This window comes from Cognatiluteimonas lumbrici, assembly GCF_006476065.1.
Lineage (GTDB): Bacteria > Pseudomonadota > Gammaproteobacteria > Xanthomonadales > Xanthomonadaceae > Cognatiluteimonas > Cognatiluteimonas lumbrici.
In genome coordinates this window covers 702,775-924,871 of the sequence record NZ_ML636798.1, presented here as the reverse complement: position 1 = coordinate 924,871, position 222,097 = coordinate 702,775, and the positions used below count along the sequence as shown (strand labels likewise).

At 71.1% G+C, this 222,097-nt stretch carries 214 protein-coding genes, 8 tRNA genes, 5 pseudogenes and 2 riboswitches (2 of these 229 running past the window's edge); of the genes and pseudogenes, 127 read left to right on the top strand and 100 right to left on the bottom strand.

Going from position 1 to position 222,097, the window contains the following annotated elements:
• A protein-coding gene (locus E4F25_RS04560) for a penicillin acylase family protein (protein WP_246069748.1) crosses the window boundary here: on the bottom strand, positions 1-1,952 show its 5' portion. It extends 244 nt beyond the left edge of the window; 1,952 of the gene's 2,196 nt are visible here — the first part of the coding sequence; the start codon lies at positions 1,950-1,952; the stop codon falls past the left edge of the window.
• A gap of 86 nt (positions 1,953-2,038) precedes the next feature.
• On the opposite strand from E4F25_RS04560, the gene E4F25_RS04555 reads away from it, so the two are divergent.
• On the top strand, positions 2,039-3,091 hold the full coding sequence (locus tag E4F25_RS04555; protein ID WP_140909032.1) for a COG3904 family protein: 1,053 nt from the start codon (positions 2,039-2,041) through the stop codon (positions 3,089-3,091).
• Here the strand turns inward: E4F25_RS04555 and E4F25_RS04550 are convergent.
• From E4F25_RS04550 to E4F25_RS04530, 5 genes are all read right to left on the bottom strand, one after another.
• Positions 3,069-3,728, bottom strand: coding sequence for a hypothetical protein (locus E4F25_RS04550; RefSeq protein WP_140909031.1), 660 nt, complete (start codon positions 3,726-3,728; stop codon positions 3,069-3,071). The two genes, E4F25_RS04555 and E4F25_RS04550, sit on opposite strands and share 23 nt — an antisense overlap.
• A gap of 1 nt (position 3,729) precedes the next feature.
• Positions 3,730-4,254, bottom strand: coding sequence for an RNA polymerase sigma factor (locus tag E4F25_RS04545; RefSeq protein ID WP_140909030.1), 525 nt, complete (start codon positions 4,252-4,254; stop codon positions 3,730-3,732).
• Positions 4,255-4,334: 80 nt separating this feature from the next.
• Entirely contained in the window at positions 4,335-4,724 is a 390-nt protein-coding gene (locus tag E4F25_RS04540; protein ID WP_140909029.1) for a DoxX family protein, read from the bottom strand.
• Between the two features lie 82 nt (positions 4,725-4,806).
• Entirely contained in the window at positions 4,807-5,757 is a 951-nt protein-coding gene (locus E4F25_RS04535) for a DMT family transporter (protein WP_140909028.1), read from the bottom strand.
• Positions 5,758-5,782: 25 nt separating this feature from the next.
• Positions 5,783-6,670 (bottom strand): LysR substrate-binding domain-containing protein, encoded by an 888-nt coding sequence (locus E4F25_RS04530; protein WP_140909027.1) that lies wholly within the window; start codon positions 6,668-6,670, stop codon positions 5,783-5,785.
• A 107-nt stretch (positions 6,671-6,777) separates the two neighbouring features.
• Between E4F25_RS04530 and E4F25_RS04525 the strand changes: the two genes are divergently transcribed.
• Positions 6,778-7,674 (top strand): DMT family transporter, encoded by an 897-nt coding sequence (locus E4F25_RS04525; protein WP_140909026.1) that lies wholly within the window; start codon positions 6,778-6,780, stop codon positions 7,672-7,674.
• A 2-nt stretch (positions 7,675-7,676) separates the two neighbouring features.
• On the opposite strand, the gene E4F25_RS04520 is transcribed toward E4F25_RS04525, so the two are convergent.
• From E4F25_RS04520 to E4F25_RS04495, 6 genes are all read right to left on the bottom strand, one after another.
• Entirely contained in the window at positions 7,677-8,489 is an 813-nt protein-coding gene (locus E4F25_RS04520; protein WP_140909025.1) for a DUF72 domain-containing protein, read from the bottom strand.
• A complete protein-coding gene (locus tag E4F25_RS04515) occupies positions 8,486-11,374 on the bottom strand; it encodes a sensor domain-containing diguanylate cyclase (RefSeq protein WP_140909024.1) in 2,889 nt (962 codons plus the stop codon). The genes E4F25_RS04520 and E4F25_RS04515 overlap by 4 nt, the downstream gene beginning before the upstream one ends.
• Positions 11,375-11,484: 110 nt before the next feature.
• The gene (locus E4F25_RS04510; protein WP_140909023.1) at positions 11,485-12,354 is read right to left on the bottom strand and encodes a hypothetical protein; all 870 of its coding nucleotides are present in this window, start codon (positions 12,352-12,354) and stop codon (positions 11,485-11,487) included.
• Entirely contained in the window at positions 12,351-14,615 is a 2,265-nt protein-coding gene (locus tag E4F25_RS04505; protein ID WP_246069747.1) for a M1 family metallopeptidase, read from the bottom strand. Before E4F25_RS04505 ends, E4F25_RS04510 begins: the two co-directional genes overlap by 4 nt.
• A 96-nt stretch (positions 14,616-14,711) precedes the next feature.
• Entirely contained in the window at positions 14,712-15,005 is a 294-nt protein-coding gene (locus E4F25_RS04500; RefSeq protein WP_140909022.1) for a hypothetical protein, read from the bottom strand.
• Positions 15,006-15,069: 64 nt separating this feature from the next.
• Positions 15,070-15,978 carry a peptidylprolyl isomerase gene (locus E4F25_RS04495; protein WP_140909021.1) on the bottom strand — a complete coding sequence of 303 codons (909 nt, stop codon included), beginning with the start codon at positions 15,976-15,978 and terminating at the stop codon, positions 15,070-15,072.
• 94 nt (positions 15,979-16,072) lie between these two features.
• Between E4F25_RS04495 and E4F25_RS04490 the strand changes: the two genes are divergently transcribed.
• Positions 16,073-16,450, top strand: coding sequence for a PadR family transcriptional regulator (locus E4F25_RS04490; RefSeq protein WP_140909020.1), 378 nt, complete (start codon positions 16,073-16,075; stop codon positions 16,448-16,450).
• Positions 16,447-17,385 carry a sensor domain-containing protein gene (locus tag E4F25_RS04485; protein ID WP_140909019.1) on the top strand — a complete coding sequence of 313 codons (939 nt, stop codon included), beginning with the start codon at positions 16,447-16,449 and terminating at the stop codon, positions 17,383-17,385. The genes E4F25_RS04490 and E4F25_RS04485 overlap by 4 nt, the downstream gene beginning before the upstream one ends.
• Here the strand turns inward: E4F25_RS04485 and E4F25_RS04480 are convergent, their stop codons facing one another.
• Positions 17,386-17,976, bottom strand: coding sequence for a methyltransferase (locus E4F25_RS04480; RefSeq protein WP_140909018.1), 591 nt, complete (start codon positions 17,974-17,976; stop codon positions 17,386-17,388).
• A gap of 44 nt (positions 17,977-18,020) precedes the next feature.
• Here E4F25_RS04480 and E4F25_RS04475 point away from each other — a divergent pair, with 44 nt between their 5' ends.
• Complete coding sequence (locus E4F25_RS04475) at positions 18,021-18,473, top strand: CopD family protein (protein ID WP_140909017.1); 453 nt, start codon at positions 18,021-18,023, stop codon at positions 18,471-18,473.
• Between the two features lie 25 nt (positions 18,474-18,498).
• Here E4F25_RS04475 and E4F25_RS04470 read toward each other — a convergent pair whose 3' ends face one another.
• Positions 18,499-20,124 (bottom strand): alkaline phosphatase, encoded by a 1,626-nt coding sequence (locus E4F25_RS04470; protein WP_407062805.1) that lies wholly within the window; start codon positions 20,122-20,124, stop codon positions 18,499-18,501.
• Positions 20,125-20,183: 59 nt separating this feature from the next.
• Between E4F25_RS04470 and E4F25_RS04465 the strand changes: the two genes are divergently transcribed.
• The 3 genes from E4F25_RS04465 (at position 20,184) to E4F25_RS04455 (ending at position 24,447) form a co-directional block, all read left to right on the top strand.
• On the top strand, positions 20,184-21,533 hold the full coding sequence (locus E4F25_RS04465; RefSeq protein ID WP_140909015.1) for a dicarboxylate/amino acid:cation symporter: 1,350 nt from the start codon (positions 20,184-20,186) through the stop codon (positions 21,531-21,533).
• Positions 21,534-21,631: 98 nt separating this feature from the next.
• Entirely contained in the window at positions 21,632-23,014 is a 1,383-nt protein-coding gene (locus tag E4F25_RS04460; protein ID WP_140909014.1) for a M16 family metallopeptidase, read from the top strand.
• The gene (locus tag E4F25_RS04455; protein WP_220433180.1) at positions 23,011-24,447 is read left to right on the top strand and encodes a M16 family metallopeptidase; all 1,437 of its coding nucleotides are present in this window, start codon (positions 23,011-23,013) and stop codon (positions 24,445-24,447) included. Before E4F25_RS04460 ends, E4F25_RS04455 begins: the two co-directional genes overlap by 4 nt.
• A gap of 9 nt (positions 24,448-24,456) precedes the next feature.
• Here E4F25_RS04455 and E4F25_RS04450 read toward each other — a convergent pair whose 3' ends face one another.
• Together E4F25_RS04450 and E4F25_RS04445 are read right to left on the bottom strand one after the other, a co-directional pair.
• Positions 24,457-25,152 (bottom strand): C40 family peptidase, encoded by a 696-nt coding sequence (locus E4F25_RS04450; RefSeq protein ID WP_246069746.1) that lies wholly within the window; start codon positions 25,150-25,152, stop codon positions 24,457-24,459.
• Positions 25,153-25,288: 136 nt separating this feature from the next.
• Positions 25,289-25,831, bottom strand: a complete 543-nt coding sequence (locus tag E4F25_RS04445) for a C40 family peptidase (protein ID WP_140909013.1) — start codon at positions 25,829-25,831, stop codon at positions 25,289-25,291.
• Positions 25,832-25,852: 21 nt separating this feature from the next.
• Here E4F25_RS04445 and E4F25_RS04440 point away from each other — a divergent pair, with 21 nt between their 5' ends.
• The 4 genes from E4F25_RS04440 to E4F25_RS11445 all read left to right on the top strand — a co-directional run bounded on the left by E4F25_RS04440 (position 25,853) and on the right by E4F25_RS11445 (position 29,491).
• Complete coding sequence (locus tag E4F25_RS04440) at positions 25,853-26,332, top strand: FKBP-type peptidyl-prolyl cis-trans isomerase (protein ID WP_140909012.1); 480 nt, start codon at positions 25,853-25,855, stop codon at positions 26,330-26,332.
• Between the two features lies 1 nt (position 26,333).
• On the top strand, positions 26,334-27,614 hold the full coding sequence (locus tag E4F25_RS04435) for a DUF418 domain-containing protein (RefSeq protein WP_140909011.1): 1,281 nt from the start codon (positions 26,334-26,336) through the stop codon (positions 27,612-27,614).
• A gap of 24 nt (positions 27,615-27,638) precedes the next feature.
• Positions 27,639-28,898 (top strand): NAD(P)/FAD-dependent oxidoreductase, encoded by a 1,260-nt coding sequence (locus tag E4F25_RS04430; protein ID WP_140909010.1) that lies wholly within the window; start codon positions 27,639-27,641, stop codon positions 28,896-28,898.
• A 134-nt stretch (positions 28,899-29,032) separates the two neighbouring features.
• Positions 29,033-29,491, top strand: a complete 459-nt coding sequence (locus E4F25_RS11445; protein ID WP_181168199.1) for a glycine zipper domain-containing protein — start codon at positions 29,033-29,035, stop codon at positions 29,489-29,491.
• Between the two features lie 90 nt (positions 29,492-29,581).
• Here the strand turns inward: E4F25_RS11445 and E4F25_RS04420 are convergent, their stop codons facing one another.
• The 6 genes from E4F25_RS04420 to E4F25_RS04395 form a co-directional block, all read right to left on the bottom strand.
• Positions 29,582-29,773 (bottom strand): hypothetical protein, encoded by a 192-nt coding sequence (locus tag E4F25_RS04420; protein ID WP_140909009.1) that lies wholly within the window; start codon positions 29,771-29,773, stop codon positions 29,582-29,584.
• 59 nt (positions 29,774-29,832) lie between these two features.
• The gene (locus E4F25_RS04415; protein ID WP_181168198.1) at positions 29,833-30,588 is read right to left on the bottom strand and encodes a Crp/Fnr family transcriptional regulator; all 756 of its coding nucleotides are present in this window, start codon (positions 30,586-30,588) and stop codon (positions 29,833-29,835) included.
• A 151-nt stretch (positions 30,589-30,739) separates the two neighbouring features.
• A complete protein-coding gene (locus E4F25_RS04410; RefSeq protein ID WP_140909007.1) occupies positions 30,740-31,291 on the bottom strand; it encodes a cysteine hydrolase family protein in 552 nt (183 codons plus the stop codon).
• Positions 31,292-31,293: 2 nt separating this feature from the next.
• Positions 31,294-31,611 carry a thioredoxin family protein gene (locus tag E4F25_RS04405; protein ID WP_140909006.1) on the bottom strand — a complete coding sequence of 106 codons (318 nt, stop codon included), beginning with the start codon at positions 31,609-31,611 and terminating at the stop codon, positions 31,294-31,296.
• Between the two features lie 54 nt (positions 31,612-31,665).
• The gene (gene gcvP / locus E4F25_RS04400; RefSeq protein WP_140909005.1) at positions 31,666-34,566 is read right to left on the bottom strand and encodes an aminomethyl-transferring glycine dehydrogenase; all 2,901 of its coding nucleotides are present in this window, start codon (positions 34,564-34,566) and stop codon (positions 31,666-31,668) included.
• Positions 34,567-34,594: 28 nt separating this feature from the next.
• A riboswitch (glycine riboswitch) is annotated at positions 34,595-34,696 on the bottom strand.
• 3 nt (positions 34,697-34,699) lie between these two features.
• A riboswitch (glycine riboswitch) is annotated at positions 34,700-34,785 on the bottom strand.
• A gap of 19 nt (positions 34,786-34,804) precedes the next feature.
• Complete coding sequence (locus E4F25_RS04395) at positions 34,805-35,704, bottom strand: pirin family protein (RefSeq protein WP_140909004.1); 900 nt, start codon at positions 35,702-35,704, stop codon at positions 34,805-34,807.
• 83 nt (positions 35,705-35,787) lie between these two features.
• On the opposite strand from E4F25_RS04395, the gene E4F25_RS04390 reads away from it, so the two are divergent.
• Positions 35,788-37,044 carry a multidrug effflux MFS transporter gene (locus E4F25_RS04390; protein ID WP_140909003.1) on the top strand — a complete coding sequence of 419 codons (1,257 nt, stop codon included), beginning with the start codon at positions 35,788-35,790 and terminating at the stop codon, positions 37,042-37,044.
• Between the two features lie 2 nt (positions 37,045-37,046).
• Here E4F25_RS04390 and E4F25_RS04385 read toward each other — a convergent pair whose 3' ends face one another.
• From E4F25_RS04385 to E4F25_RS04350, 8 genes are read right to left on the bottom strand one after another with little or no spacing between them, the layout of a single operon-like run.
• On the bottom strand, positions 37,047-38,144 hold the full coding sequence (locus E4F25_RS04385; protein ID WP_140909002.1) for an aromatic ring-hydroxylating oxygenase subunit alpha: 1,098 nt from the start codon (positions 38,142-38,144) through the stop codon (positions 37,047-37,049).
• Positions 38,116-38,415 carry a carboxypeptidase-like regulatory domain-containing protein gene (locus E4F25_RS04380; RefSeq protein WP_140909001.1) on the bottom strand — a complete coding sequence of 100 codons (300 nt, stop codon included), beginning with the start codon at positions 38,413-38,415 and terminating at the stop codon, positions 38,116-38,118. The genes E4F25_RS04385 and E4F25_RS04380 overlap by 29 nt, the downstream gene beginning before the upstream one ends.
• A complete protein-coding gene (locus E4F25_RS04375) occupies positions 38,412-40,469 on the bottom strand; it encodes a M2 family metallopeptidase (protein WP_140909000.1) in 2,058 nt (685 codons plus the stop codon). The genes E4F25_RS04380 and E4F25_RS04375 overlap by 4 nt, the downstream gene beginning before the upstream one ends.
• 31 nt (positions 40,470-40,500) lie before the next feature.
• Positions 40,501-40,992: a hypothetical protein gene (locus E4F25_RS04370; RefSeq protein WP_140908999.1), complete on the bottom strand. Its 492-nt coding sequence runs from the start codon at positions 40,990-40,992 to the stop codon at positions 40,501-40,503.
• 34 nt (positions 40,993-41,026) lie between these two features.
• A complete protein-coding gene (gene minE, locus E4F25_RS04365) occupies positions 41,027-41,290 on the bottom strand; it encodes a cell division topological specificity factor MinE (protein ID WP_140908998.1) in 264 nt (87 codons plus the stop codon).
• 2 nt (positions 41,291-41,292) lie between these two features.
• Positions 41,293-42,102, bottom strand: coding sequence for a septum site-determining protein MinD (minD, locus tag E4F25_RS04360; RefSeq protein ID WP_140908997.1), 810 nt, complete (start codon positions 42,100-42,102; stop codon positions 41,293-41,295).
• A 49-nt stretch (positions 42,103-42,151) separates the two neighbouring features.
• A complete protein-coding gene (gene minC / locus E4F25_RS04355; RefSeq protein WP_140908996.1) occupies positions 42,152-42,964 on the bottom strand; it encodes a septum site-determining protein MinC in 813 nt (270 codons plus the stop codon).
• 1 nt (position 42,965) lies between these two features.
• Positions 42,966-43,577, bottom strand: coding sequence for a GNAT family N-acetyltransferase (locus tag E4F25_RS04350; RefSeq protein WP_140908995.1), 612 nt, complete (start codon positions 43,575-43,577; stop codon positions 42,966-42,968).
• Between the two features lie 107 nt (positions 43,578-43,684).
• Here E4F25_RS04350 and E4F25_RS04345 point away from each other — a divergent pair, with 107 nt between their 5' ends.
• The 6 genes from E4F25_RS04345 to E4F25_RS04320 all read left to right on the top strand — a co-directional run bounded on the left by E4F25_RS04345 (position 43,685) and on the right by E4F25_RS04320 (position 48,018).
• Positions 43,685-44,887 carry a sensor histidine kinase gene (locus tag E4F25_RS04345; RefSeq protein ID WP_140908994.1) on the top strand — a complete coding sequence of 401 codons (1,203 nt, stop codon included), beginning with the start codon at positions 43,685-43,687 and terminating at the stop codon, positions 44,885-44,887.
• Positions 44,884-45,525 carry a response regulator gene (locus tag E4F25_RS04340; protein ID WP_140908993.1) on the top strand — a complete coding sequence of 214 codons (642 nt, stop codon included), beginning with the start codon at positions 44,884-44,886 and terminating at the stop codon, positions 45,523-45,525. Before E4F25_RS04345 ends, E4F25_RS04340 begins: the two co-directional genes overlap by 4 nt.
• Before the next feature lie 107 nt (positions 45,526-45,632).
• The gene (locus E4F25_RS04335) at positions 45,633-46,841 is read left to right on the top strand and encodes a polyketide cyclase (RefSeq protein WP_140908992.1); all 1,209 of its coding nucleotides are present in this window, start codon (positions 45,633-45,635) and stop codon (positions 46,839-46,841) included.
• 4 nt (positions 46,842-46,845) lie between these two features.
• Complete coding sequence (locus E4F25_RS04330; RefSeq protein ID WP_140908991.1) at positions 46,846-47,202, top strand: DUF423 domain-containing protein; 357 nt, start codon at positions 46,846-46,848, stop codon at positions 47,200-47,202.
• 3 nt (positions 47,203-47,205) lie between these two features.
• Positions 47,206-47,880, top strand: a complete 675-nt coding sequence (locus tag E4F25_RS04325; RefSeq protein WP_140908990.1) for a DNA-3-methyladenine glycosylase family protein — start codon at positions 47,206-47,208, stop codon at positions 47,878-47,880.
• Between the two features lie 53 nt (positions 47,881-47,933).
• Positions 47,934-48,018: transfer RNA gene (locus tag E4F25_RS04320), tRNA-Leu, on the top strand.
• Between the two features lie 65 nt (positions 48,019-48,083).
• Here E4F25_RS04320 and ygiD read toward each other — a convergent pair.
• Positions 48,084-48,944: a 4,5-DOPA-extradiol-dioxygenase gene (gene ygiD / locus E4F25_RS04315; RefSeq protein ID WP_246069745.1), complete on the bottom strand. Its 861-nt coding sequence runs from the start codon at positions 48,942-48,944 to the stop codon at positions 48,084-48,086.
• A 64-nt stretch (positions 48,945-49,008) separates the two neighbouring features.
• Between ygiD and rnr the strand changes: the two genes are divergently transcribed.
• From rnr to sugE, 3 genes are all read left to right on the top strand, one after another.
• Positions 49,009-51,420 (top strand): ribonuclease R, encoded by a 2,412-nt coding sequence (rnr, locus tag E4F25_RS04310; RefSeq protein WP_407062804.1) that lies wholly within the window; start codon positions 49,009-49,011, stop codon positions 51,418-51,420.
• Between the two features lie 141 nt (positions 51,421-51,561).
• Positions 51,562-52,311, top strand: coding sequence for a 23S rRNA (guanosine(2251)-2'-O)-methyltransferase RlmB (rlmB, locus tag E4F25_RS04305; protein WP_140908989.1), 750 nt, complete (start codon positions 51,562-51,564; stop codon positions 52,309-52,311).
• A gap of 32 nt (positions 52,312-52,343) precedes the next feature.
• The gene (gene sugE / locus E4F25_RS04300; protein WP_140908988.1) at positions 52,344-52,658 is read left to right on the top strand and encodes a quaternary ammonium compound efflux SMR transporter SugE; all 315 of its coding nucleotides are present in this window, start codon (positions 52,344-52,346) and stop codon (positions 52,656-52,658) included.
• Here sugE and rnt read toward each other — a convergent pair.
• From rnt to E4F25_RS04250, 10 genes are all read right to left on the bottom strand, one after another.
• Positions 52,642-53,274, bottom strand: coding sequence for a ribonuclease T (gene rnt / locus E4F25_RS04295; protein WP_140908987.1), 633 nt, complete (start codon positions 53,272-53,274; stop codon positions 52,642-52,644). The two genes, sugE and rnt, sit on opposite strands and share 17 nt — an antisense overlap.
• A gap of 63 nt (positions 53,275-53,337) precedes the next feature.
• Positions 53,338-54,012: a phosphate signaling complex protein PhoU gene (phoU, locus tag E4F25_RS04290; protein ID WP_140908986.1), complete on the bottom strand. Its 675-nt coding sequence runs from the start codon at positions 54,010-54,012 to the stop codon at positions 53,338-53,340.
• Positions 54,009-54,788 carry a phosphate ABC transporter ATP-binding protein PstB gene (pstB, locus tag E4F25_RS04285; RefSeq protein ID WP_140908985.1) on the bottom strand — a complete coding sequence of 260 codons (780 nt, stop codon included), beginning with the start codon at positions 54,786-54,788 and terminating at the stop codon, positions 54,009-54,011. Before pstB ends, phoU begins: the two co-directional genes overlap by 4 nt.
• Positions 54,781-55,629, bottom strand: a complete 849-nt coding sequence (gene pstA, locus E4F25_RS04280; protein ID WP_140908984.1) for a phosphate ABC transporter permease PstA — start codon at positions 55,627-55,629, stop codon at positions 54,781-54,783. Before pstA ends, pstB begins: the two co-directional genes overlap by 8 nt.
• The gene (pstC, locus tag E4F25_RS04275; protein ID WP_140910316.1) at positions 55,629-56,573 is read right to left on the bottom strand and encodes a phosphate ABC transporter permease subunit PstC; all 945 of its coding nucleotides are present in this window, start codon (positions 56,571-56,573) and stop codon (positions 55,629-55,631) included. Before pstC ends, pstA begins: the two co-directional genes overlap by 1 nt.
• Complete coding sequence (gene pstS / locus E4F25_RS04270) at positions 56,540-57,637, bottom strand: phosphate ABC transporter substrate-binding protein PstS (protein ID WP_140908983.1); 1,098 nt, start codon at positions 57,635-57,637, stop codon at positions 56,540-56,542. Before pstS ends, pstC begins: the two co-directional genes overlap by 34 nt.
• A gap of 159 nt (positions 57,638-57,796) precedes the next feature.
• Positions 57,797-58,945, bottom strand: a complete 1,149-nt coding sequence (locus E4F25_RS04265) for an OprO/OprP family phosphate-selective porin (RefSeq protein ID WP_140908982.1) — start codon at positions 58,943-58,945, stop codon at positions 57,797-57,799.
• A 52-nt stretch (positions 58,946-58,997) separates the two neighbouring features.
• Positions 58,998-59,687 (bottom strand): endonuclease III, encoded by a 690-nt coding sequence (gene nth, locus E4F25_RS04260; protein WP_140908981.1) that lies wholly within the window; start codon positions 59,685-59,687, stop codon positions 58,998-59,000.
• A complete protein-coding gene (locus E4F25_RS04255; RefSeq protein ID WP_140908980.1) occupies positions 59,684-60,076 on the bottom strand; it encodes a hypothetical protein in 393 nt (130 codons plus the stop codon). The genes nth and E4F25_RS04255 overlap by 4 nt, the downstream gene beginning before the upstream one ends.
• A gap of 4 nt (positions 60,077-60,080) precedes the next feature.
• Positions 60,081-60,863, bottom strand: coding sequence for an enoyl-CoA hydratase/isomerase family protein (locus E4F25_RS04250; protein WP_140908979.1), 783 nt, complete (start codon positions 60,861-60,863; stop codon positions 60,081-60,083).
• Positions 60,864-61,035: 172 nt separating this feature from the next.
• Between E4F25_RS04250 and E4F25_RS04245 the strand changes: the two genes are divergently transcribed.
• From E4F25_RS04245 to E4F25_RS04235, 3 genes are read left to right on the top strand one after another with little or no spacing between them, the layout of a single operon-like run.
• Positions 61,036-61,725, top strand: coding sequence for an FKBP-type peptidyl-prolyl cis-trans isomerase N-terminal domain-containing protein (locus E4F25_RS04245; RefSeq protein WP_140908978.1), 690 nt, complete (start codon positions 61,036-61,038; stop codon positions 61,723-61,725).
• A 59-nt stretch (positions 61,726-61,784) separates the two neighbouring features.
• Positions 61,785-62,414, top strand: coding sequence for an NUDIX hydrolase (locus tag E4F25_RS04240; RefSeq protein WP_246069742.1), 630 nt, complete (start codon positions 61,785-61,787; stop codon positions 62,412-62,414).
• On the top strand, positions 62,411-63,262 hold the full coding sequence (locus tag E4F25_RS04235; protein ID WP_140908976.1) for a sulfurtransferase: 852 nt from the start codon (positions 62,411-62,413) through the stop codon (positions 63,260-63,262). The genes E4F25_RS04240 and E4F25_RS04235 overlap by 4 nt, the downstream gene beginning before the upstream one ends.
• A gap of 83 nt (positions 63,263-63,345) precedes the next feature.
• On the opposite strand, the gene E4F25_RS04230 is transcribed toward E4F25_RS04235, so the two are convergent.
• Together E4F25_RS04230 and E4F25_RS04225 are read right to left on the bottom strand one after the other, a co-directional pair.
• Complete coding sequence (locus E4F25_RS04230) at positions 63,346-64,107, bottom strand: enoyl-CoA hydratase/isomerase family protein (protein WP_140908975.1); 762 nt, start codon at positions 64,105-64,107, stop codon at positions 63,346-63,348.
• On the bottom strand, positions 64,104-65,675 hold the full coding sequence (locus E4F25_RS04225; RefSeq protein ID WP_140908974.1) for a DUF4139 domain-containing protein: 1,572 nt from the start codon (positions 65,673-65,675) through the stop codon (positions 64,104-64,106). Before E4F25_RS04225 ends, E4F25_RS04230 begins: the two co-directional genes overlap by 4 nt.
• A gap of 37 nt (positions 65,676-65,712) precedes the next feature.
• Between E4F25_RS04225 and E4F25_RS04220 the strand changes: the two genes are divergently transcribed.
• Entirely contained in the window at positions 65,713-66,153 is a 441-nt protein-coding gene (locus tag E4F25_RS04220) for a copper chaperone PCu(A)C (RefSeq protein ID WP_181168197.1), read from the top strand.
• Between the two features lie 51 nt (positions 66,154-66,204).
• Here E4F25_RS04220 and E4F25_RS04215 read toward each other — a convergent pair whose 3' ends face one another.
• Both E4F25_RS04215 and uvrA read right to left on the bottom strand, forming a co-directional pair.
• Complete coding sequence (locus tag E4F25_RS04215; protein WP_140908972.1) at positions 66,205-66,615, bottom strand: acyl-CoA thioesterase; 411 nt, start codon at positions 66,613-66,615, stop codon at positions 66,205-66,207.
• Between the two features lie 35 nt (positions 66,616-66,650).
• Positions 66,651-69,494, bottom strand: a pseudogene (gene uvrA, locus E4F25_RS04210) (excinuclease ABC subunit UvrA); the annotation flags it as partial.
• A 298-nt stretch (positions 69,495-69,792) separates the two neighbouring features.
• On the opposite strand from uvrA, the gene E4F25_RS04205 reads away from it, so the two are divergent.
• The 5 genes from E4F25_RS04205 (at position 69,793) to cgtA (ending at position 72,403) form a co-directional block, all read left to right on the top strand.
• Positions 69,793-70,086: a Blp family class II bacteriocin gene (locus tag E4F25_RS04205; RefSeq protein ID WP_140908970.1), complete on the top strand. Its 294-nt coding sequence runs from the start codon at positions 69,793-69,795 to the stop codon at positions 70,084-70,086.
• On the top strand, positions 70,079-70,342 hold the full coding sequence (locus E4F25_RS04200) for a hypothetical protein (RefSeq protein ID WP_140908969.1): 264 nt from the start codon (positions 70,079-70,081) through the stop codon (positions 70,340-70,342). The genes E4F25_RS04205 and E4F25_RS04200 overlap by 8 nt, the downstream gene beginning before the upstream one ends.
• 333 nt (positions 70,343-70,675) lie before the next feature.
• On the top strand, positions 70,676-70,996 hold the full coding sequence (rplU, locus tag E4F25_RS04195; RefSeq protein ID WP_140908968.1) for a 50S ribosomal protein L21: 321 nt from the start codon (positions 70,676-70,678) through the stop codon (positions 70,994-70,996).
• Positions 70,997-71,011: 15 nt separating this feature from the next.
• The gene (gene rpmA, locus E4F25_RS04190; protein ID WP_140908967.1) at positions 71,012-71,272 is read left to right on the top strand and encodes a 50S ribosomal protein L27; all 261 of its coding nucleotides are present in this window, start codon (positions 71,012-71,014) and stop codon (positions 71,270-71,272) included.
• Positions 71,273-71,365: 93 nt separating this feature from the next.
• A complete protein-coding gene (gene cgtA / locus E4F25_RS04185; protein ID WP_140908966.1) occupies positions 71,366-72,403 on the top strand; it encodes an Obg family GTPase CgtA in 1,038 nt (345 codons plus the stop codon).
• A gap of 68 nt (positions 72,404-72,471) precedes the next feature.
• On the opposite strand, the gene rpsT is transcribed toward cgtA, so the two are convergent.
• A complete protein-coding gene (rpsT, locus tag E4F25_RS04180; RefSeq protein WP_140908965.1) occupies positions 72,472-72,741 on the bottom strand; it encodes a 30S ribosomal protein S20 in 270 nt (89 codons plus the stop codon).
• Between the two features lie 104 nt (positions 72,742-72,845).
• On the opposite strand from rpsT, the gene murJ reads away from it, so the two are divergent.
• From murJ to E4F25_RS04130, 10 genes are all read left to right on the top strand, one after another.
• Positions 72,846-74,462, top strand: a complete 1,617-nt coding sequence (gene murJ, locus E4F25_RS04175) for a murein biosynthesis integral membrane protein MurJ (protein ID WP_140908964.1) — start codon at positions 72,846-72,848, stop codon at positions 74,460-74,462.
• A 32-nt stretch (positions 74,463-74,494) separates the two neighbouring features.
• On the top strand, positions 74,495-75,436 hold the full coding sequence (locus tag E4F25_RS04170) for a bifunctional riboflavin kinase/FAD synthetase (protein ID WP_140908963.1): 942 nt from the start codon (positions 74,495-74,497) through the stop codon (positions 75,434-75,436).
• 59 nt (positions 75,437-75,495) lie between these two features.
• Positions 75,496-78,306, top strand: a complete 2,811-nt coding sequence (gene ileS, locus E4F25_RS04165) for an isoleucine--tRNA ligase (protein ID WP_220433215.1) — start codon at positions 75,496-75,498, stop codon at positions 78,304-78,306.
• Positions 78,306-78,803, top strand: coding sequence for a signal peptidase II (gene lspA, locus E4F25_RS04160; RefSeq protein ID WP_140908961.1), 498 nt, complete (start codon positions 78,306-78,308; stop codon positions 78,801-78,803). The genes ileS and lspA overlap by 1 nt, the downstream gene beginning before the upstream one ends.
• Before the next feature lie 65 nt (positions 78,804-78,868).
• Positions 78,869-79,819 (top strand): 4-hydroxy-3-methylbut-2-enyl diphosphate reductase, encoded by a 951-nt coding sequence (ispH, locus tag E4F25_RS04155; protein WP_140908960.1) that lies wholly within the window; start codon positions 78,869-78,871, stop codon positions 79,817-79,819.
• Between the two features lie 30 nt (positions 79,820-79,849).
• Positions 79,850-79,925 (top strand) — tRNA-Thr (locus E4F25_RS04150).
• 177 nt (positions 79,926-80,102) lie between these two features.
• Complete coding sequence (locus tag E4F25_RS04145; RefSeq protein ID WP_140908959.1) at positions 80,103-80,447, top strand: PadR family transcriptional regulator; 345 nt, start codon at positions 80,103-80,105, stop codon at positions 80,445-80,447.
• Complete coding sequence (locus tag E4F25_RS04140; protein ID WP_140908958.1) at positions 80,447-81,400, top strand: hypothetical protein; 954 nt, start codon at positions 80,447-80,449, stop codon at positions 81,398-81,400. Before E4F25_RS04145 ends, E4F25_RS04140 begins: the two co-directional genes overlap by 1 nt.
• A 9-nt stretch (positions 81,401-81,409) precedes the next feature.
• Positions 81,410-82,804 carry a DNA repair protein RadA gene (radA, locus tag E4F25_RS04135; RefSeq protein WP_140908957.1) on the top strand — a complete coding sequence of 465 codons (1,395 nt, stop codon included), beginning with the start codon at positions 81,410-81,412 and terminating at the stop codon, positions 82,802-82,804.
• Positions 82,805-82,831: 27 nt separating this feature from the next.
• Positions 82,832-83,644: an FkbM family methyltransferase gene (locus E4F25_RS04130; RefSeq protein ID WP_140908956.1), complete on the top strand. Its 813-nt coding sequence runs from the start codon at positions 82,832-82,834 to the stop codon at positions 83,642-83,644.
• A gap of 23 nt (positions 83,645-83,667) precedes the next feature.
• Here the strand turns inward: E4F25_RS04130 and E4F25_RS04125 are convergent, their stop codons facing one another.
• Positions 83,668-84,450, bottom strand: a complete 783-nt coding sequence (locus E4F25_RS04125) for a cytochrome C assembly family protein (RefSeq protein ID WP_140908955.1) — start codon at positions 84,448-84,450, stop codon at positions 83,668-83,670.
• A 30-nt stretch (positions 84,451-84,480) separates the two neighbouring features.
• Here E4F25_RS04125 and ffh point away from each other — a divergent pair, with 30 nt between their 5' ends.
• From ffh to E4F25_RS04095, 6 genes are all read left to right on the top strand, one after another.
• Positions 84,481-85,842: a signal recognition particle protein gene (gene ffh, locus E4F25_RS04120; RefSeq protein WP_140908954.1), complete on the top strand. Its 1,362-nt coding sequence runs from the start codon at positions 84,481-84,483 to the stop codon at positions 85,840-85,842.
• A gap of 107 nt (positions 85,843-85,949) precedes the next feature.
• Positions 85,950-86,216: a 30S ribosomal protein S16 gene (gene rpsP / locus E4F25_RS04115; protein ID WP_140908953.1), complete on the top strand. Its 267-nt coding sequence runs from the start codon at positions 85,950-85,952 to the stop codon at positions 86,214-86,216.
• 34 nt (positions 86,217-86,250) lie between these two features.
• The gene (gene rimM, locus E4F25_RS04110) at positions 86,251-86,775 is read left to right on the top strand and encodes a ribosome maturation factor RimM (protein WP_140908952.1); all 525 of its coding nucleotides are present in this window, start codon (positions 86,251-86,253) and stop codon (positions 86,773-86,775) included.
• A 34-nt stretch (positions 86,776-86,809) separates the two neighbouring features.
• Complete coding sequence (trmD, locus tag E4F25_RS04105) at positions 86,810-87,565, top strand: tRNA (guanosine(37)-N1)-methyltransferase TrmD (RefSeq protein ID WP_140908951.1); 756 nt, start codon at positions 86,810-86,812, stop codon at positions 87,563-87,565.
• A gap of 104 nt (positions 87,566-87,669) precedes the next feature.
• On the top strand, positions 87,670-88,083 hold the full coding sequence (gene rplS / locus E4F25_RS04100) for a 50S ribosomal protein L19 (RefSeq protein WP_140908950.1): 414 nt from the start codon (positions 87,670-87,672) through the stop codon (positions 88,081-88,083).
• Positions 88,084-88,095: 12 nt separating this feature from the next.
• A complete protein-coding gene (locus tag E4F25_RS04095; RefSeq protein WP_140908949.1) occupies positions 88,096-88,473 on the top strand; it encodes an RNA-binding S4 domain-containing protein in 378 nt (125 codons plus the stop codon).
• An 83-nt stretch (positions 88,474-88,556) separates the two neighbouring features.
• Here E4F25_RS04095 and mutS read toward each other — a convergent pair whose 3' ends face one another.
• Entirely contained in the window at positions 88,557-91,151 is a 2,595-nt protein-coding gene (gene mutS / locus E4F25_RS04090) for a DNA mismatch repair protein MutS (protein WP_181168195.1), read from the bottom strand.
• A gap of 52 nt (positions 91,152-91,203) precedes the next feature.
• Between mutS and E4F25_RS04085 the strand changes: the two genes are divergently transcribed.
• The 8 genes from E4F25_RS04085 (at position 91,204) to E4F25_RS04050 (ending at position 97,480) form a co-directional block, all read left to right on the top strand.
• On the top strand, positions 91,204-91,698 hold the full coding sequence (locus E4F25_RS04085) for a CinA family protein (RefSeq protein WP_140908947.1): 495 nt from the start codon (positions 91,204-91,206) through the stop codon (positions 91,696-91,698).
• A gap of 103 nt (positions 91,699-91,801) precedes the next feature.
• Complete coding sequence (lexA, locus tag E4F25_RS04080) at positions 91,802-92,437, top strand: transcriptional repressor LexA (protein ID WP_140908946.1); 636 nt, start codon at positions 91,802-91,804, stop codon at positions 92,435-92,437.
• A 170-nt stretch (positions 92,438-92,607) separates the two neighbouring features.
• On the top strand, positions 92,608-93,642 hold the full coding sequence (gene recA, locus E4F25_RS04075) for a recombinase RecA (protein ID WP_140908945.1): 1,035 nt from the start codon (positions 92,608-92,610) through the stop codon (positions 93,640-93,642).
• Positions 93,620-94,120: a regulatory protein RecX gene (locus tag E4F25_RS04070; protein WP_140908944.1), complete on the top strand. Its 501-nt coding sequence runs from the start codon at positions 93,620-93,622 to the stop codon at positions 94,118-94,120. Before recA ends, E4F25_RS04070 begins: the two co-directional genes overlap by 23 nt.
• Before the next feature lie 60 nt (positions 94,121-94,180).
• On the top strand, positions 94,181-96,826 hold the full coding sequence (alaS, locus tag E4F25_RS04065) for an alanine--tRNA ligase (protein ID WP_140908943.1): 2,646 nt from the start codon (positions 94,181-94,183) through the stop codon (positions 96,824-96,826).
• A gap of 146 nt (positions 96,827-96,972) precedes the next feature.
• On the top strand, positions 96,973-97,179 hold the full coding sequence (gene csrA, locus E4F25_RS04060) for a carbon storage regulator CsrA (RefSeq protein ID WP_140908942.1): 207 nt from the start codon (positions 96,973-96,975) through the stop codon (positions 97,177-97,179).
• A gap of 71 nt (positions 97,180-97,250) precedes the next feature.
• Positions 97,251-97,343 (top strand) — tRNA-Ser (locus E4F25_RS04055).
• A 60-nt stretch (positions 97,344-97,403) separates the two neighbouring features.
• Positions 97,404-97,480, top strand: a tRNA-Arg gene (locus E4F25_RS04050).
• 59 nt (positions 97,481-97,539) lie between these two features.
• Here the strand turns inward: E4F25_RS04050 and E4F25_RS04045 are convergent.
• Entirely contained in the window at positions 97,540-98,142 is a 603-nt protein-coding gene (locus E4F25_RS04045) for a DUF4142 domain-containing protein (protein ID WP_140908941.1), read from the bottom strand.
• A gap of 9 nt (positions 98,143-98,151) precedes the next feature.
• Positions 98,152-98,880: a BON domain-containing protein gene (locus E4F25_RS04040; RefSeq protein ID WP_181168194.1), complete on the bottom strand. Its 729-nt coding sequence runs from the start codon at positions 98,878-98,880 to the stop codon at positions 98,152-98,154.
• A gap of 104 nt (positions 98,881-98,984) precedes the next feature.
• Between E4F25_RS04040 and E4F25_RS04035 the strand changes: the two genes are divergently transcribed.
• Positions 98,985-101,072, top strand: coding sequence for a TonB-dependent receptor family protein (locus E4F25_RS04035; RefSeq protein WP_140908939.1), 2,088 nt, complete (start codon positions 98,985-98,987; stop codon positions 101,070-101,072).
• A gap of 111 nt (positions 101,073-101,183) precedes the next feature.
• Here the strand turns inward: E4F25_RS04035 and thiD are convergent, their stop codons facing one another.
• Positions 101,184-101,993 carry a bifunctional hydroxymethylpyrimidine kinase/phosphomethylpyrimidine kinase gene (thiD, locus tag E4F25_RS04030; protein ID WP_140908938.1) on the bottom strand — a complete coding sequence of 270 codons (810 nt, stop codon included), beginning with the start codon at positions 101,991-101,993 and terminating at the stop codon, positions 101,184-101,186.
• 56 nt (positions 101,994-102,049) lie between these two features.
• On the opposite strand from thiD, the gene E4F25_RS04025 reads away from it, so the two are divergent.
• Complete coding sequence (locus E4F25_RS04025; protein WP_140908937.1) at positions 102,050-103,720, top strand: SulP family inorganic anion transporter; 1,671 nt, start codon at positions 102,050-102,052, stop codon at positions 103,718-103,720.
• Here the strand turns inward: E4F25_RS04025 and E4F25_RS04020 are convergent.
• From E4F25_RS04020 to E4F25_RS04010, 3 genes are read right to left on the bottom strand one after another with little or no spacing between them, the layout of a single operon-like run.
• The gene (locus tag E4F25_RS04020; RefSeq protein ID WP_140908936.1) at positions 103,699-105,129 is read right to left on the bottom strand and encodes a PhoH family protein; all 1,431 of its coding nucleotides are present in this window, start codon (positions 105,127-105,129) and stop codon (positions 103,699-103,701) included. The genes E4F25_RS04025 and E4F25_RS04020 overlap by 22 nt on opposite strands.
• Positions 105,119-105,610, bottom strand: a complete 492-nt coding sequence (locus E4F25_RS04015; RefSeq protein ID WP_140908935.1) for a peroxiredoxin — start codon at positions 105,608-105,610, stop codon at positions 105,119-105,121. The genes E4F25_RS04020 and E4F25_RS04015 overlap by 11 nt, the downstream gene beginning before the upstream one ends.
• A 2-nt stretch (positions 105,611-105,612) precedes the next feature.
• Positions 105,613-106,254, bottom strand: coding sequence for a glycine cleavage system transcriptional repressor (locus E4F25_RS04010; protein ID WP_140908934.1), 642 nt, complete (start codon positions 106,252-106,254; stop codon positions 105,613-105,615).
• 6 nt (positions 106,255-106,260) lie between these two features.
• Between E4F25_RS04010 and dapA the strand changes: the two genes are divergently transcribed.
• On the top strand, positions 106,261-107,178 hold the full coding sequence (gene dapA, locus E4F25_RS04005) for a 4-hydroxy-tetrahydrodipicolinate synthase (RefSeq protein ID WP_140908933.1): 918 nt from the start codon (positions 106,261-106,263) through the stop codon (positions 107,176-107,178).
• Positions 107,179-107,193: 15 nt separating this feature from the next.
• Positions 107,194-107,706 (top strand): hypothetical protein, encoded by a 513-nt coding sequence (locus E4F25_RS04000; RefSeq protein ID WP_140908932.1) that lies wholly within the window; start codon positions 107,194-107,196, stop codon positions 107,704-107,706.
• A gap of 6 nt (positions 107,707-107,712) precedes the next feature.
• Here the strand turns inward: E4F25_RS04000 and fdxA are convergent, their stop codons facing one another.
• Together fdxA and E4F25_RS03990 are read right to left on the bottom strand one after the other, a co-directional pair.
• Complete coding sequence (gene fdxA, locus E4F25_RS03995) at positions 107,713-108,036, bottom strand: ferredoxin FdxA (protein WP_140908931.1); 324 nt, start codon at positions 108,034-108,036, stop codon at positions 107,713-107,715.
• Between the two features lie 51 nt (positions 108,037-108,087).
• Positions 108,088-108,163 (bottom strand) — tRNA-Glu (locus E4F25_RS03990).
• Positions 108,164-108,236: 73 nt separating this feature from the next.
• Here E4F25_RS03990 and pcnB point away from each other — a divergent pair.
• From pcnB to panD, 5 genes are read left to right on the top strand one after another with little or no spacing between them, the layout of a single operon-like run.
• Positions 108,237-109,568 carry a polynucleotide adenylyltransferase PcnB gene (pcnB, locus tag E4F25_RS03985; RefSeq protein ID WP_140908930.1) on the top strand — a complete coding sequence of 444 codons (1,332 nt, stop codon included), beginning with the start codon at positions 108,237-108,239 and terminating at the stop codon, positions 109,566-109,568.
• Complete coding sequence (folK, locus tag E4F25_RS03980) at positions 109,568-110,071, top strand: 2-amino-4-hydroxy-6-hydroxymethyldihydropteridine diphosphokinase (protein WP_140908929.1); 504 nt, start codon at positions 109,568-109,570, stop codon at positions 110,069-110,071. The genes pcnB and folK overlap by 1 nt, the downstream gene beginning before the upstream one ends.
• A gap of 14 nt (positions 110,072-110,085) precedes the next feature.
• Entirely contained in the window at positions 110,086-110,895 is an 810-nt protein-coding gene (gene panB, locus E4F25_RS03975; RefSeq protein WP_281283941.1) for a 3-methyl-2-oxobutanoate hydroxymethyltransferase, read from the top strand.
• Positions 110,892-111,743: a pantoate--beta-alanine ligase gene (panC, locus tag E4F25_RS03970; protein ID WP_140908928.1), complete on the top strand. Its 852-nt coding sequence runs from the start codon at positions 110,892-110,894 to the stop codon at positions 111,741-111,743. The genes panB and panC overlap by 4 nt, the downstream gene beginning before the upstream one ends.
• Positions 111,744-111,758: 15 nt before the next feature.
• Positions 111,759-112,139 (top strand): aspartate 1-decarboxylase, encoded by a 381-nt coding sequence (gene panD / locus E4F25_RS03965; protein ID WP_140908927.1) that lies wholly within the window; start codon positions 111,759-111,761, stop codon positions 112,137-112,139.
• Between the two features lie 416 nt (positions 112,140-112,555).
• Here the strand turns inward: panD and queG are convergent, their stop codons facing one another.
• Entirely contained in the window at positions 112,556-113,623 is a 1,068-nt protein-coding gene (gene queG, locus E4F25_RS03960) for a tRNA epoxyqueuosine(34) reductase QueG (RefSeq protein ID WP_140908926.1), read from the bottom strand.
• 61 nt (positions 113,624-113,684) lie between these two features.
• On the opposite strand from queG, the pseudogene E4F25_RS03955 reads away from it, so the two are divergent.
• The 7 genes and pseudogenes from E4F25_RS03955 to E4F25_RS03925 all read left to right on the top strand — a co-directional run.
• A pseudogene (locus tag E4F25_RS03955) lies at positions 113,685-114,482 on the top strand (NAD(P)H-hydrate dehydratase); the annotation flags it as partial.
• Positions 114,482-114,997 carry a tRNA (adenosine(37)-N6)-threonylcarbamoyltransferase complex ATPase subunit type 1 TsaE gene (gene tsaE, locus E4F25_RS03950; protein ID WP_140908924.1) on the top strand — a complete coding sequence of 172 codons (516 nt, stop codon included), beginning with the start codon at positions 114,482-114,484 and terminating at the stop codon, positions 114,995-114,997. The pseudogene E4F25_RS03955 and the gene tsaE, both read left to right, overlap by 1 nt.
• Before the next feature lie 52 nt (positions 114,998-115,049).
• Positions 115,050-116,510, top strand: coding sequence for an N-acetylmuramoyl-L-alanine amidase (locus E4F25_RS03945; protein WP_140908923.1), 1,461 nt, complete (start codon positions 115,050-115,052; stop codon positions 116,508-116,510).
• A 49-nt stretch (positions 116,511-116,559) separates the two neighbouring features.
• A complete protein-coding gene (gene mutL, locus E4F25_RS03940; protein ID WP_140908922.1) occupies positions 116,560-118,365 on the top strand; it encodes a DNA mismatch repair endonuclease MutL in 1,806 nt (601 codons plus the stop codon).
• A gap of 2 nt (positions 118,366-118,367) precedes the next feature.
• Positions 118,368-119,303, top strand: coding sequence for a DUF1684 domain-containing protein (locus E4F25_RS03935; protein ID WP_342776925.1), 936 nt, complete (start codon positions 118,368-118,370; stop codon positions 119,301-119,303).
• A gap of 2 nt (positions 119,304-119,305) precedes the next feature.
• Positions 119,306-120,259 (top strand): TraB/GumN family protein, encoded by a 954-nt coding sequence (locus E4F25_RS03930; RefSeq protein ID WP_407062803.1) that lies wholly within the window; start codon positions 119,306-119,308, stop codon positions 120,257-120,259.
• Entirely contained in the window at positions 120,256-121,719 is a 1,464-nt protein-coding gene (locus E4F25_RS03925; protein ID WP_140908920.1) for a tetratricopeptide repeat-containing sulfotransferase family protein, read from the top strand. The genes E4F25_RS03930 and E4F25_RS03925 overlap by 4 nt, the downstream gene beginning before the upstream one ends.
• Here the strand turns inward: E4F25_RS03925 and rnfB are convergent.
• The 5 genes from rnfB to E4F25_RS03900 form a co-directional block, all read right to left on the bottom strand.
• Positions 121,716-122,135, bottom strand: coding sequence for an Rnf electron transport complex subunit RnfB (gene rnfB, locus E4F25_RS03920; protein ID WP_140908919.1), 420 nt, complete (start codon positions 122,133-122,135; stop codon positions 121,716-121,718). The genes E4F25_RS03925 and rnfB overlap by 4 nt on opposite strands.
• Before the next feature lie 8 nt (positions 122,136-122,143).
• Positions 122,144-124,162 (bottom strand): methionine--tRNA ligase, encoded by a 2,019-nt coding sequence (metG, locus tag E4F25_RS03915; protein ID WP_140908918.1) that lies wholly within the window; start codon positions 124,160-124,162, stop codon positions 122,144-122,146.
• A gap of 113 nt (positions 124,163-124,275) precedes the next feature.
• Positions 124,276-124,713, bottom strand: coding sequence for a DUF2147 domain-containing protein (locus E4F25_RS03910; protein ID WP_140908917.1), 438 nt, complete (start codon positions 124,711-124,713; stop codon positions 124,276-124,278).
• 17 nt (positions 124,714-124,730) lie between these two features.
• Positions 124,731-126,713, bottom strand: a complete 1,983-nt coding sequence (locus tag E4F25_RS03905) for an alpha/beta hydrolase family protein (RefSeq protein ID WP_140908916.1) — start codon at positions 126,711-126,713, stop codon at positions 124,731-124,733.
• A gap of 163 nt (positions 126,714-126,876) precedes the next feature.
• A complete protein-coding gene (locus E4F25_RS03900; protein ID WP_246069736.1) occupies positions 126,877-129,714 on the bottom strand; it encodes a TonB-dependent receptor plug domain-containing protein in 2,838 nt (945 codons plus the stop codon).
• A gap of 108 nt (positions 129,715-129,822) precedes the next feature.
• On the opposite strand from E4F25_RS03900, the gene apbC reads away from it, so the two are divergent.
• Positions 129,823-130,677 carry an iron-sulfur cluster carrier protein ApbC gene (gene apbC, locus E4F25_RS03895; RefSeq protein WP_140908915.1) on the top strand — a complete coding sequence of 285 codons (855 nt, stop codon included), beginning with the start codon at positions 129,823-129,825 and terminating at the stop codon, positions 130,675-130,677.
• A 55-nt stretch (positions 130,678-130,732) separates the two neighbouring features.
• On the top strand, positions 130,733-131,317 hold the full coding sequence (gene dcd / locus E4F25_RS03890; RefSeq protein WP_140908914.1) for a dCTP deaminase: 585 nt from the start codon (positions 130,733-130,735) through the stop codon (positions 131,315-131,317).
• Here the strand turns inward: dcd and E4F25_RS03885 are convergent.
• Entirely contained in the window at positions 131,298-131,741 is a 444-nt protein-coding gene (locus tag E4F25_RS03885) for an HIT domain-containing protein (protein ID WP_140908913.1), read from the bottom strand. The two genes, dcd and E4F25_RS03885, sit on opposite strands and share 20 nt — an antisense overlap.
• 2 nt (positions 131,742-131,743) lie before the next feature.
• A complete protein-coding gene (locus E4F25_RS03880) occupies positions 131,744-132,412 on the bottom strand; it encodes a dienelactone hydrolase family protein (RefSeq protein ID WP_140908912.1) in 669 nt (222 codons plus the stop codon).
• A 105-nt stretch (positions 132,413-132,517) separates the two neighbouring features.
• Here E4F25_RS03880 and rimO point away from each other — a divergent pair, with 105 nt between their 5' ends.
• A complete protein-coding gene (gene rimO, locus E4F25_RS03875) occupies positions 132,518-133,858 on the top strand; it encodes a 30S ribosomal protein S12 methylthiotransferase RimO (RefSeq protein ID WP_140908911.1) in 1,341 nt (446 codons plus the stop codon).
• On the opposite strand, the gene greB is transcribed toward rimO, so the two are convergent.
• A complete protein-coding gene (greB, locus tag E4F25_RS03870) occupies positions 133,819-134,328 on the bottom strand; it encodes a transcription elongation factor GreB (protein ID WP_140908910.1) in 510 nt (169 codons plus the stop codon). The genes rimO and greB overlap by 40 nt on opposite strands.
• A gap of 13 nt (positions 134,329-134,341) precedes the next feature.
• Positions 134,342-135,856, bottom strand: a complete 1,515-nt coding sequence (locus tag E4F25_RS03865; RefSeq protein WP_140908909.1) for a helicase HerA-like domain-containing protein — start codon at positions 135,854-135,856, stop codon at positions 134,342-134,344.
• A 153-nt stretch (positions 135,857-136,009) separates the two neighbouring features.
• Between E4F25_RS03865 and E4F25_RS03860 the strand changes: the two are divergent.
• Positions 136,010-137,293, top strand: a pseudogene (locus E4F25_RS03860) (lytic transglycosylase domain-containing protein); the annotation flags it as partial.
• Between the two features lie 33 nt (positions 137,294-137,326).
• On the opposite strand, the gene asd reads toward E4F25_RS03860, so the two are convergent.
• Together asd and E4F25_RS03850 are read right to left on the bottom strand one after the other, a co-directional pair.
• A complete protein-coding gene (asd, locus tag E4F25_RS03855; RefSeq protein WP_140908907.1) occupies positions 137,327-138,169 on the bottom strand; it encodes an archaetidylserine decarboxylase in 843 nt (280 codons plus the stop codon).
• A gap of 5 nt (positions 138,170-138,174) precedes the next feature.
• A complete protein-coding gene (locus tag E4F25_RS03850) occupies positions 138,175-138,813 on the bottom strand; it encodes an SCO family protein (protein ID WP_140908906.1) in 639 nt (212 codons plus the stop codon).
• Positions 138,814-138,917: 104 nt separating this feature from the next.
• On the opposite strand from E4F25_RS03850, the gene prmB reads away from it, so the two are divergent.
• The 37 genes and pseudogenes from prmB to pnp all read left to right on the top strand — a co-directional run bounded on the left by prmB (position 138,918) and on the right by pnp (position 175,902).
• Complete coding sequence (gene prmB / locus E4F25_RS03845) at positions 138,918-139,874, top strand: 50S ribosomal protein L3 N(5)-glutamine methyltransferase (protein ID WP_140908905.1); 957 nt, start codon at positions 138,918-138,920, stop codon at positions 139,872-139,874.
• 16 nt (positions 139,875-139,890) lie between these two features.
• Complete coding sequence (gene aroC, locus E4F25_RS03840) at positions 139,891-140,979, top strand: chorismate synthase (RefSeq protein ID WP_140908904.1); 1,089 nt, start codon at positions 139,891-139,893, stop codon at positions 140,977-140,979.
• A 49-nt stretch (positions 140,980-141,028) separates the two neighbouring features.
• On the top strand, positions 141,029-142,063 hold the full coding sequence (locus E4F25_RS03835) for an aspartate-semialdehyde dehydrogenase (RefSeq protein WP_140908903.1): 1,035 nt from the start codon (positions 141,029-141,031) through the stop codon (positions 142,061-142,063).
• 58 nt (positions 142,064-142,121) lie between these two features.
• Positions 142,122-143,519, top strand: a complete 1,398-nt coding sequence (locus E4F25_RS03830; RefSeq protein WP_140908902.1) for a type IV pilus assembly protein FimV — start codon at positions 142,122-142,124, stop codon at positions 143,517-143,519.
• Complete coding sequence (gene truA, locus E4F25_RS03825) at positions 143,516-144,328, top strand: tRNA pseudouridine(38-40) synthase TruA (RefSeq protein ID WP_140908901.1); 813 nt, start codon at positions 143,516-143,518, stop codon at positions 144,326-144,328. The genes E4F25_RS03830 and truA overlap by 4 nt, the downstream gene beginning before the upstream one ends.
• 11 nt (positions 144,329-144,339) lie before the next feature.
• Complete coding sequence (locus E4F25_RS03820; protein WP_140910312.1) at positions 144,340-145,005, top strand: phosphoribosylanthranilate isomerase; 666 nt, start codon at positions 144,340-144,342, stop codon at positions 145,003-145,005.
• Positions 145,006-145,086: 81 nt separating this feature from the next.
• Positions 145,087-146,370 (top strand): tryptophan synthase subunit beta, encoded by a 1,284-nt coding sequence (gene trpB / locus E4F25_RS03815; RefSeq protein WP_140908900.1) that lies wholly within the window; start codon positions 145,087-145,089, stop codon positions 146,368-146,370.
• A complete protein-coding gene (locus E4F25_RS03810; protein WP_181168193.1) occupies positions 146,367-146,762 on the top strand; it encodes a DUF3144 domain-containing protein in 396 nt (131 codons plus the stop codon). Before trpB ends, E4F25_RS03810 begins: the two co-directional genes overlap by 4 nt.
• Positions 146,759-147,577, top strand: coding sequence for a tryptophan synthase subunit alpha (gene trpA, locus E4F25_RS03805; protein ID WP_140908898.1), 819 nt, complete (start codon positions 146,759-146,761; stop codon positions 147,575-147,577). Before E4F25_RS03810 ends, trpA begins: the two co-directional genes overlap by 4 nt.
• A gap of 34 nt (positions 147,578-147,611) precedes the next feature.
• Positions 147,612-148,499: an acetyl-CoA carboxylase, carboxyltransferase subunit beta gene (gene accD, locus E4F25_RS03800; protein ID WP_140908897.1), complete on the top strand. Its 888-nt coding sequence runs from the start codon at positions 147,612-147,614 to the stop codon at positions 148,497-148,499.
• Positions 148,496-149,842, top strand: coding sequence for a phosphoglucosamine mutase (gene glmM / locus E4F25_RS03795; RefSeq protein ID WP_140908896.1), 1,347 nt, complete (start codon positions 148,496-148,498; stop codon positions 149,840-149,842). The genes accD and glmM overlap by 4 nt, the downstream gene beginning before the upstream one ends.
• Positions 149,843-149,846: 4 nt before the next feature.
• Positions 149,847-150,800 (top strand): isopenicillin N synthase family dioxygenase, encoded by a 954-nt coding sequence (locus tag E4F25_RS03790; protein ID WP_140908895.1) that lies wholly within the window; start codon positions 149,847-149,849, stop codon positions 150,798-150,800.
• Positions 150,801-150,867: 67 nt separating this feature from the next.
• Positions 150,868-151,614 (top strand): triose-phosphate isomerase, encoded by a 747-nt coding sequence (gene tpiA / locus E4F25_RS03785; protein ID WP_140908894.1) that lies wholly within the window; start codon positions 150,868-150,870, stop codon positions 151,612-151,614.
• Positions 151,614-152,042, top strand: coding sequence for a preprotein translocase subunit SecG (gene secG, locus E4F25_RS03780; protein WP_140908893.1), 429 nt, complete (start codon positions 151,614-151,616; stop codon positions 152,040-152,042). Before tpiA ends, secG begins: the two co-directional genes overlap by 1 nt.
• A gap of 34 nt (positions 152,043-152,076) precedes the next feature.
• Positions 152,077-152,161, top strand: a tRNA-Leu gene (locus E4F25_RS03775).
• Positions 152,162-152,228: 67 nt separating this feature from the next.
• On the top strand, positions 152,229-152,585 hold the full coding sequence (locus E4F25_RS03770) for an NADH-quinone oxidoreductase subunit A (RefSeq protein ID WP_140908892.1): 357 nt from the start codon (positions 152,229-152,231) through the stop codon (positions 152,583-152,585).
• Complete coding sequence (locus tag E4F25_RS03765; protein ID WP_140908891.1) at positions 152,576-153,166, top strand: NuoB/complex I 20 kDa subunit family protein; 591 nt, start codon at positions 152,576-152,578, stop codon at positions 153,164-153,166. Before E4F25_RS03770 ends, E4F25_RS03765 begins: the two co-directional genes overlap by 10 nt.
• A pseudogene (locus E4F25_RS03760) lies at positions 153,166-153,945 on the top strand (NADH-quinone oxidoreductase subunit C); the annotation flags it as partial. The gene E4F25_RS03765 and the pseudogene E4F25_RS03760, both read left to right, overlap by 1 nt.
• A 56-nt stretch (positions 153,946-154,001) precedes the next feature.
• Positions 154,002-155,318 carry an NADH-quinone oxidoreductase subunit D gene (locus E4F25_RS03755; protein WP_140908890.1) on the top strand — a complete coding sequence of 439 codons (1,317 nt, stop codon included), beginning with the start codon at positions 154,002-154,004 and terminating at the stop codon, positions 155,316-155,318.
• Positions 155,315-155,842, top strand: a complete 528-nt coding sequence (nuoE, locus tag E4F25_RS03750) for an NADH-quinone oxidoreductase subunit NuoE (RefSeq protein ID WP_140908889.1) — start codon at positions 155,315-155,317, stop codon at positions 155,840-155,842. The genes E4F25_RS03755 and nuoE overlap by 4 nt, the downstream gene beginning before the upstream one ends.
• Before the next feature lie 11 nt (positions 155,843-155,853).
• Entirely contained in the window at positions 155,854-157,221 is a 1,368-nt protein-coding gene (nuoF, locus tag E4F25_RS03745) for an NADH-quinone oxidoreductase subunit NuoF (RefSeq protein WP_140908888.1), read from the top strand.
• Positions 157,218-159,437 (top strand): NADH-quinone oxidoreductase subunit NuoG, encoded by a 2,220-nt coding sequence (gene nuoG, locus E4F25_RS03740; RefSeq protein ID WP_140908887.1) that lies wholly within the window; start codon positions 157,218-157,220, stop codon positions 159,435-159,437. The genes nuoF and nuoG overlap by 4 nt, the downstream gene beginning before the upstream one ends.
• Positions 159,434-160,486, top strand: a complete 1,053-nt coding sequence (gene nuoH, locus E4F25_RS03735) for an NADH-quinone oxidoreductase subunit NuoH (protein WP_140908886.1) — start codon at positions 159,434-159,436, stop codon at positions 160,484-160,486. The genes nuoG and nuoH overlap by 4 nt, the downstream gene beginning before the upstream one ends.
• On the top strand, positions 160,486-160,974 hold the full coding sequence (nuoI, locus tag E4F25_RS03730) for an NADH-quinone oxidoreductase subunit NuoI (RefSeq protein WP_140908885.1): 489 nt from the start codon (positions 160,486-160,488) through the stop codon (positions 160,972-160,974). The genes nuoH and nuoI overlap by 1 nt, the downstream gene beginning before the upstream one ends.
• A 21-nt stretch (positions 160,975-160,995) precedes the next feature.
• Complete coding sequence (locus E4F25_RS03725; RefSeq protein ID WP_140908884.1) at positions 160,996-161,640, top strand: NADH-quinone oxidoreductase subunit J; 645 nt, start codon at positions 160,996-160,998, stop codon at positions 161,638-161,640.
• Entirely contained in the window at positions 161,637-161,963 is a 327-nt protein-coding gene (nuoK, locus tag E4F25_RS03720) for an NADH-quinone oxidoreductase subunit NuoK (RefSeq protein WP_140908883.1), read from the top strand. The genes E4F25_RS03725 and nuoK overlap by 4 nt, the downstream gene beginning before the upstream one ends.
• 4 nt (positions 161,964-161,967) lie before the next feature.
• A complete protein-coding gene (nuoL, locus tag E4F25_RS03715; RefSeq protein ID WP_140908882.1) occupies positions 161,968-164,028 on the top strand; it encodes an NADH-quinone oxidoreductase subunit L in 2,061 nt (686 codons plus the stop codon).
• Positions 164,029-164,031: 3 nt separating this feature from the next.
• Positions 164,032-165,552, top strand: a complete 1,521-nt coding sequence (locus E4F25_RS03710) for an NADH-quinone oxidoreductase subunit M (protein WP_140908881.1) — start codon at positions 164,032-164,034, stop codon at positions 165,550-165,552.
• A 13-nt stretch (positions 165,553-165,565) separates the two neighbouring features.
• On the top strand, positions 165,566-167,008 hold the full coding sequence (nuoN, locus tag E4F25_RS03705) for an NADH-quinone oxidoreductase subunit NuoN (protein ID WP_246069734.1): 1,443 nt from the start codon (positions 165,566-165,568) through the stop codon (positions 167,006-167,008).
• 54 nt (positions 167,009-167,062) lie between these two features.
• Positions 167,063-167,139, top strand: a tRNA-Met gene (locus E4F25_RS03700).
• Positions 167,140-167,295: 156 nt separating this feature from the next.
• On the top strand, positions 167,296-167,811 hold the full coding sequence (gene rimP, locus E4F25_RS03695) for a ribosome maturation factor RimP (protein WP_140908880.1): 516 nt from the start codon (positions 167,296-167,298) through the stop codon (positions 167,809-167,811).
• A 23-nt stretch (positions 167,812-167,834) separates the two neighbouring features.
• Complete coding sequence (nusA, locus tag E4F25_RS03690) at positions 167,835-169,346, top strand: transcription termination factor NusA (protein WP_140908879.1); 1,512 nt, start codon at positions 167,835-167,837, stop codon at positions 169,344-169,346.
• Between the two features lie 68 nt (positions 169,347-169,414).
• Positions 169,415-171,982 carry a translation initiation factor IF-2 gene (gene infB / locus E4F25_RS03685; RefSeq protein ID WP_140908878.1) on the top strand — a complete coding sequence of 856 codons (2,568 nt, stop codon included), beginning with the start codon at positions 169,415-169,417 and terminating at the stop codon, positions 171,980-171,982.
• Positions 171,982-172,335, top strand: a complete 354-nt coding sequence (gene rbfA / locus E4F25_RS03680) for a 30S ribosome-binding factor RbfA (RefSeq protein ID WP_140908877.1) — start codon at positions 171,982-171,984, stop codon at positions 172,333-172,335. The genes infB and rbfA overlap by 1 nt, the downstream gene beginning before the upstream one ends.
• Before the next feature lie 18 nt (positions 172,336-172,353).
• Positions 172,354-173,301: a tRNA pseudouridine(55) synthase TruB gene (gene truB / locus E4F25_RS03675; protein WP_140908876.1), complete on the top strand. Its 948-nt coding sequence runs from the start codon at positions 172,354-172,356 to the stop codon at positions 173,299-173,301.
• A gap of 149 nt (positions 173,302-173,450) precedes the next feature.
• Positions 173,451-173,711, top strand: a complete 261-nt coding sequence (gene rpsO, locus E4F25_RS03670; RefSeq protein ID WP_140908875.1) for a 30S ribosomal protein S15 — start codon at positions 173,451-173,453, stop codon at positions 173,709-173,711.
• 82 nt (positions 173,712-173,793) lie between these two features.
• On the top strand, positions 173,794-175,902 hold the full coding sequence (gene pnp / locus E4F25_RS03665; protein ID WP_140908874.1) for a polyribonucleotide nucleotidyltransferase: 2,109 nt from the start codon (positions 173,794-173,796) through the stop codon (positions 175,900-175,902).
• A gap of 51 nt (positions 175,903-175,953) precedes the next feature.
• Here the strand turns inward: pnp and E4F25_RS03660 are convergent, their stop codons facing one another.
• Both E4F25_RS03660 and dinB read right to left on the bottom strand, forming a co-directional pair.
• Complete coding sequence (locus E4F25_RS03660; RefSeq protein ID WP_246069732.1) at positions 175,954-177,390, bottom strand: RNB domain-containing ribonuclease; 1,437 nt, start codon at positions 177,388-177,390, stop codon at positions 175,954-175,956.
• 21 nt (positions 177,391-177,411) lie between these two features.
• Entirely contained in the window at positions 177,412-178,503 is a 1,092-nt protein-coding gene (gene dinB, locus E4F25_RS03655) for a DNA polymerase IV (protein WP_140908873.1), read from the bottom strand.
• Between the two features lie 75 nt (positions 178,504-178,578).
• Here dinB and E4F25_RS03650 point away from each other — a divergent pair, with 75 nt between their 5' ends.
• From E4F25_RS03650 to E4F25_RS03640, 3 genes are read left to right on the top strand one after another with little or no spacing between them, the layout of a single operon-like run.
• Positions 178,579-179,211: a CDP-alcohol phosphatidyltransferase family protein gene (locus E4F25_RS03650; protein WP_181168192.1), complete on the top strand. Its 633-nt coding sequence runs from the start codon at positions 178,579-178,581 to the stop codon at positions 179,209-179,211.
• 10 nt (positions 179,212-179,221) lie between these two features.
• Positions 179,222-179,422 (top strand): PspC domain-containing protein, encoded by a 201-nt coding sequence (locus E4F25_RS03645; RefSeq protein WP_140908872.1) that lies wholly within the window; start codon positions 179,222-179,224, stop codon positions 179,420-179,422.
• 5 nt (positions 179,423-179,427) lie between these two features.
• Positions 179,428-179,856, top strand: a complete 429-nt coding sequence (locus tag E4F25_RS03640; RefSeq protein ID WP_407062802.1) for a hypothetical protein — start codon at positions 179,428-179,430, stop codon at positions 179,854-179,856.
• 167 nt (positions 179,857-180,023) lie between these two features.
• On the opposite strand, the gene E4F25_RS03635 is transcribed toward E4F25_RS03640, so the two are convergent.
• From E4F25_RS03635 to E4F25_RS03565, 15 genes are all read right to left on the bottom strand, one after another.
• Positions 180,024-180,109: transfer RNA gene (locus E4F25_RS03635), tRNA-Leu, on the bottom strand.
• A gap of 38 nt (positions 180,110-180,147) precedes the next feature.
• Entirely contained in the window at positions 180,148-180,600 is a 453-nt protein-coding gene (locus E4F25_RS03630) for a DUF2214 family protein (RefSeq protein ID WP_246069730.1), read from the bottom strand.
• Complete coding sequence (locus tag E4F25_RS03625) at positions 180,594-181,205, bottom strand: cysteine dioxygenase family protein (protein WP_140908869.1); 612 nt, start codon at positions 181,203-181,205, stop codon at positions 180,594-180,596. The genes E4F25_RS03630 and E4F25_RS03625 overlap by 7 nt, the downstream gene beginning before the upstream one ends.
• Positions 181,206-181,251: 46 nt before the next feature.
• Positions 181,252-182,388 carry a homoserine O-acetyltransferase MetX gene (metX, locus tag E4F25_RS03620; protein ID WP_140908868.1) on the bottom strand — a complete coding sequence of 379 codons (1,137 nt, stop codon included), beginning with the start codon at positions 182,386-182,388 and terminating at the stop codon, positions 181,252-181,254.
• 19 nt (positions 182,389-182,407) lie between these two features.
• Positions 182,408-183,430 (bottom strand): tetratricopeptide repeat protein, encoded by a 1,023-nt coding sequence (locus E4F25_RS03615; RefSeq protein WP_140910307.1) that lies wholly within the window; start codon positions 183,428-183,430, stop codon positions 182,408-182,410.
• An 11-nt stretch (positions 183,431-183,441) separates the two neighbouring features.
• The gene (locus tag E4F25_RS03610; RefSeq protein ID WP_140908867.1) at positions 183,442-183,894 is read right to left on the bottom strand and encodes a cytochrome c-type biogenesis protein; all 453 of its coding nucleotides are present in this window, start codon (positions 183,892-183,894) and stop codon (positions 183,442-183,444) included.
• Positions 183,891-184,445, bottom strand: coding sequence for a DsbE family thiol:disulfide interchange protein (locus E4F25_RS03605; protein ID WP_140908866.1), 555 nt, complete (start codon positions 184,443-184,445; stop codon positions 183,891-183,893). The genes E4F25_RS03610 and E4F25_RS03605 overlap by 4 nt, the downstream gene beginning before the upstream one ends.
• Positions 184,445-186,376 (bottom strand): heme lyase CcmF/NrfE family subunit, encoded by a 1,932-nt coding sequence (locus E4F25_RS03600; protein ID WP_140908865.1) that lies wholly within the window; start codon positions 186,374-186,376, stop codon positions 184,445-184,447. The genes E4F25_RS03605 and E4F25_RS03600 overlap by 1 nt, the downstream gene beginning before the upstream one ends.
• Positions 186,376-186,861 carry a cytochrome c maturation protein CcmE gene (gene ccmE / locus E4F25_RS03595; protein ID WP_140908864.1) on the bottom strand — a complete coding sequence of 162 codons (486 nt, stop codon included), beginning with the start codon at positions 186,859-186,861 and terminating at the stop codon, positions 186,376-186,378. The genes E4F25_RS03600 and ccmE overlap by 1 nt, the downstream gene beginning before the upstream one ends.
• Positions 186,862-186,873: 12 nt before the next feature.
• Positions 186,874-187,053, bottom strand: coding sequence for a heme exporter protein CcmD (ccmD, locus tag E4F25_RS03590; RefSeq protein ID WP_140908863.1), 180 nt, complete (start codon positions 187,051-187,053; stop codon positions 186,874-186,876).
• Positions 187,050-187,799 carry a heme ABC transporter permease CcmC gene (gene ccmC, locus E4F25_RS03585; RefSeq protein WP_140908862.1) on the bottom strand — a complete coding sequence of 250 codons (750 nt, stop codon included), beginning with the start codon at positions 187,797-187,799 and terminating at the stop codon, positions 187,050-187,052. The genes ccmD and ccmC overlap by 4 nt, the downstream gene beginning before the upstream one ends.
• Positions 187,800-187,878: 79 nt before the next feature.
• Complete coding sequence (gene azu / locus E4F25_RS03580; protein ID WP_246069726.1) at positions 187,879-188,484, bottom strand: azurin; 606 nt, start codon at positions 188,482-188,484, stop codon at positions 187,879-187,881.
• Positions 188,485-188,551: 67 nt separating this feature from the next.
• Positions 188,552-189,223, bottom strand: a complete 672-nt coding sequence (ccmB, locus tag E4F25_RS03575; RefSeq protein ID WP_140908861.1) for a heme exporter protein CcmB — start codon at positions 189,221-189,223, stop codon at positions 188,552-188,554.
• On the bottom strand, positions 189,220-189,846 hold the full coding sequence (gene ccmA / locus E4F25_RS03570) for a heme ABC exporter ATP-binding protein CcmA (protein ID WP_140908860.1): 627 nt from the start codon (positions 189,844-189,846) through the stop codon (positions 189,220-189,222). Before ccmA ends, ccmB begins: the two co-directional genes overlap by 4 nt.
• Positions 189,843-190,322 carry a DUF3293 domain-containing protein gene (locus E4F25_RS03565; protein ID WP_181168191.1) on the bottom strand — a complete coding sequence of 160 codons (480 nt, stop codon included), beginning with the start codon at positions 190,320-190,322 and terminating at the stop codon, positions 189,843-189,845. Before E4F25_RS03565 ends, ccmA begins: the two co-directional genes overlap by 4 nt.
• Before the next feature lie 59 nt (positions 190,323-190,381).
• On the opposite strand from E4F25_RS03565, the gene E4F25_RS03560 reads away from it, so the two are divergent.
• On the top strand, positions 190,382-191,539 hold the full coding sequence (locus E4F25_RS03560; RefSeq protein ID WP_140908858.1) for a pyridoxal phosphate-dependent aminotransferase: 1,158 nt from the start codon (positions 190,382-190,384) through the stop codon (positions 191,537-191,539).
• The gene (locus tag E4F25_RS03555; RefSeq protein WP_140908857.1) at positions 191,536-192,339 is read left to right on the top strand and encodes an amidohydrolase; all 804 of its coding nucleotides are present in this window, start codon (positions 191,536-191,538) and stop codon (positions 192,337-192,339) included. Before E4F25_RS03560 ends, E4F25_RS03555 begins: the two co-directional genes overlap by 4 nt.
• Here E4F25_RS03555 and E4F25_RS03550 read toward each other — a convergent pair.
• From E4F25_RS03550 to E4F25_RS03525, 6 genes and pseudogenes are all read right to left on the bottom strand, one after another.
• Complete coding sequence (locus E4F25_RS03550) at positions 192,326-193,285, bottom strand: lysylphosphatidylglycerol synthase domain-containing protein (protein WP_140908856.1); 960 nt, start codon at positions 193,283-193,285, stop codon at positions 192,326-192,328. The genes E4F25_RS03555 and E4F25_RS03550 overlap by 14 nt on opposite strands.
• Positions 193,285-194,457, bottom strand: a complete 1,173-nt coding sequence (gene clsB, locus E4F25_RS03545; protein ID WP_246069724.1) for a cardiolipin synthase ClsB — start codon at positions 194,455-194,457, stop codon at positions 193,285-193,287. Before clsB ends, E4F25_RS03550 begins: the two co-directional genes overlap by 1 nt.
• Positions 194,454-195,191, bottom strand: coding sequence for an endonuclease/exonuclease/phosphatase family protein (locus tag E4F25_RS03540; RefSeq protein ID WP_140908855.1), 738 nt, complete (start codon positions 195,189-195,191; stop codon positions 194,454-194,456). The genes clsB and E4F25_RS03540 overlap by 4 nt, the downstream gene beginning before the upstream one ends.
• A gap of 58 nt (positions 195,192-195,249) precedes the next feature.
• Complete coding sequence (locus tag E4F25_RS03535; protein WP_140908854.1) at positions 195,250-196,776, bottom strand: pseudouridine synthase; 1,527 nt, start codon at positions 196,774-196,776, stop codon at positions 195,250-195,252.
• Positions 196,777-196,792: 16 nt separating this feature from the next.
• Positions 196,793-197,488 (bottom strand): annotated as a pseudogene (gene scpB / locus E4F25_RS03530) (SMC-Scp complex subunit ScpB); the annotation flags it as partial.
• A 50-nt stretch (positions 197,489-197,538) separates the two neighbouring features.
• The gene (locus E4F25_RS03525; RefSeq protein ID WP_140908852.1) at positions 197,539-198,474 is read right to left on the bottom strand and encodes a segregation and condensation protein A; all 936 of its coding nucleotides are present in this window, start codon (positions 198,472-198,474) and stop codon (positions 197,539-197,541) included.
• 211 nt (positions 198,475-198,685) lie between these two features.
• Between E4F25_RS03525 and E4F25_RS03520 the strand changes: the two genes are divergently transcribed.
• Genes E4F25_RS03520 through E4F25_RS03510 form a run of 3 tightly spaced genes read left to right on the top strand, consistent with a single transcriptional unit; the run spans position 198,686 to position 200,336 of the window.
• Positions 198,686-198,985 (top strand): YciI family protein, encoded by a 300-nt coding sequence (locus E4F25_RS03520; RefSeq protein ID WP_140908851.1) that lies wholly within the window; start codon positions 198,686-198,688, stop codon positions 198,983-198,985.
• Positions 198,986-199,017: 32 nt separating this feature from the next.
• On the top strand, positions 199,018-199,269 hold the full coding sequence (locus tag E4F25_RS03515) for a BolA family protein (RefSeq protein WP_140910304.1): 252 nt from the start codon (positions 199,018-199,020) through the stop codon (positions 199,267-199,269).
• Positions 199,270-199,328: 59 nt separating this feature from the next.
• Entirely contained in the window at positions 199,329-200,336 is a 1,008-nt protein-coding gene (locus E4F25_RS03510; protein ID WP_140908850.1) for a LacI family DNA-binding transcriptional regulator, read from the top strand.
• Here the strand turns inward: E4F25_RS03510 and pgl are convergent.
• Together pgl and glk are read right to left on the bottom strand one after the other, a co-directional pair.
• Positions 200,321-201,016 carry a 6-phosphogluconolactonase gene (gene pgl / locus E4F25_RS03505; RefSeq protein WP_140908849.1) on the bottom strand — a complete coding sequence of 232 codons (696 nt, stop codon included), beginning with the start codon at positions 201,014-201,016 and terminating at the stop codon, positions 200,321-200,323. The two genes, E4F25_RS03510 and pgl, sit on opposite strands and share 16 nt — an antisense overlap.
• On the bottom strand, positions 201,013-201,981 hold the full coding sequence (gene glk, locus E4F25_RS03500; protein WP_140908848.1) for a glucokinase: 969 nt from the start codon (positions 201,979-201,981) through the stop codon (positions 201,013-201,015). The genes pgl and glk overlap by 4 nt, the downstream gene beginning before the upstream one ends.
• Positions 201,982-202,065: 84 nt before the next feature.
• On the opposite strand from glk, the gene smc reads away from it, so the two are divergent.
• The 6 genes from smc to gyrA all read left to right on the top strand — a co-directional run bounded on the left by smc (position 202,066) and on the right by gyrA (position 213,321).
• Positions 202,066-205,569 (top strand): chromosome segregation protein SMC, encoded by a 3,504-nt coding sequence (smc, locus tag E4F25_RS03495; protein WP_140908847.1) that lies wholly within the window; start codon positions 202,066-202,068, stop codon positions 205,567-205,569.
• 25 nt (positions 205,570-205,594) lie between these two features.
• Positions 205,595-206,341: a cell division protein ZipA gene (gene zipA / locus E4F25_RS03490; protein ID WP_140908846.1), complete on the top strand. Its 747-nt coding sequence runs from the start codon at positions 205,595-205,597 to the stop codon at positions 206,339-206,341.
• A gap of 108 nt (positions 206,342-206,449) precedes the next feature.
• A complete protein-coding gene (gene ligA / locus E4F25_RS03485; RefSeq protein ID WP_140908845.1) occupies positions 206,450-208,540 on the top strand; it encodes an NAD-dependent DNA ligase LigA in 2,091 nt (696 codons plus the stop codon).
• Entirely contained in the window at positions 208,530-209,510 is a 981-nt protein-coding gene (gene epmA / locus E4F25_RS03480; protein WP_140908844.1) for an EF-P lysine aminoacylase EpmA, read from the top strand. Before ligA ends, epmA begins: the two co-directional genes overlap by 11 nt.
• 55 nt (positions 209,511-209,565) lie before the next feature.
• Positions 209,566-210,630, top strand: coding sequence for an S-methyl-5-thioribose-1-phosphate isomerase (mtnA, locus tag E4F25_RS03475; protein WP_140908843.1), 1,065 nt, complete (start codon positions 209,566-209,568; stop codon positions 210,628-210,630).
• An 84-nt stretch (positions 210,631-210,714) separates the two neighbouring features.
• Positions 210,715-213,321, top strand: a complete 2,607-nt coding sequence (gyrA, locus tag E4F25_RS03470; protein ID WP_140908842.1) for a DNA gyrase subunit A — start codon at positions 210,715-210,717, stop codon at positions 213,319-213,321.
• A gap of 19 nt (positions 213,322-213,340) precedes the next feature.
• Here gyrA and E4F25_RS03465 read toward each other — a convergent pair whose 3' ends face one another.
• Entirely contained in the window at positions 213,341-213,820 is a 480-nt protein-coding gene (locus tag E4F25_RS03465) for a peroxiredoxin (RefSeq protein WP_140908841.1), read from the bottom strand.
• A gap of 132 nt (positions 213,821-213,952) precedes the next feature.
• Here E4F25_RS03465 and E4F25_RS03460 point away from each other — a divergent pair, with 132 nt between their 5' ends.
• Entirely contained in the window at positions 213,953-214,861 is a 909-nt protein-coding gene (locus tag E4F25_RS03460) for a DnaJ C-terminal domain-containing protein (RefSeq protein ID WP_140908840.1), read from the top strand.
• Positions 214,862-214,873: 12 nt separating this feature from the next.
• Here E4F25_RS03460 and pilH read toward each other — a convergent pair whose 3' ends face one another.
• The 6 genes in view from pilH to E4F25_RS03430 are tightly spaced (at most 39 nt apart) and all read right to left on the bottom strand, a layout consistent with a single transcriptional unit that may run on beyond the window.
• Positions 214,874-215,266 (bottom strand): twitching motility response regulator PilH, encoded by a 393-nt coding sequence (gene pilH / locus E4F25_RS03455; RefSeq protein ID WP_140908839.1) that lies wholly within the window; start codon positions 215,264-215,266, stop codon positions 214,874-214,876.
• A gap of 39 nt (positions 215,267-215,305) precedes the next feature.
• Positions 215,306-216,301 (bottom strand): YhdH/YhfP family quinone oxidoreductase, encoded by a 996-nt coding sequence (locus tag E4F25_RS03450; protein ID WP_140908838.1) that lies wholly within the window; start codon positions 216,299-216,301, stop codon positions 215,306-215,308.
• Positions 216,301-216,894 carry an LOG family protein gene (locus E4F25_RS03445; RefSeq protein WP_140910303.1) on the bottom strand — a complete coding sequence of 198 codons (594 nt, stop codon included), beginning with the start codon at positions 216,892-216,894 and terminating at the stop codon, positions 216,301-216,303. Before E4F25_RS03445 ends, E4F25_RS03450 begins: the two co-directional genes overlap by 1 nt.
• Before the next feature lie 9 nt (positions 216,895-216,903).
• Positions 216,904-218,328 (bottom strand): dihydrolipoyl dehydrogenase, encoded by a 1,425-nt coding sequence (lpdA, locus tag E4F25_RS03440; protein ID WP_140908837.1) that lies wholly within the window; start codon positions 218,326-218,328, stop codon positions 216,904-216,906.
• Positions 218,329-218,343: 15 nt separating this feature from the next.
• The gene (sucB, locus tag E4F25_RS03435; protein WP_140908836.1) at positions 218,344-219,576 is read right to left on the bottom strand and encodes a dihydrolipoyllysine-residue succinyltransferase; all 1,233 of its coding nucleotides are present in this window, start codon (positions 219,574-219,576) and stop codon (positions 218,344-218,346) included.
• Between the two features lie 24 nt (positions 219,577-219,600).
• Positions 219,601-222,097, bottom strand: the 3' portion of a protein-coding gene (locus tag E4F25_RS03430; protein ID WP_140908835.1) for a 2-oxoglutarate dehydrogenase E1 component. 329 nt of this gene lie beyond the right edge of the window; 2,497 of the gene's 2,826 nt are visible here — the last part of the coding sequence; the start codon falls outside the window, past its right edge — the gene reads right to left on this strand; its stop codon occupies positions 219,601-219,603.

The following is a 222,097-nucleotide window of genomic DNA, read 5'->3' as shown; positions in this document are numbered from 1 at the left end:
GCGCCGAACGAGGCCAGCGAGCCCCAGCGCGATGAGGTGAACGGCACCGGGATGCTGGGTTTCGCATCGTCGAACGGCTGCTGGAGGTCGCCGGTCAGGCGCTGGAAGCGGTTGATCTCGCCCCAGGGCACGCCCCAGCTGCCGAAGTCGGATTCGAGCCGTTCGACCGCGGTGGCCAGTGCCGCGAGCCGCTGCGCGGAGACGTCGTCGCGTTCCATGTAGTCCAGCAGCCGCTCGCCGGCCGCGCGCGCGTCGTCGGACAGGTCGCTCCACAGCTGGTCGCCCCAGAACACCGCCAGCGAGGTCGGCATCGAGGCGATGTTCCAGCGGTAATCCCAGTCGCGCAGCATGGCCACCGGACCCTGCAGCCGCGTCCGTCGCGGATCGTCCGCGGGCAGCGCGTCGTAGTCGGCGACCAGCATCGGCACCAGCCGCGCGAACGCCACCAGGTACGGGTCGTAGGCGGTGGCGATCAGCTTCTCCATCGTGAAGCCTTCGGCGTCGGCGAGCAGCCGCAGCACGTTCTCGCCGCGCGGGTTCTCGCCGAAGGTGTCCATGTAGCGCGGGTAGTCCTCGATCCGCGGGCTGTGCGCGCCGGCGGCCGAGTAGGGCCAGTTGTTGGTGTTCATCACCCAGCCGTTGGGCGGGTCGATGACGTTGGGCAGGTCCGCGATCGCGTGCAGCCCCTGCCAGGCTGTGTCCGCGCCGGCGGGGACCGGCTTGGTGTAGTCGAAGCGGTCGTCGCGCACCGGCATGAACTGCGGGTGCAGGTAGGCGATCTCGCCCTTGTCGCTGGCGAACAGCGTGTTGTTGGAAGAGTTGGCCTTGCGCCGCGCGACCTCGAGGTAGCTGGCGAGGTCGTCGGCCTTGGTGCGCAGCCAGCTCTGCTCGAGCGCGGCGATCGGCTCGACCATCAGCGCGGTCGCCACCAGGCCGTCGTCGCCGCGCCGCGTCACCGGCCCGTACTTCGAGTGCAGGGTGTCGAAGCTGCGTTCGCCGAGGCTGCCGTCCGGCTTGCGGTAGCGCAGGGTGATGGCGCGGGTCTCCAGCGGCTCGGCCACGTCGAGCACGAATTCGTCGATGTTGTCGGCGCCGGTGGAGGTGTGCATCCAGCCGACGTGCCGGTTGAAGCCCTGGTAGATGAAGAACTGGCCCCAGGTCGCGGCGCCGTAGGCATCCAGGCCCTCGTCGCTGCTCATCTGAAGCTCGGAGCGGAAGAAGAACGAGGTGTGCGGGTTGATCAGCAGGAGCGCATTGCCGTTGGCGGTGCGCGACGGGGCGATCGCGATGCCGTTGGAGCCGGTGGGCTCGCGCAACGGGTCGGCGGGCGCACGCAGCGCCAGCGTCATGCGCGGATCGGCGCCGTACAGTTCCGCCAGCGCGCCCAGCGGCACCCGCTCGATGTCGCCACCGATGCTGCCCTCGGTGAAACTCAGCGCCATCCACGGCTCGTAGCGTTCGATCGCGAGCCTGGGGACGTCGGGATGGGTGGCCAGGTAGTGGTTGAGGCCGTCGGCCCAGGCGTCCATCAGCCGCTGCAGCCAGTCCGGGCTGTCGGCATAGGCCTGGCGCAGCTTGGCGTGCGGCAGGTACATGCGCGCGCGCAGGTCCTGCCAGAGCGCCTCCTCGCCGTCGGCCTCGGCGGTGCGTCCCAGCGCGAACAGGAAGTTGCGCTCGATCCGGTTGTAGTCGTCCTCGGCCTGCGCGTAGACCATGCCGAACACGGCGTCGGCGTCGGTCGCGCCGTGCACGTGGGCCAGGCCCCAGTCGTCGCGGGTGATGGTGACGGCGCGCGCGTGGCGTGCGCGGCGCTCACGGTCGGCATCGGCGCGGGTGTCGTCGACGCTGGCGTCGGCGCCCGGTTGCGGCGGGGTCGCGGCCACCGGCATTGCACAGGCAACGAGGGCGGCCAGCGCCAGCAGGCGTAAGCTATGGGTGAAGGGCCCGGTCATGGCGGAACCCTATCAGGTCCGGTTCCTGTCAGTCCGGTTCATCGCCCGTTAGCATTACCGACATCCCGCTGGCCCACACTGTCCGCATGCATTGCCGCCCGTTCCCGATCCTCCTGCTGGGCGCGTGCCTCGCGCTTGCCGCCTGTGGGCAGGAGCCGCCGTCGGCTCCGCCGCAGCCCGTACTGACCAGCGCCGACAACGGCGGCGGCGCCATCAGCACCCCGGCCTCCGAGAAGCGGCCGCTCGCGGAAGACGTGCTGGAGGGCACCAAGTGGCCGCCGGCGAAGCTGTCCTCGGGCAACGCCTACGTGAGCTGCAGCACCGACTACGTCGAGGACGGCGACGGCGAACCGCTGGTGGACCTGGGCTACCTGAGCGTGCTCGACGCGCTCGCGCCCTGCCGCGAGACCGGCGTGGTGCGGTTGCGCTACGAAGGCAAGATCACCAGCGACTTCGCCGACCTGGTCGAGCGCACCACCGCGATGGCCGAGCGCATGGAGATCGAGCGGCGCGTGCTCGACATCGACTCCTCCGGCGGCATGGTCGAGGACGGCATCCGCGCCGGCGACGTGATCGCCGAGTCGCACTGGACGATCTGGGTGCGCGAGGGCGACATGTGCCACAGCGCCTGCGTGTTCGTGCTCGCCGCCGGCGACAACCGGCTGGTCGCGGGGCCCGTGGGCATCCACCGCATCATCCGCCTGCAGTCCGAGGCCACCACCCGCGCCGAACTCGACGCGGAGCTGCGCGGCGTGCACGACAACATCAAGGCCTACCTCTCGCGCAACGGCGTGGACGTGGCGGTGGCGGACATGATGATGACCGTGCCGAGCCGCGCGCTGCGCCTGCTGACCCCTGAGGAACTGCGCCGCTACGGCATCTCCGGCCGCAACCCGGCACAGGAAGACCTGGAGCGGATCCAGCTCGCGCGCAGCTGCGGCATCGAGTTCGTGCATCGCAAGGAGGCCTTCGTGCGCGCGTTCGAGCAGCAGTGCGCGGGCGACGAGGGCGGGGAAGTGGACGCCATGGCCGAGTGCGGGGTGGCGCTGCGCGCCCGGTTCGGCTTCCCCGACCCGGAATGCCCGGAGCAGAGCCCGCTCTCGGAGTACGACGCGCTCACGGCCGCTCGAACGCCCTGATCTCCGCCAGCAGCGCTTCCGCGCCCTGGACTCCGCAGCCGGCGTTGTCGGCGTCGATGGCGTCGGCGATGCGGCTGGCGCGCCGGCGCAGGTGCCGGAACCACCACAGCGTGGCGGCGAAACCCGCGATGCCGACCGCGAGGTTCCAGGCCATGAAGCGCAGGCCGATGTCGGCGCCCGTCGCCCACTTGGCCAGCACCTCGACCAGCGGCAGCCACAGCACCCAGAACGCCAGCCCAAGCAGCGGCGCCACCCGCGTGCGCCAGTAGCGCAGCAGGCCCAGGTACTTCTGGATGGTGAGCACCGGCTGCGCGTAGTTGATCCGCAGCGCGAGCAGCAGTTCGACCACCGCGGAGACCACCAGCGCCACGCTCCAGGCATGCATCAGCAGGCCGCAGGCCAGCGCCAGCGGCTCGTGCAGGTGCGCGATCCAGAAGCGGGCGAAGAACACCGTCATCGCCACGCCGGCCAGCGCCTGCAGCGACTGCCCCGCCAGCAGCGGCCACAGCCTGGCCTTGGCGCGGCGCACGCGGTCCCCGGTGGCGAGTTGCAGGTTGAGGTCCTGCTGGTGGCGGAGGCGCTGGTCGAGTTCCTTCCAGGCCTGGCGGAGGTCGTGCAGTTCGAGGGTGTTGTCCATGTCAGGCTCCTGCGTCGGGGGAGAGTTGCTGGCGGATGCGCTGCTTCAGGCGGCTGAGGCGGGTCCCGACGTTGCTTTCGCGCAGGCCGAGCACTTCCGCGATCTCGCGGTGGCTGCGGTCCTCCAGGTGGAGCAGCAGGAGCGCGCGGTCGAGCGGGGCGAGCCCGCCCAGTACGCGCTGCAGCAGCAGTTCGCGTTCGCCGGCGCCGTCGGCATCGTGGTGGGCGGCGTCGTGCAGGCCTTCCTCGAGCGGCACGTGGTGGCGTTCGCGCAGGCTGCGCCCGCGCAGGTGCGAGATCGCAACATTGAGCGCGATCCGGTACATCCACGTGGTCAGGCTCCGGGACGGGTCGTACCCGGGCCAGGCACGCCACAGTTGCGCGGCGATCTCCTGGCCCAGGTCCGCCCGGTCATCCGGGTTGCTGGCGTAGCTGTTGACGACCTTGAACACGATGCCGGCGTGCTGCTCGAGCACCTCGGCAAAGGCGCGCCGGTCGTCGCGTCGCATGGCGGCGGCTGTTTCCATCCTGGTTCCCGTCGCGGGCGCCGGAGCGCCCCTCGGGAACCATGATTCGCGCCGGGGCGCGAAACGTCACACCCGTGGCGTCACTTGCCGTTGACGCTGAACCGGCCGGGGCCGAGCAGCGCGATCGCGACCGCGGTGCCGATGAACATGCCCTGCAGCTCCAGCGCCCAGCCACCGCTCTGGTTGAGCTGGCCGAGCTCGCCCATGTGCGCGAGGCCGATCGCGAACAGCATGTTGACGAGGATCAGCAGCGCGCCGATGCGGGCGTGGAAGCCGGCGATCACCATCAGCGGCGCCAGCACCTCGCCGATGTACGCGCCATAGGCGATGAAGCCGGGCAGGCCGGCCGCGGTGACCATGCCCACGATCGGGTCGATCCCGCCGCGGATCTTGGCCACGCCGTGGAGCAGGACCAGCATTCCCAGGGTGACGCGCAGGACCAGCTTTCCGATATCCACCTGGTTGTTCATCGTCTTCCCCTTGCGGTAGGACGCCGGAGCGGCGCCGGCCCCGAGCATAGAAGGTCCCGGGCCGGTCCGCATTGACCGGCCCTCAGCCGCTGGTGACGTCCTTGGACTCGCCGGTGGCCAGCACCTCGACATGCTCGATCCGCTGCGGCCGCACCAGCAGGGGGTAGGCGACCACTGCCCCGAGGATGATCACCACCCCGGCGTAGAACCCCGGGTCGAGTTCGTGCTGCTCGCCCAGCAGCAGGATCGCCAGCACGATCGCGTAGACCGGTTCCAGGTTGACCGCGAGCTGCGCGGCGAAGGCGCTCATGTGGCGCAGGGCGACCAGCGACAGCGCGAACGGGAACAGCGTGCATGCGAACGCGAGCGCCAGCAGCAGCAGGCCGTCTCGCAGGCCGGGAAGCACGAACACGTCGCCGCCGAACACCGGGAACGCGACCGCCATCAACGGTGCCAGCGCGGTCAGGGCCAGGGTCCCGGCGCCCAGTTCGACCGCGGTCATGGTCAGCGGATCGGTGCGTTCGACCAGGCGCTTGTTGAGCGAGCCGAACAACGCCACGAAGAACGCGGACAGCGCACCGACCGCGATCCCCAGGCGCATGTCCACCGGCACCCCGCCGACCACCAGCGCGACGCCGGGCAGCACCGCGATGCCGAGTCCGAGCTCGCGCGCCGAGAACCTGCGTCCGGCCAGCTTCGGCTCGGCCAGCGCGGTGAACACCGTCGCCAGCGCCATGCAGGTGGCGCCGACCGAGGCGTTGGCGAGCTTGATCGAGCCGTAGAAGGTCAGCCAGTGCAGCGACACCAGCACGCCGATGCCGGCGTAGGCGAGCAGCAGCTTCGGCGGCAGCGCGCGCAGCCCCCGCCACACCCGCGGGACCAGCGCCAGCGCCAGCACCACCAGTCCCATGCGCCACCACACCAGCGGCAACGCGGGCAGCGTGATCAGCTTGCCGAGGATCGCGGTGAAGCCCCACAGCACCACGCACAGGTGGATCTGCAGGAACGCCTTGCGGGTGTCGGTCATCGGCATCGCCGCATTCTAGGGCCGGGACGGGCTAGGGCCGGTACGGCGCGGACTCGCGCAGCAGCCAGTCGGCGAACGCCTGCGCATCCGCGCCGAGGCGGCGATGCGAGGGATGGATCAGGTAGTAGCTCCAGCGCGCGGGCATCGACGGTACCGGCAGCCGCGCCAGCTGGCCCGACTCGAGGAACGGCGCCACGATCCTTTCGCGCGCCAGCGCGACGCCGAGTCCGAGCGCGGCGGCGTTGAGCGCGGCGTTGGAGTCGGTGAACTGGTAGTGCTCGTCGGGTCGCGCCTCGCGCACCCGGGTCCAGCGGAACCAGTCGTGCCAGCCCTGGTGGCCGGCATCGGAGATCAGGCGCGCGGCCGCGATGTCCGCCGGGGTGCGCAACCCGTCGAAGCCGGGAAGCGAGGGCGACGCCACCGGCACCAGGACCTCGTCCATCAGCAAGCGAGCGCTCAACCCCGGCCATTGGCCGCCCCCGAGACGGATGCCGAGGTCGGGGCCGCCGTCGTCGAAGCGGGTGAGCGCGAAGCCGGTTTCGAATCCGATGCGCACGTCCGGATGCGCCGCGACGAAACCCGGCAAGCGTGGCTGCAGCCAGGCGACGAGCCAGGAATGCAGGGTGGCGATGCGCACCCGCGGCTCGTCGCGGCCGCTGCGGATCCCGCGCACGACCTCGTCGAGGTCGGACAGGCTGCTGCCGGCGGCATCGGCCAGCCGCCGCCCGTCGGGGGTCAGCAGTACCCCGCGCGCGTGGCGGTGGAACAGTTGCACGCCCAGCCAGCCTTCGAGCTTGCGCACGTGGTGGCCGACCGCTCCGGCAGTGAGGCTGAGTTCCTCCGCGGCGTGGGCGAAGTTCTGGTGCCGGGCCGCCGCCTCGAACGCGGCCAGCGCCGGAAGCCATCCGGAACGGAGCATGGCAAGACCTCAATGGATTTGATGCCTGACGCAAGAAGTATGCGCTTGTGCGCCCCCCGGCGCCACGGACAATGGCCCACAGACAACAACCACTTGAAGGCCACGCCATGTCCAGCACTGCCGGCAGCCTGCCCGCCACCCCCTCCCTGGAGGCCCCGGAGCGGCTGGCTTCCCTCGAGCTCCTCCTGCTCGGCGCCATCTGGGGCGCGTCCTTCCTGTTCATGCGCGTGGCGGCGAGCGACTTCGGCCCGGTGGCCCTGGTCGAGGTGCGGCTGGCGCTCGGTGCGCTGGTGCTGCTGCCTTTCCTGTGGCGGGCGCGGGCCAGGTTCCCGCTGCGGCTGTGGCCGAAGCTGGCGCTGATCGGGGCGATCAACGCGGCCGTCCCCTTCATCCTGTTCGCCTGGGCCGCCGAACGCGCGCCGGCGGGCATCGGCGCGATCTCGAACGCCTTGACGGTGCTGTTCACGGCGCTGGTGGGCCTGCTGTTCTTCGGCGAGCGCATCGGCGGACGGCGCGCGCTGGCGCTGGTGGTCGGATTCGCCGGCGTGGTGGTGCTCGCCAGCGGCCGGACCGCCGGCAGCGGCATCGGCATGGCGGTGGCGGCCGGCGCAACCGCGGCCTTCCTCTACGCCGTGGGCCTGCACCTCGTGCGCCGGCATCTCACCGGCCTGCCGTCCGGCGCGGTGGCGGCGGCGACCGTCGGCGCGTCCGCGCTGCTGTTGCTGCCGTTCGCGGTCGCCGCCTGGCCCTCGCAACCGGTGCCGCTGCAGTCGTGGGTGTCCGCCGCGCTGCTCGGCGTGCTGTGCACCGGGCTGGGCTTCGTCATGTACTACCGGCTGATCGCGCGCCTCGGCGCTGGCCGCGTGTCCACCGTGACCTACCTGATCCCGGTGTTCGGCGTGGCGTGGGCGTGGATGCTGCTCGGCGAAACCCCGACCTGGAGCATGGGCGTCTCCGCGTTGCTGATCCTGGGCAGCGTGGCGGCGAGCCAGAAGGCGCGTTGAGCTCAGTCGCCGCCGAGCGCGGCGAGCAGCGCCATGGCCGCCGCCGGATTGCGCTCCTTGGCGGCGGCGATGAAGAACACGAACACGTCGCGCGGACGTCGCGGGGCGGGTTCGGCCGAGATCCGCGGCAGGTCGGCGGGTTCGCCGCCTTCGGCCCACTCGCGTGCGCGGCTCGCCCATGCCTCCAGTTCGGCCGTCGGATAGCCGGTGGCGACATCGCTGCGAGCGCGCATCAGCCGGGCATAGGCGAAGTCGGCGGTGAGGTCGGCGAACGACGGGTGTTCGGCGGAATCGGTGAACACGGTGGCGCACCCGTGGCTGCGCGCCAGCGCGAGGAAATCGCCATCCACGAAGGCCGGGTCGCGCACGTCCAGCACGTGGCGCAGCGCGACTCCGTCCGCCTGCTTCGGCAGCAGCGCGAGGAATGCAGTGAAGTCGTCGCGGTCGATGCGCACGCCGCGGTCGAACTGCCACACCAGCGGTCCCAGCTTCGCGCCCAGCGTGGCGATGCCGCCGACGAAGTCCTCGACCTGCGGGCCGGTGCGCGCCAGCACCCGCGCCTGCATGACCCGCTTCGGCGCCTTGGCCGCGAACACGAAGCCGTCCGGGGCCTCGTCGCGCCACCTGGCGTAGGTCGCCGGCTTCTGCGTGCCGTAGTAGGTGCCGTTGACCTCGATCGCGGTGACGTGGCGGCTCGCGTACTCGAGCTCGCGCCGCTGCACCAGCCCCTTGGGATAGAAGTTGTCGCGCCAGGGCGCGTAGGTCCAGCCACCGATGCCGACGCGGATCGTGCCGGCGTCCGTCGCGCCGCTCATGCCAGCGGCTGCGCGCGTCCGAACAGGTAGCCCTGGCCCAGGCGGCAGCCCATCGCGAGCAGGGCGTCGCGTTGCGCTTCGGTCTCGACGCCGACCGCCAGCACCTCGAGCTCGAGCGCGTGCGCCAGCGCGACCATGGCCGCCAGCACCGCACGGCTGCGCCCGGCCTGTTCGCCGTCGAGGCGGGCCACGAAGCTGCGGTCGATCTTGACCATGCGCAGCGGGAAGCGGTGCACGTACGCCAGCGACGAGGCGCCGGTGCCGAAGTCGTCGAGCGCCGCCTCCACGCCGCCGTCGCGCAGGCGCTGCAGCACCGCGGCGACGCCGCCCGGGTCTTCGAGCAGCACGCTCTCGGCCAGTTCGATGCGCAGCCGGCGCGGGTCCACGCCGGTCTCCTCGAGCATGCCCAGCAGGCGCGCATCGAAGTCGCCCTCGCGGAACAGCCGCGGCGAGACGTTGATCGTGACGAAGCCGTCGCCGGGCAGGCGCGCGGCGGCGAGCGCGGCATGGCGGAAGCTGCGCCAGTCGATCGCCGCGAGCTGGCCGCTGTCCTCCGCCACGCGCAGGAACTCGCCGGCCGCGAGCACGCCGCGGCGCGGGTGGCGCCAGCGCAGCACCGCCTCGTGGCCGATCACCGCGCCGTCCTCCAGCCGCACCAGCGGTTCGAACCACGGCGCGAACTCGTCGCGCGCCAGGCCCTCGCGCAGCTCCTGCTCCAGCGCGATGGTGTCGCGGGCCGCGCGGCGCAGGCTGTCGTCGAACGGCACGTAGCGGTTGCGGCCGCATTCCTTGGCGCGGTACAGCGCCATGTCGGCGTCCTGCAGCACCTCGTCCACCAGGGTGTAGGCGCGGCCGCCGTCGCCGACCGCGATGCCGATGCTGGCGCTGGCCTGCAGTTCGCGGCCGCCGGCGCTGAACGGCCGGCGCAGGGCGTCGATGATCCGCTGCGCGACGCCGGTGGCGCGCGCGCCCGGGTCCGGGTCCTCCAACAGCACCGCGAACTCGTCGCCGGACAGGCGCGCCACCACGTCCGGCGCACCGACGATCGCGCCCAGCCGGCGCGCGACCTCCTTGAGCACGCCGTCGCCGACGAGATGGCCGAGGCTGTCGTTGATCTGCTTGAAACGGTCCACGTCGATGTACAGCAGCGCGAAGCCGACCGCCTCGCCGGCCTCGCGCCGGTCGATCGCGCGCGCGACGCGGTCGCGCAGCAGCACGCGGTTGGGCAGGCCGGTGAGCGGGTCGTGCAGCACCTGGTGGCGGAGTTGCGCCTCCGCCTGCTCGCGCTGCTCCACCTGCTCGCGCAGCTCGCGGGTGCGCTGCTCGACGCGGTCCTCGAGGCGGGCATTGGCCTGGCGCAGGGCCTCGGCCGCCTGGCGGCGCTGCAGCGTGCGCGTGATCTGGTGGGCGGCGAAGTTGAGCAGTTCGGCGTCGCGCGCGTCGTAGGCGCGGCTCTGCGAGTAGGACTGCACCACCACTGCGCCGATCACCCCGTCCACGCCGGCCAGCGGCGCGCCCAGCCAGCTGGTGACCAGCGGATCCACGTAGCGGGGGTCCACCTCGCCCTGGCGCACCAGCTCGATGGTGCGCGCCGGATCCACCACCTGCGGCGTGCCGCTGCGCAGGACGAATTCGGTCATGCCGCGCCCGAACGGGCGCGTGGACCAGTCGGTCTCGCAGGCATCGACCGCGAACGGGAAGCTGACCTCGCTGCCGTCCGCGGACAGCAGCGCGATGTAGAAGTTGCGGGCGTGGATCAGGCCGCCGACGATCGCGTGCACCTGGCGGTAGAAGGCGATGCTGCTGTCCTCGCTGCTGCCCAGCGCCGCCAGCTTGTAGAGCGCGGCCTGCAGGCGCTCGCCGCGCTGGCGCTCGGCGACCTCGCGGCTCAGCTCGCGGTTGGCCTCGGCCAGCTGGCGGGTGCGTTCCTCGACCCGGCGCTCGAGCTGCTCGCGCGCGTCGCGCCGTTCGAGCGCGGTCAGCACGTGCTCGGCGACGAAGCCCAGCAGGGTCATGTCCGCCTGCGTGTAGCGGGTGCCCTCGAGGTAGCTCTGCACGACCAGGATGCCGATCACGCGACCGTCGCGGAGCATCGGCACGCCGAGCCAGTCGGTGCTGTCGGCGCCGTGCAGGTGCAGCGGACCGGAGGCCTGTGCGCGCAGCTCCTCGGTGCTGCCCATCATCGGGCGCGCGTCGCGCACCAGGTACCAGCTCAGGCCGCGCTCGATGCGCGACAGCGGCACCACCTCGTCCGGGGCAGGGCCGGCCTGGTCCACGGTGTCGGCGAAGTAGGCGAAGCGCAGGCTGTCCTGGTCCTCGTCGTACAGCGCGATGTAGAAGTTCTCCGCGTACATCAGGCCGGAGACGATCCTGTGCAGGCCGCTCAGCATGTCCGGCATGTCCAGGCTGGAGCCGGCCATGTCGGCGATCGCGTAGAGCGCGCGCTGCAGCTGCTCGGCCTTCTCGAGCTGGGCCACGGTGGCCTGCAGGCGCTCGCGCGCGAGCAGTTCGGCCATGCGTTCGCCGGCCGCGGCACAGGCGGCGAGCACGGCGGTGTCGCCGGCGGCGTGGCGGTGCAGGCAGAGCATGGCCACGCCGCCCTCGCCGTCGTCGCACAGGGTCAGGAAGCGGGCATCGGCGCGGGCGCCGGCGGCGTGCGCGCGGACCGCACGCGCGACCAGGCGGTCGCTGGCCGCGTCCGGCGCGCCCTGGATGGCCTCGGGCCAGCGCGTGGACCACAGCGCCGCCTCGGGCCGCAGTGCCGGCAGTTGCGCGAACAGCGCCGCGCACACTTCGCGCGGGCTGGACGCGGACAGCAGCACCGCGGCGAAACTGTCGCCGGGCGCGTCGTGCACGGTATCGGGCTGGCTGCCGCCTTGTCGCATCTGGGTCCCCTGTCCGGGGACAGCCTAGCGTCGGACGCGCGGCCGGGGCGTGACGCCGGTCCCGCGTTAGGCCCCCGGGCGGCCTCCGGGGCCGCCCTAGGCGCCGCGGTTCAGCGTGCGATCGCGGCCAGGCCGTGCAGGCGTGCGATCCGCCCCCAGGCGATCGCGAGCACGATCGCCTGCCCGACCAGGAACGACAGCACCGCCGCGCCCGCGCCGATCCCGTCCACGGCGAGCCGCAGCCAGCCCAGCAGCGCGGCCAGGCCGAAGCCGGCGACGCAGGTCACCACGTACACCAGCAGCGTCGCCAGCGGACGGCGCAGCAGCAGCTTGAGGCCGCGCCACCACGCACGCACCACCGAGCGCAGCGCCGGGTCGGCGCCGAGCCAACCGCGGCCGGCCTCGACGGTGACGTGGGCGAGCACGCCGAGCACCACCATGACGATGAGGCCGATGCGCGTGGCCGACTCCACCTCGGAGGCGAGGATCGCGTCCTCGGTGCCGGCCTGCAGCGCGCCCAGCACGATGCCGCCGAGCAGGATCGCCAGGCCGATCGGGAGCACCGACCACAGCATCATGCGCAGCATGCGCCAGTATTCGGACAGCCCGCCCGCGGCCAGTTCCGCGAAGCCGAGGCGGCGGCCGGCGCGCAGCGAGGCGACGACCATGCCGGTCAGCCACGGCGCGAGCAGCAGCATCAGCAGCCCGCTTCCCCCCAGGGCCGCGGCCAGCCACTGCCCGTGCTCGCCCATCTCGCCGAGGCCTTCCAAGAGCAGCGGCAGGTCGTCGCCGGCGGCGATGACCGCGGCGTGCACGCTGTGCCCGAACTGCGCCTGCAGCGAGGTCCACAGCGGCGTCGCCACCAGCAGCGCGGGCACCAGCGTGGCCAGCAGCCACAACAGCAGCAGGCGCCACTGCAGCGCGGTGCCCAGGGAGGAGAAGGCGGCGCCCAGGCCGCCACGTCGGGATGCGCGGTTCATAGGCTCACCATGAAAGCGAAGAAGGCCTGCAGCAGCGAGGCCACCTGGGTGGAGATGCGGGTCGCGACCGACGCGTCGGAGTCGAGCGTGCGGCTGTCGTCGAGCTTGTTGGCGTCGAGGTAGTGCTTGCCGGCCGGATCGAGCACCGCCGAGACCGCGCGGCTGGGCGTGGTCCAGGTGAAGCGCTGCCACGGGCGATCGCCGCTGAACTCCACGGTCTCCTTGCTGCCGTCGGCGAAGGTGACCGTCAGTTGCTGCGGCACGTCGGCACCGGCGCGGCGCACCAGCACCACCGTGCGGTAAGGGAAGGGGCCGGCCTCGCCCGGCTTCGCATCGGCATGCTTCTGCGCCCAGGCCTTGCGCTTGTCGGAGATCTCCTTGTCGATGTCCGCGCGGGTCAGCTCGACGCGCTTGCCGTCGCGCATCGCGTAACCGGGCTGCGGCAGCACCTCGACGCTGGACAGGCTGGCGATGCGGTCGTCCACCTTGCTCACGCCGTAGACCTGCTGCGCGAACAGGCGCTCGACGGTCTCGCGCTGGCCGGTGCCCTCGATCATCGCCTCGCGGAAATCGGCGATGCTCGGGTGGCGGAACTTCCAGCGCTCGTAGTACAGCTTGAACGCGCGCTCCAGCGCCTCCTTGCCGACCTGCGCCTCGAGGTCGCGCATGGCGGTCGCGGTGCGCGAGTACACGGTGCCGTAGCTGCGGCCGGACATGCGGTTCCAGGAATTCTGGCCCAGCGGGTCGGCCGGCGAAGCGGTCATCGCCGCCATCCGCTCGTAGCCGAACACCGGCAGCTTGAAGTCGATGCCGAGCTTGCGCATCCAGCCGGCGGACAGGTTCACCTTGCGGCCGGCCTCGGTCAGCATGCGCTGGTCCCAGAACTCGTTCAGGCCCTCGTCGAGCATCGGCTCCTCGAACTCGTTCGAGGCGAGGATGCCGTAGAAATAGCCGTGGCCGAACTCGTGGATGGTGACGAAGTCGAGCAGGTCGCGGAACAGCGTGCCTTCGGCGACGTCCGGATAGCTCGAGGCGGTGAAGAACGTCGGGTACTCCATGCCGCCGGCCTCGCCCGCGCCGTACGGCGGGATCACCACGGTCACCGTGCGGTAGGGGTAGGGGCCGAGCGTGCGCGAGAAGTACTCGAGCGAGGCAAGGGTGGCGTCCAGCGCCGGCTGCGCGTTGTTCTCGTACTCGGGCGTGTACAGCACGCGCACGGTCACGCGCGGGCTGCCGGGACCCTCGTAATGGCCGACCAGCGGCTCGGCATAGCGCTTGTCCGCGGTCCAGGCGAAGTCGTGCACGTCGTCCTGCACGAATCGGTGCGTGACCATGCCGTCGCGTTCGACCGGCTTGTCGCTGCCGTCCTCGAACACTTCCTCGCCGGTGGCGCCGACGGTGTAGCCGGCCGGGACGGTGATGCGCACGTCGTACTCGCCGAAGTCGGCGTAGAACTCGCTGTGCGCGTGGAATTCGTGCGCGTTCCAGCGCGGCGCGGTCGCACCGCGTTCGCCGGGCAGCTCGAGCACGCCGATCTTCGGGAACCACTGCGCGACCAGGTGGAAGCTGCCGTAGTAGCCGGAGCGCGCGACCACGCGCGGAAGCTGGTCGAAGAAGGCGATGTCGAGCGTGGTGCTCGCGCCGGGGGCGACCGCCTGCGGCAGGTCCAGGCGCACCACCGTGCGGTCGGTCTCCGGGCCGCCGTCGGGCTGCACGAAGGCCCACTGCACCGGCTGGCCGGCCTGCTCGACCTTGTCCAGGCGCGTGTAGCCCCATTCGCCGTCGCCGGTGCCGACGCCGCTGCGGAACTGGTCGTTGCCTTCGCGCAGCTCGGTCATGAAGGTACTGCCCGGGCCCTCGAACGCGTTGAGGTACAGGTGCAGGTAGACGCTGCACACCGGCTGCGCGCTGCGGTTGCGCCAGGTCAGCTTCTGGCGGCCGCTGACGGTGTGCTTGTCGGGATCCAGGGTGGCGTCGATCTCGTAGCGCACCACGCGGTCGGACAGGGTCGGCTCGTCGCCGGTGCGCGGGCCGCCCCAGGCGTCCGGCGCGCTGGGCACGGTGACCGCGGCAGCGTCGGCGCCGGCGAGCGGGATCGCGGGACAGTCGCCGGCCGGCGCGGCCGCTTCCGCTGCGATAGCGTCAGTGGTTTCCGGCGCGGCGGCCTCAGGCGCGGCCTGCGCGTGCACGGCCGACGCGTGCATGGCCAGTGGCAGCCAGGCGGCCAGCGCCCAGGCCAGGAGCATTCGCTTGCAAGGCATTGGTGGTTCCCCGGGTGACACGAATGCCCGAGGGTGCTGCAAGACGGCGCCCGCCGCAACCGCCGGCGGTCATGCGCCCGGCATCGTTGCCGGGGCTCAGTCTTCCTCTTCCTCGAACTCCACCAGCACGTCCATGTCGAAGGCCAGCGCCTCGACCGCCTCGCGCACCTTGCGTGCGGTGGCGGCGTTGCCGGCCTCGACCTCGATCTCGTGCGCGTCCGGGCCGTTGCTCTCGCTGAGCCCGGCGGAGCTGGAGTCCGCGTCGTCCATGCGGTCCATCATGTCGGCCACTTCCTCCACGTGCTCGATGCCGTCCAGGCTCTGCAGCAGGTTGGAAATGGCACGGACGTCGTCGTCGCTTCCGGTGAGGCGCATGCGGAGGATCGGCATGGACAGGTCTCGGGGTGGGGTGCGGGCAGCCTAGGCAGCCCGGGGCCAATGCCGCGTGATGGCCTCAGGGCGCCTCGCGCACCGGCAACGGCACGTTGCACAGGTCGATGTGCCCGGCTGGGACCTTGTACCAGCCGTCGTCGCGGTTGCGGCGCATCTCCACCAGGCGCGCGAACAGCGGGGTGTCGGTGCGCAGGACCTGCAGCGGCACGTGCTGGTCCGCCGGCAGCTCGCTGGCCAGGCGGATCGAGGCGATCGGCGTGCGCAGCGCCGGGTCCTCGTAGAAGCCCATCGGTTCCGGTCCGCGCCGGATCGTGCTCAGCAGTTCCATGCCCCGGAGCACGCGCCCGACCACGGTGATGTTGCGGTCGAGCTGGCGCGGCGACTGGCCGATGACCACGTACAGCTCGGCACCGGTGCTGGAATCGGCGGCGACGTCGCGGCCGGCGCCGAGTGCGCCGTAGCAGTGCGCCAGCCAGGCCTCGCCGGTGGCCGGGTCGCGCCCGGCCGGGAAGGCTTCGACGAAGCCGACCTCGGGGGCGTAGCCGTCGCGGTCCGGGAGCGCGTCGAACGGCAGCCCGGCGGCGGCGCGGGTGAATTCGGCCGGCAGGTGTTCGCGGGCCTCGCCGAGCGGCTTGCGCGCGGCCTCGTCCTCGGTCGGGTCGCCGAACTGGACCACGAAGTTGTCCTGCGACCGGTAGATGCTGAGGCCGTCCCAGAAATGCCCGCGCGCCAGCGCCCGGATGTTGGCGACGTGCTCCGGGGCGAAGCGCGGCGCCAGTTCGATCACCACCCGGCCGCCGGGGATGTCCACGTACAGCAGGTTCTCCGGATCCGGCGTGCGCCAGTCCGAGGGCGCGGACGCGTCCAGCAACTGCTGCGGCGACCGAGGCGGAGCCTCGTCGGCAGCCAGGGCCGCGGACGACGCGACAAACAGGGACAGGGCGAGGGGCAGGGTGCGGGCAAGGCGCATCGGCGGCTCCGGGGTGGACGTCTGCCGCCGATTCTAGGGCCGGCATGACTACTGGCACGTTCGCTATATCGAACTTGGCAATAGAGTGCGGGCCATGACCCAGGCCCCCGACCCGATCGAGCCGCTGCTGCGCAAGTTCCAGAAGGAACTCAGCGCCGGCACCGTCTCGCTGGCCCTGCTCGGCGTGCTCGCCGGCACCGACGAGCCGATGTACGGCTACCAGATCGCCAAGCGCCTGGAGCAGGTCGGCGACGGCGTGCTCGCCGGCAAGCAGAGCGCGCTGTACCCGGTGCTGCGCAACCTCGAGGCGGCGGGTGTGCTCGAGAGCTTCGTCGAGCCGTCCGACGCGGGGCCGCCGCGCCGCTACTACCGCATCACCGCCCTCGGGCGGAACGTCCTTCGCGCCTGGTCCGGAGCCTGGCGCGCCACCCGTGATTCCGTCGATTCCGTCCTGCAGGGGGACATCCCATGAACACCGAGCAGTCGCGTCCGTTGCCGACCTCCATCCCCGAATACCTGGCGCAGCTGCGCGCCGCGCTCGCCGGCGCCGATCCCGCGCTGGTGCAGGACGCGCTCTACGACGCCGAGGAATACCTGCGCTCGGAACTGGCCGAACAGCCGGGCCGCTCCGAGGCCGAGGTGATCGCCTCCGTCGCCGGCAGCTACGGCGCGCCGGAGGAGGTCGCCGATATCTACCGCGACACCGAAGCCACGGTGCAGACCGCGCTGCGCGCGCCGGCGCCGCCGCCGCGGCGTTCGGCGCTGGGCCGCTTCTTCGGCGTGGCCGCGGATCCGCGCACCTACGGCGCGATGTTCTACGCGGTGCTCGCGCTGGCCACAGGCATCTTCTACTTCACCTGGGTGGTGACCGGCATCTCGCTGTCGCTCGGGCTGGCGGTGATCATCATCGGCATCCCGTTCCTGATCCTGTTCCTCGGCTCGGTGCGGCTGCTGTCGCTGGTGGAAGGGCGCATCGTCGAGGTGATGCTCGGCGAACGCATGCCGCGGCGGCCGCTGTACGCCGACCGCGACCGCCCGGTGCTGACCCGCATCGGCGAGATGTTCACCGATCCGCGCACCTGGTCGACGCTGCTGTACATGCTGCTGATGCTGCCGCTCGGCATCCTCTACTTCACCCTCGCGGTGACGCTGCTGTCGGTGTCGCTGGCGCTCGTGGTCGCGCCGCCGCTGGCGATGTTCGGCGCCTTCGACGGTTGGACGCTGTCCGGCGGCTGGATCGGCTACTGGGGCCCGAGCATGTGGGAGCCGGCGACGATGCTCGGCTGGTGGGAACTGCCGATCGCGTTCGCCTGCGGCGTGGTGCTGCTGTTCGCGACGCTGCACCTGCTGCGCGGGATCGGGCGGGTGCACGGGGGGATCGCGAAGCAGTTGTTGGTGAAGGTCTGACTACGGGACTTCCAGGGACGTGGGGGTGTCGCGGCGGGCGGGGGAGAGCCAGCAGTGGCTGCCTAGCTGGGTGAAGCCCAGGGACTCGAAGCGCTTGCGGTAGAAGGCGGCGGGGCGGGGGTGGAACTCGTCGTCGTCGCCTTCGGTGCTGTCCTCGCGGGTGAAGGTCTCGAGGAAGGCGACGCTGCCGCAGAGTTCGGCGAGCCCGGGCAGGCCCTTGTCGAGTTCGCGCGCCGGCAGGTAGTGCAGCACGTCGCTGCACACCAGCAGGTCGGCCGGCGGGCATGGGCGCAGCAGCGCGAAGTCGGCGAAGCGGGCGAGGTGCAGGTTGCGGCTTCGGCCGTAGCGGCCGACCGCGTACTCGCTGGCGTCGAAGCCCAGGTACTGCACGCCCGGTCGCAGCTTCAGCAGCGGCGCGCGCCACGCGGCCTCGCCGGCGCCGATGTCGAGCACGGTGCGCAGCGGGCGCTCGAGGTGGTACTCGGCGGTGGCGACCGCGAGCGCCACCTTGCGTGCGAGCCGGCGGGCGCCGCCGATGCCGCCGCCGCGGTACCAGCGGTCGAAATAGGATTTGTCGTAGCGTTTGGCCATGGTGGCATCCTATCGTGGCGCCCACCGCGCCGACGGAGCACCGCATGACCGCCTACCTGATCGCCAAGACCGCCCACATCGTGTTCGTGATCGCCTGGATGGCGGCGCTGTTCTACCTGCCGCGGATCCTGCTCAACCTGGTCGAGGCCGGCGACGTCGCGCCGGTGCGCGAGCGCCTGTTGCTCATGGGGCGGCGCCTGTACCGCTTCGGCCACATCATGTTCGGGCTGGCGTTCGTGCTCGGGCTGGTGCTGTGGCTGGGCTACCGCGTGATCCCGGACTTCCCGACGATGGTGGCGCAGGGCAGCGGCTGGCTGCACGCCAAGCTCGGGCTGGTGCTGCTGCTGTTCGCCGCGTGGGTGGTCAGCGGGCGCTGGCTGAAGCGGGTCGCGCGCGGCGGCACGCTGCCTTCGGCCAGCGCGCTGCGCTGGTTCAACGAGATCCCGGTGCTGGTGCTGGCCGGGATCGTGTGGCTGGTACTGGCGAAGCCGTTCTGACGGGGTCGCGGCGCTAGCGCCGCTCCTACAGGAAGGCGTCCGGATCCGGCAGTTCGACCGGGACGCCGTTGCCGTCGCAGTAGCCGGCATTGCACAGCCCCTCGCGCAGGCGCGGGTTGGCCTGCAGCAGGAAGTGGAAGATCGCGTTCTGCTCGACGCTGCCGCGCACCGCGCCGGCGCCCGGGCCGCGCGCCCAGATGCCGACGTCGTCGCCGCCGTGCGACTCTGCGCCGAGCGGCACGATCGCTTCCTGCAGGTAGTCCGGCGCGGCGGTATCCACTGTGGCCAGGTCGGGGCGGCCTTCGCCACCGACGTAGCCGGGACCGTTGGCGTAGACCAGCGTGGTGTAGGGGAGGCCGTCGTCGTCGGTGGCGACCGCGACGCTGCCGTCGGGCTGCTGCTCGCGCACCAGGCCGAGGATCGGATTGCCGCGCACCGGGTAGCCGACGAACGACATCGTGTGCGCGTGGTCGGCGGTGACCAGCACCAGGGTGTCGTCGGCGGAAGTCATGGCGTCGGCGACCGCGACCGCCTCGCTCATCGCAATCGTGTCGCCGAGCGCGCGGAAGGCGTTGCCGTCGTGGTGGGCGTGGTCGATGCGCGCGCCCTCGACCAGCAGCACGTAGCCGTTCGGGTTGCGCGACAGGCGCTCGATCGCGGCGCGGGTCATCTCGGCCAGCGAAGGCTCGCCGGAGGCGTCGCCGGCGCGGTCGTGCTCGTACTGCATGTGGCTGGGCTCGAACAGGCCGAGCAGCGGCGCGTCCACCGGCGCGGCCGCGAACTGCGCCGCGTTCCAGGCGTAGCGGCCGCCGGGGTGGCGGGCGAGCCACGCGTCCACCAGGTTGCGGCCGTCCTTGCGGCGGCCGGACTTGTCCGGGTACTCGGGGTCGGGCATCCCGGCCGGCAGGAAGTTCGTGCGGCCGCCGCCGAGCAGCACGTCGGGGCCGTCGCCGTACGGCGTCTCGATCATCTGCAGCGCGATGTCGGTGCAGCCGGCGGCCTTCGCGGCCTCCGGCAGCTGCGCGTCGTTCTCCCAGTTGCGATGGGCGGAATGGGAGAAGGTGGCGGCGGGCGTGGCGTGGGTGGCGCGCGCGGTGGTCACCACGCCGGTCGCCATGCCGGTTGCCTCGGCCAGTTCCCACAAGGTCAGCACGCCGGCCTCGCGTGCGGCGGCGCAGTCGCCGAGGCGCGCGGACTGCCCGATGCTGATCACGCCGGCGCGGGTCTTCACCCCGGTGGCCATCGCCGACATGGTGCCGGCGGAGTCGGGGGTCTGGGTGTCGGTGTTGTAGGTCCGGCTCAGCGCGGTGTGCGGGAAGCGCTCCCACGCGAGCCGGTGCTCCTCGCCCGGAGCGCCTTCGCGCTGGCCCGCGAGGATGCGCGCCGCGGCCACCGTCGGCAGGCTCATGCCGTCGCCGACGAACAGGATCAGGTTGCGCGCGCGTCCCTGCATCGCGCCGTTGCCGGCGGCCTGCGCGGCACCGTCGCGGAACCACCAGGCCGCGGTTTCGCCATCGGGGCGGCGGATGTCCGGCACGTCCACGGCGATGCCTTGCACGGGTGCGGCATCGGTACGGGGTGCCGGGGTAGCGGCACAGGCGGCGAGCGAACCTGCAAGCAGGGCAGCGACGAGCGGGCGCATTGACGTCATCGATCGGTCCGGTGGGTGGCGTGCCGCGCATTATCGCCCCATTGCGTTACATTCCACCGATGAGACTGGTCAAGGCGTGGTTCCGCATTCCGTTCTGGCAACGCGTGCTAGCCGGCTTCGTGCTGGGCGCGCTGGCGGGCTGGGCCTTCGGCCCCGCCGCGGACACCTGGTTCGGTCCGTTCGGCGACCTCTACGTCACCCTGATCAAGCTCATCGCCGCGCCACTGGTGTTCTTCGCGGTGATCCACGCGGTGTCCTCGCTGCACGGGCAGAAGTCCATGGTCGCGCTGGGCGGGCGCACGTTCGCGTGGTTCGCGTTCACCGCGATGCTGGCGGTGGGCGTGGGCCTGGCGGTGGGCACGGTGATGCAGCCCGGCGTCGGCGTCGGCGCGCTGACCATCGCCTCCGACTACGTGCCCAAGGTGGTGCCGGACCCGGTCCAGGTGCTGATGGACGTGGTGCCGTCGAACGCGTTCTACGCGCTCACCGGCATCGGCGAGACCACCAACGCGGCCGGGGAGACGGTGCTGGCCGCGGGCAAGGGCTCGATCCTGCCGGTGATCTTCATCGCCGCGCTGGTCGGCTTCGCGATGGTCAAGCTGGGAGAGCGCGTGGCGATGGCGCGCAAGCTCGCCGGCGAGGCCAGCGAGCTGATGATCCAGGTCACCCGCTTCGTGCTCGAGGTGACCCCGATCGGCACCTTCGGCCTGATCGCCGCGCTGGTCGGCAGCTACGGCTTCGAGAAGCTGCTGCCGCTGGGCAGCTTCGTGATCGCGCTGTACATCGCCTGCGCGATCCACATCGTGTTCGTCTACGGCGGCCTGCTGGTGGCGCACGGCCTCAATCCGCTGAAGTTCTTCCGCGGCGCCGCCGGCGGCATGCAGGTCGCGTTCGTCAGTTCGTCGAGCTTCGCCTCGCTGCCGGCGGCGTTGCGCAGCGTGACCCACAACCTCGGCGTGGACCGCGACTACGCCGCGTTCGCGGTGCCGCTGGGGGCGAGCATCAAGATGGATGGCTGCGGCGCGATCTACCCGGCGCTGGCGGCGATCTTCATCGCCCAGTACACCGGCGTGCCGATGACCGCCGACCAGTACCTGGTGGTGATGCTGGCCTCGGTGCTGGGCAGCTTCGGTACCGCCGGCGTGCCGGGCACCGCGGTGGTGATGGCGACCGTGGTGCTGAGCGCGGCCGGCCTGCCGCTGGAAGCGATCGGCTACCTGTACGCGATCGACCGCGTGCTCGACATGATGCGCACCATGACCAACGTCACCGGTCAGATGCTGGTGCCGGTGCTTGTGGCGCGCGAGACCGGGTTGCTCGACCGCGAGACCTACGAGGCCGCCTCCAGCAACCTCGGCGTGGCCGAGGGCGAGGCCGCCGAGTCGCATCCGGTGCGCGACGCCGCATAGCGTCACTGCCACCCGGCGAGAGGGGGCATGACTTCCGGGCGATGGGCAGGCGCGCGGCCGGGCGCTAGCGTGGCTGCACTTTCCACGGGGATCGACCCATGCGCATGCGGCACTTCGCCTTCCTGCTGGCCGGACTGCTGGCGGCTTCCCCGGCGGCCGGCGCCACCGAAGCCGACCACTGGACGGTACCGGTGGCGGTCCGGACGCTCGACAACGGCCTCACCGTCGTGGTGTCCGAGGACCACAGTTCGCCCACCGTGGGCGTGAGCGTCGTCTACCACGTCGGCATGCGCCTGGAGCCGCGCGATCGCACCGGCTTCGCGCACCTGTTCGAGCACCTGATGTTCGAGGGCACGCCGAACGCCCCCGAGGGCACCTTCGACCGCGTGATCACCGGCGGCGGCGGCCGCAACAACGGCTCCACCCGCGCCGACTTCACCAACTACATCGAGGTCGCGCCGGTGTCGGCGCTGGAGTCGATCCTGTGGCTCGAGGCCGACCGCATGAAGACCCTCGACTTCAACCCGGTCACGCTGAAGAACCAGCAGGACGTGGTCAAGGAGGAGATCCGGGTCAACGTGAAGAACCAGCCCTACGGCGGCTTCATGTGGATCGACATCGGCCAGCACGCGTTCTCCAAGTGGGAGAACAACCACGACGGCTACGGCAGCTTCGAGGACCTGGAGAACGCCAGCCTCGAGGACGTGGCCGCCTTCCACCGCGACTACTACGGTCCCAACAACGCGGTGCTCGGCATCGCCGGCGACATCACCCCGGAGCAGGGCTTCGCGCTGGCCGAGAAGTACTTCGGCGGCATCCCGGCGCGGCCGACCCCGCCCGAGCCCGACTATGCCGAAGGCCTCAACACGCAAGAGAAGCGCGTGGTCCAGGGCGACGCGCTGGCGCAGGTGCCCGCGATCGCGGCGGCCTGGAAGATGCCGGACCGCGGCAGCAGGGACCAGGCGGCAATGGCGGTGCTCGGCGACGTGCTCGCCGGCGGCGACGCCTCGCGCTTCTACCAGGGCCTGGTCAAGGGCCGCGAGCTCGCGCTCAACGTGGATTCGCTGTACGGCCTGACCGACGCCTGGACCTACGACGGCCCGACCCTGTTCACCGTGTTCGCGCTGTACAAGCCCGGCGCCACCGCCGACGCGCTGCTCGCCGCGATGGACGAGGAGATCGCCAAGGTCGCCGCCGAAGGCGTGGGCGACGACGAGCTCGCGCGGGTCAAGACCCGCATGCTCGCCGACTGGTACGACGGCCTCGAGTTCTTCATGAGCCGCGCCGACCGCCTGGCCAAGCTGCAGACCCTGTGGGGCGACGCCAACGTGGTCAACCGCATCCCGGGCTGGATCGAGGCGGTGACCTCCGCCGACCTGCAGCGCGTGGCGCGCACCTACCTGGCGAGCAGCAACCGCACCGTCATCGACCGCGTGCCCGAGGCCATGCTGGCCGCGCGCAAGCAGGAGCAGACCCCATGAGCATGAAGACCGCGACCACCGTCCTGCGCCGCACCGCGCTCGCCTGCGCGCTCTCGCTGCTGGCGGCGACCGCCGCGCACGCCGGCCAAGATGCACCGCTGCCGAAGGAACTGCCGCCGTTCGCGCCGGACAAGCCGCTGCCGGTGCCGGAGATCGTGCAGCGCACGCTCGACAACGGCCTCACCGTGTGGGTGGTGCCGCGCGACGGCGTGCCGCGCGTGGACTTCGTGCTCGCCGTGCGCGGCGCCGGCAACGCGGCGGATCCCGCCGACGCCGCCGGGTTCGCCGACATGCTCGCGGGAATGCTCCCCGAGGGCACCACGCGACGCGATTCGCGCGCGATCGCCGAGACCGCCCAGGGCTTCGGCGGCGGCATTGGCGCCGGCGCCGGCGCCGACGGCATCACCGTGAGCGCCAACGCGCTGCCGTCGCACGCCGCGGGGATGCTGGCGCTGCTCGCGGAAGTCGCGCTGCAGCCCGCGTTCCCCGCCGACGAGGTCCGCCTGCAGCAGGCCAACGCGCTGCAGCAGCTGAAGGCGTCCGAATCGCAGCCCGGCTTCCGCGCGACGCGCGCGCTGCTGGCCGCTGTCTACGGCGACCACCCCTACGCCCGCACGCAGCCGACCGAGGCCGGCATCGCCGCCGCCACCCCGGAGGCGCTGCGCGCCGCGCATGCGGCCCGCTTCCGTCCCGACCGCGCATTGCTGGTGGTGGCCGGCCGCATCGGCGCCGACGACGCCCTGCGCCTGGCCGAACAGGCCTTCGGCGATTGGCAGGCCAGCGGCGACGCGCTGCCCGAGGCGCCCGTCGCCAGGCGCGAGGCGCCGCCGGCGCGGGTGCTGGTGCAGCGCGACGGCAGCGTGCAGTCCACCATCCGCATCGGCCGGCCCGCGATCCCCGCGACCGATCCCGACTACGTGCCCATGCAGCTCGCCAGCACCGTGCTCGGCGGCGGCTTCAGCAGCCGCGTCAACCAGAACCTGCGCGAGGACAAGGGCTATACCTACGGCGCCAGCGCCTACCTGGCCGCGTCCCGCAACGGCGGCCGCCTGCAGGCCGGGGCCGACGTGCGCAACGAGGTCACCGGGGCGGCGCTGTCGGAGTTCTTCAGCGAGTTCGAGCGGCTCGCCGACGAGCCGGTGCCGGCGCAGGAGCTGGAGGACACCAAGCGCTACGTCGCCGGCGGCTACCTGATCACCAACCAGCTCCAGGGCGCGGTGGCGGGCTCGCTGGCGAGCAACTGGATGTCGGGGCTGCCCGCGGACTTCCTCGGCCGCTACGTGCCGATGATCCGCCAGGTGGACGCGGCCACGGTGCAGGCGATGGCGCGCAAGTACTGGGATCCGCGCCAGCAGTCGATCGTGGTGGTCGGGGATGGCGGCGCGATCGCCGGCCAGCTCGAGCCCTTCGGCGAGTTCGGCCCGCCGCGTTAGGGCGCGGCGTCAGATTCCCGCGACGCGACGCGCCTCCAGGAACTTGCGGCCCCAGTAGCCGTCCTCGAGCGACGACACGGTGACGTCGCGCCCGGTGCGCGGTGCATGCACGAAGCGGCCGCCGCCCAAGTAGATGCCGACGTGGTCCACGCGGCCGCGGCGGCCGAAGAACACCAGGTCGCCCGGGGACATGTGCGAACGCTCGACGACCTGGCCGGTCTTGGCCATGTCGCGGGAGACGCGCGGCAGCTCGATGCCCAGGGTGGTGCGGAACACGTAGCCGACCAGCCCGCTGCAGTCGAAGCCGGCGGTGGTGGTGCCGCCCCAGCGGTAGGGCGTGCCGAGCAGGGCCAGCGCGCGCTTGAGCACGCTCTGGATGCGCGCCGGCTCGGGCGCGTCCTTGGCCTTCGGCTCGGCAACCGTGGAGGCTGCCGCGGTGGCGGGCGCCGGCGAAGCGGTACTGGCAGCCTCCGCGTCCGCGTCAGGCATCGCCGGAATGGCGGCGGCGGCCGGGACTGCCGGCGCCGACAGCGCCGCGGGCACCACGGCGGCTATGGCATTGGCCTGCAGGGCGGTCGCCGTGCCTCCGGTGGAGGCGGCGTCCTGGGCCAGCGCCGGCGAAGCGGCGAGGGCGAGCAGGCAGAACAGGAGGCAGGAACCTGGGCGGGAGGCGCGGCGGCCGGTGCGCTGGTCGGGTTTCGTCACGCGCTGTCGACTCTGGTGAGCAGGGCGTGATGGTGACGGACGCAGCGCCCGAACAGGTTCAGATTCCGTTAGCGCCGCGTGAAGAACGACCGGGAAATTGCTAGCGCATTCAGTGATGTAGAAGCGTCAGGGGACCTCAAAGGACCCGCTTCGCGCCGCTGTAATGGTTGCGCCAGTAGGGTCCGTCGAGCCGGTCCAGGCGCACGGTGCCGCCGGTGCTGGGCGCGTGCACGAAGCGGCCGTCGCCGACGTAGATTCCGACGTGGGTGACGCTGCCCCCGCTGCCGAAGAACACCAGGTCGCCGGACGCGAGGCGCTCGGGCGCGATGCGCGGGCCCTGGAACTCGGCCAGCGCGCGCGAGGTGCGTGGCAGCCGCAGGTCGAGCATGTCGCGGTAGACGTAGTTGACCAGCCCGCTGCAGTCGAAGCCGCCCTCCGGCGTGTTGCCGCCGTAGCGGTAGGGCGTGCCGACCAGGCTGATCGCGCGCATCAGCACGGCGTTGGCGGCGGCGGGGTCGGTGGGCATGGCGTCGGCGCGGGCCGCTGGCGGGGGTGCCGCGGCGCGCACGCGCTCGCCGCCACCACAGCCGGCGAGCAGCGCAAGCAGGCACGCCGCCGCCGCGCCGCGCGCGAGCGGGTTTGGCATGCAGCCGGCCTTGCCCGGATAATGCGTCCCCATTCGCAGGATCCTAGCCCAGCCATGAAGATCGAGAAAGACCGCGTCGTCCGCTTCCATTACGCCGTGTCCGTCAAGGACGGCGGCGACGTGGAGAGTTCCGAGGGGCGCGAGCCGCTGGCGATCCTCGCCGGGCACGGCAACATCATCCCGGGGCTGGAGAAGGCGATGGAAGGGCGCGAGGCGGGCGACCGCTTCGAGGTGGACGTGCCCGCGGCCGAGGCCTACGGCGAGAAGCGCGAGGGCATGACCCAGCGCGTGCCGAAGAAGCATTTCCGCGACGCGAAGCTCGCACCGGGGATGCAGGTGGTGCTCAACACCAACTTCGGCCCGCGCCCGGTGACCATCCAGAAGGTGGGCATGAGCGTGGTGGACGTGGACCTCAACCACCCGATGGCCGGCAAGGACCTGCACTTCGACGTCGAGATCGTCGACGTGCGCGAGGCAACGCCCGAGGAGATCGAGCACGGCCACGTGCACGGCGAGGGCGGGCACCACCACTGACATGGCCGCCGGGGCCGCCACCGTGCTGACGCCGGTCGGCGAGGGCGAGCGCATCGTCACCCTGGATGTCGTCCGCGGCTTCGCGCTGCTCGGCATCTTCCTGATGAACGTCGAGTTCTTCGGGCGCGCGCTGGCCGACCTCGACAGCGGCATGGTCCCTGGTACCAGCGGCCTCGACCACTGGGCCGCCTGGTTCGTGCACGTGTTCGTGCGCGGCAAGTTCTGGACCATGTTCTCGCTGCTGTTCGGGATGGGCTTCGCGGTGATGCTCGGGCGGGCGGAGGCGCGCGGCGCCCCGTTCGCCTGGCCCTACCTGCGGCGCACGCTGGTGCTGGGGTTGTTCGGGCTGGCGCATTTCGTGCTGCTGTGGGGCGGCGACATCCTGTACAGCTACGCGGTCGGCGCGCTGCTGCTGCTCGTGGTGCATGCGATCTGGCGAAGGGCCTTTGCCGAGGGGCCGGCGCGCGGTATCCGCAACACCGGCGTGGTGCTGTACGTGCTGCCGTTCGCGCTGATGCTGGCGGCGGCCGCGGCCTCGCTTGCCGGCGACTTCCAGCTCGCCCCCGAACAGCAGGCGGAGCAGGCCCGGCAGATCGCCGAAGTCGAGGCGCGCATCGCCGGCGAGACCGAAGTGATGCAGGCCGGGAGCTATGGCGACGCGGTGGCCTGGCGCCTGCAGGAGCTGCCGCGCCAGCTCGCGATCAACTCGTTCTTCGCGGTGATCGTGCTCGGCGTGTTCCTGGTCGGCGCCTGGCTGGTCCGCTCCGGCATCATGCGCGAGCCGGCCGCGCACCTGCCCGTGTTCCGGCGCATGGCCCTGGTGGGGATCCCGGTCGGCCTCGGCCTGGCGCTCGTCGGCGCGGCGATCGAGACCACCCACGTGCGCGGCGTCAACGACGCGCGCTTCCAGCTGGCGCTCGCGCTCGACACCCTCGGCGCGCTGCCGGCGAGCCTGGGCTACATCGGCGCGCTGGTGCTGGCCTTCCACGGCCCGATGCGGCGCGTACTGGGGCTGCTGGCCCCGGCCGGACGCATGGCGCTGACCAACTACCTGCTGCAGTCGCTGGTCGGCATCCTGCTGTTCCACGGCTACGGCCTGGGGCTGTGGGGCATGGGCCGCGCGGCGCAGCTGCTGCTGGTGCTGCTGGTGTTCGCGGCCCAGGTGGCGGCCTCGCACTGGTGGCTGCGGCGCTTCCGCTACGGGCCGGTGGAATGGCTGTGGCGTTCCGCGACCTACCTCCGGTTCCCGCCGATGCGACGCGCCCAGGCACTGCCCGCGTGACCGCGCGATCGTTACACTTCGCAAATGGGAACTCGCGATGACGTCCTCGTCGTAGGCGGCGGGGTGGTGGGGCTGGCCTGTGGCCTGGCCCTGGCGGAGAGGGGGAAGCAGGTGCGGGTGGTGGACGCCGGGCGGATCGCCGGCGGCAGCTCGCACGGCAACTGCGGCACGCTCACGCCGAGCCATGCGCTGCCACTGGCGGCGCCCGGCGCGGTGGGCAAGGCCTTGCGCTGGATGCTGGTCCCCGACGCGCCGCTGTACATGAAGCCGCGCATCGACCCGGTGCTCTGGTCGTGGCTGCTGCGCTTCGCCGGGCGCTGCAACGCCAACATGATGATGCGCAGCGCCGCGGCCAGGATCGCGCTGCTGCAAGCCTCGCGCGAAGCCTTCCCCGAGTGGATCGCAAGCCACGGCATCGACTGCCATTTCGCCGAGACCGGCACCGACCACGTGTTCCGCACCGAGCGCGAGCTGCAGGACTACCTGCCCGGGCTCGAGGCGCTGGCCGGGATCGGCGTCGCCAGCGAAGTGATCGACGGCGCCGACTACGAGCGCCAGGAACCGGCGGTGCTGCCGGGCGTGGTCGCCACGGTGCGCTTCCCTGGCGACGCCAGCCTGCGACCCGACCGCTACGCGGCCGGACTGGCGCGCGCGCTGCAGCAGGCCGGCGGCTCGCTGGTGGAATACAGCGAGGTGCGCGGAATCGACGAATCGGGCGACGGCGTGCGCGTGTCCACGACCACCGGCGAGTTCCTGGCCGGCGACGTGGTGCTGGCGGTCGGCGCCTGGTCGCCGAAGCTGGCGCGCAGCCTGAAGCTGCCGCGTCTTGCCAGCCTGATGCAGCCCGGCAAGGGCTACTCGATCACCTACGACCGCCCGGCGCTGGCGCCGAAGCGGCCGCTGACGCTGCAGGAGCGCAGTGTCTGCGTGAGCGTGTGGGAGAGCGGCTACCGGCTCGGCAGCACGATGGAGTTCTCCGGCTTCGACACCACCCTCAACCGCCGCCGCCTCGATGCGCTGGAGCGCGCGGCGCGCGAGTACCTGCACGAAGCAGTGGGCCCGGTGAAGCGCGAGGAGTGGTACGGCTGGCGGCCGATGATGGTGGACGACGTGCCGGTAATCGGCGCGGTTCCGGGGCGGCGCCGGCAATGGCTCGCGACCGGGCACGGGATGCTCGGCGTCAGCATGAGCGTCGCCACGTCGCGGCTGCTCGCCGACCTCGTGACCGGCGAGACACCGGCACTGGATCCGGCGCCGTATCGCCTGGAGCGTTTCGGGCGCTGACGCGTGCGCGCGGATGCGCGCGCAAACCTGAATCGGCAAGCTTCCGGCGTGCGTGCTTCACGTTGGAACGATGTGCGTTCGCGCAACCTGTGGCGTGGCAATCAAGCCACGACCCAACGACAGGAGTTTCCCCCATGGCGAACGAGAACGAACACAACGTAGGCAAGGGCACGGGCGCCGTGGCCGGCGCGGTGGCCGGTGGCGCGATCGGTTCCGCGGCCGGTCCGGTCGGTACGGCGGCGGGCGCGGTGATCGGCGGCGTGGCCGGTTATACCGCCGGCGGCGCGATCGCCGAGTCGGTGAACCCGGAGGAGTACGACCGCCACTGGCAACAGACCTACTCGAGCACGCCGTACTACAGCGACCGCTACAACTGGAACGATTACCAGCCGGCGTACCAGTACGGCTACAACCGCTACGGCGAGTACCAGGGCCAGCGCTTCGAGGACGTCGAACCGCAGCTCGAGCGCGACTGGGAGTCGGCGCGCGGGCAGTCGCGGATGGCGTGGAATGACGCCAAGGGCGCGGTGCGCGATGGTTGGCACTACATCGAGCGCGCGGTGCCGGGCGACGCGGACCGCGACGGCCGCTAAGCCGTTCCGGAACGGCTCCCTGTTCGAGCCGCTGCGCCGGATGCGAAGGGCCCCGACATACGCGGGGCCTTTTGCGTCTCCGCCGTCGCGCTACTCCCGGGCTTCTTCCCAGGCACGCCTCGCGCCCGCGCGCACGACTTCCCACGGCGTGTCGTGGGCCACCGCGTTCCAGGCCTTGTGCAGGTGGACTTCCACCTCCGGCCATTCATTGCCGGGGAACTTCTCCCGCGCGGCATCCAGGATGGCCTCGAGCATCGCGGGCAGGGGCAAGTGGTCGCGCATGCCGGCGACATTAACCGCGCTTGAACGACGGCTTCAGTGCGATACCGCACACACCGCCTTCACGCGAAAGCCGGGCCTTCGCACAGGCGGTGGTAATCCTCGTGCAGCAGGCGCGAGCACTCGCAGGCGTGCAGTTCCAGCGCCTCGCGGTCGTCGAGCCGGATCCATCCGCGGCCATAGCTGATCGCACCAGCGCCCTGCAGCCTGCTGACCGCCTCTGTCACGCCCTCGCGGCGCACGCCGAGCAGGTTGGCCACCGCTTCGTGGGTCACGCGCAGGATGCCGCCGCCCTGGCGCTCGAACCCGAGCAGCATCCAGCGGCACAGCTGTTTCTCGATCGTGTGGTGGCGGTTGCAGATCGCCACCTGGGTGAGCTGCGCCAGCAGCCAACGTGTGTGGCGCAGGACCATGTCCTGGAACGGTCCGCCCAGCCGGAACTCGCGTTCCATCACCTCGGCGCGCATCGCCAGCGCATCGCCGCCGGACTGGACCACGACCCGGGTGGCGGCGTGCGCGGTCCCGGTCAGCGGGCTCACGCCGACCATGCCCTCGTTGCCGATGCTCAGGATTTCCCCGGTCTCGCCGTCCATGGTGGTGTAGCGGACGGACACGGTCCCGCTGCGCAGGAAATAGACGTGGCCGTCGCAGGTCGCTTCGTCCCTGCCGGGGCCGGACTCCATCAGCACCCGACCGGCCTCGAGGAGGACATGGCGCAGGTCCGGCGCCAGGCGCAGGCACAGCGCCTTCGGAAGGCGGGCCAGCAGGCGGCTGGAGGACGCTTGGGGTCGTACTGGTGCGATCGCGGACAGGGACATGTCTCCGGGAGTGGGGAAGGGCCGGACATGAACAGGCTCCGGCCTGGCCACAGAGTGTGCAGGGCAGGCGGGACGAGAGGTGAATTCGGGCGCCGTGGCGCGCGCGACCGCGTGAAGCATTCAGCAACGCGTCGGCGGCGTGATTCGCGCCCTACAGCGACCGCGAGGCGCGGGTGTCGAGCTGCATGGCCTCGCGCAGCACGCGCAGCGCGCGATCGTTGCGCGCGCGGGTGATGGATGCGCAGCAGTCCGGGGGCACGCTCACCCGCAGGTCGCGCATGTGGGCGTCGGCGGCGGTGGTCAGCACGCAGCCGTCGCCGGCGATGCCGGTCACCACCACGTGCTCGACCCCGAGCTGCGCGAGCAGGATTTCCAGCGGGGTGGCGAGGAAGGCCGAGTGCTTCGGCTTGAGCACCAGGTAATCGTCGTGTTCCGGGGGGATTGCCTCGGCCAGCGGCGCCCCGGGCGAATCCGGCTGGCTGCAGATCGCGACCAGCTCGCGGAAGTCGGACAGCCAGTGGGTGAAGTTGTCGTTGCAGTAAATCACCGGCACCCCGCGCGCCTTGAGCCGGCGCTTGAGCCGCGCGAGCGCGGGCAGCATCGGCAGCGCCTGGCGCAGCAGCCGGTCCGCGCCCGGGAAGTCCATCGGGTTGATCATGTCCACGATCAACAGCGCCGACTTCCCGGGTGACGCGGCGGGCATGCTCAGGCGGTGATGCGGTCGAGGGCGGCGGCGAGGCTGCCCGCGCTGGTGGGGCGCACCACCCGTGCCAGCTCCTGGCCGTCGCGCAGGAACACCAGGGTCGGCCACAGCTTGACCCGGAACGAACGCCCCAGCACGCGGCCGGGCCCGTCCTCGACCTTCAGGTGGCCGACGCTTGGGTAGTCGGCGAGCGCGCGTTCGACCAGCGGCTGCGCGGCGCGGCAGTAGCCGCACCAGTTGGTGCCGAACTCGAGCACCATCGGCCCGGCGAGGGCGGCGATCTCGCTGCGTTCCGGCTGCTCGGGTGAATAGGGCTTCATGGGGCCAGCATCACGCCGCCCCGTTCAGCATGCCGTGAAGCCCCGCGCGCCCGGTCAGGAAACGTTCGGTTCGCTGAACGCCTCGATTTCGCCCTTGAACTCGTTGATCGGGACGCACGAGCAGAACACGTTCTTGTCGCCGTAGACGTTGTCCACGCGCGCCACCGGCGGCCAGTATTTCTGCAGCTTGAGCGAGGGCAGCGGGAACGCCGCCAGCTCGCGCGGGTAGGCGTGGGTCCACTCGCTCGCCGACACCTGCGCCGCGGTGTGCGGGGCGTGCTTGAGCGGGTTGTCCTCGCGGTCCATGCGGCCGTCCTCGATCGCGCGGATCTCCTCGCGGATCTGGATCATGGCGTCGCAGAAGCGGTCCAGCTCGGCCAGCGACTCGGATTCGGTCGGCTCGACCATCAGCGTGCCGGCGACCGGGAAGCTCAGGGTCGGGGCGTGGAAGCCGAAGTCGATCAGGCGCTTGGCCACGTCCTCGGCGGAGACGCCGGTGCTGTCCTTGAGCGGGCGCAGGTCGAGGATGCACTCGTGCGCGACCAGCCCGTTGCGGCCGGTGTACAGGGTCTCGTAGTAGGGCGCGAGCCGCTTGGCCACGTAGTTGGCGTTGAGCAGCGCGACCTGGGTGGCGCGGTGCAGGCCCGAGGCGCCCATCATCGCGATGTACATCCAGCTGATCGGCAGGATGCTGGCCGAGCCGAAGGCGGCGGCCGAGACCATGCCCACGCCGGGGCCGAGCTGCTCGCCGTCGCGCGGACCGGTCGAGGGCAGGAACGGCGCCAGGTGCGCCTTGACCGCGCAGGGGCCGACGCCGGGGCCGCCGCCGCCGTGCGGGATGCAGAAGGTCTTGTGCAGGTTGAGGTGCGAGACGTCCGAACCCCACTTGCCGGGCTTGGCCACGCCGCACAGGGCGTTCATGTTGGCGCCGTCGGTGTACACCTGGCCGCCGTGCGCGTGCACGATCTCGCAGATCTCGACCACGTCCTCCTCGAACACGCCGTGCGTGGACGGGTAGGTCATCATGATCGCGGCGAGCCGGTCGGAATACTTCTCGGCGTTGGCGCGGATGTCCTCGACGTCGACGTTGCCGTTGGCGTCGCACTTGGTCACCACCACGCGCATGCCGCAGAGCTGGGCCGAGGCCGGGTTGGTGCCGTGCGCCGACTCGGGGATCAGGCAGACGTCGCGCTGCGGCTCGCCGCGGGCGCGGTGGTAGGCGCGGATCGCGAGCAGGCCGGCGTACTCGCCCTGCGCGCCGGAGTTCGGCTGCAGGCTGACCGCATCGTAGCCGGTGACCTCGACCAGCATCGCCTCGAGCCCGTCGATCAGCTCCTTGTAGCCGAGCGCCTGGTCGGCCGGCGCCAGCGGGTGGATGTTGGCGAACTCGGGCCAGGTGATCGGAATCATCTCGGCCGTGGCGTTGAGCTTCATCGTGCACGAGCCCAGCGGGATCATGGTGCGATCCATCGCCAGGTCCTTGTCGGCCAGCGCGCGCATGTAGCGCAGCAGCTCGTGCTCGCTGTGGTGGGTGTTGAACACCGGGTGCTGCATGAACTTCGACTCGCGCAGCAGGCCGGCCGGCAGCGCGTCCGGGGTCTCGCCGTCGAGCGCGTCCACGTCCAGGTCCACGCCGAACAGCGAGGCCAGCGCGACGATGTCGCCGCGGGTGCTGGTCTCGTCGAGGCTGATGCCGAGCGAGCGGTCGTCTATCGATCGCAGGTTGATGCGCAGCGCTTCCGCCTTCGCGTGGATCGCGGCGGCATCGACGTTGGTCACGTGCAGGGTGTCGAAGAAGCCGTCGCCGACGTGGGCGCCGGACCTGCGGATCGCGGCGGCCAGGATCGCGGCCAGGCGGTGCGTGCGGCGGGCGATGCGGACCAGGCCCTCGGGACCGTGGTAGACCGCGTACATCGAGGCCATCACCGCCAGCAACACCTGCGCGGTGCAGATGTTGGAGGTCGCCTTCTCGCGGCGGATGTGTTGCTCGCGGGTCTGCAGGGTCAGGCGGTAGGCGTGCTGGCCCTCGGCGTCCACCGAGACGCCGATCAGGCGGCCGGGCATCGAGCGCTTGTAGGCGTCGCGGCAGGCCATGAACGCGGCGTGCGGGCCGCCGAAGCCGTAGGGCACGCCGAAGCGCTGGGTGTTGCCGACCACGATGTCGGCGCCCCATTCGCCGGGGGACTTCAGCAGGGTCAGTGCCAGCAGGTCGACGGCCACGCACACCAAGCCGCCACGGCCGTGCACCGCCTCGGCAAGCGCGGCGTAGTCATGGGCCGCGCCGAAGGTGTCCGGGTATTGCAGCATCACCCCGAAGCAGTCCATCGCCGCGAGGTCGGCGTCCGGCGCCACCGCCACCTCGATGCCGAGCGGCTCGGCGCGGGTGCGGATCACCTCGATGGACTGCGGGTGCAGGCCGCTGGAGACGCCGAACACGTTCGACTTCGCGCGGCTGGAGCGGCGCGCCAGGGTCATCGCCTCGGCGCAGGCGGTGGCCTCGTCGAGCAGCGAGGCGTTGGCGATCTCCATGCCGGTGAGGTCGGCGCACATGGTCTGGAAGTTGATCAGCGCTTCCATGCGTCCCTGCGAGATCTCCGCCTGGTACGGCGTGTACGCGGTGTACCAGGCCGGGTTCTCGAGGATGTTGCGCAGGATGACGTTCGGCACGTGGGTGCCGTAGTAGCCCTGGCCGATGAAGCTGCGGAACACCTGGTTCTTCGACGCGATCGCGCGGACCTTGGCCAGCGCGTCGACCTCGGTCATCGGCGGCGGCAGCGCCAGCGGCTCGCGGATGCGGATCGAGCCGGGGACGATGGCGTCGGTCATCGCATCGAGCGAGTCGTGGCCGACCGTGCGCAGCATGTGCGCGATCTCGGCGTCGTTGGGGCCGATGTGGCGCTCGACGAAGGCGTCGTGGTGCTCGAGCGAGCGCAGGGAAGCAGGAGTCTTGGTCATGGCGGGCGGCAGTTGGGAAAGGGCGCCCCTCTGTCCTTTTGCCTGAGAGTTTGAAGCGCCGGGGGAGGGATCGCGCTTCGTGCACCTTCGGCGCCGGCAGTCTTCGAGGAAGCCACCGGTCTCTCCAGAGTTTTCGCAACCGGTGGTGCTGGGGCCTGAGCGATTACGGGCGTTGCGCCTTCGGCAGCGGGTCTGGCCCGCTTCTCCCACCGGCTGGTTGCTGCAGGGGGATTATAGGTCAGGACATGGGCTCGGGTGGGGTCCGTTCCGGGTCGCCGGGGAGCGGGATGCATTCGCCGTTGTCCAGGTCCGGGAGCTTCATCCGGCCGGCCCGCCAGTCGGCCTTGGCCTGCTCGATCCGTTCCTTGCGCGAGGACACGAAGTTCCACTCGATGAAGCGCTCGCCCAGCGGCTCGCCGCCGAGCAGCATCAGCAGGGCCGGGCCGCAGGCGGCGGTGAGCGTGACCGGACCGGGGCCGAACACCAGCATGGTCCCGGCCTCGTGGCATTGCCCGTCCGACTCGACCGCGCCGGTGACCACGTAGGCGGCGCGCTCCGGGTGCTCGTCCGGGAGCTGCACGGTGGCGCCCTCGTCGAGTTCGCAGTGCAGGTAGAACAGCGGCGAATGGGTGCGCACCGGCGAGGCCAGGCCCCAGGCGGTGCCGGCGACCAGGCGCGCGCGCAGGCCGCCGTCCTCCACCTGCGGCAGCACGCCGGCGTCGTAGTGGTCGAAGACCGGGTCGCTCTCCTCGTCGCGCTCCGGCAGCGCCACCCACGACTGGATGCCGTGCATCGGCCCGCCGTGGGCGCGCGCCTGCTCGAAGCGCTCGGAGTGGGTGATGCCGCGCCCGGCGGTCATCCAGTTGACCTCGCCCGGACGGATCGGCTGCTCGGAGCCGACGCTGTCGCGATGCATCATTTCGCCCTCGAACAGGTAGGTCACGGTCGACAGGCCGATGTGCGGGTGCGGGCGCACGTCGATCTCGCGCGGAATCCCCGGCGGGAAGGTCGTCGGCCCGATATGGTCGAAGAAGATGAAGGGCCCGACCATGCGCTGGCCGCGCACCGGCAGCACCCTGCCGACCTCGAAGCCGCCGCCGAGGTCCTTGCGGCGCTGCTCGATGATGCGCTGGATCATGCTTCCTCCCTGGGCGACGGCCGTCACGCGGCGGCAACGCCACCATAGCGCGAAGCGCGTCGGCACCGGACAATGGCGCCTTCATGCCTTCGAACCCGCCGCCCATTCCGCTGCGCCGCCTGGCCCTGCTGCTCGGCGGGCTGGCCATGTTCGGGCCGTTCTCGATCGACACCATCTTCCCGGCGTTCCCGGAGATGGGCGCGGCGCTGGGCGCGGACAAGCTGGCGATGCAGCAGACGATCAGCGTCTACCTGATCGCCTACGCGCTGATGAGCGTGGTGCACGGGCCGCTGTCGGATGCGATCGGGCGGCGCCGCGTGATCCTCGGCGGGCTCGGCGTGTTCACGTTGGCCACGGTCGGCTGCGCGCTGTCCACGGACCTGGGGACGCTGCTCGCGTTCCGCGCGCTGCAGGGACTGTCGGCGGGCGTCGGCCTGATCGTCGGCCGCGCGGTGATCCGCGACGTGCTGCAGGGCGACGACGCGCAACGGCTGATGAGCCAGGTGTCGATGATCTTCGGCATCGCCCCCGCGATCGCACCGGTGATCGGCGGCTGGATCCTCGGCTGGAGCCACTGGCCGATGATCTTCTGGTTCCTGGTCGCGTTCTCGGCGGCGCTGCTGCTGGCCACCTGGCGCGCGCTGCCGGAAACGCACCCGCCGGCCGAGCGGCTGGCGCCGCGGCCGCGCGAGTTGCTCCGCGGCTACGCGGGGATCTTCCTGAATCCGCGTTTCCAGCGGTTGGCGGCGGCCGGCACCTTCAACTTCGGCGCGCTGTTCCTGTACATCGCCTCGGCGCCGGCCTTCGTGCTGGACATCCTCGGCCTGGGCCAGGACGCGTTCGCGTGGTTCTTCGTGCCGATGATCGGCGGAATGATGGTCGGCGCGTGGACCTCGGGGCGCATCGCCGGGCGCGTCAGCGGGACCGCGCAGACGCGGCTGGGCTTCGCCTGCTGCGGCGTCGCGGTGGCGGCGAACCTGCTCTACAACCTGCTGGTGGACCAGCCGGCGGTGCCGTGGGCGGTGCTGCCGATGATGCTCAACGCGTTCGGCGTGGCGCTGGTGTTCCCGATCCTGACGCTGGCGATCCTCGACATGTACCCGCGCCAGCGCGGCAGCGCGTCGTCGCTGCAGGCGTTCACCAGCCTGGTGTTCAACGCCGTGATCGCCGGCGTGCTGTCGCCGCTGCTGAGCGACCACCCGGTGTGGCTGGCGTCGGGCGCGGTGCTGTTCGCGTTCCTGGGCTGGGCGATCTGGCACTGGGAGATGCGGTCCGGCCCGCGCATGCCCCCCGGCGACCCCGAGTACGCCGCCGCCCTCGAGCCCACCGAACGGCTGTAGCGTCAAATCTTTTGCTCTTCTTCGCCGTAGGCGGTGCGGAGGAGGGCCTGGAAGTGGGCGACGCCGGATTCGCGATCCGGGTGGAGGCGGCCGGGTTCGTAGCTGCCCGAGGCGAGCCCGCGCTGCACGGCCTCGCAGATGCCGAGGTCCTCTTGCTGCACTTCGTCGCTGAAGGCGATGTCGGCGGCGCGGCGGTCGCCGTCGGCAGCCGCGGGCAGGTAATGGGAATCGAATTCGACCCGGCAGCGGTCCACGCCGAGCGGGACCACGCGGTTGGTCTGCAGCCGCCCCGGCAGGATATTGAGCATCGTGTTCGGCCACAGCCAGTAGTACAGCGCGTCGCCGTTGCCGTAGAGGCCGTCGCCGCTCTCGAGCGGGCTCCACTGCAGCGAATGCCAGTCCGAGAGTTCGGTGCGGTAGCTGCGATAGTCGAGCATGCGGTTGAGGGCCGGGTGCACGTGCGGCACGTGGTAGCCCTCGAGGTAGTTGTCGACGTACACCTTCCAGTTGCAGGCGATCTCGTAGGCGGCGTGGTGGTGGCCCTCGTAGTCCTGCAGCGGGTGGGCGTCGCCGATGCGCGCGTCCATGCCGGCCACGAGCGCCTCGAAGGGCATCGCGCGTTCGGCGTCCACGGCCGCGAACACCAGCCCGCGCCATTCGCGCACGGCGAGTCCGGGCAGGCGCACGGACGCGATGTCGAAGCCGTCGGCAGCGTCCATCCCCGGCGCGGACTGCAGCCGGCCGTCGAGGCCGTAGGTCCAGCCGTGGTAGCGGCAGCGCAGCGCCCTGGCGCCCCGACCGTCGCACCAGGCGATCGGTCCGGCGCGGTGCCGGCAGACGTTGTGGAAAGCGCGGACCGCGCCATCGTGGTCGCGCACGGCGATCACCGGCAGGCCGGCGCAGTCCACCACGACGTGGTCGCCCGGCGCGCGCAGCCGGCTGGCGTGCGCGAGGAGGTGCCAGCCGCGGTCGAAGATGGCCGCGCGTTCCAGCGCGACGGTGGCCGGGTCGCAATACCAGCGGGCGGCCAGGGCGACGGCGGGCGCCGCGGCCGCGCGCCCGGGTCCGGGACTACTCGACCCGGACGGTGACGCCGGCATTGAGGCGCACGACGGTGGGCGCGGTCACGGTGCCGTCGGCGCGCCTGTAGAAGACCCGGTACTCGCCCACGGGCAGCCGGCGGATGTTGAACTTGCCGTCCTCCTCGAGGGTGATTTCGCGCTCGAGGCCGCCCCGGGTGGCCTCGACGACGACGGTGTCCCCGGCCTTGGCGACGCCGGTGATGTTGCCGGTGGTGGCCTGGGCGAGCGCCGCGGGCGAGGCCGCGAACAGCAGCAGGAGCGCGATGGCGATGGCACGGATGGAGTTCATTGCGCGGGTTGCTCCCGGTCGGCGTTGGTGTCGGTGTCGGCAGTGGCCACGGCGCCGGTCCAGCCGCAGCTCTGGCCTTCGTTCTGCTGCTGCAGCCATTCCTGCAGCGGCGCGAAGTACTCGAGCACGGCGGAGGCGTCCATCTGCTCGCCGCCGGTCAGTTCCTTCAGCGTCTTCTGCCAGGGCTGGTGCGAGCCCTGCTCGAGCATGGCCAGGAACTTCTCGCCCGCGGCCTTGTTGCCGTAGAAGCTGCATTCGTACAGCGGGCCCTTGAAGCCGGCCGCGTCGCACAGCGCCTTGTAGAACTGGAACTGCAGCACGTGCGAGAGGAAGTAGCGGGTGTACGGCGTGTTGCCCGGCACGTGGTACTTGGCGCCCGGGTCGAAGAATTCCTCGCCGCGCGGCTGGATCGGGGCCACGCCCTGGTACCGGGCCTTCAGGTCCCACCACGCCTTGTTGTATTCGTCGGGGGTGATCGAGCCGTCGAACACGCCCCAGCGCCAGCGGTCGATCATCAGGCCGAAGGGCAGGAACGCGACCTTGCTCAGCGCCATGCGCATCTGCGCGTTGATCAGCGCCTCGTGCGACTGCTGCTGGGCATCCACCAGGTCGATCGAGGCCAGGTACTGGGGAGTCATCGCCAGCACGATGGTGTCGCCGATGGCCTCGTGGAAGCCGTCGTGCGCGCCGCCCTGGAAGATCGGCGGTTGCGCGTTGTAGGCCAGGTAGTAATAGACGTGGCCGAGCTCGTGGTAGATGGTGGTGAAGTCTTCCTCGTTCGGCTTGATGCACATCTTGGTGCGCACGTCGGGGCCGACCGCCTCCTGGCCCTCGCCCGCGGGGCTGCCGCCCAGGTTCATGTCCCAGGCGCTGGCGTGGCAGACCACGTCGCGGTCGCGCGGCTTGATGAACTGGGTCTTCTCCCAGTAGCTCTCCGGAAGCTGCGGCATCCCCAGCGAGACGTAGAAGTCCTCGGCGCGACGGGTCATCTCGACCGCGGTGGCGCGCTGCGCGGCGCGCTCGGCCTCGACCCGGGCGGCGCCGTCCGTGGGATCGGCCAGGCGCTCCAGCTCCTCCATGTAGTTCTGGCGGTGCCGTGCCTGCAGCGCGGCGGTGATGTCGAGGCTGCCGGCGCCCGGGTAGGGCTGCAGCATGTCCCACAGGTTGCTCCAGTCCTGCTGCCACATGTTGCCCATCAGCGGCGCCGGCAGCATGCCGCCGGCGACCTGGCCGCGGTCCTGGCCATACTTCGCCACCAAGCGGGTGCGCGCGTAGCAGTGCAGCTGCTCGTACAGCGGCTTGACCTGGCTCCACAGGCGGTCGGTCTCGGCCGCGATCTGCGCCGGCGCCATGTCGTACCCGGAGCGCCAGACCTCGCCGGCGTCCGCGAAGCCCATGTCCTTGGCGCCCTCGTTGACCAGCTGCACGAAGCGCACGTAGTCCTCGCGCATCGGCACCGAGATGGTGTGCCAGCCGCGCCAGGCGTCGAGCTGGGCCTCGTAGTCGCGGTTGTTGCGCAGCACGTCCTCGAGCTCGCCGAGCTGCCGGCACTCCTTCTGCTCGCCTTCGCCCTTGCAGTAGGTGCCGGAGCCATACATGCCCTCCATGCGGGTGGCGATGCGGGTGAGCTCGGCGAGCTTGGCGGGGTCGCGCGGCGCCGGCATCGAGGTCATCAGCTTGAGCATGCCGATGGCGCGCGCGGTGTCGGCCGACATCTGCTGGCCCTCGAAACGGCGCGACTGCTCGATCCAGCCGTTGAGGCGGGTCAGCCAGCGCTCGTGGGCCTTGGCCGCGACCAGCTCGCTGTCGCCGTTGATGTAGGTGGACGAGAGCCACTGCGCCGAACTCAGCTCGGTGTAGATCTCGCGCATCTCGCGGTTGACGCGCGCGACGAACTGGTCGGCGGTCTCGTCCGCCGGTGCCTGGGTGGAGGGCGACGCCGCGTCGCCCGGGCTGGGCGAGCGGCTGCATCCGGCGAGCGCCAGCGCGAAGGCCGCGGCGGCGACGGCGAGCAGGGCGGTGCGGTGCTTGGGCTTGCGGGGCAGGGACTTCATGGCGCGATCCTGTCGGGGAATGCCTGCGAGGCTAGAGGGGCGTGGCGGGGGGCGCAAGCGTGCGTTCCGGCGTGGCCAGCCCGGCGCGCTGCAGCCAGGCCCAGGCAGCGTCGGCGTCGCGCTCGAAATAGGCGCGGGCGGAACCGAGGCGGAAGGTGTAGCCCCAGGCGTCCATGTCGGCGAGCACGCGCGCGGCGCCGACCCCGGGCAGGGCATCGCCGAGCAGTGCCTGCAGCACGCAGACCGCGTCCTCTTCCTCGATCGAATCGGTGGCGTCGGTGTGCACCGCGGCGCGGCGCTCGGGGGGCAGCACGACCAGGTGCGCGGCCTCGTGCAGCAGCGAGTGCACCGGGGTGTCGCCGCGCGCGTACACGGTGCTGCCGACGAGCCCGGCCTCGGGCTCGCCCCAGTAGCTCCCCGGGATCGGCGCGCCGTCGGCGACCCGCTCCAGCCGCAGTCCGTAGCGTTCGAGCAGCGCCACCACGGAGTCCGTCGAAATATCCCGTAGCCGCAGGACCGTCACTGTAGGAGCGGCGCTCGCGCCGCGATTCCTTCCCTCATGCCGTGGCGGCGCGCCCGTCCGGCAGCGACACCGAGATGTCGAGCACGTCGTGCTCGCCGTCCTTGACCAGGTCCACCTTGACCGCCTCGACGTCCACGTTGACGTACTTGCGGATCACCTCGAGCAACTCGCGGCGCAGCAGCGGCAGGTAGTCGGGGCCGCCGTGGATGCTGCGTTCCTGGGCGATGATGATGCGCAACCGGTCCTTGGCGATGGATGCGGTGTTCTTCTTCGCCCGCAGGAAATCGAACATGCCCATGCTCAACCTCCGAAGAGCTTGCTGAAGAAGCCCTTCTTGTCGGCCTGGGTGAAGCGCATCGGCCGCTGCTCGCCCATCAGGCGGGCCACGGCGTCGTCGTAGGCCTGTCCGGCCGGCGATTCCATGTCGAGGATGACGGGTTCTCCCTTGTTGGATGCGTTGAGCACGTCGCCCGATTCGGGGATCACCCCGATGGTCTTGAGGCCGAGCACTTCCTCGACGTCGCCGACCGAGAGCATCTCGCCGGTCTCCACCCGCGACGGGCTGTAGCGGGTGAGCAGCAGGTGCTCGGCGACGCGCTCGCCGTTCTCGGCGCGGCGGGTCTTGGAGGCGAGCAGGCCGAGGATGCGGTCGGAGTCGCGCACCGAGGAAACCTCGGGGTTGACCACGACGACCGCCTGGTCGGCGAAGTACATGGCGAGGAAGGCGCCCTTCTCGATCCCGGCCGGCGAGTCGCAGACGATGTACTCGAAGCCGTCCGCGTCGAGGTCCTTCAGCACCTTCTCGACGCCTTCCTTGGTCAGCGCGTCCTTGTCGCGCGTCTGCGAGGCGGCCAGCACGTACAGGTTCTCGAAGCGCTTGTCGCGGATCAGCGCCTGCTTGAGCGAGGCCTCGCCCTGGATCACGTTGACGAAGTCGTAGACCACCCGGCGCTCGCAGCCCATGATCAGGTCGAGGTTGCGCAGGCCGACGTCGAAGTCGATGACAGCGACCTTCTTGCCGGCGCGGGCGAGGCCGCAGGCGAGGGATGCGCTGGTGGTGGTCTTGCCGACGCCGCCCTTGCCGGACGTGACTACGATGATTTCAGCCAATGTGGGTCTCCTGTGCGCGCGGCGGCGCTGGGTCGGAAGGCTATAGGGTTCAATCCATCGCGGCAACGCGCAGCTGGCCGTCGTCGAGCCAGACCTGCACCGGCTTGCCGCGCAGTTCCATCGGGATTTCCTCGAGCACCTTGTAGTGGCCGGCGACCGCAACCAGCTCGGCATGGAACTCGCGGCAGAAGATGCGCGCCTTCTCGTTGCCCTGGGCGCCGGCCAGGGCGCGGCCGCGCAGGGCGCCGTAGATGTGGATCGAGCCGTCGGCGATCACCTCGGCGCCGGCGCCCACGGCCGCGAGCACGGTCAGGTCGCGGTTGTCGGCGTAGACCTGCTGCCCGGAGCGGACCGGGGCGGCCTGCATCAGGCCGGGCTCGCCCTTGGGTGGGGGCTGGGGTGCTTGCCTGGGCTGCCTGGTGTCCTCTGTGGGAGCCGCCATGGCGGCGAGCTCTTCGGCCGGGGAAGGGCTCGCCGCCGTGGCGGCTCCCACATCCGGGCTTCGGGTGCCTCCCACAGGCTCGTAGGAGGCCCGGAACTTGGCCAGCAGCGGCAGGCCGAGCTGGCGCGCGAGGGCGTCGTTGTCGCTGGTGCCGTAGGCCAGCGCCACCGGCAGCACGCCGGCTTCGCGCAGGGCGTCGATCAGGGCCCGGGCGGTGTCGCGGTCGGGCGTCTGCGGCAGGCCGCCGAAATCCACCACCACCGCGGCGCGCTCGAACAGCTTCGGCGCCCGCGCCACCCGGTCGCGCATCTCGTCGGCGAGCCTGGCGACGTCGAGGGTGCGCACGCGCAGGTTGGCGATGCCGACCTGGCCGATCTTGAGTTCCCCTGCGGGCTCGTAGTCCATCCTCGCCGCGGCCACCTCAGGTCCCCGTGGCGCGCTGCGGCAGGGCCGCGGACAGGTTGCGCGGGGCAGGGATCCAGGGCACGTCGGGCAGGGCGTCGCCGTAGGTGTCGTGCACCCACTGGTAGCTGCACAGCTGCTTGACCTGCATCGAGGCGCGATGCCCCGGGGCGCCGTCGGGCGTGGTCATCACGTGCTGGCCGACCTCGTGGAAGCCGATGCTGCCGTGGAACAGCAGCGCCGGGTCGCTGTCGGCGTCGAGGAACACCTCGCAGGCCAGCACCGGGTGGCGCAGCTCGGCGTGGCTCTGGACGTCGGCGTAGAGCGCGCGCCCGACGCCGCCGCCGCGGCGGCGGCTGGCGACCACGATGCGGTCGATGTAGAAGAAGTCCGGGTAGCGCTCACCGAACCAGCGGAAGTTGCTGCTGTCGTGGTCGGCGCCCGAGGCGAACCCGACCAGGAAGCCCACGAACATGCCATCGCGCTCGGCGACCCGGAAATAGTCGGCTTCCTCGTAGAAGCGGCGGAGTCGCGCCGCGTCCAGCGGCAGGATGGCGGGGCCGGCAGCGTTGTTGAGGGCAAGGACGGAATCCAGCTCGTGCTCGCGCACGTCGCGGATGGAGATCGACATTCCGGGCTCCGGCTCTGAAATTCTGGACTGCGGGCAGGCCCCCATTATCGCACGCCGGCATGACTTTCGTGGGGCCCGCGGGGCCCGCCGGCGGGCTAGGATGCGGCATGATCGGACGCCTCGACCACAGCCAGCTGCTGCGCTATTCCGGCCTGTTCACCTGGGCCGTGATCAGCATGCCGCTGGTGATGCTGTCCCTGCTCCCGGCCGACGATCCCAGCCAGCTCGGCGAGCAGGCGGTGGTGGTCGCCAACATCGGCTGGAAGGCCTGGGCGGCCTATGCCGGCTTCGGGCTGAGCTACTTCTGGCTGACCCGCTCGCTGGGCGGCCGCCGGGTGGGGACCCTGGACTACCTGCTGCTCTTCGTGCTCACCGGCAGCGCGGTGGCGATCAGCTACTACAGCGCCAGCGGCCTGGGCAGCATCCTGCTGATGGTGACCGCCTGCGTGCTGCCCTGGCTGCTGCCGCTGCCGGTCGGGGTGGCCTGGCTGGTGTTCAGCGAGTTCCTGGTGGTGCCGGTCTACGTGCGCTGGCTGGACATGTCCTGGGGCGAGGCGCTGATGCAGTCGCTGCTGTACGCCGGCTACTCGGCCTTCGTGTTCGTCACCAGCCTGGTGGCGCGGCAGCAGGCCAGGGCGCGCGAGGACCAGCGCCGGCTCAACGCCGAGCTGCGCGCCACCCGCGCGCTGCTGGCCGAGAGCGCCCGGGTCAACGAGCGCACCCGCATCTCGCGCGAGCTTCACGACCTGCTCGGGCACCACCTGACCGCCCTCAGCCTCAACCTGGAGGTGGCCGGGCACCTGGTCTCGGGCAAGGCGCACGAGCACGTCAACCAGGCCCACACCATCGCCCGGTTGCTGCTCAGCGACGTGCGCGAGGCGGTCAGCCGGCTGCGCACCGACGACGCCATCGACATGGCCGCGACCCTGCTGCCGCTGGCCGACAACGTCGCCGGGCTGAAGATCGTGCTCGACATGCCGCAGCCGTTCCTGCTCGACGATCCCGAGCGCGGCCACGTGCTGCTGCGCTGCACCCAGGAGATCATCACCAACGCCGTGCGCCATGCCCAGGCGGCCGAGCTGCGCCTGAACTACCGCTTCGAAGGCCGCACGGTGACGCTCCGGGCGCGCGACAATGGGCGCGGCGCCGAGCAGCTGGTGGCCGGCAACGGCCTGCGCGGCATCCGCGAGCGGCTGGCGGCGTACGGCGGCCGGGTGGAGATCCGCACCCGGCCGGGCGAGGGCTTCGGGATCGACATCGCGTTGCCGCTGGACGACGCGCCGAAACAGCTTCAGGGAGCAACCGCATGATCCGCATCTGCCTGGTCGACGATCAAACCCTGGTACGCCAGGGCATCCGTTCGCTGCTGTCGCTGGCCGAGGGCGTCGAGGTGGTGGCCGAGGCCGCCGACGGCAAGCAGGCCGTGGAGATGATCCCCGGGCTCAAGCCGGACGTGGTGCTGATGGACATGCGCATGCCGGTGATGTCCGGGCTGGAGGCGCTGCAGGCGCTGGCGCGGCTCGACGCGCTGCCGCCGACCATCATCCTGACCACCTTCGACGACGACCAGCTGGTGCTGGCCGGACTCAAGGCCGGGGCCAAGGGCTACCTGCTCAAGGACGTGTCGCTCGAGCAGCTGGTCGGGGCCATCCAGACGGTGGCCGCAGGCGGATCGCTGGTGCAGCCGGCGGTGACCCAGCGCCTGCTGTCGGGCCTGGAGCACATGCGCAACGAGTTCGTCAGCCTCGACCGGCCGGACCCGCTGACCGACCGCGAGACCGAGATCCTGCGCCTCATGGCCTCGGGCTTCTCCAACAAGGAGATCGCCAACTCGCTCGGCGTGGCCGAGGGCACGATCAAGAACCACGTCTCCAACATCCTCAGCAAGCTGGGCGTGCGCGACCGCACCCGGGCCGTGCTCAAGGCCTTCGAACTGCAGCTGGTCTGAGCAGGGAAACCGCGAAACGGGGCATGACTCGCGTCCGGATGTCTTGCTACGATTAGGGGTCTGCGCCCCCGGCTACCGGCCGGCCGGGCGGCACCTGGAGAACCTGAATGACCCGCATCATCGAGATCCTGATTTCGCTCGCGATCGTCCTTGCGCTGTTCCTGCTGGTCGGCCTGGTGCTGCCCTCGAGCCGGCACATCGAGGAAAAGGTCGAGACCAACCGCAAGCTGACCATCGTCTACGACACCATCAGCAGCCTGAAGCGCTTCGAGGACTGGAACCCGCTGGTCCTGCGCGACCCCAACGTCGACCTCAACCTGTCCGGCCCCGATTCCGGCGTCGGCGCGCGCCTCGACTACCAGTCGCGCAACAAGCAGCTCGGCGAAGGCAGCTGGGAGATCGTCGAGGCCGTGCCCGGCCGCAGCGTGACCTACAAGCTGACCAACCCGCAGTACGGCACCGACAAGACCATGACGTTCACGCTGCGCCCGACCGGCCGCGGCGGCCGCAACGTCGAGATCACCCAGACCTACGACGTCGACTACGGCTGGAACATCTTCGGCCGCTACGCCGGCCTGTACGTCTCGCGCCACGTCGGCGACGACATGGAGCTGGGCCTGCAGAAGATGGCGAACATGCTGGCGCAGGTGCCGAACGTGGATTACCGCGTGCAGGGCAGCAAGCTGGACAACCTGGCCATCGTCGAGCTTCCGGCGCAGGACCTGCTCGAGGTCGACGCCGGTTCGATCGAGCGCAACAACCAGAAGATCAAGGACTCGATGAAGGCGAACATGGAGTGGATCCGCCGCACCATGGCCGCCAACGACCTCGAGCCGGCCGGCCCGATGCAGATCGTGTCGCTGGAGCTGGGCCGCGAGAACTACACCTTCCGCGTGCGCCAGCCGGTGCGCCGCAAGGGCAGCGGCGCCGACGAGGCGAGCGACGGGACCGAGGCCAACGGGACCGCCGCCGCCGACGAGGCTACCGAAGCGCCCGCCACCGAGGGCGAGGCCGCCGAGGCCGCCGCGGAGCCGGAAGTGCAGTCGCTGGCGAAGATCGCCGCTGCGTCCGGCGAGCCGCTGGAAGGCCTCGAGCTGCTGGGTCCGGTGAAGTACGAGCGCACCCAGCCGGGCCGCTACGCTTCCGCCACCTACGTCGGCTACATGGCGGAGCTGGAGAACGTGCGCAACGCGATCCGCGCCTGGGCCATGACCCAGGACGAGGAGGCGACGCAGTCGTTCGAGGTCTACAAGAACGGCATCGATGCGGCGTTCACCGCCGAGGGCGAGTACGACGTCTACTGGCGCCTCCGTTAAGCCCATGGCCCGCGGCGCCAGCGACCGGCTCGGCGCCTCGGGCGCACTCGCCGCCGCAGGCGCGGTGGCACTCGCGGCCCTTGCCTCCCATGTGGCGCAGGGGCCGGACCAGGCGCGGCTGCATCTTGCGGCCGCGCTTGCGTTCGGGCACGGCGTGGCGCTCGTCGCGCTGTCGCCCGGCACCCGCGACCGACGCATCGGCCGGGTCGCGCTCTGGCTGATCCTGGCCGGCATGTTGCTGTTCTCGGGCAGTCTGGTCGGCGTAGCGTTCGCGGGCACCGCGACGACGCTGGCGCCGTTCGGCGGCATGGCCATGATCGGCGGCTGGGTGCTGCTCGCCGTCGACCGCTGGCGGGGCTGAGCCGTGCCACGCTACTCCCGCGGATTCGACACCGAAGCGGCCCGCGATTACCTCGCGCGCAAGGACCGCAGGCTGGGCGCGTGGATGCGGCGCATCGGCCCGATCGAACCCGACCCGCGCTGGCGCGCGCGCTTCGACCCGGTGGACGCGCTGGCGCGCGCGATCCTCTACCAGCAGCTGAGCGGCAAGGCCGCGGCCACCATCACCGGCCGGGTGGAGCAGGCGATCGGCAGCAAGCGGCTGCACTTCGACACCCTGGCGCGGATCGACGATGCCGGGCTGCGCGCCTGCGGCGTCTCCGGCAACAAGACCCTGGCGCTGCGCGACCTGGCGCGGCGCGAGGAGGCAGGCGAGATCCCCGACCTGCGGCGCATGTCCACGATGCACGACGACGAGATCGTCGCCGCGCTGGTCCCGATTCGCGGCATCGGCCGCTGGACGGTCGAGATGATGCTGATGTTCCGGCTCGGCCGCCCGGACGTGCTTCCCGTGGACGACCTCGGCATCCGCAAGGGCGCCCAGGCCGTGGACAAGGCCGGGGCGATGCCGACGCCGAAGGCGCTCGCCGCCCGCGGCGAGCGCTGGGGCCCGTACCGCACCTACGCCAGCCTCTACCTGTGGCGGATCGCCGACCAGGCCACCGCCGCGAAGACCCCGACGCCGCGCTCCCAGGGGTGAGAAGCGGCATTGACAACGAACCCGTCGCCCGCGAAAATGCGCGGCTCGCACCTGCCCAGGTGGCGGAATTGGTAGACGCACTAGTTTCAGGTACTAGCGGGTAAAACCGTGGAGGTTCGAGTCCTCTCCTGGGCACCAGATGTCACGGAACGACCCTCGGGAAACCGGGGGTTTTTTCTTGCCAGCGCGGCGCGCCCGGCGCGCTAGATGTTGCTCTCTTCCGGCGGGACGTCCGTGGCCAGCGGCGCGCTGCCGCCGCCGCCGGCGTCGCTGGCGCAGCCGCAGCCGACGCCGTAGCAGGCCATGGACAGCGAGCCGAACGCGTAGCCGTCCACCAGGACTTCCGGGGTCTCGTCCGTGGCCGCGGCGAACCCGGCGACGTACAGCAAGGGCAGGAAGTGCTCGGGCGTGGGCGCGGACATCGCGTAGTCGCGGTGTGCGACCAGTGCGGCGGCGTCGCCCGGCCGTTCCAGCATCACCTGGCGTGCGTGCTCGTCGAAGCGCCGGTTCCAGTCGAACGCACCGTCGGTGTTGCGCCAGTCGATCGCGCGCAGGTTGTGGACCACGTTGCCGCTGCCGAGCAGCAGCACGCCGCTGTCGCGCAGCTTCGCCAGTTTCGCGCCGAGCGCCAGGTGGTACTCCGGTGGCTTCTGCGCGTTGATGGAGAGTTGCACGACCGGGACGTCGGCGTCGGGGAAGGCGTGCACCAGCACCGACCACGCGCCGTGGTCCAGGCCCCAGACGTCGCGGTCGGCGCCGACGAAGTCGGGACTGGCCGCGTCGGCGACCTCCTCGGCCAGTTCCGGCAGCCCGGGCGCGGGGTACTGCACGTCGAACAGCGCTTGCGGGAAGCCGAAGAAGTCATGGATGGTCTTCGGCCGGGCCATCGCGGTCACCGCGGTGGTGTTGACGAACCAGTGCGCCGAGACCACCAGCACTGCGCGCGGGCGAGGCACCGAGGCGCCAAAGGCGTGCCACGCATTGCTGTAGCGGTTGCGCTCCAGGGCGTTCATCGGGGTTCCGTGCCCGAGGAACGCCGCCGGCATCGGTCGAGGCGTTGCCATGGCCGGGATGGTAGTCCTTATTGCGGAGACGGGGCGTCGACGCCCGCGGTGTACCATCGCCGCGATGAACAAGCCCCCCAGCAAGCGTGGCGGCGGACGCGGCGGCAAGCCGCGCAAGCCCGCCGGAAACCGCGCCGCACCCGGCAAGAAGAAGCTTCCCTCCTGGATGCCCGACCCCGGCCTGGCCCGCGCGATGGGCAAGCCCGCCTCCGCGCCGGCGCCCGCGACGCCCGCAGCCGACCCGCACGCCGAGCGCGAGGCCCAGCGCTACGAACAGCCGATCGCCAGCCGCGAGATGATCCTGCATACGCTGGCCGCGCACGACGGTCCGCTGGCGGCCGACGCGCTGGCCGATGTCCTCGGCATCGACGACCCCACGCGGCGCGACGCACTCGACAAGCGCCTGCGCGCGATGCTGCGCGACGGCCAGCTGCTGCAGAACCGGCGTGGCGGATTCGTGCCGGCCGAGCGCGCGGACCTGATCGCCGGCACCGTGATCGCCAACCCCGACGGCTTCGGCTTCCTGCGCCCCGAGAGCGGCGAGGGCGACGACCTGTTCCTGCCACCGTACGAGATGCGCAAGGTGCTGCACGGCGACCGCGCGCTGGCCAGCGTCACCGGCCTGGACCGTCGCGGCCGCCGCGAGGGCGTGATCGTCGAGGTGCTGGAGCGCCGGCTCAACCGGCTGATCGGGCGCTTCATCGTCGAGGCCGGGATCGGCTACGTGCAGCCGGACGACGCCCGCATCCAGCGCAACGTGCTGATCCCGCCGGACGCCAACCTGGACGCGAAGCCCGGGCAGCTGGTGGTGGCAGAGATCACCCAGCCGCCGGACGCGCGCAGGCCCCCGATCGGCAAGCTGGTGGCGGTGCTGGGCGACAAGCTGACCGCCTCGCTGGCGGTGGAGGCGGCGATCTACGGCCACGAGATCCCGCACGAGTTCCCGGAAGAAGTGATCGCGCAGGCGACCGCGGTGCCGCTGGAAGTGCAGCCGGCCGAGATCGAGGGCCGGGTGGACCTGCGCGACACGCCGCTGGTCACCATCGACGGCGAGGACGCCAAGGACTTCGACGACGCGGTCTGGTGCGAGCCCAACCGCGACGGCTTCCGGCTGATCGTCGCCATCGCGGATGTCTCGCACTACGTGCGCCCGGGCACGCCGCTGGACGACGAGGCGCAGAAGCGCGCGACCTCGGTGTACTTCCCCGGCTACGTGGTGCCGATGCTGCCGGAGACCCTGTCCAACGGCATCTGCTCGCTCAACCCGAAGGTGGACCGGCTGTGCTTCGTCTGCGACATGCAGGTCGGGCGCGACGGCATTCCCACGAAGTCGAAGTTCTACGAGGCGGTGATGCGCTCGCACGCGCGCCTGACCTACACCCAGGTCTGGAACGCGGTCGGCGACGGCATCCCGGAGGAGGACCGCGAGGCGGCGCTGGCCAGGATCGGGCCGCTGCTGCCGCAGGTGGACCGCCTGCACCAGCTCTACCGCATCCTCGACAAGGCGCGCCAAAAGCGCGGCGCGATCGAGTTCGAGACCAGCGAGGTGCGCTTCGTGCTCGGCCCGCAGGGGGAGGTGACCCAGGCCGGCATGATCCAGCGCAACGACGCGCACAAGCTGATCGAGGAATGCATGATCGCGGCCAACGTGCAGGCCGCGCTGCACCTGCTCGAGTCGGAAGTGCCGGCGCCGTTCCGCGACCACGACAAGCCGCCGGAGGCCAAGTACGCGGACCTCGAGGAGTTCCTCAAGGAGTTCAAGCTGCGGCTGCCTCCGTGGGGCAGGGTGCAGCCGAAGGACTTCCGCAACCTGCTGGAGAAGATCCGCGAGCGGCCCGACGCGGCGCTGCTGGAATCGGTGATCCTGCGCAGCCAGTCGCTGGCGGTGTACGCGCCGGAGAACATCGGCCACTTCGGCCTCGCGCTGGAGGCCTACGCGCACTTCACCTCGCCGATCCGCCGCTACCCGGACCTGCTGGTGCATCGCGCGATCAAGTACGGCCTCACCGGCAAGCGCGTGGACCGTTACACCTACTCGCCGCACGAAATGGCGGCGCTGTCGCTGCAGTGCTCGGAGCGGTCGCGCCGCGCCGACGAGGCCCAGCGCGAAGTGGACGAGCGCTACCGCGCGGCGTGGATGGAGCAGCACGTCGGCGGCGAGTTCGACGGCACCATCAGCGGCGTGACCAGCTTCGGCCTGTTCGTGGAGCTGGACGAGTCCAAGGTCAACGGCCTGGTGCACGTGACCCAGCTGCCGCACGACTACTACCGCTTCGACCCGATCCGCAAGACGCTGACCGGCGAGCGCCGCGGCGGCGAGTACCGCCTCGGCGACCGCGTCCGCATCGTCGTGCTCAAGGCCAGCCTGGAGGAGCGCAAGATCGACTTCCGCCTGGTCGCCGACACCGGCCGCGTCGAACCCCCGACACCCCCGCCCCGCGGCCAGCCCGCCAAGCGCAAGAAAAGCAAATACTAGCCACAGATTCCACAGATGAAAAAAGGATTGGCTCTGCGGCGGACGTTGTCCCGTCGGCGGGTCGGAAGTCGTTGGCTGCGGAAAAATCCTTTTAAAATCAGTGAAATCTGTGGCTGAAAGAATGTGTCTCCCGAGGTCGCGATGAGCAAGGACAGTCAGTGGGTGGCGGGGATCAATGCGGTGGCTTCGGCGATCGAGCATGACGCGGAGCACGTGCGCGAGGTGTTGCTCGAGGCGGGGGCGCGGAATCCGCGGATCACCGAGATCGAGGGCAACGCGCGCCGCCTCGGCATCGAGGTGCGGCGGGTGGCGCAGCAGGCGCTCGACGGCGTCGCCGGCGGCTTGCGCCACCAAGGCGCGGTCGCGCGCTACGCAGCGGCCCGCACCTGGGACGAGCATGAACTGCCGGAGCTGGTCGAGGCCGCCGAAGGCCGCGCGCTGGTACTGGTGCTCGACGGCGTGCAGGACCCGCACAACCTCGGTGCCTGCCTGCGCAGCGCGGCCGCCGCCGGCGCCACCGCGGTGGTGATCCCCAGGGACAAGGCGGTGCAGGTCAACGCCACCGTGCGCAAGACCTCGGCCGGCGCCGCCGACCGCATCCCGGTGGTCCGTTGCAGCAACCTCTCGCGCTGCCTGCGCGAGTTGCAGAAGCTCGGCGTCTGGATCTACGGCCTCGCCGGCGACGTGGACGGGTCGCTGTACGCCCTCGACCTCACCGGCAACGTCGCGCTGGTGCTCGGCGGCGAGGGCGAGGGCCTGCGCAGGCTCACCCGCGAATACTGCGACGGCCTCGCGCGCATTCCGATGCCGGGCGACATGGAGAGCCTCAACGTCTCCGTCGCCGCCGGCGTGGTCCTGTTCGAGGCCGTGCGGCAACGACAGGCGATGTAGGAGCGGCGCCCGCGCCGCGACAGGAGACCCGCATGCCCTGGATCATCCTCACCCTTGCCGGCCTGTTCGAGATCGGCTGGGCCATCGGCCTCAAGTACACCGACGGCTTCACCAGGCTCTGGCCCACGGTCGGTACGGTCGTGTCCATGGCGATCAGCCTCGGCCTGCTCGGGATCGCGATGAAATCGCTGCCGGTCGGCACCGCCTATGCGGTCTGGGTCGGGGTCGGTGCGGTCGGCACCGCGATCCTGGGCATCGTGCTGCTCGGCGAGCCGGCGAACGCCGGCCGCATGATCAGCCTGGGCCTGATCATCGCCGGGATCATCGGACTCAAGCTGGCGTCGTGACGTCGCCAGGTCGCCACTGGTTGGCGATCTTGCAGAAGAGTTCGGCGGTGCGTTCGGCGTCGTAGACGGCGGAGTGGGCCTCGTTCTGGTTCCACTCCAGGCCGGCCGCCTGCAGCGCCCGCGCGAGCACGGTCTGGCCGTAGGCGACGCCGCCCAGAGTCACGGTGTCGAACACGCTGAAGGGGTGGAACGGGTTGCGCTTGTGCTGCACGCGCGCGACCGCGGCGTTGAGGAAGTTGAGGTCGAAGTGGGCGTTGTGGCCGACCAGGATCGCGCGCTGGCAGCCGTGCCGGCGCACCGCCTGGCGTACGGGAGCGAACACGTGGTCGAGCGCTTCCTTCTCCGGCTTCGCCATGCGGAATGGGTGGTCGAGGACGATCCCGGTGACCTCGAGCGACTTGGGGTCGATCTCGGTGCCGGGCGCGGGCTCGAAATGGGCGCAGGCCACCTCGCCGGGAACGAAGCGCCCGGCCTCGTCGAGTTCGATCGGGATCGCCGCCAGTTCCAGCAACGCGTGCCGGTTCCAGTCGAAGCCGCCGGTTTCCACGTCCACGACCACGGGCAGGTAGCCGCGGAAGCGCTCGGCCATGGGGCGGAATGCGGGGGCTTCGGTCATCGGGAAAGCCTAGCATTCCGGCGCGGCCCCGATCGTGGCAGGGTCGCGGCGCGAGCGCCGCTCCTACAACGGGGTGGTGTCGTCGCGCTTCTCGCGCGGGGGCAGGGCATCCTCGCCGGTGACCAGGAACAGCACGTTCTCGGCGATGTTGGTGGCGTGGTCGCCGATGCGCTCGAGGTTCTTGGCCATGAACAGCAGGTGGGTGCAGCCGGTGATGCTGCGCGGATCCTCCATCATGTAGGTGAGCAGCTCGCGGAACAGGCGGGTGTACTCCGCGTCCAGCTCGGCGTCGGACTCGCGCACGCGCTCGGCGGCGGCGGCGTCGTGGTCGCGGTAGGCCAGCATCACCTCGCGCAGCTGGCGCAGCGCAAGGGCACCGAGCGTCGACAGCCCGCGCGCATGCGGCAGCGGCGGCATTTCGTTCAGCGCCAGCGAGCGCTTGGCGACGTTGGCGGCGTAGTCGCCGATGCGCTCGATGTCCGAGGCGATCCGGATCGCGGCCAGGATGCCGCGCAGGTCGCGGGCCAGCGGTCCGCCCAGCGCCAGGCGCATGACGTCGTGGCTGGTCTCCTGCTCGAGCCGGTCGATCGCGGCATCGTTCTCGATCACGCGGCGCGCGGCGTTGTCGTCGCGGCGGCCGACCACGTCCAGCGCGGCCTCGAGCTGGGCCGCCGCCATCCCGCCCATGCGCAGCAGTTCGCCGTGCAGGCGCGTGCGTTCGTCCTCGTGGTGGGTCATCCGAACCTCCCGGTGATGTAGTCCTCGGTCTGCTGCTTCGAGGGGTTGGAGAAGATCGTCTCGGTGGCGCCGTGCTCGACCAGGTCGCCGAGGTACATGAAGGCGGTGAAGTCGGAGACGCGCGCGGCCTGCTGCATGTTGTGGGTGACGATCACGATGGTGTAGTCGCGCTTGAGCTCCTCGACCAGCTGCTCGATGCGCGCGGTGGAGATCGGGTCCAGCGCCGAGGTCGGCTCGTCCAGCAGCAGCACCTCCGGCCGCAGGGCCACCGCGCGGGCGATGCACAGCCGCTGCTGCTGGCCGCCCGACAACCCGAGCGCGTTCTGGCCGAGCTTGTCCTTGACCTCGTCCCACAGCGCCGCCTGGCGCAGCGCCTGCTCGACGCGGTCGGCCATCTCGACCTTCGCCAGGCGCTCGTGGTGGCGGATACCGTAGGCGACGTTCTCGAAGATCGTCATCGGGAACGGCACCGGCTTCTGGAACACCATGCCGACCTTGCTGCGCAGGCGGTTGATCGGGAACGCCGGGTCGAGGATGTCCTCGCCGTCCAGCAGCACCCGGCCCTCCGCGCGCTGTTTCGGATACAGCGCGTAGATGCGGTTGAACACCCGCAGCAGGGTCGACTTGCCGCAGCCCGAGGGCCCGATCAGCGCGGTGACCTGGCGCTCGGGAATGTCGATGTCGACCCCGCGCAGCGCATGGAAGTCGCCGTAGTGGAAGTCCAGCCCGCGGGCCGAGAGCTTGGGGTTCGATGCTTGGATCATTGGCTCAGTCATGGTTGACCCGCTTGCGCGCGACGATCGCGCGCGCCACCAGGCTGGTGAGCAGGACGAACAGGGTCAGCACCAGCGCGCCGGCCCAGGCGATGTCCTGCCAGGAGGTGTAGGGACTGCCGGCGAACTGGTACATCACCACCGGCACGCTGGCCATGGGGTGGGTCACGTCGAGGGTGAAGTACTGGTTGCCGAAGGCGGTGAACAGCAGCGGCGCGGTCTCGCCGGAGATGCGCGCCAGCGCCAGCAGCACGCCGGTGACGATGCCCGGCATCGCCGAGCGGTACAGCACCTGCACCGTGACCTTCCATTGCGGGATGCCGAGCGAAAGCGCGGCTTCGCGCATCTGCACCGGCACCAGCTGCAGCATCTCGTCGGTGGTGCGCACCACCACCGGCAGCACGATGAAGGCCAGCGACAACGCGCCGGCGACCGCCGAGAAACTGCCGCCGGCCTGCTGCACCACCAGCGTGTACACGAACAGGCCGAGCACGATGGACGGCGCCGACAGCAGGATGTCGTTGACGAAGCGGACCACCGTGGCGATCCGCGCCGCGGCGCCGTACTCGGACAGCCAGGTGCCAGCGGCGATGCCGAGCGGGGTGCCGATCAGGATCGCCATCAGGCACATCACCGCGCTGCCGTAGAACGCGTTCCTGAGGCCGCCCTCCGCCATCGGCGGCGGGGTGTCCTGCGTGAACAGCGCCCAGTCGATGCCGGCCAGGCCCTTGGCCACCAGGGTCCACAGGATCCAGCCCAGGAACAGCAGGCCGAGCACCGCAGCGGCGCAGGCGGCGGCCAGCGCGACGGCATTGACCAGGCGGCGGCGGAGGTACAGGTCCATCAGCGCCCCTCCCGCCGCGAGAGCTGGCGCAGCATCAGCCGCGCGATGGCGAGCACGATGAAGGTGACGATGAACAGCACGAAGCCGAGCAGCAGCAGCGCCGAGCGGTAGGTCTCCGTGGCCTCGCCGAAGTCGTTGGCGATCAGCGCGGCGATGGTGGTGCCGGGCTCGAGCAGCGACGCGGTGAAGCGGGTCGAGTTGCCGATCACGAAGGCGACCGCCATGGTTTCCCCGAGCGCGCGCCCGAGGCCGAGGAAGATGCCGCCGATCACCGCAGAGCGGGTGTACGGCAGCACGATGTCCCAGCTCACCTCCCACTTGGTCGAGCCCAGCGCGTAGGCCGACTCCTTGAGCCGGGTCGGCACGGTCAGGAAGACCTCGCGCATCACCGAGGAGATGAAGGGGATGACCATGATCGCCAGCACCATGCCGGCGGTGAGCATGCCGATCCCGATCGGCGGGCCCTGGAACAGCGGCCCGACCACCGGCAGCGTGCCGAGGTGCTCGTTGGCCCAGGGCGTGACGTGCCGGGTCATCACCGGCACCAGCACGAACAGGCCCCACATGCCGTAGATGATGGAGGGGATGCCCGCCAGCAGCTCGATCGCCGTGCCCACCGGGCCGCGCAGCCAGCGCGGCGCGACCTCGGTGAGGAAGAACGCGATGCCGAAGCTCACCGGCACCGCGATCAGCATCGCGATGAACGCCGTGACCAGGGTGCCGTAGATCGGCACCAGCGCCCCGTACCGGTTCTCGACCGGGTTCCAGTCCGCGGTGAAGAAGAAGTCCAGGCCGCTGAGCTGCAGCGCCGCGCGTCCGCCCCAGAGCATGGACAGCGCCGCGCAGGCCAGCGCCAGCAGCACGAACCCCACCGTGGCCAGCAGCACCCACCGGAACACCCGGTCGTTCACTACTCGGCGCCGCCCTTGAACTCCGCCGCCCAGTACTGCTCGATCTGCCCCACCAGCTCCGGCGGCAGCGGCACGTAATCCAGCGCGGCGGCCTGCTGCTGGCCGTTGTGCAGCGCCCACTCGAAGAACGCGCGGGCCGCGGCGCTGCGCTGCGGATCCTTCGGCTCCTCGTACATCAGGATGAAGTTGGTGGCGGTGATCGGCCAGGCGTCGGCACCGCCGGCGTTGGTGATGACCAGGTTGAAGTCCTGGACGCTGCCCCAGTCGGCGGTCGCGGCGGCCGCGGCGAAGGCGTCGGCATTCGGCGCGACGAAGTTGCCGGCGGCGTTCCGGAGCAGGGTGTAGGCCATGTCGTTCTGCAGCGCGTAGGCGAGCTCGACGTAGCCGATCGAGCCTTCGATCTGCTGCACGTACGAGGCGACGCCCTCGTTGCCCTTGCCGCCGACGCCGTCGGGCCACTGCACCGACTTGCCTTCGCCGATGGCCGACTTCCAGGCCGGGCTGACCTTGGTCAGGTAGTTGGTGAAGTTGAAGGTGGTGCCGGAGCCGTCGGAGCGCTGCACCAGGTTGATCTTCATCGCGGGCAGCGCGAGGCCGGGGTTGATCGACGCGATCGCCGGGTCGTTCCAGTGCGTGACCTTGCCCAGGTAGATGTCGGCCAGCAGCGGGCCGGTGAGGCGCAGCTCGCCGGCGGCGATGCCCGGCACGTTGACCACCGGCACCACGCCGCCGATCACCGACGGGAACTGCAGCAGGCCGGCCTCGGCCAGTTCCTCGCTCGACAGCGGCGCGTCGGAGGACCCGAAGTCGACCGTGCCGGCCTTGATCTGGGCGATGCCGCCGCCCGAACCGATGGACTGGTAGTTGACCTTGTTGCCGGTGGCGGCGTGGTAGTCGGCCGACCACTGGGTGATCAGCGGGAAGATGAAGGTGGCGCCGGCGCCGGTGATCTGCGCGGCGACCTTGTCGCCGGCGGCCGCGGGAGCGGTGGCGTCCGCGCCGGAGGCCTGGGTGTTGGCGTCGTCGGACGGGGCGCAGGCGGCGAGCGAGAACGCAACGGCGAAGGCGAGGGCGGTGGTGCGGAGGGACACGTTCATCAGGGGCTCCAGTGGTTGCTGGTGCACATGACAACGCACGCGGGTGACAGCGCCTTTAAGGCTCGATGACAGAACGATGACAGCGCCGGAAACGAAAAGGGCCGGGTGGCGTGCATGGCACGCCGGTCCCGGCCCCCGACGAGATGATGCGCCCTGCTGCTACCAGTGCAACTGCACCCGCGCCTCGATGATCGAGGGATCGTCCGCGACCCCGGCGCGATCGCTGGACACCTTGACGTAGTTGAGCGCGAACTTGAGGTTCTTCTGCCAGTACCAGTTGACCCCGGCAGTCAGGGTGTCGATCGAGCCGCCGGCGACGGCGCCGTCGTCCAGGTCGAGCGTGTCGTAGCGCAGGCCGACCTGCCACAGGCCCTTGCCCGGCTCGGTCGCCTTCGGCGTGGCCGGCACGCCACCCTTGTAGCCCCAGTCCTCGCCGGTCAGGTTCCAGACGCCGCTGACGTAGCCGCCGGTGCCGGTGAAGTCGCCGGTGGCGCCGAGCCGCGAGACCTGCGAGCGCATGTACTCGCCCTGCAGCTTCACCGGGCCGCGCGCCCACAGCGCCTCGAAGCCGGTGGTGGCGACGCGGTCGGCATCGGTAAACGTGCCGGTGTCCACCAACCGGTTGGCCATGTCGGCACCGGGCCGCGCGCGCAGGCGCAGGCTGTCGGCGTCGGTGTCGTGGTCGACGTGGGACACGCCCAGGTGCAGCAGGTTGCCGTCGCCGTTGACCGGCGCCCACCAGCCGCGCACGCCGTAACCGACGCCGTGCGCGCGGTCGCGTGTGAGCTCGCGGCTGAACATGCTGCCCGCCAGCCCCCAGTCGTCGCCCGAGATGCCGCTGCCGACGCCGAGCCGGCGGCCGACGGCGAAGGTGTTGGTCACCAGCGCCTTGGCGATGAAGTCATTGTTCTTGGTGGAGGACAGCTCCTCCATGCTGTTGGGCTGCTTGAACTGGCCGACCTGCAGGTACGGCGAGAAGGCGCCACCGAACCGGTAGCGGCCGTAGGCGTCGAGGAACTTGCCGTCGCCGGACGCGTCGTAGCCGATGGTCCAGTCGAAGCGGCCCGGCCCCTTGCCCTTGAGCACCAGCTCGGCGCGGCGCAGGCCGAAGTCGGTGTCGCTGCCGTCGCCGGCGTCGGCGTCCAGGTCCCTGACGTCGCTGTCGTACCAGTAGCCGTCGGTCTGCACCATGCCTTCGAAGCTGAGTTCGGAGCCGGCGACCGTGCCGAGGTCGATGCCGGCGTGCGCGGCGGGTGCGGCGAGGACGCAGGTGGCTGCGAGCGCGAGGGTCAAGCGGTCGTGTTTCATCAGGGGTCACCCGGAGGGAGCGGAGATGCGGACAGCGTGCCCGCCGCGGGTTTCAGTCCGGTGACAGATTCTTGTCGGGAAAGCGACACAGGTCGGCGATCGGGCAGCGCCAGCACTCCGGCCGCCGCGCCTTGCAGGTGTAGCGGCCATGCAGGATCAGCCAGTGGTGCGCGCCCTGCAGGTACTCCGGCGGCACCACCGCCAGCAGGTTCTCCTCGACCTCGCGCACATTGCGTCCCGGCGCGAGGCCGGTGCGGTTGGAGACGCGGAAGATGTGCGTGTCCACCGCCATGGTCGGCTCGCCGAAGGCGGTGTTGAGGACGACGTTGGCGGTCTTGCGGCCGACCCCGGGCAGCGCTTCCAGTTCCGCGCGCGTGCGCGGCACCTCGCCGCCGTGGCGTTCCAGCAACTGGCGGCACAGGGCGATGACGTTGGCGGCCTTGGTGTTGAACAAGCCGATGCTGGAGATGTAGCGCTTCAGTCCGTCCTCGCCGAGCGCGAGGATCTTCGCCGGTGTGTTGGCGACGGGGTACAGCCGGCGCGTGGCCTTGTTGACGCCGACGTCGGTGGCCTGCGCCGAGAGCACCACCGCGACCAGCAGCTCGAACGGCGTGGAGTACTCGAGTTCGGTCTTCGGGTCCGGGTCGAGCTCGGCCAGGCGCGCGAACAGCTCCTGGATCTCGTCGCGGCGCAACCGCGTGCGGCGCCTGCGCGGCGCCGCTTTCGGCTTAGCGGCGGTCATGGCTTGCGCCCGGCGGCCCTGGCCTTGGCGCGCGCGAGCGCGAGCGCGGCGGCAGGCGGGAGTGCCGTTGTCGCCGTGGGCGTCGCGCCATCCGGCGCCGCTTCGCCCGGTGGTGCCCGCCGCGCCGCGCGTTCGCGCTGGCGCCGGGCCAGGCGCAGGCCGCGCGCCCGGTAGCGCTCGCGCGCGGCGAGCGCGCGCTGGCGCGCCCGGCGCGCGGCTTCCAGCCCGGCGCGGCACTCCGGGCTGCACGCCGGACAGGCGATGCGGTCCTCGAGCAGGCCCAGCGTGATCGCGCCGTCCAGGTCATCGTCGGCCAGGGCCTCCCGCAAGCGGTGCGCGGCGGCGCCGGCAACGGCGTCGCACGCGCAGCAGGGGCAGGGCGCGGCCATCGCGCTAACGTCCCTTGAAGGCGGGCTTGCGCCGCTCCAGGAACGCGCCGGTGCCTTCGCGCATGTCGTCGGTGGAGAACATCAGCCCGAACTGCGCGGCCTCGTAAGCCAGGCCTTCCTCGATGCCGCACTCGCCGCCGTAATTGATGCAGTCGAGCACCCCGCGCAGCGCCAGCGGCGCCGAGCCGGCGAGTTGCGTGGCCAGCGCCATCGCCTGCTGCTCCAGTTCCGCGGCCGGCACCACCCGGTTGACGATGCCCAGCTCCAGCGCGCGGGCCGCGTCCACCGGCGCACCGGTGAGGCACAGCTCGAGCGTGGCCGCGCGGCCGGCGAGGCGCAGCAGGCGCTGGCTGCCGCCGAAGCCGGGGATCAGTCCCAGGTTCACTTCCGGCTGGCCGATCTTGGCGGTGTCCGCCGCGATCCGCAGGTGGCAGGACATCGCCAGCTCCAGGCCGCCGCCGAGCGCGAAGCCGTTGACCATGGCGACGACCGGCTTGGACAGGGTCTCGATCCGGCGCATCATCCGCTGCCCGCGCAGCGAGAAGTCGCGGCCCTCGGCCGGGCTCAGGGTGTTCATCTCGGCGATGTCGGCGCCGGCCACGAAGGCCTTCGCCCCGGCCCCGGTGAGCACCACCACGCGGACCGCCGGGTCGGCGTCGGCCGCGCGGAAGGCCTCGTCGAGGGCATCCAGCGTGGCCGCGTTGAGGGCGTTCAGCTTGTCGGGGCGGTTCACGGTCAGCACCCGGACGGCGTCGCGGTCGCTGGAGAGGAGCACGGGTTCGGTCATTGGCGCTTGCGTTCCTTCAAGAGGTTGAACGGGACCGGAACCGGCGCGGAACTCGGCGCCGGCGGGGCGGTCGGAGAGGGGTTGCCGGTGGCACCCGGGCCCGGTGACCCGTTATCCTAGCGCGCCGCGTTCGCCCGGCGTCCCACTTCCGGCACCAGAGAGGTTCCATCGAATGAAGTTGCGTTTCCTTGCTGTCGCCACGCTGGCAGCCATGACCCTGACCGCCGGCCTGGCCAGCGCCCAGGACACCACTTCCGAAAAGGGGAAGCTGAGCTACGCGCTGGGTTACCAGCTGGGCCGCGAGGCCATCGAAAGCGGCGAGGCGCTCGACGTCAACACGATGGTCAAGGCGCTGCAGGACGGCTACGCCAAGCGCGACCCCGTCGTCTCCGTCGAGGACATGCGCAACGCCTACCAGGCCATGCAGCAGCGCATGACCGCCAAGGCCAAGGCCGCCTATGACAAGGCCGCCGCCGAGAACAAGACCCGCAGCGACAGCTTCCTGGCGCAGTACAAGGCCACCGCCGGCGTGCGTTCGCTGGCCAACGGCGTGCTGTACAAGGTGATGGAGAACGGCAACGGCGCCAAGCCGACGCCGGCCAGCACCGTCGAGCTGGAAGTCGCCGGTCCGTTCCCCTGGGGCCAGATGCCGCAGCAGGCGCAGGCGCCGCAGAAGATGCCGGGCACCAAGCTGAGCGAGATCGAGATGGCCGCGATCCGCAACGCGCTGATGCAGATGCCGGCCGGCTCCAAGTGGGAGATCGCGCTGCCGCCGGAGCAGGCCTTCGGCGCCGATCCGCGCAGCCCGTTCCCGCCGAACGTCGCGGTCGTCTTCCAGGTGCGGCTGGTCAGCGTCAAGTAACCGCCCACGACAGGTTCCACGCAACGCCGGCCAAGTGCCGGCGTTGTTATATTCGCGACGTGGATTCCCCCGTTCCGCCCGACATCGCGGCCGTCCGCGACGCGCTGCATCCGCTGTCGCAGGTGCCGTCGGGGAGCGCCTGGAACCTTGGCGAGGTGGAGGACCTGCTGCCCGCCGGCGCTTCGGTGCCGGCCGCGGTGCTGGTCGGCCTGGTGGCGCGCGCTGGCGGCCCGCGGGTGCTGTTGACGCGGCGCACCGACACGCTCCGGCACCATGCCGGGCAGGTGAGCTTTCCCGGTGGCCGGGTCGAGCCGTCCGACCGCGACGCCCTGGCCGCGGCGATCCGCGAGGCGAACGAGGAAGTGGGCCTGCTGCCGGCGCAGATCATGCCGATGGGCTGGCTCGACCCGTTGGCCACGGTCACCGGGTTCACCGTGCTGCCGCTGGTGGCGACGCTCGCGGCAGACTACGTCGCGCGCCCCGACCCGGGCGAAGTGGCGGGCGTGTTCGAGGTGCCGCTGCGGTTCCTGATGGGCACCGGCAACCTGCGCCGTGTCGCGTTCGACTGGAAGGGGCGTCCGCGCCAGGTGCTGGAATACGTTGACCATGGCGTGCAGGGACCGCGGATCTGGGGCGCCACCGCCTCGATCCTCTACAACCTGCGGCAACGACTGGAGCAGGTGCGATGAGCGGATGGAACACGCTGGTGTCGGCCGAGGAGCTGTCGCGGGAGCTGGGCGACCCGGGGCTGGTGGTGGTGGATTGCCGCTTCTCGCTGGCCAATCCCGAAGCCGGCGAGGCCGCGCACGCGAAGGCGCACATCCCCGGCGCGGTCTACGCGCATCTCGACCGCGACCTGTCGGACCATCGCAAGCGCGGGCAGGGGCGGCATCCGTGGCCCGAGGCCACCGACTTCACCGCGCGGCTCGGTGCCTGGGGCATCGGCCCCGACACCCAGGTGGTCGCCTACGACGGCGGCGACGGCGGCCTGGCCGCGGCGCGGCTGTGGTTCCTGCTGCGCGCGCTCGGACACCGCAAGGTCGCCGTGCTCGACGGCGGCTGGGCGCGCTGGACCGAGCTCGGGCTGCCCAACGAGGCGGCCATGCCGCAGCCGCGCGCCACCACCTATGCCGGCCGCTTCGACGCCGCGCGATTGCTCGACCCGGTGCAGGTGCAGCGCGCGCTGGATGCCGGCGAACTGCTGCTCGATGCGCGCGCGCCGGAGCGCTTCAGCGGCCAGACCGAGCCGCTCGACCGCGCGGCCGGGCACGTGCCGGGCGCACGCAACCGCCCGTATGCGGACAACCTCCAGGATGGCCGTTTCAAGCCGGCGGCGCAGCTCGCGCGCGAGTACCGCGCCCTGCTCGGCAGCCGCGATCCGTCGCGGGTGATCGCGATGTGCGGCAGCGGCGTGACCGCCTGCCACCTGCTGCTGGCGATGGAGCACGCCGGCCTGCCCGGGGCGAAGCTGTTCACGGGCTCGTGGAGCGGCTGGATTTCGGATCCGTCGCGGCCGGTGGCGACCGGCGAACTGTAGGAGCGGCGCTCGCGCCGCGACCGGGGAAAGGCTCGCCGCCATGGCGGCTCCTACTGTCGCGGCGCGAGCGCCGCTCCTACACGTTATTTCCCTAGCTTCGCCATCAGCGCGCGCAGCGCGCCCTGGGTGTCGTCCGAATACCAGGCGTCGATGAAGCGGTCGAGCTCGATGCGTTCCGGCTGCAGCGCCGCCACCAGGTCGGCGCGGGCGAGGCGCCGGGTCTCCAGCATCGGCGCCGACGGCAGCGCCAGCAGCTGCTCGACCCAGGCGCGCGCACGCACGGCCACGTGGTCCACGTCCACCAGTTCGTCCACCAGGCCCATCGCCAGCGCCTGCTCGGCCGGCACCAGTTCGCCGGCCACCAACAGGCGCTCCGCGACCCGCGGCCCGACCACGCGCCGCAGCAGGTGCTGGATGCCGTCCGGCGCCACCAGCCCGACCTGGGTCTCGTTGAGGCCGATCGAGAACGGCCCGTGCGCCATCACCCGGTAGTCGCAGCACAGCGCCAGCACGCAGCCGCCGGCCGGGGCGTGCCCGGCGAGCGCCGCGGCCACCGGCACCGGCGCGGCGGCCAGTGCGCGCGCGACCCGGAAGAAGGCGTCCCAGGCCGCGCGCAAGCCGGCGCGGTCGTCGCCGAGCCCGACCAGGAACGGGACGTCGAGGCCGGCGGAGAACACCTTCGGGCCGCCGGACAGCACCAGCCCGCGCGCGCCGCGCGCGAGCGCGTCGTCGATCGCGCCGGCCAGCGCGGCGCACAGTGCCGGGTCGAGGGCATTGACCGGCGGCCGCGCCAGGCGCAGCTCGTGGGCGTCGCCGTGGACGACGTGGTCGACCAGCGCGGTCACGGCGTCATCCCGGCCGGCCAGCGGTAGCGCACCGTGTACTCGAGCACGCGCTCCCCGCGCGCGGGCACCTCGAGGTCGAACTCGACGTGCTGTGCGTCGCGCTTGTCGCCGGGCACCGTGCTGGAGACGATCTCCCAGTCGCTCCAGCGTGGCAGCGGCTCGTCCACGACCACCGTCACCGGGGTGTCCTTGGCGTTGCGCACCGTGATCGCGAACGACTCGGTCATGTTGCGGCCGCCCAGGTCCACGCGGAAGCTGCGGCGCTGGCGTTCGGCGGTGAGGTCGAACGCGATGCCGACGTCGAGGTGGATGTCGCTGCCCTCCGGCGTGTGCCCGAGTTGCGACTCGCCGAGGAAGTCGCCGTCCTCGAACACGCGCACGCGGCCGGCCGGCAACGGGCGGCCGAGCCCGGCCTCGCGGGTGTTGGCGAAGGTCACCGCGGTGTTCACCGGTTGCGGGCCGCTCTCATTGTTGTAACCGGCGGCGACCAGCGGACGCGGCGGGATCCACGGGTTGGAGGCCGGGTGCGTGCGGTAGCCGCGCTCGCAGGCGATGCCGGGCAGCGGCGCGAACAGCGGCACGCGCTCGACCGAGGCCTCGGCCAGGGTCGTGCGCGCCGGGATCGGATAGGCGTAGTACTCGCCGGAGCGGCGCGGCACCACGTCCGCGACCGGGGCCGGCGGCGGCGCGGCGGCCTGGACGGCCATGAACCGTTCCGGCGCGTCGTGGCGCACGCGGTTGGGTTCGCCGGCGACCAGGGTCAGGGCGACGTTGCGGTAGCTGACCCCGGAACGGTTGGCGACCATCGCCGCGCCTTCCAGCGCCAGCCTGCATTCGTCGCCGGCCGCGACCCGCGCCAGGTATTCCGCGCGCCAGGCCAGCCCGCCAGTGGCGTAGGAGAACTCCAGCTTGCTCTCGCCGGCCTGCTGGGAAGTGACCTGCCAGCGCAGCGTCGGTTCCGCGGGCGGCTGGCGCTCGCCGTCGAGCAGGCTGAAGTTGTCGTACTGGCGGATGACCTTGGTGCGCCCGTCCGGCAGCGCCAGGGTCAGGCCTTCGCCCGCCGACACCAGGGTGCCGTTGTCGACCTGGCGGGCGCCGCCGGAGGTGTGTTCGACCGCGACCCGCTGGCCGATGGCCGCGGCCAGCACCGCCTCGGCGCCAGCGGGGGGCGCGAGAAAGCGCTGCGCGTCCACGCGCACGCCGCCGTTGCCGCGCAGCGTCGCCGACGCGCTGTCGATCGCGCGCGGCAGGTGCGCCAGGGTGATGGTGTTGGCGCCGGCCTCCAGCTTGTAGTGCAGGGTGCTGTCGACCAGCGCGAACCCCGGCGTGTAGCGGCCGGGCGGCTCGCCGGCATTGGCGAGCTGGTCGTAATCGCCGCTGTAGATGGTGAGGCGGGTGCCGGCGCCGGACTGCTCGCGCTGGTCGCTGCCGGCCTCGCTGCGCGGCGCCGGGGCAGGCTTGGCGGTCGCCGGCTTCGGCGGCTCGGGCGATTCGGAGCGCGAACAGGCGGCGAGGGCGCAGGCAAGCGCCAGCAGGGTCAGTGCGCGTGTCGGCGGCAGGCGTGTCATCGGCGGCTCCGTCGTGGCTTGGCCGTATCATAGAGGCATGGATCGCCTACGCGTCTTCCGCGCCGTGCTGGCGCTGGCATTGGGCAGTGCGTCACTGGCGGCGTGTGCCGCCGATTGCCTCCCGCGGGTCCGCGACGGCTGGGTGCGCGTGCCGCCGGCCGGGCTGCCGATGGCCGCCGGCTTCGCCACCTTCGACAACGCCTGCGACAGCGCCGCCACCATCGTCTCGGCGTCGAGCCCGGCGTTCGAGGAGACCACGGTGCACGCCACCCGCATCGAGGGCGGAATCAGCCGCATGCGCGAGGTCCCGGAGCTGCGCGTCGCCGCGGGCACCGTGGCCGAGTTCGCGCCCGGCGGCCTGCACCTGATGCTGATGCGGCCGACGCGGCCGCTGGAAGCGGGCGACAAGGTCCCGGTCGAATTCCGGCTGGCGGACGGACGCGTGGTCCGCGCCGAATTCATCGTCCGCAGGATGTAGGAGCGGCGCTCGCGCCGCGAAAAGCTCGCCGCCATGGCGGCTCCCACGGGTTCAGGTCGGTGCGAGTTCGCGGACGGACTCGGGGAGCGCGGTCGGCTTGCCGCTGGCGCGGTCGATCCAGACCATCACCACGTGGCCGTCGGCGTGCAGCGTGCCGTCGGCGGCGTCCACGATGCGGTGGCCGACGGTGACGCTGGTGTTGCCGACGCGGTCGGCGTACAGCTCGACCACGATCTCCGACGGGTAGGGGATCGGCGCCCGGTAGTTGATCTGCACCGCCGCCAGCAGCGGTGCCGTGCGCTCGTCGAACCACGGCTTGCCGCGCGCCGCGAACATCCGGATGCGCGCCTCCTCCAAGTAGGTGAGGAAGTTCGAGTTGTTGACGTGGTCGAACGCGTCCAGGTCGCGCCAGCGCGGGGTCACCGGGAAACGGAACAGCGGCGTGCGCGCGTCGTCGGTCATGCTGCGGACTTCCTCTTCGATTTCGGCTTGTCGGCGGCGGGCAGCACCTTGGCCAGGAAGCGGCCGGTGTGCGACTCCGGGTTGGCGGCGACGTCCTCGGGCGTGCCGGTGGCGATGATGCGCCCGCCGCGGTGGCCGCCCTCGGGGCCGAGGTCCACCACCCAGTCGGCGGTCTTGATCACGTCCAGGTTGTGCTCTATCACGACGATGGTGTTGCCGTCGTCGCGCAGCTTGTGCAGCACCGCCATCAGGTGCTCGATGTCGTGGAAGTGCAGGCCGGTGGTCGGCTCGTCGAGGATGTACAGGGTGCGCCCGGTGTCGCGGCGCGACAGTTCCTTCGACAGCTTCACGCGCTGGGCCTCGCCGCCGGAGAGCGTGGTCGCGCTCTGCCCGAGCTTGACGTAGCCCAGGCCGACGTCCATCAGCGTCTCCAGCTTGCGCGCGATCGACGGCACCGGCTGGAACAGCTCCAGCGCGTCCTCCACCGTCATCTCCAGCACGTCGTGGATGCTGTAGCCCTTGTACAGGATCTCCAGCGTCTCGCGGTTGTAGCGCTTGCCGCCGCAGACGTCGCAGGGCACATACACGTCCGGCAGGAAGTGCATCTCGACCTTGATCAGGCCGTCGCCCTGGCAGGCCTCGCAGCGTCCGCCGCGCACGTTGAAGCTGAAGCGGCCGGCCGCGTAGCCGCGCGCACGCGCCTCCGGCACCTGTGCGAACAGCTCGCGCAGCGGCGTGAACAGCCCGGTGTAGGTGGCTGGGTTGGAGCGCGGCGTGCGCCCGATCGGCGACTGGTCGATGTCCACGACCTTGTCGAACAGGTCCAGGCCCTCGACCTCGCGGTACGGCGCCGGTTTGTGCGAGGCGCCGTTGATCTCGTTCGCGGCCAGCTTGTACAGGGTGTCGTTGATCAGCGTGGACTTTCCGGAACCGGACACGCCGGTGACGCAGGTGAACAGGCTGGCCGGGATCTCCAGGTCCACGTCCTGCAGGTTGTTGCCGCTGGCGCCCTTCACCTTGAGCACCAGCTGCTCGTTGCGGCGGTGGCGCTGCCTGGGCACCTCGATGCGGCGCTTGCCGCTGAGGAACTGGCCGGTGACCGAACGCGGCGCCTTGAGCACGTCGGCGTAGCTGCCCTCGGCCACCACCTCGCCGCCGTGCGCGCCGGCGCCCGGGCCGATGTCCACGATGTGGTCGGCCAGTCGGATCGCGTCCTCGTCGTGCTCGACCACGATCACCGTGTTGCCCAGGTCCCTGAGGCGGGTCAGCGTGCCGAGCAGGCGCTCGTTGTCGCGCTGGTGCAGGCCGATCGAGGGCTCGTCGAGTACATACATCACGCCGACCAGGCCGGCGCCGATCTGCGAGGCCAGGCGGATGCGCTGCGCCTCGCCGCCGGACAGGGTGTCGGCCTTGCGCTCCAAGGTCAGGTAGTCGAGGCCGACGTCCACCAGGAAGTTCAGGCGCTCGCGGATCTCCTTGACGATCTTGGCCGCGATCTCGCCGCGCCAGCCGGGCAGCGACAGCTTGTCGAAGAACGCGACCGCGCCGTCGATCGGCATCACCACGATCTCCGGCAGCGCGGTCTCGCCGACGAACACGTTGCGCGCGCTGCGATTCAGGCGCGCACCGCCGCAGTCGGTGCACGGGCGCTCGCTGATGTACTTGGACAGTTCCTCGCGCACCGCCGAGGACTCGGTTTCGCGGTAGCGGCGCTCGAGGTTGGGGATGATGCCCTCGAACTTGTGCCGGCGCTGGCTGCGGCCGCCGCCGTCGGTGAGGTAGGTGAAGCTGATCGCCTCGCCCTTGCTGCCGTACAGGATCGCGTCCCGGATGTACTCCTCCAGTTCCTGCCAGGGCGTGTCCACGCTGAAGGCGTAGTGCCGCGCCAGCGACAGGATCAGCTGGAAGTAGTAGGCGTTGCGGCGGTCCCAGCCGCGCACCGCGCCGGCGGCGAGCGACAGGTCGGGATGCACGACGACCCGCGCGGGGTCGAAGAACTGCGCCACGCCGAGGCCGTCGCAGGTCGGGCAGGCGCCCATCGGCGCGTTGAACGAGAACAGTCGCGGCTCGAGTTCGGGCAGCGAGTAGTCGCACACCGGGCAGCTGTACTTGGAGGAGAACAGCAGCGGCGCCTCGGAGGCGTTGTCGATGGACTGGACGACGGCCATGCCGTCGCCCAGCCGCAGCGCGGTCTCGAACGATTCGGCCAGGCGCTGCTGCAGGTCGTCGCGCACGCGGAAGCGGTCGATCACCGCCTCGATGGTGTGCTTCTGCCGCAACGCCAGCGGCGGTACCGCGTCGATCTCGTGCAGCTCGCCGTCCACGCGCACGCGCACGAAGCCCTGCGCGCGCAACTGCTCGAACACCTGCGCGTGCTCGCCCTTGCGGTCGCGGATCACCGGGGCCAGCAGCATCCAGCGCTGCTCGGCCTTGGCCGGGTCCTGCTCCAGCGCCAGCACCTGGTCGACCATCTGGCTGACCGTCTGCGCCTCGAGCGGGAAGCCGTGGTCCGGGCAGCGCGGGATGCCGACACGGGCATAGAGCAGGCGCAGGTAGTCGTAGATCTCGGTGATGGTGCCGACGGTCGAGCGCGGGTTGTGCGAGGTCGACTTCTGCTCGATCGAGATGGCCGGGGAGAGGCCCTCGATGTGGTCGACGTCCGGCTTCTCCATCACGCTCAGGAACTGCCGGGCGTAGGCCGACAGCGACTCGACGTAGCGGCGCTGGCCTTCGGCGTAGATGGTGTCGAAGGCGAGCGAGGACTTGCCGGACCCGGACAGGCCGGTGATCACGATCAGCTTGTCGCGCGGCAGCTCCAGGTCGATGTTCTTGAGGTTGTGCGTCCGTGCGCCGCGGATGCGGATGTAGTCCATCGCCATCGGTGTGTGGGGTCCCGGGCCGGAAGGGGTGCCGGAAAAAACCGGCGAACAGGTGAGCGTAACGAGCCGCCGATTTGGGGGCAAATGGGGCCATCCGCCAGTCTCGCACCGGCCCGTCGCAGGCCCTGCGACCGGGCGCCGTTCAGGTCGGCTGGCTTTCCACCTGATACGCCCCGGGCGGTGAACCGGGTTCACGTCTTTGACACGGCCCCGGGTGGGGGGCAGTGTCGGCGCTGGTGCCAGGAAGCACCCACCCGGGCGCAGGGGCGCTGCGCAAAGCCATGGAAGGAGACACGCGATGCGTGAATTGAAGGCAACGGAGCTGGCCGCGATTTCCGGCGGCGGCGAAGGCAACAACGACTCGGCGCACGAATCCATTATCGGGGGAATGCTTGAGGGTGCGCTGACCGGTGCGGTCTCGGGCGGGACGATAGGAGCGATCATGGGAGGGGTTGCCGGGGCCGTGATCGGTGCCGGCCTGGGTGCTGGCATCGGCGCGGTAAGTGGCGCGATGAGTGGGCTGGGGGACAGTGCCCCACCGAAAGAAGAGGAAAGTGAAGGTCAAGGAGAAGGAGAGCCCACCCATGCGTGAACTCACCTTCAACGAGATCACTTGCGTCGCGGGCAGTGGCGGCGATCGTGGTGCCAGGGACACGGCGGAAGTCGTCGGCGCAGTCATCGAAGGGGCGCTCGAAGGTGCCGCCAAAGGTGCGGTCGCTGGCGCAGCGTTGGGAACGTTGGTCGAGCCCGGGGGTGGCACTGTCGTCGGCGCCGTTGCGGGCGCGATTGCCGTCGGATTGGTCGAAGCGATCTCCAGCGGTTTTGAAGCCGCATCCGACAACGACTGAGGCACATCGGGGCGACCGGTTTAGACTGGTCGCCCCTTCTGCATGGACGCTCAAGATGGACGGATCGAACCTGACGGCTCTTGTGGCATTGTTTGTGTCGGCGGTTAACTTGTTGGAAAACAAGAAGTTAAGGGCGAAGCTGGAAGAGCTCGAAGCCCAGCGGCCCAACGCCGCAGGGGAAACGGACCGCCCTGGGTGATGGCTGGGGGCCTGTTGACCCTAAGCCACTGAAACCCCTACAATTCCGCTTCTGTCCGGCCCCCGCCGCGTACAGATCCGCCCCCAGGGCGGCAAAGAAGAACTACAGAAGATCCACGAACTCAGGAAACGAACATGTACGCAGTCATGGTTACTGGCGGCAAGCAGTACCGGGTGATGGAAGGCGAGACGCTGCGCGTCGAGCTCCTGCCCGCGGAAGTCGGCAACGAGGTCACCTTCGGCGACGTCCTGATGCTCGGCGACGCCGATGGCATCAAGGTCGGCGACGCGCTCAAGGGCGCCACGGTCACCGCCAAGGTCGTCGGCCACGGCCGCGCCGACAAGGTCCGCATCATCAAGTTCCGCCGCCGCAAGCACCACAAGAAGCAGATGGGGCATCGGCAGCACTACACCGAAATCCAGGTCACCGGCATCGCCGCCGGCGACAAGAAGTAAGCAGGAGACGCAGTCATGGCACACAAGAAGGGCGTAGGTTCCTCGCGCAACGGCCGCGACTCCAACCCGAAGTACCTCGGCGTGAAGATGTACGGCGGCCAGGCCATCGAGGCCGGCAACATCATCGTCCGCCAGCGCGGCACCCAGTTCCATCCGGGTTCGGGCGTCGGCCTGGGCCGCGACCACACGCTGTTCGCGCTGGTCGACGGCACCGTCGAGTTCACCGTCAAGGGCCCGAAGAAGCGCCGCACCGTCAACGTGGTCCCGGCCGCCTGACGTAAGCGACAGCGCTTGCAAGAGCCCCGCTTCGGCGGGGCTTCTTGTTTCTGCTCCCCTCTTTATCCCCGACCCTTTACCCTTGGCGCCGAAATGAAACTCGTCGACGAAGCAGAAATCACCGTCATCGCCGGCAACGGCGGCAACGGCTGCGTGGGCTTCCGCCGCGAGAAGTTCATCCCGTTCGGCGGCCCGGACGGCGGCGACGGAGGCGATGGCGGCGACGTCTGGCTGCAGGCCGACGAGAACCTCAACACCCTCGTGGACTTCCGCCACCAGCGCCAGTTCCGCGCCCAGCGCGGCGAGAACGGCATGGGCAGCCAGATGTACGGCAAGGGCGGCGAGGACCTGGTCGTCACCGTGCCGGTCGGCACCGTGGTCACCAATGTCGACACCGACGAGGTGATCGGCGACCTGACCCGGCACGGCCAGCGCCTGCTGGTCGCGCGCGGCGGCAAGGGCGGCCTCGGCAACATGCACTTCAAGAGCTCGACCAACCGCGCGCCGCGGCAGTCCACGCCGGGCGAGGAGGGCGAGCAGCGGCTGCTGAAGCTGGAACTCAAGCTGCTGGCCGACGTCGGCCTGCTCGGCTTCCCGAACGCCGGCAAGAGCACCTTCATCCGCGCCGTCTCGGCGGCGACGCCGAAGGTCGCGGACTATCCGTTCACCACGCTGTACCCGAACCTGGGCGTGGTCAGCACCGAGGCCCACCGCAGCTTCGTGATCGCCGACATCCCGGGACTGATCGAGGGCGCGGCGGACGGTGCCGGCCTGGGCGCGCAGTTCCTGCGCCACCTGCAGCGCACGCGGCTGCTGCTGCACCTGGTGGACATCGCGCCTATGGATGGCGGTGGCGCCGAGGCCAGCCCGGCCGAGCAGGTGCGCGCGATCGAGCAGGAGCTGGGCAAGCACGATCCCAAGCTGCTCGGGAAGCCGCGCTGGCTGGTGCTCAACAAGGCCGACCTGATGTTCGAGGACGAGGCCCGCGGGGCCGCCGAGGCGATCGTCGCCGAGCTTGGCTGGGAGGGCCCGTGGTACCTGGTCTCGGCGATCGCGCGCGAAGGCACCCGCCAGGTGGTGCTCGACGTGCAGGCCTTCCTCGACCGGCTCAAGGAAGAGGCCCGGGAATGACCCGCCGCCGCGCGGGCAACAAAAAACCCGGCCTGGGCCGGGTTTTCGTTGCCTGCCTGGCAGATGTCTCAGGCGGCCTGCAGCGCCTTGATGCGCGCGCTGAGGCGGCTCTTGTGGCGGGCGGCCTTGTTCTTGTGGATCAGGCCGCGCGCGCTGAAACGGTCGAGGATCGGCTGGGCCACGGCGAAGGCGGCCTGGGCGGCGGCGGCGTCGTTGGCCTCGATCGCCTTCAGCACCTTCTTGACGGAGGTGCGCAGCATCGAACGCTGTGCGGCGTTGCGGGCGTTGCGCACGACGGCCTGCTTGGCGCGCTTCTTGGAGGACTTGATGTTGGCCACGGAAGATCCTGGAAACTTGTAAGGTGATGGTTTGGGGAGCGGCCACGGGCTTGCGGCCCGGGCAGACCGGAAAGTATGGGCGATTCATGCACTTGGGTCAATAGATGAAGGCCGCCGGACTGCTGCGCTCGACCGCCGTGTTCAGCGCCATGACCTTCCTGTCCCGGGTCTCCGGCCTGGTCCGGGACCAGGTCTATGCCGCCGTGATCGGGGTCAGCCCGGCCATGGACGCCTTCGTGGTGGCCTTCCGGATCCCGAATTTCATGCGCCGGCTCTCGGCCGAGGGCTCGTTCTCCATGGCCTTCGTGCCGGTGCTGGCCGAGTACAAGGCGCGCGGCGACCACGCCGCGGTGAAGGCGCTGGTGGACCGGGTCGCGGGCACCCTGCTGGCGGCGCTGCTGGTGCTGACCGGCCTGGCGGTGCTGCTGGCGCCCTGGATCATGCCGCTGTTCGCCCCGGGGTTCGGGGCCGGCACGGAGCAGGGGCGGCTGGCGGCGGACCTGCTGCGGATCACCTTCCCGTACGCGCTGTTCATCTCGATGGCGTCGCTGGCCGGCGGCATCCTCAACACCTACGGCCGCTTCGCGGTGCCGGCGCTGACGCCGGTGCTGATGAACGTCACCATGATCGCCGCGGCGCTCGGGTTCTCGCGCTTCTTCGACGAGCCGGTGCTGGCGCTGGGCTGGGGCGTGTTCGTCGCCGGCCTGCTGCAGCTCGCGGTGCAACTGCCATCGCTCGCCCGTCTGGGCCTGCTGCCGCGTCCGCGCTGGGGCGCGATGGATGCCGGCGTGCGCCGGATCATGAAGCTGATGGTGCCGACCCTGTTCGGGGCCTCGGTGGTGCAGGTCAACCTGCTGGTCAACACCATCGTCGCCTCGTTCCTGGTCGGCGGCAGCGTGACCTGGCTGTACTACTCCGACCGCCTGCTCGAGTTCCCGCTGGGCATGTTCGGGGTGGCGATCGGCACGGTGATCCTGCCGCACCTGTCCGGCCGGCATGCCTCGACCGACGCGGAAGGCTTCTCCAGGGCGCTCGACTGGGGCTTCCGCATGTGCCTGCTGATCGGGGTGCCGGCCTGCCTGGGCCTGATCCTGTGCGCCGAGCCGCTGGTGGCGGCGCTGTTCCAGCACGGCGCGTTCACCGCCGAGGACACCGCCATGACCCGGCTCAGCCTGGTGGCGCAGGCGACCGCGATCCCGGCCTTCCTGCTGGTGAAGGTGCTGGCGCCGGCGTTCTATTCGCGCCAGGACACGAAGACCCCGGTAAAGGCCGCCTTGGCCGCGGTGGTGGGCAACGTGGTGTTCACGGTGCTGCTGATGCTGGCCTTCCTGCACTTCACCGAGACCGGCCGCGCGGCGCTGGCAGCGAGCGGCGGCAACGTGCTGGCGGCGCTCGGTCGCGCGCCCGGCGCGCATGCCGCGCTGGCGCTGGCGATCGGCCTGGCCGGCTGGCTCAATGCCGGCCAGCTGTGGTGGTACCTGCGGCGCGCAGCGGTGTACGCGGTGCAACCCGGATGGGCGCGCTTCCTGCGCCAGCTGCTGCTGGCGGCGGCGGTGATGGTGGTGGTGGTGCTGGCGATCCTGTCGGCGTGGGATGCGTGGACCACCTGGCCGTGGTGGGAGCGGGTGTGGCGCCTGCTGGCGGTGGTCGCCGCCGGTGGCGCGAGCTACGTGGCGGCGCTGTGGATGCAGGGCATCCGGCCGCGCGATTTGCGGCATTGAGCGGGAGCCGCGCCGCTATACTGCGGGGTTCCATGAACCGGCTGTTCCGCGACGTCGATGGCGGGCCCTTGTGCCCGCAGGGCAGCGTGGCCTGCATCGGCGCCTTCGACGGCCTGCACCTCGGCCACCAGGCGCTGCTGGGGCACGCGGCCGCCCGCGCGCGCGCGCTCGGGGTGGCGTCGGTCGCGCTGAGCTTCGAGCCGCTGCCGCGCGAGGTGTTCGCCCGGCCGGCGCCGCCGCGGCTGATGCTGTCGCGGCAGAAGGTGGCGGCGCTGTGGGAGCTCGGCATCGACCTGGTCGGGCTGCTGCGCTTCGATGCCGCGTTCGCGGCGATGAGCGCCGAGACCTTCGCGCGCCGCGTGCTGGTCGAGCGGCTCGGCGTGCGCGAGGTCTGGGTCGGCCCGGGCTTCCGCTTCGGCAGCAAGCGCGGCGGGACCCTGGCGACGCTGCACCGCATCGGCGAGGCCTGCGGGTTCGTGGCCGGCGAGATCGCACCGGTGTCGGTGGATGGCGAACGGGTCTCGAGCACGCGCCTGCGCGAGCTGCTGCAGGCCGGAGACTTCGCCGCCGCCGCCAGGCTGCTCGGCCGCGCGTATACCATCGCCGGGCGGGTGGTCCGCGGCGCGCAACTCGGGCGCAAGCTGGGCTTCCCGACCGCCAACCTCCGCTACCCGAAGGTGCCGCCGCTGCGCGGGATCTTCGCGGTGCGCGTGCACGGCGTCGGCGACGCGCCCCGGCCCGGCGTGGCAAGCTTCGGCACGCGCCCGACGGTGGACGGCGACGAGCCGCTGCTCGAGGCGCACCTGTTCGGCTTCGACGGCGACCTCTACGGCCGCTGCATCGAGGTCGAGTTCGTGGCCCGGCTGCGCGACGAGCAACGGTTCGACGACCTTCCGGCAATGGTCGAGCAGATGAAGCGGGATGCCGCGCAGGCGCGCGCCATCCTCGGCACACCAGCACAGGCAAGCGCGTGAGCAACCAGGACAACAACCGCTACAAGGCCACCATCCACCTGCCGGCCACCGACTTCCCGATGCGCGGGGAGCTGCCCAGGCGCGAGCCGGCGGCGCTGGCGCGCTGGGAGAGCGAGGGGCTGTACGCGCGCATCCGCGAGCAGGCGAAGGGCCGCCCGCAGTGGGTGTTCCACGACGGCCCGCCGTACGCCAACGGCGCCATCCACCTCGGCCACGCGGTCAACAAGGTGCTCAAGGACGCGGTGGTGAAGTCGCGCCTGATGGCCGGCTACGACGCCCCGTTCGTGCCTGGCTGGGACTGCCACGGCCTGCCGATCGAGCTGGCGGTGGAGAAGAAGCACGGCAAGGTCGGGCAGAAGCTCGACGCGCCCGGGTTCCGGGCGAAGTGCCGCGAGTACGCGGCGCAGCAGGTGGACCTGCAGCGCACCGACTTCAAGCGCCTGGGCGTGGTCGCCGACTGGGACAACCCGTACCTGACCATGGACCTGGCCTACGAGGCCGACATCCTGCGCGCGCTCGCCCGCATCATCGAGCGCGGCCACCTCGCGCGCGGGGTGAAGCCGGTGTACTGGTGCTTCGACTGCGGCTCGGCACTGGCAGAGGCAGAGATCGAGTACCGCGGGAAGCAGTCGCCGGCGATCGACGTCGCCTACCCGGCGCGGGACCCGCGCGCGCTCGCTGCCGTGTTCGGCGCCACGATCGGCGACGGCGACACCGTGGCGGTGCCGATCTGGACCACCACGCCGTGGACGCTGCCGGCGAGCCTCGCGGTGAGCATCGGTGCGGAACTGGACTACGTGCTGGTCGAAGGGCCGCGTACGTCGAGCGGGCAACGTCGGCTGCTGGTGCTGGCCGCAGCGCTGGCCGCGGATGCCCTCAAGCGCTACGGCGTCGACGACGCCACGATCCTCGGCGAGGCGAAGGGCGCCGCGCTCGAGGGCCTGCTGCTGCAGCATCCGTTCTACGCCTCGCGCGACATCCCGCTGCTGACCGGCGAGCACGTGTCCGCGGAGGACGGTACCGGCGCCGTGCACACCGCGCCCGGGCACGGCCAGGAGGACTTCGTGGTCGGCCGCGCCAACGGCCTGCTGGAACGTTACGGCGCCGCCGAGATCAACCCGGTGGACGGCCGCGGCGTGTACCTCGACTCGGTGGCCCCGGCCGGCGACACGGTGCTGGCCGGCACCCACATCTGGAAGGCCAACGACGCCATCGTCGAGGCGCTGCGCGGCAGCGGCGCGCTGCTGGCGCACGCCGCGATCGAGCACAGCTACCCGCACTGCTGGCGGCATCGCACGCCGGTGGTGCTCCGCGCGACGCCGCAATGGTTCATCTCGATGGAGCAGGCCGGCCTGCGCCGCGACGCGCTGGCCGCGATCGACGGCGTGCGCTGGGTGCCGGAGTGGGGCAGGGCGCGCATCGCGGGCATGGTCGAGGGTCGCCCGGACTGGACCATCAGCCGCCAGCGCACTTGGGGCGTGCCGATCGCGCTGTTCTACGACCGCGAGAGCGGCGAGCCGCACCCCGACACGCCGGCGCTGATGCGCAAGGTCGCCGAGCGCGTCGAGCGCGAGGGCGTGGACGCCTGGTACGCGCTCGATCCGGCGGAGCTGCTCGGCGACGAGGCCGCGCGCTACGAGAAGGCCACCGACATCCTCGACGTCTGGTTCGATTCCGGCGTCAGCCACGCCTGCGTGCTCGCGCGCCGGCCGCAGGACGCGCTGCACAAGCCCGCCGACCTGTACCTGGAAGGTTCCGACCAGCACCGCGGCTGGTTCCAGTCCTCGCTGCTCACCGGCGTGGCGATGGACGGCGCCGCCCCCTACAAGGCCTGCCTGACCCACGGCTTCACCGTGGACGAGAAGGGCCACAAGATGTCGAAGTCGCTGGGCAACGGCATCGAGCCGCAGGAGATCATCAAGTCGCTGGGCGCCGACATCCTGCGGTTGTGGATCCTGTCCACCGACTACCGCAACGAGATGACGCTGTCGCAGGATATCCTCAAGCGCACCGCGGACGCCTACCGGCGCATCCGCAACACCGCGCGCTTCCTGCTCGGCAACCTGCATGGCTTCGACCCGGCCAGGCACACGGTGGCAGCGAACGACATGGTCGCGCTCGACCGCTGGATCGTGCACCGCGCGCACCTGTTGCAGCAGCGCATCGAGGACGCCTGCGAACGCTACGACTTCGCCGAGATCGTGCAGGCGCTGTCGAACTTCTGCAGCGTCGAGCTCGGCTCGCTGTACCTGGACGTGACCAAGGACCGGCTCTACACCATGCCGGAGGACTCGCCCGGGCGGCGCAGCGCGCAGACCGCGATGCACGCGATCGCCGAGGCGCTGGTGCGCTGGATCGCGCCGATCCTCAGCTATACCGCGGACGAGATGTGGGGCTACCTGCCGCCGCTCGACGGTGCCGCCGAGCGCGGCGGCAACGTGCTGTTCGCGACCTGGTACGAGGGCCTCTCTCCGATGCCGGCGGGCGGCGCGCTGTCGCCTGCCGACTTCGACCGCCTGCTGGCCCTGCGCGAGCAGGTCGCCAAGGTGCTGGAGCCGATGCGCGCCAGCGGCGAGATCGGGGCCGCGCTCGAGGCCGAGATCACCCTGCGCGCGGATGCCGCCTCGTGCGAGTGGCTGGCCCCGTTCCAGGACGAGCTGCGCTTCCTGTTGATCAGCGGCGACGTGTCCGTGGTCGCCGACGACAGCGTGCAGGGCATCGCGGTGCTGGCGGCGCCGACCGGCAAGCCGAAGTGCATCCGCTGCTGGCAGCATCGCGGCGACGTCGGCAGCCACCCCGGGCATCCGGAGATCTGCGGCCGCTGCGTGACCAACGTGGATGGCCAGGGCGAAACCCGGAGGTGGTTCTGATGGCCGGGGCCCCGAAACGCAATGCACTGCCGTGGCTGGCGCTGTCGGTGGTGGTGGTCGTGCTCGACCAGTGGAGCAAGGCCTGGGTGCTGTCCAGCCTGCCCGAGTACCAGCCGATCCCGGTGATCGAGGGCTTCTGGAACTGGTTCCGCACCTACAACACCGGCGCCGCCTTCAGCTTCCTCAGCGACGCCTCGGGCTGGCAGCAGTACCTGTTCATTGGCCTGGCGATCGTGATCAGCGCGGTGCTGGCGTACTGGCTGGCCAAGACCCCGCGCGGCGACTGGCGCACCGCGCTGCCGTTCGCGCTGGTGATCGGCGGGGCCCTCGGCAACGTGATCGACCGGCTGGTCCACGGTCACGTCGTGGACTTCATCCAGTGGCACTGGCGCGACCACTACTGGCCGGCATTCAACGTCGCCGACGCCGCGATCGTGGGCGGCGCGATCGGCATCGCCCTGTTCGGCCTGTTCCAGAAGCAGGAGAAGGGTTCCTGAACCTGTGGGAGCGCGCCTTTGCGCGCGATCGCGGCCAAGGGCCGCTCCCACAGTAGAATGCCGGAATGGACATCGTGCTCGCCAATCCCCGCGGCTTCTGCGCCGGCGTCGACCGCGCGATCGAGATCGTCAAGCGCGCGCTGGAGACCCTGGGCGCCCCGATCTACGTGCGCCACGAGGTCGTGCACAACCGCTACGTGGTCGACGAGCTGAAGCAGAAGGGCGCGGTGTTCGTGGAGGAGCTGCACGAGGTGCCCGACGGCGCCACCGTAATCTTCAGCGCGCACGGCGTCTCGCAGGCGGTGCGCGCCGAGGCCGATCGCCGCGGGCTGCGGGTGTTCGACGCGACCTGCCCGCTGGTCACCAAGGTGCACATGGAGGTCGCGCGCCAGTGCCGCGCCGGCCGCGACATGGTGCTGATCGGCCACGCCGGCCATCCCGAGGTCGAGGGCACGATGGGGCAGTGGAACCGGCAGGAAGGCGCCGGTGAGATCCACCTCGTGGAGAACCTCGAGGACGTGGCGACGCTGCAGGTCGCACAGCCCGACAACCTCGCGTTCACCACCCAGACCACGCTGTCGGTGGACGACACCCGCGGCATCATCGCCGCCCTGCGCGAACGCTTCCCGACGATCCAGGGCCCGCACAACGACGACATCTGCTACGCCACCCAGAACCGCCAGGACGCGGTCCGGCAACTGGCGCGGCAATGCGACCTGGTGCTGGTGGTCGGCTCGCCGAACAGCTCGAATTCCAACCGCCTGGCCGAGCTGGCCGAGCGCGACGGCGTCGAGGCCTACCTGATCGACGGCGCTTCCGAGGTCGATCCGGCCTGGCTGATCGGGCGCCAGCAGATCGGGGTCACCGCCGGCGCCTCCGCGCCGGAGGTGCTGGTCCAGGGCGTGATCGACCGCCTGCGCGAACTCGGCGCCGGCGCGGTGCGCGACCTCGCGGGCGAACCGGAGAACATGGTGTTCGCGCTGCCCAAGGAACTGCGCCTGCAACTGGTGGATTGAGCGCGGCCATGCGGTAGAATTCGCGGCCACGCCGGAATAGCTCAGTTGGTAGAGCGGCGCATTCGTAATGCGTAGGTCGTAGGTTCGAATCCTATTTCCGGCACCACGTGAACCCCGCGCTACGACAACCGCCGCGGGATCCCATCCGAAGGCCAAACACCATCCCGGATGCTTTTGAAGGCCCGCCACTGGCGGGCCTTCTGCTTTTCTGGTCCTGATCCATACTGTGCTTGACATGGTATGCGGCGCTATGTACTGTCTGCCAAACAGTAGAGGGCGGGACATGGTCGCGAAGGGTGGAGGGGATTCCCGGGAAGCGGGACTGGTCGAGCTGCGGCGCGGCGTGCTGGTGCTGGCCGTGCTCAGCCAGTTGCGCCAGCGCCAGTACGGCTATTCGCTGCGCCAGGCCCTGGCCGAGGGCGGCATGCCGGTCGAGGAGGGCACGCTCTATCCGCTGCTCCGGCGGCTGGAGGCCCAGGGCCTGCTGGCCAGCGAGTGGGACACCGCGACCGCGCCCCCGCGCCGCTACTACCGGCTCAACGCCGAGGGCAAGCGTGCCCTCGCGGAACTCGCCGCGGCCTGGCGCGCCCAGGTCGAGGCCATCGACGGTTTCCTGGGAGACGCCTGATGGACGTGCATGACGTGATCGAGTCCTACGTGCGCGATGTCGCGCGCCTGCTGCCGCGGGACAAGCGCAACGACGTCGCGATGGAGTTGCGTGCGCTGCTGCACGACGAGCTTGAGGCGAAGGCCGGGATGGCGGGCAGGCCACCCGACCGGAGGATGGCGATGGAACTGCTCGCGGGCTTCGGCCGGCCCGCGGAGGTCGCGACGCGCTACCAGCCCCGCAACTCGCTGATCGATCCGGCGGACAACCACAACTTCGCGATCTGGACCGTGGTCGGCATCCTTGCGCTGGCCGTGCTCGGGCACGACCGGTCGGCGGACGCACAGTTCCTCGGCGCGCTGCACTGGGTAGGGATCATGTTCGTGGTGTTCGCGCTGATCGGCTGGGGCCGCCGCCGGCAGCCGGAGGGCAGGTTCTCTTGGCGCCCGCGCGCGCAGGACATGCCGGCGCACGGCGGGCGTTGGCCGGCGCTGGCGTCGGCGCTGGGGCTGTGCGTGTTCCCCCTGGCCATGTACCTCTCGCCGCAGGGCTTCTGGGATGCCGCCACGTTGGGCAAGGGCGTCGCCGACGGGCTGGGCCTCACGAAGGAATTCCTCGGTAGCTGGCAGCGCATCGCGACCATCGGCTGGCTGCTGCTGGTGATTGCGAGCTACCTGGTGGTGGTGGTACGGAACGGGTGGCCGCGCTGGAACAGGCGACTGAGCATCGTCGCCCACCTCGGACTCGGGCTGATGCTGCTGGCGCATGCGGCGCCGCTGGCGACGCCTGTCGGACGCGAGCCGTTCGCGATCTTCCTCGCCGAAGGCGCCGACGCGGTGGCCAGGCCGTGGTTCGGGCTCGCCGGCGCCATCATCCTCCTGGCCACGCTGTACGACCTGTACCAGGAATGGGGGCGGGTCGAACCTGCCCCGGCGCACGCGGAGGTCTCCGCGGGTGCGACCACGGCGGGCTAGCATGGCGACATGAAGACAGCGGGCAAGGCGGTCAAGGCGAGGGTGGCGTACGTCTGCAGCGAGTGCGGCGCCGACTACAGCAAGTGGCAGGGCCAGTGCGCCGCTTGCGGCGCCTGGGACACGCTGTCGGAGATCGTGCTCGAGAGCGCCGCGGCGCAGAAGTCGCCGGCCGCGCGCCGTTCGGGCTGGGCCGGCAAGGTGGACGCGCCGCAGGTGACCGCGCTTTCCGAGGTCCGACACCAGGAAGACGCGCGCGTCTCCACCGGCATCGGCGAGTTCGACCGGGTGCTCGGGGGCGGCCTGGTCGAGGGCGCCGTGGTGCTGGTCGGTGGCGACCCGGGTATCGGCAAGTCCACGCTGCTGCTGCAGGCGGTGGCGAAGATGGCGCCGGGGCTGCCGGGCCTCTACGTGACCGGCGAGGAGTCGCTGGCCCAGGTGGCCGGCCGCGCCTCGCGCCTCGGCCTGCCCGTGGACGGGGTGCACGCCCTGGCCGAGACTGGCGTCGAGCGGATCCTCGAGCACGCCGCGAAGATGCGACCGAAGCTGATCGTGGCCGACTCGGTGCAGACGCTGTGGACCGAGTCGCTGACCGCGGCGCCGGGCTCGGTCAGCCAGGTGCGCGAGTCCGCGGCGCGGCTGGTGCGCTACGCCAAGGAGACCGGGACCGCGGTGTTCCTGGTCGGGCACGTCACCAAGGAGGGCGGCATCGCCGGCCCGCGCGTGCTCGAGCACATGGTCGACGCGGTGCTCTATTTCGAGGGCGAGTCCGGCTCCCGCTTCCGCGTGCTGCGCGCGTTCAAGAACCGCTTCGGCGCGGTCAACGAACTGGGCGTGTTCGCGATGGGCGAGCAGGGGCTGAAGGAAGTCCCGAATCCGTCGGCGATCTTCCTGTCCGGCGGCAGCCTGCAGCAGCCGGGGAGCTGCGTGATGGTCACCCGCGAGGGCACGCGCCCGCTGCTGGTGGAAGTGCAGGCGCTGGTGGATTCCTCGCCGCTGTCCAACCCGCGACGGGTCGCGGTCGGGCTGGAGCAGAACCGGCTGGCGATGCTGCTGGCGGTGCTGCACCGGCACGGCGGCGTCGGCGTCTCCGACCAGGACGTGTTCGTCAACGTGGTCGGCGGCATCCGCGTGCAGGAGACCGCTGCCGACCTGCCGGTGCTGCTGGCGGTGCTGTCCTCGCTGCGCGACCGGCCGCTGCCGGAGAAGACCATCGCGTTCGGCGAGATCGGGCTGTCCGGCGAGATCCGCCCCGTTCCGAACGGCGAGGAGCGCCTGCGCGAGGCCGCCACCCACGGTTTCAGGCGCGCCATCGTGCCGAAGGCGAACGCGCCGAAGTCGGGTTCGTTCAAGGGGCTGGAGGTGATCGCCGCCGAGCGGCTCGCCGACGCCCTCGACGCGCTGTAGGAGCGGCGCCGCTCCTACAATGTGCCGATGAAAGCACCCGTCGACGTCATCGGTTCCCTGAAGTACCTGTTGCTGCGCCCGTTCCTGCGCCAGGCCTGGGCGCGCCACCGCGACACCGGGCTGGCCTACCGGGTCAACCTGCGCGACGTGGTCGGCCGCACCATCCTGCGGCGCCGGGCGTACGAACCGGATCTGACCGCGTGGCTGCTGCGGGAGCTCGGCGACGGCGGCGCAGAGCAGGGTGTCTTCCTGGATATCGGGGCGAACATCGGCTGGTTCTCGCTGCAGGTCGCGCACTCGGGGCGCGCCGGCCGCGTGGTGGCGCTCGAGCCGGATGCCGGCAACCACGCACTGCTGCAGGAGAACATCCGCCGCAACGACTTCGGCGAGCACATCGACGCCATCGCCTGCGCGGCCGGCGCCGGGGCGGGACTGGCGCGGCTGCACCGCTACAAGGCCTCGAACCTGGGCCGCCACTCGCTGGTCGCCGACCATGGCCACGGCGGCAACTGGGTGGTGGTGGAGGCGATCGATACGTTGCTCGAACGCCTCGGCCTCGGCGAGGCGCCGATCGCCGCAATCAAGATCGACGTCGAAGGCTACGAGCCGATGGTGCTGGCGGGCGCGCGCGGTGCGTTGCGAAGGGCGAGGGCGCTGCTGGTGGAGCTGTCGCCGGACCTGTCCGCGCAGGGCGGCCTGGACCTGCCGGGCATGCTCGACGACATCGCCGCCGCCGGCTTCGTTCCCGCGACCTGGGACCAGCCCGGGCCGGTCCCGGGCTTCGAAGTGCTGCGCAGCCACCCGGAACAGATCACCGTCGGCTTCCGCAGGCCGTTGTAGGAGCGGCGCTCGCGCCGCGACCCCTACACCCGCTGCAGCACCAGTTCCAGCGCGGCCTTGCTACCGAAGAAGGCCAGCACCAGCAGCACCATCGCCACCAGCACCCAGCGCACCGCGGTGCGCCCGCGCCAGCCGCGGCGCCAGCGGCCCAGCAGCAGGCCACCGAAGGCCAGCCAGGACAGCACGCTGAGCACGGTCTTGTGCACCAGGTGCTGCGCGAACAGGTCCTCGACGAACAACAGCCCGGTGAGCAGGGTCGCCGAGAGCAGGGCGAACCCGGCGCCCACGGTCCGGAACAGCAGCGTCTCCAGTTCCGTCAGCGGCGGCAGCACGCCCAGCCATGCGTGGAAGTGGTGCCGGCGCAAGGCGCGCTCCTGCAGCCACAGCATCACCGCCAGCAGCGCTGCGATGGCCAGGGTGGCGTAGGAGAGCAGGGCGCACCAGGCATGCAGTTGCAGGCGCCAGTCCAGCGGCTCGGCGATGCGGTGGCCGTAGAGCGCATAGCCCGCGAGCAGCAGGGCGGCGAGGGGATACACCACCACCCCCAGGGCAGCCATCCGTGCGCCCGCGCCGAACAGCGCGGTCAGCGCAGCCATGCCCAGGCCGACCAGCGACAGCGCGGCGAAGAAATGCATGTCGGTGCCGCCGGTGGCGCGCCAGGCCAGCAGGTGGACGCTGCCGTGCAGCAGCACCGCGACGCCGGTCGCGGCCAGCCAGGTCCAGCGCTCGGGCGGTTCGCGGCGCAGGTCCGCGAGCAGCAGGCCGGTGGCCAGCAGGTAGGCGGCGATGGCGGCGACGGTCAGCATCCGCCAATCTTCGCACGGTAGAATCCGCGCATGTTCGAATCCCTGACCCAGCGCCTTTCCGGCACCATCGAGCGCCTGCGCGGCCGCGGCCGCCTGACCGAATCCAACATCACCGAGGCCCTGCGCGAGGTCCGCATCGCGCTGCTCGAGGCGGACGTGGCGCTGCCCGTGGTGCAGGCCCTGATCCAGCGCATCAAGGTGCGCGCGGTCGGCCAGGAAGTGCTCAAGTCGCTGACCCCGGGCCAGGCCCTGATCAAGGTGGTGCGCGACGAGCTCACCGCGGTCATGGGCTCGACCGCCAACGAGCTGCAACTCAATGTCGCGCCGCCCGCGGTGGTGCTGATGGCCGGCCTGCAGGGCGCGGGCAAGACCACCACCGTCGGCAAGCTGGCGAAGCACCTGAAGGAGCGGCGCAGGAAGAAGGTGATGGTGGTGAGCGCGGACGTCTACCGCCCCGCCGCCATCGAGCAGTTGAAGACCCTCGCGCAGCAGGTCGGCGTGCAGTTCTTCCCGTCGGAAGCCGGGACGCAGCCGGAGGCGATCGTGCGCGCCGCGATCGCAGACGCGCGCAAGTCGTTCGTGGACGTGCTGATCGTCGACACCGCCGGCCGCACCTCGGTGGACGAGGCGATGATGGCCGAGATCAAGGCGCTGCACGCCGCCGCTGATCCGGTCGAGACGCTGTTCGTGGTCGACGCCATGACCGGCCAGGACGCGGCGACGACCGCCAAGGCCTTCGGCGAGGCGCTGCCGCTCACCGGCGTTGTGCTGACCAAGACCGACGGCGACGCCCGCGGCGGCGCCGCGCTGAGCGTGCGCTACGTCACCGGCAAGCCGATCAAGTTCATCGGCACCGGCGAGAAGCCCGACGGCCTCGACGTGTTCCACCCCGACCGCGTCGCCAGCCGCATCCTCGACATGGGCGACGTGCTCTCGCTGGTCGAGCAGGTCGAGCAGCAGGTCGACAAGGACAAGGCGCAGAAGCTGGCCGAGAAGGTCGCCAAGGGCAAGCGCTTCGACCTCAACGACATGCGCGACCAGCTCGAGCAGATGCAGAACATGGGCGGCATCGCCGGGCTCATGGACAAGCTCCCGGGCATCGGCCAGATCCCGGACCACGTCAAGGCGCAGGTGACCGGCAAGGAAGTCCCGCGCATGGTCGCGATCATCAACTCGATGACGCTGAAGGAACGCCGCAACCCCGCGCTGCTCAACGGATCGCGCCGTAAGCGCATCGCCGCCGGTTCCGGCATGACCCCCGCCGACGTCAACAAGCTGATGAAGCAGTACCAGCAGATGGAAAAGATGATGGCGAAGATGGGCCGCGGCGGCATGAAGGGCATGATGCGCGGCATGCAGGGGATGATGGGCGGGCGGATGCCGTTCAGGTAGGACGCCCGGGCGTCCGCGCTCCGGGGTGCTACCCATGGGGCCTGAAAGCCCTTTATAATTGCCGGCTTACCCTGCCATCCCGGCAGCTGGGCTCCACCGAGTACACCATGGTCAAGATCCGCCTCACCCGTGGCGGCGCCAAGAAGCGCCCCTTCTACCACATCATCGTCACCGACAGCCGCAGCGCGCGCGACGGCCGCAACATCGAGCGCGTGGGCTTCTACAACCCGGTCGCCGCCGGCGCCGAGAAGCGCGTCGAGATGAACGTCGAGCGGGTCGAGTACTGGGTCGGGCAGGGCGCGCAGCTCAGCGACAAGGTCGCCGACCTGTACAAGGCCGCCAAGGCCGCTCCGGAAGGCGCCGCCGCGGCCTGACGCCGCGGGGCCGCACGTCGCGACCCCACACAGCATGGCTCCCGAGGCGCCGTCCGCGCAGAAGTCGATCCTTCTGGGCCGGATCCACGGCGCCTTCGGCGTGCGCGGCGAACTGAAGCTGGAGTCGTTCACCGACCCCGAGCGCGGGATCCTGCGCTACCAGCCGTGGACGCTGCGGCGCCCGGACGGGACCGAGGCCACGATCACCGGCGCGAAGGGCCGGCCGGCCGCGAAAGGCCTGGTGGTGGCGCTCCCCGGGATCGAGGACCGCGACGCCGCCGAGGCACTGCGCGGTGCGGAGCTCTGGGTGCCGCGCTCGGCGCTGCCGCCGCCGAAGCCGGGCGAGTACTACTGGGTGGACCTCGAAGGCCTGCGCGTGGTCAACGTCGAGGGCGTGGATTTCGGCGTGGTCTCGCACCTGTTCTCGACCGGCGCCAACGACGTGCTGGTCGCCCGCGGTGAGCGTGAGCGGATGATTCCGTTCCTGGAACCGCAGTACATCCGTTCGGTGGATTTCGAGGCCGGCATCGTTACGGTGGATTGGGATCCGGAGTTCTAGGTCGCGGCGCCAGCGCCGCTCCTACAATGCCCGCATGCGCATCGACGTCGTCAGCCTGTTTCCGGAGTTCGTCGCCCAGATGGCCGGCCACGGCGTGGTCGGGCGCGCGCAGGAGCGCGGGCTGCTCGCCTTGCATGGCTGGAATCCCCGCGACCATGCCGAGGGCAACTACCGCCGCGTGGACGACCGTCCGTTCGGTGGCGGTCCGGGCATGGTGATGCTGCTGGACCCGCTGCTGGCCTGCCTCGAGGCCGTCCGTGCCGCGGATCCGGCCCCGGCCCACGTCATCCATTTCAGCCCGCAGGGGCGGCCGCTGGACCAGGCGAAGGTGCGCGAGCTGGCCGGCCGCGACCGCCTGGTGCTGCTGTGCAGCCGCTACGAGGGCGTGGACGAGCGCCTGCTGGCGGCGGCGGTGGACGAGGAGGTCTCGATCGGCGACTACGTGCTGTCCGGCGGCGAGCTGCCGGCGGCGGTGCTGGTGGACGCGGTGGCGCGCCTGCAGCCCGGGGCGCTGAACGATGCCGAGTCGGCCGCCCAGGACAGCTTCGGCGAGGACCCGTCGGGGCTGCGCCTGCTCGACTGCCCGCATTACACCCGCCCGGTCGAGCACGCCCTGGGCAGCGTCCCGGAGGTGCTGCTTTCGGGCAACCATGCCGCCATCGCCCGCTGGCGCCGCAAGCAGGCGCTGGGGCGGACCTGGACCCGGCGCCCGGAGCTGCTGGACCGGGACGCCCTGTCCGCCGGCGACCGGGCCCTGCTGGATGAATTCCTGGCCGAAAACCCGCTATAATTCCCGGCTTCGCTCCACCCAGCCAAGACGCGGGTCCACGTGCACTCGCGCTACAACAGCCCGGCGCCCCGAGGCGACCAGGCACTCCAACAAGGCCCACACCGATGAACAAGCCCTCGATCCACTCCCTGCTGCAGAACTTCGAGTCCGAGCAGGCCACCCGCGAACTGCCCGTCTTCGGCCCCGGCGACACCGTCGTCGTCAACGTCAAGGTCAAGGAAGGCAACCGCGAGCGCGTCCAGGCCTACGAGGGCGTGGTCATCGCCAGGAAGAACGCCGGCCTGAACTCCTCGTTCACCGTGCGCAAGATCTCGCACGGCTACGGCGTCGAGCGCGTGTTCCAGAGCCACAGCGCCGCGATCGACTCGGTCGAGGTGAAGCGCCGCGGCAAGGTCCGCGCCGGCAAGCTGTACTACCTGCGTGGCCTCGAGGGCCGCAAGGCGCGCATCAAGGAAGACCTGGCCGGCAACGCCAAGGCCCGGGCTGCCGCGGCAGCCGAAGCCGCCGCCGCGGAGTAGTCCACGGACGCGGTGCGCCTCGACCTCTGGTTGTGGGCGGCGCGTTTCTACAGGACGCGCAGCCTCGCGCGCCAGGCGATCGAGCACGGCAAGGTCGAAGTCGATGGCCAGCGGGCCAAGCCGTCGCGCACGCTGCGCGGCGGCGAGGCGCTGAAGGTCGAGCGCGCGGCCGAGCTGTTCGAAGTGAGCGTGCTCGGCCTCAGCGACACGCGCGGGCCGGCCAGCGTCGCCCAGACCCTGTATTCCGAATCCGACGCGTCGCGCGAGCGGCGCGCTGAAGCGCGTGCGCGCCGGGCGGCCGAACGCGCCGGCTACCAGCCGCCCGAGGGCAGGCCCGACAAGCGCGCGCGCCGGCTGATCCGGGCGCTAGGCGACATCGACGCCACCTGACCCCGCCTTGTGGGAGCCGCCATGGCGGCGAGCTTTTTACAAGATCGCTGCGATCTGGGAAGAGCTCGCCGCCATGGCGGCTCCTACAGCAGTGCCTTCAGGCGATACAGCGCTTCCAGCGCCTGTTTGGGGGTGAGCTCGTCCGGGTCGAGGCCGGCGAGGGCTTCCACCGCCGCGTTGCTGGGCGCGAACAGGCCGATCTGGCGGGGCGCATCGAGCGCTTCCGCGCTCAGCGGCGTCGCCGGTGCGTCGCGGTTTTGCGCCTCCAGCTCCGCCAGCCGCGCGCGGGCGCGGCGCACGACCTCCTTCGGCAGGCCGGCCAGCGCCGCGACCTGCAGCCCGAAGCTGCGGTCGGCCGGGCCTTCCTTGACCGCGTGCATGAACACCAGCGTCTCGCTGCCGTCCTGGGCGCGGTGCTCGACCGCGTCCAGGTGCACGTTGGCGATGCCGCTGCCCGGCTCGGCCAGCGCGGTCAGTTCGAAGTAGTGGGTGGCGAACAGCGTGTAGCTGCGGTTGACCGAGGCGAGGTGGCGGGCGCAGGCATCGGCCAGCGCCAGCCCGTCGTAGGTCGAGGTGCCGCGGCCGATCTCGTCCATCAGCACCAGCGACCGGTCGGTGGCGTGGTGCAGGATGTAGCTGGTCTCGCTCATCTCGACCATGAAGGTCGACTGCCCGCGGGCGAGATCGTCGCCGGCGCCGATGCGGGTGAGGATGCGGTCGATCGGGCCGATGGTCGCGCTCGCCGCCGGCACGAAGCTGCCGATGTGCGCGAGCAGCACGATCAGCGCGTTCTGGCGCATGTAGGTGCTCTTGCCACCCATGTTCGGGCCGGTGACCACCAGCATGCGCACGCCGCTCTCTTCGTCCAGGATCAGGTCGTTGGCGGTGAACGGTTCCTCGCGCACCGCCTCGACTACAGGGTGGCGGCCGCGCTCGATGCGGATGCCGGGGTCGCGCGACAGCCGCGGCCGCGACCAGTCCAGCGCCTGCGCGCGTTCGGCGAAGCAGGCGAGCACGTCGAGTTCGCTCAATGCGGCCGCGCAACGCTTCAGCGATTCGAGGTCCTCGTTGAGCGTTTCCAGCAGCTCGTCGTACAGCAGCTTCTCGCGCGCCAGCGCACGCTCGCGCGCGGACAGGACCTTGTCCTCGAACTGTTTCAGCTCCTCGGTGATGTAGCGCTCGGCGCCGGTGAGGGTCTGGCGGCGGGTGTAGTGCGTCGGCGCTTTCGCCGCATGCACCTTGGAGATCTCGATGTAGTAGCCGTGCACGCGGTTGTAGCCGACCTTGAGCGTCGCGATGCCGGTGGCCTCGCGCTCGCGCTGTTCGAGGTCCACGAGGAACTGGTCGGCGTTGGTCGACAGGCGGCGCAGTTCGTCGAGTTCGGCGTCGTGGCCCTCAGCGAACACGCCGCCGTCGCGCGCGAGCAGTGGCGGCTGCTCGACGATGGCGCGGGCCAGCAACGCGGCGGTCGCATCGTGCTCGCCCAGCTGCGCGGCGAGCGCCCGCAGCCGCGGCGAGTCGAGCGGCGCCAGCAGCGCGCGCAGGCCGGGCAGCAGGGCGAGGCCGTCGCGCAGGGTGGACAGGTCGCGCGGGCGCGCGCTGCGCAGCGCGATGCGCGCGAGGATCCGTTCGAGGTCGCCGAGCGCGCGGAAGCTTTCGCGGAGGTCGTCGCCGGCGCGCGACTGCAGCAGCGTCTCGACCGCGTGGTGGCGTTCGCCGAGCACCGCCTGGTCGCGCAGCGGGCGATGCAGCCAGCGCCGTAGCAGGCGTCCGCCCATCGGGGTCACGGTGCTGTCGAGCACGCCAAGCAGGGTGTGCCTGGTGTCGCCGTCCACGCGCGTGTCGAGCTCGAGGTGTCGGCGGGTCGCGGCGTTCATCGCGATCGCGCCGTCGCCGGCCTCGACCGCGATCGCGGTCAGGTGCGGGATGCGCTGCTTCTGGGTCTCCTCGACGTAGCCGAGCAACGCCGCGGCGGCGGCGATGCACGCGGGCTTGTCCTCGATGCCGAAGCCGGTGAGGTCGTGCACGTTGAAGAACTGCAGGAGCTGGCGGCGGCCGCTGTCGGCGTCGAACAGCCACGGCGCGCGCCGGCGCAGGCCGCCGCGTTCCGCCAGCGAAGCGGGCCAGCCTTCCTCGTCCGGGACCAGCACCTCCGCGGGCTCGAGTCGCGCCAGTTCGGCCTCGAGCGCGTCGTCGCCGGCGGCTTCGCCGACCAGGAAGCGCCCGCTCGACAGGTCCGCCCACGCCAGCCCGTAGCCGTTGCGGCCGCGCGCCACCGCCAGCAGCAGGGTGTCGCGGCGCTCGTCGAGCAGGGCCTCGTCGGTGACCGTGCCGGGGGTGACGATGCGCACCACCTTGCGTTCGACCAAACCCTTGGAAGTCGCCGGGTCGCCGACCTGTTCGCAGATCGCCACCGACTCCCCGAGCGCCACCAGCCGCGCCAGGTAGCCTTCATGGGCATGCACCGGCACGCCCGCCATCGGGATCGGCCTGCCGGCCGACTGCCCGCGCTGGGTCAGGGTGATATCGAGCAGCTTCGCGGCCTTGCGCGCGTCGTCGTAGAACAGTTCGTAGAAGTCGCCCATCCGGAAGAACAGCAGCACGTCCGGATGTTCCGCCTTGGCGGCGAAGAACTGCTTCATCAGGGGGGTGTGCTGCTCTGTGGCAACGGATGCCATGAATTGGTTTTTCCCGTGGACTTGCGCGTGGAAGGGGGCTAGTTTGCCATCCATGCACGCACCCAGTGACGAGCAGCTCCAGCGCATCGCGGAAGCCACCGGCGCGAGCCTGCTCAAGGCACGCCTCACCCTGGTGACCGCGGAGAGCTGCACCGGCGGCTGGATCGCCAAGGCGGTGACCGACATCGCCGGCAGTTCCGCCTGGTTCGACTGCGGCATGGCCGCCTACAGCTACGAGGCCAAGCAGGCCCTGCTGGGCGTGCGCCCGGAGACGCTCGAGCAGCACGGCGCCGTCAGCCGCGAGACCGTGCTCGAGATGGTGTCCGGGGCGCTGGTGCATTCGGGCGCGGGCATCGCGGTCGCGGTGACCGGCATCGCCGGGCCGGGCGGCGGCACCGAGGACAAGCCGGTTGGCACGGTCTGGATCGGCTGGAAGCGGCGCGGCGGCTACCCGACCGCGCGCGCGTTCCACTTCGAGGGCGACCGCGACGCGGTCCGCCGGCAGACGGTGGCGGCGGCCCTCGAAGGCCTCGGGACCGTCCTGTAGGAGCGGCGCTCGCGCCGCGACCGCGAACGACCAAATCACGGCGCTAGCGCCGCTCCTACACGTGTTGTTGACTGCCTGTGGCGTTAGTAGTAATACTACCCGCATGGAGCTCTCAGCCACCCAGCAGGCCATCCTTGCCTTGATCGCCGAGCGCATAGAGGCGGAGGGGATGCCGCCCTCGCAGACCGAGATCGCGCGCGCCTTCGGCTTCAAGGGCGTGCGCGCCGCGCAGTACCACCTGGAGGCGCTCGAGGCCGCCGGTGCGATCGAGCGCATTCCTGGCCGGGCGCGCGGCATCCGCATGCTGCGCGCGCCGGAGGCACCGCAGCAGCAGCTCCAGCTCGACGGCGACGCGTTGCACCTGCCGGTGCTGGGGCAGGTCGCGGCGGGCGCACCGATCGGGGCCGATGGCGGCCTGCAGGAGCAGGTGCTGATCCTGGACCGGGTGCTGTTCTCGCCGGCGCCGGACTACCTGCTCAAGGTCAAGGGCGATTCGATGCGCGACGAAGGCATCTTCGACGGCGACCTGATCGGCGTGCACCGCACCTCCGACGCGCGCTCCGGGCAGATCGTGGTGGCGCGGATCGACGACGAGATCACCGTGAAGCTGCTCAAGGTCGGCAAGGACCGCATCCGGCTGCTGCCGCGCAACCCGGACTTCGCGCCGATCGAAGTGCTGCCGGACCAGGACTTCGCCATCGAGGGCCTGTACTGCGGGCTCGTGAGGCCCAACCGGTGAGCCTGCCGCCTCGGGGCAAGCGCAGGGTTTCCCGACAGCGGGACGCGGCATCGGCTGCTTCGGCCGGCGCCGCGGGTGGTTCAGATTCGAGTGGTGCCGAGGCGTCGCAGTCCGTGCGATGGCGGCCCGATAGCCTTCCTTCCCATCAGACACCCATCAAGGACCCGACCATGGACGAGAACAAGAAGCGCGCGCTCTCCGCCGCCCTGAGCCAGATCGAGAAGCAGTTCGGCAAGGGCTCCGTCATGCGCATGGGCGACCGCGTCGCCGAGGTCACCCCGGTGATCTCGACCGGTTCGCTGATGCTCGACATCGCCCTCGGCATCGGCGGGCTGCCGAAGGGCCGCGTGGTCGAGATCTACGGTCCGGAATCCTCGGGCAAGACCACCCTGACCCTGCAGGCGATCGCGCAGTGCCAGAAGAACGGCGGCACCGCCGCGTTCGTGGATGCCGAGCATGCGCTGGACCCGACCTACGCCGCCAAGCTGGGCGTCAACGTCGAGGACCTGCTGGTGTCGCAGCCGGACACCGGCGAGCAGGCGCTGGAAATCGCCGACATGCTGGTGCGCTCCAACGCGGTGGACATGGTGGTGGTGGACTCGGTCGCGGCGCTGACGCCGCGTGCCGAGATCGAGGGCGAGATGGGCGACCAACTCCCCGGCCTGCAGGCGCGACTGATGAGCCAGGCGCTGCGCAAGCTCACCGGCAACATCAAGCGCAGCAACTGCCTGGTGATCTTCATCAACCAGCTGCGCATGAAGATCGGCATCATGATGCCCGGCCAGAGCCCGGAGACCACCACCGGCGGCAACGCGCTGAAGTTCTACGCCTCGGTGCGCCTGGACATCCGCCGCATCGGCTCGGTCAAGAAGGGCGACGAGATCATCGGTAACCAGACCAAGATCAAGGTGGTCAAGAACAAGCTGGCGCCGCCGTTCAAGCAGGTGATCACGGAAATCCTGTACGGCGAGGGCATCTCGCGCGAGGGCGAACTGATCGAGATGGGCGTGGATGCCGGCCTGATCCAGAAGGCGGGCGCCTGGTACAGCTGCGACGACGAGCGCATCGGCCAGGGCAAGGAAAACGCGCGTCAGTTCCTCAAGGAGAACCCGGCGATCGCCGAGCGGATCGAGGGCGTGCTGCGCGAGAAGTTCGTGCCGCAGGTGGCCGGCGAACAGGACGATGAGGCGGACGACAAGGACTGACCCCGCGAAGCCGCGGGCGCCCCGGCGTCCGCGGCCGGAGCCGAGCCCGGCACAACGCGCGCTCTCGCTGCTGGTGCGGCGGGAGCATTCGCGTCCCGAGCTCACCCGCAAGCTGGTGGCCCGGGGCGTCGCCGAAGCCGACGCCGCCGAAGCGGTGGCTCGCATGGCCGAGGCCGGCTGGCAGGACGACCAGCGCTTCGCCTGCAGCGTGGCCCGCTCCCGGGCGGCCAGCGGTTACGGCCCCGCCTGGATCCGGGCCGAACTGGGCAGCCACGGCATCGGCGAGGGGATGATCGACCTCGCCTTCGCCGCGCTGGCCGAGGCCGGCGAGGACGACTGGGAAGAACGCGCCCGCGACTTGGTCGCCCGCCGTTTCGGCGACCGCATGGACACCCTGGCCGGCAAGCGCAAGGCCGCCGACTTCCTCTACCGCCGGGGATTCGACGGCGACTGCGTGCGGAGCGTGGTCCGCGGCTGATAACCTAGCCGCTTCCGGTCGCAGCCCTTCGCGACCCCGCCGTTCCGGGCACTCCCTCCGATGAAGACCACTTCCGAAATCCGCAGCGATTTCCTCGAATTCTTTGCCGCGCGCGGCCACGCCGTGGTGCCTTCGGCGCCGCTCGTCCCCGCCAACGATCCGACCCTGCTGTTCACCAACTCGGGCATGGTCCAGTTCAAGGACGTGTTCCTGGGCGCCGAGAAACCGGTCGCCCCGCGCGCGGTGGACGTGCAGCGCTGCCTGCGCGCCGGCGGCAAGCACAACGACCTCGACCAGGTCGGCTACACGGCGCGCCACCACACCTTCTTCGAGATGCTGGGCAACTGGTCGTTCGGCGACTACTTCAAGCGCGACGCCATCGCCTGGGCCTGGGAACTGCTGACCCAGGTCTGGAAGCTGCCGCCGGAGCGCCTCACCGCCACCGTCTACCAGACCGACGACGAGGCCTACGCGATCTGGCGCGACGTCATCGGCCTGTCGCCGGAGCGCATTATCCGCATCGGCGACAACAAGGGCGCGCCGTTCGCCAGCGACAACTTCTGGCAGATGGCCGACACCGGCCCGTGTGGCCCGTGCACCGAGATCTTCTACGACCACGGCGCGCACATTCCCGGAGGCCCGCCCGGCTCGCCGGACGAGGACGGCGACCGTTTCATCGAGATCTGGAACCTGGTGTTCATGCAGTTCGACCGCCAGCCGGACGGCACGCTGCTGCCGCTGCCGGCGCCGTGCGTGGACACCGGCATGGGCCTGGAACGCATCGCCGCGGTGCTGCAGGGCGTGCACGGCAACTACGAGATCGACCTGTTCCGCCACCTGATCGCCGAGGCGGGCAGGCTCACCGGCACCGGCGACCTCGGCAACAAGTCGCTGCGGGTCATCGCCGACCACATCCGCGCCTGCAGCTTCCTCGTCGTCGACGGCGTGCTGCCGTCGAACGAGGGCCGTGGCTACGTGTTGCGCAGGATCATCCGCCGCGCGCTGCGCCATGGCTGGATGCTTGGCGTGCGCGGCGACTTCCTCTGGAAGATGGTCGCGCCGCTGGTGGAAACCATGGGCGAGGCCTATCCGGAACTCGCGGACAAGCGCGACTTCGTCGAGCGGGTGCTGCGCGCCGAGGAGGAACGCTTCGGCGAGACCCTCGAACACGGCATGCGCATCTTCGACGAGGTCGCCGCGCGCGACGCGGTGAAGTCGTCCCGGGAGATCCCGGGCGGCGACGCCTTCCGCCTCTACGACACCTACGGCTTCCCGGTCGACCTGACCGCCGACATCGCGCGCGAGCGCGGCCTCGGCGTGGACATGGCCGGCTTCGAGGCGGCGATGGCCAGGCAGCGCGAGACCGCGCGCGCCGCCGGCAAGTTCGGCGGCGGCGCGACCCTGCCCGCGGAGCTCGCGTCGCAGTTGCCGGCGACGGAGTTCCTCGGCTACGACTCGCTCGACGCCGGCGGCCTCGAGGTGCTGGCGCTGCTGCGCGACGGGCGCCCAGTGGACGTGGTCGAAGCGGGCGAGGACGCGATCGTGATCCTCGACCGCACCCCGTTCTACGCCGAGTCCGGCGGCCAGGTCGGCGATGCCGGCGTGCTGGTGGAGCAGGGCACGGCCTTCGAGGTGTCCGACACGGTGAAGCTCGCCGGCCAGTTCCACGCCCACGTCGGTCGTGTCGCGGCAGGCAGCCTGCGCCGCGGCGCCTTGGTCGTCGGTACCGTGGACCGCGAGCGGCGCGCCGCGACCGTGCTCAACCACAGCGCCACCCACCTGCTGCACGCCGCGCTGCGCGAGGTGCTCGGCACGCACGTCGTGCAGAAGGGCTCGCTGGTCGCGCCCGATCGCCTGCGTTTCGACTTCTCCCACCCGCAACCGGTCACCCGCGAGGAGTTGGCGGAGATCGAGCGCCGGGTCAATGCCGAGGTGCGCGCCAACCACGCCGCCGAGGTGCATCACATGGCGATGCAGGAAGCCCTGGACTTCGGCGCGCTGGCGCTGTTCGGCGAGAAGTACGGCGAGCGCGTGCGCGTGCTGCGCATGGGCGATACCTCGATCGAGCTGTGCGGCGGTACCCACGTGGCGCGCACCGGCGACATCGGCCTGTTCAAGATCCTGTCCGAGGGCGGCGTGTCGGCCGGCGTGCGCCGGATCGAGGCGGTGACCGGGCAGGGCGCGCTGGACCACGTCGCGGCCGAGGAGCAGCGGCTGCAGGTCGCGGCGCAACTGCTCGGCGCCGGCACCGGCGAGGTCGCGGACAAGCTGCGGGCGGTGCTCGAGCGGCAGAAGAAGCTCGAGCGCGAGCTCGAGGCGCTGAAGGCCAAGGCCGCCAGCGGCGCGACCGCGGACCTGGCCTCGCAGGCGGTGGAGGTCGGCGGCGTGCGCGTGCTCGCGGCGCGGCTGGAGAACCTCGACGCCAGGGCCCTGCGCGACGCGGTCGACCGCCTGAAGCAGCAGCTCGGCGACGCCGTGGTGCTGCTGGCCGGGGCCGGCGACGGCAAGGCCGCGCTGGTCGCGGGCGTCAGCGGCGCCGCGCTCGGCAAGGTGAAGGCCGGCGAGCTGCTCGCGCATGTCGCCCGCCAGGTGAACGGCAAGGGCGGCGGACGCCCGGACCTGGCCCAGGGCGGTGGCGAGGATGGTCCGGCCCTGGTCGCCGCGCTGGCGGCCGTTCCTGACTGGGTGGGGCAGAGGATCAACTGAACATTCCCCGGCCGTGACCTGTGGCCGGGGTCGCCGAAGGCGGATGCCGGGTAGTATCCTCGGAGGTTTACGGAAACGCTTGCAGTCCCCGCTGAGGGGGCGCTGCGGCAGCGCCGCCACGGGCCGCCGCCAATGGAGATCGACCCATGCTGATTCTGACCCGCCGTGTCGGCGAGACCCTGATGATCGGAGACTCGGTCACGGTCACGGTGTTGGGCGTCAAGGGCAACCAGGTGCGCATCGGCATCACCGCGCCCAAGGACGTGGCGGTGCACCGCGAGGAAATCTACCAGCGCATCCAGCGCGGCGACGAAGCGCCGGGCGGGGATGCCGAGGATGCGTCCGGGGCCTGATCGGATTGCCGCGGCACGGGCGAGCCGGTATCCTGTCGCGCTCGCATTCGGGCGATGACGGCGCGAGACACGGAGAGTTGCCCGAGAGGCCGAAGGGGCTCCCCTGCTAAGGGAGTATAGGGTCAAAAGCTCTATCGAGGGTTCGAATCCCTCACTCTCCGCCATCCACCGAAAGCGAAAAAGGATTGACCGGAACCCGTCGGATTCCGCACAATTGCGCTTCTGCGCCCGTAGCTCAGCTGGATAGAGCACCAGGCTACGAACTTGGGGGTCGGAGGTTCGAATCCTTCCGGGCGCGCCAACAAAGGAAAAGGCCGATGGGGCGACCCACCGGCCTTTTTTCTTGCCTGCGTCGCGTGGTCAGCGCTGCTGCAGTTCCCGCGCCTGCTCCAGGTGCTCGCGCAGCTTCGGCAGCGCATTCGCGGCCAGCGTACGCGTCTGCGTCGCGCTGGCGTTCTGCGCGGCGTCCTCGAACAGCGCGATGGTCTTCTCGTGGTCGGCGACCATCATGTCCATGTAGGCGTCGTCGAACGCCTCGCCACTGGCGTCCTGGAGGCTGGCCAGGGCCGTCGGCGGCGGGGCGGGCGTCGCCGCGTCGGCCATGCCGGCCGCGCTGGACAGCTCCTGGCCCATCGCGGTGTGGTCCTGCACCATCATCGTGGCGTAGTTCCGGACTGCTTCGTCCTGCGCCTGCTGCTGCGCGAGCTCGCCGGCGACGATCTCCTTCTGGTTGCCCTGCATCGCCTGCTGGTAGAAGGCGGCGTCGGCGCTGGTGTCGTTGTCCATGGTGTCGGCTCCATCGTCGTCGTAGGGAGGCATCGCATCCGTGCCCGCGGTGGCGTCCGTCGGCGTGGCGACGTCGCCCGGTGCCGCGTCGTTGTCGTCGTTGTTGCCGCAGGCGACGAGCCCGGCGCCGGCGATCGCGAGCGTCAGGATGAAAAGGGTTCTGCGGGTGCTGTCCATGTCGTCTCCTCAGGGTGTCGTGCCCGGACGCCCGGTTGCGGTGTCCTGGTGCGTGTTCGTGCCGGTGCCGGTGCTGGTCGCGCCGCCGCCGGCCTGGCCGCCCGGCGAGGTGCCGCCGGCGCTGTTGCCGGTGTTGGTGTGCAGGCTGCCCGAAACCTCGGCGCTGCCCACGCGTGCGCTGCCGCTGGCGTGCACGCCGCCGGCCGAGGGCGCATTGCTCCTGCGCGCGTCGCGCACCTGGATGTGGTTGCGCACGTCGCGCACGCCCAGGCACTCGTCGGCGAGGTCCTCGGCGCGGTGCTTCATCCAGCGATGGCCGACGCTGCCGGTGAGCGTGGCCACGCCGTTGCTGACCTCCACGCTGATGTCGCTGGCGTCGAGGTCGTCGGCCTCGGTGAGGCGGTCGTTGAGGTCCTCGCGGATGCGCTCGTCGGAGCGGCGGTAGTTGCGCGGGCCCACGCCGCGGTAGCCGCGCGCGCCGTAGTTGCCGTAGGGGCGCGAGACCGGGCTGTCGTCCACCTGGTCGTAACCGCCGCCGCCGTAGTCGCTCTGGAAGTCGCGCGTCCCGCGCCGCGTGCGTCGCTGGCGACGGTCGTCGCGCATGTCGTCGCGGCGCTGGTCCAGCCAGTCCTGCGCCGCCTGGGTCCAGTGCTTGCCCATGCGCAGCATGTCCTGTGCCACCGCCTTCATGTCGGCGACCGTGGTGCTGGCAAGGTTCTCGTCCCGGTTGTTTCGCACGGTCGTGCCCTCCTCGAAGCAAGAATGTTGCGTACAGTGGTATAGCCCACTGCGGCATGGCCTCGGAGTGAAGAAGCGCGAGCCTGGACAGGGAAGCCAACTGAATGCGACAGCAAGGAACCATTGCGCCGGCACTGCTGCTGGGCGCGCTCGCGGCATCGCCCGGACACGCGCAGGAAGCCGCGTCCGCCACCACGCTGCCCGGGGTCGTCGTCGTCGGCCAGCACGTGCCCGATGCGACCCCGGCTTCCGTGGACGCGGTCGAAGCGGACGCCATTCCCGCCGCCCCTGGCGTCAGTGTTTCCGAGGCCCTGCGCAGGATCCCGGGGGTCGTCGCCCGCGACCGCCAGAACCTGGCGCAGGACGTGCAGGTGACCGTTCGAGGTTTCGGCGCGCGCACCACCTTCGGCGTGCGCGGCCTGCGCATCTACGTGGATGGCATCCCCGCGAGCATGCCCGACGGCCAGGGCCAGGTCTCGCACGTACCGCTGGCCGCGCTGGACTCGGTCGAGGTGCTGCGCGGGCCGTTCTCGGCGCTGTACGGCAATGCCGCGGGCGGGGTGATCCAGTTCTTCAGCAAGGCCCCGGGGCAGGAGATGGCGTTCGGGCTCGATGCCTCCGCCGGCGCGCACGGGCTGCGGCGCTTGGACGCGAGCTGGACCGGCCCGTGGGGTGCCGGCGGAGGCGCCGAGGATGGCGGTTACCGGTTCGACGCCGGCCGCCTGGACAGCGACGGCTTCCGCCGGCACAGCGCGGCGCGCCGCGACATCGCGCAGGCGCGGCTGACGCTGGAGTCCTCCGCGGGCACGCGTTTCGCGTTCACGGCCAGCGCGATGGACCTCACGGCGCAGGATCCGCAGGGCCTGACCCTGGCGCAGGTGCGCGAGGACCCGCGCGCGGCCAGCGCCGGGGCGCTGGCCTTCGACACCCGCAAGACGGTGCGCCAGCAGCAGGCCGGCGCGCGTCTCGAGCAGGATGCCGGCGAACTCGGCGTGCTCGCGCTGGGCCTGCATGCCGGGCAGCGCAAGACCTGGCAGATGCTGTCGGTTCCCGCCGCCGCGCAACTCGCGCCCGGCAGTGGCGGCGGCGTGATCGACCTCGATCGCGACTACGCCGGCCTCGATGCGCGCTGGACCTTCGATGGCCTGCTCGCCGGCCGTGCGTTCGCGCTCACCGTTGGCACCGAACTGCAGCGGTCCAGCGAACACCGCCTCGGCTTCGAGAACTTCGCCGGCGACACCCTGGGCGTCGTCGGCCGCTTGCGCCGCGACCAGCGCGACAGCACCACCGCGCGCGACCTGTTCGCGGAAGCGCGCTGGCGCTTCGCGCCGCGCTGGCAGGCGAGCGTGGGCCTGCGCCACAGCGAAGTCGCGTTCCGCTCGCTCGACCGCTACGTCGCGCCGGGCAATCCGGACGACAGCGGTGGCATGGACTACGGGTTCGATTCGCCGGTGGCGGGATTGCTGTTCGAACCGTCCGACTGGCTCGACCTGTACCTCAATGCCGGGCGCGGCTACGAGACGCCGTCGGCCTCGGAACTTGCCTACCGGCCGGACGGCGCCAGCGGCCTCAACGACGCGCTGCGGCCCTCGCGCAGCGACAGCCTCGAAGCGGGACTGCGCCTTCGACGCCACGGCCACGCGCTCGGGCTCGCGGTGTTCGACAGCGACACCTGCGACGAGTTGGTGGTCGCCAGCAACGAAGGCGGCCGCAGCACCTACCGCAACGCTGCCGAGACCCGCCGGAACGGCTGGGAACTGTCGGCGTCGGGCCCGCTGGGCGATGCCTGGCGCTACGCGCTGGCCTGGACCGCGCTCGATGCGCGCTACGGCGACGCGATGGGCGGCGGCCGCATCCCCGGCACCGCGGTGCGCACCGGCTGGGCCGAGTTGCGCTGGACGCCATCGCACGGGACCACGCTGTTCGCGTCAGCGAGCGGCAGCAGCCGGGTATACGCGGACGACGACAACACCGCGTGGGCGCCGGGGCATGCCACCGTGGACCTGGGCGTCGAACGCGAGTGGCGCATGGGGGGCGTGCCACTGGTGGCGGGACTGCGCGTGGACAACGTCTTCGACCGCGCCACCATCGGCTCGGTCATCGTCAATGCCGGCGGCGGCCGCTCCTTCGAGCCCGCCCCCGGCCGCACCCTCATGCTCACCCTCCAGCTCGGCCGCGCCGCGGTGGACTGACGCATTCTTCAGCCACAGATTTCACAGAGGAAAAAAGGATTGGGTTCGCGGCGATCCGTCGATTCGACCGCAACCTGGTTTTTCATCCTTTTCAATCTGTGAAATCTGTGGCTAAAGCTGTTTGAGGTTGGCCAGGTGGTCGAGGACGGCGACGGTGCTCCGGCCGGGGCGGTAGGCGGTGCGGAGGGCGGTGGCGATGTAGTCGGTGGCGGCGGCGCAGGCTTCGCGCGGTGGCAGGCCGAGGCAGAGGTTGGCGGCGATCGCCGAGGCGAGGGTGCAGCCGGTGCCGTGGCCGTCGACGTCGCGGCGCGCGTGTTCGAAGCGCAGCGTGCATCCGGCGTCGGCATAGCGGTCGACCACCATCGCGCCCTCGTGCAGGTGGCCGCCCTTGAGCAGCACCGTGGCCGCGCCCATGCCGCGCAGCTCCGCCAGCGCGGCTTCGGCGTCGCCGCCGCTGGTGATCGAGTGGCCGAGCAGCAGTTCGGCCTCGGGCATGTTCGGGGTCAGCACCGTGGCCAGCGGCAGCAGCCGCGTGCGCATCGCGTCGAGGGCGTCGTCGGCCAGCAGCTTCGCGCCCGAGGTCGCCACCATCACCGGGTCGAGCACCACGTGCGGCGGGCGGTGCGCCTCCAGCGCGTCGGCGACGGCGTGGATCACCTCGGCGGTGGCCAGCATCCCCAGCTTCACCGCGCCGATGCGGAAGTCGTCGAAACAGGCGTCGAGCTGGGCGCGCAGGAACGCCACCGGCGGCACGTGCACCGCGGTGACCCCGCGGGTGTGCTGGGCGGTCAGCGCGGCGATCGCGGACAGGCCGTGGACCCCGTGCGCGGCGAAGGCCTTGAGGTCGGCCTGGATGCCGGCGCCGCCCCCCGAGTCGGAGCCGGCGATGGTCAGCGCGCTGGTCGGGCGGTTGTCTTCCATGGCGATATGATGGGCGTTGTCCGCCGCCTTTGCACCGGACCACCACGGAGCCGCGATTGATCGCCATCGTCGAAGCCGCCCGCGCGGGGTTGCTGCGCCGGGAACACTGGGCGCCCAACATCGTTGCCGGACTGATCGTCGGCGTGGTCGCATTGCCGCTGGCGATGGCGTTCGCGATCGCCTCCGGGGTCAAGCCCGAGCAGGGGCTCTACACCTCGATCGTCGCCGGCGCGGCGGTGGCGCTGTTCGGCGGTTCGCGCATCCAGGTCGCGGGGCCGACCGGCGCCTTCATCGTGATCCTGGCCGGGGTGGTGGCGCAGTTCGGCGTCGGCGGGCTGCTGGTGGCGACCCTGATGGCCGGCGTCATGCTGGTGGCGATGGGCCTGGCGCGGCTGGGCGCGGTGATCCGCTTCATCCCGGACCCGGTGATCGTCGGCTTCACCGCCGGCATCGCGGTGATCATCTGGATCGGCCAGTGGCAGTACTTCTTCGGCCTGCCGGCGCCCACCGGCGAGGCCTTCTATGCCAAGGCCGGGCAGCTGCTGCAGTCGCTGCCGCAACTGCATCCGGCGACCACCGCGCTCGCGCTGGGCAGCCTGCTGCTGGCGCTGTGGGGCCCCCGCATCCCCGGCCTGGCCCGCGTGCCGGGGCCCTTGCTGGCGATGCTGGCGGCGACCGCCGTGGTCGCGATCTGGAACCCGCCGGGGGTCGCCACCATCGCCTCGACCTTCGGTGACATCCCGCGCGCGCTGCCGACGCTGCAGGTGCCGGAGATGTCGTTCGATCTGCTGGTGCTGCTGCTGCCCTCGGCGTTCACCATCGCCATGCTCGGCGCGATCGAATCGCTGCTGTCGGCGGTGGTCGCCGACGGCATGGCCGGCACCAGGCACGACTCCAACCAGGAACTGGTGGGGCAGGGTATCGCCAACATCCTGTCGCCGCTGTTCGGCGGCATCGCCGCCACCGGCGCGATCGCGCGCACCGCCACCAGCATCCGCAACGGCGCCACCAGCCCGCTGGCCGCACTGGTCCACTGCGCCCTGCTGGTAGCGGTGCTGGTGTTCCTGGCGCCCTACGCCGGCCAGGTGCCGCTGGCGGCGCTGGCCGCGATCCTGTGGGTGGTGGCCTGGAACATGAGCGAGGCGCCGCGCTTCCTGCGCCTGGTGCGCAGGGCGCCGCGCGCGGACGTGGCGATCCTGCTGATCACCTTCGCGCTGACCATCCTCACCGACCTGGTGGTGGCGGTGAACATCGGCGTGATCCTGGCGATGTTCCAGTTCCTGCGCCGGATGAGCAGCTCGGTCGAGGTGGTCGCCCAGGACCAGGCCAGCGTGCAACAGGAGCTGGCGGCGGCCGGGCTGGACGCGCTCCCGCGCGACGTCGCGGTGTACGCCATCGAGGGGCCGTTCTTCTTCGGCTCGGTGGATTCGCTGGAACGCGCGCTGTCGTGGTCGCGCGAGGCGCCCTCGGTGCTGGTGCTGCGCCTGGAGCGGGTGCCGTTCGTGGACGCCACCGGACTCAAGCGCCTGGAATCCACCATGCGCGCGATGGAGCGGCGCGGCGTGCGCGTGCTGTTTACCGGCGCCAACATGCGGGTGCTGCGCAAGCTCGTGCGCGCCGGCATCGTCGAGCGCGCGGACGGGGCGTCGAACTATGCCGGGACCCTGGCGGCGGCCTTCGAGGCGGTGGCCGCCGCGCGCGGGGATCAGAGCACTTCGGAAGCGTAGTCCGCCAGCCGCGAGCGCTCGCCGCGGCGCAGGGTGACGTGCGCGCTGTGCGCCCAGTCCTTGAAGCGGTCCACCGCGTAGGTCAGGCCCGAGGTGGTCTCGGTGAGGTAGGGCGTGTCGATCTGCTCGACGTTGCCCAGGCACACGATCTTGGTGCCGGGGCCCGCGCGCGTGATCAGCGTCTTCATCTGCTTCGGCGTCAGGTTCTGCGCCTCGTCGAGGATCAGCCAGCGCGAGAGGAAGGTGCGCCCGCGCATGAAGTTGAGCGAGCGGATCTTGATCCGCGAGGCCAGCAGGTCGTTGGTCGCGGCGCGGCCCCAGCTCCCGCCTTCCTGGTTGTGCGTGAGCACCTCCAGGTTGTCGGTGAGCGCGCCCATCCACGGCGTCATCTTCTCTTCCTCGGTGCCGGGCAGGAAGCCGATGTCGTCGCCGACGCTGACCGTGGCGCGGGTCATGATGATCTCGCGGTAGCGCTGCTGGTCCATGGTCTGTGCGAGGCCGGCGGCGAGGGCGAGCAGGGTCTTGCCGGTGCCGGCGGTACCGAGCAGGGTGACGAAGTCGATCTCCGGATCCATCAGCGCGTTGAGCGCGAAGTTCTGCTCGCGGTTGCGCGCGGTGATCCCCCAGACCGCGTGCTGCGGCGTGCGGAAGTCGTCCACGATCTGCAGCACCACGCCGTCGTCCTCGACCCGCGCGACCTTCAGCTCCGCTTCCTCGTCGCCGGGCAGGTACAGATACTGGTTCGGGTGCCAGGCCTGCTCCTCCCCGCCGTCGGCGTCGCGGAGGCGCGCGACGCGGTAGTAGGTGCGGCCCTTGTCGGTCCAGCTCTTGAGGCCCTCGCCGTGCCGCTGCCAGAAGTCCGCCGGCAGCGCGGTGGCGCCGGTGTACAGCAGGCTGAAGTCGTCGAGCGCGCGGTCGTTCTCGTAGTCCTCGTTGACGATCCCCGCGATCGACGCCTTGATGCGCAGGTTGATGTCCTTGGACACGAACACCACGTGCGCGTCGGGCTGGTCCTCCTTCAGCGCCAGGATCGCGCCGAGGATGTGGTTGTCCGGCGGCACGCTGCCGAACGCGGCGGCGCCGAAGCGCTTGCCGGAATCGAAGTCGCGGGTCTGGAAGCGCAGCCGGCCGGCGCTGCGCGCACCGCGCAGCTGCAGCCCCTGCGGCTGCCGCAGGGGCAGGCCGTCGGTGATGTCGTGGTTCGGGTCGGCCTCGATCAGGTCGTTGAGGAAGCGGCTGACCTGGCGCGCGTTGCGGCTGGCCTCGGAGGTGCCCTTCTTGGCCTTGTCGAGTTCCTCCATCACCTGCATCGGCAGGTACACGTCGTGTTCCGCGAACTTGAACAGCGCGGTCGGATCGTGCATCAGCACGTTGGTGTCGAGGACGTAGATGCGGGTGCTACGCGTCATGCGTGCGTTGTTCCGTCTTGAGGGTGTCGAGCACGGCCTCGGCATGGCCGGACACCTTGACCTTGCGCCAGGCGGCGCGGACGACCCCGTCCGGGTCGATCAGGAACGTGCTGCGTTCCACGCCGATGAATTCGCGGCCGTAGAGCTTCTTCGGCTTGATCACGTCGAAGGCGCGGCACAGCTTCTCGTCCGGGTCGCTCACCAGCGGGAACCGGAAGCCCTGCTTCTCGCTGAAGTTGCGGTGCGAGCGCACCGAATCGCGCGACACGCCGAGGACCGCGGCGCCGAGCTTGCGGAACTTCGGCAGCAGCGCGTCGAAGTCGTTGCCCTCGTTGGTGCAGCCGGGCGTGGAGTCCTTCGGGTAGAAGTACAGCACCAGCCATTGGCCGGCGAAGTCGGCGAGGGTCGTGGTGCTGCCGTCGTCCAGTGCCAGCGGCAGCCCCAGGGTCGTCTTGCTCAGCGCCTTGCCGGTGTCCGCCATGGTCAGAACTTCATCGGGTCCATGATCGCGTCGAGGTTCAGGTGGTCGCAGAACTCGAGGAAGTCGTCGCGCAACGCGGCGATGTGCATGTCCGCCGGAATGCCGATGGTGACCTGGGCGGTGAACATCTCGGCGCCGGTCTGCATGGCGCGGTAGCGCGAGCAGTGCAGCGACTCGATGGTGATGCCCTGGCGGTCGAAGAAGTCGGCGAGCTGGAACAGGATGCCGGGCTTGTCGGCGGCCACCACCTCGACCACGTAGGGCAGCAGGTTCGACTGCACCGGCTTCGGCCCGGTCCGGTACCAGACCAGCTTCAGGTCCTCCTCGCGCTCGAGCTTGCCGAGCATGGTCTCGAGCTTGGCGACCGCGTCCCAGGAACCGGTGGCGAGCGCGGTGACCGAGACGTCCCGTCCCACGGTCGCCAGCCGGGTGTCCACCAGGTTGCAACCGCTGTCGGCGATGCGCCGGGTCACCGCCAGCAGCGGGGACCGCGGATGCGTCGTGTAGGCGTTGATCAGCAGGTGGTTCTCGTTGGGCGACGGACGGCTGGCAGGGTCTGGATCGGTCAAGGCGAAAGCGTCCGTTGCAGGGGAAAACGCGTGCAGCCAGCATACTTGCCCGTGCGCGAGCGCCGCAAGTAACATCGGGCGGTGGCCAGCACCCCGCGACTTTCCGGCAGCATCACTGCGCTGGCGACCCCCTTCACGGGCGCCGGAGAGCTCGATCTGGACGCCTGGCGGCGCTTGCTGCAGCAGCAGCTGGAGGCCGGCACCCAGGCGCTGGTGGTCGCCGGCTCGACCGGCGAGGCCGCCACCCTCTACGACGTCGAGTACGACACCCTGTTGCGCTGCGCCGTGGAACTGGCCAACGGCAAGGTTCCCGTGGTCGCCGGCACCGGCCTGTCCGGCACCGACAAGACCATCGCCCGGACCCGCCGCGCAGCGGGCCTCGGCGCCGATGCCGTGCTGGTGGTAACCCCGCCCTACGTGCGTCCGACCCAGCCCGGCCTGCTCGCGCACTTCCGCGCGGTCGCCGACGACAGCAAGGTGCCGGTGCTCCTCTACAACGTGCCCGGCCGCACCGGTTGCGACCTGCTGCCGGAGACCACCGCCGCGCTGGCCGGGCACACGAACGTCTGCGGCATCAAGGAGGCGCGCAACGACCCCGGCCGCATGCAGCAGTTGCTGCCGTTGCGCGGGCCCGGCTTCGTCGTGCTCAGCGGCGACGACCCCACCGCCGCGCGCGCGATGCTCGCCGGCGCGGACGGCCTGGTGTCGGTCGCCTCCAACGTGTTGCCGCACGCGCTGCGCCGGCTGTGCGACCTGGCGCGCGCCGGGGACGAGGCCGAGGCCATGGCGCTGCACGCGCGGCTGGAGCCGTGCTTCGACTTCCTCGCGCTGGAGCCGAACCCGATCCCGCTCAAGGCGCTGCTCGAGCGCGCCGGCATCGGCCGCGGCCTGCGCCTTCCCTTGACCCCGTTGTCCGACCGACACGCGGAGGCGGCCGCCGAGGCCGCCGCCCGCATCCAGCAGATCGAACAGGAGTGCCGCGACCGATTCGCGGCCTGACAGGAGACCCACCCCATGCGCCTTTCCCGCCACACCGTCCTGCCCGCCATCGCCGCGACCGCCCTGGCCGCCACCGTCGCCGGCTGCAGCTGGTTCAGCAAGGACAGCGCCTACGCGCTGGCAGCCGAGGCGCGGCCGCTGGAAGTCCCGCCGGACCTCGACCGGCCCAGCACCGACGGCGCGATGGCGATCCCCGGCGAATCCGGCCAGTCCTCGGTGATGCGTTCGTCGCTGGGCCAGCCCAGCGCGGCCCAGGCCGCGAGCGGCTTCACCGTCGCCGGCGACCGCCAAGAGGTGTACGCGCGCGTGGGCGACGTGCTCGAAGGCACCGAGGGCGTCACCATTGCCAGCCGCGCGCAGGTGCTCGGCGCCTACGACGTAAGCTACGAGGGCAGCAACTTCCTGGTGCGCGTGAGCGACGGGCAGGGCGGGGTCTACGTTTCGGCGGTGGACCCGCGCGGGGTGCCGGCGACCGGGGCGGCGGCGCTCAAGCTGGTGGCGACGCTCAAGGCCGCCCTCGGCGGCTGAGGCGCCTCAGCGCTCCAGCAGGGCCAGCTTGCCGGGCTTGCCGTCCCACTCGGCGGCGTCCGGCGGCGGGTCCTTGCGGACGGCCAGCACCGGCCATTCCTTCGCCAGCTCGGCGTTGAGGCCGACGAAGACTTCCTGGCCGGCGGGGACGTCGTCCTCGGGGTAGATCGCGTTGACCGGGCACTCGGGCTCGCACAGGGTGCAGTCGATGCACTCGTCCGGGTCGATCACCAGGAAGTTCGGGCCCTCGTGGAAGCAGTCCACCGGGCACACCTCGACGCAGTCGGTGTGCTTGCACTTGATGCAGTTTTCGGTGACGACGAAGGGCATGCCGCAAGTCTAAACGACGGAGCCCACGCGGGTGGCGTGGGCTCCTGGATTTGGCGCTCCCTACGAGATTCGAACTCGTGTTTTAGCCTTGAGAGGGCCACGTCCTAGGCCTCTAGACGAAGGGAGCAGGTTGGCTTGCTAGTATAGGGGGCTGACCTGCCGAAAGGCAACGCTTCCCGGACCGCGGCCAAGCCGCCCAGATGCCCATCCAAGACCCGCCATCCCCAGCCTCCGCGCCCGTGGCACTCCAGGTGATCCCGCGCGAGGGCCACAACATCTCGCGCAAGGACATCAGCCCCAATGCCGTGCGCGTGCTCTACAGACTCCGCGACGCGGGATTCGCCGCCTGCCTGGTGGGCGGCGCCGTGCGCGACCTGCTGGTCGGCGGCAAGCCCAAGGACTTCGACATCGCCACCGACGCGACCCCCGAGGAGGTCAAGTCGCTGTTCCGCAACTGCCGCCTGATCGGGCGCCGGTTCCGGCTCGCGCACGTGGTCTTCGGCCGCGAGATCATCGAGGTCGCGACCTTCCGCGCCAACACCGACGACGGCAGCGGCGACCGCGAGCTGCACGAAGGCGGCCGCCTGCTGCGCGACAACGTCTACGGCACCATCGAGGAGGACGCGGTCCGCCGCGACTTCACCGCCAACGCGCTGTACTACGCGATCGAGGACTTCTCGGTGCGCGACTACGTCGGCGGCTTCGAGGACGTGCGCAACCGGGTGTTGAAGCTGATCGGCGATCCCGAGGCGCGCTATCGCGAGGATCCGGTGCGCATGCTGCGCGCCGTGCGGCTCGCCGCCAAGCTCGACTTCAGCATCGATCCGGCCACGGCCGAACCGCTGCCGAGGCTGGCGCCCCTGCTGCGCGAATCGGCGCCGGCGCGCCTGTTCGAGGAGTGCCTCAAGATGTTCCTCTCCGGGCATGCCGAGGCCAGCTTCCTTGGCCTGGAGAAGCACGGCCTGCTGGCCGCGCTGTTCCCGGAAACCGCCGCCGCGCTCGCGGCCAACCGCAGCGGCGCACTGCGGCGGATGCTGGTCGAGGGCCTGCGCGGCACCGACGCCCGCGTCGCCGCCGGCGAACCGGTCTCGCCCGCGTTCCTGTTCGCGCTGCTGCTGTGGCCGGCCTACTGCCGCCAGCTGATGGCGCTGCAGGCGCAAGGCATGCATGCGGCCGAGGCCCAGCGCCGCGCGGCCGATCGGGTCACCCTGCACCAGCTGCAGGTGGTGGCGCTGCCGCGCCGGTTCTCGACCCCGATGCAGGAGATCTGGCTGCTGCAATCGCGCTTCGGCCAGCGCAAGCGGGTAGGACGCCTGCTCGCGCATCCGCGTTTCCGCGCCGCGTTCGACTTCCTGGCCCTGCGCGAGGTCGCCTCGCCGGAGCACGCCGAGGACGTGGCTTTCTGGCGCGAGGCCCAGGGCGACCTGGCCCAGGACGCGACCGAGGCTGGGGGGGACGGAGACGACGAGGCGGGAGCGCCCCCCGCGCGCCGCCGACGCCGGCGCCGGCGCAGCGACGGCCGGACCGGCTGATGGCCATCCCGGTCACCGCCGCGATCGGGCTCGGCGGCAACATCGGCGACGCCGCGGCCACCCTGCGCGAAGCTCTGCAGGCGCTCGACGCGCTGCCGCGCACGCGCCTGCTGCGCGCGTCGAGCCTCTACCGCACGCCGGCCTGGGGCAACACCGAGCAGGACGATTTCACCAACGCGGTCGCCCTGCTGCAGACCGAACTCGATGCACGGGCGTTGCTGGACGCGCTGCTCGAGGTCGAGCTGCGCTTCGGCCGCAACCGCGCCGCGTCGCCGCCCTGGGGCCCGCGCACGCTGGACCTCGACCTGCTGCTGTACGGCGATGCCGTGATCGACGAGCCGGGGTTGCGGGTGCCGCATCCGCACCTGCACGAGCGCGCCTTCGTGCTGGTGCCGCTGGCGCAGGTCGCGCCGGGCCTGCGGGTCCCCGGGCACGGCCCGGTTTCGACATTGCTGGACGCGGTGGATGCGCACGACTGCGTACCATTGGGCGCCGCCGCCTGACCGAGGACCAGACCGTGACCGCCGAGCGCAAGCCGTGGACCGTGCCGATGCTCGCCGAGGCCAAGCAGGCCGGGCGCAAGCTGGCCATGCTCACCGCCTACGACGCCGGCTTCGCGCGGGCGATGGATGCGGCCGGCATCGACCTGGTGCTGGTCGGCGATTCCCTGGGCATGGTGGTGCAGGGGCGCACCAGTACCCTGCCGGTGACGGTCGACGACATCGCGTACCACACCGCCTGCGTCGCGCGCGGCCTGTCCACCGCGCTGCTGGTGGCCGACCTGCCGTTCCAGGCCGACGCCTCGCCGCAGCGTGCGCTCGACGCCGCCACCCGGTTCCTGCAGGCCGGCGCGGTGATGGCCAAGCTCGAGGGCGCCGGGCACAAGCTCGAGGTGATCCGCCACCTGGTGGAGCGCGAAGTGCCGGTGTGCGCGCACCTCGGGCTGACCCCGCAATCGGTGCTGCGCTTCGGCGGCTTCAAGGTGCAGGGGCGCGACGAGGCCGCGGCCGAGCGCCTGCGGCGCGAGGCGCGGGAGGTGCAGGAGGCGGGCGCCAGCCTGCTGGTGCTGGAGGGCGTGCCGTCCCCGCTCGCCGCCGACATCACCGGAGCGCTCGGGATCCCCACCATCGGCATCGGCGCCGGCCCGCACTGCGACGGCCAGGTGCTGGTGCTGCACGACATGCTCGGCCTCGACAGCGGCCACCGCCGGCCCAGGTTCGTCAAGGACTTCCTCGCCGAGGGCGGGTCGGTCGAAGGCGCCTTCCGTGCCTATGCCGAGGCGGTCCGCAGCGGCAGCTTCCCGGACGACGCGCACTCGTACCGATGATCGAGACGGTGTCACGGCTTGAGGACCTGCGCGCGCGCGTCGGCGGCTGGAAGCGCGACGGGCTGCGCGTCGGCTTCGTGCCGACCATGGGCAACCTGCACGAAGGCCACCGCTCGCTGGTTCACCTGGCACGCGAACACTGCGACCGCGTGGTCGCGAGCGTGTTCGTCAACCCGACCCAGTTCGGTCCGGGCGAGGACTTCGCGCGCTATCCGCGCACGCCGCAGGACGACGCCGCCGCGCTGGAGGCCTCGGGCTGCGACCTGCTGTGGCTGCCGTCGGTCGAGGCCATGTACCCGCTCGGGATCGAGGCGGCCGTGCAGGTGCGCGTGCCGGGTATCACCTCGGTGCTCGAAGGTGCGCATCGCCCGGGGCACTTCGACGGCGTCGCCACGGTGGTCGCGCGCCTGTTCAACCAGGTCGGGCCCGACGTCGCCGTGTTCGGGCGCAAGGACTACCAGCAGCTGGCGGTGATCCGGCACATGGTGGCGGACCTGGCGTTCCCGGTCGCGATCGTCGCCGCAGGCACCGCGCGCGAGCCGGACGGCCTCGCCCTCAGTTCGCGCAACCAGTACCTCTCGGCCGAGGAACGCACGCGCGCGCCGCGGCTGCACCAGGCGCTGGAAGCCCTGCGCGATGCGCTCCGTGCCGGCACGGAGCGGGCCACGGCCGAAGCGAACGCCGCGGACACGCTGGCTGCGGCAGGCTTCGACGTGGACTACATCGTGGCCCGCCGCCCGGACCTGTCCGAGCCGGGCCCCGGCGAGCGCGGCGCGATGGTCGCGCTCGCCGCCGCGCGCCTCGGCCGCACGCGGCTGATCGACAACCTCGAATTCGAACTGCAGTAACGAAGGAGCACCCCCATGCAACTGACCCTGCTCAAGGCCAAGATCCACCGCGCGACGGTGACCCACGCGGAGTTGCACTACGAGGGTTCGTGCGCGATCGATGGTCGCCTGCTCGACATCTCCGGGATCCGGGAGTACGAGCAGGTGCACATCTTCAACGTGAACAACGGGCAGCGTTTCGTGACCTATGCGATCCGGGCGGAGGAGGGCAGCGGGATCATCTCGGTCAACGGTGCGGCGGCGCACCGGGCGCAGCCGGGGGACCTGGTGATCATCTGTGCGTATGCGGGGCTGGACGAGGCGGAGGCTGCGAACTTCGAACCTACCCTTGTCTACGTCGATCGCGACAACGCGCTGACCCATACCAACACGTCGATCCCTGCGCAGGCTGCGTGACTTGCACGGGCCTGGTCAGCGGGTTTAGCGAAGCCGGGTCAGTGCGATTGAGGGGGGGCGGGTGGCGCACCCGCCGTTCGGCGGGCAGACCACCCGACCCGGGACCCTGACGCCGGCGGTTTTGGGTCGTGACCGAGTGGGGAACAAGCTCACGACCTCGCGATTTCATCGCATTGGTTGTTTCTCGCGCGCGTGCGGCATGGTGCAGGCACCATGTTGCATTCGTGCGCAGTCCGACCGCGCCCGCGTCGTCGCGAGGCCGTGAGCTTGTTCCCCCCGAAGCCTGCTGCAAACCAAGGGCCGACCATGGGTCAAGGGGGTGGAGTACCGCGCATGGAGCCTGCGGAATGCGTGGTACTCCGCCCCCGACTCAATCGCCCTTACCCCCGCAGGCCGCTTTTGATCTTCGCGGCGACTCAACCACCGTGCCGCGCAAGGGCCCATTCGACGTGTTCCCGCACCACGGGATCGTCGATCTCGCGGCGTGACTCGAGGGCGGCGAGTGTCTCCGGCGTTGTCGGCGCATTGCCAAGCGCCACCGCGATGTTGCGCAGCCAGCGCGAATAGCCGGAGCGGCGGATCGCCGAGCCCTCCGTGCGTCGCAGGAACTCCTCCTCCGTCCACGCGAACAGCTCCGCCAGCGTCGCCCTGTCCAGGTCGTTGCGCACCCGGAAATCCGGCTCGTCGCTGCGCCGCGCGAACTTGTTCCACGGGCACACCAGCTGGCAGTCGTCGCAGCCGAAGATCCGGTTGCCGATCAGCGGACGCAGCTCCGGGTCGATCGATCCCTCGTGCTCGATCGTCAGGTAGGAGATGCAACGCCGCGCGTCCAGCCGGTACGGCGCCGTGATCGCCCGGGTCGGGCAGACCTCGATGCAGCGGCTGCACGTGCCGCAATGGTTGCTCGCCGGCACGTCCACCGGCAGCGGCAGGTCGAGGTAGATCTCGCCGAGGAAGAACCAGCTGCCGCCGTCCCTGTCGATCAGGCAGGTGTGCTTGCCGATCCAGCCCAGCCCCGCGTTGCGCGCGAGCGCGCGTTCGAGCACCGGCGCCGAGTCCACGAACACGCGGAAGCCGAACGGTCCGATCTCGTTGGCGACGCGGTCGGCCAGGCGCTGCAGCCGCTGCCGCATCAGCTTGTGGTAGTCGCGGCCCAGCGCGTAGCGCGCGACGTAGGCACGCTCGTGCGCGCGCAGGTTCTCCCAGGCCTCCTCGGGCTCGCGGCCGTAGTCCATGCCGACGGAGAGCACGCGCACCGTCCCCGGTAGCAGTTCCGCGGGGCGCGAACGCTTGTCGCCGTGCTGCGCCATCCAGTGCATGGAGCCGTGCAGCCCCTGCGCGAGCCAGTCGCGCAGGTGCGCCTCGTCCTCGCCGAGCACGACGTCGCTGATGCCCGCGCGCTGGAAACCGGCCTCGCGGGCCAGCGCCTTCAGCCGTTGCGCGAGCGCCTCGAGCGCAGCCTGGTCGAAGGCGGGAGCTTGCATCCGGCAAGTATAGAATCGCGCGATGCACCCGCAGCCCAACGACATCCTCGAGCCGGGCGACCTCGCGCGCTGGCTGCGCCCGCGCGCGAACGACAGCCACAAGGGCGACCACGGCCACGTGCTGTGCGTCGGCGGCGACGCCGGAAGCGGCGGCGCGATCATGCTGTGCGCGCAGGCGGCCTTGCGCACGGGCGCCGGCCTGGTGAGCGTCGCCACCCGCGCCGCGCACGTCGCCCCGCTGCTGGCGCGCCAGCCCGAGGCGATGGTGCACGCGGTGGACTCCGGCGAGGACTACGCACCGCTGCTGCAGCGCGCCGACGTGCTCGCGGTCGGGCCCGGCCTCGGGCGCGGCGAGTGGGGGCGCGCGCTGCTGGACGGGGCGCTGCGCAGCGGCAAGCCGCTGGTGCTGGATGCCGATGCGCTGAACCTGCTCGCGGGCGCGCCCGGTGTGTCGCCGGCGGATGCGGTGCTGACGCCGCATCCGGGCGAAGCCGCGCGCCTGCTGCGGACCGGTGCGCACGAGGTGCATGACGACCGCATGACCGCCGTGCGGGCGCTGGTCGAACGCTTCGGCTGCGTGGTCGTGCTCAAGGGCGCGGGCACGCTGGTCGCGGCGCCGGACGGGCGCAGCGTGCAGGTCGGCGCTGGCAATCCCGGCATGGCCACCGGCGGCATGGGCGACCTGCTCACCGGCGTCATCGCCGCGCTGCGCGCGCAGGGGCTGGAAGCGTTCGACGCCGCCGCCTGCGGCGCGCTGTTGCACGCAGCCGCGGGCGACGCGGCCGCGGCCGGCGGCATGCGCGGCCTGCTCCCGGGCGACCTGTTGCCGGAACTGCGCCGGCTGGCGAACCCGCAGTGATGCGCGCCCTTTACCTCGCGGATCCCGATGCCACCGCGCGTCTGGCCGCGGCGCTCGCGGCCACCCAGCCGCCCGGAGCGGTGGTCCACCTGCACGGGGACCTGGGCGCCGGGAAATCCACCCTGGCCCGCGCCTGGCTGCGCGCGCTCGGCGTCGAGGGCGCCATCCGCAGCCCCACCTACACTCTGGTGGAGCCGCATGCGCTGGCGTCCGGCGGCCGGGCGTTGCACCTCGACCTGTACCGGATCGGAGCCCCCGGAGAGCTGGAATTCCTCGGTCTGGACGATACCGCCGGGGTCGAACTGTGGCTGGTCGAATGGCCGGAGCGGGGCACCGGCGCGCTGCCGGCGGCGGACCTGGCCGTGCACCTGGCCCTGGCGGGCGAGGGACGGATGGCCCGGCTCGAGGCGGCCAGCGAGGCGGGCCGTCGCTGGCTGGCCTCGGGGGAGCTGAATGGCCAGTTGCAGGCCTTTCCTGAATCGGGGCCAGAGGAAGTTGCGCCAGGTGCCGGATAACAAAGGGAAAAATTGCTTGCAATGGGACAAGCATGATGCTTGAATCCGGCCCATGCGCATCAAGGGGACCAGTCTCCAGCAAGTCCTGCTCGTCGTGGCCCTGCTGGCCGCGGTGGCCTGGAACCTTGCGCACGCCGCGGAATTGAAGGGGGTCCGGCTCGATACCGGCGCCACCGGCACCCGCGCCGAGCTGCAGCTGGACGCCGATGCCGGCTACAAGCTGCTGACCCTGTCCGGCCCGGAGCGGCTGGTGGTGGACCTGCCGGGTACCGAACTGGCCAAGGGCGTCGAGCTGCCCGCGGGCGCCGGCGTGGTCCAGCGCGTGCGCAGCGGGCATCCGGTGCCGGGCACCACCCGGATCGTGTTCGACCTCTCCGACCGGGTCGCGACCCTGCGCCCGCGGCTCGAGCCGGGCCCGACCGGGCCGATGCTGGTGCTGGAGTGGCCCGGTGACGGCCCGGCGCGTCCGCTCGCGACCGGCGCGGCTCCGGCCCCGGCATCCGTTTCCGTCGCCGCGTCCACCTCCGCGACCGACCGCCTGATCGCTTCGCTGCCGCCGCCCCAGCCGGTGCAGCCGGCGCCGCAGCCGACGCGCCCGCAGGCCGATCCGCTCGCGATCCTGACCCAGGGCGCGCGCAGCGGTGCCGCGGCGTCCACGCCCGCGCAGCCGCCCGCCACCCAGCCTGCCCCGCAGCCGGCGACGCCGGCCGCCCCCGCGCAGGCCCCGGTCAAGACGGTGGACGACATCGCCCGCCGCGCCGGCATGCGTCCGCTGATCATCGCCATCGACGCCGGCCACGGCGGCCAGGATCCCGGTGCGCGCGGCCCCAGCGGCACCCGCGAGAAGGACATCACGCTGCAGATCGCGCGTCGGCTCGCGGCAAAGGTCAATGCCACCCCGGGATTGAAGGCCTACCTGACCCGCGATACCGACGTGTTCATCCCGCTCGCCCGCCGTTACCAGATGGCGCGCGAGAACAAGGCCGATTTGTTCGTGTCCATCCACGCCGACGCCTTCACCAAACCGAGCGCCAGCGGCTCCTCGGTGTTCGTACTGTCGCAGCGCGGCGCGTCGTCGCAGGCGGCCAGGTGGCTGGCGCGACAGGAGAACGCCGCCGACCTGGTCGGCGGGGTCAAGCTGCAGGACAAGGAGGACGTGCTCGCCTCGGTCCTGCTCGACCTCTCGCAGAGCGCGACCATGAAGGCCTCCGAGGAAATGGCCGCGGCCGTGCTCGATGGCCTCAAGGCGATCGGCAAGACCCACAAGAGCCACGTCGAGCGCGCCAACTTCGTGGTTCTGCGTTCGCCCGACGTGCCGTCCATGCTGGTCGAGACCGCGTTCATCTCGAACCCGGACGAGGAACGCAAGCTGCGCGACCCGGCCTACCAGGCCAAGCTGGCCGACGCGATCGTCAACGGCGTGACCAGCTACTTCTCGCGCCAGCCGCCGCCGGGCACGTTGTACGCCGCCCGCGCCGAGGCCTCGCGCGCGACCTCCGGAGGCAGCCCCTGAGCCAGGCCTGTGGGAGCGCGCCTTGCGCGCGATTCCGTATCATGGCCGCGTGACGATCCGACAGCTTCCCGACACCCTCGTCAACCAGATCGCTGCCGGCGAAGTCGTCGAGCGGCCTGCCTCGGTGGTCAAGGAACTGGTCGAGAACGCGCTCGACGCCGGCGCGCGGCGGATCGACGTCGAACTGGAGGAGGGCGGGGTGCGCCTGGTGCGCATCCGCGACGACGGCGCCGGCATCGCGCCCGGGGACCTGCCGCTGGCGGTCTCGCGCCACGCCACCAGCAAGATCGCCTCGCTCGACGACCTCGAAGCGGTGGCCACGCTCGGCTTCCGCGGCGAGGCGCTGCCGTCGATCGCGTCGGTCAGCCGATTCCGCATGGAGTCGCGCCGCGACGGCGACGCGCACGGCGCCGCGCTCCAGGTCGAAGGCGGGCGCGTGGGCGAAGTCGCGCCGGCGGCGCATCCCCGCGGCACCACGGTCACGGTGCGCGACCTGTTCTACAACGTGCCGGCGCGACGCAAGTTCCTGCGCACCGAACGCACCGAGCTGTCGCACATCGAGGAATGGCTGCGCGCGCTGGCGCTGGCGCGGCCCGACGTCGAGCTGCGCGTGTCGCATAACGGCCGCGCCTCGCGCCGCTATCGCGCCACCGACCTGGTCGGCGACGACGCTTCGCAGGCGACGCCGGAACGCCTGCTGGAAACCCTCGGCGAGGAATTCGCGCGCAACGCCCTGCGCATCGACCACACCGGCGCCGGGCTGCGCCTGCACGGCTGGATCGCGCGGCCGGCGTACAACCGCGCCAGCACCGACCAGCAATACCTGTACGTCAACGGCCGCGGCGTGCGCGACCGCAACGTCGCGCACGCGGTGAAGCAGGCCTACAGCGACGTGCTGTTCCATGGCCGCCACCCCGCCTACGTGTTGTTCCTCGAGCTCGACCCGCGCGGCGTGGACGTCAACGTGCACCCGGCCAAGCACGAAGTCCGCTTCCGCGAGTCGCGGCTGGTGCACGAATTCACCCGGCGCACGCTGGAGGAGGCGCTGTCCGCGACCCGCGCCGGGGCGGATGCAGGAGCCTTGCCGGCCACGTCCACTACCACGGCCGCGCACTCGGCACCTGCGTTCGTTCCGCCGCAGGCGCGGCTCGGGCTCCAGCTCGACGAAGCGCGCGCCGCCTATGCCGCGCTGTACTCGGCGCCCGCGGCCCTGGCCGAGCGCGGGCCGGGCCCCGCGCACGCACCGCTGCCGGACGACGGCGACGCGACCCTGCCTCCGCTGGGCAATGCCATCGCGCAGCTGCACGGCATCTACATCCTGGCCGAGAGCGCCGAGGGACTGGTGGTAGTGGACATGCACGCCGCGCACGAGCGCATCGGCTACGAGAAGCTCAAGGCCGCGCACGACAGCGCCGGCGTGCGCAGCCAGCCGCTGCTGGTGCCACAGCAGGTGGCCGTTTCCGAACGCGAGGCCGAGGTCGCCGAGCGCGAGGCGGCGACGCTGTCCGAGCTCGGCTTCGAGGTCTCGCGCGCGGGGCCGCAGGCGCTGATGCTGCGCGCGGTGCCGGCGCTGCTCGCGCACGGCGACACCGCGGCGCTGCTGCGCGACGTGCTGGCCGACCTGCGCGAGCACGGCGCCAGCCGCCGCGTCGCCGAACAGCGCGATGAACTGCTGGCGACCATGGCTTGCCACGGCGCGGTGCGCGCCAACCGGCGGCTGACCCTGCCCGAGATGAATGCACTGCTGCGCGAGATGGAGGCGACCGAGCGTTCCGGCCAGTGCAACCATGGCCGCCCGACCTGGGCACGCTTCTCGCTCGTCGAGATCGACCGCTGGTTCCTGAGAGGACGATGACGATGAAACGATCCCCTGCCATGGCCGCGGTGCTGGCACTGGCGCTGGTGGCCTGCCAGCGCGGCGGCGACGCCACCGACGCGGAGGCGGCCGCGGCGCGCGCCGCGTTCGAGCAGGCCGAGGCGCAGTGGCGCGCCGAGCGCGAGGCGCGCCTGCTCGAACCCGACGGCTGGACCAGCCTGGTCGGGCTGCACTGGATCGAACCCGGATCGCATTACGTCGGCAGCAGCGCGAACAGCGGCATCCGGCTGGCGATGGGGCCGCCCGAGCTCGGCCTGCTGAAGCTGGAGGGCGACCGCGTCACCCTGCAGCCGGCCGCGGGCGCCGACGTCACCGTGGACGGCGCGCCGGCGGAGGGCGCGGTGGTGCTGCGCGACGATGGCGCACCGGGCGGCCCCAGCGTCATCGGCTTCGACGGCGGCGACGGCCAGGCCATGGTGATCGCGCGCCGCGGCCAGCTCGCGTTGCGGGTCAAGCACGCACGGGCGCCTTCGCGGCTGGAGTTCGCCGGGCTGGACTACTGGCCAGCCGATCCGTCGTGGGTGGTCGAGGCGCGCTTCGTGCCGAACCCGCCGGGAACCACGATCGAGATCGCCAACATCATCGGCGGCACCGACCCGGTGCCCAACCCCGGCGCGCTCGAGTTCACCCGCGACGGCAAGGCCTACCGCATCGAGGCGCTGGACGAGGGCGGCGAGGAGTTGTTCCTGGTCTTCGCCGACCGCACCAGCGGCCATGGCAGCTACCCGGCCGGGCGCTTCCTGTACGTGCCCAAGCCCGGTGCGGACGGCCTGGTGCCGGTGGACTTCAACCGCGCCTACAACCCGCCGTGCGCGTTCACCGCGTTCGCGACCTGCCCGCTGCCGCCGCCGGAGAACCGGCTCGACCTTGAAATCACCGCCGGCGAGAAGGCCTACGCCAAGCCGTCGCAAGCCTGAGGATGCCCATGCGCCTGACCAAGTTGCTGTCCCCGCTCGTCGCCGCGTCGCTGCTGTTCGCGGCCTCTCTTCCGGCCAGGGCCGAAGCGCCGCCGGTGCCGCTGCTGTGGAAGGTGTCCGACGCCGACAACAGCCTGTACCTGCTCGGCTCGTTCCACATGCTGCTGCCCGGGGACTACCCGCTGTCGCGCGACGTGGACGAAGCGTTCGCCGAGGCCGAGGCCTTGCTGTTCGAGATGTCGCCGCAGGAGATGGCCTCGCCGACGCTGGCGCTGCAGATGGGCCAGGCCGCGCTGCGCGGGGACGGAACGACGCTGGACAGCGAGCTGACCCCCGCGCTGCGGGAACAGCTCCGGGCCTGGACCGAACGCAACGACGCGGTGCTGCGCGGGCAGGGCATGGCCCCGGAGATGCTGCAGATGTTCGAGCCGTGGTTCGTGGCGTTGACCGTGAGCATGGTGGACATGGTGCAGGCCGGCTATGCCGCCGACCTCGGCCTCGACCAGCATTTCGCCAGCGCGGCAGAAGCCGCCGGCAAGCCCACCGCCGGGCTGGAAACCGCGCGCCAGCAGATCGATTTCCTCGACGGCATGGCGCGCACCGAGCAGTTGCAGTATCTGGCCGACGTGCTCGAGTCCGCGCTGGCCGGCAACGAGGAACTGGCCCGGCTGCACGCCGCCTGGCGCGGCGGCGACCCGGAGCAGGTGTGGCAGCTCGCCGGCGCCGAGATGCGCGCGCGCTACCCCGAGCTGTACCGGCACATCAACGTGCAGCGCAACGACGCCTGGCTGCCGGAACTGGAGGCGCGGCTCGCGGCACCGGGCACCGACGACACCCTGGTGGTGGTCGGTGCCCTGCACCTGCTCGGGGAGGACGGCCTGGTCGAGAAGCTGCGCGCGCGCGGGCACCGCGTCGAGCGCATCTGCAGCGCCTGCGGCGCGACCGGCGGCCAGTGAGCGATCCGGCCGCGCATTACCGCGAGGCGGTCGCCGCCTACGGGCGCGGCGACATGGCCCGGACACTGGCGGAGTCGCGGTCGGTGTTGCGGCAGCTTCCGGACAACGCCGCCGCGCATGCCCTCGCCGGCGTTGCCGCGCTGCGGCTGGGCATGGCCGCCGATGCGGTGACCCACCTGCGCGAAGCCGAGGCGGGCGATCCTTCGCGCGTGGACCATCCCGTCCAGCTCGCAAACGCGCTGCAACTTGCAGGCGATTCCGTCGGCGCTGTCGCGGCACTGCGCCGCGCGCTGGCGCTGGCCCCGGGAGACGCCGGGCTGCATCTCCATCTGGCCACGCTGCTCACCTTCACCGGCGAACTCGACGCCGCGGTGGCTGCATACGAGGCCTGCCTCGAGCGCGATCCGACGCAGTGGCAGGCGCACCTGGCCCTGGCGCAGGCGCGGCGCTGGACCGCCGACGACAACCACGTGACCAGGCTGCGCGGCCTGCTCGCGCGCCATGGCAGCGAGGCGCAGGCGCGGATGTACCTGGAATTGGCGCTGGCCAAGGAGCTGGAGGACCTGGGCGAGTATCCGGAGGCCTTCGCGCACTACACGGCCGGCAAGGCCGCGCACCGCGCACGCAGGCCGTACGATGCAGCCGGCGACCGCGCGATGTTCGAGGCGCTGCGGCGGGTGGCGCCGCGGGACGACGACAAGTCCGGGGACCCGGCGGCCGACCCGGTGTTCGTGCTCGGCCTGCCGCGGACCGGCACCACCCTGGTGGACCGCATCCTGTCCAGCCATCCGCAGGTGCGTTCGGTCGGCGAGCGCTACGACTTCGCGCGGGTGCTCAAGCAGGCCTCCGGCGTGCGCAGCCCGCACCCGCTGGACGCGGCCACCGTCGCCGCCGCGGAGGCGCTGGACTGGGGACGGGTGGGGGCCGCCTACCTGCAGGCCGTGCGGCCGCTCGCCGGCGGCGCCGGGCGCTTCGTCGACAAGCTGCCGCACAATTTCCTGTACCTCGGGTTCATCGCCAGGGCGCTGCCCAACGCGCGCATCGTCTGCCTGCGCCGCGATCCCATGGATGCCTGCGTGGCGAACTTCCGCCAGTTGCTGTCGCCCGACATGCCGTTCTTCGACTACTCGTTCGATCTGCTCGACACCGGCCGCTACGTGCTGGAGTTCGAACGCCTGGTCGCGCACTGGCGCGAGGCGTTCCCGGGCCGCTTCCTCGAGCTCCAGTACGAAGACCTCGTGGCCGACCAGGCGGGGCAGACGCGGCGCCTGCTGGAACATTGCGGCCTGCCCTGGGACGACGCGTGCCTGGCCTTCGAACGCAACCGCGCCGCGGTCGCCACCGCCAGCGCGGTGCAGGTGCGCGAGCCGCTGCACCGCGACGCGGTCGGGCGCTGGCGCCGCTACGCGCCGCAGCTCACGGAACTGCAGGCCCTGCTCGACGCAGGCCAGGCCGCCTAGGCCGGCTCCAGCACGATGCAGTCCACCGGGCAGGCGGGCACGCACAGCTCGCAACCGGTACACAGCACGGGAAGCACGGTGTGCATGTGTTTCGCGCCGCCGACGATGGCGTCCACCGGGCAGGCCTGGATGCACTTGGTGCAGCCGATGCAGTCCTCCTCCACGACCAGGGCGACCTGCGGCGGCTTGTGTTTGCCGCGCGCGCGGTCGTAGGGGACCGCAGGGACGCGCAGCAGGCGCGCGAGCGCGCGGGCGCCGGCGTCGCCGCCGGGCGGACAGCGTTCGGGTCCGGCCTCGCCGCGGGCCATTGCTTCGGCGTAGGGCCTGCAGCCGTCGAAGCCGCACTGGCCACACTGGGTCTGCGGCAGGATGCGGTCGAGCCGCTCGGCCAGGGTGGCGGCCGCAGCGTCGGCCACGGCGGCGCTCACTTCACCGGCATGCCCGGCGCCGCGCCCGCGTCCGCGTCCAGCAGGTGCAGCGCGCCGCCGTCGAAGCCGGCCGACAGGATCATCCCCTCGCTGAGGCCGAAGCGCATCTTGCGCGGCGCGAGGTTGGCGATGAACACGACATTGCGGCCGACCAGCGCGGCCGGATCGGCGTAGCTCGCGCGGATCCCGGAGAAGACCTGGCGCTTGCCGAGGTCGCCGGCGTCGAGTTCGAAGCGCAGCAGCTTGTCCGACCCTTCGACGAATTCGCATGCGAGCACCTTGCCGATGCGCAGGTCGAGCTTCGCGAAGTCGTCGATCGAGACGGTGGGAGCCGCCATGGCGGCGAGCTTTTCCCCAGGCTGCTTCATGGTGTCCTTCGAGGCTTCGGTCATGGCTTCGATCTGTTTCGGGTCGATGCGGGTGAACAGCGGCTGGTACGGGGCGATGGCGTGGTCGAGCAGCGGCGCCTGCACGTCCTGCCAGCTGCGCAGCGGCGCGCCCAGGAACGCTTCGATGGCGGAGGCCATCGCCGGCAGCACCGGCGCCAGCGCCGCGGCCAGCACGCGGAACAGGTTGAGGCCCTGGGTGCAGACCGCCTGCAGCTCGGCCTCGCTACCCGCCTGCTTCGCGATCACCCAAGGCTTGCGTTCGTCGATGTACTTGTTGGCCTCGTCGGCCAGCGCCATGGCCTGGCGCAGCACGCTGGCGGGATCGTTGCGCTCGTAGGCGGCGCGGATCGGCTCCAGGGCCTCGACGAAGCGGGCGTACATGGCCGGTTCCGGCAGCGCCGCGGCCAGCCTTCCGTCGAAGCGCTTGCCGATGAAGCCGGCGCAGCGGCTGGCCAGGTTGACGAACTTGCCGACCACGTCCGCGTTCACGCGCGCGACGAAGTCGGACAGGTTGAGGTCGAGGTCGTCCACGCCGCCCGAGGACTTGGCCGCGAAGTAGTAGCGCAGCGCTTCCGGCGGCAGGCCGCAGTCGAGGTAGGTGCGGGCCATCACGAAGGTGCCGCGCGACTTCGACATCTTGGCGCCGTCCACGGTCAGGTAGCCGTTCACGTGCAGGCGGGTCGGAGCGCGCAGGCCGGCGCCGTGCAGCATCGCCGGCCAGAACAGGCCGTGGAAGTTGACGATGTCCTTGCCGATGAAGTGGTGCATCTCGGCGGGGCTGCCCGGCCGTACGTAGGCCTCGAAATCGATGCCGGCGCGTTCACACAAGGCCTTGAACGAGGACAGGTAGCCGATCGGGGCGTCGATCCACACGTACAGGTACTTGCCCGGGTGCCCCGGGATCTCGAAGCCGAAGTAGGGCGCGTCGCGGGAGATGTCCCAGGCGCGCAGGCCGCCCTCGCCGTCGAGCCACTCCTGCAGCTTGGCCTTGACCCCGGGCACGGCGACGTCGCCCGCCAGCCACTCGCGCAGGAAGGTCTCGAAGTGCCCGAGTTCGAAGAAGAAGTGCTCGGACTCGCGCAGCACCGGCGTAGCGCCGCTGACCACCGAACGGGGGTCCTTCAGTTCGGTCGGCGCATAGGTCGCGCCGCACTGCTCGCAGTTGTCGCCGTACTGGTCCGGGGTGCCGCAGTTGGGGCAGGTGCCCTTGACGTAGCGGTCCGGCAGGAACATGCCGCGCTCGGGGTCGTAGAGCTGCTCGACCGAGCGCCGGGTGACGTGGCCGGCCTCGTCCAGGCGCCGGTACAGCTCGAGCGTCAGCTCGCGGTTGCCGGGCGAATGGGTGGAGTCGTAGTGGTCGAAAGCCACGCCGAAGTCGGCGAAGTCGCGCTCGTGCGAGGCCTGGATGGCGGCGATGAAGGCCTCGGGCGTGGTCCCGGCCTTCTCGGCGGCGAGCATGATCGGGGTGCCGTGGGTGTCGTCCGCGCACACGTAGTGCACGATGCCTCCGGCCATGCGCCGTGCCCGGACCCAGATGTCGGCCTGGATGTAGCCCACCAGGTGGCCCAGGTGCAGCGGGCCGTTGGCATAGGGGAGGGCGTTGGTGACGAGCGCGTCGGCGGGCATGGCGGTGGTGGTGCGGGCGGCCTGCGATTATCGCATTAGGGGAAAGGGCAGGCACCAAGCGAAAGGCCCGGCTTGCGGCCGGGCCTTCGCGGTGTCGCGGGCGGGGAGCGGCCTTACTCGCGTTCCCACACCTGTTGGCGGCAGAAGAACGCGATGCAGCCGGACATGCCCAGGCGGTTGGCGTCCAGCATCTCGACCTTGGCCTTGTAGGTCTTGCCCTTGGCCGGGTCGAGCACGGTGCCGCCGGTCCATTCGTCGCCGTCGGCGCGCAGGCCCCACAGGATGGTCATGCCCTTGACCGGCTTGCCCTTGTTGGCGCCCTTGCACTTGTCGCAAGTCGGGTTGGGGCCGCGATCGGACTGCAGGATCTCGACGACCTTGCCCTGCAGGGTGCCGTCGGCCGCCTGGGTGATCTCGACGATCGACTTCACCTTGCCGGTCTCGTCGTCGATGGTCTTCCAGCGGCCGACCGGGCCGTCGGAGGCCCAGGCGCTGGCAGAGGACAGCGCCAGCACGGCGGTTGCGGCGATTGCGATGAGCGTGTTCTTCATGTCCGTACCTCGGGAGGTCAGGGGGTGGTGGCGTCCGCCACCGGGGGCTGTTTCGCGCCGGCGCCGATGTGCCGGTCGAAGAACTTCAGCATTTCGGTGTACAGGTTGAGGTTGTTCTTCTCGTCGTAGAAGCCGTGCATCTCGCCGGACTGGATGATCACGCCCTCCGGCGGGTTGCCCGCCTCGGCCAGGGCCTTGGCCATCAGTTCGGTCTGCTCGGGGACCGCGCGCTCGTCGCGGGCGCCGGCAGCCAGGTACACCGGGATGCGCACCTCGTCGGCGCGCTTCGCCGGGGACCACTCCGCCCACTTGGCCTGGTCGGTGCCGTGGGTGCGGCGCAGGTAGCGCTTGCCGGATTCGCTGCGCGGGATGTCCCCGCGCTCGAACAGCATCGGCACGTCGTAGACGCCGACGTAGCCGAACGCGCACTGGTACAGCCCCGGCGCGCGGATCGGTGCCATCAGCGCTGAGTAGCCGCCGAAGCTGCCGCCGTAGATGCAGATGCGGTCCTTGTCGGCATGGCCCTGGTCGATCGCCCATTTGGTGGCATCGATGATGTCGTTCTGGATGCCGTCGGCCCACTGCATGTGGCCCGCGTCCTGCCAGGCCTTGCCGTAGCCGCCGGAGCCGCGGAAGTTGACCTGGAGCACGGCGTAGCCGCGGCTGGCGAGCAGCTGCGCCTCGCTGTTGAAGCCCCAGTTGTCGCGCGGACCGATCGGGCCGCCGTGCGGGTTGACGATCATCGGCAGGTTCGTGCCGTCCGAACCGCGCGGGATGGTCAGGTAGCCGTACACCTGCTTGCCGTCGCGCGAGGTGAACGAGAACGGCGTGGTCGTCGCCATCTGCTCCTTGTCGAGCCAGCGCCGGCCCTGCATCAGGAAGCGCGCCTTGCCGGTGTCGCGGTTGTACAGGTACAGCTCGCCCGGGTTGGTGTCGCTGTAGACCGAGACCACGATCAGGCTGCCGTCGGTGGTATGGCTGGAGAAGTCCACCATCTGGCCCGGGAACGAGGCCGCCAGCGACGCGTACAGCTGGGCGTCCGGGTGCTCGTTGTCGAGCAGGGTGACTTCGGGCGCGCCGGCCGCGGTGACCACGCCGAGCAGGGTCTGCTCGTCCGCGGACCAGATCATGTCCTGGATCTCGGCCACCTCGTCCTGGTACAGCGGGTGGAACTCGCCGGTCTCCACGTCCAGGGTGCCGATCGCGCCGGGCGCCTTGCCGTCGCTCTGCATCGCGTAGACGGTGCCGTCCTCGGTGACGCGGGTGACGCTCAGGTACTTGCCGTCGTCCTTGGACGCGCTCACCAGGGTCCACTTGCTGCCATCGAGGCGGTACAGCTCGGTGCGCTCGTCGTAGTTGCCTTCCTCGTCCCGGCTGGAGGCGCAGATCGCGAAGCGCGGCGTCTTGTCCTTGCCCAGCACCATCGAGCAGTTCTCCGTCGGCGCGCTGCCGAGCGAGACGCGGCGGCCGGACACGGTGTCCACGCGCACGACCTCGGTGCCGGAGCCCTCGGACGAACGCGGGGAGTAGGCGACCATGATCACGTCGCGGTCCTCGCCCTTCAGCGTGTCGAGCAGGTTGAAGCGCTGCATGCCCACGGTCTTGCCGCGCTGGGTGGCATCGCGGGTGCCGTAATAGATGATCGGGCGCGGCTGGCTGCCGTCGGCGTTGACCGCGTACCACTCGCCGGTGCTGAACGGCGCGCGGTAGCCGCCGAGCTTCTTCACCGCGTTGAACAGCAGCCGGTCGGGGCTGACCCAGTAGAAGCTGCCGACGCTCTTCTTGTCCGGCAACTGGTTGATCTTCATGATCTGGAGGTCGCTGGTGCGCAGGACGGTGAGCACGTCCTGGTCGCCGCGGTCCACGGTGATCGCGAGGTATTCGCCGGTCGGCGAGATCTTGGCACCGCTGTAGGTCGGGTGCTTGACGAAGTCCTCGATCGACGGCTGCTGCGCCGCGACCGTCCCCAGAGGCAGCAGCAGCGCGGCTGCCAGTGCCATGACACGAATGCTCGAAACCACGTTCCTCCCCCGGCGCCAGGCGCCCTTGAATACCCGTAACCCGCCCGAGTTTATGACAATCCGGGTCCGGTAGGCGCCGCCCCGGGCAAAAAAAGAGCCCGGCTCGCGCCGGGCTCCAATGCTCTGGAATGAGCGGTTCAGCTTAGTTGAGCTTGTACTCCGCCTGCAGGAACACCTCGCGGCCCACCGGGCTGAAGGCGCGCCAGAAGAACGGGTAGCTGTTGAACGTGTCGTCCTCGGGGTGCAGCTTGTCGAAGACGTTGTTCACGAACAGGCCCAGGCGGAACTTCTCGCCGAACTGCTTCTGGACGTTGGCGTTCCAGATGATGTACGGAGCGATGCGGCCGGTCTCCGCCCAGTTCGGCAGCGAGCCCCAACGGTAGCCGTACAGCTGGGCGCTCCAGTCGTTGCGGTCCCAGCCCACCGACCAGTTCACGCGGCTGCGGAAGTTGAAGTACTGCAGGTGGTCGCGGGTGTTGACGATGTCGCTGCCCGGGAACTCCTGCTGCTCCAGCTTCAGCACGTGGGTCCAGCCCAGCTGGAAGTTGAAGTCGCCCATGCGGTCGGTGTCGAGGCTGTAGCGCCAGCTGGCGTCCAGGCCCGAGGTCTTCTGCATGGCCTGGTTGAACGGCACCGAACGGAACTGGTCGATCTCCTCGTCGGCGACGTCGTTCAGCGGGTCGCGGTCCACCAGGCTCAGGAAGTAGGCGCACGCTTCCGAGTTGGTGTCCACGGCCGCGCCGTCGCGGGTCACGCCCAGGCGGCAGTCGGCTTCGTTGCGCAGCAGGTAGCCGGTGCTGATGTCGCGCACCGCGCCCTCGAGCTTGATGCTGTACCAGTCGATGCTCATGGACATGTTGTCCATGATGTCCCAGACGAAGCCGATGGTGCTCGACTTGCCGGTCTCTTCCTCGAGCTCGTGGCTGCCCGAACGCACGCCGAACACCGAGTACTGGTACTCGTTGTTCACGCAGTTGTTCGGCTCGTCCGAGGCGGCCGTGGGATCGCCGCCGTCGCGACGGCAACGGTACTCGTCGAACACGGTCTGGAAGAAGCCGGACTCTTCCGCGAACACGTAGTGCATGTCCGGGGCGCGGAAGCTGGTGGAGTGGCTGCCGCGGAGCAGCAGGCTGTCCACCGGGCGCCATTCGAGGCCAACGCCCCAGGTGACGGCGCCGTCCACGTTGGTCACGTCGTCGTAGGCGTCGTAGCGGCCGGACACGTTGGCCTTCAGGGTGTCCACCACCGGGATGCTGAACTCCAGGCCCAGCGCGTAGCGGTCACGCTCGCCGGCGCCGCCGGTGCCGGTCAGGTTGTAGATCGGCTCCGGGCCGTCGTAGTCCGGACGGATGCGCGGGTCGGAGATCAGCTCGTACTTCTGGTTGGCCAGTTCGACCACCGCCGCCATGCCCAGCGGGCCGGCCGGCAGCTCCATCAGGTCGCCGCTGATGCTGAAGGTGCCCTGGGTGACCTGCGACTCGGCCGCGGTCTTCACGATCGTGTTGAGGCTGGCGAAGGTCGCCGGGTCGATCGGGTTGAAGAAGCGGTCGAGGTCGAAGTTGTAGGCCGGGTAGGCCCCGAAGAACGGGTCCATGCCGATCTGCTCGCCCAGGAAGTACTCCGAGACCTTGTTGGCCAGGAAGCGCGGGCGGTCGACGTTGAGCTCGTAGCGGCCGTGCGAGACGGTCGCGTCCCAGTCGAAGCGGTAGTCGAACATGGTGCCGCGCAGGCCGGCGACGAGGTCGATCGCCCGCTCGGAGTAGTTCGACGACTGCGCGCCGACGCCGCCGACCTCGGCCGGGGTGAAGATTCGCTGGGTGTTCACGATCGTGCCCAGCTCCGGCACGTAGACGTGGCCGCTCTGCCAGAACTGCGTCGAGCCGGAGAGGATCGCGTCGGCCTCGGTCACGCTGGCCTGGGCGAAGCCCTGCAGGTTGTTGTTGAAGTCGTAGGTGAAGTAGCCGTAGCCCGAGATGTTCTTGTCGGCGTTGCGGATCGCCTGCGTCGCCGGGTAGCCGTAGTAGTAGCAGCGGTTCGGCGTGGCGCTGTTGAAGGCGAAGGTCTCGAACTCCACGAAGCGGCCGCAGATCTCTTCCACGCCACCCGCGGCCGGCCAGATGTAGGCATTGGTGAACGAGTCGCGCATCTGCACGCCGCCGACGGCGGTGGCGTCGGCCGGATCCACCGACGGGTCGTCGCGGTAGGAGTCCATGAAGTCACGCTGCGAGGCGTAGATCACGTCGCGCTTCAGCCACTCGAACGCGTAGGTCAGGCTCCACTTGTCGCCGACCTTGCCGCCGACCCACTGCAGGCGCTCGGTGTCGCCGCCGCCGCGGGTGGTGGTGCCCACGCGCGCGGTGATCAGGTCGCCTTCGTAGTTGGTGCGCATGATGATGTTGACCACGCCCGCGACCGCGTCCGAACCGTAGATGGACGAGGCGCCGGTGGACAGGATCTCGATGCGCTCGATCGCCGCGGCCGGGATCGCGTTGAGGTTCACCGCGTTCGACTGGCTGTTGTAGGGCAGCGGGTAGTCGGCGGCGCGGCGGCCGTTGATCAGCACCAGCTGGTAGCCCGGGCCGAGGCCGCGCAGGTTGAGGAAGCTGGCGTTCGGGGTGAAGCCGTTCTGGGTCAGCTCGTTCTGCACCGAACCGGTGAACTGGGTCAGGGTGTTAAGCGCGTCGTAGACGGTGCTGAAGCCCTGCTGTTCGAGCTCCTCGGCGGTGATGATGGTCACCGGGGCGGGGCCTTCGATCTCCGCGCGCTTGATGCGCGAACCGGTCACGACGACCTTGTTGAGGGTCTGCGCACTGGAGTCGGTGGTGGTCGCCTCTTCCTGTTCCTGCGCCTGCGCGTTGGGATCCTGCTGGTCGGCAGCAGTATCCTGTGCCAGCACGCTGGTGGCGGCAGGCACGAGCAGCGCGGCCAGCAATGCTGCGCTGAGGCGGCTGCGCTTGAAGCCGGTCGTACGTGTTCTCATCGGACAAACCCCTTTTTGATCAAGCAGTTACAGTTTTGGTGTGTAAACGCTTTCTTCGAGCGTCACGCGAACCTAACACTGCCTTAACGGAAAAGCCACACTCTCGACGTGACGACGCGCATTCATCCCCATACGGTTCAGCCCCCCCTGTCCCCGAATCCCCGCATCCGCAACATCCTCGCCGTGGGTTCCGGCAAGGGCGGGGTCGGCAAGTCCACCACCGCGGTGAACCTCGCGCTGGCGCTGGCCGCCGACGGCGCCCGGGTCGGGGTGCTCGACGCCGACGTCTACGGGCCCAGCATCCCGACCATGCTCGGCCTGTCCGGCAAGCCGGAGAGCCCCGACGGAAAGTCGATCGTGCCGATGCGCGCCCACGGGCTGGAGGCGATGTCCATCGGCCTGCTGGTCGAGCACGACACGCCGATGATCTGGCGCGGACCCATGGCCACCCAGGCGCTGACCCAGCTGTTGAGCCAGACGCTGTGGGGCGGCGAGGAGGGCCTGGACTACCTGGTGGTGGACCTGCCGCCGGGGACCGGCGACATCCAGCTCACCCTGGCGCAGAAGATCCCGGTCGCCGGCGCCCTCGTGGTCACGACCCCGCAGGAAGTGGCGACCATGGACGCGCGCAAGGCGCTGAAGATGTTCGAGAAGGTCCGGATCCAGGTGTTGGGCCTGGTGGAAAACATGGCGGTGCACGTGTGCAGCCAGTGCGGGCACGCCGAGCATGTGTTCGGCAGCGGCGGCGGCGAGCGCATGGCCGCGCAGTACGGGGTGCCGCTGCTCGGCTCGCTGCCGCTGGAGCTGGCGATCCGCGAGCAGGGCGACGCCGGCGTGCCGCTGGTGGCGGCCGCGCCCGGCTCGAGCGCCGCCGATGCCTACCGCGCGCTGGCCCGCAACGTGGTCGCGGAACTGGACAAGCGCCCGCGCGCGCCGACGCCGATCGCCGCCTCGCTGGCGTGAAGGGCCCTACAATCCCTCCCTTTCGCGCCACGGGGCGCTACATGGGCAGGAGCGCATGAGCATCAAGAGCGACCGCTGGATCCGGCGGATGGCGGAAGGCCACGGCATGATCGAGCCGTTCGAGCCGGGGCAGGTGAAGTTCGCCGGCAAGGACGGGCAGGGCGAGCGCATCGTCAGCTACGGCACCTCGAGCTACGGCTACGACGTGCGCTGCTCGCGCGAGTTCAAGGTGTTCACCAACATCAACTCCACCATCGTCGACCCGAAGGCCTTCGATCCCGCCAGCTTCGTGGACATCGAGTCGGACGTCTGCATCATCCCGCCGAACTCGTTCGCGCTCGCGCGCACCGTGGAGTACTTCCGCATCCCGCGCGACACCCTGGTGGTGTGCCTGGGCAAGAGCACCTACGCGCGCTGCGGGATCATCGTCAACGTGACCCCCCTGGAACCGGAGTGGGAAGGGCACGTCACCCTGGAGTTCTCCAACACCACCCCGCTGCCGGCGCGCATCTACGCCAACGAGGGCGTGGCGCAGATGCTGTTCTTCCAGGCCGCCCCCGACGACGTCTGCGAGACCTCGTACAAGGACCGCGGCGGCAAGTACCAGGGCCAGCGCGGCGTCACGCTCCCCCGCACCTGAGTCCTTCGCGCAGCACCCGCACCCGCTCCACCAGCGCTTCCGGCGAATACGGCCGCGCCGCCACCCGGCCCCACACCGGCGCCGGCCAGGCCGGATCGTCCTCGTAACGCGCGATCACGTGCACGTGCAGCTGCGGCACCAGGTTGCCGAGCGCGGCGACGTTGAGCTTGAACGGGCGGAACACGTCGCGCAGCAGGCGCGAGGCGAGGTCGATCTCGTCCGTGAGCAGGCGCCGCTGCGCGGCCTCGAGGTCCACCAGTTCGCGCGCCTCGGGCACCCGCGGCACCAGCACCAGCCACGGATAGTTGGCGTCGTCCATCAGCCGCAGCTCGCACAACTCGAGCGCGGCCAGCGGGTGGGTGTCGGCGGCGAGCTGCGGGTGCAGTTCGTAGCGGGCCGGCGGCGTGGCGTGGTGGCGGCCCATGCTCAGCCCAGTGCCACGGCGAACAGCTGCATGGTGCGCTCGTGCGCCAGCCGCGCAGCGTCGGCGTGGTAGTGCGAGGGATCGACGTCGCGGTCGAATGCGTGCCCGGCGCCGGGATAGACGAACACTTCGGCCGCCGGCTGCTTCGTGCGATGCGCCTCGACCGCGTCCGGCGGGATCGACGCGTCCGTGGCGCCGAAGTGGAACTGGATCGGCGCGCGCAGCGGCTCGTCCAGGTAGGGCAGGTTGCGGGCACCGTAGTAGCTGGAGGCCGGCAGGCCGTGGCGGGTGTTGCCGAGCAGGGCGACGGTGCCGCCCCAGCAGAAGCCGACGATCCCGGCCTTCAGTCCCTGCTCCTGCAACAGCCGCGCGGCCGCGCCGGCGACGCCCGCGGCGCGCTCCAGCCCGACCGCCTGCGCGAGCTCGCGGCCGCGCGCGAACTGGGCCTGGTCGTAGCCGAGCTCGACCCCGCGCTCGACCAGGTCGAAGAACGCCGGGGCGAGGGCGACGTAGCCTTCCGCGGCGTAGCGGTCGGCGACCGCGCGGACGTACGCGTTCACGCCGAAGATTTCCTGCACGACCACGATCCCGCCGCGCGGGGCCCCCAGCGGGTCGGCGCGCCACGCGCCGACCTTGCCCGACGGGGTGTCCAGTGCGATGTCGCGTCCCATCTGCCCTCCGGATTCAGACTGGCCTGCCTAGATTGACATGTTCAGGCCGCCGTTCCAGCCATCGCTACAATACGCGGCCGCCTCGCCGCCAGCAGACTCTTCGCGATGCCCGCCACCCCCAAAGTCGGATTCGTCAGCCTCGGCTGCCCCAAGGCGCTGGTGGACTCCGAGCGCATCCTCACCCAGTTGCGGGTCGAAGGCTACGAACTGGTGCCCAGCTACGAGGCCGCGGACGTAGTGGTGGTCAACACCTGCGGCTTCATCGACTCGGCGGTGGCCGAGTCGCTGGACGCGATCGGCGAGGCGATGGCCGAGAACGGCAAGGTGATCGTCACCGGCTGCCTCGGCAAGCGCGAGGAGGTGATCCGGCAGGCGCACCCGGGCGTGCTCTCGATCAGCGGCCCGCAGGACTACGGCAGCGTCATGCAGGCCGTGCACGCGGCGGTGCCGCCGAGGCACGACCCCTTCGTCGACCTGCTCCCGGACTATGGCCTCAAGCTCACTCCGAAGCACTACGCCTACCTGAAGATTTCCGAAGGCTGCAACCACCGTTGCAGCTTCTGCATCATCCCGTCCATGCGCGGCGACCTCGCCTCGCGACCGGTGGACGAGGTCCTGCGCGAGGCCGAGCGCCTGGTCGCCGGCGGCGTCAAGGAACTCCTGGTGGTGTCGCAGGACACCAGCGCCTACGGCGTGGACCTGAAGTACGCGCCGCGCGAGTGGCGCGGCACCCGCTACGAGACGCGCATGAAGGCGTTGTGCGAGGGCCTGTCGCAGCTCGGCGCGTGGACGCGGCTGCACTACGTCTATCCGTATCCGCACGTGGACGGGATCATCCCGCTGATGGCCGAGGGCAAGCTGCTGCCGTACCTCGACATTCCGTTCCAGCACGCGAGCCCGCGTATCCTCAGGCTGATGAAGCGGCCGGGCGCGGTCGAGCGCACCCTGGAGCGGATCCAGGCCTGGCGCGCGGCCTGCCCGCAACTGACGATCCGATCGACCTTCATCGTCGGCTTCCCCGGCGAGACCGAGGCCGAGTTCGAGGAACTGCTGGAGTTCCTCGACGTCGCCCAGCTCGACCGGGTCGGCGCGTTCGCCTACTCGCCGGTGGAGGGCGCCAGCGCCAACGCGCTGCCCGATCCCGTGCCGGAGGAAGTGAAGCAGGAACGGCTGGCGCGCTTCATGCAGCGGCAGGCGGCGATCAGCGCGGAACGGCTGGAGGCGAAGGTCGGCACCGTGCAGCGCTGCCTGGTGGACGCGATCGACGGCGAGCTGGCGTTCGCGCGCTCGATGGCGGACGCGCCGGAGATCGACGGCGTGGTCCAGGTGCAGGACGGCCGCGAGGCGGGCCTGCGGCCCGGCCAGTTCGTGGACGTCGAGATCCTCGGCAGCGACGAACACGACCTCTACGGCGAAGTGGCGTACTCCACCGCGACGATCGCGTAACGGACGGTTCCGCCCGGAAGTTCGGCCTCGAACTCGTCGTCCACCCGCTTCTTCAGCATCGCGCGCGCGAGCGGCGAGTCGATGCTGATGTGGCCCAGCTTCGCGTCGGTCTCGTCGGGCCCGACGATGCGGTAGCGGGCGATGGTGCCGTCGTCCACCCGTTCCAGCTCCACGGTGGCGCCGAAGAACACCGCGTCGCGATCGGCCGGTACGGTGTCGACGACCTTCAGCACCTGCAGGCGCTTCGACAGGTAGCGAACCCGGCGATCGATGCCGCCGAGCTGCTTCTTGCGATAGGTGTACTCCGCGTTCTCCGAGCGGTCGCCCTCGGCCGCAGCGGCGGCGAGTGCGCGCACCACCTCCGGGCGCTGCACGCGCCACAGGTCGTCCAGCTCCGCCTTCAGGCGGGCGTGGCCCTCCGGGGTGACCAGCGCGGTGCCCTGGCCCTGCGCGGGCCGCCAGCGTCCCATCGCCGCGCCCCGCTCAACGGCCGCCGAGGCCGCCGAGGAGGCCTCGCACGATGCGGCGCCCGATCTGGCTGCCGATGGTGCGCGCCACCTGCTTGGTCATGGATTCCACCGCGCCCTGGCGGCGCTTGGTGCCCCACAGCCAGTCGCCGATGCGCGCGCCGAGGCCGTCGCCGTCGTCCGCCGCGCCGGGCGTGCCGGTGGTGGCGGGCGGCGCCCCGGCGGTTTTCGCGGCGGCTTCGGCCTTGCGCGCCAGCATCTCGGCCGCCGACTCGCGGTCCACCGGCGTGTCGTACTTGCCGGCGACCGGGCTGCCGGCGCGCACGCGCGCGCGTTCGGCGTCGGTGATCGGCCCCATGCGGCAGCGCGGCGGCGCCACCAGCGTGCGTTCGACCGGCATCGGGATGCCGCGTCTTCCGTCGGGCGTGTCCTGCAGCGTGGACACCAGCGCCTCGCCGACGCCGAGCTGTCCGATCGCCTCGGCCACGTCCAGCCCCGGGTTGGGGACGAAGGTCTCGGCCGCGGTCCGGACCGCCTTCTGGTCGCGCGGGGTGTAGGCGCGCAGCGCGTGCTGCACGCGGTTGCCGAGCTGGCCGAGGATCTCGTCCGGCACGTCGTCCGGGAACTGCGAGCAGAAGTACACGCCCACGCCCTTGGAGCGCACCAGCCGCACCACCTGCTCGATGCGCTGGCGCAGCGACGGCGGGATGTCGTCGAACAGCAGGTGCGCTTCGTCGAACACGAACACCAGCTTCGGCCGGTCGAGGTCGCCGACCTCGGGCAGGGTCTCGAACAGCTCCGACAGCAACCACAGCAGGAACGAGGAATACAGGCGCGGTTTCAGGATGAGCGAGCGGGCATCGAGGATGCCGACCACGCCGCGGCCGTCGGGAGTGGTGCGCATGAGGTCGTGCAGCTCCAGCGCCGGCTCGCCGAAGAAGCCGTCGCCGCCCTGCTGTTCCAGCCGCAGCAGCGCGCGCTGGATCGCGGCGATGGACTGGGCGGAGACGAGGCCGTACGCGGCCGACACCGCCTTGCGCTCCGCTGCGAGCAGCGCCAGCAGCGCGCGCAGGTCCTCGAGGTCGAGCAACAGCAGGCCGCGGTCGTCGGCCAGCTCGAAGGCGATGTCGAGCACCCCCGACTGGGTGTCGTTGAGCTCGAGCATGCGCGCCAGCAACAGCGGGCCGACCTCGCTCACCGTGGTGCGCACCGGGTGGCCGGTCTGCCCGTACAGGTCCCAGAGGATCACCGGGCTGCCTTCGCTGGCGTAGCCGTCGATCCCGATCTCTTCGATCCGCGCGCGCAGCTTGTCTCCGGTCTCGCCGGGCACCGAAAGGCCGGCGACGTCGCCCTTGGCGTCGGCCATGAACACGGGCACGCCTATGCGCGAGAAGCCCTCGGCCAGGGTCATCAGCGTCACCGTCTTGCCGGTGCCGGTGGCCCCGGCCACCAGCCCGTGGCGATTGCCGTAGCGCGCGAGCAGGCGTACCTGGCGGCCGCTGTCGCCCTTGCCGACGAGGATCGAATCCATCTGCATGCCTCTTGACCATCCTGAATCCCGGATGCCCCCGGATTCTACGGAAGGCGTCGTACGCAGGGTCGGGCCGACGGGCGTCCCATTCCGGCTTGAGGCGTCGTCGCACGCCGTCTACCCTGCCTTCACCCCACGTTGACCAGTGCCCCGATGACCCAGCATTCCGCCGGCCGGATCGGCCCCGCCATCGCCCTCGTCGCAGCCCTCACCATGGCCTTCGGCGCGTCCGCGCTGTCGCGCCGCGACCAGCAGGCGGTGGACGCCATCAACGCGCGCATGGCCGCGGCCGAATCGGCGTACCGCGAGGCGCTGGTGGACATCGGCAACGCCGACCCCGACGGCCAGGAGGCGGCCGACGCCGCGCTCGAGGACATGGAGGACGCGGTGCTCGCGTGCGCGGCGCAGCGCGGTTGCGAGACCACCACGCTGCTGGCCACGTACAAACGCCTGCTGAAGTCCGGTGCCGACGAACTGTTCCCGGGCGGCGCGGACGAGGTTCCCGCATCCGCCCATGCGGCGGGCGCGGCGGTGCCGGCCGGAGCGAACGCGGGCGAAGGCAGCCTCTACGACCCGGCCCAGCACCGCTTCGCCGAAATGGTCGAATTCAATCCCGCGGTCCAGGCCGGCATCCGCCGCTGGCTGACGGACATGCGCCCGCAGCTGCTCGACAGCTACGTCAACTACCAGCACCTGCGCGCGGACATGGCGCCGCACTTCGAACGCGCCGGGCTTCCCGAGGCCCTGCTGTTCGGGATCATCGCCAAGGAATCCAACGGCAAGGTCCACGCCCGTTCGCGCGCCGGCGCCGCCGGCCCGATGCAGTTCATGCACGCCACCGGCAAGCGCTTCGGCCTCGGCCTCGACGCCACCGGATTCGACACCCGCTACGACCCGGGCGCCGCGGCCGAGGCCAGCGCCGCCTACCTGCTCGAGCGGATGGCCGAGCTCGGCGGCAGCATCGAGCTCGCGCTGGCCGGCTACAACGGCGGCGAGGGCCGCGCCCGCCGTGTCTACCAGTCCAGCGGCGGCCGCGGTTTCTGGCATGCCGACGTCTACCGCCAGTTCCCGGCCGAGACCCGGGACTACGTGCCGATGGTGATCGCGGCGGCGTGGCTGTACCTGCACCCGAAGGAGTACGGCCTGGACTTCGACCGCGTGTACACCCGCCCGGCGCAACTCGCCCTGCGCAAGCCGGCGACGATCTACGAACTGACCATCTGCCTGGGCAACGCCGGCACCCGCGACGGCTACATGCGCACGCTGCGCAACCTCAACCCGCGTTACGAGGCGGACAGCTGGCTGCCCACCGGCACCCGGCTCAACGCCACCACCCGCATCGCCCGCCTGTACGACCGCTACTGCGTCCAGGGCCCCCGCGCCGCGCTCGCGCAGCGCCTCGTCCAGAGCGACGCCGAAGCCGCGATCGTCCAGGCCAAGTAACCCGGGGTCGCGGCGCGAGCGCCGCTCCTACAGGAGGGTGGCGAGGCGCTGGCCGAGGCGGACCGGGCTCTCGGCACCGAGACCCGGCGCGAGCTCGGCGACCCCGGGTGGCAGCAGCACGATCACCGTCGACCCGTAGTTGAAGCGCGCCATCTCCGCAAAGCGCGCGAGCGCGATCCCGGCACCCCGGTAGTCCTTCACCACCACCGACTTCCCGTACTGCGGGATCTCGATCCCGCTCCACACAGTCTCCACCCCCGACACCAGCAGCGCGCCGACCATGACGACGGCCATCGGCCCGAAGTCCGTGTCGAAGTGGCACACCAGGCGCTCGTTGCGCGCGAACAGCCGCGGCACCGCGCGCACCGCCGCCGGACCCACCGAGAACAGCCGCCCCGGGATGTGCACGGTCTCCAGCAGCGTCCCGTCCCACGGCATGTGCACGCGGTGGTAGTCCTTCGGCGACAGGTACACGGTGGCGAAGACACCGCCGTCGAACGGACGCGCCGCCGTCTCGTCGCCGAGCAGCTCGGCGGCGGTGAACGACCGCCCCTTGGCCTGGAAGATGCGCCCGTCCTCGATCGCGCCGCACTGGCTGATGCGTCCGTCGGCCGGCATCAGCAGCGCGCGCGGATCCGGGTCGGGCGCGCGTGCCCCAGCGCGCAACGCGCGGGTGAAGAAGGCATTGAAGCTGTCGTAGGCGGCCGGATCGGATTCGGCCGCTTCCTCGAGGTCCACCCCGAAGCGCCGCACCACGGTGTCGATCAGCCAGCGGCGCACGCGCGGATGGCGCGAATAGGCGAGCCGCCGCGCCAGCGAGGACAGCACCCGGTGCGGCAACGCATGGGTCAGGGCGGTCAGCGCATCCATGCCAGTCAGCGGGTCGTGGTCAGCGTGGCGAGGTCGGCGGCGATCGCCCGGGGATCGAGCGGCGGCTGCAGCACCCCGGCCATGCGTCCCTGCGGGTCGAGCACCGCCATCGCAGCGGAGTGATCGACGCTGTACTGGTCGGGCGGCGCGCCTTCCGGGGCCGGTACCTTCATGAACACCAGCGACAGCGATCGCGCGAAGTCCTCGAGCGCCGGGATGTCGGCGGTCGCGGCGAGGGTGTCGCGGTGGAACGCGTGCGCGTACTCGCCGATGCGGTCGGGGCTGTCGCGCTCCGGGTCGACGGAGACGAACAGCACCCGCGGGCGGGTGGAGTCGGGCAGCGCGTCCCACTGCCGCTGCGCCTGTGCGAGCTGCGCCAGCGTCGTCGGGCAGATGTCCGGGCAATGGGTGAAGCCGAGGAACACGATGGTCCAGTGGCCGCGGAGCTCGCCGGGCACGAGCGGGGTGCCGTCGGCCTGGCGCAGGCTGAAGGCAGGCAGTTCGCGCGGGGCCTCGAACAGCTTCAGTGCCTGCAGCTGCGGACCCGGGGCGGGGCGCTCGCCGAACCAGGCATTGGCGGCCCACAGGCCCAGTCCTGCTGCGAGGGCGGCGACCAGCACGGCCATCGTGGTGCGGTTGAACATGGTGGGGTCTTCTTCATGCGATGCTTGAACTTCGGCCATGATAGCCGCGCCACCGCTATAATTCGCGATCCTGCGCCCGCGAGGGCGCCGCCGCGGCCGGGCCCATGACCGACGAGCTCCGCACCATCATCGACCTGATCCGCTACGGCGCCAGCCGCTTCAACGCGGCAGGGCTGACCTACGGCCACAGTTTCGACAACGCCCTGGACGAGGCCACGCAGCTGGTGCTGCATGCCTTGCACCTGCCGCACGACCTGCCGCCGGCCTACGGCAACGCGCGGCTGACGCTGGCCGAGAAGGAGGACGTGCTGGCGCTGTTCCTGCGCCGCATCGAGGAGCGCGTACCCGCGGCCTACCTGACCGGCGAAGCCTGGTTCGCCGGGCTGTCGTTCAAGAGCGATCCGCGCGCGCTGGTGCCGCGCTCGCCGATCGCCGAACTGATCGAGTCCGGCTTCGAGCCCTGGCTCGGCGGGCGCGAGGTGCGGCGCGCGCTCGACCTGTGCACTGGCTCGGGCTGCATCGCGATCGCGATGGCGCACTACAACCCGGACTGGCACGTGGACGGCGTCGACCTGTCGGAGGACGCCCTGTCGCTGGCGCGCGAGAACCAGGAACGGTTGCGGGTGGACAACCTGCGCCTGCTGCAGTCGGACCTGTTCGCGGGGCTGCGCGGCGAGCACTACGACCTGATCGTGAGCAACCCGCCCTACGTCACCGACGACGAGACCGACGCGCTGCCGCCCGAGTACGCGCACGAGCCCGAGCTCGGCCTGCGCGCCGGCCCCGACGGCCTCGACCTGGCGCTGCGCATCCTGCGCGACGCGCCGCTGCACCTGACCGACGACGGCCTGCTGGTGTGCGAGGTCGGCGAAGCCGAGCAGGCGCTGGTGCGGCTGCTGCCGGAACTGCCGCTGGCCTGGGTCGAGTTCAAGGTCGGGCAGATGGGCGTGTTCGTGGCCGAACGCCACGACCTGGTCGCCCACAACGACCGCATCGCGGCGCTGGCCGACGCGCGCGAGCGCGGCGCCGGCGCGCCCGGCGCCGCGGCGAGCCTGTTCTGAGGCGGGGCCGAACGCTTTGTCCAACACCTTCGGACGACTGCTGCGCGTCACCACCTTCGGCGAATCCCACGGGCCCGCGATCGGCTGCGTGGTGGATGGCTGCCCGCCGGGGCTGGAACTGGCGCCGGAAGACTTCGAGCGCGACCTGCAACGGCGCGCGACCGGCCGCTCGCGGCACACTTCGCAGCGGCGCGAGCAGGACGCGGTCGAGATCCTGTCCGGCGTGTACGAGGGCCGCACCACCGGGACCCCGATCGCACTGCTGGTGCGCAACACCGACGCCCGCAGCAAGGACTACGACGGCATCGCCGACCGCTTCCGCCCCGGCCACGCCGACTACACCTACTGGCAGAAGTACGGCCTCCGCGACCCGCGCGGCGGCGGCCGCGCCTCGGCGCGCGAGACCACCATGCGGGTGGCGGCCGGCGTCATCGCCAAGAAGTGGCTGTCGCTGCGCCACGGCGTGCTGGTACGCGGCTACCTCGCGCAGATCGGCACCCTGGTGCCGCGCGAGTGCGACTGGGCCTCGGTCGAGCGCAACCCGTTCTTCTGGCCGGATGCGGAGCAGGTGCCCGAACTCGAGTCGTTCATGGACGCGCTGCGCAAGTCCGGCGATTCGGTCGGGGCGCGGATCAGCGTGATCGCCAGCGGCGTGCCCCCGGGCTGGGGCGAACCGGTGTACGGCAAGCTCGACGCCGAGATCGCCGCCGCGATGATGTCCATCAACGCCGCCAAGGGCGTCGAGATCGGCGACGGCTTCGCCAGCGTCATGCAGCGCGGCAGCCTGCACCGCGACGAAGCGAGCGCGCAGGGCTTCCTCAGCAACCACGCCGGCGGCATCCTCGGCGGCATCTCCAGCGGGCAGCAGGTGGTGGTGTCGGTGGCGTTCAAGCCGACCTCCAGCCTGCGCCTGCCGGCGCGCGGCGTGGACGTGCGCGGCAACGAGGTCGAGGTGGTAACGACCGGGCGCCACGACCCTTGCGTCGGCGTGCGCGCGACTCCCATCTGCGAGGCGATGCTGGCGCTGGTGCTGATGGACCAGGCGCTGCGCCACCGGGCGCAGTGCGGGGACGTGGGCGAAGTGGCCCCGCGGATTCCCGGGTAAGGAATCGCGGCGCCAGCGCCGCTCCTACAGGATCGAGGTTCGGAGGATCATGGGCAGGAAGTTGAAGGTCGCGGTGGTCGGCGCCACCGGCGCGGTGGGCGAGGCGATGCTGGCGGTGCTGGCGGAACGCCGCTTCCCGGCGGAGGTGGTGGCGCTGGCGAGCGCGCGCTCGGCCGGCGACCTGGTCGCGTTCGGCGACGACGAGGTACTGGTGCAGGAGCTGGCCGGCTTCGACCCGGCCGGCGTGGACATCGCGCTGTTCTCCGCCGGCGCCGATGTGTCGAAGGAATTCGCGCCGAAATTCGCCGCCGCCGGCGCGGTGGTGGTCGACAACTCCTCGGCCTTTCGCCGCGATCCGGACGTGCCGCTGGTGGTGGCCGAGGTCAATCCGGAGGCGCTGGAACAGCGGCCGAAGGGCATCGTCGCCAACCCGAACTGCTCGACCATGCAGATGCTGGTCGCGCTGGCGCCGCTGCACCGCGCCGCGGGCATCGAGCGGATCAACGTCGCCACCTACCAGTCGGTCTCCGGCACCGGCCGCCGCGCGCTCGAGGAGCTGGGCCGGCAGACCGCCGCACTGCTCAACTTCCAGCCGGCCGATGCCGAGGTCTATCCGGTGCAGATCGCGTTCAACGTGATCCCGCACGGCGGCGACTTCCTCGACAACGGCTACACCACCGAGGAGATGAAGCTGGTGTGGGAGACGCGCCGGATCCTCGGCGACGAAGCGATCGCGGTGAACGCCACGGTGGTGCGGGTGCCGGTGTTCTACGGCCATTCCGAGGCGGTCTCGATCGAGACCCGGGACAAGCTCAGCGCGGAGCGGGCGCGCGAACTGCTGCGCGCGGCCGCCGGGGTCGAGGTCGTGGACGAGCGCGCCGGCGGCGGCTACCCGACGCCGGTGACGCACGCCTCCGGGCGCGACCCGGTCTACGTCGGCCGCATCCGCGAGGACCTGTCGCACCCGCGCGGCCTCAACCTCTGGGTGGTGGCGGACAACATCCGCAAGGGCGCCGCCGTGAACGCGGTCCAGATCGCGGAACTGCTGCTTCCGTCATTGCGGGATGGCCGCAGCGGCGGCTAGAGTCCGTGGCTTGATGTCGGCACTTCTGCCGGCGATCTTCAAAGGGGCGGGGAACCGCGTGATCGCGAACCTGGCAAGCCGCAAGGCATGGGCGTGCGCGTTGCTGGCGGCGGCGATGCTGCTGCTGGCCGCGCCCGTGCTGGCCCTGGGCCTCGGGCAGATCCAGGTGAAGTCCGCCCCCGGCGAGCCGCTGCTGGCGGAAATCCCGGTGGTCGCCGGCGACCCGTCGGAGCTGCGCGACCTGCGGGTGCGCTTCGCCTCCCCGGAGACCTTCCGCCGGGTCGGACTGCAGCCGCCGGACGTCGCCGGCACCGGGCTGCAGCTCTCGGTGGCGCTGGACGCGCGCGGCAACCCGGTGATCCGCGTCACCAGCAGCGTGCCGCTGCAGCAGCCGGTACTCGCCTTCCTGGTCGAGGTGGACTGGGGCTCCGGCCGGCTGGTGCGCGAGTACACGGCGGTGCTCGACGGTCCCACGGCGATCGCGGCCCCGGCCCAGCAGGTGCAGGCGCCGAGCGTCGGCGAACCCAACACGATCCCGCGCGAGCCGGTGTCCAGGCCCGAGCCGCTGCCTGCCGCGCCGCCGGCGGAAGCGGAGCCGCTGCCCCCCGAGGCGACCGAACCGGAGGCCGCCCCACAGGCCGCGCCCCCGGCACCGGCGCCCGTCCGCGAGCCGGCCGCACCGGTCGCGGTCCAGCCCGGCGCGCCCAGCGCCGACGCCGACTACACCGTCCGCTCCGGCGACACCCTGAGCGAGATCGCGCTGCGCATGCGCCGCGAGGGCCACAGCCTCGACCAGGCCATGCTGGCGCTGCTGCGCACGAACCCGGAAGCCTTCATCGGCGGCAACATCAACCGCCTGCGCGCCGGCGCGGTGCTGCGCATGCCGCCCGCGGGCGAACTGTCGCGCTACAGTGCCGGCGAGGCCGCGGGCATGGTTCGCCAGCAGGTCGCCGAGTGGCGCGCGGCACGCGGCCAGCCGCAACCGCAGCCGGACGTGGCCACCGCGGCGATCGGCTCGGAGGGCGGCGCCGACAGCGGGCCGGCCGCCGGCGAGGCGCGGCTCGAGATCGTGCCGCCCTCTGCCGAGGGCAAGGCGGGAAGCGGTTCCGGCATCCAGGCAGGAGGCGACGGCGAGATGCTGCGACAGGCACAGGAAACCGAGGCGGTGGCGGCGCGCGACGCCGAGATCGGCGAGTTGCGCGCGCGCATCGCCGAGCTGGAGCAGATCCAGCGCCAGCAGGAAGCGCTGATCGAGATGAAGGACAGCGCGCTGGCCGCGGCCACCGACGACCTCGCGTCGCGACAGGCGCAGGAACCGGCCGGCGGCGGCGCCTGGTGGCTGGTCGCCGGCCTGGTGCTGGTGCTGCTCGCAGGCGGGGCCTGGCTGCTGCTGCGCCGGCCGGCGCCGCGTCCGCGGGTGTTCGGGCAAGCGCCGCCGCATCGCGACTCGAAGTGAGCGGCGCGCGCTTCGCGCTCGGCGTCGAGTACGACGGCGGCCGCTTTTCCGGCTGGCAGCGGCTGGACCGCCCGGACGGGCCGAAGCGCAGCGAAGCCACGGTGCAGGCCGCGCTCGAGGAGGCGCTCTCGTTCGTCGCCGGGCACCCAGTGCACACGACCTGTGCCGGCCGCACCGATGCCGGGGTCCATGCTGCCTGCCAGGTGGTCCACTTCGACAGCGACGCGAAGCGCGAGCCGCGCGGCTGGATGCTCGGCGCGACCTCGCGCCTGCCGCCCGAGGTCTGCGTGCGCTGGTGCGTGCCGGTGGCGGACGACTTCAACGCGCGCTTCTCGGCGGTCGCGCGCCGCTACCGCTACCGCATCCTCAACCGCCCGGTGCGCCCGGCGCTGGGGCGCCAGTACCTGGCCTGGGAGCGGCTGCCGCTCGACGCCGGAGCCATGCACCGCGCGGCCCAGGCGCTGGTCGGCGAACACGACTTCTCCGCCTTCCGCACGGTGCACTGCCAGGCGCCGCACGCGCGCCGCAACCTGCAGCGGATCGTGGTGTTGCGGCAGGGCGAGGTGGTCGAGGTCGAGCTGCAGGCCAACGCGTTCCTTCACCACATGGTGCGCAACATCGTGGGTAGCCTGTTGCCGGTGGGCCGCGGCGAGGCCGGGGAAGGCTGGCCCGCGGAACTGCTCCGTGGCCGCGACCGCACGCTGGCCGGGCCCACCGCGCCCGCCGCGGGCCTGGTGTTCCTGGGTCCGTGCTATCCCCCGCGCTGGGGCCTGCCCGAGGAGGTGACCGTGCCGGAGCCGATGCCATGATCCCGATCCAGCTGCGCCGCACGCTGTTCCGCACCCGGATCAAGTTCTGCGGCATGACCCGCGCCGGCGACGTGCGCCTGGCCAGCGAGCTGGGCGCGGACGCGGTCGGGTTCGTGTTCGCCGAGGGCAGCCCGCGCCGGGTGGAGCCGCGCGAGGCGCGGCTGATGCGCCATGCGCTGGCGCCGCTGGTCGACGCGGTGGCCCTGTTCCGCGACAACGGCACCGCCGAGGTGCGCGAGGTGGTCAAGGCGGTGCGGCCGACGCTGCTGCAGTTCCACGGCGACGAGGACGATGCGTTCTGTCGCGGCTTCGGGGTGCCCTGGATCAAGGCCGTGGCGATGGGCGGCGACGCGTCGCCACCATCGGCGCGGGAGCTGCTGTCGCGCTACCCGGCGGCGGCCGGGTTCTTGTTCGACGGCAACGCCCCGGGGGCGCCCGGCGGGGCCGGGGCGCGCTTCGACTGGGCCCGGTTGCCGCAGGAGCTGCACCGCCCGGTGATGCTGGCCGGCGGCCTGACCCCGGCCAACGTGTTCGACGCGGTCACCCGGGTGCTGCCCTGGGGCGTGGACGTGTGCAGCGGGGTCGAGGCGGCGCCCGGGATCAAGGACGGCGAGCGCATGCGCCGGTTCGTGGAGGAAGTCCGGCGCGCGGACTGCCACGTCGAGAACGAGGCCTGACGTCTCCGGCCTGACGTCGCAGGGATTTCCACCTACACTGGCCGGCCCGGAGCCGCGTCGCGGCCGCAGTCCGTGCCGCAGATGAGCCGTCCGTCCCCGCAGATCGCAGCCACGCCCGACACCGGCAGTCCAGCCGGTTTCCGCGACTGGCCCGACGCCGCCGGCTACTTCGGCCGCTACGGCGGGCGCTTCGTCGCCGAGACCCTGGTCGAGCCGCTGCGCGAGCTCGCGGCCGCGTACGATGCCGCCCGCGCCGACCCCTGCTTCATCGAGGCGCTGGACGCCGACCTCCGCGACTACGTCGGCCGCCCGAGCCCGGTCTACTTCGCCGAGCGCCTCAGCCGCGAGAACGGCGGCGCGCGCATCCTGCTCAAGCGCGAGGACCTGAACCACACCGGCGCGCACAAGATCAACAACACCGTCGGCCAGGCGCTGCTGGCCAGCCGCATGGGCAGGACCCGGATCATCGCCGAGACCGGCGCCGGCCAGCACGGCGTGGCCACCGCCACCGTGGCGGCGCGCCTGGGCCTGGAGTGCGTGGTCTACATGGGCGCCACCGACATGGCCCGCCAGCGCGTCAACGTCGAGCGCATGGAACTGCTGGGCGCGCGCGTCGCGCCGGTGGAGAGCGGTTCGGCCACGCTCAAGGACGCGCTCAACGAGGCCATGCGCGACTGGGTCGCGAACGTGCACGACACCTTCTACATCATCGGCACCGTGGCCGGCCCCGACCCGTACCCGCGGATGGTGCGCGACTTCAGCGCCGTGGTCGGCCGCGAGGCCCGCGCGCAGGTGCTGGAGCGCTACGGGCGCCTGCCCGACGTGGTCACCGCCTGCGTCGGCGGCGGCAGCAACGCGATCGGCATCTTCCATGCCTTCCTCGACGATCCGGGCGTGCGCCTGGTCGGGGCCGAGGCGGCGGGCGAGGGCATCGCCGGCGGCCGCCACGCGGCCTCGCTGTCGGCGGGCCGGCCGGGCGTGCTGCACGGCAACCGCACCTACGTGCTGTGCGACGACGACGGCCAGGTCGCCGAGACCCACTCGGTCTCCGCCGGCCTCGACTACCCGGGCGTCGGCCCGGAACATGCCTTCCTCAAGGATGCCGGCCGCGCCGAATACGTGGGCGTGGGCGACGAAGAGGCGCTCGAGGCGTTCCACCGCCTGGCCCGCTGCGAAGGCATCGTGCCGGCGCTCGAGTCCAGCCACGCCGTCGCCAGGGCGCTGGTGCTGGCGCGTGAACTCCCGCGCGACGGCCTCGTGCTGTGCAACCTGTCGGGGCGCGGCGACAAGGATCTCCACACCGTGATGGCGCGGCGGCAGGCCGGCTCCACCCCACCCGATTCCAACCCAGAGGCAACAGCGTGAGCGAAGAGAACAACCAGCAACCGGCCGCCGGCCAGCCGCAGCAGCTCGACCCGGCGTTCTTCACCTGCGTCAACGAGTACCTGGAACTGACCAACAGGCAGTCGAAGGAACAGGGGCTCAAGCGCATCAGCATGGCCAGCCTGTACGCGGCGGCGCGCTTCAACGCGCACGTCTACCTGGCCAACGCCGGTGCCAAGGCCGCCGAGGAGCGCGGCGATTTCCTCGACTACATGAGCAACATGTACCGGCGGATGCTCAACGAACACCTGGACGGCCTCGGCGCCGAGCGCGGCATCGACGTCGGCGAGTCGGAGCTGGCCGCCGAATACGCGGCCGCCGGCTACACCCCGCCGGGCCGCCCCGCGCCGGGCACGGACGACAAGCCGGAATGACCCGCCTGCAGGCGCGTTTCGACGCGCTTGCCGCGGCCGGCCGCAAGGCGCTGGTGCCATTCGTCACCGCCGGCGACCCGTCGCTGCAGGCGACGGTGCCGGTGCTGCACGCCCTGGTCGCGGCCGGCGCGGACGCGCTCGAGATCGGGGTCCCGTTCTCGGATCCGATGGCCGACGGCCCGGTGATCCAGCGCAGCTCGGAGCGCGCGCTCGCGCGCGGCGCCGGCCTGGACTGGGTGCTCGAGCAGGTGCGCGCGTTCCGGGCCGCGGACGACGCGACCCCGGTGGTGCTGATGGGCTACCTCAACCCCGTGGAAGTCCGCGGGATCGACGCCTACGCGCGCCAGGTCGCCGGAGCCGGCGTGGACGGCGTGCTGCTGGTGGACCTGCCGCCCGAGGAGGCCGGGCCGACCCGGGCCTGCTTCGACGCGCTCGGACTGGCGCTGGTGCCGCTGGTGGCGCCGACCACCTCGGCCGAACGCCTGCCCGCGATCTGCGCCGGCGCGCGCGGCTACGTCTACTACGTCAGCGTCGCCGGGGTGACCGGCACCCGTGCCGCCGATGCCGCCGCCACCGCCGCGCACCTCGCGGCCGTGCGCGCCGCCTGCCCGCTGCCGGTGCTGGCCGGTTTCGGCATCCGCGACGCCGCCACCGCCGCGGGCATGGCCGCGCAGGCCGACGGCGTGGTGGTCGGCAGCGCGCTCGTGCAGGCGATGGCCGGCGCGGCCGATCCGGCCGACGCCGCGGCCCGTGCCGGCGCTTTCCTGGCCCCGCTGCGGGCCGCGCTCGACGGCCCGAAGCCGCCGCTGGGCTAAAATCGCGAATCGCCCAGGGCCAGGCAACGAAACAATGAGTTGGTTGAAGAAGCTAATGCCGGCGCGCATCCGCACCGAGGCGGCCACCAGCCGCAAGCGGAGCGTGCCCGAGGGCCTGTGGGAGAAGTGCGACAAGTGCGGCGCGGTGCTCTACCGCCCCGAGCTCGAGGAGAACCTCGAGGTCTGCCCCAAGTGCGCGCACCACATGCCGATCCGGGCGCGTGCGCGCCTGGCCGCGTTCCTGGACGGGGAGGGCACCGAGATCGGGGCCGCGCTCGGCCCGGTGGACGTGCTCAAGTTCAAGGACCAGAAGAAGTACTCGGACCGCATCAAGGCCGCGCAGAAGGCCAGCGGCGAGCGCGATGCGCTGATCGCGATGGAAGGCACGCTGGCCGGGCGCCCGCTGGTCGCCTGCGCGTTCGACTTCGCGTTCATGGGCGGCTCGATGGGTTCGGTGGTCGGCGAGCGCTTCGCGCTGGCCGCCGAGCGGGCGCTGGAGATCGGCGCCCCGCTGGTGTGCTTCTCCGCGACCGGCGGCGCGCGCATGCAGGAGAGCCTGTTCTCGCTGATGCAGATGGCCAAGACCTCGGCCGCGCTCGGGCGCCTGCGCGCGGCCGGGCTGCCGTACATCTCGGTGATGACCCATCCGACCACCGGCGGTGTCTCGGCCTCGCTGGCGATGCTCGGCGACATCAACATGGCCGAGCCGGGCGCGCTGATCGGCTTCGCCGGCCCGCGCGTGATCGAGCAGACGGTGCGCGAGACCCTGCCCGAGGGCTTCCAGCGCTCCGAGTTCCTGCTCGAGCACGGCGCCATCGACCAGATCTGCGACCGCCGCGAGCTGCGCGAGCGCATCGCCCGCCTGCTGGCCATGCTGATGAAGCAGCCGGCGCCCGAGGAACCGCTGGAAGCCGCGCCTTGAACCGCAGGCATTTCGGCACCGACGGCATCCGCGGCCGGGTCGGGGAAGGCCCGATCTCCGCGGACTTCGTACTGCGCCTGGGCAACGCCTACGGCCACGTCCTGCCGCGCAACGACTGGCGCAAGCCGGTCGTGATCATCGGCAAGGACACGCGCATCTCCAACTACATGTTCGAGGCCGCGCTGGAGGCCGGGCTGGTGGCCGCCGGCGTGGACGTGCAGCTGATGGGGCCGATGCCGACGCCCGCGGTCGCGCACCTGACGCACTCGATGCGCGCGGACGGCGGCATCGTCATCTCGGCCTCGCACAACCCGCACCACGACAACGGCATCAAGTTCTTCAACGCCCACGGCGAGAAGCTCGACGATGCCACCGAGGCGGCGATCGAGGCGGCCCTGGAACAGCCCTTCCGCACCGTCGCCTCGGAGCGCCTGGGCAAGGCGGTGCGCACCCGCGACGCCGTGGGCCGCTACGTGGAGGCGTGCAAGAACTCGGTGCCGCGCGGCTTCGACCTGGCCGGCATGCGCATCGCCATGGATTGCGCGAACGGCGCCACCTACCAGCTCGGCCCGCTGGTGCTGCGCGAACTGGGCGCGCGCGTGGACGCCATCGGCGTGGAACCGGACGGCACCAACATCAACGACGGCGTCGGTTCGACCCACCCGGAGACCCTCGCCGCGCACGTGCGCGCCACCGGCGCCGACCTCGGCATCGCCTTCGACGGCGACGGCGACCGCGTGCTGTTCGTGGACCGCGAAGGCAAGGTCCGCGACGGCGACGACCTGCTGTACGTGCTGGCCTGCGACTGGCAGCGCAGCGGCCGCCTGCGCGGCCCCGTGGTGGGCACGCTGATGAGCAACTACGGTTTCGAGCGCGCGCTCGGCGAGCGCGGCATCGAGTTCCTGCGCGCGAAGGTCGGCGACCGCCACGTGCACCAGGCCTTGCTGCAGCACGACGGCGTGCTCGGCGGCGAGGCCTCCGGGCACCTGCTGTGCCTGGACCGCGCCAGCACCGGCGACGGCATCGTCAGCGCGCTGCAGGTGCTGGAGGTGCTGCACCGCACCGGCCTGTCCCTGCACGAAGCGCTGCGGGGCATGCAGCGTGTACCGCAGAAGACCGTGAACGTGCGTTACCGCAACGGCAGCCGCCCGGCCGAGGCCGCCTCCGTGCAGGCGGCGCTGGCCGAAGCGCAACGCGCGGTGGAAGGCCGCGGCCGCGCCTTCCTGCGCCCCTCCGGCACGGAACCCGTGGTGCGGGTCACGGTCGAAGCCGACGACGCCGCACTCGTGCAGTCCACCCTCGATACCCTGGCCGGCGCCGTGCGCGCGGCCGCGGAAGCATGACCGAATGAACGCCACCATCCCCACGCTCGACATCCGCCGCTTCACCCACGCCTCCTCCGACGCCGACCGCGAGGCCTTCGTCGCCGAACTCGGCGCGACCTACCGCGAGTGGGGCTTCGCCGGCATCCGCGGCCACGGCATCCCGCAGGCGCTGGTGGACGAGGCCTACGACGCCTTCCGCCGCTTCTTCGCGCTGCCGGAGGAGGCCAAGCGCAGGTACCACGTGCCCGGCGGCGGCGGCGCCCGCGGCTACACGCCGTTCATGGTCGAGACCGCCAAGGACTCGCGCTACCCGGACCTGAAGGAGTTCTGGCACATCGGCCGCGAGATCCCGCGCGACTCGCGCCATGCCGCGGACATGCCGCCGAACCTGTGGCCGGAGGAGGTGCCGGGCTTCCGCGAGGCGGGCTACGGGCTGTACACCGCGCTGGACGACCTGGGCTCGCAGGTGCTGTCGGCGCTGGCGCTGCACATCGGGCTTCCGGCGGACTGGTTCGCCGACAAGACCGACTTCGGCAACTCGATCCTGCGCCCGATCCACTACCCGCCGATCACCAGCCCGGAGGTGCCCAACGTGCGCGCCGGCGCGCACGAGGACATCAACCTGATCACGCTGCTGGTCGGGGCCAGCGCCGCCGGGCTCGAGGTGCTCTCGCGGAAAGGTGAGTGGGTACCGTTCACCGCCGCCGAGGACACCATCGTGGTCAACATCGGCGACATGCTGCAACGCCTGACCAACCACGTGTATCCGTCGACCACCCACCGCGTGGTCAACCCGCCAGGCGGGGAGGCGCGCAAGCCGCGCTACTCGGTGCCGTTCTTCCTGCACCCCAACCCGGACTTCCTGATCGACGTGCTGCCCTCGTGCGTGGACGCCTCCCGCCCGAACCGCTATCCGCAGCCGATCACCGCGCAGGACTACCTGCTCGAGCGCCTGCGCGAGATCAAGCTGGCCTGACGAAAGGGGCCTTTTGCGCGCGAAACGGCTAGACTGCGCGGCCCCCGGATCGATTGGAGCGTGGCAGATGCGCCGCAGGATCGTCGCTGGTAACTGGAAGCTGCATGGCGACCGCGCGTTCGCACGGGCGCTGCTCGACGAGATCGTCGCCGGCGACGCCCCGGAGGACGTGGAGCTGGTGGTGCTGCCGCCGCTGCCGTACCTGTCCGGGCTGGTGGAGCGCTACGGCGACCGCATCGGCTTCGGCGCCCAGGACGTCAGCGCCAACGTCAAGGGCGCCTTCACCGGCGAAGTCTCCGCGGCGATGCTGCGCGACGTTGGCGCCCGCTACGGGCTGGTCGGCCACTCCGAGCGCCGCCAGTACCACGGCGAGCACAGCGACCTGGTGGCGCGCAAGTTCATGGCCGCCAGGGCCGCCGGGCTGGTGCCGATCCTGTGCGTGGGCGAGACCCTGGCCGACCGCGAGGACGGGCACACCGAGTACGTGATCCAGCGCCAGCTCCAGCCGCTGTTCGAGCTGGGCGGGGTCGAGGCCCTCGACGGCGCGATCGTGGCCTACGAGCCGGTCTGGGCGATCGGGACCGGCAAGGTCGCCAGCCCGGCCCAGGCGCAGGAGGTCCACGCCTTCATCCGTGGCGAAGTGGCGGCGCTGGATGCTAAAATCGCTGGCTCGCTGCCGATCCTCTACGGCGGCAGCTGCAAGCCCGACAACGCCGCCGCGCTGTTCTCCGGCCCGGACGTCGATGGCGGGTTGATCGGGGGCGCCTCGCTGGTGGCCGCCGATTTCCTCGCCATCGCCAAGAGTTTCACCTGATGCTCATCCTGATCCTCAATGTCGTGTACGTGCTGCTCGCGGTCGCCATGATCGCGTTGATCCTCATGCAGCGCGGCGCGGGCGCCCAGGCCGGGTCCGGCTTCGGCGGCGGCGCGTCCGCCACCGTGTTCGGCTCGCGCGGCGCGTCCAACTTCCTGTCGAAGAGCACCAAGTGGCTGGCGGTCGCGTTCTTCGTGATCGCCCTGTTCATGGCCTGGCACGCCACCAACCGCGCGACCGCGCAGGGCCCGGTCCAGCAGGACCTGGGGGTGATGTCGCAGGTTCCGGTGGCGCCGCCGGTGGAGACCACCGGCACCGTCCCGGCCGCGCCCGCGGCGCCGGCCGGGGAAGAGCCCGCGGATCAGCCCGCGGATCAGGCCGCGGATCAGGCCGCGGATCAGGCGCCGCCTCCCCGCCAGGGCGAGTGAACGGGCTAAAATACGCAGTCGAAAGAAACACATTGCCCAGGTGGCGGAATTGGTAGACGCACTACCTTGAGGTGGTAGCGGCTTCGGTCGTGGGGGTTCGAGTCCCCCCTTGGGCACCATGAATCACCGATTTCCGGACAGGACGCCCGGATTTCACGGTCTGGACGACCGGAAGAGGACGCACTCGTGCTGGCCGAATACCTGCCGACCCTGTTGTTCCTGATCGTTGCCGCCGGCATCGGCATCGCGCTGATCGTGATCGGCAACCTGCTGGGGCCCAAGCGCCCGACCCCCGAGAAGCTGTCGCCGTACGAGTGCGGGTTCCCCGCGTTCGAGGACGCGCGCATGCGCTTCGACGTCCGCTACTACCTGGTCGCGATCATCTTCATCGTGTTCGACCTCGAGATCGCGTTCGTCTTCCCCTGGGCGCTGGTGTTCCGCGAGCTCGGGGTGTTCGGCCTGGTCGAGATGGGCGTGTTCCTGTCGCTGCTGGTGATCGGCTTCATCTACGTGTGGAAGAAGGGAGCGCTCGAATGGGAGTGATCCAGACCGTCGAGAAGATGATCAACAACCCGCTGCCCGACGGCCGGGTCGACGACATCCTCCGTCCGGAAGGCGAGAACCCGCTGCTGGAGCGCGGCTTCGTCACCACCAGCATGGACGCGCTGTGGAACTGGGCGCGCACCGGCTCGATGTGGCCGATGACCTTCGGCCTGGCCTGCTGCGCGGTGGAGATGATGCATGCCGGCGCCTCGCGCCTGGACCTGGACCGCTTCGGCGTGGTGTTCCGCCCATCGCCGCGCCAGGCCGACGTGATGATCGTCGCCGGCACCCTGGTCAACAAGATGGCCCCTGCGCTGCGCAAGGTCTACGACCAGATGCCCGACCCCAAATGGGTGATCTCGATGGGCAGCTGCGCCAACGGCGGCGGCTACTACCACTATTCCTACTCCGTCGTGCGTGGCTGCGACCGCATCGTGCCGGTGGACGTGTACGTGCCCGGGTGCCCGCCGACCGCGGAGGCGCTGGTGTACGGCATCCTGCAGCTGCAGAAGAAGATCCGCCGCAGCAGCACCTTCGGCACCGGCAACGTCCCCGGCGCACAGACCCCGGAGCAGCGCTGATGGCCATGGCAGTCGAGGGCTTCGCGGAGCAGCTCCGCGCGCGCTTCCCGCAGGCCACCGTCGAGGTCGCGCTGCCGCGCGGCGAGGTCGGCCTGGTGCTGGACGCCGGCGACTGGCTCGAGGCCTGCCGCGCGCTGCGCGACGAGTTCGGCTTCGAGCAGCTGATCGACCTGTGCGGCCTGGACATGCTCGGCTACGGCACCGACGAGTGGGACACCGACGTTTCCTCGGAAGGTTTCAGCCGCGGCGTCGAGGGCAAGGGCCCGGGCCGGTTCCGCTACGGCGAGGGCACCAGCGCGCAGTTCCCGCAGCCGCAGGGCGAGGCGCCGGTGGAACCGCCCGCGCGCCGCTTCGCGGTGGTGGTGCAGCTGATGTCGGTACGGCACAACCGCCGGCTGCGGCTGAAGGCGTTCGCGCCCGACGACGCGCTGCCGGCGATGCCCTCGGTGACCGGCATCTGGCCGGTGGCCGACTGGTTCGAGCGCGAGGCCTTCGACCTGTTCGGCATCGTCTTCGCCGGGCACCCGGACCTGCGCCGCATCCTGACCGACTACGGTTTCGTCGGGCACCCGTTCCGCAAGGACTTCCCGCTGATCGGCAACGTCGAGGTCCGCTACGACCCCGAGCGCAAGCGCGTGGTGTACGAGCCGGTGACCTCGGTCGAGCCGCGCGTGAACGTTCCGCGCGTGATCCGCGACGACGCCCGCTACGCCACCGCCGCCGGCGAGGACCGCGACCTCAAGGTGGACAGCGGCATCGGCCCGGCCGACCCCGCGAAGCCGACCACCGGCCCGACGCCCAACCCGGCCCCGGTGCCGCGCAAGGGAGCCGCGCAATGAGCTACGACCCCACGATCACTCCCGCCAACGCCCCGTTCGCCAGCAACCCGGCCGAGGCGCAGCAGGAGATCCGCAACTACACGATGAACTTCGGGCCGCAGCATCCCGCCGCGCATGGCGTGCTGCGCCTGATCCTGGAGATGGAAGGCGAGGTCGTGCGCCGCGCCGACCCGCACGTCGGCCTGCTGCATCGCGGCACCGAGAAGCTCGCGGAGTCGAAGCCGTTCAACCAGTCCATCGGCTACATGGACCGGCTCGACTACGTCTCCATGATGTGCAACGAGCACGCCTACGTGCGCGCCATCGAGACCCTGATGGGGATCGAGGCGCCCGAGCGCGCGCAGTGGATCCGCACCCTGTTCGACGAGGTCACCCGGATCCTCAACCACCTGATGTGGGTGGGCTCCAACGGCCTCGACCTGGGCGCGATGGCGGTGATGCTGTACGCGTTCCGCGAGCGCGAGGAACTGATGGACGTGTACGAGGCGGTGTCGGGCGCGCGCATGCACGCGACCTACTACCGCCCCGGCGGCGTCTACCGCGACCTGCCCGAGCGAATGTCGCAGTACCGCGAGTCGCCGTGGCGCAAGGGCAAGGAGCTCAAGCGCTTCAACGAGTGGCGCGAAGGCTCGATGCTCGACTACCTGGAGGCGTTCGCGAACGACTTCCCGCGCCGGGTGGACGAGTACGAAACCCTGCTCACCGACAACCGCATCTGGAAGCAGCGCACCGTCGGGATCGGCGTGATCGAGCCCGAACAGGCGCTGGCCTGGGGCATGAGCGGCCCGATGCTGCGCGGCTCCGGCATCGAATGGGACCTGCGGAAGAAGCAGCCCTACGCGCGCTATGCCGAGGTCGACTTCGACATCCCGGTCGGCACCCACGGCGACTGCTACGACCGCTACCTGGTGCGCATGGCCGAGATGCGCCAGTCGGCGCGGATCATCCAGCAGTGCGTGCAGTGGCTGAAGGCCAACCCGGGCCCGGTCATGGTCGACAACTTCAAGGTCGCGCCTCCCTCCCGCGAGGAGATGAAGGACGACATGGAAGCGTTGATCCACCACTTCAAGCTGTTCTCCGAGGGCTATTGCGTGCCCGCCGGGGAGACCTACCAGGCGGTCGAGGCGCCCAAGGGCGAGTTCGGCTGCTATCTCGTGTCGGATGGCGCCAACAAGCCGTTCCGCGTGCACCTGCGCGCCCCCGGCTTCGCCCACTTGTCCTCGATGGACACCTTCGTCAAGGGCCACATGCTGGCGGACGTAGTGGCGATGATCGGCACCTACGACATCGTGTTCGGGGAGATCGACCGATGAGGGCCACCGGAAACTTCGAGAACGCCCGCAACGTGGACCCGATGGCGGTGCTGTCGGACGAGACCCGCGCGCACATCGACCACTGGGTGGCCAAGTTCCCGCCCGACCGCAAGCGTTCGGCGGTGATCCAGGGCCTGCACGCGGCGCAGCAGCAGAACGGCGGCTGGCTCAGCGACGAGCTGATCGCGGCGGTCGCCAAGTACCTGGGCATCCCGCCGGTGTGGGCGTACGAGGTCGCGACCTTCTACTCGATGTTCGAGACCGACGAAGTCGGCCGCAACAACGTCGCCTTCTGCACCAATATCAGCTGCTGGCTCAACGGCGCGCAGGAACTGGTCGCGCACGCCGAGCAGAAGCTGGGCTGCAAGCTGGGCGAATCCACCGCCGACGGGCGCGTCTACCTCAAGCGCGAGGAAGAGTGCGTCGCCGCGTGCTGCGGCGCGCCGGTGGTCGTGATCAACGGGCATTACCACGAGAAACTCGACATCGCGAAGGTGGACGAGCTGCTCGACGGGTTGAAGTGAGGCAGGACGAGATGGCACAGCACCACCGCGACTACTCGCAGCCGACCGGCCCGGTCGGCCCGGCGCCGCAGGAGCACAACGTCGTCTACACGACGCTGCACTACGACAAGCCGTGGTCGTACGAGAACTACCTGAAGACCGGTGGTTACAGTGCGCTGCGCAGGATCCTCGAGGAGAAGATGGACCGCGCGGCGATCATCGAGATGGTCAAGCAGTCCGGCCTGCGCGGCCGCGGCGGCGCGGGCTTCCCGACCGGCCTGAAGTGGAGCTTCATGCCGAAGCACGACGGCGAGAAGTACATCCTGTGCAACTCGGACGAGTCCGAACCGGGCACCGCCAAGGACCGCGACATCCTGCGCTACAACCCGCACGCGGTGATCGAGGGCCTGGCGATCGCCTGCTACGCGACCAACACGAAGGTGGCCTACAACTACCTGCGCGGCGAGTTCCACCACGAGCCGTTCGAGCGGCTGGAGGAGGCGACCCGCGAGGCCTACGCCAACGGCTGGCTGGGCAAGGACATCCTCGGCAGCGGCGTGGACATCGACATCCACAACGCGCTCGGCGCCGGCGCCTACATCTGCGGCGAGGAAACCGCGCTGATGGAGTCGCTGGAGGGCAAGAAGGGCCAGCCGCGCTACAAGCCGCCGTTCCCGGCCAACTTCGGCCTGTACGGCAAGCCGACCACGATCAACAACACCGAGACCTACGCCTCGGTGCCGGCGATCGTGCGCAACGGCCCGGAGTGGTTCCTCAACCTGGGCAAGCCCAACAACGGCGGCCCCAAGGTCTTCTCGGTGTCCGGGCACGTCAACCGCCCCGGCAACTACGAGATCCGCCTGGGCACGCCGTTCTCCGAACTGCTGGAACTTGCCGGCGGGATGCGCAACGGCCACCGCATCAAGGCGGTGATCCCGGGCGGGTCGTCCATGCCGGTGCTCCCGGGCGAGACCATGATGGGCCTGACCATGGACTACGACGCGCTGCAGAAGGCCGGCTCCGGCCTCGGCTCCGGCGCGGTGATCGTCATGGATGAGACCACCTGCATGGTCCGCGCCTGCCAGCGCATCGCGCGCTTCTACATGCAGGAGAGCTGCGGCCAGTGCACCCCGTGCCGCGAGGGTACCGGCTGGATGTACCGCATGGTCACGCGCGTCGCCGAGGGCAAGGCGACGGTGGACGACCTGCACATGCTGCGCGCCGCCGCCGGCCAGATCGAGGGCCACACCATCTGCGCCTTCGGCGAGGCCGCGGCCTGGCCGATGCAGGGCTTCCTGCGCCACTTCTGGGACGAATTCGAGTACCGCATCGTGAACGGCCGCTTCCTGGTGGACGACGAACGCAACGGCACCGTGGTGTCGAAGCAGGTGGCGGCATGAGCGCGCAACCGGTGAACCCGAACCTGCCGCCCGACCACGTCACCGTCTTCATCGACGGGGTGGAACTGGCGGCGCCGAAGGGCTCGATGATCATCCAGGCCGCGGACAAGGCCGGGATCCCGATCCCGCGCTTCTGCTACCACGACAAGCTGGCGATCGCGGCCAACTGCCGCATGTGCCTGGTCGACGTCGAGAAGATGGGCAAGCCGGCCCCGGCCTGCGCCACCCCGGTGATGGACGGCATGCAGGTGCGCACGCGCAGCGACAAGGCGCTCAAGGCGCAGCGCAACGTGATGGAGTTCCTGCTGATCAACCATCCGCTCGACTGCCCGGTCTGCGACCAGGGCGGCGAGTGCGAGCTGCAGGACCTGTCGCTCGGCTACGGGCGCTCGGTGTCGCGCTTCGCCGAGCGCAAGCGCGTGGTCGCCGACGAGGACCTGGGTCCGCTGGTCGCGACCGACATGACCCGGTGCATCCACTGCACCCGCTGCATCCGCTTCACCGCGGAGGTCGCCGGCACCTACGAGCTGGGCGGCATGATGCGCGGCGAGAACCTGCAGATCGGCACCTACGACGGCAAGCCGCTGACCACCGAGCTGTCCGGCAACGTGATCGACGTGTGCCCGGTGGGCGCGCTGACCAACAAGGTGTTCCGCTTCCGCGCCCGGCCGTGGGAACTGATCGCGAAGGAGTCGCTCGGCTACCACGACGCCCTGGGCAGCAACCTGTTCCTGCACGTGCGCCGCGGCGACGTGCTGCGCACCGTGCCGCGCGACAACGACGCGGTCAACGAGTGCTGGCTGTCCGACCGCGACCGCTACTCGCACCAGGGCCTGTACGCCGCCGACCGCGCGACCGTGCCGATGGTGCGCGAGAACGGCGAGCTGCGCGAGGCCGAATGGGACGAAGCCCTGGCCCGTGCCGCGCAGGTGCTGCGCGACAACGGCGCCGACCGCCTCGGCATCCTCGCGCACCCGGCCACCTCCAGCGAGGAGGGCGAGCTGCTGGTGCGGCTGGCGGCCGCGCTGGGCACCGGCAACCTCGACCACCGCATCGCGCAGCAGGACCTGTCGGCCTGCTCGGCGCCGTTCGCGATGGCGGTCGCCGACATCGAGCACGCCGACGCGATCGTGATCGTCGGCTCCAACCTGCGCCACGAGCTGCCGCTGGTGCACGCCCGCGTGCGCAAGGCGGTGGAGCGCGGCGCGAAGGTGCACGTGGTCAACCCGGTGGACTTCGAGTTCACCTTCGAGGTCGCATCGAAGGCGATCGTGCCGCCGTCGCGGCTGGCTTCCGCGCTGTCGGGCGTGCCCCTGGGCGACGCCTCGCGCGCGGTCGTGATCGTGGGCGGCGTGGCCGAGGCCGGCGCGCATGCGGCCGCGATCCGCGATGCCGCCGCGTCCTTCGCCGGCGCCAACAACGCCGCGCTGTGCCGCATCCCGCAGGGCGCCAATGCGCTGGGCCTGTCGCAGGCGGGCGTGCTGCCGGCGTCGCGCGACGCCCTGGCGATGCTGCGCGAGCCGCGCGGTGCCTACGTCATCTACGGGATCGAGCCCGGCCTCGACTTCGCCGACCAGGCGCTGGCGATGCAGGCGCTGGGCGATGCGCAGGTGGTGGCCTTCAGCCACTTCGCCTGCGAGTCCACGCGCAAGGTCGCCGACGTCATCCTGCCGATCGGGCTGCTGCCCGAGATCGACGCCACGCTCGTCAACCTGGAAGGCCGCGAGCAGCGCGCCGTCGCCGGCGGCAAGCTGCCGGGCGAAGCGCGCGCCGGCTGGCGCGTGCTGCGGGCCCTGGGCGGCCTGCTCGAGGCGCCCGGCTTCGACTTCACCGAGCTCGCGCAGCTGCGCGGCACCCTCGCGCGCCGCGCCTGGGAGGGCGGCAAGGCCGCCACGCCGGCGGCGGGCGAGGGCGGTGGCCTGGAAGTGGCCGCCGGCCAGGCGATCTACCGCGTCGACGCGGTGCTGCGCCGCGCCGCCGCGCTGCAGGCGCATCCGTTGAACACCGGCGCGCGCATCAGCCTGGCGCCGGCCGATGCCGACGCCGCCGGCGTCGCCGACGGCGCCATGGCCCGGGTCGCCACCGCGCGCGGCGCTGCGACCCTGCCGGTCGTGGTGGACCCGCGCGTGGCCGCCGGCTGCGCCTGGATCGAGTCGGGCCACGCCGCCACCGCGCCGCTGCTGGCCGCGGGCAAGCTGGAGGTCACGCGCGCATGATCCACGAACCGTTCCGCGACTGGCTGCTGTCCTTCGGTCCCGCCGGGCTGGTCGCCTGGCTGGTGCTGATGGTGCTGGCGATCGCCGTGCCGGTGATCATCGCCGTCGCCTTCTACGTGGTCTGGGAGCGCAAGCTGATCGGCTGGATGCACGTGCGCCACGGGCCGATGTACGTCGGCTGGGGCGTGTTCCAGGCCTTCGCCGACGTCTTCAAGCTGCTGTTCAAGGAAGTCGTCAAGCCGACCCAGGCGCATCCGGTCCTGTACGTGCTGGCGCCGCTGATCACCCTGGTGCCGGCATTCGCGGCCTGGGCGGTGGTGCCGTTCGACGCGCAGGTGGTGCTGTCCAACGCCAATGCCGGCCTGCTGTACCTGCTGGCGATGACCTCGATGGGCGTGTACGGCGTGATCATCGCCGGCTGGGCCTCGAACTCGAAGTACGCCTTCCTGGGCGCGATGCGCGCCTCGGCGCAGATGATCAGCTACGAGATCGCGATGGGCTTCGCGGTGGTCGGCGTGCTGGTCGCCGCGGGCACGCTCAACCTCAGCGAGATCGTGATGGCGCAGGCCGGCGACGCCGGCTTCCTCGAGTGGTTCTGGCTGCCGCTGCTGCCGCTGTTCGTCATCTACTTCGTGTCCGGCGTGGCCGAGACCAACCGCCTGCCGTTCGACGTGGTCGAGGGCGAGTCGGAGATCGTCGCCGGGCACATGGTCGAGTACTCGGGTTCGCAGTTCGCGCTGTTCTTCCTCGCCGAGTACGCGAACATGATCCTGGTCAGCTTCCTGACCGCGACCTTCTTCCTGGGCGGCTGGCTGAGCCCGTTCCACGGCTGGGGCATCCCGCTCCTGTCTGTGGACGGCTGGTGGTGGCTGTTCGCCAAGGTGTTCTTCTTCGCCAGCGCGTTCGTGTGGTTCCGTGCCACGTTCCCGCGCTACCGCTACGACCAGATCATGCGCCTGGGCTGGAAGGTCTTCATCCCGGTCACGCTGGCCTGGCTGTTCGTGACCGCGCTGATGGGTTACTTCGGCGTGTTCGAGGTGGGTGCCTGATGTCCCGGTTGATCGCATGGTTCAGGGGGTTGCTGCTGGTCGAGTTGCTGCAGGGCATGTGGCTGACCCTGAAGTACCTGTTCCGCCCCAAGTACACGCTGATGTACCCGATGGAGAAGACGCCGCAGTCGCCGCGCTTCCGCGGGCTGCACGCGCTGCGCCGCTACCCGAACGGCGAGGAGCGCTGCATCGCCTGCAAGCTGTGCGAGGCGGTGTGCCCGGCGCTGGCGATCACCATCGACTCGGAGCAGCGCGCCGACGGCACCCGCCGCACCACGCGCTACGACATCGACCTGTTCAAGTGCATCTACTGCGGTTTCTGCGAGGAATCGTGCCCGGTGGACTCGATCGTCGAGACCCACATCCTCGAGTACCACTTCGAGAACCGCGGCGAGAACGTGGTCACCAAGCAGCAGCTGCTGGCGATCGGCGACCGGTTGGAGCCGGAGATCGCCGCACGCCGCGCCGCCGACGCCCCCTATCGATGACCTCGCGTCGCTGAGGACCCCATGGATTTCGTACTCATCGCCTTCTATGCCTTCGCCGCCACGGCCGTGCTGTCCGCCGCCGCGGTGATCGGCGTCCGCAACCCGGTCACCGCCGCGCTGTTCCTGGTGCTGACCTTCTTCTCGGTCGCCTGCACTTGGATCCTCTCCGGCGCCGAGTTCCTCGGCCTGGCCCTGGTGCTGGTGTACGTGGGCGCGGTGATGGTGCTGTTCCTGTTCGTGGTGATGATGCTGGACATCGACGTGGCGCGCCTGCGCGAGGGCTACGTGCGCTTCCTGCCGGTGGGCCTGGCGGTCGCGGTGGTGATGCTGGCCGAGATCCTGGTCCTGATCGGGGTGCGGGCGCGGATGGCGGTGCCGTTCGCGGACAACGCCGCGCAGCTCGCCGCCGACGGCGACCCGGGCAACACCACCTGGCTGGCGCGCGCGCTGTTCACCGAGTTCCTGCTGCCGTTCGAGGTCGCGGCCGTGATCCTGACCGTGGCCGTGGTCGCGGCGGTGATGCTGACCCTGCGCCGGACCCAGGGCGCGCGCCACCAGGATCCCGCGGCCCAGTCGCGGGTGCGCGCCGGCGACCGCCTGCGCCTGGTCAGGATGGATGCAACGCGGCCGCCCGCGGCGGCCACGGACGAGGAGGGCCAGCCATGAACCCGGCCATTGCTTCCGGCCTCGCGCCGGGCCACCTGCTGGCGCTGGGCGCCGTGCTGTTCTGCATCGCGGTCGCGGGGATCTTCCTCAACCGCAAGAACGTGATCGTGCTGCTGATGTCGATCGAGCTGATGCTGCTGGCGGTGAACGTCAACTTCGTCGCCTTCTCGCGCCAGCTCGGCGACGCCGCCGGCCAGGTGTTCGTGTTCTTCATCCTGACCGTGGCCGCGGCCGAGGCCGCGATCGGCCTCGCGATCCTGGTCACCCTGTTCCGCAACCGGCGCACGATCAACGTCGCCGACATCGATACCTTGAAGGGCTGAGCCGATGCCGGACGTGATGATCTCCAAATCGGTCCTGCTGGCGGTGGTGCTGGCGCCGCTGCTGGCGTCCATCGTCGCCGGGCTGTTCCGCAACGTGGTCGGCCGCACCGGCGCGCACCTCGTGACCATCGCCGGCGTGGCGCTGAGCTGCGCGCTGTCGTGCTGGGTCCTGTACCAGCTGGTGGGGCAGGGCGCGCCGCCGTTCAACGAGAACCTCTACACATGGTTCGACGTCGGCGGCTACCAGGCGCACGTCGGCTTCATGGTCGACAAGCTGACCGCGATGATGATGGTCGTGGTGACCTTCGTGTCGCTGCTGGTGCACGTGTACACCATCGGCTACATGGCCGAGGATCCCGGCTACCAGCGCTTCTTCAGCTACATCTCGCTGTTCACGTTCTCGATGTTGATGCTCGTGATGAGCAACAACTTCATGCAGCTGTTCTTCGGCTGGGAGGCGGTGGGCCTGGTCTCGTACCTGCTGATCGGCTTCTGGTTCAAGCGCCCGAGCGCGATCTTCGCCAACCTCAAGGCGTTCCTGGTCAACCGCGTCGGCGACTTCGGCTTCATCCTCGGCATCGCCGCGGTGCTGTACTGGTTCGGCACGCTGGACTACGCGACGGTGTTCGCCAACGCGCCGACCATCGCCGACAGCACCGTCTCGGTGTTCAGCGGCCATGCCTGGTCGGTGGCGACCGTGATCTGCATCTGCCTGTTCGTCGGCGCCATGGGCAAGTCGGCGCAGGTGCCGCTGCACGTGTGGCTGCCGGACTCGATGGAAGGCCCGACCCCGATCTCGGCGCTGATCCACGCCGCGACCATGGTCACCGCCGGCATCTTCATGGTCGCGCGGATGTCGCCGCTGTTCGAGCTGAGCGAGACCGCGCTGGACTTCGTGCTGTTCATCGGCGCGACCACCGCGTTCTTCACCGGCCTGATCGGCATCGTGCAGAACGACATCAAGCGCGTGGTCGCGTACTCGACCCTGTCGCAGCTGGGCTACATGACGGTGGCGCTGGGCGTGTCGGCCTACTCGGCCGCCGTGTACCACCTGATGACCCACGCCTTCTTCAAGGCGCTGCTGTTCCTGGGCGCGGGCTCGGTGATCATCGCCATGCACCACGAGCAGGACATGCGTTGCATGGGCGGCCTGCGCAGGTACATGCCGGTGACCTACTGGACCATGCTGATCGGCACCCTGGCGCTGGTCGGCACACCGTTCTTCAGCGGCTTCTACTCCAAGGACACGATCATCGAGGCCGCCGGCCACCACGCCGCCGAGGCCGGCCACTGGATCGCGACCTACGGTTACTGGGCGGTGCTGCTGGGCGCGTTCGTGACTGCGTTCTACAGCTTCCGCCTGCTGTACCTGACCTTCTTCGGCGAGGAGCGCTTCCGCGAGGCGCACCACGACGGCCACGGTCACGGCCACGACGACCACGGCCACGGCGCGCACGAGCCCCGCGAGTCGCCCTGGGTGGTGACGGTGCCGCTGGTGCTGCTGGCGATCCCGTCGGTCGTCATCGGCTTCCTCACCGCGGGCCCGATGCTGTTCGGCACCGACATGATGGGGCACGTGAAGCAGCTGCCGTTCTTCCTCGGCGCGATCGACGTCGCCGAGGGGCGCGACGTGGTCGCCAGGCTCGGCGAGGAACTGTGGCACGGGCCGGTCGAGTTCGCGCTGCACGGGTTCAAGGCGCCGACGTTCTGGCTGGCGCTGGCCGGCTTCCTGCTGGCGACCCTCATGTACCTGTGGAAGCCGGAGCTGCACCACCGCGCGCGCCGTGCGCTCGCGCTCCCGGTCCGCATCCTCGAGGAGAAGTACGGCTTCGACACGCTGTGGATCCGCGGCTTCGCCGGCGGCGGCCTGCTGCTCGGCAAGGGCTCGCGCCAGGTCGACGAAAAGGTGATCGACGGGTTCTTCGTCAACGGCAGCACGCGGGTGGTGGACGCCGCGGCGGCCATGCTGCGGAAGTCCCAGTCCGGCTATCTGTACCACTACGCCTTCGCGATGATCCTCGGTTTGATCGCGCTGCTCGGCGTCCTGCTCTGGTTCTGGAATTAAACGATGACCGTGAATGGTTCCTTCCCGCTGCTGAGCCTGCTGGTGTGGCTGCCGATCCTCGGCGGCGCGATCACGCTGCTGCTCGGCAACGCGCGCCCGCAGGCGGCGCGCTGGACCGCGCTGGCGTTCGCGGCCGCGACCCTGCTCGCGAGCATCGGCCTGTTCACCGGCTTCGACTTCGCCGACCCGGGCATGCAGTTCGTCGAGCAGCGCGCGTGGATCCCGGCCTACGACATCCAGTACCACCTCGGCGCCGACGGCATCTCGGTCGCGCTGATCGGCCTGACCACCCTGACCACGCTGCTGGTGCTGGTCGGCGCCTGGAGCCCGATCCGCACGCGGGTCAGCCAGTACGTCGCCTCGATGCTGTTCCTCGAGGGCGTGATGATCGGCGTGTTCGCGGCGATGGACGCGATGCTGTTCTACGTGTTCTTCGAGGCGATGCTGATCCCGATGTTCATCCTGATCGGCGTCTGGGGCGGCCCGCGCCGGGTCTACGCATCGCTGAAGTTCTTCCTGTACACGTTCCTCGGCTCGGTGTTCATGCTGGTCGGGCTGATCTACCTGTACATCAAGGGCGGCAGCTGGCAGCTGGCGGACATGTACGCGCTGCCCCTGGGCATGCAGGAGCAGGTGTGGCTGTTCTTCGCCTTCCTGGTCGCGTTCGCGGTCAAGGTGCCGATGTTCCCGGTGCACACCTGGCTGCCGGACGCGCACGTCGAGGCGCCGACCGGCGGCTCGGTGATCCTGGCCGCGATCATGTTGAAGATCGGCGGCTACGGCTTCCTGCGCTTCAGCCTGCCGATCGTGCCCGACGCCGGCCACGAGTGGGCCTGGCTGGTGATCGCGCTCAGCCTGGTGGCGATCATCTACGTCAGCCTGGTGGCGCTGGTCCAGGACGACATGAAGAAGCTGATCGCGTACTCCTCGGTCGCGCACATGGGCTTCGTCACCATGGGCATCTTCATCGCCTTCGCGCTGGTCCGCGACTTCGGCAACGACGGCGCCGCGCGCCTGGGCCTGCAGGGCGCGATGGTGCAGATGATCTCGCACGGCTTCATCTCCGGCGCCATGTTCTCCTGCGTCGGCGTGCTCTACGACCGCCTGCACACGCGCCGCATCGCCGACTACGGCGGCGTCGCCAACGTGATGCCGTGGTTCGCGTTCTTCGTGATCCTGTTCTCGATGGCCAACTCGGGCCTGCCGGGCACCTCCGGCTTCGTCGGCGAGTTCATGGTCATCCTGGCCAGCTTCCAGCTGCACCCGCTGCTCGCCTTCGGCGTGGCCACCACGCTGATCACCGGCGCGGCCTACACCCTGTGGCTGGCCAAGCGGATCATCTGGGGCGAAGTGGGCAACGCCAACGTCGCCACCATGCAGGACATCGAACCGCGCGAATGGGTGGTGCTGGGCACCTTCGCCGCCGGCGTGCTGCTGCTGGGCGTCTGGCCGCAGCCGCTCACCGACCTGATGGAACCGTCCATCGCGAACCTGGCGAGCCAGCTCGCCGCAAGCAAGCTCTGAGGACCATCGCCGCATGATCGCGACCATGCCCACCGCCGCCGAACTGCTGCCGCTGCTGCCCCAACTGGTGCTGGCCGGCGGTGCGTTCGCCTTGCTGCTGCTGGACCTGTTCCTCGACGACGCGCGCCGGGTCTGGACCTGGGTGCTGGGCGGGGCGCTGCTGGTGGTGGTGGCGTGGATGTCCGCGGCCGGCATCGGCGGGCAGGGCACGGTGCTGTCCGGGATGTTCGTACGCGACCACATGGCAGACGTGCTCAACGCCGGCGCCTGCCTGCTGACCGCGCTGGCGCTCATCTACGCCTGGCCGTTCCTGAAGGAGCGCGGGCTGCACGCCGGCGAGGTCGTGGTGCTGATGCTGTTCGCGGCGCTGGGCATGACCCTGCTGATCGCGGCCGGCAGCCTGGTGATGGTCTACCTCGGCCTGGAACTGATGGCGCTGAGCACCTACGCGCTGGTGGCCATCGACCGCGACAACCCGATGGCCTCCGAGGCGGCGATGAAGTACTTCGTGCTCGGCTCGCTGTCGTCGGGCCTGCTGCTGTACGGCATGTCGCTGCTGTACGGCGCCACCGGCACCCTCGATCTGGCCGCCTTGCGCGCGGCGGTGGAGGGCTCGCAGGAGACCGGCCTGCTGCTGACCGGCACCGTGTTCATGATCGCCGGCATCGCGTTCAAGTTCGCGGCCGCGCCGTTCCACATGTGGCTGCCCGACACCTACCACGGCGCCCCGACCCCGATCACGCTGTTCCTCGGCTCGGCGCCGGAGCTGGCGTCGTTCGCGCTGGCGTTCCGCCTGCTCGAGTCCGGCGTCGGCCCGCTGGACGAGCAGTGGCGCCTGCTGCTGGCGCTGCTGGCCGCGGCCTCGCTGGTGGTCGGCAACCTGGTCGCGCTGATGCAGGTGAACCTCAAGCGCATGCTCGCCTACTCGGCGGTCTCGCACATCGGCTTCGTGTTCCTCGGCCTGGCCGGCGGCGGCGAGGCCGGCTACGCCGCGGCCATGTTCTACGTGATCAGCTACGCGATCATGTCGGCGGCCGCGTTCGGCGTGATCGTGGTGCTGTCCTCGAAGGGCTACGAGGCGGACACGCTCGACGACTTCCGCGGCCTCAACCAGCGCAGCCCGTGGCTGGCCGGGATGATGCTGTGCGCGATGTTCTCGCTGGCCGGCATCCCGCCGTTCCTGGGCTTCTGGGCCAAGCTGGCGGTGCTGCGCGCGGTCATCGACGGCGGCATGCTGTGGCTGGCGATCCTGGGCATCGTGTTCGCGGTGATCGGCTGCTTCTACTATCTGCGGGTGGTCAAGGCGATGTACTTCGACGATCCGCCGGAGGGCGTGCCGGCGCCGCGCGGGGACCGCGTGTTGCGGGTCACCCTCGGGGTCAACGCGCTCGGCCTGATCGCCCTCGGCCTGGCGTGGAACCCGATCATGGCCTGGTGCCAGCAGGCGTTCATGTAAACCGCCCGGCGGGCTTGCCTGAAGTGGCGGGTTCCGTCATAATTCCGCTTCTGCTGCGGGGTGGAGCAGTCTGGCAGCTCGTCGGGCTCATAACCCGAAGGTCGCAGGTTCAAATCCTGCCCCCGCTACCACCACGCTCTCGCGTGGCGATGAAGGCTCCATTGGAGCCTTTTTCGTTTTGCGAGCGCCGGGCCCGTCGGGCATCCGTTGTCGGGATGCCCGCGCCGAATCCAGCGTCATCGGACAAAGGGGCCCACGGGCCCTTTTTTGTTTCGTCAGGAGGCGTGATGACAGACAAGGCCAGCCAGGTAGCCGGGTTGCTCGCCCCGACCGTCGCGTCGCTGGGGCTGGAGCTGCTCGGGGTCGAGTACCTGCCCGCGCCGGGCGGCGCGGTGCTGCGCCTGTACATCGACCAGCCGGCCGACGCCGGGCGCCCGGTCGGGATCGAGGACTGCGAGGCGGTGAGCCGCGAGGTCTCGGCCCAGCTCGACGTGGCCGACCCGATCAGCGGGCACTACACGCTGGAGGTCTCGTCCCCGGGCGTGGACCGGCCCCTGTTCACGGCGGCGCAGTTCGAGCGCTTCGCAGGCGAGCAGGCCAAGGTCGGCCTGAAGCTGCCGCAGGACGGCCGCCGCAGGCTGCAGGGCCGGATCCTACGGGCGGAGGGCGACACGATCGTGTTCGAGGTCGATGGCGCCGAGTTCCCGGTGGCGATGGACAACATGGACAAGGCGCGGCTGGTCCCCGACTGGGCCGCGCTCGGCATGGCCCCGGCGAAGAAGCCGGGCAAGAAGAAAAAGTAATCATCTCTAGAGAGAAGACCGGAATGACCAAGGAATTGCTGCTTGTCGTCGACGCGGTGGCCGCCGAGAAGGGCGTGCCCGAGTCGGTGATCCTCGAGGCGATCGAGGCCGCGCTGGCCTCCGCGGCGAAGAAGCGCTATCCCGACCAGGACGTGCTGACGCGCGTGGCCGTGGACCCGAAGGACGGAAGCTACGAAACCTTCCGCCGCTGGGAGGTCGTGGCCGACGACGTGGTCATGGAGTCGCCCGACCGCCAGATCCGGCTGATGGACGCGGTCGAGGAGAACCCCGAGGTCGAGGTCGGCGACTACATCGAGGAGCAGATCGAGAACCCGGACTTCGGGCGCATCGCCGCGCAGGCCGCCAAGCAGGTGATCGTGCAGCGGGTGCGCGAGGCCGAGCGCGCGCAGGTCGTGGACCAGTGGAAGGACCGCGTCGGCGAACTGGTCACCGGCGTCGTCAAGCGCGTCGAGCGCGGCAACATCTACGTGGACCTGGGCGGCAACGCCGAGGCCTTCATCCCCAAGGACAAGGGCATCCCGCGCGACGCGCTGCGCGCCGGCGACCGCGTGCGCGGCTACCTGTACGACGTGCGCCACGAGGTCCGCGGCCCGCAGCTGTTCATCAGCCGCGCCGCGCCCGAGTTCATGATCGAGCTGTTCAAGCTCGAGGTGCCGGAGGTCGGCCAGGGCCTGGTCGAGATCAAGGCCTGCGCCCGCGACCCGGGCGACCGCGCCAAGATCGCGGTGGTCGCGTACGACAACCGTACCGACCCGATCGGCGCCTGCATCGGCATGCGCGGCTCGCGCGTGCAGGCGGTGTCGAACGAGCTCAACGGCGAGCGCGTGGACATCGTGCTGTGGTCGGACAACCCGGCGCAGTTCGTGATCAACGCGATGGCGCCGGCCGAGGTGCAGTCGATCATCGTCGACGAGGAAAAGCACTCCATGGACCTCGCGGTCGCCGAGGACAAGCTGGCCCAGGCCATCGGCCGCGGCGGCCAGAACGTGCGCCTGGCCAGCCGCCTGTCCGGATGGCAGCTCAACGTCATGACCCAGGACCAGGTGCAGGCCAAGTCCGAGGCCGAGCAGGAAGCGGCGCGCGCGCTGTTCCAGGAGAAGCTGGAGGTCGACGAGGAGATCGCCGGCATCCTGGTCTCCGAGGGCTTCAGCACGGTCGAGGAGATCGCCTACGTTCCGGTCGGCGAGCTGCTGGCGATCGAGGGCTTCGACGAGGACATCGTCGAGGAGCTGCGCTCGCGCGCCCGCGACGCCCTGCTCAACGACGCGCTGGCGGTCGAGGAGGGGCTGGAGGAGAACCAGCCCGCCGAGGACCTGCTCCAGCTCGAGGGCATGGACGAGGAAACCGCGTTCGCGCTGGCCCTGCACGGCATCCGCACCGCCGACGACCTCGGCGAGCTGGGGGCCGACGAGGTGGTCGAGTTCGGGATCGAGGGCATGGACGAGGAGCGCGCCGCGGCGCTGATCCTGGCCGCCCGCGCCGAGGAGATCGCCCGCCTGGAGCGGGAAGGCTGAGCCGACGGTAGAATTGCTGGTCCACTGCCGCCCGCCCCAGGCAGGCCGGCACTAGAAACGGGAACGGAATGTCGCAACAAACCACCATCCGCAAGCTGGCCGCACTGGTGAACACACCGGTCGACAAACTGTTGGAGCAGCTGGCCGAGGCCGGCATGAACTTCGACGGTCCCGACCAGGTCGTCACCAGCATCGAGAAGGTCAAGCTGCTCGGCTTCCTCAAGCGCGCCCACGGCAAGTCCGGGAAGGCCGCGGAGGAGATCGCCGCGCCGCGCAAGATCACGCTCAGCCGCAGCCGCAAGCAGGAGCTCACCGTCGGCGGCGGCAAGAACCGCAGCACGGTGGACGTGGTCGTGCGCAAGAAGGTCACCCTGGTCAAGCCGACCGAGGCGCCGCGCGAGGAAGGCTCGTCGGAGGACAGCGAGCGCGCCGAGATCCTGCGCAAGCTGGAGGAGTCGCGCCAGCGCAACCTGTCCGAGCAGCAGCGCCTGGCCGAGGCCGACAAGCGCCGCGCCGAGGAAGCCGAGCGCAAGCGCCTCGAGGAAGAGGCCGCCAAGGCCGAGGCCGAGCGCCTCGCGGCCGAGGCCGCGGCAATGCCGCCGCCCGAGGAGGAACTCGCGCGCAAGGCCCATGGCCACGGCCATCCCAAGCCCGCGCCGCGCGCCGACGACAAGGCGGGCCGCCACAAGACCCGCGGCTCGCACGCGATGGTCGCCGGGGTCGAGGACGACGACCGCGCCAGCCGCTTCGCCGGCAAGATGCACCTGAGCGCGGCCGACCGTGCCCGCCGCGGCGCCGGCCGCGGCAAGCCCAAGCCGCGCCGCCATGCCGAGCAGGCCCGTTCGGGCACCGGCTTCACCCGCCCGACCGCGCCGATCGTGCGCGAGGTGGCGATCGGCGAGGCGATCACCGTCGCCGACCTGGCGCAGAAGCTGGCCATGAAGGGCGGCGACGTGGTCAAGGCGCTGTTCAAGATGGGCGTCATGGCGACCATCAACCAGGCGCTCGACCACGACACCGCCGTGCTGCTGGTCGAGGAACTCGGCCACACCGCCGTGCCGGAGCAGGCCAACGACGCGGAGAGCGAGCTGCTCGCGCACGTCGAGGAAGTGCAGGGCGATGCCGTGACCCGTCCGCCGGTGGTGACCATCATGGGCCACGTGGACCACGGCAAGACCTCGCTGCTGGACTACATCCGCAGCACCAAGGTGGCGTCCGGCGAGGCCGGCGGCATCACCCAGCACATCGGCGCGTACCACGTCGAGACCGACAAGGGCGTCATCAGCTTCCTCGACACCCCGGGCCACTCGGCGTTCACCTCGATGCGGGCGCGCGGCGCCAAGGTCACCGACATCGTGGTGCTGGTGGTCGCGGCCGACGACGGCGTGATGCCGCAGACGATCGAGGCGATCCAGCACGCGAAGGCGGCCAACGTGCCGCTGATCGTCGCGATCAACAAGATCGACAAGTCCGACGCCGACCCCTCGCGGGTCAAGAACGAGCTGCTGGCGCAGGACGTGGTCGCCGAGGACTTCGGCGGCGACACCCAGATGGTCGAGCTCTCGGCCAAGACCGGCCAGGGCGTGGACAACCTGCTGGACGCGATCTCGCTGCAGGCCGAGGTGCTGGAGCTGCGCGCGGTCGCGGAAGGCCGCGCCTCGGGCGTGGTGATCGAGTCGGCACTGGACAAGGGCCGCGGCCCGGTCGCGACCGTGCTGGTGCAGCAGGGCACCCTGGAGAAGGGCGACTTCGTGGTCTGCGGCGTGCAGTTCGGCCGCGTGCGCGCGCTGTTCGACGAGACCGGCGGACAGGTCCGGAAGGCCGGCCCGTCGATCCCGGTGCAGGTGCTCGGCCTCTCGGGCGTGCCCGATGCCGGCGACGATTTCGTGGTGGTCGCCGACGAGCGCCTGGCCAGGGAAGTCGCCGAGCAGCGCGACGCCAAGCGCCGCGAGTCGCGCCTGGTCGCCCAGGCGGGCAACCGCATGGAAGACATCATGGCGCAGATGGGCGAGGGCGCCGGCCAGCTCACCCTGCCGCTGATCATCAAGGCCGACGTGCAGGGTTCGGTGCAGGCGCTGCGCGAGGCGCTCACCGGGCTGTCCAACGACCAGATCCGGATCAACGTGATCGGCTCCGGCGTCGGCGGCATCACCGAGTCCGACGCGCAGCTGGCGGCCACCTCCAAGGCCACCATCATCGGCTTCAACGTGCGTGCCGACGCCTCGGCGCGCAAGCTGATCGAGACCACAGGCGTGGACCTGCGCTACTTCTCGATCATCTATGACGTCATCGACCAGGTGAAGCAGGTCGCGTCGGGCATCCTGGGCGTCGAGATCCGCGAGGAGATCATCGGCATCGCCGAGGTCCGCGACGTGTTCCGCAGCTCCAAGTTCGGCGCCGTGGCCGGCTGCATGGTGGTCGAGGGCGTGGTCAAGCGGAACAAGCCGATCCGCGTGCTGCGCGACAACACCGTGATCTTCGAGGGCGAACTGGAATCGCTGCGCCGCTTCAAGGAGAACGTCGACGAGGTCCGCGCCAACACCGAATGCGGCATCGGCGTGAAGGCCTACAACGACGTCAAGCCGGGCGACCAGATCGAGTGCTTCGAGCGCGTCGAGGTGCAGCGCACGCTCTGATGGCCAGGTCCTTCGCCCGCACCGACCGCGTCGCCGCCCAGCTCCGCCGCGAGCTGGGCACCCTGGTGCACGCGGCCGCGCGCGAGCACGCGCTGCCCTCGGTCAGCGTCTCCGACGTCGAGGTCAGCCGCGACATGGCCCACGCCAAGGTGTTCGTCACCGCGCTGCAGCCCGAGCGCTCGGGCGAGGCGCTCAAGGGCCTGAAGGCGCTGGCGCCGGAGCTCCGCCACCGGCTGGCGCAGGCGGTGAAGCTGCGCCACGTGCCGGAACTGCATTTCCATTACGACGAATCGCTCGACCGCGGCGAGCGGATCGAGCAACTGCTGCGCGACGACCGCCCGCCCGCCGACTGACCTCGCAGGAGCGCCCCCTTGCGCAAGGCCTTCCGCAAGCTCGACGGCATCCTGCTGCTCGACAAGCCGCACGGGCTCAGTTCCAACCAGGCATTGCAGCGGGTCCGGCACCTGTTCCGGGCCGCCAAGGCCGGGCATACCGGCAGCCTCGACCCGCTGGCCACCGGCCTGCTGCCGGTCTGCTTCGGCGAGGCCACCAAGATCGCCGGCGGCCTGCTCGGCGCGCGCAAGGCCTACGACACCGTGGCCCGCCTGGGCCAGGTCACCGACACCGACGACGCCGAGGGCCGGCTGCTGCGCGAGCGCCCGGTCCCGGAACTGACGGTGGAACGGATCGACGCGGCCCTCGCCAGCCTGACCGGCCGCATCCAGCAACGGCCGCCGATCTACTCGGCGCTCAAGCGTGGCGGCGAGCCGCTCTATGCCCGCGCCCGCCGCGGCGAGGAGATCGAGGTCGAGCCGCGCGAGGTCGAGGTCCACCGGTTCGAACTGCGGTCGGCGGCCGACCTGCTCGACGGCCTCTCCGGCGCGCTGCCGCCGCAGCTGCGCCTCCACGTGGAGTGCGGCTCCGGCACCTACGTGCGCAGCCTGGTCCGCGACCTGGGCGAGCTGCTGGGATGCGGCGCGCACGTGGCCGAGCTGCGCCGGCTCTGGGTGGACCCGTTCCGCGAGCCTCGGATGTGGACGCTGGAGGCCCTGGAGGCGCTGGCCGAGCGCGGCGAGCGCAGCCTCGACGCCTGCCTGCTGCCGGTCGAGGCCGGCATGGCCAGCTGGCCGCAGGTCCGCGTCGGCGCGGCCGAGGCCCGGCGGCTCGGCCAGGGGCAGGGGGTGGACGGCGCCTTCCATCCCCCCGGCGAGGTCGCCGTGATGGACGAGGAGGGCCGCGCGCTGGGCCTCGGCGAGGTCGGCCCGGACGGCCGCCTGCGGCCCCGGCGGCTGTTCGCCTGGGCCGCGGTCCAGCCTTGACGGCCCCGGGCGCCTTGTCCGCAAAGCGGGCGCCGCGCTAGAATTACGTGTTCCACCAACCGCACGCGGCGGGCCTGGCGGTGCGTGCGTTGTCAGCTGCTGTCGACAATGGCGTTCCTGCCGACCACGCATCACCCCAAGAGGCCAGCATGGCAATCGACAGCTCCAGCATCATCGAAGAATTCAAGCGCGGCGCCAACGACACCGGTTCCCCGGAAGTCCAGGTCGCCCTGCTCACCGCCCGCATCACCCAGCTCACCGAGCACTTCAAGACCCACAAGCAGGACCACCACAGCCGGCGCGGCCTGCTGATGATGGTCAACCGCCGGCGCAGCCTGCTCGACTACCTGCACCGCAAGGATGCAGAGCGCTACAAGGCGCTGATCCAGAAGCTGGGCCTGCGTCGCTGAGTACCACCCCGACCGCGGCGCAGCAATGCGCCGCGGTTTTGTTTTGATGCTTCGAAAGCACAACTCCAAGGACATTCCCACCGTGGCGAAAATCACCAAGACCTTCCAGTACGGCAACCATGAAGTCACGCTGGAGACCGGCGAGATCGCGCGCCAGGCCGGCGGCGCGGTCATGGTCAAGTGCGACGGCACCGTGCTGCTGGTCACCGCGGTGGCCAACCGGACCGCCCGCGAGGGGCAGGACTTCTTCCCCCTGACCGTGGACTACCAGGAGAAGTTCTACGCCGGCGGCCGCATCCCCGGCGGCTTCTTCAAGCGCGAGGGCCGGGCGACCGAGAAGGAAACGCTGATCTCGCGCCTGATCGACCGCCCGATCCGCCCGCTGTTCCCCGACGGCTTCCGCAACGAAGTCCAGGTGATCGCCACGGTGATGTCGCTGAACCCGGAGATCGACGGCGACATCCTCGCCCTGATCGGCGCGTCCGCCGCGCTGTCGCTGTCCGGCGCCCCCTTCCAGGGTCCGATCGGCGCCGCCAAGGTCGGTTACAGGGACGGCAAGTACCTGCTCAACCCGACGGTCAGCGAGCTGCAGAATTCCAGGCTCGAGCTGGTCGTCGCCGGTACCGCCTCGGCGGTGCTGATGGTGGAGTCCGAAGCCCAGGAGCTGTCCGAGGACGTGATGCTCGGCGCGGTGATGTTCGGCCACCAGCAGATGCAGGTGGCGATCGACGCCATCAACGCGCTGGTCGCCGAAGCCGGCAAGCCGAAGTGGGAGTGGACCGCGCCGGCCGCCGACCAGGCCATGGTCGACGCGCTCAAGGGCGCGATCGGCGACCGCCTGGGCCAGGCCTTCGCGATCCGCGACAAGCTGCAGCGCCGCGACGCGCTGTCGACGCTGAAGAAGGACGTGCTGGCGCAGCTGGCCGACGAGGCCGAGGCCAAGGGCTGGGACCTGGCCGCGATGTCCAAGGAGTTCGGCGAGCTCGAGTACCAGACCCTGCGTGATTCGGTGCTGCAGACCAAGGTCCGCATCGACGGCCGCGCGCTCGACACCGTGCGCCCGATCAGCGCCCAGGTCGGCGTGCTGCCGCGCGTGCACGGCTCGTCGCTGTTCACCCGCGGCGAGACCCAGGCGATCGTCGCCGTCACCCTCGGCACCGCGCGCGACGGACAGGTGATCGACGCGGTGGCCGGCGAGTACAAGGAACACTTCCTGTTCCACTACAACTTCCCGCCGTACTCGGTCGGTGAAGCCGGCCGCATGATGGGCCCGAAGCGCCGCGAGATCGGCCACGGCCGCCTCGCCAAGCGCGGCGTGCTGGCGGTGATGCCGACGATGGAGGAGTTCCCGTACACCATCCGCGTGGTGTCCGAGATCACCGAGTCCAACGGTTCCTCGTCGATGGCGTCGGTGTGCGGCAGCTCGCTGGCGCTGATGGACGCCGGCGTGCCGGTGAAGGCGCCGGTGGCGGGCATCGCCATGGGCCTGGTGAAGGAAGGCGACAACTACGTGGTGCTGAGCGACATCCTCGGCGACGAGGACCACCTGGGCGACATGGACTTCAAGGTCGCGGGCACCGAGAACGGCATCTCCGCGCTGCAGATGGACATCAAGATCCAGGGCATCACCGAGGACATCATGAAGACCGCGCTCGCGCAGGCGAAGCAGGGCCGCATGCACATCCTCGGCGAGATGGGCAAGGCGCTGACCGCGCCGCGCCCGGAGCTCTCGGACTTCGCGCCGCGCCTGATCACCATCAAGATCCACCCGGACAAGATCCGCGAGGTGATCGGCAAGGGCGGTTCGGTGATCCAGGGGATCACCAAGGAAACCGGCACCCAGATCGACATCCAGGACGACGGCACCATCACCATCGCCTCGGTCAACGCCGCCGCCGGCCAGGCCGCGAAGGCGCGCATCGAGCAGATCACCTCGGACGTCGAGCCGGGCCGCATCTACGAGGGCAAGGTCGCCAAGCTGATGGACTTCGGCGCGTTCGTGACCATCGCCCCCGGCAAGGACGGCCTGGTGCACGTCTCGCAGATCTCGAACGAGCGCGTGGAGCGCGTCAGCGACGTGCTCAAGGAAGGCGACGTGGTCAAGGTCAAGGTGCTGGAAGTGGACAAGCAGGGCCGCATCCGCCTGTCCATGAAGGCCGTGGCCGAGGGCGAGGGCGGCGACGCCGCCTGAGCGCCGGGCGCCGCGTGAGGATCGGAAAAGGCGGGCCCGGGCCCGCCTTTTTCATGCGCTACGGAACCGGATCCGGCGGCGTGCGGGATCGGCCTCGACCAGTTCGACATCCACGTTCTCGCCGAGTGGCAAGGGGTGTTCCGCTTCCACCCGCGCCTCGATCGCGAGGGCGTGCAGCATGATGGTGCCCCGGCGCGGGTCGCGGCGCTCGACCTCGACGATGCTGGCGCGGAAGCGCTCGCCGGTGCGCCGTGCCAGCACCAGGCTCTCGGCCAGGTCGATCACCGCGCGCTGGTAGCGGCCGGCGCGGCGGTCCGATTCGGCCATGGTCCCTGGCAAGCCCGGCAGCGCCTCCAGCACCCAGGCGGGCGGCGCCTCGCCGGCGCACAGCGCCAGGCACAGCTCGCCGGTGTAGCGGTCCACCAGCCGCCGCAGGGGCGCGGTGCAGTGGGTGTAGGTGGATGCCAGCGCGGCGTGCATCGGGTGTTCCGGCAGCGCGCCCTCGAACGCGGCGTAGCCGGCGCCGCGCAGCACCGTGGTCGCCGACACCAGCATGGCCACGTGCGCCGGGTCCCGCGGGTCGAGCGAGCGGATGAAGTCGGGGTAGGGGCGCTCGCGCGGCCAGTCGATCGCCAGCGCACGCGCCGTGCGGCGCAGGCGCTCCAGGGCGTGCGGGTCCGCCTCCGGCAGCGTGCGCAGCAGGCCGACGCCGTGCAGGGTCATCAGGTGCGCGGCGGCCATCCCGGTCAGCAGCGAGACCTGCTCGTTCCAGTCCTCGACCGGCTCGCGCGCGCGGAACTCCAGCCGCCAGCGCTCGCCGTCCACCCGGATCTCCTGGTCCGGGAGCGGCAGGCTGACGCCGCCGCGGCGCCGTTCGCGCTGCATGCGCAGCTCGCCGACCTCGCGCAGCAGTTGCCACATCGAACCGGCCTCGCCGGCATCGATCGCGCGCTGGACGCCGGCGTAGTCGAAGCGTTCGCGGCTGCGCACCATCGCGCGGCGCACGTCCACCGCGACGCCCTCGCCGATCCGGTCCAGGGTGATCGTCCACAGCAGCGCAGGGCGTTCGCGGCCCGGCAGGAGCGAGGCGCCGTCCTCGGACAACACCATCGGGTGCAGCGGGATGCTGTCGCCTGCGCCGTAGAGGGTCTGGCCGCGACGGTTGGCCTCCAGGTCCACCGGGTCGCCGGGGCGCACGAAGGCGCCGACGTCGGCGATCGCGTAGTGCACCAGGTAGCCGTCGCCGTCGCGCTCGACGTGCAGTGCCTGGTCCAGGTCCATCGCGCCGGGCGGGTCCACCGTCACCAGCGGCAGGTCGGTGCGGTCGAGCGCGGGCAGGCGCGGTCTGGCGGCGGCGGCGCGCGCGGCCGCCTCGACCTCCGGCGGGAACGCGTCGGGCAGGCCCATCTCGCGCCGGATCGCGGCGATCCCCGGTTCCAGCGCCGGCGACGCCGGGCGGTCGGCGCGCAGGCGGCGGGTCGTGCGCAAGGGCAGCTCCTTTGCGTGCGGCTATGCCGGTACGGTGAACAATTCCGGCTGCGCGATCAACTCGTCGCGGTCGGCGAAGCCGCCGAGGCCGACCCCGGCCAGGCGGTAGCGGGTGCGTGAGGGCAGGCCGACACGGTCGCGCAGCGCGCAGGCGATGTCCGCGACGCTGGCCGCGTCGGCGGGCGGCAGCGGCGGCGTCAGGCTGCGGGTGAGGATACGGAACTCGGCGGTCTTGAGCTTCAGCACCACGGTGCGCGCGACCCGTTCGGGGCGGCGCGCGCGTTCGCGCAGGTAGCCCTCCCAGGCCTTGCCGGCGAGCTCGCGGATCGCCGGCTCCAGCTCCTCCAGCAGCAGGTCGTGCTCGAAGGTGTCCTCGCACGATATCTGCAAGGTCGGGCGCTCGCTGACCACCGGGCGTTCGTCGATGCCCAGCGACAGCTCGTGCAGGCGCCGGCCCCAGCGGCCGAAGCGGCGCTCGAGGTCTTCGACGCTCCAGTTGCGCAGGTCCGAGACCAGCGCCAGGCCCATGTCGGCGAGCTTGCGTTCCATGACCCGCCCGACGCCGGGCAGGCGGCCCACCGGCAGCGGCGCGAGGAAGGCCTGCACCTGCCGCGGCCGCACCACGAACAGGCCGTCCGGCTTGCGGAAGTCGGAAGCGATCTTGGCGACGAACTTGTTGGGCGCGACGCCGGCGGATGCGGTGAGGCCGGTCTCGGCACGGATCTCGGCGCGGATCGCCTCGGCGGTCGCGGTGGCCGAAGGCAGGCCGGCGCGGTTGTCGCTGACGTCGAGGTAGGCCTCGTCCAGCGACAGCGGCTCGATCGCGTCGGTGTAGCGCGAGAAGATCCCGTGCACCTGGCGCGACACCGCCTTGTAGCGGGTGAAGTCCGGCGGCACGAACACCGCGTGCGGGCACAGGCGCCCGGCGCGCATCGCCGGCATCGCCGAGCGCACGCCGAACCGGCGCGCTTCGTAGCTGGCCGCGCACACCACCGAGCGCTTCCCGCGCCAGGCCACCACCACCGGGCGCCCGCGCAGCGCCGGGTCGTCCCGCTGTTCCACCGACGCATAGAACGCGTCCATGTCGACGTGGATGATCTTGCGCGCGGCCATGGCCGCTAGGGTAGCGCGGCCGCCGCCGGCCCGGCCGGTGACGGGTTCACGCCGTTGGTGCCATGCTATGCCGGCATGAGCGACCGTTCGCCGCGCCCGCGCCACTTCTCGATGCTCCGCGACTTCCAGCTCGCGGACTGGTTCACGCTGGGCAACGCCTTCTGCGGCACCGGCGCGGTGTTCGCGGCGATGCGCTACCTGCAGGACGGCCAGGTCGGCGACCTGCTCTGGGGCATGGCGCTGATCCCGCTGGCGTTCGTGCTGGATGCCTTCGACGGCCGCATCGCGCGCTGGCGCAAGGTCGCCTCGACCCTGGGCCGCGAGCTCGACTCGCTGGCCGACGTCATCTCCTTCGGCCTGGCGCCAGCGGCGCTGGGCTACGCCTGCGGGCTGCAGGGCGGCTGGGACTGGCTGGTGCTGTCGTACTTCGTGTGCTGCGGGGTCAGCCGGCTGGCGCGCTACAACGTCACCGCCGAGTCGCTGTCGGGCGCGGAGGGCAAGGTGAAGCATTTCGAAGGCACGCCGATTCCGACCAGCGTGCTCATCGTGGCGCTGCTTGCGGTCGCGGCCTGGGCCGGTCGTCTCGGGCCCGACCTCTGGTTCGGCGAACTGCGCATCGGCCCCTGGCTGCTGCATCCCCTGGTGCTGGTTTACGCTGTGTCCGGGTCGCTGATGATCAGCAAGACCCTGCGCATCCCCAAGCCCTGACGAGGTCCCGATGGCAGAGCACCGCCCGTTCACCCGCTCCCGCACCGACCGCTGGTTCGCCGGCGTGCTCGGCGGCATCGCCCAGCGCTTCGGCTGGAACGCGACGCTGCTGCGCATCGTCTACGTGGTCGTGTCGATCGCCTCGGTCGCGTTCCCGGGCATCCTGGTGTACCTGATCCTGTGGCTGCTGATGCCCGAAGAGGGCAGCTGACGCCGGTGCGCCGCGCGCTGCTGGCGCTCGGCATTCTGTGGACGGCGCCGAACACGCTGCTCGGCCTGCTGGCCGGCGCCGCCGCCGTCGCTTTCGGCGCCCGCGCGACGCTGCGCCGCGGCGACCTGGCACTGGTGTTCCATGGCGTCCCCTGGGGTCCCGGTGGCGCGCTCACCCTCGGCAACGTGATCCTGCACACCGGCGAGGACCTGGCCACGCCGTGCCTGACCTACGCGCACATGGCGGGCGAGGGCGACGAGCCGGCGATCCTGCTCTGCGACCACGAGCGCGCGCATGTCTTGCAGGCGATGGTGCTGGGCCCGCTGTTCCTGCCGGCCTACCTGCTGTGCGGCGGCGTCAGCGCCCGCAACCGCTTCGAGCGCGCGGCCGACCGCTACGCGCGGACCGGGCGCGGGTGGTGGCCGTGGACATGACGGGTTCCGTTCCTACCCCGTATTCGGACTTCCCCTACAGCCTTCGCAGGGGCGCGGGGCGAGACTCACCCCGCCGACAACGCGTGCCGCCTGTCCCCCCTGGCAGCTTTGCGGTCGCGGGGGCCGCAGGACGCGGCCCTGTCGGAACTTCCTCGCGGGATCCCGCCTGGTACCGGAGGAGGGACTCGAACCCTCACGATGTCGCCATCGGCGGATTTTGAATCCGCTGCGTCTACCGTTCCGCCACTCCGGCGCGGGCGCGAATTATACGGCGGCCGGCCTCGTACGGCGCTAGAACCCGCCATGGCGGGCCATGGCCGCGGCCAGCGCGAAGATCGCAGCCAGCAGCACCAGTTCCAGCCGCAGCATGCCGCGCAGGCGTGACTGCTCGGCCGCCGTCGGCAGGAAGCCCGGGTCGGCCGCCAGCGCCTTGCGCCAGCGCAGGAAGCGCACGGTCGGCAGGATCGACAGCAGCGCCACCAGCACGAACACGCCGAGCTTGGCGTGGAACCACGGGTTGTGCAGGTACCAGGCGCTCGGCTTCACCCCCAGGAACACCCGACCGAGGCCGGCGGCGAGCAGCAGCATGGCGCTGATGCCGTAGCCCGCGTCGAGCCTGGCGAGGCGGCGCAGGGTGTCGGCGTCCAGTGGCCCGCGCAGCAGCACCGCTTCGGCGACCAGCATCGCCGCGAGCGTGAACACCAGCAGGTGGTGGGCGATGGCGAGCAGCAGGTCGGTCAGCACCGGCCCGCCCCGACGGCGTCCGTGGGCAGCGCCTTGGCGGCGCGTTCGAACCATTCGCCATGGTCCGGCACGAACATCGCGCAGGATTCCATCGGTGCCTTGTAGATGTGCAGCGAGATCGCGACCGCATCGCTGCTGGCGTTGCGGATGGCGTGGTACTCGTGCGGCGGGATCAGGCTGCCGGCGCTGCCCGGCCCGGCGTGGATGCCGCCGGCGGCGCGGAAGCGGAAGCGTTCACCCTCGCGCTCGAGCAGTTCGTACTGGGTGATCTCGAGTTCGCCGTCCCAGACCCCTTCCACGCACCACAGGCCGCAGTGGTCGTGGATCGGCGTGCCCTGGCCGGGACCCCAGGTCATCGCGACCACGCTGTAGCCGTGCTCCGGGCTGCGGTACAGCTCGCGGCGCGCGTAGTGGTCGGCGACCGGTTCGTGCACGCAGTCGGGCAGGCGCACGTCGCGGTCGCGGATCAGCCCGCAGAGCACGCCGCGCAGGGCGGCGGTGATGGCGTGCTGGTCGCCGCTGGCCACCGCGCCGTCGATGGCGCGTACGAGCTTGTCGCGGCCGGGGAAGTCGAGGTCGGGGGCGCAGGTGCTGTGGGAACTCATGCCCTGATTCTAGCGTCCGGCGCGGGTCGCGGCGCCAGCGCCGCTCCTACAGGGTGGCCAGGAAGCCGCGCACGGCCGGGTCGAAGCGCCCGAAGTCCACCAGGAAGGCGTCGTGGCCCTGGGGCGACTCCAGCGGCAGGAAGCCGGTCTCGGCACCGCCGGCGCGCAGGCCCTCGGCGATCTGCTCCTGTTGCTGCAGCGGGAACAGGATGTCGGTGGCCACGCCGATCGCCATTGCCCGCTCCAGCCGGATCGCGGACAGCGCGCTGAGCACGTCGCCGGCCTGGTCGGCGCAGGGCACGTCGGCGTACTCGGCGAGGTCGAACCAGTCCATCGAGCGGCTCAGGTACAGGTAGCTGTTGGGGTCGAAGTTGCGCACGAAGCGGCGCGCGTGCGCCTCCAGGTAGCTCTCGACCTCGAATTCGAGGCCGAACGGATCCTCGTCGTCGCGGCGGTCGGAATCCAGGCGCACGCGGCCGAAGCGGCCGTCCCATTCGAGCGCCGAGCGGTAGGTGATCACGCCGAGCTTGCGCGCCATGCGCATGCCCGAGTCCGGGTAGCGCTCCTCGTCGTAGTTGCCGTCGTTCCAGTTGCGGTCCAGGCGGATGGCCTCGCGCTGCAGCGAGCGGATCGCGATCGAGAACGGCAGCGCGTGCGCTGCGCCGGAGATGTTGAGGTGCGCGCGCGCGATGCCCGGGTGCCGTTGCAGCAGCGCCAGCGCGGTCATCCCGCCCATCGAGTTGCCGACCACGCAGGCGAGCCGGTCGATGCCGAGCGCGCGCACCACGTGCGCGGCCGCGTCGGCGCCGTCCTCGATCGAGAGATCCGGGAACGCCAGGCGGTACGGTGCGCCGGTGGCAGGATCCACCGAGGCCGGCCCGGTGGAGCCCTTGCAGCTGCCCAGCGGATTGACGCAGACCACGAACCAGCGCTCGCTGTCGATCGCCTTGCCGGGGCCGACCATCTGCTCCCACCAGCCGTCGGCGGGGTTGGCCTCGCTGCGCGCGGCGTGCGCGTCGGGCGACAGGCCGGGCAGGATCAGCAGCGCATTGCTCCGCGCGGCGTCGAGCCTGCCCCAGGTCTCGTAGGCGACGCGGGCGCCGTGCAGCGCGCCGCCGCGTTTCATCGGGAAGGGCGAGGGGAGTTCGATCCAGCGCGTGCCGGGCGGGATGAATTCGGTCATCCGCTGATTCTACGGGGCCTCAGCGATCCGCGATGACGACCTCGACCGGCTGTTCCGCGGGAAGGACGACGCGGACCGGGGCCGATTCCGGGTCCCCGGCGCCAGGGTTGGCGGTGCCGTCGCGCGACAGGCGGGCGACGATCTCGACCTCCTTCAGGTCGGACAGCTTCTGCGTCGGCATCAGGCTGTCGGCGTCGTCGAGGGTGGCGGTGAACGGCAACTCAGCGATCGCGTGCTTCTCGGCCGCGACCGGCATCGGCGGTCCGCCGGCGGCGCGCGCGTAGACGAACACCGCGGCATCGGGATGGGCTTCGTCGCGCAGGCGTTCGGCGAGGGCCGGCGCGAGCGAAACGCGGACCTGCAGCGCAACCCCCGGGGAAGCAGCTTCAGTCGGCGGCAATGGCGGCAGCGGCGGCAGGCCGGCATCCGCGCGCGCGGCATCCACCTGCTCGCGCAGCGGCGCCGCGGTGCGCGCATCCACCTGCGCCAGCAGCGGCTCCCAGGTGCGCGCGGCGCCGGCGGCGTCGCCGGCCTGGCGGCGTGCGATGCCGAGGAACCAGCGCGCGCGCTGGTGGGTCGCGTCCACCTCGAGCGCGTGCTCGAGCAGGCCGGTGCCGGTGGCATCGAAGCGGTGTTCCGGCGCGGCCAGCGCGCGTGCTTCGGCGGCCTCCACCAGCACGTCGGGTTCGTCCGGGGCCAGCCGCGCGGCCTCGCCGAAGGCGTCGCGGGCCTTGTCGGGCCGGCCGGCAGCGGCGTACGCGCGGCCGAGCAGGCGCCAGCCCTGGATCGCCTGGGGCTCTCGCTCGAGCTGCGCCTCGAGCTGGGCGATCGCGGCCTCGAGCGTCTGCGGCGGCTCGCGCACGGCCGGGTCGAGCGCCAGCGGCGTGCCCACCAGCCGGTACAGCGCGAAGGCGGCCAGCAGCAGCCCGGCGAACAGCCCACCGAGCGCGATCCGCGAGCCGGGCCCGTGCCACAGCGGGCGCAGCACGAAGGCCAGCACCGCCACTGCGACGACCGCGGCGAGCAATGCGAACACGAGCATCGGCTGGCCCATCACCACTCCTGCCCGTCGTCGTCGGGCAGCGGCTCGCGCCCCGCATGCCGGCGCACCACGCGCCACACCACCAGGCCACCGGCAAGCACCAGCAGCAGCGGCCCGAACCACAGCAGCCAGGTCCTGGATTCCACCCGCGGACGGTAGAGCACGAACTCGCCGTAGCGCGCGACCAGGAACTGCTCGATCTCGGCGTCGCTGCGGCCTTCGCGCATCAACCCGAGCACCTCGCGCCGCAGGTCGTGCGCGATCTGCGCGTCCGAGTCGGCCAGCGACTGGTTCTGGCACATCACGCAGCGCAGCTCGGCGACCAGGGCGTGGAAGCGCTGCTCCTCGGCACGGTCGCGGAACACCAGCGGGGCCGGGTCGCTGCCGGCCTGGGCCAGCGCGGGAGCGGGGGCGAGGACCAACGCAAGCAGCAGCGCGAGCAGGACGGCGGAGCAACGGTTCATCCGGCCACCTCCAGCTTCGCCAGCGCGGGCAGCAGTTCGCCTTCGACCACCGCGTCGGTGAGCGGACCCACGTGCTTCCAGCGGATGATGCCGTCGGCGTCCACCAGGTAGGTCTCCGGTGCGCCGTAGATGCCCCAGTCGATGGCGTAGCGGCCTTCGTAGTCCACCACCACCAGCCAGAACGGGTTGCCGAAACGCTCCAGCCAGGCGACGGCGTCGGCGTGCTCGTCCTTCCAGTTGTAGCCGACCACGCGCACGCGCTTGCTCTCGGCGAACTTCGTCAGCACGGGATGCTCGGCGCGGCAGGACACGCACCAGCTGCCCCAGACGTTCATCACGAACGGTGCGCCCTTGAGCTCGTCCAGCGTCGCCAGCCGCCCGGGCTCGTGCAGCACCGGCAGCTCGAATGCCGGCGCCGGCTTGCCGATCAGCGGCGAGGGCAGTGCCTCGCGGTTCGGATTGCGGCTGAGCCAGACGCCGGCGGCCAGCAGCAGCGCGAGCCCGGCGAACACCAGCAGGGGCAGCCAGCGGCCGAGTCTGGAAGCGGCCATCACGCGGTCCTCCGTGGTTCGCGGCGGAAGCGGCGGTCGGTCGCGGTGACCAGCCCGCCGAGTGCCATCAGCGCGGCGCCGATCCAGATCCAGCGCACGAACGGCCGCGTGTACACGCGCAGCGCCCAGCTGCCGTTGCCCAGGTCCTCGCCGAGCGCGACGTACAGGTCGCGGGTGAAGCCGGCATCGAGACCGGCCTCGGTCATCACCTGGCCGCCGCTGGCGTAACGGCGCTTCTCGGGGTGCAGGGTGGTGAGCTCGCGGCCGTCGTGCAGCACGGTGACCGTGCCGTACTCGGCCAGGTAGTTCGGGCCGCGCCGTTCTTCGACGCGCTCGAAGCGGAAGGCATGCCCGCCGAGCTCGACCTGCTGGCCCGGCGCCAGCGCGAGTTCGCGCTGCTGGCCCAGGCCTTCGACCAGCAGCGCGCCGGCCAGGAATACCGCGATGCCGAAATGCGCCAGCACCATGCCGAGCATCTCCGCGGTCATGCGCCCGCCGGGGCTGCGCAGGCGCTGCCAGGCGAAGCGCAGGGTGCCGAACCCGACCCACGCCGCGCCGGCGACACCGGCGGCGACCTTCCATTCCCCGCGCGGCGCGAGCACGAAGGCGACGATCCCCAGCACCAGCGCCAGCAGCAGCCACGGCAGCAGCAGCGCCATCGGCTTCGAGGCCTGCTCGCGCTGCCAGCGGGTCAGCGGCCCGAACGGCACCAGCAGCACCAGCGGCGCCATCAGCACCGTGAACAGCAGCGCGAAGTAGGGCGGGCCGACCGAGATCTTGCCCAGTTCCAGGGCGTCGGCCAGCAGCGGGTAGAGGGTGCCGATGAGCACCATCGCGCAGGCGCCGGCGAGCAGCAGGTTGTTGAGCAGCAGCAGGGTCTCGCGCGACATCGGCGCGAAGCGGCGGCGCGGGTCGTCGGCGTCGGTTTCCGGCGCGCGCAGCGCGTACAGCAGCAGCGAGCCGCCGATGACGATGCCGAGGAACACCAGGATGAACAGTCCGCGCGAGGGATCGGCGGCGAACGCGTGCACGCTGGTCAGCACGCCGGAACGCACCAGGAAGGTGCCCAGCAGCGACAGCGAGAACGCCGCGATCGCCAGCAGCAGGGTCCAGCCGGCGAAGCTGCCGCGCTTCTCGGTCACCGCCTGCGAGTGCAACAGCGCGGTGCCGGCCAGCCAGGGCATGAAGCTGGCGTTCTCTACCGGGTCCCAGAACCACCAGCCGCCCCAGCCCAGTTCGTAGTACGCCCACCACGAGCCGAGCGCGATGCCGGCGGTGAGGAAGGCCCAGGCGACGTTGGTCCACGGCCGCGTCCAGCGCAGCCAGCGCGCATCCACCTCGCCGCCGAGCAGCGCCGCGATCGCGAACGCGAACGGCACGCTGAAGCCGACGTAGCCCAGGTACAGCATCGGCGGGTGCACGATCATTCCCGGGTCCTGCAGCAGCGGGTTGAGGTCGTGGCCCTCGGCCGCCGCCGGCAGCAGGCGCGCGAACGGGTTGCTGGTGAAGATCAGGAACGCGAGGAAGCCGACCGAGACCAGGCCCATCACCCCGAGTACCCGCGCCAGCACGTCCGCGGGCAGGCGCCGCGAGAAGCGCGCCACCGCACCGGTCCACAGCGCCAGGATCAGCGCCCACAGCAGCAGCGAGCCTTCGTGCGCACCCCACACCGCGGTGTAGCGGTAGTACCAGGGCAGCAGCGAGTTGGAGTTCTCGGCCACGTAGCGGAGAGAGAAGTCCTGGCCGACGAAGGCCGCGGTGAGGATCGCGAACGCGGCCGCCACCAGCAGCAGTTGCGCATAGGCCGCCGGGCGCGCCACCGCCATCCACGCGGCCAGCCCGCGCTGGGCGCCGGCCAGCGGCAACAGCGCCTGCAGCGCCGCGACCAGCAGCGCCAGCACCAGCACCACCTGGCCGAGTTCGGCGAGCATCAGCGCGGTTCCGCGGAGCCGGAGCCGTCAGCGGCGTCGGCCGGCACCTGCACGTCGTGCTTGCGGTGCGCCTCGCCCATCTTGTCGGCCACTTCCTTCGGCATGTAGGTCTCGTCGTGCTTGGCCAGCACCTGCTCGGCGATGAACACGCCGTCGCGCATGCTGCCGGTGGCGACCACCGCCTGGTTCTCGCGGAACAGGTCCGGGAGGATGCCTTCGTAGACCACCGGCAGGCGCGCGTCGCCGTCGTCCACCACGAAGCGCGCCTGCATCGAACCGGGCGCGCGCTCGAACGAGCCGTCGGCGACCATGCCGCCGAGGCGGAATCGCGCCTGCTCGCCGGCCTCTCCGGACAGCACCTCCGAGGGCGTGTACAGGTAGGCCACGTTGCGCTGCAGGGCGAGCGCGACCAGCGCGGTGGCGATGCCGGCGGCGACCAGCAGTGCCAGGATCAGCAGCAGGCGGCGTTTGCGCGTGGGATGCATGGGGTGCTCCGGTCAGTCGCGCGACAGCGGCGCGGAGGGATCGGGGGCGGAGGCGGCGGCCTCGCGGCGGGCGATGCGCAGGCGCGCCGCGCGCAGCTGCCTGCGCAGCTCGAGGCGCGGGGCGACGAGGTCCCACAGCATCACCACGGCGAACACCGCGTACGCAGCAATGACGTAGCCCTGGTAGCTCACGATGCACCTCCGGCCATGCGCGCGACCCAGTCCTTGCCCGCCTCGCGGCGCAGGTTGTCGGCGCGCGCGCGCGCCAGCAGCGAGCCGACGAACCAGACGTGGGTGCCGAGCACCATCCACCACAGCGGCGGCAGCATGCTCGGGTCCATGCTGGACTCGCCGAACAGCTTGATCGTCGCGCCCTGGTGCAGCGAGTTCCACCACTCCACCGACCAGTGGATCACCGGCAGCAGGGCCACGCCGACGATCGCCAGCAGCCCGGCCGCGCGCGCCGCGGCGCGGCGGTCGTCGATGGCGTGGTACAGGCCGATTACGCCCAGGTAGAGGAACAGCAGGATCAGCTCGGTGGTCAGGCGCGGGTCCCAGTCCCACCACGTGCCCCACATCGGCTTGCCCCAGATCGAGCCGGTGGCGAGGGTGACGACGGTGAAGGCCGCGCCCGGCGCCGCGCAGGCCATCGCCAGCACCTCGCACAGCTTGATCCGCCAGACGAGCGCGATGGCGGCGTAGAACGCCATCAGCGCGAACACGGCCATGCTCATCCAGGCGCTGGGTACGTGGATGTAGAGGATGCGAAAGCTGTCGCCCTGCTGGTAGTCCGGCGGGACCACGAACAGTGCGCCGTAAAGCCCCCAGGCCATGCACGCCAGGCCGATCGCGTAGGCCCACGGGGACCAGCGCGCGGCGAAGCGGTCGAAATAGGGCGGGGAGCCGAGTTGGTGGAACCAGCGAACGACGGGGCTCATGGCCGCCATTGTCTCATGCGGGGCCGCGCGGGCGACCGTTTCCGGCACGCCCGCGCGCCCATTGCGGGTCGGGTGCGGGCTACTCGACCGCGATGCTGCCCTTCATCAGGGCGGCGTGCCCCGGGAAGCTGCAGAAGAACACGAACGGGCCGCCCGAGCGCAGCCGGGACACGTCGAAGGTCACCGAGGTGTCCTCGCCGCCGCCGATCATGTCGGTGTGGGCGACCACGCGCGGGTCGTCCGGCTTGACGTAGTCGTTGTCCAGCCCGGCGCCCATGCCCTCGGCGATGACGCCCTGCATGTCGGCCTGGCTGGTCACCACCACGTTGTGGCCCATGGCCGCCACCGGCATCTGGCCGCTGTGGGTCAGGCGGATGGTGAACTGGTCGCACGAGGCCGGGATGGTGATCGAGTCGGCGTCGTAGCGCATGGCATCGTTGCTGTCGATGGTCGTGGCGCAGTCGGCGACGACCGCAGGATCGCTGCCCTGGGCGGCGGTGTCGGAAGGGGCCGGGGTCGCGGCCGGGGTGGCCTCCTGCTCCATGGCCGGCGGCGCGCCGGCGTCGGCGGCCTCGGTCGCCTGCGGGGTCGCCGCGGGCTCGGCCGGGGGCGGGGTGTCGTTGCCGCAGGCCGCCAGCGCGAGGGCGCAGGCGACGGCGAGGGCGGCGGACTGGAACTTCATCATGGCGTGATGCTCCTGTGGGACGGGTGGATAGGGTCGCGCAACCGTCGTTGGCGCGACATGACCTGGCTCAAGAGGTGGCGATGCGGATGGCCGCGGCGGCGGCCAGCGGCGCCAGCACGACGCCCAGCACCAGCCCGGCGCCGAGCAGCAACAGCGCGCCGGTGGGGTCGAGGCCCTGCGCGGCCGCGGCCACGCTGCCGGCGCCGAATACCAGCACCGGGACATACAAGGGCAGGGCCAGCAACGCGACCAGGATGCCCGAGCGGCGCATGCCGACGGTGAGCGCGGCCACGACCGCGCCGACCAGGCTCAGCAGCGGCGTGCCGAGTGCGAGCGACAGCAGCAGCACCCGCATCTGTTCGTGCGGCAGGTACAGCAGCTCGCCGAGCAACGGTGTCGCGACGATCAACGGCAACGTCGTCGTCGCCCAGTGCATCGCAGTGCGCACCAGCACCAGCCACGACAACGGCACCGGCGACAGCATCCACTGCTCGAGCGAACCGTCCTCGGCGTCGCCGCGGAACAGCGAGTCCAGCGACAGCAGGCCGGCCAGCAGCACCGCCAGCCACAGTACCGCGCCGGCGGCGCTTGCCAGCCGAGCCTTGTCGGTGCCCATGGCGAGCGCGAACAGCACCACGACCAGCACCGCGAACAGCGCCGGCTGCAGCGCGTCGCCGCGGCGGCGCCAGAGCAGGCGCAGGTCGCGGACCACCAGCGCGCGCGCGGCCTGCCAGATCATTCCGATGCCCCCAGTTCGAGCATGCGCGTGCGCACCGGCGGCGCGGCGTAGGCGCCATGCGTGGTGAGCAGTGCGGCGCCGCCGGAACGCAGGTGCGCCTGCACCATGCGGTTGACCAGGTCCAGGCCCTGCAGGTCGAGGTTTGCGTAGGGTTCGTCGAGCAGCCACAGCGGCGCCGGCGACAGCCACAGCCGCGCCAGCGACAGGCGCTTCTTCTGCCCGGCCGAGAGCTGGCGCGCGAGCGCGTCCTCGTAGCCGGCCAGCCCGACCAGTGCCAGCGCGTTGCCCGGGAGCTGGCCGCGGCGGCGGCCGTGCAGGCCGCACAGGAAGTGCAGGTTCTCCAGCGTCGTCAGGTCGGCCTTCAGCGCCGGCAGGTGGCCGAGGAAGGCGATCGCGCGCGCGCGCAGCGATGGATCGACATCGCGGCCGTCGATCTCGACGCGGCCGGCGTCGGCGCGCAGCAGCCCCGCGAGCACCCGCAGCAGGGTGGTCTTGCCGGCGCCGTTGCCGCCCTGCACCAGCAGCGCCTCGCCAGGCTCCACGGTGAAGTCGAGCGGCCCGAATACCGGTTGCTCGTTGCGCGCGAAGGCCAGCCCGTGGGCGGCCAGCAACGGGGTCGTCATCCGACCCAGTCCACCAGCGGCGCGGCGGCGAGCGCGGCGGGACGCGCGTGGTAGATCCGCAGGCGCATCGGTTCGCCGCGCGCGGCGAACAGCGTGCCGAGCTGGCCGAAGCGGCGGGCGAGCGCGTCGAAGCGTTCCACCGGCAAGCCGACCACCAGCCAGCCCGGCTCGCGCCAGGTGCGGTTGCGCGCGGCGCTGAAGCCGGCGCGGTGCGGCATGCCGCTGTCCGCGAGGATCGCGGCGAGCTCCTCGTCGGCGCGGCGGTTCTCCGCTTCGGGGCGTTCGATCGAGCACGGGTTCCATGCCGCGAGCAGCCCCGACGACGTGCCGTCCGGGTACGCGGCCTCGACGTCGGCGGCGACCTCGCCCAGCTGCAGCGGGTACCAGCGGCCGTCGAACTCCCACTGGTAATCGGAAGCCAGGTAGGCCTCGACCAGGTCGGCGACGCGGGACGCGGCGAGGGACGGGCGGGTCACGATGTTCCTGCAGGGGGCGTGTTACAACATCACCATTCTAAACCGTGCGGAGCCGGGGAATGCCAGTCAGCAGGCTGTCGAGCAAGTTGCCGAAGGTCGGCACCACGATCTTCACCGTGATGTCGCAACTCGCCGCCGAGCACCACGCGGTCAACCTCGGCCAGGGCTTCCCCGACTTCCCGCCGCCGCAGGGCCTGGTGGAAGGACTCGAGCGCGCGATGCGCGCCGGCCACAACCAGTACGCCGCGGCGCACGGCATCCCCGAACTGCGGCGCGCGATCGCCGACAAGACCGAACGTTGCTACGGCTTCCGTCCCGACGTGGATGCCGGCATCACCGTCACCTCGGGCGCGTCGGAAGCGATCCTCGACGCGGTCGCCGCGGTGGTGCACGCCGGCGACGAAGTGATCGTGCTCGACCCGTGCTACGACTGCTACGAGCCGGCGATCGAACTCGCCGGCGGAACCGCGGTGCACGTGCCGCTGGACCCGGAAACCTTCGCGCCCGACTGGGACGCGGTGCGCGCGGCGATCACGCCGCGCACCCGGCTGCTGATGGTGAACACGCCGCACAATCCGTCGGGGGCGATGCTCGACGCCACGGACATGGAGGCGATCGCCGCGCTGCTGCGCGGCAACGACATCCTGCTGCTGTCGGACGAGGTCTACGAGCACATCGTATTCGACGGCCGCCGCCACGAATCGGCGCTGCGGTATCCGGAGCTGCGCGAGCGCGCGTTCGTCGTCTCCAGCTTCGGCAAGACCTACCACTGCACCGGCTGGAAGGTCGGTTACTGCGTGGCGCCGCCGGCGCTGACAGCCGAGTTCCGCAAGGTGCACCAGTACAACACCTTCTGCACCTTCACCCCGGCGCAGCACGCGTTCGCGACGATGATCGCGGAGGACCCCGCGCACTACGAGGAACTCGGCGCGTTCTACCAGGCCAAGCGCGATCGCTTCCGCGAGCAGCTCCTGGGCACGAAGCTGCGTCCGCTCGACGTCCCGGGCGGCTACTTCCAACTGGTCGACTACTCGGCGGTGAGCGACCTCGACGACCAGGAGTTCTGCCGCTGGCTGACCGTCGAGCACGGGGTGGCGACGATCCCGCTGTCGCCGTTCTACGCGCGGCCGCCGGAGGGCCAGCGGCTGGCACGGCTGTGCTTCGCCAAGAGCGAATCCACGCTGGATGCCGCCATCGAAAGGCTGCGCAAGCTGTGAACGACCTCCGCGTCAGCCTCGTCCAGGGCGAAACCCGCTGGCACGACCCGGCCGGCAACCGCGAGTACTACGGCCAGCTGGTCTCGGCGCTGCGCGGCATCACCGACCTGGTGCTGCTGCCGGAGACCTTCACCAGCGGCTTCAGCAACGAGGCCATCGCCTCGGCCGAGACCATGGACGGCCCGACGGTCGCGTGGCTGCGGGACCAGGCGCGCGATCTCGATGCCGCCGTGACCGGCAGCGTGCAGCTGCGCGTTGGCGATTCGGTCTACAACCGGATGCTGTTCGCGACCCCGGACGGCGACGTGCGGCACTACGACAAGCGCCACCTGTTCCGCTACGCGCGCGAGCACGAACGCTATGCGCCGGGCGGGCCGCGGCTGACCGTGGACTGGCGCGGCTGGCGCATCTGCCCGCTGGTCTGCTACGACCTGCGCTTCCCGGTGTTCTCGCGCAACCGCTTCGACGTCGAGCGCCCCGGGCAGCCCGACTACGACCTCGCGCTGTACGTCGCCAACTGGCCGGCGGTGCGCGCGCACGCGTGGAAGACGCTGCTGCGCGCGCGCGCGATCGAGAATCTGTGCTACGTCGCCGGCCTCAACCGCGTCGGCACCGACGGCAACGGCCACGCCTACTCGGGCGACAGCGCGATCATCGACTTCCTCGGCGAAGCGGTGAGCGAGTGCGGCGACATGGAGGTGGTCACCACCACCACCCTGAGCGGCGCCCGCCTGCAGGCGCACCGCGAGCACTTCCCGGCGATGCTCGACGCCGACCGTTTCCAGGTCAGCGGGCTGTAGCCCGCCACGGCGAGCGCCCGCCGCGGACCTCGAAGGCGAGGTAGAAGGCCAACGCCAGCGACAGCGGCAGCAGGTAGTAGACCGCACGGTAGGCGAGCAGCGCGGCCAGCAGCCGCGGTTCGTCCACCAGCCCGAGCCCCGGCGGGCCCAGCACCGCGAGGAACACGGCCTCGATCACGCCGAGCCCGGCCGGCACGTGCACCAGCGCCGACGCCACCGCCGACAGCAGCAGGGTCGCCAGCACCAGCGGCCAGGCCACGGTGCCGAGCAGCAGCCACACCAGCGTGCCCATCAGCGACCAGTTCGCGGCGGCCAGCAGCACCTGGAGGGCGCCCAGCGCCGGCGTCGGCAGCCGGAAGTGGTGGCCGCGGAAGTGGAAGACGCGGCCGCGCCAGCGCGCGCAGGCACCGAGGTAGGCGAGCGCCAGCAGGACCATCGCCACGCCGAGCGCGCGCAGCAGGCCGCCGCCGAGGCCCCAGGCCGGCGGCGGCGCCACCGCGCCGGCCGCGAACACCACCCCGGCAAGCGCGATGTAGCCGACCCAGTTGGTGGTGACGCTGAAGGCGACGACGCGACCGATGCAGGCAGTCGGCAATCCGGAGCGGGCGTACAGGCGCAGGCGCAGGCCGGCGCCGCCGACCAGCGCGCCCAGGCTGAGCGCGAAGGCGTAGCAGGTGGCGGCGATCGCCAGCACCCGGCGCGTGGACAGTGCGTGGCCAGCGTAGCGGCGCGCGGCGAGGTCGTAGCAGGCGTAGGTCGCGTAGCTGAGCAACGCCAGCGCGACCACCAGCGCCAACTGCCCGGCGTTGTAGCCGCGAAGGGCCTCGCCGACGGCGGGCCAGTCGACCCCGCGCGCGTAGCGCAGCAGCAGCCACGCAACCAGCGCCAGGAACAGCCACGAGCCGAGGCGCACGGCGCGGCGCAGCCACGGGCGGCGCGCGCGCATCAGCCGCGGCCGCCGTCGGCCGGGCGCAGCACCGTGGTCGCCGGCGTATGCGCGGGCAGCAACCCGGCCCAGTCCGGGAAGCGGCGCAGGAAGTGGAACAGCAGGGGGCGGGTGAGCACGTGCCAGGGCCGCCACGGCGGCATCCGCGCCTTGTCCACCTGGCGGCAGTCGCGTTCCAGCAGCGCCCGCAGGCGCGCCCCGAGGTCGGCGGCGAAGGCGCGGTCGCGCACGAACACGTTCGCCTCCAGGTTCAGCGACAGGCTCAACGGGTCGAGGTTGCTCGAGCCGACGGTGGCCCACTCGCCGTCGATGACCGCGACCTTGCCGTGGAAGGGGCGCCGGCAATACTCGTGCACGCGAACGCCGCCCTCCACCAGGTGCCGGTACAGCGTGCGCGCGGCGACCTGCGCCAGCGGCGTGTCCGGCTCGCCCTGGACCACCAGCGACACCCGCACCCCGCGGCGCGCGGCCTGGCGCAGGTCGCGCAGGAAGCCGTAGCCTGGGAAGAAGTACGCGTTGGCGATGACCACTTCCTCGCGCGCGGCCCGGATCGCGCGCCGGTATTCGGTTTCGATGTCGCGCGAGTGGCGGCGGTTGTCGCGCACCACGAAGCGCACCGGGTCGTCCTGCTGGTGGCGCGGCGGGCGCCAGCGCTCGCCGGTGCCGTCGCCGTCGAGCGCGGTGCGCATGAACCCGCGCACCGTCGCCACCAGCGGCCCTTCGATCTCCAGGCTGTAGTCCTGCTTGGCGGTGGGGCCGAAGTCCGCGAGGTGGTCGGCGCCGAAGTTGATGCCGCCGACGAAGGCGCGTTCGCCGTCCACCACCAGCAGCTTGCGGTGCAGGCGCCGGAACATGTGCATGCGCATGCCGAGCAGCGGCTTGTGCGGATCGAACACGCGCAGGCGCGCGCCGGCGCCGGTCAGTTCCGACACGAAGTCGCGCGAGAAACCGGGGGAGCCGTAGCCGTCCACGGTCAGCTCCACGCGCACGCCGCGGCGGGCGGCCGCGACCAGGTGCCGGTGCAGCTCGCGCCCGACCTTGTCCTCGAACAGGATGAAGGTCTCCAGCAGGATCTCGCTGCGCGCGGCCGCGACGACCTCGTTCACGCGCGCGAAGAACTCCTCGCCGTTCTCGAGCAGGCGCAGGCGGTGGGCATCGCCGCCGGCGTTCACCAGGCCACCCCCGAGACCAGTGGCGCGTGGTCGGACAGGTGCGTCCACGGCCGCAGCGACAGCACGCCGGGCTGCAGCGCGCGCGCCGCGCGCAGGTAGATGCGGTCGAGCGGGAGCAGCGGCCGGCGCGCGGGGAAGGTGCGCGCGAGGCGACCGTTCCCGTCCTCGAAGGCCTCGACCAGGCCGCAGTCGCGCAGCATCCGGTGGCCGCGCCCGCGCCAGTCGTTGAAGTCGCCGGCCACCACCAGCGGCGCCGCGTCGGGGACCTCGCGCACTTCCTCGCACAGCAGCTGCAGTTGCCGGCGGCGGTGCGATTCGCGCAGGCCCAGGTGCACGCAGATGGCGTGCAGGGGCAGGGCGCTGCCGGGCACGTCGAGCACGCAGTGCAGCAACCCGCGCTCTTCGTGCCCGCGCACCGACACGTCGCGGTTGGCCTGCGACAGGATCGGGAACTTGGACAGCAGCGCGTTGCCGTGGTGGCCGTGCGGGTAGGCCGCGTTGCGGCCGTAGGCGTGCTCCTGCCACAGGCTGTCGGCGAGGAACTCGTACTGCGCGCCCGGCCAGCCGGGCACGCGCGCGGCGTGCAGCGCGTGCTCGCCCATCACTTCCTGCAGGAACACCACGTCGGCGGAGACCGCGCGGATCGCCTCGCGCAGCTCGGGCAGGACGAAGCGCCGGTTGAACAGGTTGAAGCCCATGTGGGCGTTCAACGTGAGCACGGTGATCGAAGGCATGTGGCCGGATTCTGCCGGCCACCGCCATCACGCCACGTGATCGGTGGCTGCAGCGGCCTCAGCGCGGGCCGGGCTTGCCCCCGCCGGGCTTGCCGCGACCGCGCGGTCCGCCGCCGGGACGGCCGCCAGGCCGGCCGCCGGGGCGCGCACCCGGGCGCGGGCCGCGCGGCTTGTCGCCGTACGGATTGAAGCCGCCCGGGTTGGCGTGGTCGGAGGGGAAGCTCGGCGCGTTGCCGGGATGGCCGTAGGGATGCGCGGCCTTGGCGCTGCCCGGGCGCTGTTCGCGGCGCGCGCCGGGGGCGCTGCCGTTGCGCGGTTTGCCGCCGGCGGGACCGTTGCGACCGGCGCCGCGCCTGGCGCCGCGGGCGCCGTCGGGGTTGCGGTGTCCGCTGGGGCCGGTATCGACGCCGTCGGGCACGTACCAGGTACGGAACGCCGCCGGGTTTTCCTGGCCGGCGCCGCCCTGGCCCTTGCCGCGGCGCTGGCCGGGCTGGCGCGGACCCTTCGGCTTGAAGGCCTTGTTGGCCTGCTTGGCCGCGGCCTCGCCGCTGACGGTCAGGCCGCCGTGGGGCTTGCGCCCGCGGCCGCCGCGGCGGTCTTCGCGCACGTGGTCGAAGCGGCGCAGTTCGCGGCCCTCGTCGGCGGTGTTGTGGCCGCCGACGTAGCCGGCCCCGCTGCGCCCGCCGACGTGCACGGTCGACTTGGCCGCCTTGCGCTGGCCGATCACCGGCTGCAGGGTCAGCGCGCTCGGGGTGCCTTCCTCGAGGCCGAGCTGCCTGCGCAGAGCGTCGACGCGGTCGGGGGGGAGTTCCTGGGTCTGCCCGCGCAGCAGCGGCTGCGGGAGTTCCACGCTGCCGTACCGGACGCGCTTCAGGCGGCTGACCTGGCAGCCCTGCGATTCCCAAAGCCGGCGCACCTCACGGTTGCGGCCTTCCTTGAGCAGTACGCGGAACCAGTCATGCGAGTCGGTGCCGCCGATGCGCTCGATCGCGTCGAACTTCGCCGGGCCGTCCTCGAGCGCGACCCCGCGCGCCAGGCGGTCGACGATCCTGTCGGACACCGTGTCCTCGCCCTCGGGCGCGCGCACGCGGCACACGTACTCGCGTTCGATCTCGTGCGAGGGGTGCATCATCGCGTTGGCCAGCTCGCCGTCGGTGGTGAGCAGCAGCAGGCCGGTGGTGTTGATGTCGAGGCGGCCGATCGAGATCCAGCGCGCGCCCTTGAGCGCAGGCAGCGAGTCGAAGATGGTCGGGCGGCCCTCGGGATCCTCGCGCGTGGTGACCTCGCCCTCGGGCTTGTTGTACATCAGCACCCGTGGCGGCTCGGTCAGCACGGTGGCGACGAAGCTGCGGCCGTCGATCTCGATGCGGGCGCCGCCGGCGATGCTCATGCCGACCGTGGCGACCTCGCCGTTGACCTTGACCATGCCGTCGGCGATGCGCTGCTCGAGCGCGCGCCGCGAGCCGAGCCCGGCCTGCGCCAGCACCTTGTGCAGGCGCTCCTCCAGCTTCGGCTGCGCCGGGGCGGCGCTATCGCCGCGCTTCAGGGTCAGCCGGCGGCTGCCCTTGTCTTCCTGTTCACTCATCTGCTTCTTCTTGCCTGGTGTCTGCGTCTTCGTCGGCGGTTGCCGCGTCGATGTCGGTGTTGGTGTCGGCTTGGTTGCCGTCGTCGTCGTCGTCGTCGTTGGCCGGGATGTCGCCCAGCGCCATCGCGTCGGCCTTCGCCTGCGCCTCGGCGGCGCCGTCGAACGCGAGCTGCGGTTCCAGCTCGCCGATGTCCTTGAGCTCGGACAGCGGCGGCAGGTCGTCCAGCCGCTTCAGCCCGAAGTAGTCGAGGAACGCCTTGGTCGTTGCGAGCAGTTCCGGCTTGCCGGGAACGTCGCGGTGGCCGACCACGCGGATCCAGTCGCGCTCCTCGAGCGCCTTGATGATGTTGCTGTTGACCGCGACGCCGCGGACCTGTTCGATCTCGCCGCGGGTGATCGGCTGCCGGTAGGCGATCAGCGCCAGCGTCTCCAGGGTGGCGCGCGTGTAGCGGGTCTGGCGTTCGGTCCACAGCCGCGCGACCCACTGGTGCACGTCGGCCTTGACCTGGTAGCGGTACCCCGACGCGACCTCGACCAGTTCCACGCCACGGTCGCCGCAAGCCTCCTGCAGGGTAGCGAGGGCCTGCTGAACGGCGCCTTCAGGCGGCTGCTCGTCGAGCGGGAACAGCCCGTGCAACTGGGCCACGGTCAGCGGCTGGTTGGCGGCCAGCAGCGCGGCCTCGACGATGCGGGTGATCAGTGCCTGGTCCATGCGGGATCCGGTCCTGTGTCCTGTCCTGTGTGCAATGCTGTCGTGCCGGTTCAGGCGCTGGCGCCTTCGCCGGGCTCGTCGTCGAACTCGCTGGCCAGGCCGGCCGCGGCGTCCTCGCCGGCTTCCGCCGCGAGCGACTTCACGTAGATCGGGCCGACCAGCGCCGGGGGCTGCGGCTGCTCCTGGACGATGTCCAGCAGCCGTTCCTTGGCCAGCTCGAGCAGGCCGAGGAAGGTCACCACCACCCCGAGCCGACCCTCGCGCGGCTCGAACAGCGACTCGAAGCGGTGGAAGCTGCCGTCGCGCAGGCGCTGCAGCAGCTCGCCCATGCGCTGGCGCACGCTGAGCGCGTCGCGCTTGATCGCGTGCTGGGTGTACAGCTCGGCGCGCTTGAGCACGTCGTGCAGCGCCAGCAGCATCTCGCGCAGGTCCACCGGCGGCGGCAGCCGCACCGCGGCGCGGTCGGGCACGAACGCCGACACGGTGCTGGTGTCGCGCTCCAGCCGGGGCAGGCCGTCCAGGTCCTCGGCCGCCTGCTTGAAGCGCTCGTACTCCTGCAGCCGGCGCACCAGCTCGGCGCGCGGGTCGCCTTCCTCGTCCTCGGCCAGCTCCGAGCGCGGCAGCAGCATCCGCGACTTGATCTCGGCCAGGATCGCGGCCATCACCAGGTACTCGGCGGCCAGCTCGAAGCGCATCTCGTGCATGGCCTGGATGTAGTCCACGTACTGGCGGGTGATCTCCGCCACCGGGATGTCGAGGATGTCCAGGTTCTGCCGCCGGATCAGGTACAGCAGCAGGTCCAGCGGGCCCTCGAACGCGTCGAGGATGACCTCCAGCGCGTCCGGCGGGATGTACAGGTCGCGCGGTATCTCGACCACCGGCTGGCCGAGTACCATCGCCAGCGGCATTTCCTGCTGCTGCGGCGGGGTACTGCCGTTGTGTCCTGCGGTGCCCGCGGGGGTGCCGCTAGCTGGCTCTGGCGTCATCGACTGGCATCGGTGGAAACCGTGCATTCCCCGGCAGCATGCGCTGCGCGCCACGCTCGGGCGGCGGCTGCCGGGGGAAGAAGTGAAGGCTTGCCGGCGCCTTGTGGAACCCGGGCGACCGGTGATGGCTGCAAGGGTACGGGGACGGTCGGGGGGCTGTCCAGCACCCGTCGCATACAATCGCGGGCTCCGGAGCAAGGTAGCGACTGCGATGTGGTACGCGATCGAAGGGCATGACGGCGCCGACGTGCTGGCGCGGCGGCAGCAGGCGCGCGCGGCGCACCTGGCGCGGCTGGAAGCGCTGCGCGACGCCGGCCGGCTGCTGCTGGCGGGGCCGTGCCCGGCGATCGACGCCGAGGATCCCGGCCCGGCCGGCTACTCCGGCAGCATCGTGATCGCCGAGTTCGGGTCGCTGGCCGAGGCCCGGGCCTGGGCCGAGGCCGACCCCTACGTCGCCGCCGGCGTGTACGAACGGGTGGAGGTGCGCCCGTTCCGCCCGGTGCTGCCGTGAGCGTCCCGGACAACAGCGCGCGGGTCGCGCGCATGCGCGCCTTGCTGGAAGCGGCGTTCGCCCCGGAGGCGCTGGAGATCGCCGACGACAGCCACCGCCACGTCGGCCACGAGGGCGCCCGCGACGGACGCGGGCACTTCACCGTGGCACTGACCAGCGCCGCGTTCGCCGGCCTGGCTCCGCTGGCCCGCCACCGCGCGGTCTATGCCGCGCTCGGCGACATGATGCAGACCGACATCCACGCGCTCGCCATCCAGGCACGCGCGCCCGGCGAGGGGCGCTGATGCTGTTGCAGCGCACCATCGGTTAGTTTCATGTCGTTGGTTGCAGCACCCGCAGGCCCATGAGCGTCACGATCAAGGATGTCGCGCGGTTGGCGAACGTCTCCGTCGCCACCGTGTCACGCGCCCTCAACGGGCGCGAAAACGTCGGCAAGGAAGTCCGGGAACGGATCCTGGAAATCGCCGAATCGCTGGACTACAGCCCGCACCACGCGGCGCGCTCGCTGAGCAGCCGCCGCCACCACACCATCGGCGTGGTGCTGCCGGACCTGCCCTGCGAAGTGTTCGCGCAACTGATGTGCGGGATCGACCGCGCGGCGCGCGAGCGCGACCTGCAGCTGCTGGTGTCCGGGCACCACGCCAGCGCCGACAGCCAGTGCAAGGCCCTGCGTTCCATGCGCCGGCGCGTGGACGGGCTGCTCGCGATCTCACCGTACGCCGGCTTCGACCTGGAGGCCGCACGCCTGCCGGCAGCGCTGCCGGTGCTGCTGCTCGACAGCGACCCCGGGATCGCCGGCGCCGGCACCTTCGGTGTCGACAACCACGCCGGGGCGATGGCGATGGTGCGGCACCTCGTGGAACGCGGCCATCGCAGGATCGCCTTCATCGGCGGACGCGAGCCGCACTTCAACGCCAGCGAGCGGCGCCGCGGCTACCTGGACGCGATGGCGGAACTGCTGCCGTCGGTCGGCCCGGTGGTGGTCCCCGGGGATTTCGACGCCGCCTCGGGCGCCCGCGCCGGCCAGTTGCTGGCGGCCATGGAACCGCGCCCGGACGCGGTGTTCGCGGCCAACGACATGATGGCGCTGGGCTGCCTGTTCGCGTTCCAGCGCGCCGGGCTGCGGGTGCCCGGCGACATCGCCCTGGCCGGCTTCAACGACATCCCGCTGGCGCGGCACGCCAGCCCGCCGCTGACCACGCTGCGCGTGGACATCGCCGCGATGGGCGCCGAGGCGCTGGTGATGTTGCTCGACGGGACGACCGAGGGCGGCGCGGTGCGCCACCATCGCGTCGCGCCCGAACTGGTGGTGCGCGCATCGACCACCCAGGCGGCTCAGGCCGACCAGTAGACCTGCAGCGGCTCCCCGGGCAGGGCGAGGGCGGCGCGGACCGGCAGCTCGCGCGCGTCGGTGCCGGCACGGGCGCGTTCGAACACGATGCGCTTGTCCTCGCCGCGCAACAGCAGCAGGCGGGTCCGGGCGGCGGCCATGCCGGAAGGGGTCAGCGACAGCCGGATCGGCCAGGCGCCGGCGCCCGGGCAGCCGGTGGCGTCCACGGCCACGCAGGCGGCGTCGGTGGACAGCGCCGCGTCCAGCCCGCGCATGCCCGGGAACAGCGAAGCAGTGTGCCCGTCGCCGCCCATGCCCAGGACCAGCACCGCGGGCGGCTCGGCCGCGCGCGCATTGGCCACGGCCACGGCCTCGTCCAGCGACTGGCCCGGGGCGCGCGGCACCTCGAAGCGTGCGCGCGCGGCGGCGCCGCGCAGCAGGTGCTCGCGCACCAGCACCGCGTTGGTGTCGGGGTCGCCGGGTTCGAGCCAGCGCTCGTCCACCAGGCCCACGTCCACCCGCTCCCAGTCCAGGGGCGCCTGCGACAGGGCTTCGAACACCGGGGCCGGGGTGCTGCCCCCGGAGACCAGCAGCCGCGCACGCGGCGCCTCCGAGAGGCGTCGGCGCAGGGCGCCGGCAATGGCGACCGCCGCGGCCCAGCGCCAGGCGTCGGTGTTTCCGAGTGCGTGGAAGTCGATCACGCGGCCACCGCCAGCGCCGCTGCGCCGAGCAGGCCCGGCTGCGGATGCAGCACCGCGATCGTGGGCACGCGCGCCATCGCCGGGGCGTAGCGGCCCTTGCCCTCGAAGCGCTGGCGGAAGCCGGAGTGCTGCAGGGAATCGAGCAGCGGCGGCACCATCCCGCCACTGAGGTAGACCCCGCTCCAGGCGCCCATGGTCAGCACCAGGTCGCCGGCGATGGCGCCGAACACGGCGCAGAACACGTCCACCGCGCGCATGCAGCGGCGGTCGCCGGCCGCGGCCCCCGCGGTGACGTCCTCCGGGCGCATCGGCCCGGGATCGACTCCGGCGATCTGGCTGATCGCTCGGTGCAGGTTGACCAGGCCGCCGCCGCTGACGATGCGTTCGTTGGAGACCCGCCCGAACTCCCCGGACAGCCGTTCGAGGATGGCAATCTCCTCCGGGGTGCCGGGGGCGAAGCTGGCGTGGCCACCCTCGGTTGCCAGCGCCCAGGTGCGGCCCTCGCGCGCGACCAGCGCACCGACGCCGAGCCCGGTGCCGGGTCCGATCACCGCCCAGGTACGGTCGCTGCCGTCCGCGGGCAGCGGCGCGGGCGCGCCGAGCACGGCGATGTCGTCCTCTCCCAGCAGCCCGACCGCCATCGACTGCGCCACGAAGTCGTTGACCAGTTCCACGGACTCTAGCCCCAGCGCCTCCAGCGCCCGCTGGCGCGAGACCACCCAGGGATGGTTGGTCATGCGCGCGAGGTCGTCCTCGACCCGCCCGGCGACCGCGAACACCGCGCGCGAGGGGCGCGCGCCCAGCGCGTCGAGGTAGTGGCGCCCGGCCTCCGCCAGCGAGCCGAACGCACCCACCGGGAAGCCGCGGATGCTGTCTTCCAGCAACGGCATCGCGGCGCCCGGGTCGGCCAGGGCGAAGCGGGCATTGGTGCCGCCGATGTCGGCGAGCAGGACCGGGTCGGCCATGGGGTGGATCGCCTGCACGGGTGCCCCGGCACATTAGCAAAGCCCCGGTATACTTCCCCTTTATCACGGGGCCGACGACGCCGCATGCGCCTGTCCACGATCAAGCTTTCCGGTTTCAAGTCCTTCGTCGATCCGACCACGCTGCACCTGCCGACCAACATGACCGGCGTGGTCGGCCCGAACGGCTGCGGCAAGTCCAACATCATCGACGCGATCCGCTGGGTGATGGGCGAGAGCGCGGCCAGCCGCCTGCGCGGCGATTCGCTCACCGACGTGATCTTCTCCGGCTCGTCGGCGCGCAAGCCGGTGTCGCAGGCCACGGTCGAGCTGATCTTCGACAACTCCGACCACACCATCACCGGCGAGTACGGCGCCTACGACGAGATCTCGGTCAAGCGCACCGTCGGCCGCGACGGCCAGTCCAGCTACTACCTCAACGGCAGCAAGTGCCGCCGCCGCGACATCACCGACCTGTTCCTGGGCACCGGCCTGGGGCCGCGCAGCTACTCGATCATCGAGCAGGGCATGATCAGCCAGATCATCGAGGCGCGCCCGGAGGACCTGCGCGTGTACCTTGAGGAGGCCGCCGGCATCTCCAAGTACAAGGAGCGCCGCCGCGAGACCGAGAACCGGATCAAGCACACCCGCGAGAACCTCGAACGCCTCACCGACCTGCGCGAGGAGGTCGGCAAGCAGCTCGACCACCTCAAGCGCCAGGCCCGCCAGGCCGAGCAGTACCAGGCCATCCAGGCCGAGCGCCGGGTCAAGGACGCCGAGTGGAAGGCGCTCGAGTTCCGCGGCCTGGACGAGCGCCTGAAGTCGCTGCGCGAGGCGATGGCCCAGGACGAGACGAAACTGCAGGAGCTCATCGCCGGCCAGCGCGAGGCCGAGCGGCGGATCGAAGAGGACCGGGTGCGCCGCGAGCAGGCGAGCGAGGCGCTGAACAAGGCGCAGGCGGAGGTCTACCAGGTCGGCGGCACGCTGGCCCGGATCGAGCAGCAGATCACCCACCAGCGCGAGATGGCCGAGCGGTTGCAGCGCGCGCGCGACGAGGCGCAGGCGGCGCTGGCCGAGATCGGCACCCACATCAGCGGCGACGAGGCGCGCCTGGCCTCGTTGCGCGAGGCGATCGCCGAAGCCGAACCGAAGCTGGCGGAACTGCAGGCCGACGACCGCGCTCGCCAGGAAGCGCTGCGCGACGCGGAGGCGAGGCTGGCGGACTGGCAGCAGCGCTGGGACGCGCATGCGCGCGAGCAGTCCGAGGCCGCGCGCGCCGCCGACGTCGAGCGCACCCGCGTGGACTACCTCGACCGCCAGGCGCTCGACGCCGAGCGCCGCCGCGAGACGCTCGCCGGCGAACGCGGCGGACTGGACGTGGCCGCGCTCGGCGAATCGCTGGCGGCGCTGCAGGCGCAGCACGACGAACAGAAGGGGGCGCTCGACGGGATGGCCGCCGAGGTCGAATCGCGCAAGCAGGCGGTCACCGAGCTGCAGGACCAGCAGCGCGCCGCGCAGGCCGAGCTCAGCAACGTGCGCCGCGAGGCGCAGGAGAAGCGCGGCCGCCTGTCCTCGCTGGAGACGCTGCAGCACGCGGCGCTCGGGCAGGAGCAGGGCGCGGCGGTGGAGTGGCTGCGCCAGCGCGGGCTGGACTCGGCCGCGCGCGTCGGCGAATCGCTGCAGGTCGAGCCGGGCTGGGAGAACGCCGTCGAAGGCGCGCTCGGCCAGCTCATCGAGGGCGTGCTGGTGGAATCGCCCGAGGCGCTGGTGGATGCTCTCGGCGAGCTCGGCGAGGGACGCCTGGCGCTGGTCGACGCCGGCGCCGCCGAAGAGCGCTATCCGGACACCTCGCTGGCCGCGAAGGTGCGGGGCCCGGCGGCGATCCGCCGCATCCTGGGCAAGCTGCACGCGGCCGAGACCCTGGCCGATGCGCGCGCGCTGCTGCCGCGGCTGGGCGAGGGCGAATCGGTGGTCACGCGCGCCGGCGAGCGCCTCGGTGCCGGCTGGGTGCGCGTGCTGCGCTCGGGCGCGGCCAAGCAGGGCGCGCTGCTGCGCGAGCGCGAGATCCAGGCGTTGCGCGGCGAGATCAAGCAGCTCCAGCACCGCGAGCAGGAACTCGAGCGCGGACTGGCGGCGTGGCGCGACCGCGCGCTGGTCGCCGAACAGCAGCGCGAGGACGCGCAGCGCGCGCTGTACCTGGCGCACCGTGGCGTGTCGGAGCTCGCCGGCCAGCTGCAGAGCCAGCAGGGCCGGCTGGAGTCGGCGCGCGGGCGGATCGAGAAGATCGACGCCGACACCGCGCAGCTCGCCGAGACGCTCGAGACCAGCCGCACGCAGGCGCGCGAGGCGCGCGCGCGGCTGGACCAGGCGGTGGCGCGCATGGCCGAGCTCGAGGACGCACGCACGGCGCTGGATGCCGAGCGCACACGCCTGGGCGAGGCCCGCGATGCTGCCCGCCAGGCCGCACGCGCTTCCGCCGAAGCCGCGCATGCGCTGGCGCTGACCGTCGAGACCCAGCGCGCGCAGGCCGCCGCGCTGGCGCAGTCGCTGGAGCGCATGGGCGGACAGCGCGGCCAGATCGACAGCCGTCTGGGCGAACTCTCGGCGCAGCTCGCGCAGGGCGACAGCCCGGTCAAGGCGCTCGAGGCCGAGCGCCAGGCCGCGCTGGAGGAGCGCGTGCGCACCGAGAAGGCGCTGGGCGAGGCGCGTGCAGCGCTCGAGGCCATCGACAACGAACTGCGCAGTTACGAACAGACCCGACACCAGCGCGACGAGCAGGCACTGGCGCAGCGCGAGAAGATCAACCAGCGCAAGCTCGACCAGCAGGCGCTGGTGATCCGCGCCGAGCAGCTGTCGGCCGCGGTGGTCGAGGCCGGCTTCGTGCTCGAGGACGTGGTCGGGAGCCTGCCGGAGGACGCGGTGCTGGCCGACTGGGAGAAGACCGTCACCGACCTCGACGCGAAGCTGCGCCGGCTCGAGCCGGTCAACCTCGCGGCGATCCAGGAGCACGCCGAGGCCGCGCAGCGCAAGGAGTACCTGGACGCGCAGGACACCGACCTGGTGGCCGCGCTGGAGACGCTGGAGGAGGCGATCCGCAAGATCGACCGCGAGACCCGCGGCCGCTTCAAGGACACCTTCGACCGCGTCAACTCCGGCGTGCAGGAGCTGTATCCGCGCCTGTTCGGCGGCGGCCACGCCTACCTCGAACTCACCGGCGACGACCTGCTCGACACCGGCGTCGCGATCATGGCGCGCCCGCCGGGCAAGCGCGTGTCCAATATCTCGCTGCTCTCGGGCGGCGAAAAGGCGATGACCGCGGTGGCGCTGGTGTTCGCGATCTTCCGGCTGAACCCGGCGCCGTTCTGCCTGCTGGACGAGGTGGACGCGCCGCTGGACGAGGCCAACGTCGGCCGCTTCACGCAGATGGTCACCGAGATGAGCGAGCAGGTGCAGTTCCTGTTCGTCACCCACAACAAGGCGACGATGGAGGCTGCGCAGCAGCTCTCCGGCGTTACCATGCGCGAACCCGGCGTCAGCCGCTTGGTGTCCGTGGACCTCGCCGAGGCTGCGCGCCTCGCCGGAGCCGCGTAGCCGACCTACGGAGGAGGGAGCCGCCATGTCAGACGTCTGGATCCTGCGTACCGGGATCATCATTGCCGGCGTGCTGCTGCTGGCGGCGATCTACTTCTTCGGCCGCCCCGGGCGCGGCGGCCAGGGCCGGCGCCGCGGCGCCGGCGACCGGCCGCGGATCGAGCCGACGCTCGGCGAGCAGCTGCAGCGGATGCAGGAAGAGGACGCGGCGCGGCGCGAGGAGCAGGCGGTGCAGGGCGAGATCCCGCTGGGCGACGGGCCGGCGCCGTCGGTGGGCGCGTCCGCCCAGCCGGCCCCCGGTGCCGGCCGCCGCAGCAGCGGCGAGTTCGAGAAGATCGTGACCCTGTACATCGCGGCGCGCGCGGGCGCGCTGCTGCGCGGGCCCGACATCGTGGTGGCCGCCGAGAAGACCGGCCTGACCTACGGCCACATGAACGTGTTCCACCGGCTGGTGGAGGGGCGCCCGGAGCAGGGGCCGGTGTTCAGCGTGGCCAACATCATGAAGCCGGGCAGCTTCGACATGGCGACGATCCAGTCGCTGGAGACGCCGGCGATCGCGTTCTTCCTGACCCTGCCGGCGCCGGTCGCGGCGCTGGACGCCTGGGAGATGATGCTGCCGACGGCGCAGCGCATGACCGAACTGCTCGACGGCGTCCTGCTGGACGAATCCCGCAACGCCCTCGGTCGCCAGCGCATCCAGTACATCCGCGACGAACTCCGCGCCTGGGACCGCCAGCACGAAGCCCCGCCGCCCTCACGCTCCCGCTGGTGACCGCAACGGCATTCTTGCCACAGATTTCACAGATGAAAAAAGGATAAAAGGCAAAAGCGGTGGCAATGATGCTCGCGCGGAACCAATCCTTCTAAATCTGTGAAATCTGTGGCTAAAAAAGACTCTCCAAAAGCGCGGGTCGCGGAACTGAGGCGGGTGCTCGAGGAAGCGAGCTACCGGTATTACATCCTGGACGAGCCGACGCTGGCGGATCCGGAGTACGACCGGCTGCTGCGCGAGCTGGCGGAGCTGGAGGAGGCGCACCCGGAGCTGTGCGACGCCAACTCGCCGACCATGCGCGTCGGCGCGGCGCCTTCCGGCAAGTTCGCCACGGTCGTGCACGAGGTGCCGATGCTGTCGCTGGGCAACGCCTTCAGCGACGACAAAGTGCGCGATTTCGTGGCCCGGATCGGCAAGGAGACAGGCGACGAGGCGCCGGTGTTCTCCACCGAGCCCAAGCTCGACGGCCTCGCCATCAGCCTGCGCTACGAGGACGGGGCCTTCGTGCGCGGCGCCACGCGTGGCGACGGCAGCGCCGGCGAGGACGTCAGCGCCAACCTGCGCACCGTCCGCTCGATCCCGCTGCGCCTGCGCGGCAAGGCGCCGAAGGTGCTCGAGGTGCGCGGCGAGGTGGTGATGCCCAAGGCCGACTTCGAGCGCTGGAACGAGGCCGCGCGCGCGCGCGGCGACAAGCCGATGGCCAACCCGCGCAACGGCGCCGCCGGCTCGCTGCGCCAGCTCGACCCGCGCGTCACCGCGCAGCGCCCGCTGGCGTTCTTCGCCTATGCGTTGGGCGCGGTCGAGGGCGCGACGCTGCCGCCGACGCACTCGGAGACCCTGGCCTGGCTGCGTGAACTCGGTTTCCCGGTCAGCGCCGAAGTGGACGTCGCCACCGGGGTCGAGGGCCTGCTGGCGTACTACGAACGCATCGGTGCGCGCCGCGACGCGCTCCCGTACGACATCGACGGCGTGGTCTACAAGCTCGACCGGTACGACCAGCAGCGCGCGATGGGCTTCGTGTCGCGCGCGCCGCGCTGGGCGCTCGCGCACAAGTTCCCGGCGCAGGAAGAGGCGACCGTGGTCGAGTCGATCGAGGTCAACGTCGGCCGCACCGGCGCAGTGACGCCCTGGGTGCTGATGCAGCCGGTGCACGTCGGCGGCGTCACCGTCACCCGCGCGACCCTGCACAACGCCGATCAGGTTGCGCGCCTGGACGTGCGCAAGGGCGACACCGTGATCGTGCGCCGCGCCGGCGACGTGATCCCGGAAGTGGTGCGCGTGGTCGAGGACAAGCGGCCGCTGGATGCGAAGGGCAGGCCGCTGCATCCGCCCTACCAGTTGCCGACCGAATGCCCCGTCTGCGGTTCCGCGGTGGAGCGCGAGGAGGGCGAGGTGGTCGCGCGCTGCACCGGCGGCCTGTACTGCCCGGCGCAGCGGGTGCAGGCGCTGTTCCACTTCGGTTCGCGCAGGGCGATGGACATCGAGGGCCTGGGCGAACGCTTCATCACCGCGCTGGTCGAGTTCGACTACGTGCGCACGGTGGCCGACCTGTACCGGCTGACCGTGGACGACTTCGTCGAGATGAAACGCCGCGCCGACGAGCGCGACGGCACCGTGCCGGCGACCGCCAAGGCCGGCAAGGTCGCGACCCGGTGGGCCGAGAACCTGGTGGCCGGGATCGAGGCGAGCAAGGCCTCGAGCCTGGAGCGGGTGCTGTACGCGCTCGGCATCCGCGACGTCGGCGAGAGCACCGCCAAGACGTTGGCGCGCCACTTCGGCGCGCTCGACCCGATCATGGAGGCCGACGAGGAGGCGCTGCAGCAGGTGCCGGACGTCGGCCCGGTGGTGGCGAAGCGCATCGCGCACTTCTTCGCCGAACCGCACAACCGCGAGGTGATCGCCGCGCTGCGCGCCGCCGGCGTTCATTGGAAGGAAGGCCCGCCGCGCCGCGCCAGCGAAGGTCCGCTGGCCGGGCAGACCGTGGTGCTGACCGGCGGCCTCGCGTCCATGACCCGCGAACAGGCCGGCGAGCGGCTGGAAGCGCTCGGCGCCAAGGTCTCCGGCAGCGTCTCGAAGAAGACCAGCTTCGTGGTCGCCGGCGAAGCCGCCGGCAGCAAGCTCGCCAAGGCCCGCGACCTCGGCCTCGACATCTGGGACGAAGCCCGCCTCATCGCCTTCCTGGAAGAGCATGGCCAATGACTGGCGGCCGACGGCGGGGGTGGGGGCGCTGCGGTTGCGGGCGCGGCTGTATGCAGCCGTGCGCGGGTTCTTCGCGGAGCGCGGGGTGCTGGAGGTGGAGACGCCGGTGATGTCCGATGCGGGCAACACCGAGCCGAACATCGCCTCCTTCAGCGTCGGATTCTCCGGGCGCACCGACGGCGGCCCGCGCACGCGCTGGCTGCGGACCTCGCCGGAGTACCCGCTCAAGCGCCTGCTCGCCGCCGGCGTCGGCGACTGCTACGAGCTCGGGCGCGTGTTCCGCAACGGCGAGGCCGGGGTGCGCCACAACCCCGAGTTCACCATGCTCGAGTGGTACCGCGTCGGCTGGGACCACCAGCGCCTGGTGGACGAGACCGCCGACGTGGTGCGCATGGCGCTGGCGCTGGTGGAGCGCGACGCCAGGCTCGAGCGCATCGCCTACCGCGACCTGTACCGCGACCGGCTCGGGCTCGATCCGTTCCTCGCCGGCGACGACGAGCTGCGCAACGCGCTCGGCGACGTCGCCGTCGACCCCGCGGGCCTGGTCCGCGACGACTGGCTCGACCTGCTGATGACGCACCGGCTGCAACCGGCCTTCGACCCATCCACGCTGCTGTCGGTCCACGACTGGCCGGCGACCCAGGCGGCGCTGGCCACGTTGCGCGACACCGGCGAGGGCTTCGCCGTGGCCGAGCGCTTCGAGCTGTACCTCGGGCCGGTGGAACTGGCCAACGGCTACCACGAGCTGCTGGATGCGACGGAACAGCGCGAGCGCTTCGCGCGCGACCAGCACGTGCGCGCCGCGCGTGGCCAGGTGCAGCCGCCCATCGACGAACGCTTCCTCGACGCACTCGCGCACGGCCTGCCGCAGTGCGCCGGGGTGGCTCTGGGCGTGGACCGGCTGCTGATGGCGATGCTCGGCACGGACCGGATCGCCGACGTGCTGGCGTTCGATTTCGGGGCGGCTTGAGGGAAGCGCGTCGCGGCTTCCGCCGCTCCCACATGGGCCGCCGTAGAATCGCGGGATGGCCACCGACATCGACTACGCCCGCTACGACCGCGTCCGTCCGATCCACTGGACCGGCGAGGCGCTGGAGCTGCTCGACCAGCGCAAGCTGCCGTTCGCGACCGACTACCTGTCCTGCCGCGACAGTGACGAGGTCGCGGCCGCGATCCGCGACCTGGCCGTGCGCGGCGCCCCGGCGATCGGCATCGCCGCGGCCTGGGGCGTGGTGCTGGCCGCGCGCGACATCGACGCCGGCACCGCGGCCGAGGCCGCGCGCGAACTGGAGCCGGCGCTGCAGCGCCTCAACGCCGCGCGCCCGACCGCGGTCAACCTGGCCTGGGCGCTGGCGCGCATGCGCGCGGCGCTGCTGGCCGCATCCGACGCCGGCTGGCGCGAGGCGCTGGAAGACGAGGCCCGTGCGATCGAGCGCGAGGACCTCGCCGCCAACCGGACCATGGGCAAGCTGGGCGCGGCGCTGATCGCGCCGGGGAGCGGCGTGCTCACGCATTGCAATACCGGGTCGCTGGCCACCGCCGGCTTCGGCACCGCGCTGGGGGTGATTCGCGCCGGGGTCGCCCAGGGCCGGGTGGGGCAGGTGTACGCGGGCGAGACGCGGCCCTGGCTGCAGGGTGCGCGCCTGACCGCGTGGGAGCTGCAGCAGGACGGCATCGACGCCACCCTGATCGCCGACGCTGCGGCGTCGCACCTGATGAAGTCGGGCAAGGTGCAGTGGGTGGTGGTCGGCGCCGACCGCATCTGCGCCAACGGCGACGTCGCCAACAAGATCGGCACCTACCAGCTCGCGATCGCCGCGCGCCACCACGGGGTGAAGTTCATGGTCGTCGCGCCGTCGTCGACGGTGGACATGGAGACCGCCTGCGGCGACCTGATCGAGATCGAGGAACGCGATCCCGCGGAGCTGCACGGGGTCGGTGGAAGCCGCACCGTGGCCGAAGGGATCGGGGCCTGGAACCCGGTGTTCGACGTCACCCCGCACACGCTCGTGGACGCGATCGTGACCGAGCGCGGGGTGGTTCTCGACCCGGATCTGGAAAAGATGCGGGAAGCCTTCCCAAGCCATTGATTTTCCGGGGAATCCGGCGTGCGTTCGACGCGCCGGCATGGTACAATTTCACGTCTTGCCGACACGGCTGAAACCGGAACCCAGATGGCTGCAGACGCCAAGGACATCATCCCCGTCAATCTCGAGGACGAGATGCGCCGGAGCTACCTCGATTACGCCATGAGCGTGATCGTGGGCCGCGCCCTCCCGGACGTGCGCGACGGCCTCAAGCCCGTCCACCGCCGCGTGCTCTACGCCATGAACGAGCTCGGCGCGCACGCCAACAAGCCGTACTACAAGTCCGCGCGCATCGTCGGCGACGTCATCGGCAAGTACCACCCGCACGGCGACCAGTCGGTGTATGACACCCTGGTGCGCATGGCGCAGCCGTTCTCGCTGCGCTACCTGCTGGTGGACGGCCAGGGCAACTTCGGGTCGGTGGACGGCGACTCGGCCGCGGCCATGCGTTACACCGAGGCGCGGATGGCGCGCCTGACGCACGAGCTGATGGCGGACATCGACAAGGAAACCGTCGACTTCCAGCCCAACTACGACGAGAAGGAACTGGAGCCGACGGTGATGCCGTCGCGGTTCCCGAACCTGCTGGTCAACGGCTCGGCCGGCATCGCGGTCGGCATGGCCACCAACATCCCGCCGCACAACCTGTCGGAAGTGATCGACGCGACCATCGCGCTGATCGACGATCCGGAGATCGACATCGACGGGCTGATGGAGCACGTTCCCGGTCCGGACTTCCCCACCGGCGGCATCATCAACGGCGTCGGCGGCATCCACCTGGCCTACCGCAACGGCCGTGGCCGCGTGCGCATGCGCGCCAAGGCCGAGATCGAGGCGGCCGACAACGGCCGCGAGGCGATCGTCGTCACCGAGATCCCGTACCAGGTCAACAAGGCGCGCCTGATCGAGAAGATCGCGGACCTGGTCAAGGAGAAGAAGCTCGAGGGCATCAGCGAACTGCGCGACGAGTCCGACAAGGACGGCATGCGCATCTACATCGAGGTCAAGCGCGGCGACTCGGCCGAGGTGGTGCTCAACAACCTGTACTCGCAGACGCCGATGGAGTCGGTGTTCGGCATCAACATGGTGGCGCTGGTGGACGGCCGTCCGCAGCTGCTCAACCTCAAGCAGATGCTCGAGGCCTTCGTGCGCCACCGCCGCGAGGTGGTCACCCGGCGCACCATCTTCGAGCTGCGCAAGGCGCGCGCGCGCGCCCACGTGCTCGAGGGCCTGACGGTCGCGCTCGCCAACATCGACGAGATGATCGAGCTGATCAAGACCTCGGCGAACCCCAACGAGGCCCGCGAGCGCATGCTCGCGCGCACCTGGGCGCCGGGCCTGGTCGGCACGCTGCTCGAGGCCGCGGGCGCCGAGGCTTCGCGTCCGGAGGACCTGCCGAAGGGCGTCGGCCTGCTGGACGGGATGTACCGCCTGACCGAGGTCCAGGCGCAGCAGATCCTGGAAATGCGCCTGCACCGCCTGACCGGGCTGGAGCAGGAGAAGCTGACCGAGGAGTACCGCCAGCTGCTCGACACCATCGGCGGCCTGATCCGGATCCTCGAGGATCCCGACGTGCTGCTCGACGTCATCCGCACCGAGCTGCGCAACCTCAAGGAAGAGTACGGCGACCCCCGCCGCAGCGAGATCCGCGCCAGCGAGGAGGACCTCGACATCCTCGACCTGATAGCCCCGGAGGACGTGGTGGTCACGCTGTCGCACTCGGGCTACGCCAAGCGCCAGCCGGTCAGCAGCTACCGCGCGCAGCGCCGCGGCGGCCGCGGCCGCAACGCCGCGGCGACCAAGGACGAGGATTTCATCGACCAGCTGTGGCTGGTCAACACCCACGACACGCTGCTGACCTTCACCAGCAACGGGCGCGTGTTCTGGCTGCCGGTGCACCAACTGCCCGACGCCGGCCCGCACGCGCGCGGCCGCCCGATCGTCAACTGGATCGCGCTGGAGCCGGGCGAGCAGGTGCAGGCAGTGCTGCCGGTGCGCGAGTACAGCGAGGACCTGTTCGTGTTCTTCGCCACCCGCAACGGCACCGTCAAGAAGACGCCGCTGACCGAATACGCCTACCGGCTGCAACGCGGCAAGATCGCGATCAACCTGGCCGAGGGCGACGCCCTGGTCAACGCCGAGCTGTCCGACGGCAACCGCGACATCATGCTGTTCGCCAGCAACGGCAAGGCCGTGCGCTTCGCCGGCAACACCGTGCGCCCGATGGGTCGCACCGCCACCGGCGTGCGCGGCATGAAGCTGGCCGAGGGCGAGGAAGTGGTGAGCCTGATCGTGGTGGACGGCGACGGCGACATCCTCACCGCCAGCGAGCGCGGCTACGGCAAGCGCACCCCGGTCTCGGAGTACCCGCGCAAGGGCCGCGGCACCCAGGGCGTGATCGCGCTGCAGACCAGCGCGCGCAACGGCAAGCTGGTCGGCGCGATCCAGCTCAGCGACAGCCACGAGGTCCTGCTGATCTCGGACGGCGGCACGCTGGTGCGCACGCGCGCTTCGGAAATCGCGCAGGTCGGACGCAATACCCAGGGCGTGACCCTGATCCGGCTGGGCGAGGGCGAGTCGCTGCAGGCGATCGAACGCGTCGACGCGTCGCTCGAGGACGAGGCGGACGCCGACGCTTCGGCGGATTCCGCGGAGGCCGCGGCCGGCACCGAGGCGGCGCAGCCGGCAAGCTAGCCGGCGGCCGCCCGGTCGCTCAGGGCAGTCGCGGGAGCACGTACTCGGCCGAGGACACCCGGAATTCGCCCGGGGCCTCGACCAGGACCTCGCGTACCACGCCGTCCTCGGCGTAGATGGCGTAGCGCTTGGAGCGCATTCCCATGCCGTAGGCGCTGGCATCCATCTCCAGCCCCAGCGCGCGGGTGAAGTCGCCGTTGCCGTCGGCCAGCACCATCATGCCCTCCGGGACGTGCTGGCTCTCGGCCCAGGCCTGCATCACGAACGGGTCGTTGACCGACACGCAGGCCACGTCCACGCCCTTGTCGCGGAAGGCGTCGAAATGCTCGACGAACCCCGGCAGGTGCTTCTCCGAGCAGGTCGGGGTGAACGCCCCGGGGACCGCGAAGATCACCACCTTGCGGTTGTCGAACAGCGCGCGGGTGTCGACGTTCTCGACGCCGTCGCGGATGCGCTGCAGCGTGGCTTCCGGCAAGCGGTCGCCGGCCTTGATGCTCATGGTCTCGCTCCTGTCGCTGGTCCCTTGCTGCCGCCAGTGTAGGCGGCCGCGGCCGGAAAAGGGCGTCAACACCCGCGTGCCGCGCGGCTGCGATAATGTGGGCCAACGTTCGGGCAAGGGCACGGGAGTTCCATGCAGTTCAAGGACTACTACGCGATCCTGGGCCTCGAGCCGAGCGCCGGCGAGGCGGAGATCAAGTCCGCCTATCGCCGGCTCGCGCGCAAATACCACCCCGACGTCAGCAAGGAGGCGGACGCCGAGGAGCGCTTCAAGGAGGTCAACGAGGCCTACGAGGCGCTGCGCGACCCGGCCAAGCGCAAGGCCTACGACCAGCTGCGCACGCGCGGCTACCGCCCCGGCGACGAGGTCCGGCCACCCCCGGGCGGGTTCGGACACGGCGGCGGCGGGCCGGAGGGCTTCGACTTCGAGGAGATCTTCGCCGGAGGCGGCGCGGGCGGCGGCTTCAGCGACTTCTTCGAGGAACTGTTCGGGCGCCGGCGCGGCGCGGCCGGCGGCTTCGGTGGCGGGCCGCGCGGCCCGCAGCCCTCGCGCGACACCCGCGCGCGACTGGCGGTCCCGCTGGAGGCGGTCTACAACGGCGACAGCGTGCGCATCGGCGTCAACGGCAAGACCCTGGAGGTGCGCGTGCCCAAGGGCGTGCGCCCGGGCCAGGCGATCCGGCTGGCGCGGCAGGGCGCGCAGGGCGGGGACCTGTACCTGGAGATCGAGTACGCCGCGCACCCGCAGTTCGAGGTGGACGGCCGCAACATCATCCACGTGCTGCCGGTGGCGCCCTGGGAGGCGGCGCTGGGCGCGACGGTCAGCGTGCCGACCCTGGGCGGGCCGGTCGAGCTGAAGATCCCCGCGGACTCGGAGGCCGGCCGCAAGCTGCGGCTGCGCGGCCGCGGCCTGCCGGGCACCCCGGCGGGCGACCAGATCGTCGAGCTGGAGGTGCTGGCGCCGCAGGCGACCACCGAAGCGCAGCGCAAGGCCTACGCTGCGCTGCGCGATGCGTTCGGGAGCGACTGGAAGCGGGCCTGAGCCCGCGAAGGATCAGGCCGCGGCCGGGCCCGGGTCGTCGCCGCTTCCCAGGGTCTCGAGGATGAGCTTGGCCAGCTCTTCCTCGCTGAAGGGCTTGGTGAGGTAGGCGCAGGCGCCCTGGCGCATGCCCCACATGCGGTCGGTCTCCTGGTCCTTGGTCGTCACCAGCACCACCGGGATGTGCTTGGTGGTCGGCTCGCGGGTGATCGAGCGCGTGGCCTGGAAGCCGTTGAGGTTCGGCATCACCACGTCCATCAGGATCAGGTCGGGGAGTTCCTTCTTGGCCAGTTCCACGCCGGCGGCGCCGTCCTCGGCGGTCAGCGCTTCGTGGCCGAGCTTCTCGACGATGCGGCGGATGCCCATCAGCTGCGAAGGGGAGTCGTCGACGATCAGGATGCGGGCCATGTTCGGTTTCCCATGGAGTCGTGGCGATTGTAGCGAAATCTACAGGCGGACCACGGTGCGGCCGAGCGAACCGCCCGCAAGCATGCCCTCGAACACCTCCGGCAGCTCGGCCAGCGTGGCCTCGCGGGTGCAGATGCGGTCCAGGCGTGCCGGTTTCCAGTCGCTGCCCAGCCGCGCCCAGATCTCCCCGCGGATGTCGCGCGCGGTCCCGGCGGAGGCCACGCCCAGCAGCGAGACGCCGCGGATGATGAAGGGCATGACCGTGGCTTGCAGCTCGGCGCTGGCGGCGAGGCCGGCGCTGGCGACGTTGCCGTAGGGCGCGGTCTGCGCGAGCAGGCTGGCCAGCATCGGGCCGCCGACGTTGTCGAGCCCGCCTCCGAAGCGCGCGGATTCCATCGGCCGGGTGGTGGACAGCGCGTCGCGGCCGTGGACCTCGCTGGCGCCCAGCGCGCGCAGGTAGTCGTGCTGGTCGGCCTTGCCGCTGATCGCGTGGACCTCGTAGCCGGCGCGGCTGAAGATGTCGACCGCGAGCGAGCCGACGCCACCGGTGGCGCCGGTGACGCAGAGCGGTCCCAGGTCCGGGGCCTGGCGGTTGTCCTGCATCCTGTACAGCGCCAGCGCGGCGGTGAAGCCGGCGGTGCCGATGACCATGCTCTCGCGCAGGTCGAGCCCGGCGGGCAGGGGGATCGCCCACCGCGCTTCCAGCCGCGCGTACTTCGAATAGCCGCCGTCGCGGGTCTCGCTGAGGCCGCAGCCGGTGACCAGCACCGGGTCGCCCTCGCGGAACCCGGGGTCGGTGGAGGCGACCACGTGCCCGGCGACGTCGATGCCGCCGACCAGCGGGAAGCGGCGCAGGATCTTGCCCTTGCCGGTGCCGGCCAGCGCGTCCTTGAAGTTGACCGAGGACCAGGCCGTCTCGATCACGACCTCGCCCGGGGAGAGCTGGTCGAGCGACACCCGTTCGATGCCGCTGCGGTAGCCGGCCGCGTCGTCGTGGATGCGGAATGCCTCGAACGCGGTGGGGACCGTCGCCATCAGCGCAACTCCTTGCGGCGTTTCTCGTCCAGCCATTTGTCGGCGTGCACCGGCCGGTATGCCCGCATCCACGCGAACAGCGCGTCGATGTCGTCGCCGTGCCACAGGTCGCGGCGCTGTTCGGCGTGCAGGAAGCGCTCGGCGACCATGCGGTCCATCATCGCGATCAGCGGGTCGTAGAAGTCGTCCACGTCGAGGAAGGCGCAGGGCTTGTCGCCGAGGCCGAGCTGGCGCCAGGTCAGCATCTCGAACATCTCGTCGAGGGTGCCGAAGCCGCCGGGCAGGGCGACGAAGGCGTCGGACAGGTCGAACATCCGCGCCTTGCGCTCGTGCATGCTGGCGACGACCTCGAGCCGGGTGACGCCGCGGTGGGCGACCTCCCAGCCGGCCAGCTGCTCGGGGATCACCCCGACCACCTCGCCGCCGGCCGCGAGCGCGGCGTCGGCGACGATGCCCATCAGCCCGACGTTGCCGCCGCCGTAGACCAGCGCCAGCCCTTCGCGCGCCAAGCGCGCGCCGAGCTGGGCGGCGCGTTCCGCGTAGGCCGGCCGCGAGCCGGCGTTCGAGCCGCAATAGACGCAGACCGAACGCAGGTCGGCCACTCAGTTCGCCTTGTGGATGGCTCGTTTGTGCACGGCCATGGCGGCGTCGTGCACGGCCTCGGACAGCGACGGGTGCGCGTGGCAGATGCGCGCCAGGTCGTCCGCGGAGCCCTTGAACTCCATCGTCAGCACGCCCTCGTGCACCAGCTCGGAGACGTTGGCGCCGACCAGGTGCATGCCGAGCACGCGGTCGGTTTCGGCGTGCGCGAGCACCTTCACGAAGCCCGCGGGCTCGGCCATCGCCACCGCGCGGCCGACCGCCGCGAACGGGAAGCTGCCGGCCTTGTACGGGATGCCGTCGGCCTTGAGCTGCTCCTCGGTCTTGCCGACCCAGGCGATCTCCGGCTCGGTGTAGATGACCCAGGGGATGGTCTCGAGGTTGACGTGGCCGGGCAGGCCGCCGATCAGCTCGGCCACCGCGATGCCTTCCTCGAAGCCCTTGTGCGCCAGCATCGGGCCGCGCACGCAGTCGCCGACCGCCCAGACGCCGTCGACGCCGGTGTGGCAATGCTCGTCGACCTCGATCATGCCTCGGTCGGTCAGCTTCACCCCGGTGCCGTCGGCCAGCAGGCCCTTGGTCGCCGGACGGCGACCGACGGCCACCAGCAGCTTGTCCACCACGATCTCCTGCGCCTCGCCCTTGGCGTCGGTATAGGCGACGTGCACGCCGTCCTTCTTCACTTCGGTGCCGGACACCTTGCAGCCGAGGCGGATGTCCAGGCCCTGCTTCTTGAACTCGCGCGCGGCGACCTTCGCCACCTCGGCGTCGGCGGCGGCAAGGAAGTTCGGCAGGCCCTCGAGGATCGTGACCTCCGAGCCCAGGCGGTTCCAGACGCTGCCCAGCTCCAGGCCGATCACGCCGGCGCCGATCACGCCCAGGCGCCTGGGCACCTTGTCGAAGTCGAGCGCGCCGACGTTGTCCACGATGTGCTCGCCGAACTTCGCGAACGGCAGCTCGATCGAGTCCGAGCCGGCGGCGAGGATCACGTTGGTGCCCTTGAGCTCGACGGTCTTGCCGTCGTGCTGCTTGACGCTGACCACGTTGCCGGGCTGGAGCTGGCCGAAGCCGTAGTACGGCGTGATCTTGTTGGCCTTGAACAGCTGCGCGATGCCGCCGGTGAACTGCTTCACGATCTTGTCCTTGCGGGCAACCATCGTGCCGACGTCCATCTTCGGCTTGTCGAAGCTGATGCCGTGCTCGCCGAAGATGTGGCCCATGTTCCAGAACTGGCGCGAGGAGTCCAGCAGCGCCTTGGACGGGATGCAGCCCACGCGCAGGCAGGTGCCGCCCAGGGCCGGCTTGCCGTCCTTGCCCAGCGCGGCGTCCACGCAGGCGACCTTCATGCCGAGCTGCGCGGCGCGGATCGCGGCGTGGTAGCCGGCCGGACCGGCACCGATGACGACGACGTCGAATTGTTCAGCCATTTCGATTCCTTGTCCTTACATGCCCAGCAGCATGCGATGCGGGTTCTCGAGCTGGTTCTTGATCTCCACCAGGAACAGCACCGCGTCCTTGCCGTCGATGATGCGGTGGTCGTAGCTCAGCGCGATGTACATCATCGGCGCGGCGACGACCTGGCCGTTCTCGACGATCGCGCGCTCCTTGATCGTGTGCATGCCCAGGATCGCGGACTGCGGCGGGTTGACGATCGGCGTGGACATCAGCGAGCCGAAGGTGCCGCCGTTGGTGATGGTGAAGGTGCCGCCCTGCAGGTCTTCGAGCTTGAGCTTGTTGTCGCGCGCGGCGGTGGCGTACTCGGCGATGTTGCGCTCGACGTCGGCGAACGACATCCGCTCGACGTTGCGCAGCACCGGCGTCACCAGGCCGCGGTCGGTGGAGACCGCGATCGAGATGTCGGCGTAGCCGTGGTAGATGATGTCGTCGCCGTCCACCGAGGCGTTGACCACCGGGAACTTCTGCAGCGCGTTGGCGGCGGCCTTGGCGAAGAAGCTCATGAAGCCGAGCTTGATGCCGTGCTCCTTCTGGAACTGCTCGCCGAGCTCCTTGCGCATGGCCATGACCTTGCCCAGGTTGACCTCGTTGAACGAGGTCAGCATGGCGATGGAGTCCTTCGACTGCATCAGGCGCTCGGCGATGCGCTTGCGGATGCGCGTCATCGGCACGCGCTCCTCGGGGCGGGCGCCGCCAATGCTTCCATCAGCATGCATGCCACCGGTGCGGCCGGCGGCGAAATTGACGATGTCTTCCTTGGTGACCGCGCCGCGGCGGCCGGTGCCCTCGACCTGCGAGGCGTCCACGCCCGAGGTCTCGGCGGCGAAGCGCGCGCCCGGGGGCAGGTCGGCGTTGCCGCCGGCGGCCGGCTTCGGCGCGACCGGCGCGGCGCCTGCCTGGGTCTTCCCGGCCTTGTCGGCGGCCTTCTCCTGCTTCGGCGCTTCTTCCTTCTTCGGCGCGTCCTCCTTCTTCGCCGGGGCGGCGCCTTCCTCGATCACCGCCAGCACCTGCTGGCTGGTCACGGTGGCGCCGGACTCGAAGCGGATCTCCTTGAGCACGCCGTCGACCGGCGAGGGCACCTCGAGCACGACCTTGTCGGTCTCCAGGTCGACCAGGTTCTCGTCGCGCGCGACCGCGTCGCCGACCTGCTTGTTCCAGGTCGCGATGGTGGCGTCGGAAACCGACTCGGGAAGGACGGGAACTTTGACTTCAGTGGCCATGGCGGGCGTCCTGCACAGTTGTGATCATTCCTCGACGACGTCGCCGTCGAGGGGATTGACGAGGGCGTCGGCGACCAGCTGTTCCTGTTCGGCGACATGTTCGGCGAAGTGTCCCACCGCCGGCGAGGGCGAGCGGGCGCGACCGGCGTAGTCGAGCACCTGACCCGGCTGCAGGCAGGCGCGCAGGTGGTGCTGGATCTGGTACCAGGCGCCCTGGTTCTGCGGCTCTTCCTGGCACCACACCACTTCCTTGGCGCCGTGCCGCTTGAGCTCGGCGACCAGCTGCGGGCGCGGGAACGGGTACAGCTGCTCCACGCGCACCAGCGCGACGTCCTTGATCTTGCGCTTCCGGGCTTCCTCGAGCAGGTCGTAGTAGACCTTGCCCGCGCACACCACCACGCGCCGGACCTTCTTCGCGGTCGCGGTGGTGTCCGGGATCAGCTCCTGGAACGCGCCGGTGGCCAGCTCGTCGAGCGTGGACACCGCCAGCTTGTGGCGCAGCAGCGACTTGGGCGTCATCACCACCAGCGGCTTGCGGGTGGCCATGTGCATCTGCCGGCGGATCATGTGGAAGTCCTGCGCCGGGGTGGTCGGGGCGCACACGATCATGTTGTCCAGCGCGCACAGCTGCAGGAAGCGCTCGAGCCGGGCCGAGCTGTGCTCGGGGCCCTGGCCCTCGTAGCCGTGCGGCAGGAACAGCGCCAGCCCGCACAGCCGGTTCCACTTGGCCTCGCCGGAGGACAGGAACTGGTCGATCACCACCTGCGCTCCGTTGGCGAAGTCGCCGAACTGCGCTTCCCAGATGTCCAGGGTCATCGGGTCGGCGGTGGCGTAGCCGTACTCGAACGCCATCACCGCCTCCTCGCTGAGCAGCGAGTCGATGATGGTGACGTCCTCCTCGTTCTTCGCCAGCGCGCGCAGCGGGAGGTATTCCTCGTGGCTGTCCTGGTCGTGCAGGATCGCGTGGCGGTGGAAGAAGGTGCCGCGGCCGGAGTCCTGGCCGACCAGGCGCAGGCGGTAGCCCTCGTCGACGAGGGTGGCGTAGGCCAGGTTCTCCGCGAAGCCCCAGTCGCCCGGCTGTTCGCCGGCGGCCATCTTCCTGCGGTCGTCGTAGATCTTGGCGACGCGCGAATGCAGCTTGATCCCGTCGGGAACGGTGTTGATCCGGGCGGCGAGCTCGTCGAGGCGCTTGCGCGCGACGCTGGTGTCCACCTTGTCGCCGAGCTTGCCGGCCAGGAACCGGGACCAGTCGACGGTCGGGCCGTCCGGCGCCTTCTCGACCACCTCGGTGGTGACCTCGCCCGCGTCCAGCTTGTCGCGGTACGCATCCACCATCGCCCTGGCGCCGCCGTCGTCGAGCACGCCCTCGGCCGCCAGGCGGTCGGCGTACAGCTCGCGGGTGGTCTTGTGCGCGCGGATCGTGCGGTACATCAGCGGCTGGGTCGCCGCCGGCTCGTCGGCCTCGTTGTGGCCGTGCCGGCGGTAGCAGACCAGGTCGATGACCACGTCCTTGGCGAAGCGCTGGCGGAAGTCGAACGCGAGCTCGGCGCAGAACGCCACCGCCTCGGGATCGTCGCCGTTCACGTGCAGCACCGGCGCGCCCACCATCTTGGCGACGTCGGTGCAGTAGAGGGTGGAGCGGGCGTCGTCGGCGTCGCTGGTGGTGAAGCCGATCTGGTTGTTGACCACGATGTGCACGGTGCCGCCGACGCGGAAGCCGCGGGCCTGCGACATCTGGAACAGCTCCATCACCACGCCCTGGCCGGCGAACGCGGCGTCGCCGTGGATCAGCACCGGCATCACCTGCTTGCGCTCGCTGTCGCCGCGGCGGAGCTGGCGCGAGCGCACGCTGCCGGCGACCACCGGGTCGACGATCTCCAGGTGCGAGGGGTTGAAGGCCAGCGCCAGGTGCATCGGGCCGCCGGGGGTGCCGATGTTGGCGCTGAAGCCCATGTGGTACTTCACGTCGCCGGTGTGGGCGCGGTCGCTGGGCTGGTCGAACTTGCCCTCGAACTCGTCGAACAGCTTGCGCGGCGGCTTGCCCAGGGTGTTGACCAGGACGTTGAGGCGGCCGCGGTGGGCCATGCCGATGACCGCGTCGCGGACGCCGGCGGTGCCGGCGCGGCGCAGCATGACGTCCAGCATCGGGATCAGGCTGTCGCCGCCCTCCAGCGAGAAGCGCTTCTGGCCGACGTACTTGGTGTGCAGGTAGCGCTCCAGGCCCTCGGCGGCGGTAAGCCGCTCCAGGATCCGCAGCTTGTCTTCCTTCGAGCGGCCGTAGTCGCCGCCGGCGGCTTCGAGCCGCTCGTACATCCACCGGCGCTGCTCGGCGTCGGTGATGTGCATGAACTCGGCGCCGATGCTGCCGGTGTAGGTCGCTTTGAGCAGCGACAGCAGCGCGTCGAGCTGCATGCGCTCGCGGCCGGCGACGCCGCCGGTGAAGAACTCGCCCTTCAGGTCGGCCTCGGAGAGACGGTGGAAGGCCAGGGTCAGGTCCGGGGCATCCGGCTTCGCGGCCATG

Bases quoted from the DNA above. Each gene is read 5' to 3' on its own strand.
- E4F25_RS04455 (WP_220433180.1), top strand. From the start codon at position 23,011: ATGAGCATGAAGACCGCGACCACCGTCCTGCGCCGCACCGCGCTCGCC.
- nuoH (WP_140908886.1), top strand. From the start codon at position 159,434: ATGATCCACGAACCGTTCCGCGACTGGCTGCTGTCCTTCGGTCCCGCC.
- E4F25_RS03790 (WP_140908895.1), top strand. From the start codon at position 149,847: ATGAACGCCACCATCCCCACGCTCGACATCCGCCGCTTCACCCACGCC.
- gcvP (WP_140909005.1), bottom strand. From the start codon at position 34,566: ATGACCAAGACTCCTGCTTCCCTGCGCTCGCTCGAGCACCACGACGCC.
- E4F25_RS03755 (WP_140908890.1), top strand. From the start codon at position 154,002: ATGAGCTACGACCCCACGATCACTCCCGCCAACGCCCCGTTCGCCAGC.
- E4F25_RS04550 (WP_140909031.1), bottom strand. From the start codon at position 3,728: ATGGACAACACCCTCGAACTGCACGACCTCCGCCAGGCCTGGAAGGAA.
- phoU (WP_140908986.1), bottom strand. From the start codon at position 54,012: ATGACCCACCACGAGGACGAACGCACGCGCCTGCACGGCGAACTGCTG.
- E4F25_RS03605 (WP_140908866.1), bottom strand. From the start codon at position 184,445: ATGGCCGCTTCCAGACTCGGCCGCTGGCTGCCCCTGCTGGTGTTCGCC.
- glk (WP_140908848.1), bottom strand. From the start codon at position 201,981: ATGGCCGACCCGGTCCTGCTCGCCGACATCGGCGGCACCAATGCCCGC.
- E4F25_RS03710 (WP_140908881.1), top strand. From the start codon at position 164,032: ATGACCGTGAATGGTTCCTTCCCGCTGCTGAGCCTGCTGGTGTGGCTG.
- metG (WP_140908918.1), bottom strand. From the start codon at position 124,162: ATGCCCGCCGACGCGCTCGTCACCAACGCCCTCCCCTATGCCAACGGC.
- E4F25_RS03880 (WP_140908912.1), bottom strand. From the start codon at position 132,412: ATGGGACGCGACATCGCACTGGACACCCCGTCGGGCAAGGTCGGCGCG.
- rimM (WP_140908952.1), top strand. From the start codon at position 86,251: ATGGCTCCCGAGGCGCCGTCCGCGCAGAAGTCGATCCTTCTGGGCCGG.
- E4F25_RS04200 (WP_140908969.1), top strand. From the start codon at position 70,079: ATGCGTGAACTCACCTTCAACGAGATCACTTGCGTCGCGGGCAGTGGC.
- E4F25_RS03460 (WP_140908840.1), top strand. From the start codon at position 213,953: ATGCAGTTCAAGGACTACTACGCGATCCTGGGCCTCGAGCCGAGCGCC.
- E4F25_RS04125 (WP_140908955.1), bottom strand. From the start codon at position 84,450: ATGCTGACCGTCGCCGCCATCGCCGCCTACCTGCTGGCCACCGGCCTG.
- queG (WP_140908926.1), bottom strand. From the start codon at position 113,623: ATGCAAGCTCCCGCCTTCGACCAGGCTGCGCTCGAGGCGCTCGCGCAA.
- E4F25_RS03615 (WP_140910307.1), bottom strand. From the start codon at position 183,430: ATGCTCGTGTTCGCATTGCTCGCCGCGGTCGTCGCAGTGGCGGTGCTG.
- E4F25_RS04445 (WP_140909013.1), bottom strand. From the start codon at position 25,831: ATGGGGACGCATTATCCGGGCAAGGCCGGCTGCATGCCAAACCCGCTC.
- greB (WP_140908910.1), bottom strand. From the start codon at position 134,328: ATGGGACGCTGGCGGCCCGCGCAGGGCCAGGGCACCGCGCTGGTCACC.
- pilH (WP_140908839.1), bottom strand. From the start codon at position 215,266: ATGGCCCGCATCCTGATCGTCGACGACTCCCCTTCGCAGCTGATGGGC.
- E4F25_RS04555 (WP_140909032.1), top strand. From the start codon at position 2,039: ATGCATTGCCGCCCGTTCCCGATCCTCCTGCTGGGCGCGTGCCTCGCG.
- azu (WP_246069726.1), bottom strand. From the start codon at position 188,484: ATGATGAAGTTCCAGTCCGCCGCCCTCGCCGTCGCCTGCGCCCTCGCG.
- E4F25_RS04235 (WP_140908976.1), top strand. From the start codon at position 62,411: ATGAGCGGATGGAACACGCTGGTGTCGGCCGAGGAGCTGTCGCGGGAG.
- E4F25_RS03835 (WP_140908903.1), top strand. From the start codon at position 141,029: ATGGGCAGGAAGTTGAAGGTCGCGGTGGTCGGCGCCACCGGCGCGGTG.
- E4F25_RS04535 (WP_140909028.1), bottom strand. From the start codon at position 5,757: ATGCCGATGACCGACACCCGCAAGGCGTTCCTGCAGATCCACCTGTGC.
- ispH (WP_140908960.1), top strand. From the start codon at position 78,869: ATGGACATCGTGCTCGCCAATCCCCGCGGCTTCTGCGCCGGCGTCGAC.
- E4F25_RS04385 (WP_140909002.1), bottom strand. From the start codon at position 38,144: ATGCCGGCGTCACCGTCCGGGTCGAGTAGTCCCGGACCCGGGCGCGCG.
- ccmA (WP_140908860.1), bottom strand. From the start codon at position 189,846: ATGACGACCCCGTTGCTGGCCGCCCACGGGCTGGCCTTCGCGCGCAAC.
- E4F25_RS04520 (WP_140909025.1), bottom strand. From the start codon at position 8,489: ATGAGCGGCGCGACGGACGCCGGCACGATCCGCGTCGGCATCGGTGGC.
- E4F25_RS04130 (WP_140908956.1), top strand. From the start codon at position 82,832: ATGAAAGCACCCGTCGACGTCATCGGTTCCCTGAAGTACCTGTTGCTG.
- rlmB (WP_140908989.1), top strand. From the start codon at position 51,562: ATGAGCAAGGACAGTCAGTGGGTGGCGGGGATCAATGCGGTGGCTTCG.
- smc (WP_140908847.1), top strand. From the start codon at position 202,066: ATGCGCCTGTCCACGATCAAGCTTTCCGGTTTCAAGTCCTTCGTCGAT.
- ffh (WP_140908954.1), top strand. From the start codon at position 84,481: ATGTTCGAATCCCTGACCCAGCGCCTTTCCGGCACCATCGAGCGCCTG.
- lexA (WP_140908946.1), top strand. From the start codon at position 91,802: ATGGAGCTCTCAGCCACCCAGCAGGCCATCCTTGCCTTGATCGCCGAG.
- E4F25_RS04530 (WP_140909027.1), bottom strand. From the start codon at position 6,670: ATGCTCCGTTCCGGATGGCTTCCGGCGCTGGCCGCGTTCGAGGCGGCG.
- E4F25_RS04435 (WP_140909011.1), top strand. From the start codon at position 26,334: ATGGCCGCCGGGGCCGCCACCGTGCTGACGCCGGTCGGCGAGGGCGAG.
- nusA (WP_140908879.1), top strand. From the start codon at position 167,835: ATGACCAAGGAATTGCTGCTTGTCGTCGACGCGGTGGCCGCCGAGAAG.
- infB (WP_140908878.1), top strand. From the start codon at position 169,415: ATGTCGCAACAAACCACCATCCGCAAGCTGGCCGCACTGGTGAACACA.
- E4F25_RS03900 (WP_246069736.1), bottom strand. From the start codon at position 129,714: ATGAGAACACGTACGACCGGCTTCAAGCGCAGCCGCCTCAGCGCAGCA.
- rbfA (WP_140908877.1), top strand. From the start codon at position 171,982: ATGGCCAGGTCCTTCGCCCGCACCGACCGCGTCGCCGCCCAGCTCCGC.
- E4F25_RS03905 (WP_140908916.1), bottom strand. From the start codon at position 126,713: ATGGCACTGGCAGCCGCGCTGCTGCTGCCTCTGGGGACGGTCGCGGCG.
- E4F25_RS04265 (WP_140908982.1), bottom strand. From the start codon at position 58,945: ATGAAACACGACCGCTTGACCCTCGCGCTCGCAGCCACCTGCGTCCTC.
- E4F25_RS03465 (WP_140908841.1), bottom strand. From the start codon at position 213,820: ATGAGCATCAAGGCCGGCGACCGCTTGCCGGAAGCCACGCTGCAGCGC.
- E4F25_RS04515 (WP_140909024.1), bottom strand. From the start codon at position 11,374: ATGCGACAAGGCGGCAGCCAGCCCGATACCGTGCACGACGCGCCCGGC.
- nuoG (WP_140908887.1), top strand. From the start codon at position 157,218: ATGAGCGCGCAACCGGTGAACCCGAACCTGCCGCCCGACCACGTCACC.
- E4F25_RS04460 (WP_140909014.1), top strand. From the start codon at position 21,632: ATGCGCATGCGGCACTTCGCCTTCCTGCTGGCCGGACTGCTGGCGGCT.
- E4F25_RS03625 (WP_140908869.1), bottom strand. From the start codon at position 181,205: ATGAGTTCCCACAGCACCTGCGCCCCCGACCTCGACTTCCCCGGCCGC.
- E4F25_RS04415 (WP_181168198.1), bottom strand. From the start codon at position 30,588: ATGTCCCTGTCCGCGATCGCACCAGTACGACCCCAAGCGTCCTCCAGC.
- rplS (WP_140908950.1), top strand. From the start codon at position 87,670: ATGAACAAGCCCTCGATCCACTCCCTGCTGCAGAACTTCGAGTCCGAG.
- E4F25_RS04545 (WP_140909030.1), bottom strand. From the start codon at position 4,254: ATGGAAACAGCCGCCGCCATGCGACGCGACGACCGGCGCGCCTTTGCC.
- pstB (WP_140908985.1), bottom strand. From the start codon at position 54,788: ATGACTGAGCCAATGATCCAAGCATCGAACCCCAAGCTCTCGGCCCGC.
- E4F25_RS04205 (WP_140908970.1), top strand. From the start codon at position 69,793: ATGCGTGAATTGAAGGCAACGGAGCTGGCCGCGATTTCCGGCGGCGGC.
- dcd (WP_140908914.1), top strand. From the start codon at position 130,733: ATGAGCATCAAGAGCGACCGCTGGATCCGGCGGATGGCGGAAGGCCAC.
- tpiA (WP_140908894.1), top strand. From the start codon at position 150,868: ATGCGCCGCAGGATCGTCGCTGGTAACTGGAAGCTGCATGGCGACCGC.
- E4F25_RS04330 (WP_140908991.1), top strand. From the start codon at position 46,846: ATGGCCCGCGGCGCCAGCGACCGGCTCGGCGCCTCGGGCGCACTCGCC.
- E4F25_RS04390 (WP_140909003.1), top strand. From the start codon at position 35,788: ATGCCTTCGAACCCGCCGCCCATTCCGCTGCGCCGCCTGGCCCTGCTG.
- E4F25_RS03765 (WP_140908891.1), top strand. From the start codon at position 152,576: ATGGGAGTGATCCAGACCGTCGAGAAGATGATCAACAACCCGCTGCCC.
- E4F25_RS04485 (WP_140909019.1), top strand. From the start codon at position 16,447: ATGAACACCGAGCAGTCGCGTCCGTTGCCGACCTCCATCCCCGAATAC.
- E4F25_RS03560 (WP_140908858.1), top strand. From the start codon at position 190,382: ATGCCAGTCAGCAGGCTGTCGAGCAAGTTGCCGAAGGTCGGCACCACG.
- E4F25_RS03550 (WP_140908856.1), bottom strand. From the start codon at position 193,285: ATGCGCGCGCGCCGCCCGTGGCTGCGCCGCGCCGTGCGCCTCGGCTCG.
- E4F25_RS04475 (WP_140909017.1), top strand. From the start codon at position 18,021: ATGACCGCCTACCTGATCGCCAAGACCGCCCACATCGTGTTCGTGATC.
- E4F25_RS03650 (WP_181168192.1), top strand. From the start codon at position 178,579: ATGAGCGACCGTTCGCCGCGCCCGCGCCACTTCTCGATGCTCCGCGAC.
- E4F25_RS04015 (WP_140908935.1), bottom strand. From the start codon at position 105,610: ATGGCGGACACCGGCAAGGCGCTGAGCAAGACGACCCTGGGGCTGCCG.
- E4F25_RS04225 (WP_140908974.1), bottom strand. From the start codon at position 65,675: ATGACACGCCTGCCGCCGACACGCGCACTGACCCTGCTGGCGCTTGCC.
- E4F25_RS04505 (WP_246069747.1), bottom strand. From the start codon at position 14,615: ATGCCTTGCAAGCGAATGCTCCTGGCCTGGGCGCTGGCCGCCTGGCTG.
- E4F25_RS03945 (WP_140908923.1), top strand. From the start codon at position 115,050: ATGCGCATCAAGGGGACCAGTCTCCAGCAAGTCCTGCTCGTCGTGGCC.
- E4F25_RS03930 (WP_407062803.1), top strand. From the start codon at position 119,306: ATGCCCATGCGCCTGACCAAGTTGCTGTCCCCGCTCGTCGCCGCGTCG.
- folK (WP_140908929.1), top strand. From the start codon at position 109,568: ATGGCCATCCCGGTCACCGCCGCGATCGGGCTCGGCGGCAACATCGGC.
- E4F25_RS04375 (WP_140909000.1), bottom strand. From the start codon at position 40,469: ATGAAGTCCCTGCCCCGCAAGCCCAAGCACCGCACCGCCCTGCTCGCC.
- E4F25_RS04395 (WP_140909004.1), bottom strand. From the start codon at position 35,704: ATGATCCAGCGCATCATCGAGCAGCGCCGCAAGGACCTCGGCGGCGGC.
- sucB (WP_140908836.1), bottom strand. From the start codon at position 219,576: ATGGCCACTGAAGTCAAAGTTCCCGTCCTTCCCGAGTCGGTTTCCGAC.
- E4F25_RS03450 (WP_140908838.1), bottom strand. From the start codon at position 216,301: ATGGCGACGGTCCCCACCGCGTTCGAGGCATTCCGCATCCACGACGAC.
- E4F25_RS04070 (WP_140908944.1), top strand. From the start codon at position 93,620: ATGAGGCGGACGACAAGGACTGACCCCGCGAAGCCGCGGGCGCCCCGG.
- E4F25_RS03540 (WP_140908855.1), bottom strand. From the start codon at position 195,191: ATGCCTTCGATCACCGTGCTCACGTTGAACGCCCACATGGGCTTCAAC.
- E4F25_RS04170 (WP_140908963.1), top strand. From the start codon at position 74,495: ATGAACCGGCTGTTCCGCGACGTCGATGGCGGGCCCTTGTGCCCGCAG.
- E4F25_RS04340 (WP_140908993.1), top strand. From the start codon at position 44,884: ATGATCCGCATCTGCCTGGTCGACGATCAAACCCTGGTACGCCAGGGC.
- E4F25_RS04220 (WP_181168197.1), top strand. From the start codon at position 65,713: ATGGATCGCCTACGCGTCTTCCGCGCCGTGCTGGCGCTGGCATTGGGC.
- E4F25_RS04085 (WP_140908947.1), top strand. From the start codon at position 91,204: ATGCACGCACCCAGTGACGAGCAGCTCCAGCGCATCGCGGAAGCCACC.
- rpsP (WP_140908953.1), top strand. From the start codon at position 85,950: ATGGTCAAGATCCGCCTCACCCGTGGCGGCGCCAAGAAGCGCCCCTTC.
- E4F25_RS04420 (WP_140909009.1), bottom strand. From the start codon at position 29,773: ATGCGCGACCACTTGCCCCTGCCCGCGATGCTCGAGGCCATCCTGGAT.
- rplU (WP_140908968.1), top strand. From the start codon at position 70,676: ATGTACGCAGTCATGGTTACTGGCGGCAAGCAGTACCGGGTGATGGAA.
- rpsO (WP_140908875.1), top strand. From the start codon at position 173,451: ATGGCAATCGACAGCTCCAGCATCATCGAAGAATTCAAGCGCGGCGCC.
- nuoF (WP_140908888.1), top strand. From the start codon at position 155,854: ATGGCACAGCACCACCGCGACTACTCGCAGCCGACCGGCCCGGTCGGC.
- E4F25_RS03725 (WP_140908884.1), top strand. From the start codon at position 160,996: ATGGATTTCGTACTCATCGCCTTCTATGCCTTCGCCGCCACGGCCGTG.
- E4F25_RS03510 (WP_140908850.1), top strand. From the start codon at position 199,329: ATGAGCGTCACGATCAAGGATGTCGCGCGGTTGGCGAACGTCTCCGTC.
- E4F25_RS04525 (WP_140909026.1), top strand. From the start codon at position 6,778: ATGTCCAGCACTGCCGGCAGCCTGCCCGCCACCCCCTCCCTGGAGGCC.
- E4F25_RS04380 (WP_140909001.1), bottom strand. From the start codon at position 38,415: ATGAACTCCATCCGTGCCATCGCCATCGCGCTCCTGCTGCTGTTCGCG.
- E4F25_RS03910 (WP_140908917.1), bottom strand. From the start codon at position 124,713: ATGAAGAACACGCTCATCGCAATCGCCGCAACCGCCGTGCTGGCGCTG.
- mutS (WP_181168195.1), bottom strand. From the start codon at position 91,151: ATGGCATCCGTTGCCACAGAGCAGCACACCCCCCTGATGAAGCAGTTC.
- tsaE (WP_140908924.1), top strand. From the start codon at position 114,482: ATGCGCGCCCTTTACCTCGCGGATCCCGATGCCACCGCGCGTCTGGCC.
- E4F25_RS04470 (WP_407062805.1), bottom strand. From the start codon at position 20,124: ATGACGTCAATGCGCCCGCTCGTCGCTGCCCTGCTTGCAGGTTCGCTC.
- recA (WP_140908945.1), top strand. From the start codon at position 92,608: ATGGACGAGAACAAGAAGCGCGCGCTCTCCGCCGCCCTGAGCCAGATC.
- panD (WP_140908927.1), top strand. From the start codon at position 111,759: ATGCAACTGACCCTGCTCAAGGCCAAGATCCACCGCGCGACGGTGACC.
- E4F25_RS04140 (WP_140908958.1), top strand. From the start codon at position 80,447: ATGGACGTGCATGACGTGATCGAGTCCTACGTGCGCGATGTCGCGCGC.
- prmB (WP_140908905.1), top strand. From the start codon at position 138,918: ATGACCGACGAGCTCCGCACCATCATCGACCTGATCCGCTACGGCGCC.
- E4F25_RS04010 (WP_140908934.1), bottom strand. From the start codon at position 106,254: ATGTTACTTGCGGCGCTCGCGCACGGGCAAGTATGCTGGCTGCACGCG.
- secG (WP_140908893.1), top strand. From the start codon at position 151,614: ATGCTCATCCTGATCCTCAATGTCGTGTACGTGCTGCTCGCGGTCGCC.
- E4F25_RS04020 (WP_140908936.1), bottom strand. From the start codon at position 105,129: ATGACGCGTAGCACCCGCATCTACGTCCTCGACACCAACGTGCTGATG.
- accD (WP_140908897.1), top strand. From the start codon at position 147,612: ATGAGTTGGTTGAAGAAGCTAATGCCGGCGCGCATCCGCACCGAGGCG.
- trpB (WP_140908900.1), top strand. From the start codon at position 145,087: ATGAGCCGTCCGTCCCCGCAGATCGCAGCCACGCCCGACACCGGCAGT.
- lpdA (WP_140908837.1), bottom strand. From the start codon at position 218,328: ATGGCTGAACAATTCGACGTCGTCGTCATCGGTGCCGGTCCGGCCGGC.
- ccmB (WP_140908861.1), bottom strand. From the start codon at position 189,223: ATGATCTGGCAGGCCGCGCGCGCGCTGGTGGTCCGCGACCTGCGCCTG.
- ileS (WP_220433215.1), top strand. From the start codon at position 75,496: ATGCGCGGGGAGCTGCCCAGGCGCGAGCCGGCGGCGCTGGCGCGCTGG.
- nuoL (WP_140908882.1), top strand. From the start codon at position 161,968: ATGCCGGACGTGATGATCTCCAAATCGGTCCTGCTGGCGGTGGTGCTG.
- E4F25_RS04500 (WP_140909022.1), bottom strand. From the start codon at position 15,005: ATGCCGATCCTCCGCATGCGCCTCACCGGAAGCGACGACGACGTCCGT.
- gyrA (WP_140908842.1), top strand. From the start codon at position 210,715: ATGGCTGCAGACGCCAAGGACATCATCCCCGTCAATCTCGAGGACGAG.
- nuoK (WP_140908883.1), top strand. From the start codon at position 161,637: ATGAACCCGGCCATTGCTTCCGGCCTCGCGCCGGGCCACCTGCTGGCG.
- E4F25_RS04465 (WP_140909015.1), top strand. From the start codon at position 20,184: ATGAGACTGGTCAAGGCGTGGTTCCGCATTCCGTTCTGGCAACGCGTG.
- E4F25_RS04540 (WP_140909029.1), bottom strand. From the start codon at position 4,724: ATGAACAACCAGGTGGATATCGGAAAGCTGGTCCTGCGCGTCACCCTG.
- E4F25_RS04410 (WP_140909007.1), bottom strand. From the start codon at position 31,291: ATGCCCGCCGCGTCACCCGGGAAGTCGGCGCTGTTGATCGTGGACATG.
- pstS (WP_140908983.1), bottom strand. From the start codon at position 57,637: ATGAACGTGTCCCTCCGCACCACCGCCCTCGCCTTCGCCGTTGCGTTC.
- E4F25_RS04405 (WP_140909006.1), bottom strand. From the start codon at position 31,611: ATGAAGCCCTATTCACCCGAGCAGCCGGAACGCAGCGAGATCGCCGCC.
- E4F25_RS04430 (WP_140909010.1), top strand. From the start codon at position 27,639: ATGGGAACTCGCGATGACGTCCTCGTCGTAGGCGGCGGGGTGGTGGGG.
- fdxA (WP_140908931.1), bottom strand. From the start codon at position 108,036: ATGCCCTTCGTCGTCACCGAAAACTGCATCAAGTGCAAGCACACCGAC.
- rpmA (WP_140908967.1), top strand. From the start codon at position 71,012: ATGGCACACAAGAAGGGCGTAGGTTCCTCGCGCAACGGCCGCGACTCC.
- rimO (WP_140908911.1), top strand. From the start codon at position 132,518: ATGCCCGCCACCCCCAAAGTCGGATTCGTCAGCCTCGGCTGCCCCAAG.
- E4F25_RS11445 (WP_181168199.1), top strand. From the start codon at position 29,033: ATGGCGAACGAGAACGAACACAACGTAGGCAAGGGCACGGGCGCCGTG.
- trpA (WP_140908898.1), top strand. From the start codon at position 146,759: ATGACCCGCCTGCAGGCGCGTTTCGACGCGCTTGCCGCGGCCGGCCGC.
- nth (WP_140908981.1), bottom strand. From the start codon at position 59,687: ATGACCGCCGCTAAGCCGAAAGCGGCGCCGCGCAGGCGCCGCACGCGG.
- E4F25_RS03610 (WP_140908867.1), bottom strand. From the start codon at position 183,894: ATGAACCGTTGCTCCGCCGTCCTGCTCGCGCTGCTGCTTGCGTTGGTC.
- E4F25_RS03535 (WP_140908854.1), bottom strand. From the start codon at position 196,776: ATGAGTGAACAGGAAGACAAGGGCAGCCGCCGGCTGACCCTGAAGCGC.
- csrA (WP_140908942.1), top strand. From the start codon at position 96,973: ATGCTGATTCTGACCCGCCGTGTCGGCGAGACCCTGATGATCGGAGAC.
- rnr (WP_407062804.1), top strand. From the start codon at position 49,009: ATGAACAAGCCCCCCAGCAAGCGTGGCGGCGGACGCGGCGGCAAGCCG.
- E4F25_RS04480 (WP_140909018.1), bottom strand. From the start codon at position 17,976: ATGGCCAAACGCTACGACAAATCCTATTTCGACCGCTGGTACCGCGGC.
- E4F25_RS04215 (WP_140908972.1), bottom strand. From the start codon at position 66,615: ATGACCGACGACGCGCGCACGCCGCTGTTCCGTTTCCCGGTGACCCCG.
- cgtA (WP_140908966.1), top strand. From the start codon at position 71,366: ATGAAACTCGTCGACGAAGCAGAAATCACCGTCATCGCCGGCAACGGC.
- trmD (WP_140908951.1), top strand. From the start codon at position 86,810: ATGCGCATCGACGTCGTCAGCCTGTTTCCGGAGTTCGTCGCCCAGATG.
- lspA (WP_140908961.1), top strand. From the start codon at position 78,306: ATGGCCGGGGCCCCGAAACGCAATGCACTGCCGTGGCTGGCGCTGTCG.
- E4F25_RS03525 (WP_140908852.1), bottom strand. From the start codon at position 198,474: ATGACGCCAGAGCCAGCTAGCGGCACCCCCGCGGGCACCGCAGGACAC.
- E4F25_RS04490 (WP_140909020.1), top strand. From the start codon at position 16,073: ATGACCCAGGCCCCCGACCCGATCGAGCCGCTGCTGCGCAAGTTCCAG.
- zipA (WP_140908846.1), top strand. From the start codon at position 205,595: ATGTCAGACGTCTGGATCCTGCGTACCGGGATCATCATTGCCGGCGTG.
- pstA (WP_140908984.1), bottom strand. From the start codon at position 55,629: ATGGACCTGTACCTCCGCCGCCGCCTGGTCAATGCCGTCGCGCTGGCC.
- nuoE (WP_140908889.1), top strand. From the start codon at position 155,315: ATGAGGGCCACCGGAAACTTCGAGAACGCCCGCAACGTGGACCCGATG.
- murJ (WP_140908964.1), top strand. From the start codon at position 72,846: ATGAAGGCCGCCGGACTGCTGCGCTCGACCGCCGTGTTCAGCGCCATG.
- panC (WP_140908928.1), top strand. From the start codon at position 110,892: ATGATCGAGACGGTGTCACGGCTTGAGGACCTGCGCGCGCGCGTCGGC.
- radA (WP_140908957.1), top strand. From the start codon at position 81,410: ATGAAGACAGCGGGCAAGGCGGTCAAGGCGAGGGTGGCGTACGTCTGC.
- E4F25_RS03885 (WP_140908913.1), bottom strand. From the start codon at position 131,741: ATGGGCCGCCACCACGCCACGCCGCCGGCCCGCTACGAACTGCACCCG.
- ccmC (WP_140908862.1), bottom strand. From the start codon at position 187,799: ATGAGCCCCGTCGTTCGCTGGTTCCACCAACTCGGCTCCCCGCCCTAT.
- pcnB (WP_140908930.1), top strand. From the start codon at position 108,237: ATGCCCATCCAAGACCCGCCATCCCCAGCCTCCGCGCCCGTGGCACTC.
- rnt (WP_140908987.1), bottom strand. From the start codon at position 53,274: ATGACCGAAGCCCCCGCATTCCGCCCCATGGCCGAGCGCTTCCGCGGC.
- E4F25_RS04335 (WP_140908992.1), top strand. From the start codon at position 45,633: ATGACCCGCATCATCGAGATCCTGATTTCGCTCGCGATCGTCCTTGCG.
- ccmE (WP_140908864.1), bottom strand. From the start codon at position 186,861: ATGCATCCCACGCGCAAACGCCGCCTGCTGCTGATCCTGGCACTGCTG.
- E4F25_RS04000 (WP_140908932.1), top strand. From the start codon at position 107,194: ATGCGCCTTTCCCGCCACACCGTCCTGCCCGCCATCGCCGCGACCGCC.
- E4F25_RS03600 (WP_140908865.1), bottom strand. From the start codon at position 186,376: ATGCTCGCCGAACTCGGCCAGGTGGTGCTGGTGCTGGCGCTGCTGGTC.
- E4F25_RS04510 (WP_140909023.1), bottom strand. From the start codon at position 12,354: ATGAACCGCGCATCCCGACGTGGCGGCCTGGGCGCCGCCTTCTCCTCC.
- nuoN (WP_246069734.1), top strand. From the start codon at position 165,566: ATGATCGCGACCATGCCCACCGCCGCCGAACTGCTGCCGCTGCTGCCC.
- E4F25_RS04245 (WP_140908978.1), top strand. From the start codon at position 61,036: ATGAAGTTGCGTTTCCTTGCTGTCGCCACGCTGGCAGCCATGACCCTG.
- E4F25_RS04495 (WP_140909021.1), bottom strand. From the start codon at position 15,978: ATGCGCCTTGCCCGCACCCTGCCCCTCGCCCTGTCCCTGTTTGTCGCG.
- E4F25_RS03645 (WP_140908872.1), top strand. From the start codon at position 179,222: ATGGCAGAGCACCGCCCGTTCACCCGCTCCCGCACCGACCGCTGGTTC.
- E4F25_RS03515 (WP_140910304.1), top strand. From the start codon at position 199,018: ATGCGCGCCTTGCTGGAAGCGGCGTTCGCCCCGGAGGCGCTGGAGATC.
- sugE (WP_140908988.1), top strand. From the start codon at position 52,344: ATGCCCTGGATCATCCTCACCCTTGCCGGCCTGTTCGAGATCGGCTGG.
- E4F25_RS04145 (WP_140908959.1), top strand. From the start codon at position 80,103: ATGGTCGCGAAGGGTGGAGGGGATTCCCGGGAAGCGGGACTGGTCGAG.
- nuoI (WP_140908885.1), top strand. From the start codon at position 160,486: ATGTCCCGGTTGATCGCATGGTTCAGGGGGTTGCTGCTGGTCGAGTTG.
- E4F25_RS04035 (WP_140908939.1), top strand. From the start codon at position 98,985: ATGCGACAGCAAGGAACCATTGCGCCGGCACTGCTGCTGGGCGCGCTC.
- E4F25_RS04440 (WP_140909012.1), top strand. From the start codon at position 25,853: ATGAAGATCGAGAAAGACCGCGTCGTCCGCTTCCATTACGCCGTGTCC.
- E4F25_RS04045 (WP_140908941.1), bottom strand. From the start codon at position 98,142: ATGGACAGCACCCGCAGAACCCTTTTCATCCTGACGCTCGCGATCGCC.
- E4F25_RS03850 (WP_140908906.1), bottom strand. From the start codon at position 138,813: ATGTTCAACCGCACCACGATGGCCGTGCTGGTCGCCGCCCTCGCAGCA.
- E4F25_RS04255 (WP_140908980.1), bottom strand. From the start codon at position 60,076: ATGGCCGCGCCCTGCCCCTGCTGCGCGTGCGACGCCGTTGCCGGCGCC.
- E4F25_RS03520 (WP_140908851.1), top strand. From the start codon at position 198,686: ATGTGGTACGCGATCGAAGGGCATGACGGCGCCGACGTGCTGGCGCGG.
- E4F25_RS04345 (WP_140908994.1), top strand. From the start codon at position 43,685: ATGATCGGACGCCTCGACCACAGCCAGCTGCTGCGCTATTCCGGCCTG.
- minE (WP_140908998.1), bottom strand. From the start codon at position 41,290: ATGGGCATGTTCGATTTCCTGCGGGCGAAGAAGAACACCGCATCCATC.
- E4F25_RS03935 (WP_342776925.1), top strand. From the start codon at position 118,368: ATGAAACGATCCCCTGCCATGGCCGCGGTGCTGGCACTGGCGCTGGTG.
- mtnA (WP_140908843.1), top strand. From the start codon at position 209,566: ATGGCCACCGACATCGACTACGCCCGCTACGACCGCGTCCGTCCGATC.
- rimP (WP_140908880.1), top strand. From the start codon at position 167,296: ATGACAGACAAGGCCAGCCAGGTAGCCGGGTTGCTCGCCCCGACCGTC.
- E4F25_RS04250 (WP_140908979.1), bottom strand. From the start codon at position 60,863: ATGACCGAACCCGTGCTCCTCTCCAGCGACCGCGACGCCGTCCGGGTG.
- E4F25_RS04350 (WP_140908995.1), bottom strand. From the start codon at position 43,577: ATGTCGATCTCCATCCGCGACGTGCGCGAGCACGAGCTGGATTCCGTC.
- alaS (WP_140908943.1), top strand. From the start codon at position 94,181: ATGAAGACCACTTCCGAAATCCGCAGCGATTTCCTCGAATTCTTTGCC.
- metX (WP_140908868.1), bottom strand. From the start codon at position 182,388: ATGACCGAATTCATCCCGCCCGGCACGCGCTGGATCGAACTCCCCTCG.
- ygiD (WP_246069745.1), bottom strand. From the start codon at position 48,944: ATGGCAACGCCTCGACCGATGCCGGCGGCGTTCCTCGGGCACGGAACC.
- asd (WP_140908907.1), bottom strand. From the start codon at position 138,169: ATGGATGCGCTGACCGCCCTGACCCATGCGTTGCCGCACCGGGTGCTG.
- E4F25_RS03865 (WP_140908909.1), bottom strand. From the start codon at position 135,856: ATGGATTCGATCCTCGTCGGCAAGGGCGACAGCGGCCGCCAGGTACGC.
- dinB (WP_140908873.1), bottom strand. From the start codon at position 178,503: ATGGCCGCGCGCAAGATCATCCACGTCGACATGGACGCGTTCTATGCG.
- epmA (WP_140908844.1), top strand. From the start codon at position 208,530: ATGGCCAATGACTGGCGGCCGACGGCGGGGGTGGGGGCGCTGCGGTTG.
- thiD (WP_140908938.1), bottom strand. From the start codon at position 101,993: ATGGAAGACAACCGCCCGACCAGCGCGCTGACCATCGCCGGCTCCGAC.